Annotated in this window: 142 protein-coding genes and 2 tRNA genes; 54 read left to right on the top strand and 90 right to left on the bottom strand. The window is 62.6% G+C overall.

What is annotated here, in order from left to right:
- Positions 1 to 135: 135 nt before the first annotated feature.
- From IG178_RS01045 to IG178_RS01030, 4 genes are read right to left on the bottom strand one after another with little or no spacing between them, the layout of a single operon-like run.
- Entirely contained in the window at positions 136 to 1,428 is a 1,293-nt protein-coding gene (locus IG178_RS01045) for a C39 family peptidase (RefSeq protein WP_193210625.1), read from the bottom strand.
- Positions 1,429 to 1,468: 40 nt separating this feature from the next.
- Positions 1,469 to 4,633: a VIT domain-containing protein gene (locus IG178_RS01040; protein WP_193210624.1), complete on the bottom strand. Its 3,165-nt coding sequence runs from the start codon at positions 4,631 to 4,633 to the stop codon at positions 1,469 to 1,471.
- On the bottom strand, positions 4,630 to 5,289 hold the full coding sequence (locus tag IG178_RS01035) for a hypothetical protein (protein ID WP_193210623.1): 660 nt from the start codon (positions 5,287 to 5,289) through the stop codon (positions 4,630 to 4,632). The genes IG178_RS01040 and IG178_RS01035 overlap by 4 nt, the downstream gene beginning before the upstream one ends.
- Positions 5,290 to 5,333: 44 nt before the next feature.
- Positions 5,334 to 6,101: a hypothetical protein gene (locus IG178_RS01030; RefSeq protein WP_193210622.1), complete on the bottom strand. Its 768-nt coding sequence runs from the start codon at positions 6,099 to 6,101 to the stop codon at positions 5,334 to 5,336.
- Positions 6,102 to 6,230: 129 nt separating this feature from the next.
- On the opposite strand from IG178_RS01030, the gene lysA reads away from it, so the two are divergent.
- Positions 6,231 to 7,517 carry a diaminopimelate decarboxylase gene (lysA, locus tag IG178_RS01025; protein WP_193210621.1) on the top strand — a complete coding sequence of 429 codons (1,287 nt, stop codon included), beginning with the start codon at positions 6,231 to 6,233 and terminating at the stop codon, positions 7,515 to 7,517.
- A 10-nt stretch (positions 7,518 to 7,527) separates the two neighbouring features.
- Here lysA and IG178_RS01020 read toward each other — a convergent pair whose 3' ends face one another.
- From IG178_RS01020 to IG178_RS01010, 3 genes are all read right to left on the bottom strand, one after another.
- A complete protein-coding gene (locus IG178_RS01020) occupies positions 7,528 to 8,874 on the bottom strand; it encodes an MFS transporter (protein ID WP_193210620.1) in 1,347 nt (448 codons plus the stop codon).
- A gap of 249 nt (positions 8,875 to 9,123) precedes the next feature.
- Complete coding sequence (locus IG178_RS01015; RefSeq protein WP_193210619.1) at positions 9,124 to 12,618, bottom strand: hypothetical protein; 3,495 nt, start codon at positions 12,616 to 12,618, stop codon at positions 9,124 to 9,126.
- 351 nt (positions 12,619 to 12,969) lie between these two features.
- Positions 12,970 to 14,025: a LacI family DNA-binding transcriptional regulator gene (locus IG178_RS01010; protein WP_193210618.1), complete on the bottom strand. Its 1,056-nt coding sequence runs from the start codon at positions 14,023 to 14,025 to the stop codon at positions 12,970 to 12,972.
- 226 nt (positions 14,026 to 14,251) lie between these two features.
- Here IG178_RS01010 and IG178_RS01005 point away from each other — a divergent pair, with 226 nt between their 5' ends.
- Positions 14,252 to 15,154, top strand: coding sequence for a DMT family transporter (locus IG178_RS01005; RefSeq protein WP_193210617.1), 903 nt, complete (start codon positions 14,252 to 14,254; stop codon positions 15,152 to 15,154).
- Between the two features lie 17 nt (positions 15,155 to 15,171).
- On the opposite strand, the gene IG178_RS01000 is transcribed toward IG178_RS01005, so the two are convergent.
- Positions 15,172 to 15,645, bottom strand: coding sequence for a hypothetical protein (locus IG178_RS01000; RefSeq protein ID WP_193210616.1), 474 nt, complete (start codon positions 15,643 to 15,645; stop codon positions 15,172 to 15,174).
- Positions 15,646 to 15,690: 45 nt separating this feature from the next.
- On the opposite strand from IG178_RS01000, the gene IG178_RS00995 reads away from it, so the two are divergent.
- The 5 genes from IG178_RS00995 to lptB all read left to right on the top strand — a co-directional run bounded on the left by IG178_RS00995 (position 15,691) and on the right by lptB (position 22,185).
- Positions 15,691 to 18,201: a M16 family metallopeptidase gene (locus tag IG178_RS00995; RefSeq protein ID WP_193210615.1), complete on the top strand. Its 2,511-nt coding sequence runs from the start codon at positions 15,691 to 15,693 to the stop codon at positions 18,199 to 18,201.
- A gap of 387 nt (positions 18,202 to 18,588) precedes the next feature.
- Positions 18,589 to 18,936 (top strand): DUF1844 domain-containing protein, encoded by a 348-nt coding sequence (locus tag IG178_RS00990; RefSeq protein WP_193210614.1) that lies wholly within the window; start codon positions 18,589 to 18,591, stop codon positions 18,934 to 18,936.
- 14 nt (positions 18,937 to 18,950) lie between these two features.
- On the top strand, positions 18,951 to 19,775 hold the full coding sequence (gene kdsA, locus IG178_RS00985) for a 3-deoxy-8-phosphooctulonate synthase (protein ID WP_193210613.1): 825 nt from the start codon (positions 18,951 to 18,953) through the stop codon (positions 19,773 to 19,775).
- Positions 19,776 to 19,856: 81 nt separating this feature from the next.
- Positions 19,857 to 21,416 (top strand): hypothetical protein, encoded by a 1,560-nt coding sequence (locus IG178_RS00980; protein WP_193210612.1) that lies wholly within the window; start codon positions 19,857 to 19,859, stop codon positions 21,414 to 21,416.
- Positions 21,417 to 21,426: 10 nt separating this feature from the next.
- Positions 21,427 to 22,185 carry an LPS export ABC transporter ATP-binding protein gene (gene lptB, locus IG178_RS00975; protein ID WP_193210611.1) on the top strand — a complete coding sequence of 253 codons (759 nt, stop codon included), beginning with the start codon at positions 21,427 to 21,429 and terminating at the stop codon, positions 22,183 to 22,185.
- A 78-nt stretch (positions 22,186 to 22,263) separates the two neighbouring features.
- On the opposite strand, the gene IG178_RS00970 is transcribed toward lptB, so the two are convergent.
- Positions 22,264 to 23,124 carry a sigma-70 family RNA polymerase sigma factor gene (locus IG178_RS00970; protein ID WP_193210610.1) on the bottom strand — a complete coding sequence of 287 codons (861 nt, stop codon included), beginning with the start codon at positions 23,122 to 23,124 and terminating at the stop codon, positions 22,264 to 22,266.
- A gap of 366 nt (positions 23,125 to 23,490) precedes the next feature.
- On the bottom strand, positions 23,491 to 24,165 hold the full coding sequence (locus IG178_RS00965) for a lectin-like protein (RefSeq protein WP_193210609.1): 675 nt from the start codon (positions 24,163 to 24,165) through the stop codon (positions 23,491 to 23,493).
- Between the two features lie 126 nt (positions 24,166 to 24,291).
- Between IG178_RS00965 and IG178_RS00960 the strand changes: the two genes are divergently transcribed.
- A complete protein-coding gene (locus IG178_RS00960; protein ID WP_193210608.1) occupies positions 24,292 to 25,824 on the top strand; it encodes a YifB family Mg chelatase-like AAA ATPase in 1,533 nt (510 codons plus the stop codon).
- 504 nt (positions 25,825 to 26,328) lie between these two features.
- Positions 26,329 to 27,528, top strand: coding sequence for an immunoglobulin domain-containing protein (locus IG178_RS00955; RefSeq protein ID WP_193210607.1), 1,200 nt, complete (start codon positions 26,329 to 26,331; stop codon positions 27,526 to 27,528).
- Positions 27,529 to 27,579: 51 nt separating this feature from the next.
- Here the strand turns inward: IG178_RS00955 and IG178_RS00950 are convergent, their stop codons facing one another.
- The 27 genes from IG178_RS00950 to IG178_RS00820 all read right to left on the bottom strand — a co-directional run bounded on the left by IG178_RS00950 (position 27,580) and on the right by IG178_RS00820 (position 70,567).
- Entirely contained in the window at positions 27,580 to 28,278 is a 699-nt protein-coding gene (locus tag IG178_RS00950) for a polysaccharide biosynthesis/export family protein (RefSeq protein WP_193210606.1), read from the bottom strand.
- Positions 28,279 to 28,370: 92 nt separating this feature from the next.
- Positions 28,371 to 29,120 carry a cupin domain-containing protein gene (locus IG178_RS00945; protein WP_226894607.1) on the bottom strand — a complete coding sequence of 250 codons (750 nt, stop codon included), beginning with the start codon at positions 29,118 to 29,120 and terminating at the stop codon, positions 28,371 to 28,373.
- Positions 29,117 to 30,028 (bottom strand): glucose-1-phosphate thymidylyltransferase RfbA, encoded by a 912-nt coding sequence (rfbA, locus tag IG178_RS00940; protein ID WP_193210604.1) that lies wholly within the window; start codon positions 30,026 to 30,028, stop codon positions 29,117 to 29,119. The genes IG178_RS00945 and rfbA overlap by 4 nt, the downstream gene beginning before the upstream one ends.
- A gap of 20 nt (positions 30,029 to 30,048) precedes the next feature.
- Positions 30,049 to 31,158 carry a dTDP-glucose 4,6-dehydratase gene (gene rfbB / locus IG178_RS00935; protein ID WP_193210603.1) on the bottom strand — a complete coding sequence of 370 codons (1,110 nt, stop codon included), beginning with the start codon at positions 31,156 to 31,158 and terminating at the stop codon, positions 30,049 to 30,051.
- Positions 31,159 to 31,202: 44 nt separating this feature from the next.
- Entirely contained in the window at positions 31,203 to 32,120 is a 918-nt protein-coding gene (gene rfbD, locus IG178_RS00930; protein WP_193210602.1) for a dTDP-4-dehydrorhamnose reductase, read from the bottom strand.
- A 105-nt stretch (positions 32,121 to 32,225) separates the two neighbouring features.
- Positions 32,226 to 40,439 carry a malectin domain-containing carbohydrate-binding protein gene (locus IG178_RS00925; RefSeq protein WP_193210601.1) on the bottom strand — a complete coding sequence of 2,738 codons (8,214 nt, stop codon included), beginning with the start codon at positions 40,437 to 40,439 and terminating at the stop codon, positions 32,226 to 32,228.
- Between the two features lie 536 nt (positions 40,440 to 40,975).
- Positions 40,976 to 41,878 carry a glycosyltransferase family 2 protein gene (locus tag IG178_RS00920; RefSeq protein WP_193210600.1) on the bottom strand — a complete coding sequence of 301 codons (903 nt, stop codon included), beginning with the start codon at positions 41,876 to 41,878 and terminating at the stop codon, positions 40,976 to 40,978.
- 27 nt (positions 41,879 to 41,905) lie between these two features.
- Positions 41,906 to 43,456, bottom strand: a complete 1,551-nt coding sequence (locus IG178_RS00915) for a lipopolysaccharide biosynthesis protein (protein ID WP_193210599.1) — start codon at positions 43,454 to 43,456, stop codon at positions 41,906 to 41,908.
- Positions 43,457 to 43,482: 26 nt separating this feature from the next.
- Complete coding sequence (locus tag IG178_RS00910; RefSeq protein ID WP_193210598.1) at positions 43,483 to 44,808, bottom strand: glycosyltransferase; 1,326 nt, start codon at positions 44,806 to 44,808, stop codon at positions 43,483 to 43,485.
- A 77-nt stretch (positions 44,809 to 44,885) separates the two neighbouring features.
- Positions 44,886 to 46,076, bottom strand: a complete 1,191-nt coding sequence (locus tag IG178_RS00905; protein ID WP_193210597.1) for an acyltransferase family protein — start codon at positions 46,074 to 46,076, stop codon at positions 44,886 to 44,888.
- A 16-nt stretch (positions 46,077 to 46,092) separates the two neighbouring features.
- Positions 46,093 to 47,421, bottom strand: a complete 1,329-nt coding sequence (locus IG178_RS00900; RefSeq protein ID WP_193210596.1) for a hypothetical protein — start codon at positions 47,419 to 47,421, stop codon at positions 46,093 to 46,095.
- Positions 47,422 to 47,455: 34 nt separating this feature from the next.
- A complete protein-coding gene (locus IG178_RS00895) occupies positions 47,456 to 48,631 on the bottom strand; it encodes a glycosyltransferase family 4 protein (protein WP_343225903.1) in 1,176 nt (391 codons plus the stop codon).
- 169 nt (positions 48,632 to 48,800) lie between these two features.
- Positions 48,801 to 50,834, bottom strand: coding sequence for a chitobiase/beta-hexosaminidase C-terminal domain-containing protein (locus tag IG178_RS00890; protein WP_193210594.1), 2,034 nt, complete (start codon positions 50,832 to 50,834; stop codon positions 48,801 to 48,803).
- Between the two features lie 575 nt (positions 50,835 to 51,409).
- Positions 51,410 to 52,297 (bottom strand): glycosyltransferase family 2 protein, encoded by an 888-nt coding sequence (locus tag IG178_RS00885; protein ID WP_193210593.1) that lies wholly within the window; start codon positions 52,295 to 52,297, stop codon positions 51,410 to 51,412.
- Between the two features lie 39 nt (positions 52,298 to 52,336).
- Positions 52,337 to 53,287 carry a glycosyltransferase family 2 protein gene (locus tag IG178_RS00880; protein WP_193210592.1) on the bottom strand — a complete coding sequence of 317 codons (951 nt, stop codon included), beginning with the start codon at positions 53,285 to 53,287 and terminating at the stop codon, positions 52,337 to 52,339.
- The gene (locus tag IG178_RS00875; protein WP_193210591.1) at positions 53,277 to 53,837 is read right to left on the bottom strand and encodes an acyltransferase; all 561 of its coding nucleotides are present in this window, start codon (positions 53,835 to 53,837) and stop codon (positions 53,277 to 53,279) included. Before IG178_RS00875 ends, IG178_RS00880 begins: the two co-directional genes overlap by 11 nt.
- Positions 53,834 to 54,328, bottom strand: coding sequence for a glycosyltransferase (locus IG178_RS00870; RefSeq protein WP_193210590.1), 495 nt, complete (start codon positions 54,326 to 54,328; stop codon positions 53,834 to 53,836). The genes IG178_RS00875 and IG178_RS00870 overlap by 4 nt, the downstream gene beginning before the upstream one ends.
- Positions 54,325 to 54,687, bottom strand: a complete 363-nt coding sequence (locus IG178_RS00865; RefSeq protein WP_425499859.1) for a UDP-N-acetylglucosamine--LPS N-acetylglucosamine transferase — start codon at positions 54,685 to 54,687, stop codon at positions 54,325 to 54,327. Before IG178_RS00865 ends, IG178_RS00870 begins: the two co-directional genes overlap by 4 nt.
- 107 nt (positions 54,688 to 54,794) lie before the next feature.
- Positions 54,795 to 56,216, bottom strand: a complete 1,422-nt coding sequence (locus IG178_RS00860) for an exopolysaccharide biosynthesis polyprenyl glycosylphosphotransferase (RefSeq protein WP_193210588.1) — start codon at positions 56,214 to 56,216, stop codon at positions 54,795 to 54,797.
- Between the two features lie 95 nt (positions 56,217 to 56,311).
- Positions 56,312 to 57,313: a polysaccharide deacetylase family protein gene (locus IG178_RS00855; RefSeq protein ID WP_193210587.1), complete on the bottom strand. Its 1,002-nt coding sequence runs from the start codon at positions 57,311 to 57,313 to the stop codon at positions 56,312 to 56,314.
- 59 nt (positions 57,314 to 57,372) lie between these two features.
- Positions 57,373 to 59,649 carry a GumC family protein gene (locus IG178_RS00850; RefSeq protein WP_193210586.1) on the bottom strand — a complete coding sequence of 759 codons (2,277 nt, stop codon included), beginning with the start codon at positions 59,647 to 59,649 and terminating at the stop codon, positions 57,373 to 57,375.
- A 154-nt stretch (positions 59,650 to 59,803) separates the two neighbouring features.
- Positions 59,804 to 60,331 carry an acyltransferase gene (locus IG178_RS25840; protein WP_193210585.1) on the bottom strand — a complete coding sequence of 176 codons (528 nt, stop codon included), beginning with the start codon at positions 60,329 to 60,331 and terminating at the stop codon, positions 59,804 to 59,806.
- Complete coding sequence (locus IG178_RS00840) at positions 60,328 to 61,404, bottom strand: Gfo/Idh/MocA family protein (RefSeq protein ID WP_226894605.1); 1,077 nt, start codon at positions 61,402 to 61,404, stop codon at positions 60,328 to 60,330. Before IG178_RS00840 ends, IG178_RS25840 begins: the two co-directional genes overlap by 4 nt.
- A gap of 8 nt (positions 61,405 to 61,412) precedes the next feature.
- Positions 61,413 to 62,282: a sugar transferase gene (locus tag IG178_RS00835; protein WP_193210583.1), complete on the bottom strand. Its 870-nt coding sequence runs from the start codon at positions 62,280 to 62,282 to the stop codon at positions 61,413 to 61,415.
- A 620-nt stretch (positions 62,283 to 62,902) separates the two neighbouring features.
- Positions 62,903 to 64,123, bottom strand: a complete 1,221-nt coding sequence (locus IG178_RS00830; protein ID WP_193210582.1) for an outer membrane protein — start codon at positions 64,121 to 64,123, stop codon at positions 62,903 to 62,905.
- Between the two features lie 135 nt (positions 64,124 to 64,258).
- The gene (locus tag IG178_RS00825; protein ID WP_193210581.1) at positions 64,259 to 67,435 is read right to left on the bottom strand and encodes a hypothetical protein; all 3,177 of its coding nucleotides are present in this window, start codon (positions 67,433 to 67,435) and stop codon (positions 64,259 to 64,261) included.
- A 12-nt stretch (positions 67,436 to 67,447) separates the two neighbouring features.
- Entirely contained in the window at positions 67,448 to 70,567 is a 3,120-nt protein-coding gene (locus IG178_RS00820) for a choice-of-anchor D domain-containing protein (RefSeq protein WP_226894604.1), read from the bottom strand.
- A gap of 461 nt (positions 70,568 to 71,028) precedes the next feature.
- On the opposite strand from IG178_RS00820, the gene IG178_RS00815 reads away from it, so the two are divergent.
- Positions 71,029 to 75,078 carry a PQQ-dependent sugar dehydrogenase gene (locus IG178_RS00815; RefSeq protein ID WP_193210579.1) on the top strand — a complete coding sequence of 1,350 codons (4,050 nt, stop codon included), beginning with the start codon at positions 71,029 to 71,031 and terminating at the stop codon, positions 75,076 to 75,078.
- Here IG178_RS00815 and IG178_RS00810 read toward each other — a convergent pair.
- The 4 genes from IG178_RS00810 to IG178_RS00795 form a co-directional block, all read right to left on the bottom strand.
- Positions 75,075 to 76,358: a trypsin-like peptidase domain-containing protein gene (locus tag IG178_RS00810; protein WP_193210578.1), complete on the bottom strand. Its 1,284-nt coding sequence runs from the start codon at positions 76,356 to 76,358 to the stop codon at positions 75,075 to 75,077. The genes IG178_RS00815 and IG178_RS00810 overlap by 4 nt on opposite strands.
- A gap of 52 nt (positions 76,359 to 76,410) precedes the next feature.
- Positions 76,411 to 77,484 carry a lipid A deacylase LpxR family protein gene (locus tag IG178_RS00805; protein WP_193210577.1) on the bottom strand — a complete coding sequence of 358 codons (1,074 nt, stop codon included), beginning with the start codon at positions 77,482 to 77,484 and terminating at the stop codon, positions 76,411 to 76,413.
- A 97-nt stretch (positions 77,485 to 77,581) separates the two neighbouring features.
- Entirely contained in the window at positions 77,582 to 77,779 is a 198-nt protein-coding gene (locus IG178_RS00800; RefSeq protein WP_193210632.1) for a hypothetical protein, read from the bottom strand.
- Positions 77,779 to 77,949 carry a DUF1328 family protein gene (locus IG178_RS00795; RefSeq protein WP_193210576.1) on the bottom strand — a complete coding sequence of 57 codons (171 nt, stop codon included), beginning with the start codon at positions 77,947 to 77,949 and terminating at the stop codon, positions 77,779 to 77,781. The genes IG178_RS00800 and IG178_RS00795 overlap by 1 nt, the downstream gene beginning before the upstream one ends.
- 234 nt (positions 77,950 to 78,183) lie before the next feature.
- Between IG178_RS00795 and IG178_RS00790 the strand changes: the two genes are divergently transcribed.
- Complete coding sequence (locus IG178_RS00790) at positions 78,184 to 79,152, top strand: 6-phosphofructokinase (RefSeq protein ID WP_193210575.1); 969 nt, start codon at positions 78,184 to 78,186, stop codon at positions 79,150 to 79,152.
- A 3-nt stretch (positions 79,153 to 79,155) separates the two neighbouring features.
- On the opposite strand, the gene IG178_RS00785 is transcribed toward IG178_RS00790, so the two are convergent.
- Positions 79,156 to 79,932, bottom strand: a complete 777-nt coding sequence (locus IG178_RS00785) for a GNAT family N-acetyltransferase (RefSeq protein WP_226894603.1) — start codon at positions 79,930 to 79,932, stop codon at positions 79,156 to 79,158.
- Between the two features lie 69 nt (positions 79,933 to 80,001).
- On the opposite strand from IG178_RS00785, the gene IG178_RS26340 reads away from it, so the two are divergent.
- Positions 80,002 to 80,415: a VF530 family protein gene (locus IG178_RS26340; protein ID WP_226894602.1), complete on the top strand. Its 414-nt coding sequence runs from the start codon at positions 80,002 to 80,004 to the stop codon at positions 80,413 to 80,415.
- Here the strand turns inward: IG178_RS26340 and IG178_RS00775 are convergent.
- Together IG178_RS00775 and IG178_RS00770 are read right to left on the bottom strand one after the other, a co-directional pair.
- A complete protein-coding gene (locus IG178_RS00775) occupies positions 80,309 to 81,247 on the bottom strand; it encodes an EamA family transporter (RefSeq protein ID WP_193210572.1) in 939 nt (312 codons plus the stop codon). The two genes, IG178_RS26340 and IG178_RS00775, sit on opposite strands and share 107 nt — an antisense overlap.
- Positions 81,244 to 82,659 (bottom strand): aminotransferase-like domain-containing protein, encoded by a 1,416-nt coding sequence (locus IG178_RS00770; RefSeq protein WP_193210571.1) that lies wholly within the window; start codon positions 82,657 to 82,659, stop codon positions 81,244 to 81,246. The genes IG178_RS00775 and IG178_RS00770 overlap by 4 nt, the downstream gene beginning before the upstream one ends.
- Positions 82,660 to 82,803: 144 nt before the next feature.
- On the opposite strand from IG178_RS00770, the gene IG178_RS00765 reads away from it, so the two are divergent.
- Positions 82,804 to 83,013: a hypothetical protein gene (locus tag IG178_RS00765; RefSeq protein ID WP_193210570.1), complete on the top strand. Its 210-nt coding sequence runs from the start codon at positions 82,804 to 82,806 to the stop codon at positions 83,011 to 83,013.
- A gap of 2 nt (positions 83,014 to 83,015) precedes the next feature.
- On the opposite strand, the gene IG178_RS00760 is transcribed toward IG178_RS00765, so the two are convergent.
- The gene (locus IG178_RS00760; protein ID WP_193210569.1) at positions 83,016 to 83,903 is read right to left on the bottom strand and encodes a polyprenyl synthetase family protein; all 888 of its coding nucleotides are present in this window, start codon (positions 83,901 to 83,903) and stop codon (positions 83,016 to 83,018) included.
- Positions 83,904 to 83,959: 56 nt separating this feature from the next.
- Entirely contained in the window at positions 83,960 to 84,961 is a 1,002-nt protein-coding gene (locus tag IG178_RS00755) for an aspartate-semialdehyde dehydrogenase (RefSeq protein ID WP_193210568.1), read from the bottom strand.
- Between the two features lie 159 nt (positions 84,962 to 85,120).
- On the opposite strand from IG178_RS00755, the gene IG178_RS00750 reads away from it, so the two are divergent.
- From IG178_RS00750 to IG178_RS00735, 4 genes are all read left to right on the top strand, one after another.
- The gene (locus tag IG178_RS00750) at positions 85,121 to 86,080 is read left to right on the top strand and encodes an exosortase/archaeosortase family protein (RefSeq protein ID WP_193210567.1); all 960 of its coding nucleotides are present in this window, start codon (positions 85,121 to 85,123) and stop codon (positions 86,078 to 86,080) included.
- Positions 86,080 to 86,853, top strand: a complete 774-nt coding sequence (locus IG178_RS00745; RefSeq protein ID WP_193210566.1) for an exosortase-associated EpsI family protein — start codon at positions 86,080 to 86,082, stop codon at positions 86,851 to 86,853. Before IG178_RS00750 ends, IG178_RS00745 begins: the two co-directional genes overlap by 1 nt.
- Positions 86,854 to 86,947: 94 nt before the next feature.
- Entirely contained in the window at positions 86,948 to 88,354 is a 1,407-nt protein-coding gene (locus tag IG178_RS00740) for a sugar transferase (RefSeq protein WP_193210565.1), read from the top strand.
- 148 nt (positions 88,355 to 88,502) lie between these two features.
- Positions 88,503 to 89,429, top strand: coding sequence for a ribose-phosphate diphosphokinase (locus tag IG178_RS00735; RefSeq protein WP_193210631.1), 927 nt, complete (start codon positions 88,503 to 88,505; stop codon positions 89,427 to 89,429).
- On the opposite strand, the gene IG178_RS00730 is transcribed toward IG178_RS00735, so the two are convergent.
- Positions 89,399 to 90,694 (bottom strand): leucine-rich repeat-containing protein kinase family protein, encoded by a 1,296-nt coding sequence (locus tag IG178_RS00730; protein ID WP_193210564.1) that lies wholly within the window; start codon positions 90,692 to 90,694, stop codon positions 89,399 to 89,401. The genes IG178_RS00735 and IG178_RS00730 overlap by 31 nt on opposite strands.
- A gap of 2 nt (positions 90,695 to 90,696) precedes the next feature.
- A complete protein-coding gene (locus tag IG178_RS00725; protein WP_193210563.1) occupies positions 90,697 to 91,143 on the bottom strand; it encodes a YiiD C-terminal domain-containing protein in 447 nt (148 codons plus the stop codon).
- 163 nt (positions 91,144 to 91,306) lie between these two features.
- On the opposite strand from IG178_RS00725, the gene IG178_RS00720 reads away from it, so the two are divergent.
- From IG178_RS00720 to IG178_RS00705, 4 genes are all read left to right on the top strand, one after another.
- The gene (locus tag IG178_RS00720; RefSeq protein ID WP_193210562.1) at positions 91,307 to 91,921 is read left to right on the top strand and encodes a 50S ribosomal protein L25; all 615 of its coding nucleotides are present in this window, start codon (positions 91,307 to 91,309) and stop codon (positions 91,919 to 91,921) included.
- 65 nt (positions 91,922 to 91,986) lie between these two features.
- The gene (pth, locus tag IG178_RS00715) at positions 91,987 to 92,574 is read left to right on the top strand and encodes an aminoacyl-tRNA hydrolase (RefSeq protein ID WP_343225902.1); all 588 of its coding nucleotides are present in this window, start codon (positions 91,987 to 91,989) and stop codon (positions 92,572 to 92,574) included.
- A gap of 13 nt (positions 92,575 to 92,587) precedes the next feature.
- The gene (gene rpsF, locus IG178_RS00710; protein ID WP_193210561.1) at positions 92,588 to 92,875 is read left to right on the top strand and encodes a 30S ribosomal protein S6; all 288 of its coding nucleotides are present in this window, start codon (positions 92,588 to 92,590) and stop codon (positions 92,873 to 92,875) included.
- Positions 92,876 to 92,942: 67 nt separating this feature from the next.
- A complete protein-coding gene (locus IG178_RS00705; RefSeq protein ID WP_193210560.1) occupies positions 92,943 to 93,443 on the top strand; it encodes a single-stranded DNA-binding protein in 501 nt (166 codons plus the stop codon).
- Between the two features lie 74 nt (positions 93,444 to 93,517).
- On the opposite strand, the gene IG178_RS00700 is transcribed toward IG178_RS00705, so the two are convergent.
- Both IG178_RS00700 and purE read right to left on the bottom strand, forming a co-directional pair.
- Positions 93,518 to 94,666: a 5-(carboxyamino)imidazole ribonucleotide synthase gene (locus IG178_RS00700; protein ID WP_193210559.1), complete on the bottom strand. Its 1,149-nt coding sequence runs from the start codon at positions 94,664 to 94,666 to the stop codon at positions 93,518 to 93,520.
- Between the two features lie 34 nt (positions 94,667 to 94,700).
- Complete coding sequence (purE, locus tag IG178_RS00695) at positions 94,701 to 95,192, bottom strand: 5-(carboxyamino)imidazole ribonucleotide mutase (protein ID WP_193210558.1); 492 nt, start codon at positions 95,190 to 95,192, stop codon at positions 94,701 to 94,703.
- Positions 95,193 to 95,322: 130 nt separating this feature from the next.
- On the opposite strand from purE, the gene IG178_RS00690 reads away from it, so the two are divergent.
- Positions 95,323 to 96,288, top strand: a complete 966-nt coding sequence (locus tag IG178_RS00690) for a homoserine kinase (protein WP_193210557.1) — start codon at positions 95,323 to 95,325, stop codon at positions 96,286 to 96,288.
- 28 nt (positions 96,289 to 96,316) lie between these two features.
- Here IG178_RS00690 and IG178_RS00685 read toward each other — a convergent pair whose 3' ends face one another.
- The 11 genes from IG178_RS00685 to IG178_RS00635 all read right to left on the bottom strand — a co-directional run bounded on the left by IG178_RS00685 (position 96,317) and on the right by IG178_RS00635 (position 110,706).
- Positions 96,317 to 97,420, bottom strand: coding sequence for a hypothetical protein (locus tag IG178_RS00685; RefSeq protein ID WP_193210556.1), 1,104 nt, complete (start codon positions 97,418 to 97,420; stop codon positions 96,317 to 96,319).
- 52 nt (positions 97,421 to 97,472) lie between these two features.
- The gene (locus tag IG178_RS00680; RefSeq protein ID WP_193210555.1) at positions 97,473 to 98,033 is read right to left on the bottom strand and encodes a cupin domain-containing protein; all 561 of its coding nucleotides are present in this window, start codon (positions 98,031 to 98,033) and stop codon (positions 97,473 to 97,475) included.
- 101 nt (positions 98,034 to 98,134) lie between these two features.
- On the bottom strand, positions 98,135 to 99,646 hold the full coding sequence (locus tag IG178_RS00675; RefSeq protein ID WP_193210554.1) for a LamG domain-containing protein: 1,512 nt from the start codon (positions 99,644 to 99,646) through the stop codon (positions 98,135 to 98,137).
- 30 nt (positions 99,647 to 99,676) lie between these two features.
- Entirely contained in the window at positions 99,677 to 101,068 is a 1,392-nt protein-coding gene (locus IG178_RS00670; RefSeq protein ID WP_193210553.1) for a LamG-like jellyroll fold domain-containing protein, read from the bottom strand.
- Positions 101,069 to 101,110: 42 nt separating this feature from the next.
- Positions 101,111 to 101,908: a LamG-like jellyroll fold domain-containing protein gene (locus IG178_RS00665; RefSeq protein WP_193210552.1), complete on the bottom strand. Its 798-nt coding sequence runs from the start codon at positions 101,906 to 101,908 to the stop codon at positions 101,111 to 101,113.
- Positions 101,909 to 102,099: 191 nt separating this feature from the next.
- A complete protein-coding gene (locus IG178_RS00660) occupies positions 102,100 to 104,562 on the bottom strand; it encodes a LamG-like jellyroll fold domain-containing protein (RefSeq protein ID WP_193210551.1) in 2,463 nt (820 codons plus the stop codon).
- A gap of 75 nt (positions 104,563 to 104,637) precedes the next feature.
- Positions 104,638 to 105,867, bottom strand: a complete 1,230-nt coding sequence (locus IG178_RS00655) for a cytochrome-c peroxidase (protein WP_193210550.1) — start codon at positions 105,865 to 105,867, stop codon at positions 104,638 to 104,640.
- Positions 105,868 to 105,871: 4 nt separating this feature from the next.
- Complete coding sequence (locus tag IG178_RS00650) at positions 105,872 to 107,302, bottom strand: aldehyde dehydrogenase family protein (protein WP_193210549.1); 1,431 nt, start codon at positions 107,300 to 107,302, stop codon at positions 105,872 to 105,874.
- Positions 107,299 to 108,183 (bottom strand): metallophosphoesterase family protein, encoded by an 885-nt coding sequence (locus IG178_RS00645; protein ID WP_193210548.1) that lies wholly within the window; start codon positions 108,181 to 108,183, stop codon positions 107,299 to 107,301. Before IG178_RS00645 ends, IG178_RS00650 begins: the two co-directional genes overlap by 4 nt.
- Positions 108,176 to 109,405, bottom strand: a complete 1,230-nt coding sequence (gene phnA, locus IG178_RS00640; protein WP_193210547.1) for a phosphonoacetate hydrolase — start codon at positions 109,403 to 109,405, stop codon at positions 108,176 to 108,178. Before phnA ends, IG178_RS00645 begins: the two co-directional genes overlap by 8 nt.
- Positions 109,402 to 110,706, bottom strand: coding sequence for a DUF5690 family protein (locus IG178_RS00635; protein ID WP_193210546.1), 1,305 nt, complete (start codon positions 110,704 to 110,706; stop codon positions 109,402 to 109,404). The genes phnA and IG178_RS00635 overlap by 4 nt, the downstream gene beginning before the upstream one ends.
- A 353-nt stretch (positions 110,707 to 111,059) precedes the next feature.
- Between IG178_RS00635 and IG178_RS00630 the strand changes: the two genes are divergently transcribed.
- The 5 genes from IG178_RS00630 to IG178_RS00610 all read left to right on the top strand — a co-directional run bounded on the left by IG178_RS00630 (position 111,060) and on the right by IG178_RS00610 (position 117,610).
- On the top strand, positions 111,060 to 112,154 hold the full coding sequence (locus IG178_RS00630; protein WP_193210545.1) for a zinc-binding dehydrogenase: 1,095 nt from the start codon (positions 111,060 to 111,062) through the stop codon (positions 112,152 to 112,154).
- 88 nt (positions 112,155 to 112,242) lie between these two features.
- Positions 112,243 to 113,538, top strand: a complete 1,296-nt coding sequence (thrC, locus tag IG178_RS00625; RefSeq protein ID WP_193210544.1) for a threonine synthase — start codon at positions 112,243 to 112,245, stop codon at positions 113,536 to 113,538.
- Positions 113,539 to 113,546: 8 nt separating this feature from the next.
- Complete coding sequence (locus IG178_RS00620) at positions 113,547 to 114,095, top strand: ECF-type sigma factor (protein ID WP_193210543.1); 549 nt, start codon at positions 113,547 to 113,549, stop codon at positions 114,093 to 114,095.
- 53 nt (positions 114,096 to 114,148) lie between these two features.
- Positions 114,149 to 117,172: a protein kinase domain-containing protein gene (locus IG178_RS00615; protein WP_193210542.1), complete on the top strand. Its 3,024-nt coding sequence runs from the start codon at positions 114,149 to 114,151 to the stop codon at positions 117,170 to 117,172.
- Positions 117,173 to 117,241: 69 nt separating this feature from the next.
- Positions 117,242 to 117,610 (top strand): NADH-quinone oxidoreductase subunit A, encoded by a 369-nt coding sequence (locus IG178_RS00610; protein WP_193210541.1) that lies wholly within the window; start codon positions 117,242 to 117,244, stop codon positions 117,608 to 117,610.
- A 345-nt stretch (positions 117,611 to 117,955) separates the two neighbouring features.
- Here IG178_RS00610 and IG178_RS00605 read toward each other — a convergent pair.
- Positions 117,956 to 118,032, bottom strand: a tRNA-Arg gene (locus IG178_RS00605).
- 375 nt (positions 118,033 to 118,407) lie between these two features.
- Here IG178_RS00605 and IG178_RS00600 point away from each other — a divergent pair.
- Entirely contained in the window at positions 118,408 to 118,968 is a 561-nt protein-coding gene (locus IG178_RS00600) for a hypothetical protein (protein WP_226894600.1), read from the top strand.
- Positions 118,969 to 118,979: 11 nt separating this feature from the next.
- Here IG178_RS00600 and nadA read toward each other — a convergent pair whose 3' ends face one another.
- From nadA to IG178_RS00585, 3 genes are all read right to left on the bottom strand, one after another.
- A complete protein-coding gene (gene nadA / locus IG178_RS00595) occupies positions 118,980 to 119,918 on the bottom strand; it encodes a quinolinate synthase NadA (protein WP_193210539.1) in 939 nt (312 codons plus the stop codon).
- Between the two features lie 116 nt (positions 119,919 to 120,034).
- Complete coding sequence (locus IG178_RS00590) at positions 120,035 to 120,604, bottom strand: bactofilin family protein (RefSeq protein ID WP_226894599.1); 570 nt, start codon at positions 120,602 to 120,604, stop codon at positions 120,035 to 120,037.
- Between the two features lie 33 nt (positions 120,605 to 120,637).
- Positions 120,638 to 121,522, bottom strand: a complete 885-nt coding sequence (locus IG178_RS00585; protein WP_193210538.1) for a tetratricopeptide repeat protein — start codon at positions 121,520 to 121,522, stop codon at positions 120,638 to 120,640.
- 142 nt (positions 121,523 to 121,664) lie between these two features.
- On the opposite strand from IG178_RS00585, the gene lpxB reads away from it, so the two are divergent.
- Positions 121,665 to 122,792, top strand: coding sequence for a lipid-A-disaccharide synthase (lpxB, locus tag IG178_RS00580; RefSeq protein WP_193210537.1), 1,128 nt, complete (start codon positions 121,665 to 121,667; stop codon positions 122,790 to 122,792).
- A gap of 92 nt (positions 122,793 to 122,884) precedes the next feature.
- Positions 122,885 to 123,091, top strand: a complete 207-nt coding sequence (locus IG178_RS00575; RefSeq protein WP_193210536.1) for a hypothetical protein — start codon at positions 122,885 to 122,887, stop codon at positions 123,089 to 123,091.
- On the opposite strand, the gene IG178_RS00570 is transcribed toward IG178_RS00575, so the two are convergent.
- Together IG178_RS00570 and IG178_RS00565 are read right to left on the bottom strand one after the other, a co-directional pair.
- Entirely contained in the window at positions 123,085 to 123,702 is a 618-nt protein-coding gene (locus IG178_RS00570) for a RibD family protein (protein ID WP_193210535.1), read from the bottom strand. The two genes, IG178_RS00575 and IG178_RS00570, sit on opposite strands and share 7 nt — an antisense overlap.
- Positions 123,699 to 124,844 (bottom strand): hypothetical protein, encoded by a 1,146-nt coding sequence (locus IG178_RS00565; protein ID WP_193210534.1) that lies wholly within the window; start codon positions 124,842 to 124,844, stop codon positions 123,699 to 123,701. Before IG178_RS00565 ends, IG178_RS00570 begins: the two co-directional genes overlap by 4 nt.
- A gap of 73 nt (positions 124,845 to 124,917) precedes the next feature.
- On the opposite strand from IG178_RS00565, the gene IG178_RS00560 reads away from it, so the two are divergent.
- On the top strand, positions 124,918 to 125,289 hold the full coding sequence (locus IG178_RS00560; RefSeq protein ID WP_193210533.1) for a glutaredoxin family protein: 372 nt from the start codon (positions 124,918 to 124,920) through the stop codon (positions 125,287 to 125,289).
- A 6-nt stretch (positions 125,290 to 125,295) separates the two neighbouring features.
- Here the strand turns inward: IG178_RS00560 and IG178_RS00555 are convergent, their stop codons facing one another.
- The 3 genes from IG178_RS00555 to IG178_RS00545 form a co-directional block, all read right to left on the bottom strand.
- Positions 125,296 to 126,420 (bottom strand): serine hydrolase domain-containing protein, encoded by a 1,125-nt coding sequence (locus tag IG178_RS00555; protein WP_193210532.1) that lies wholly within the window; start codon positions 126,418 to 126,420, stop codon positions 125,296 to 125,298.
- Between the two features lie 181 nt (positions 126,421 to 126,601).
- Positions 126,602 to 127,072, bottom strand: a complete 471-nt coding sequence (locus IG178_RS00550; protein ID WP_193210531.1) for a TPR end-of-group domain-containing protein — start codon at positions 127,070 to 127,072, stop codon at positions 126,602 to 126,604.
- Positions 127,073 to 127,159: 87 nt separating this feature from the next.
- Complete coding sequence (locus IG178_RS00545; RefSeq protein WP_193210530.1) at positions 127,160 to 127,327, bottom strand: hypothetical protein; 168 nt, start codon at positions 127,325 to 127,327, stop codon at positions 127,160 to 127,162.
- A gap of 143 nt (positions 127,328 to 127,470) precedes the next feature.
- Between IG178_RS00545 and IG178_RS00540 the strand changes: the two genes are divergently transcribed.
- The 3 genes from IG178_RS00540 to rpoD all read left to right on the top strand — a co-directional run bounded on the left by IG178_RS00540 (position 127,471) and on the right by rpoD (position 131,833).
- Positions 127,471 to 127,797 (top strand): CHC2 zinc finger domain-containing protein, encoded by a 327-nt coding sequence (locus IG178_RS00540; RefSeq protein ID WP_343225901.1) that lies wholly within the window; start codon positions 127,471 to 127,473, stop codon positions 127,795 to 127,797.
- Positions 127,798 to 127,853: 56 nt separating this feature from the next.
- Complete coding sequence (gene dnaG / locus IG178_RS00535; protein WP_193210529.1) at positions 127,854 to 129,755, top strand: DNA primase; 1,902 nt, start codon at positions 127,854 to 127,856, stop codon at positions 129,753 to 129,755.
- A gap of 104 nt (positions 129,756 to 129,859) precedes the next feature.
- Positions 129,860 to 131,833 (top strand): RNA polymerase sigma factor RpoD, encoded by a 1,974-nt coding sequence (rpoD, locus tag IG178_RS25995; protein WP_193210528.1) that lies wholly within the window; start codon positions 129,860 to 129,862, stop codon positions 131,831 to 131,833.
- Positions 131,834 to 132,230: 397 nt separating this feature from the next.
- Here the strand turns inward: rpoD and IG178_RS00525 are convergent, their stop codons facing one another.
- Positions 132,231 to 133,130, bottom strand: coding sequence for a DUF808 domain-containing protein (locus tag IG178_RS00525; protein ID WP_193210527.1), 900 nt, complete (start codon positions 133,128 to 133,130; stop codon positions 132,231 to 132,233).
- A 480-nt stretch (positions 133,131 to 133,610) separates the two neighbouring features.
- Here IG178_RS00525 and IG178_RS00520 point away from each other — a divergent pair, with 480 nt between their 5' ends.
- The gene (locus IG178_RS00520) at positions 133,611 to 141,143 is read left to right on the top strand and encodes a hypothetical protein (protein WP_226894598.1); all 7,533 of its coding nucleotides are present in this window, start codon (positions 133,611 to 133,613) and stop codon (positions 141,141 to 141,143) included.
- A 4-nt stretch (positions 141,144 to 141,147) separates the two neighbouring features.
- On the opposite strand, the gene IG178_RS00515 is transcribed toward IG178_RS00520, so the two are convergent.
- The 6 genes from IG178_RS00515 to IG178_RS00490 are packed head-to-tail and all read right to left on the bottom strand — an operon-like array spanning position 141,148 to position 147,012.
- Positions 141,148 to 141,564, bottom strand: a complete 417-nt coding sequence (locus tag IG178_RS00515; RefSeq protein WP_193210525.1) for a SufE family protein — start codon at positions 141,562 to 141,564, stop codon at positions 141,148 to 141,150.
- Between the two features lie 60 nt (positions 141,565 to 141,624).
- A complete protein-coding gene (locus tag IG178_RS00510) occupies positions 141,625 to 143,154 on the bottom strand; it encodes a lysyl oxidase family protein (protein WP_193210524.1) in 1,530 nt (509 codons plus the stop codon).
- 52 nt (positions 143,155 to 143,206) lie between these two features.
- Complete coding sequence (locus IG178_RS00505; protein WP_193210523.1) at positions 143,207 to 144,415, bottom strand: aminotransferase class V-fold PLP-dependent enzyme; 1,209 nt, start codon at positions 144,413 to 144,415, stop codon at positions 143,207 to 143,209.
- Between the two features lie 55 nt (positions 144,416 to 144,470).
- Positions 144,471 to 145,304 carry a hypothetical protein gene (locus tag IG178_RS00500; protein ID WP_193210522.1) on the bottom strand — a complete coding sequence of 278 codons (834 nt, stop codon included), beginning with the start codon at positions 145,302 to 145,304 and terminating at the stop codon, positions 144,471 to 144,473.
- Positions 145,305 to 145,311: 7 nt separating this feature from the next.
- Positions 145,312 to 146,625, bottom strand: coding sequence for a homoserine dehydrogenase (locus IG178_RS00495; RefSeq protein WP_343225900.1), 1,314 nt, complete (start codon positions 146,623 to 146,625; stop codon positions 145,312 to 145,314).
- Positions 146,626 to 146,673: 48 nt separating this feature from the next.
- Positions 146,674 to 147,012 (bottom strand): hypothetical protein, encoded by a 339-nt coding sequence (locus tag IG178_RS00490; RefSeq protein WP_193210521.1) that lies wholly within the window; start codon positions 147,010 to 147,012, stop codon positions 146,674 to 146,676.
- A gap of 92 nt (positions 147,013 to 147,104) precedes the next feature.
- On the opposite strand from IG178_RS00490, the gene IG178_RS26070 reads away from it, so the two are divergent.
- Positions 147,105 to 148,382: an OmpA family protein gene (locus IG178_RS26070; protein ID WP_193210520.1), complete on the top strand. Its 1,278-nt coding sequence runs from the start codon at positions 147,105 to 147,107 to the stop codon at positions 148,380 to 148,382.
- A 51-nt stretch (positions 148,383 to 148,433) separates the two neighbouring features.
- Positions 148,434 to 149,285 (top strand): HAD family hydrolase, encoded by an 852-nt coding sequence (locus IG178_RS00480; protein WP_193210519.1) that lies wholly within the window; start codon positions 148,434 to 148,436, stop codon positions 149,283 to 149,285.
- Here IG178_RS00480 and IG178_RS00475 read toward each other — a convergent pair.
- Together IG178_RS00475 and glpK are read right to left on the bottom strand one after the other, a co-directional pair.
- Positions 149,252 to 150,808, bottom strand: a complete 1,557-nt coding sequence (locus IG178_RS00475) for a glycerol-3-phosphate dehydrogenase/oxidase (protein WP_193210518.1) — start codon at positions 150,806 to 150,808, stop codon at positions 149,252 to 149,254. The two genes, IG178_RS00480 and IG178_RS00475, sit on opposite strands and share 34 nt — an antisense overlap.
- Positions 150,805 to 152,283: a glycerol kinase GlpK gene (gene glpK / locus IG178_RS00470; protein WP_193210517.1), complete on the bottom strand. Its 1,479-nt coding sequence runs from the start codon at positions 152,281 to 152,283 to the stop codon at positions 150,805 to 150,807. Before glpK ends, IG178_RS00475 begins: the two co-directional genes overlap by 4 nt.
- Before the next feature lie 98 nt (positions 152,284 to 152,381).
- Here glpK and IG178_RS00465 point away from each other — a divergent pair, with 98 nt between their 5' ends.
- Positions 152,382 to 154,100: an ABC transporter ATP-binding protein gene (locus IG178_RS00465; RefSeq protein ID WP_193210516.1), complete on the top strand. Its 1,719-nt coding sequence runs from the start codon at positions 152,382 to 152,384 to the stop codon at positions 154,098 to 154,100.
- Between the two features lie 26 nt (positions 154,101 to 154,126).
- Positions 154,127 to 154,423 carry a hypothetical protein gene (locus IG178_RS00460; RefSeq protein WP_193210515.1) on the top strand — a complete coding sequence of 99 codons (297 nt, stop codon included), beginning with the start codon at positions 154,127 to 154,129 and terminating at the stop codon, positions 154,421 to 154,423.
- A 296-nt stretch (positions 154,424 to 154,719) separates the two neighbouring features.
- On the opposite strand, the gene IG178_RS00455 is transcribed toward IG178_RS00460, so the two are convergent.
- The 4 genes from IG178_RS00455 to IG178_RS00440 all read right to left on the bottom strand — a co-directional run bounded on the left by IG178_RS00455 (position 154,720) and on the right by IG178_RS00440 (position 163,375).
- The gene (locus tag IG178_RS00455; protein ID WP_193210514.1) at positions 154,720 to 155,553 is read right to left on the bottom strand and encodes a hypothetical protein; all 834 of its coding nucleotides are present in this window, start codon (positions 155,551 to 155,553) and stop codon (positions 154,720 to 154,722) included.
- 373 nt (positions 155,554 to 155,926) lie between these two features.
- Positions 155,927 to 159,367 carry an HYR domain-containing protein gene (locus IG178_RS00450; protein ID WP_193210513.1) on the bottom strand — a complete coding sequence of 1,147 codons (3,441 nt, stop codon included), beginning with the start codon at positions 159,365 to 159,367 and terminating at the stop codon, positions 155,927 to 155,929.
- A 450-nt stretch (positions 159,368 to 159,817) separates the two neighbouring features.
- A complete protein-coding gene (locus tag IG178_RS00445; RefSeq protein ID WP_193210512.1) occupies positions 159,818 to 161,116 on the bottom strand; it encodes a glycosyltransferase family 4 protein in 1,299 nt (432 codons plus the stop codon).
- Positions 161,117 to 161,218: 102 nt separating this feature from the next.
- Positions 161,219 to 163,375, bottom strand: coding sequence for a GH92 family glycosyl hydrolase (locus IG178_RS00440; protein ID WP_193210511.1), 2,157 nt, complete (start codon positions 163,373 to 163,375; stop codon positions 161,219 to 161,221).
- Between the two features lie 137 nt (positions 163,376 to 163,512).
- Here IG178_RS00440 and IG178_RS00435 point away from each other — a divergent pair.
- From IG178_RS00435 to IG178_RS00420, 4 genes are all read left to right on the top strand, one after another.
- A tRNA-Gly gene (locus tag IG178_RS00435) sits at positions 163,513 to 163,587 on the top strand.
- Between the two features lie 159 nt (positions 163,588 to 163,746).
- Complete coding sequence (locus tag IG178_RS00430) at positions 163,747 to 164,601, top strand: 50S ribosomal protein L11 methyltransferase (protein WP_193210510.1); 855 nt, start codon at positions 163,747 to 163,749, stop codon at positions 164,599 to 164,601.
- A 144-nt stretch (positions 164,602 to 164,745) separates the two neighbouring features.
- Positions 164,746 to 165,912: a pyridoxal phosphate-dependent aminotransferase gene (locus IG178_RS00425; RefSeq protein WP_193210509.1), complete on the top strand. Its 1,167-nt coding sequence runs from the start codon at positions 164,746 to 164,748 to the stop codon at positions 165,910 to 165,912.
- Between the two features lie 138 nt (positions 165,913 to 166,050).
- The gene (locus tag IG178_RS00420; protein WP_193210508.1) at positions 166,051 to 167,646 is read left to right on the top strand and encodes a CotH kinase family protein; all 1,596 of its coding nucleotides are present in this window, start codon (positions 166,051 to 166,053) and stop codon (positions 167,644 to 167,646) included.
- 7 nt (positions 167,647 to 167,653) lie between these two features.
- Here the strand turns inward: IG178_RS00420 and IG178_RS00415 are convergent, their stop codons facing one another.
- Complete coding sequence (locus tag IG178_RS00415) at positions 167,654 to 168,592, bottom strand: LysR family transcriptional regulator (RefSeq protein ID WP_226894597.1); 939 nt, start codon at positions 168,590 to 168,592, stop codon at positions 167,654 to 167,656.
- Positions 168,593 to 168,665: 73 nt separating this feature from the next.
- Between IG178_RS00415 and metE the strand changes: the two genes are divergently transcribed.
- Positions 168,666 to 170,957, top strand: a complete 2,292-nt coding sequence (metE, locus tag IG178_RS00410; protein ID WP_193210507.1) for a 5-methyltetrahydropteroyltriglutamate--homocysteine S-methyltransferase — start codon at positions 168,666 to 168,668, stop codon at positions 170,955 to 170,957.
- A gap of 16 nt (positions 170,958 to 170,973) precedes the next feature.
- Here metE and IG178_RS00405 read toward each other — a convergent pair whose 3' ends face one another.
- Positions 170,974 to 171,612 (bottom strand): DUF4230 domain-containing protein, encoded by a 639-nt coding sequence (locus tag IG178_RS00405; protein ID WP_193210506.1) that lies wholly within the window; start codon positions 171,610 to 171,612, stop codon positions 170,974 to 170,976.
- 159 nt (positions 171,613 to 171,771) lie between these two features.
- Here IG178_RS00405 and IG178_RS00400 point away from each other — a divergent pair, with 159 nt between their 5' ends.
- Complete coding sequence (locus tag IG178_RS00400) at positions 171,772 to 172,272, top strand: hypothetical protein (RefSeq protein WP_193210505.1); 501 nt, start codon at positions 171,772 to 171,774, stop codon at positions 172,270 to 172,272.
- A gap of 6 nt (positions 172,273 to 172,278) precedes the next feature.
- Here the strand turns inward: IG178_RS00400 and IG178_RS00395 are convergent, their stop codons facing one another.
- Genes IG178_RS00395 through IG178_RS00380 form a run of 4 tightly spaced genes read right to left on the bottom strand, consistent with a single transcriptional unit; the run spans position 172,279 to position 175,553 of the window.
- The gene (locus IG178_RS00395) at positions 172,279 to 173,262 is read right to left on the bottom strand and encodes a hypothetical protein (protein WP_193210504.1); all 984 of its coding nucleotides are present in this window, start codon (positions 173,260 to 173,262) and stop codon (positions 172,279 to 172,281) included.
- 4 nt (positions 173,263 to 173,266) lie between these two features.
- Positions 173,267 to 174,298: a coiled-coil domain-containing protein gene (locus IG178_RS00390; RefSeq protein ID WP_193210503.1), complete on the bottom strand. Its 1,032-nt coding sequence runs from the start codon at positions 174,296 to 174,298 to the stop codon at positions 173,267 to 173,269.
- 26 nt (positions 174,299 to 174,324) lie between these two features.
- Positions 174,325 to 174,660: a hypothetical protein gene (locus IG178_RS00385; RefSeq protein WP_193210502.1), complete on the bottom strand. Its 336-nt coding sequence runs from the start codon at positions 174,658 to 174,660 to the stop codon at positions 174,325 to 174,327.
- Positions 174,657 to 175,553: a hypothetical protein gene (locus IG178_RS00380; RefSeq protein ID WP_193210501.1), complete on the bottom strand. Its 897-nt coding sequence runs from the start codon at positions 175,551 to 175,553 to the stop codon at positions 174,657 to 174,659. The genes IG178_RS00385 and IG178_RS00380 overlap by 4 nt, the downstream gene beginning before the upstream one ends.
- 240 nt (positions 175,554 to 175,793) lie before the next feature.
- On the opposite strand from IG178_RS00380, the gene IG178_RS00375 reads away from it, so the two are divergent.
- The 6 genes from IG178_RS00375 to IG178_RS00350 all read left to right on the top strand — a co-directional run bounded on the left by IG178_RS00375 (position 175,794) and on the right by IG178_RS00350 (position 188,075).
- The gene (locus IG178_RS00375; RefSeq protein ID WP_193210500.1) at positions 175,794 to 176,771 is read left to right on the top strand and encodes a phosphoglycerate dehydrogenase; all 978 of its coding nucleotides are present in this window, start codon (positions 175,794 to 175,796) and stop codon (positions 176,769 to 176,771) included.
- Between the two features lie 41 nt (positions 176,772 to 176,812).
- Positions 176,813 to 177,910, top strand: a complete 1,098-nt coding sequence (locus IG178_RS00370; RefSeq protein ID WP_193210499.1) for a sugar kinase — start codon at positions 176,813 to 176,815, stop codon at positions 177,908 to 177,910.
- Between the two features lie 265 nt (positions 177,911 to 178,175).
- Positions 178,176 to 181,301 carry a hypothetical protein gene (locus IG178_RS00365; RefSeq protein WP_193210498.1) on the top strand — a complete coding sequence of 1,042 codons (3,126 nt, stop codon included), beginning with the start codon at positions 178,176 to 178,178 and terminating at the stop codon, positions 181,299 to 181,301.
- Between the two features lie 313 nt (positions 181,302 to 181,614).
- The gene (locus tag IG178_RS00360) at positions 181,615 to 183,171 is read left to right on the top strand and encodes a hypothetical protein (RefSeq protein ID WP_193210497.1); all 1,557 of its coding nucleotides are present in this window, start codon (positions 181,615 to 181,617) and stop codon (positions 183,169 to 183,171) included.
- Between the two features lie 23 nt (positions 183,172 to 183,194).
- Positions 183,195 to 186,689 carry a GAF domain-containing protein gene (locus IG178_RS00355; RefSeq protein WP_193210496.1) on the top strand — a complete coding sequence of 1,165 codons (3,495 nt, stop codon included), beginning with the start codon at positions 183,195 to 183,197 and terminating at the stop codon, positions 186,687 to 186,689.
- Between the two features lie 45 nt (positions 186,690 to 186,734).
- Positions 186,735 to 188,075, top strand: coding sequence for a sigma-54-dependent transcriptional regulator (locus tag IG178_RS00350; protein ID WP_226894609.1), 1,341 nt, complete (start codon positions 186,735 to 186,737; stop codon positions 188,073 to 188,075).
- A gap of 598 nt (positions 188,076 to 188,673) precedes the next feature.
- Here IG178_RS00350 and IG178_RS00345 read toward each other — a convergent pair.
- Positions 188,674 to 189,081, bottom strand: coding sequence for a septal ring lytic transglycosylase RlpA family protein (locus tag IG178_RS00345; protein WP_343225899.1), 408 nt, complete (start codon positions 189,079 to 189,081; stop codon positions 188,674 to 188,676).
- A 223-nt stretch (positions 189,082 to 189,304) separates the two neighbouring features.
- On the opposite strand from IG178_RS00345, the gene IG178_RS00340 reads away from it, so the two are divergent.
- From IG178_RS00340 to IG178_RS00330, 3 genes are all read left to right on the top strand, one after another.
- On the top strand, positions 189,305 to 189,976 hold the full coding sequence (locus IG178_RS00340) for a hypothetical protein (protein WP_193210493.1): 672 nt from the start codon (positions 189,305 to 189,307) through the stop codon (positions 189,974 to 189,976).
- A gap of 18 nt (positions 189,977 to 189,994) precedes the next feature.
- Positions 189,995 to 190,348 (top strand): cupin domain-containing protein, encoded by a 354-nt coding sequence (locus IG178_RS00335; RefSeq protein ID WP_193210492.1) that lies wholly within the window; start codon positions 189,995 to 189,997, stop codon positions 190,346 to 190,348.
- 88 nt (positions 190,349 to 190,436) lie between these two features.
- A partial coding sequence (locus IG178_RS00330) for a magnesium transporter CorA family protein (protein ID WP_193210491.1) occupies positions 190,437 to 191,135 on the top strand: 699 nt, incomplete at its 3' end.

Below are 191,135 nucleotides of genomic sequence, written 5' to 3'. Positions count from 1 at the left end.
GTGTTGTCAGCCGCCCGGCGGGTCAATTCCCCCGATCCGCCGGGCGGACTGCCTAAGATGGAGGCAAGTCCCCTCCCGCCGCGCTTCTCCCCAACACACACGCCCCCCTTTAAAAGACGGGTTCACCCAGCCGGATCACGGCTTGAAAACGAAGCAAAGGTCGGCCGTCGCCGCCAGCTCCTCAGCCCTCATCCGCCGTGGCTTGTCGCGGCCGGTCCAGCTTTCGAGGAACAGGAACTCCTTTCGCTCCGCATGGTATCCCACCAGCACCGAAGCATGCAGCGGAGCCTCGTCTCCCGGCCACGTGGCGCGCTCGGACGGAATGGCAGGATCCGGCAAGGTCGCCGCCGGATCGTCCGCCAGCTCGCGCATGAAGCGGCTGTGAAGCGCGTTCCTCTCGTGCGAGAAGCGGCGCCAAACGATGACCGGAAATCCTCGGGCGATCGACCGTTTCGCGGCCCCGGCGTCAAATCGAGTCGACCGGTCGAGCCCCATCCCAGCTTCGGCCGCCACGGCATGGTAGACCTTCACCAGGTTCGAGCCGTCGGCACGACCGGTGTTCCGGAAGCCGCTCGCCACCGCCAACCAGTCTTCGTCCAGATGCAGCCCGAAGTGGCGGGCAACCATCGCGAGACTGTTCAATCCGCAGTATGGACGGAAACCCTGCGGGATCGGCTGCAGATTGGGAATCGCCACGGTACCGTCGTCCGCCCGCACCACGCCGGCGGCTAGCTGTGCCAGGTTTTCCCTCATGGGCAGCGCCGCGATTTCAGGATCAAGCCATTGGTCCGCGGCCACTGCCGCGGGGACAATCGATACCCGCAGCAACCGGTCCTCTCCCGCCAGGAGACGGATCCGCCTGCCATCGCGATGCCACTCTTCCACCGGCGTGCGCAATCCGCGGGTCCTGCCGATCCTCTCCTCCTCCGGCTTGGCATCCCCGCAGGCGGTGGAAATCGCCGACCGCAAATCGAGCCGGGTGTCGGTGTAGAGCTTGCTGAAATCGTCCTGCTTCGCCGCAAGGATCGACTCGATCTGCTTCCGCGCCTCCCGCTTGCTCAGCCCCTCCGGCAGCTTCTCGTCGAAGTAGCCGAAATACGAACCGGCATCCACGAAGGTCGCCTCGAGCGACTCCAGCTTTCCGGCGCGGCGGACCGCACGGAGCAAGATGACGTCCTGCCCGAAAAGCTTCGGCCGCGCCTGGAGGTGCGAAATCACCGACGAGGCGATCTCCCCCTCGTCCCGCCACTCCCCGGGCAGGGCGTCCTTGCCGCTCCATAGATCCGCCGCGAGGAGTTCCTCGGTGAGATCCCGGCCATTCAGGGGGCTGTCGGCCGCGGCGATCGGGCCAAGGATCGAGTTCGGCAAGGCCGCCGCCGGATCCACCAGCAAGGCGGCCAGGACGAGGCATCCGAACAAGACCTTCATCCCCCACCGATAACCGGAATCCGCGGATTTCCAAGCTTCCTCATTCCGAGGCGCCGGCGAACTCGAACTCCAACTCGGCCACGGTTTCTTTCTGGTTCGCCTCGACCAGCCGGGTCAACCGGACGGTTTTCTGCGAGGCCCGTCCCCAGTCGCGATGCATCGCGATGCGGAAGCTGGACTCGACCGGGCACGAAACCCTCACCAGATAAGTTCCGGGCACCGCCCGGCGGATCATGTAGTCCGCCAGGCCTTGCGTCCGCGTCAGCCGGCCGCCGGTCGGGCTGACCCGCCAGCCGGACACCGGCTCACCGCCCGGTTCGATGATTTCCACCGCCGGCACCAGGTCCTCGAACTGTCCCGCCACGACAATCCGCAGGTCGCAGGGCAGGCCGCCTTCCGATTCCGGATCGCGCAGCCGGTTCAACTCGGTGCGCACGATCTCCGCCTGCTCGCCCCCCGCCCTCAAGGCCTCTGCAAGCAGGATCTCCCGCTCGCGGTCGCTTGCCGCCAGTTCCGCCCGCGGATAGGCGACCGGGCAGGCCTCCTCGTCAGCCACCAGTCCCGCCAGCATGCGCCCGGCCGCTTCCTTTTTGCCAAACTCGATCAACCACCACGCCATTGCCCGCCGTCCCGAATCGCGGCCGTCGCTGCGCTCGACCAAGCTCGACAGCACCCGCATGGCGAGCTTGTCCTGACCCGTGGCGAAAAACTGCCGTGCCGCCTCGATGTAGAACCGCTGTGGCCGCAGGCGGCCATCTTTCAGCTGGCGATAAAGCTGCCACGGATGCTCCCCCGCCTTCAGCCGCTCGCCGAACTCCGCCAGGTCCGGCATCCCGGCTTCGGCCGGGTCGAGGATCCGGATCGCTCCCGCCTTGGCCCGGGCCTCTTGGGATCCTTCGCCTTCGGAATCCCCCGCAAACGGATCGAGCCCCACCCACACATCGTCGTCGCTGACCACCGCCTCGCGATCCCGCGGATCCTCCGCCGGCATCGCCGAAAAGGGATCGCAATTGGAATACGGCTCCTCATCCACCACCACCATGTCCCCAGGCCGCAAGGCGACATCTTCGTACTGCTTGCTGAGCGTATTGTAGACCGTTTTCCCCGCGCTGCGATAAAGGGCCACGTGGTCCAGATTGGTCCCGAGCATCGTTCCTCCCGCCCGCCGGATCGCCTCGCGCAGGGTCAGCGGTCCCTCCGATCGCACCTGCCCTGGAGTTCTCACCAAGCCACGAACCGACACCACCAGCGGCTGGCCTGGCGGCGGCCCGGCGACCGGGGTCGCGGCGAGCTTCGGACCTTCGTCATGCAGACGATCGACCTCCTGCTTCCACAGCGCATAGGCCGGAGCATCGGCCAGCTCCCTGCGCCGCTCGATCAATGCCAGCGCCTGGTCGTGCCAGCCCGCCACCTTGGCAACCGCCACGGGGTCCAGCTCGTCCGCGCGGAAGACCTCCTCCAGCGACTTCTTCCAAATCCCCACCTGCCTCAGGCGCGGCACCAGGATGTGCTCGTAGCCAGGGAAAGCCCGCCGGTACCAGGCCAGCCGCGCCTCCCAGTCCGACTCGGCGCGGGTGATCTTCCTTTGCTTGTGATCCTTCAAAGCCGCCTGATAGCGCGCCAGCAGCTCCGGCTCCGGCGGCGGGATCTCGTAGCGCAGGTGGTCGTCGAACTGCTCCAGCACGATCAGCGAGGTCAAACCACTGACCAGACCGTGCTCCTTGCAGTGGGCAATGATCTCCCCACGGCTCCGTTCCGCACTTCGCTCAAGGGCGACGAGCTTCCGCTGCGCCCATAGCCGCCGGATGACCCCTCCTCCGGAGCCCTTTGAAAAATGGACGTCTCGTCTCAAGCGGACCTCCTTTCCCACGCCGTAGGAAATCTCCACCGGTCCCGCGGTCAGCTTCGCGCCGTTCCCATAAATCCGCACCGTTTTCCCGGGCTGCAACTCGCTGCGATCGACGTGGAAGTCCACGACTCCGTTCACCGCGACCACGTTGAAGGGCATCGTCTCCAACGCTTTCATCGCCGCCTCGACCGGTATTCGTTCCACCGCCACTTCCACTCCCCCGGAATCGGCGACCTGCTTCCGCAGCGCCGGCGAAACCTCCGCCACGCCACTTCTCAGGAAGAGCAGCGGGCTTTGGATCGAGCCGGTTCCCGAATCCAGCGTGCCCCCGCCGTCCCCACAGTACATCACCACGCCGGACGTCCCGCTCTCCAGCGCTCCCATGGAAGTCGCTCCTTCGTATTCGACGCTCTCGAGGATCTTGCGGATCGCGCCCCAGTCACCCCCGGCCACCTGGTGAAGCCCGCCGTCTTCGACCTCATTGCGCAACAGCTTCAAGTCCACTTCGACCTCGCCCTGTTTGGCAAACCAGGCATCCAGCAACTGGAAGGTTGCCGCGTGATCCACCCCGGCCCCCGATTCCGAGGCATCCCAAAAAAGCGCCACCGAGCGGACCGGCGGGCGCTTTTCCACTGCCAGCGGCGGAAACACGTCGCTCAGCAGGAACACCGGTTCGTCCCCGTCCTCCACCACCATCACCGGCCCTCCGGCGGCAGGCAGCCGGAGTTCCAGCTCACCCGCCAGCTCGACCGATCCGGCCTCCGCGACCCCGTTCTGGAAAGTCAGCGGCACGCTTCCGCTTAGAGCCGGTTGCACCGCGCCCGCGCCCACGATCTCGCAGCGGAAATGCTTCGGCTTGCCCTCGAAGGCCAGCGGCAAGCGGTAGCGGAATCCTTCTTCCGTCCTCGGCAGCTCCTCCACGTAGCCAATCCTCAGCCGCTTGGTGCCCTTGGCCGGAATCGGGAAGACCCGCGTGCGATAAACATTCCCCTCCTCTCGCTCGACGATGCCCGGATCCACCATCCGCCGCTTGATCGACTCATAGGCATTTCGCGCCCGTTCCTTCTCGACCGCCACGGCCTCGCGCAGCGCGCCATTCACCTCCAGGGCGTAGCTCGACACCGTCGCCCCGGCCGGCAACGGCAGCGTGAACTCGCCCTCGATCATCCGCCGGGTGTCGTTGCGGAAGGTCAGCTCCATCTCGGTGCTCGCCACGCCGTCGACCAGTTGGATCCGGACCTCCGCCGCCTCGACCTCGAGCTGGGTGTTCTCCCCTTTCACGGCCATCCGCGGGCCTTGGGCGAGGAGGTCCGGCATCAGCGCCAGCCACAACAGCAGATGAAGTTTCAAGCTCATGGCTCCGCGTGAGTTTGCAAGATTTCCGCGCCTACAAATACCAGCATGCGCGTCAGTGCAGCCGGGACCGCGGCAGGCTGCGGGGTGAAGACATTGAAGAGCTCGAAGCCCCCGGGCTCGAGGGTCAGGCCACCGGTGAGCTTCTTGGTCGCGAAAACCGGCATCTTCAACGAGGCCTCCCCCCATTGGTCCCGGAACTCCGTCCAGGTGGTCATCGCCGCGCGGCTGACCCATTCAAAGGCGATCCGGAGATCGACCACGCCTTTTTCAGCGTACAGAAACGGCTCGATCTCCAGTTCAACGCCGGCATTGCGGGTTTCCCAAGAAACGGGAGCTCCGTTGTTCGGCCGCGGAAACAGTTCGAACTCAAACGGGTTGGGACCCTTGCCATCAGGCAATCTCGAAGGGAATTCCATCGGCTCATACTCCGTTGGATAGATCACTTCCGCGAACGACTCCGATGTGGCTTTCTCGCCACTCCGAACCGTCAACACCGTGGTCTCGACGATTTCCGCCCCGCCCTCCAAGGCCAGGGCCACGGCCTTCGCGTGCAGTTCCTTGCCCTGGACTCCCGGCTGCCCCATCCAGCCCGTCAGCGCCGGGTGAGGGACTTCGATCATCCGCAGCGTGACCCGCACCTGATCGGCCGACGCCACGCCCAATAACAGAACGCTCGCCAATGCCGCGATGGTCCCAGCCTTCATTGTCCCACGGTCAGGATGTCACAGCGCACGAAGACCATCAGCTTGCGCTTGAAGTCGGGAAAGCCGTTCTCGCCTTTCGGGGAAAGCGCCGCCGCCAGCAGCACCTGGCCGTCCACCACCGTCACCGCTGTGGTCAGGCCCAGCCGGTACATGGTCGGCATGCGGATCGAGGCGTCACCGTGCGCGTCCTTCCACTCCGTCCAGGTCTCGTTGCCGACATGATAGACGATGTCCGGGGCCATCCGCAGGTCGATCAACTGGTTGCCGGCACCAATGGTCGGCTCGATCTCCAGGGTCGAGCCCAGATTTCGAACCTCGAAAGAAGTCGGAGTCGGCCCGATGGCATGGTCCCGCCCGTCCGACTTCACCTTGTCGCCGCTTTCGGTGGTGTGGATCTCGTTCGGAATCTCCCCCGGCTCGTACTCGGTCGGGTAGATGAATTCCTCGATCGATTCCGCCGTGGTTTTCTCCCCGCTGCGGCCGGTGCAAAGCATGGTTTCGACCACTGTCGCCTTGCCCTCGCCGACCAGCTTGCCGACGGTCGCCCGCAGCTCCTTGTCATGGCTTCCCTTACGCGGTTCGAGCAGCAGGCGGGTAAGTGTTTCGTGGGGTACCTCGATGTATTCCACCATCACCCGCACCAAGCGCGGACCCTCGACCAGTTTCCCCAAGGGATCGAACTCAGGCGTGGCTTCCTGCCCCCGCACGTGCGTCGCCATCAACAGCAGGCAAGCGGCAAGACCCTGGAATCTTCTATGTCTCATGATGGGGATTGGAGGCGATCGGTGTTGTGGAGGTCAAGGAGCATCCTCCCCCGCAGCCGTGCGGTCTTCGGAACTTCCTCCTTGCAAGTCACCCTTGCCGACCGGCCGGACAGCGGCTAAAGCGCCGCCATGCACGGATTCGCCTACCGCCACGGCTCGCTTCACTGCGAGGACGTCGACCTCCAGAGCCTTGCCGACGAGCATGGCACGCCGCTCTACGTCTATTCCGCGAACACCATCCGCGACCACTACCGCCGCCTCGACCAGGCGCTCGACGGCATCGACCACGAGGTGGCCTACGCGGTGAAAGCGAATTCCAACCTTTCCGTCCTGCGCCTGCTGGTCGAGGAGAACGCCGGCTTCGACATCGTCTCCGGCGGCGAGCTGTTCCGCGTCATCAAGGCCGGCGGCGATCCGAAGAAGTGCACCTTCGCCGGTGTCGGCAAGACCCGCGAGGAGATCGAGTTCGCCCTCCAGCAGGGCATCTATTCCTTCAACGTCGAGAGCGAGGAAGAGCTCCGCTACCTCAACGAGGTCGCCGGTGAACTCGGCGTCATTGCCCCCGCCGCGGTCCGCGTGAACCCCAACGTCGACGCCAAGACCCACAAGTACATCTCGACCGGCAAGTCGGAGAACAAGTTCGGCGTCGACTTCGACGCCATCACCGACCTCTACGCCCGCGCCGCCCGCGAGCTCTCCCACATCAAGCTGCGCGGCCTGCAGATGCACATCGGTTCCCAGCTGACCTCCATCACGCCGTTCATCGAGGCGGTCGAGAAGGTCGCGCCCCTGGCGACCCACCTCAAGAACACCCACGGCATCGAGTTCTGGTCGATCGGCGGCGGCATCGGCATCGTCTACCACGACTCGCTCGGTTCCGGGGACTCCGGCTGGTGGGATGGCAAGAACGAGGAGGAGCGCCCGCTGACCATCGCCAAGTACGGCGAGGCGCTGGTCCCGCGCCTGGAAAACCTCGGCCTCAAGATCCTGCTCGAGCCCGGCCGCCTGATCGTCGGCAACGCCGGGGTCCTGCTGACCCGCTGCCTCTACGAGAAGCGCGGCACCGCCAAGACCTTCAAGATCGTCGACGCCGGGATGAACGATCTGATCCGCCCGGCGCTCTACGAAGGCCACCACGAGATCGCCCCGCTCAAGCAACCCGACGGCAGCACCCTCAAGGTCGACGTCGTCGGACCCATCTGCGAAAGCGGCGACTTCTTCTGCCAGGACCGCGAACTCCCCGACTTCCAGCCCGGCGAAACCATCGCACTGCTCAGCGCGGGTGCCTACGGCTTCGTGATGGCGTCCAACTACAATACCCGGCCGATGCCGGCCGAGGTCCTCGTCGATGGGAACACGGCCCGCGTCGTGCGTCCGCGCCAGACCCTCGACGACCTGATCGCCGGCGAGCTCTGAGTCCGGCTCCTCATTCCCCGCGTGCCAACCGCCGCGCCGCGAGATCGTCGCGGATCGTCGCGCAGGCCGCTTCGTTCAGCCCGTAGACGCTGAACAAGGCGGCCACCAGCATGCAGCCCGCCGCGGGGACCAGGCTGACCAGCAGCAGGATGCCGTGGATCGACCGCTCGGTTTGCGCCACGTTCGCCTCGTAGCCGAAGTCGCTCAGCATCTTGCCGGCAAACGCCGCGCCTAGGCCCATCCCGACCTTCTGGGCACAGGTGGTCGCGGAGAAAATGATCCCGGTCGTGCGCACGCTGAACTTCCACTCGGCGAAATCCGCCGTGTCCGCCACGAGTGCCCAGAACAGCGCCGCATTGACGCCGCTCATCACCATGCCGATGACCTGGAATCCGAACACCAGCACCGGCTGGCCGGGTGTGATCCAGTAGAAGGGCGCCGAGGAAAGCGCCACCACTACCATGCTCGCGATGAACGCATTCTTCTTGCCCAGCCGCGCGACGAAGAACCGGGTCGCCATTGCCCCTGCGATCATTGCCAGCCCGCTGACCAGGAAGAACGCGGCGATGCGCTCCTCGCCCCAGAGCAGGTAGCTTTTCAGGTAGTAGATGATCCCCGACCCGCGGATCACCGCGAAGGTGATGCCGGTGATCCCGGCCACGAACATCACCAGCCAGTGCCGGTTCGCGAACAAGGTCCCGATGTCCTCGCGCAGCCGCGTCTTCTGGGTCGCCGGCGGATGAATCCGCTCGCGGGTCGCGAGGAACGACACCAGGAAAAGCACCACGGCGATCCCGCTGAACAGAAACACCGTCCAGCGTGCGCCTTCTGCTTGGTCACCTTTCCCGAAGACCTTCACGAGCCAAAGGAAACTGGTGTTGGCGATGATCCCGCCCGCTTGGGCGAATGCCATCCGGTAGGAATTCAGGCTGGTGCGCTCGATCGGATCGTCGGTCATCACCCCGGAGAGCGCGCCGTAGGGGATGTTGATGGCGCTGTAGGACAGCATCAGCAGGTTGTAGGTGACCCACGCGTAGACGAGCTTCGAGTTGTCGCTCCAATCCGGTGTCGTGAAGGTGAGGACGAAGGCGATCCCCAGCGGCAGGCACATCCACACGAGGTAGGGCCGGAAGCGGCCCCACCGGCTGCGGGTGCGGTCGGCCATCGCGCCGATCAGGAAGTCGGCGACGCCATCGGTGCTGTGGGCGAACAGCAGCATCGTCCCCGCCGCCGCCGCGGTGATGCCGAAGATGTCCGTGTAGTAGAACATGATGAAATTCATCATGAGCGCCCACACGAAGTTGCTCGCGGTGTCCCCGAGACCGTAGCCCGCCTTTTCCCGGATGGAGAGTTTCATGGTTATCAGTGACGCGGCATGCGCGCCTCCGGAAAACGCAAGACGCCTCGCCGGAACCATCCCATACGGGGGAATCGCCCGACATTCTCATCTGCCGACGACCGGAGCCGGCCGAATGTGTCATCCCGTCCGGGCCCCACTTCAACCCGCCCCCAGGGAAGAAAAGGGCCCGCACACCCGGCCACTTCAGTGTGGCGAGGTATGCGGGCCTGTCGAACGGGCAAAACCCGGGGGCTTGATGTCCTCCCGTTAGTCCACGCCGACGCGAATGAAGTCCGAGCTGTCGGAAGCGCTGCTGCCGTCGGTCCGGAAGGTCCGGTAGGTCCACTCCGAGTCCGGGAACGGCAGCTGATCGTGGATGTCGGTGGCGTCGCTGCCGGTGACTTCCGTCACCACCGGGCCACCCCAGTCGGTCAAGTCGTTCGCGGCCTCGATGGTGTAGACGATGCCGTCCACCATGGCGGACACCTGCTTGTTCCCGTCCGCCGAGAAAACCGCGCCGTTGCGGCAGGCGACGGTCAAGGTCAGGACGCCGTCCTCGGCACCCACCGTGGCCATCCGCGCGAAGACCAGTCCGCGGGACGATCCGTCGTTCGGGAACGAGTTGAGGCCGAACTCGAGTTCATTGGAAAGCCCGTCGTGGTCGGGATCCGCATCCGCCAGCGCGTCGGCCCCGAACAGGCCGAACGAAGCGGCCCATTCCTGGAACGGCGTGAGCACCGGCGGCGTGCCGTCCGCGGAGAACGCGAACATGAACGCACCGACCTGGCCTTCACCGGGAAGACCGACCCCCACGTCGGAATGCAAGCTGCCGCTCACGGTTCCGGTGGCGTCCGACACGGCGGTGCCGATCAGCGTCATGTTGGCGATCGAAGGACTGGTGCCGGGGTCGCCGACCGTCTGCGCCTTGACGCCGTCCGGCCCGTTGTCACCGAACAGGACGTAGCCGCCCTTCGCATTGCCGTCCCACCCCGCGCAGGCGTAGAGCGCGACCGTTTGCCCGGCGTTCAATCCGCGCAAGGTGAAGGTGTGGTCGTTGGCGTCCTGGCCGTAGTTGTAGAAACCGGAACGGGTCAGGGGCTGGCCAACCGCACCGTTGTCCCAGCACGCCACGTGGCTGAACGTCAGGCTGTAGCCGGTGCCGCCGACATCGGGCAGGTCGACGTTGGTATCCGCGATCTGGTTGCCGTAAACCGGGATCCAGAGGTCGGCGTTCGGCGAACCGAACTGGGTGAAGTCGAGCTTCAGCTTGGTGCGGTTGTCGAAGCGAACGCTGATCTCGTGGTTCCCGGTGACATTGCTGAAGGTGTAGCTTCCGCCGGTTTCGACCAGCACGCCGTCCACGAACACCTCGTCGACGAGATAGCCGGGATCCGGGGTGAAGATGAACTCCGGGCTATCGCCGTAGTTCACCGGTGTCACGCCCACGGGACTGATCGTGCCATTCCCGATCGCACTGGCATTGATGGTGAAGGTATCGACGGCAAAGGTGGCGCTGATCGTGTGATTCGCGGTGACGTTGGTGAAGGTGTGGCTGGTCACGGCTCCGATCGATACCCCATCGACCAGCACGTCGACGATGTGGTGTCCAAGGTCCGGCGTGATCGTGAAGACCTTGTTGATTCCCTGGTTGACGACCACGTCGCCTCCCGGGGTGATCGAACCATTGGCACCGGCATCGGTCGAAATGGTGAACGAAGCCCCGTCCGCCTCGAAGGTCGCGCTGATCGAGTGGTTCGCCGTCACCGTGCTGAAGGTGTACTCGCTCACCGCGCCGACCGTGACCCCGTCCACCAGCACGTCCGCGATGTGGTAGCCGCCGTTGGCGGTGATCGTGAAGCTCTGGTCTTCCCCGGAAGCCACGCCGACGCCGCCGCTCGGGGAGATCGTGCCGTTCGCACCGGCACTCGCGGTGATCGTCCACACCGGCGCTTCCTCGATGATGAAGACAAAACCGCCGATCTGCCCCTCGGGGCCTGTGCCCACACCACCGGCGCCGTGCATGCTGCCGGACACCACGCCGCCGGCATCGGCCGACGCCGTTCCGATGTACTTGAGGTGAGCCAGGGTCGGACTGTTGCCGGGATCGCCGATGGTCTCCGCTTTCACGCCCGCCGCACCGGTGTCGCCATACACGATGTAGGCACCCTGACCTTCATTCCACGCCGCGCAGGCATAGAGCTGGACCGGCTGCCCCGGAATCAGGCCGGTCAAGGTGAACGGATGGGGCGTGACGTAGTTGTTCTGATTGTGGAAACCGCTCCTCGTGAGCGACTGGGAGGTGTTGCCGTTGTCGTAGCTGCCGACGTTACTGAAAGTAAAGCCGTGGCCCGCACCGTCGATGTCCGGCTCGCTCACCGAGCCGCCGGTCAGGAACACGGAATTCCACCCGAACGAGTTCCCGGCGAAGTCCAGATAGATTCTCGGGCGGTTGTCGAAGGTGACACTGATCGTGTGGTCGGCGGTGATGTTGTCGAGCGGGAGAAACTCGTCGGTCCCCACCGACATGCCGTCCACCAGAACCTCCGCGACGTAGTAGCCTTCATCCGGCGTTATCGTGAAGAACAGGCTTTCACCGGAGTCCACGACCGTTTCCCCGGACGGATCGATCGAGCCGTTGGGGCCGGCCGTGGCCGTCACCGTGAAAGTATCCACCGCGAAGCTGGCGCTGATGGTGTGGTTTCCGGACACGGCGGTGAAAATGTAGCTTTCCACCGCGCCGACCGGAGAGCCGTCCACCAGCACCTGGTCGATGTGATAGCCCTCGTCAGGAGTGATGAAGAATGGCTGGTTGACTCCGTCGTAGGTGGCGACCGATCCCACCGGGTCGATGGTCCCGTTGGCGCCCGCGCTGGCGGTGATGACGTGGGTGAAAGTGTTGGCGGCGAATGTCGCGCTGATGGTGTGCTCCCCCTGGACGTCGCCGAAGGTATAGCTCGCCACCGCGCCCACCGAGACCCCGTCGACCAGCACGTCGACCGTGTGGAAACCGCTCTGGGGTGTGATGGTGAACAACTGGTCGTCGCCCGCGATCACCGGGACTGCTCCCGCGGGGCTGATGGATCCGTTGGCGCCGGCACTCGAGGTGATCGTCTCGGCGGGTGCGAAGACGAATCCGCCGACCTGCCCTTCCCCGCCGGTCAGCCCGACCCCGTTGCGGCTGTGGAGTTCGCCGCTCACGGTTCCCGTCGCGTCGGCGATCGCCTGCCCGATGCGGGTCAGGTTCGCCCGCGTCGGCGTGCTGCCCGGGTCACCGATCGTCTCCGCCTTGACCCCGGCCGGACCGGTGTCGCCGAAGACGATGTAGCCGCCCGCCCCGAGGTCCCACGCCGCGCAGGCGTAGAGATCGACGGCCTGGCCGACGTCCAGCCCGGTGAGTGTGAAGGTGCGGGCGATGTCGCTCGCCTGGTTGTGAAATCCGCTTCGCGTCAGCGGCTGGCCCGAATTGCCATTGTCGTAGGCGCCCACCGGCACGCCCGCCACGCCGAAGGTGAAATCGTAGCCGGAGCCACCCGCATCGACGAGATTGGCCAGTCCTCCGGGGGCCGGCACCGGTGTCCAACCCGTCGCATGGATGGCGGCATTGGTGGTGAAATCCAGATAGACTTCGCCGGCCTCAAGGTGGGGCGCCAGCAGGCCGGACATCGCGATCGCCGGGATCGCTAGCAAGCCGCGGCGTCTCGCGCGGCGGGGGAAAAGGCGGGAAAGGAAGGATGGACCCTCCGGAGGAAGAGCGGGTTTCATGTTGGTTTCTTGGGTTCGTCGGCTCAAGGCGCCGTGGTTCACGATTCGTTGGATAGACTCCCCGCAACCCGATGGCAAGAAGCTTCTGTGCATTAAATTGCATTAATTTAGCAAGCCGGATTGCATACAATTTCCGAATGGACGCCTTCTGGCGCCCCGACGATCCCTGGCTAGTGAGAGTCCCCAGATGAGGACGGCCGGGCCGAATTCTCCACGTCCGCGTCTCCCCCTCTGGCGACCCATGGCAAGCGACCGCCCGCCGACATCCGCAAAATGAATGCGCCTGGAATCAGCCCGCCGGCCAAGCAGTCAGATTCGACCTCCGGGGAAAACGCTCCCCGGCCCATTCCTCTAAATGACCGGCGGAGGGCCGGTGGTCGCGCCGGGCACGAACGGGCAATCGAGCAAAACGTGCTGCACCGAGCCGAAACGCTTTCGGATCCGCTCGATCAAACGCTGGGTGCCCATGGCGCCGATCTCGCGGAAGGGAATCTGGGTCGTCCCGATCTGCGGACAGTCCGCGGGCGGTTCAATGCCGTCGAAACCGGTCACCGAAACCCTGTCCGGCACGCTGATCCCGCGACTTTCCAGGCCGCGGACCAGGTCGTAGGCTTGATGGTCCGCCGCGCAGATCCAGGCGGTGACTCCGGCCCGGGTGCGTTCGGCCGCGTAGTCGATGCTCTCCTCCTCGTTGAGCTCGCGCGACGGGAACACGTTGATGATGTCCTTGGAAGAGACGCGCAATTTCAGCCGCACCATCTTCTCCATGTACGCGGCATAGCGCCGGAACGACCAGCTGGCCTCGACCTGATACTGGCGGGTGAAAAAGCCGATCCGCCGGTGGCCGGCCTCGGCCAGGTGCTCGATCGCCGCCGAGATGCCCTTGTAGTGGTCCGCGTCGACGCAATCGATGCCGGTGTTGTTGAATTGCTCCACCAGCGACACCACCGGCATCACGGTGGAAAGCTGGTCCAGCAAGGGCCCCGGAAAAGGATAGACCAGCAACAACCCGCTCCAGCGGCGGCGCATCTTGTCGATCCGCAGGAAGCCGGGATCGTCGAGATCCCTCACCTTGGGGTCGATGAGGTGGACCTCGACCTTGGCGCCATTGAGATGGGCGCACTCGGTCACCCCCGCGAGGATCTGCTCGCTGGGGTTCTGGTAGTCGGTCCGCAGGTACTCTTCCTCGTCGGTGCAGATCAGCACCCCGAAGGTCGTCTTTGCGGATTTCTTCTTGGTGCTCGAGGTTCTCTTCTCGAGGTGAGCGTAGCCGATTTCCGCCGCCACCTGGAAAACCCGGGCCCGGGTCACGGGGTTGATTCCCGGATGATTCGTAAAGCACCGCGACACGGTCGCCCGCGAAATACCCAACCGCTCCGCTATCACCAACTGGTTGATGTCCGCCATAAAATCGCCATTACCGGCTGAGCCAGAGTCTGGAACCCTGCCCGAAGTTCAAGCAGGAAGTGCCGGATGTTAGACCGGCACGGCGCCCCGGGACAAGCTTCCAATCCACAGCTCGTTCCAGGCGGATCCTCAGGGAAACCAGGGCGGAGCCCCAAGTTCCGGAAATTCACCCTCGGCGGCACCGGTGTTTCCTGCTGACTTTCGCCCGCGCCCGCCGGGTTGCCGATTGAAGCACTACTTCCAGCTCCACCTGCTCGTCCTGCTGTTCGCCACCACTGCGATCCTCGGCAAGATGATCTCCCTGCCCGCCGCGCCACTGGTCGTCTGGCGGACGGCCATCGCCGCCGCCGGCGCGGCAGCCTGGGTCGCGCTGGTCCGCCGTCACCCGCTTTGGCCGGGGAAACGCGCGGCCGTTTCGCTGTTCGCCATCGGCCTGATCATCGGCCTCCACTGGGTCTGCTTCTTCGCGGCGATCCGCTTGTCGAACGTGTCGATCTGCCTCGCCGGGATGGCGACGATCACCTTGTTCACGGCCTTCACCGAACCGCTGCTCGAAAAGCGCCGCGTGCGCCCGGTCGAGGTGCTGCTCGGACTGCTGGTCATCGCCGGCATCGTGCTGGTGGCCGGCTACGAGCCGGGGCGGCTGTTAGGCCTGGCCGTCGCGATAGCCAGTGCCTTCCTCGCCGCCATCTTCCCGGTCCTGAACCGCCGCCTCGTCACCAAGGGCGGCGACCCGCTGATGATGGTGGGCTGGGAGATGCTGGGTGCCTGCGCGGTTGCCCTGGCGATCGTCCCTTTCAACGGAGGTTGGGCACCGCTGCTGTCCTGGCAGGGCCTCGACTGGCTGTGGTTGCTGTTGCTCGCTCTGGTCTGCACCGTGTTTTCGCACGGCTATCACATCCACCTGCTTAGGCACATCAGCGCCTACGCCTCCAACCTCGCCATCAACTTCGAGCCGGTCTACGGCATCATCGCTGCCGCCCTGCTCTTCGGCGAGCACCAGCGGCTCCACCCGATGTTCTACGTCGGGCTGCTGACCATCCTGGCCGCGAATGCCCTGCACCCGGTGATCCTGCGACGGGCGAAGCACAGGTTGGTGCCGCTCACACCCGGCGACGCCGACCGGTGACGGCCGGCGGATCCCGCTCAATAGCTCGTCGGCATCGGGTCCGCTGCCGGCTTCTTCTCGGGCGGGGCGACCAGGCGCTGGACGTCCTCCATCAGCCGCTCGGCGAGCGCGTTGAGATCATTGTGTTCGGCGGCGATGCCGGAGAAACCGATGTTCAAGGTCGGCGTGGGCACGCCCTTGATGCGGGTTTCCCCGGCTTCGATGATGACCCGCTTTTTGAGTTCCTCGACGGCGGCCTGCTCGCTGGGCAGCTCCCATTTGCTCTCGACGTTGCAGTCGCGGACGATGCCGGTGAGGATCACGTCGGTGAGCAGCTTGTCGCGGAGATCCTTGACGCTCGCCTGCCGCTGCTCCTCGGTGGAGTCGGGATTGAAGGCCAGCGGCACGTAGCGCTTGTCTGGCAAGCCCTGCTTGTGCTTCCAGTAACCGAACACCACGCCCCCTCCCAACAGGACGAGAACGAGCGAGGCCAACGCGATCCACCGTTGCATGTCTTGGGTGTATCCTCCATTTCTGTCCGTCCAAGCCGGAAATTCATGGATTACCCCGCCACTGCCGCCACCCAAGACGCCCTGCCGAACGGTCTGACCGTCATTCTCGACCCCGATGCCGCCGCACCGGTGATCAGCGCCCAGCTCTGGGTGGAAACCGGAAGCCTGCACGAAGGCGCCCTGCTGGGCTCCGGCGTGTCGCATTTCCTCGAGCACATGGTTTTCAAGGGCGGCGGCAAGTTCGGCGCCGACGAACTGGCCACCACCGTGCAGGCGGCCGGCGGTCACTGGAATGCCTACACCACCTTCGACCGCACGGTGTATTACATCGACGGCCCGGCAACCGGCACCCAGACCTTCCTGGAGGTGCTGGCGGCGATGATCTTCGCCCCGACCCTGCCCGAGGAGGAGTTCGAGAAGGAAAAGGACGTGATCCGGCGCGAGATCGACATGGGACTGGACGACCCGGACGACGTGGCGAGCCGGCAACTTTTCTCGACCGCTTTCACCGCGGACCCGCGGCGGCATCCGGTCATCGGCCATCGCGGGCTGTTCGGGGAAATCACCTACGAACAGCTCACCGGCTACCACAAGGCGCGCTACACGCCCGACCGTTGCTGCCTGTGCCTGTCGGGCGACTTCGACGCCGATGAGGTGCGGGCGAAGATCAGCGAGCTGTTCGGCGGCTTCGTCCGCGGCAGCGGGGCGGAGCCGGTGGTCCCGGAAGACGCCATCCAGCTCGGCCCCCGCAAAGGCCGCACGACCTTTGCCGTGCCCGCCAGCCGGGTGGCGCTGGCGTGGAAAATCCCGGCCCTCGGGCACCCGGACGTGCCGGCTTATGAACTTGCCGCCGCGGTGCTCGGGCGCGGGCGCTCGGCGCGGCTTTACCGCCACCTGCGGGAAGAACGCGAACTGGCGCTGGAGATTACCGCCTGGTCGTGGAGCCAGGCGGGCCGGGACGGGCTGTTCGCCATCTCGGCGGAGGTCGAGCCCGAGAAGCGCGATGATTTGATCAGGGCGATCTTCGAAGAGCTGGCCGACCTGCCCTCGAGCGCCCTCGATGACGAATTGGCGAAAGCCCGGCGGCAGATCGCGGCAAGCCAGTTCAAGACCCTCACCAGCGCCTCCGGCCGGGCATCCGACCTGGCATCGAACTGGCACGAAGCGAGGGACCTCGACTTCACCAAACGCTATCTCGCTGCCTTGAAGGCGATCACCGCCGCCGACGTCCGCCGCGCGATGGCAAAACTGACCGAGGACCAGGTGACGATTTCCATCATCGACCCGGAAGAGGCGCCGGCCCCCGCCTCCATCCGCCCGGCCGCCCGGCGTTCGCTTGAGCCGGAATGCGTCACCTTGCCGAATGGCGCCACGCTGGCCCTGCTGCCGGATTCCCGTGTGCCGATTTTCACGGCGCAGGTCGCCATCCGTGCCGGGCTGGTTTCGGAAATCCCGGAAAATGCCGGCCTCAATACGCTCCTCGCCGCCACCTTGCCGCAGGGCACGACCCGTCGCAGCGCCGCCGAACTCGCCGGCCTGCTGGAGTCCCTGGGGGCCTCGATCGGCGCGGCTTCCGGCAACAATGCGCTGCTCGCCCAGCTCTCCGGATTGTCGCCGGACCTCTCGACCTTGCTGCCCTTGCTGGCGGAAGTGCTTGCCGAACCGGCGTTCCACGGCGACTCGATCGAGCGGGAGAAGGCCAGCCAGCTCGCCTCCCTGCGGGAATCGCTCGAAGATCCCCTGTCGACTGCCTTCCGCCTCGCCCGCCGGCACCTTTTCGACGCCGCCGGCTACGGATTGCCCTCGCTGGGCACCGAGGAATCGCTGGCAAAGCTCGACCGCTTTGCCCTCTCCGCCCACCACTCGCGGCATTTCCAAGGCCGCAACCTGGTGGTGGCCCTGGCCGGCGACTTCGACCCGTCGCACGCACGGGAGTTGCTCGCCGAGGGCATCGGCCGGCTGCCTGAAGGAACGCCCTGGACCCCGCCCGCGGCGAAGGTCTGCCGGGACTTTGAAATCGAGGCTTTCCTGCCGAAGAAGCAGGCGGTGCTGGCGCTCGCCTACCCGGGTGCCGCCGCCCTGGCGCCGGAGCGGTTCGCCCTGCGGATGATCCAGGAATGGTGCAGCGACATGGCCGGACCGCTTTTCACCCGGATCCGCGAGGACTTGGGTCTGGCCTACCAAGTAGGCGCCACCCAATTCCACGGCCACGACGCCGGTCTCTTCGGCTTCTACCTCGCCACAGATCCCTCCCAGGTGGAGCTTGCCCAGCGGGAGCTGAAGTCGGAGATCGAGCGCATTGCCGAAAATGGCATCCCTGAAGATGCCTTCGAACGCGTCCGCGCCACCGTCTTGTCCAGTCTGGCGATCGGAATGCAGTCGCCCGCCTCGATCGCCCGCCTTGCCGCCGTCGATGTCCTCTTCGGGTTGCCGATGACCCATCACCGCGACATGGCGGCAACGTTCGAAGGGCTCACCTCCACGGAAGTGAGAGCCGCCGCTGCAACCCTGCTGGCCGAGCCTCCGATCACGGTCCGCGTCCTGCCCACTCCATAGCCCGGCTTGCTGCTCCTCCAGTCAACGCCCACCGCCGATGAAAACCAGCGCAGGACGGAACCTCGCAGCTCTTCTGATCGGGTTGGCGGTTGTGGGATTCTGGACGGTATCCAGGTCTCGCGAAAAACCTTCGATCCTCGATCGATCCGAAGACACGGTATGCGGTCACTTGAGCTGCCCCGTACACAACAGGAGTTTCGAGGTTGAAACCGTTTCCTCGTGGCATGGATCCTTCAATCCGCACAACACCAGGGACTGGTGGAACCGAAGCGCGGAAGGTCTGCGGAAATTCCCATGCGCGGTTCCTTTCCCTGCCACCGTTGAAGATCCTTCGATCAAAACCGTCATCCGGTCCTTTTGTTCGGTTTGCAGGACTGAGTATGGCGGATGGATGTCGAGCCGGCCCGACAAACCTTGATTCTTAGCTATGCCCGGGATTCTTGGCACTTGGAACTTTTCTCTTGGAACTCCAACTTCTCCCCCATGCCCGCCGCTGATCCCCGATTCAACGAGTTCGTCATCCTGCAGGCGCAGAATGCCGGCCTATTCCTCGGTCAAATTCCCCACCCCGGAACTGGCGAGAAATCGCTCAACCTGCGGGCCGCCAAATCGGTGATCGATTCCCTGGAAATGCTCAGCGCGAAAACCGCGGGGAATCTGACCGAGACCGAGGAAAAACTGCTGGCGACCGCACTTGCCAACCTGCGCCCGCTCTACGACAAAGCATCTGCCTAAACGACTGTTTCTCCATGTCTTTCGACCCTTTCCAAATCGGCAGCGTCCCCGTCGGCGGACCGATGCCTTTTTTCATCCTCGGCCCCTGCGCCCTCGAGTCCGAAGAATTCGCCTGGGAAATGGCGCGCTCGATCGACGAAATCGCCAAGCGCACCGGCATCCACTACCTCTTCAAGGCCTCCTACGATAAGGCCAACCGAACCTCGGTGAAGTCGTTCCGCGGCCCCGGTGTGAAGGAAGGTTGCCGCATCCTCAGCGAGATCGGCCGTGAACTCGGGGTGCCGGTCACCACCGACATTCACAGCCCCCAGGATGCCGAAATCGCCGCGGAATACATCGACCTGCTCCAGATCCCGGCGTTCCTCTGCCGCCAGACCGACCTCCTCGAGGCCGCAGCTAAGACCGGCCGGGCGGTGAACGTGAAGAAGGGCCAGTTCCTCGCCCCGTGGGACGTCGTGAACATCGCCGACAAGCTGCGGGCCTTCGACTGCCACTCCTTCGTCATGACCGAGCGCGGCACCACTTTCGGCTACAACAACCTGGTCGCCGACATGCGCTCGCTCTACTGGATGCGCAAGGAAGGCCTGCCCGTCGTCTTCGATGCCACCCACTCGGTTCAGCGCCCCGGCGGCTTGGGCGGCACCACCGGCGGTGACGGCGAACTTGCCCCGGTCCTGGCCCGCGCAGCTATCGCCACCGGGGTCGACGGCGTGTTCATGGAGACGCACTCCGACCCGGAGAACGCGTTTTCCGATGGACCGAACCAGATTCCTCTCGAATTTCTCGAAGACCTGCTCGTCCGACTGGTCGCCATCCACCACGCCGCCCACGGCGCCTGAAACGTGCCCGCCTCCGCCCTTCGCCAACGTCTTCGATTCCACGGTCCGCTCGTTTGCGGACTGCTGATCGCGGCGTGCACGATGCCGATACTGAAGGCTCAGGGCATCCTGACCGACGTCACCGAGTCTGAAGACGAGGGTGAAGAGTCCAGTGGCCTGTTCTCCGGAGGCCTTTTGCCGAATGGCAGCATCCTCAAGAACGCGGTGCTGCCTAGCTACAATGACGATCTCTCGCTCATCTCCACGGTTTCCATCGCGGAGTTGCAGATCTTCACCCGCGAGGAAACGCGTACGGATGCCAAGACGGGGGTCGAGAAGTCCGTCCAGACACTGGACAAGATCAACGCGACCGACCTGAAGATCCGCTTTTTCAATCCGGACACCACCACCAAGGGCGATATCGAGATGGCCCACGCGGTCTTCAAGGCCCGCAAGAATCTTGACCTCCTCACCACGGAAGAACCCGTCTCGTTCGTTTCCAACGACATGAATGTCAGTGGCTCCGCGCTGGCTTTCGACATCAAACGGAATCGCGGCTTCCTCCACGGCCCCGTCACCGCGACCGTCAGGACGGTCGATACCCGCACCTCCATGAAGCTCCAACCCGCCAACAAGACCCTCGCCACAGGCACCGCCCTGATGGCCGCCGTCACGGTCCTTACGGCCCAGGATCCAGCCAAAACCACCACCGAGCGCTTCGACGAACTCCGTCCCTCCGAGGCTGAACTTGCCGCCCTCGCCGCCGAAACGGCGAGCCAGCAGGACAAGCTCGACCGCGAACGGAACCACGCCGGAGACAAATTCACGGAGGTCGGCGCCCAGTCCGAGAAAGCGCACCTCACGATGAACCGCTTCCTGAAAGCCGCCGCGCTGACGAGCCTCATTGCGGCCCCCGCCGCCACAGCGGAAGGCGATGTGCCGCGGCCCGAAGTCACCGTCGACACGCAGGAAACGAAGATCACCTCGAAAAAGGGCGCCTACTTTGACGCCACCGAGGGACTGTTGATCTTCCTGGAGGATGTCAAAGTCAGCAACCCGCAGTTCCAGCTCAGCGGAGCCAACGAGGTGAAGGCCTACATGACGCCCCGGAAGGACGACGAGAAAGACAAAAAATCCGCGACGGATAAACCTCTGCCCGCCCCGGACATCGAAAAGAAGGACCAAGCGGAACCCGAAGTCCCCCAGCCCGACGCAGCCAGCCAGGAGCCGAAGACCATCACGCCGGAAATGGCGGAAAAGATGCGTGCCGCCAAGGAAGCCTCCCGCAAAGCCGGCGATACCAAGGACGATGGCAAGGGAGATTTCGGAGACATCCGCCGCATTGTTGCCACTGGTACGGTGGTGGTCGATTTCACGCCCGATGACCCCGAGAAGTCGCCGGTCAAAGCATCCGCCCGGACCGTAATCTTTGATATCAAGAACGAGGAGGACAAAGAGGATATGGTCATCCTGCGCGGTGGCTCTCCTTGGATCGTCCAGGATGGCAAGCCGACCATCGTCAAAGGGGACGACGCCTACATTTTCATCTACATGAAGGACGGCGATCCGGTCCGCTTCGTCACCGGCAATCAGGAAATGTTCGAATCCACCTTCAAGACGCCGGATAAATCGAAGCCTGGCAAGAAATCGACCACCCGCTGATCCCTCGTTCATGTCCGCCTCCCCAGCTTCGACGAACGGTCACGCCCTCCTGACCGCCACCGGTCTCCGCAAGTGCTACGGCGGCCGCGCGGTGGTCGATGGCGTCAGCCTTGGCGTCTCACCCGGTGAAATTGTCGGCCTCCTCGGCCCGAACGGCGCCGGTAAGACCACCTCGTTCTACATGATCGCCGGCCTCGTGCCGCCGGACGCCGGCAGCGTGCAATTCAACGGCAGCGACATTTCCCGCATGCCGATGCATCGCCGCGCCCGCCTCGGCCTCGGCTACCTGCCCCAGGAGGAATCGGTATTCCGCAAATTGACGGCGTTCGAGAACCTCCTCGCGGTATTGGAAACCCGCCCGCAGCTTTCGAAGAAAGAGCGGATCCACCGCGCTGAAGACCTCCTCGAGCGCTTCAAGATCACCCGTGTGCGCAATTCGGAAGCAATCGCCCTTTCCGGTGGGGAAAAGCGCCGGCTCGCCATCGCGCGCGCCCTTTGCACGGAACCGCGCTTGTTGATGCTGGACGAGCCATTTGCCGGCATCGACCCGATCGCCGTCGAGGACATCAAGGCCATTGTCCGTGAATTGAGGGAACGCGACGGCCTCGCCATTCTCATCACCGACCACTCGGTTCGCGAAACGCTCTCGATTGTCGACCGGGCCTTCCTCATCCACGACGGCCGGGTCATCCTGGAGGGCGCTTCGGAAACGCTCGTCAACGACCCCACCGCCCGGAAGTACTATCTGGGCGAGGATTTCCGGATGTGACCATTGGAAAAGAAACAACCGCGGGATCGCTCCCGCGGTTGAGTGTCTCCAAACAATAACACCGAGAAGTTCGATGGGTCAGGTCGCTTGCAGCCCTTCCGCCAGCGGCTTTGGAAGCGGCTTGTCCTTGCGACGAAGAGCCTTCCGCATCTTCGTCAAAGCGACGTTCTGCAGCTGACGGATGCGCTCGCGGGTCACTCCAAATTCGCGACCGACCTCTTCCAAAGTCAGCGGAGTTTTTCCGGTAAGCCCGAAGCGCTCGTCGATGATCCGCCGCTCGCGTTGGTCGAGGACCGAGAGCAAACCGTCGAGTTCACCGTGCAGATTCTTGTCGGCCAACGACTCCAAGGGGTTCTCCGCCCGCTCATCGCCGATGATTTCGCCGTACTCGGTCGCTTCGCCCTCGTTGATCGGGGCGTCGAGCGACGTCGGGCGCTGCGACGCCTGCTTCAGCATGGCAAGCTTGCGGCGCGGCAAACCGACTTCCTCGGCAAGCTCCTCATCGGTCGGTTCGCGGCCGAGAGCTTCCGCGAGGATCGTCGAAATCCGGCGCATCTTTGCGATCTTGTCGACCATGTGAACGGGCAGGCGGATCGTTTTGCTCTGGTTCGCCAGCGCACGCTTGATCGACTGCTTGATCCACCAGGCAGCGTAGGTGGAAAGCTTGCCGCCCTTCTTCGGATCGAACCGCTCTACCGCCTTCATCAGGCCAATGTTCCCTTCGGAAATCAGGTCCGAGATGGGCAATCCATAGCCGGAATAATCCTGCGCGATCTTCACGACCAAGCGCAAGTTGGCCTTGATCATGTGGGTCCGAGCTTCCTTGTCACCGCGCTTGATTCGTCGGGCGAGTTTCACTTCCTCGGCCGGTGTGAGGAGCGGAGTCCTCGAAATCTCCCGCAAGTAAACCTTCAGACTGGAGTCGGTGTCGTATCTCATGGCAAAGGGTCCCGAATCGGACGGGCTCTATAGCTTTTAACGCCGCGGCGCTTCGTTTTATTCCTTAAATGTGGCCGATTTCTGTAACTACATCGTTAAGACCGAAATCGTCACGTTTGACACTATTCTCCAGCAATCACCGTGCCCCTTCGCCCACGCTCCGCCCCATCCCTTGGCCTTCAAACGCTTGCATGAATTAGAAGCGGTTTCCTTGACAGAATGACATTCAGCGCGGGTGTCAAAATGCCACGTTGCCTGCGTCAATCCGCGCATCCTGCAATGTAAGACTGTCGCACCCAACCTTCCATTTGGCACGGCGCCAATGCGACCTCCCTTCAAACGGGAGCATCACCAGCTTATTCGGGGTCATTTGACCCGCCACTCGCAAATGTATCCGACGACCAAGGTATTCTTGTCCCTTGAGTCGTTCCACCCTCCTCCGGACCGCATGTGAACGAATTCTTCGCGTCCACCTCCCCCTTTGTTCGTCGGCTCGCCGGGCGCCCAGGATGAAAACACCATCTCCGAGCCATCGACCCAGAGCCACTTCCCCTCTCCCTTGACGTCCGTGGCGCCGATCCAGAGCTCACGATTGTTTGCAAGCGATCTGACGAACTCCTGGGTCTTCGGTCCAGGGATGACGACCAATTGGCCACCCAGCCGGGTGCACTTGTCGCGGGCCGCACGCCAACGGCAGTTCTCCAAATACACCCGATACCAGTTCCCACTGAAACTGACCGCGTCCGCCGGGACGTTGCCTGGTCGCTCAGGACCGGCCTCCTCCGTTGCTCCGCCGGCGTGGCTCGAAGCCAATTGAGCGCGGATCTTTTCGATCGAGGAAATGTCGTTCGCTTGAATGGCACGCTTGAGCAGTTGGTCCAGCCTTTCGAAATACTTCCGCTCGATCGGCTCAATCGCCGCCGCAACGGCCTTGTCCCGTTGTTCCTTGAGCTTCGCGAGATCACGGTCGATCTGGCTTTGTGCCATGAGAGCCGCAGGCAGAACCGTCAATGCCACGCAAACGCTGATCGCCCGATTCATATCATGACCATCCGGATATCACTGACGGGAAGCAAGCCACAAGCTCGCACCATCTTCGGGGAGTTCCGGCGATCCGGATTGATCCTTGCTTCATCATGAAGAAAAACCCAGCTTTTATATGTTCACATGATTACCCGACTATTCTCCGCCGCGCTCCGCGGAATCGATGCTCATGAGGTGGAGGTGGAGGTCAATGCGCGGGAATCGGACAAACCGCTGACTCTGATCGTCGGATTGCCGGACGCCGCGGTCAGGGAGTCCTCCCAAAGGGTTCTTTCGGCAATGGCAGCTTCCGCGCTTTCCTTGGGCCTCGGCACCAAAACCGTGAACCTCGCCCCCGCGGACTTGAAAAAAGAAGGCCCGTCTTTCGATCTCCCCATCGCCTTGGCGATGGCTGCCGCCTGCGAAGGTGTTCAACTTGCGGCGGACGACTGCATGGTGACCGGGGAACTTGGACTCGACGGTACGGTCCGACCGGTGAAGGGGATCCTGGCGATTGCGATCGAGGCTAAACGGCGCGGCCGTGTCCGTTTGCTGGTGCCCGAGGCCAACGCCGCCGAGGCCGCGATCATCGACGGCATTCAGGTTTTCGGTATCAGGTCGCTCCACCAGGCATGGAAGTACCTGATCGGGGAAGAGGCGATCCTTCCCCATCAACTGGACCGCAAGGCCTTCTTCGAGGCACATCGCCAGTACGAGGTCGATTTTGACGAGGTGAAAGGCCAGCACCACGTCAAGCGGGCTCTGGAAGTCGCCGTCGCCGGGGGCCACAATCTACTGATGGTGGGTCCCCCCGGAACCGGCAAATCGATGTTGGCGAAGCGGCTGCCAACCATCATGCCCGACATGAGCGAAGACGAGGCGATCGAAGCCACCAAGATCCACTCCATTTCGGGAACACTTGATCTGCGCCGCTCTTTCCTCACGACCCGCCCGTTCCGCGCTCCCCATCACACCATTTCCGATGCCGGACTACTAGGGGGCGGAACGAATCCAGGACCCGGGGAAGTTTCGCTTGCTCACCACGGCGTCCTCTTTCTCGACGAACTGCCGGAATTTCGACGCTCGACACTTGAGGTCATGCGACAGCCGCTGGAAGACGGCCACGTAACGATTTCACGCGCCGCCGGCTCCCTGACATTTCCAGCTCGCTTCATGCTGGTGGCGGCACTGAATCCCTGTCCTTGCGGTTATTATGGCGACAGCAAGCGGGAATGCCGCTGTTCACCCCGCCAAATCGAGAATTACCGGCAGCGGATGTCGGGGCCTTTGCTCGACCGCATCGATCTCCACGTCGAAGTACCCATCGTCGAATTCCAAGAACTATCCACGGCGTCGGGGGGAGAGCGATCTGAGGTGGTCCGCGACCGCGTGAAGCTGGCCAGGAGAATCCAACGGCACCGTTTCAAGGGAAACCCTGACCGCACCAACGCATCCATGGGCCCGCGACAGGTCAAGGAATGCTGCCAACTCGACAAGGAAGGAATGAGCTACTTGGAGCAGGCGATGGCTCAGCTAAACTTCTCCGCCCGAGCTCACGATCGGATCCTCAAGGTGTCCCGCACCCTCGCGGATCTTGCTGACTCCGAGAAGATCCGGGCGAACGACGTCCTTGAAGCCATCCAGTATCGCTCGCTCGATCGGAACTTGTTCCACTGATCCCTCTTGGACTCGTTCTCCCGTCAGACGACCATGATTTGCTGTCGCTGAATTTAGCAGCCCTTCGTCCCACTTGAGGCCTGGTTCCCCCTCACTCATTCGCGCCACGGGGGCGCTACCCATGGAATCCAGAACCCTTTGGCTTTACGGATCTTTTCGATCTGTCGAGCCCTCGACGAGGCGACAATTCAACCGATTTGATCTGCGTAGTACCCCTGATTGCCGCAGAGAGCTGAATTTGTAGTCTCCGTCAGCGCCGGATCCTCCCCGCCGGAATTTGTGAATTCTTTCAGGGTTTGAGGACTTTTTGCACCACTCCGGGCAAATCCTTTCCTAACAAGGGATTTTTCGCTTTCTATCAAAAACCTAATATTTTATTTTTCCAAAATGTCAATTTTTCAAAAACAGGGGGTGGATTTCAACCTTTTGAGGCTCTTGCCATTGGTCGTCCCCACCTTGGGACTAACACAACCCGCCGTCGCAGAGACGGTCCCAGGTCCCATCGTGCTCGAATGGAATGTGAATCCAGAGCCGGATGTGACCGGCTACAAGTTTTACTACGGGGAGAGCAGCGGCGCCTACACCGTCGTTCAAGACGCGGGCAATTCACCGCTAATGGTCCTCACCAACCTGGAATCCGAACGCACCTACTTCTTCGCTGTGACGGCCTACAATGCGGCAGGCCAAGAAAGCCAGTTCTCCGAAGAGGTCTCATTGACGCTGGGCAGTGAACCGGTTGATCCCGACACCAGCGGTCGATTGGTCTTGCTGGAATCAGAAGACGGCCAAATCGGCGCCCCGATGACAATATACAGTGACTCGAATGCAACGTGGGTCGACTCAAGCGTCTTCTCCCAGGAAGGTTGGACGGAATTGAACTTCGAGGCATCCGTTCCTGGCGACTATCAAGTCTGGTGCCGTGTCAATGCCCCGACAGAAGCGAAAGATTCATTCTTCGTGAAGATGGACGGCGAAGAAGAACAAGTCTTCCATGTCTATGGCACGCCTACGCCGCCGGAGGGGACCCGGAGCAGTGAATGGACTTGGCAGCGGGTCCACTATCCAGACGCCGGACCACGTAACTACACGCTCGATGAAGGAAGCCACCTGCTGCGCTTCCGGGTAAGGGAGCCAGGGACTCTGCTGGATCGCGTCGTTCTCTCTTCAAATCCGGCCTTCATCCCGGACGACAACCTGCCGCGCAGCGGCGACGCGCTTGTCATCACCGGCGGCCCTGCGAGCCAAACCCGTGCTCCCGGCGAATCGGTCGACTTCACGGTCGCAGCTGCCGCCACCGGTCCCGTCACCTTTCAGTGGTTGAAAGATGGAACCGCCTTGCCCGGCACCAACACCCCCGTCCTGAATCTGCAGAACCTCCAGACCTCGGACTCGGGCAATTACAAGGTCAGCCTTGCAAGCGGAAGCGCAATCGCCACCTCCAGCAATGCCGTGCTAACCGTCGGAGAGGTTGTGGAAAACTCCGACTTCAGGATTCACCGACTTACGATGAATCCGGACCAGACCGTGACTTTCGACATCGTCGGTCAGCTGAACAACGACGTGGTTGTCTACGCTTCGGATGACCTGGTCAATTGGACCCTTCTCGGAACCCACCTCAACGCGACGGGCTCCATCAGCGCAGCGGATCCCGATGCCGACGGCAAAACGAAACGCTTCTACCGCTTGGCCATCCCTACGGAATAACCAAGCGGAAAAACCCAGCGATTCGGCACAGGCAACTCTCAAACCGATCCTTCACCAGCGGCTCTGCTTGACGTAGACCACGTCGTAGGGCCGAAGGTAGAAGGCATTGCTGGATTGACCACTCAGCGTGTCGCTCAGGTTCAGGGCATAGCGCTGGTGCTGGCCGTTCTGGCTGCGGACCACGACGACTTGCTTCGGATTCGCAAACTTGGTGAATCCACCCGCTTCCATGATCGCTTCGAATGCGGTCATCGGCCGATCCAAAGGCACCTTGCCCGGTTTCATCACCTCACCGGAAACGTAGACTCCGGAGGCAGCACTTTCGACCGCAACCAAAACGGCAGGATTCTGCAGATGAGCCTGATAGAGCCCCGTCAGTTGACTCTGGAGGGTCGCGACACTTTTCCCTTGAGCGGTGATGTTCCCAATGGTGGGGAGACTGACCTGGCCATTCGCCTGGATCTTCTGCGTGGTGTTGAGCTCTGGCGCTCCTGGATAGGAGACCTGGATCACATCCCCCGCCGCAAGTGTCCCGGATGGCCGGGCTTTGTATGCTTCCGCGGGAATGGGAGTGTACTCTTCCGCCGTTTCGCAGCCGCTGATCGCCACGAAAAGGCCGAAGGCAGCAATCGCCATGAGCGTCGTGGCTGCCCGGGTTAAAATGCGCTTCCAATCACCTTCTGGATTTTCATGCCGTTGGGTGCCGACTTGGGTTTCTGAGGCGTTATTCATGGACTGGTTGTGGATCATGTTCGGGGGGATCAAGGGTGATTCAATCAGGATTTCGGACTCTCTAACATCACGAAATGCAGGCACGCGTGAAATCTCTGGCCGGGGGAAAGTCACTTCCCCGCCCCATAGCGTTCCCAATCGGCGGGAAGAGGAGCCTTTTCGACATCACTGGCAATCCTTCCCTCCCAATCCGGATTGAAAACCGTGCTGGTGCCATAAACCATGATGAGGTCCTCGTTGCCGACATTCCGCAACGCATGGGCCACACCGGAAGGAATCACGACCGCGGCGTTATCGGGGCCGGGACGACTGTCTCCCGGTATCGTGAATCGCATCATCCGGCGTGGCATCCCTTCCCGTTCATCGACCAACAGCATCTCGCAGATTCCAGTGAGGAAAAACATCACGTCCCACTGCTCGCGATCGTATGGACGGGCGCGGTAGTCTTCGGGGGCATCGATGTATAGTTGCTGAAACCACGATCCGGCATCTCGCCCCTCCGGAATATACGGAGGATGGATGTGGAAGCCTTTGGCGCTGTCCCGGTGCATCAGGGCAGATGCCCATTGGCGCGGGGCCAAGCCGATTTTCGCCAATGTCCCTTCGGTCAATCTTGTCAGCTCACCGAAATATCCACGCCCCTTCTGTTGGAAGACCCGACGAGAAAAGATCTCAACGCCGGGAATCCAGACATCGGCCAAACTCTCGCGACCGTTGATCGCTTCGGATGCGTTGACGCCTCCGGTGGCCAGCCTCGAGGCAAGGTCAGCCAGCGAATAATCACGGGTTTCAAGCCGCGACTTTGCATCGGCTTTGAGGCCCGCCCAAATGTCGTTTGAATTTGAAGGCATTGAAATCAAAGGGTGGCCAGGTACTCACCATAGGGAGTCTTGGCGTACTTGCTTACCGACTCATTCAATTTCTCCCGGTCGATCCTGCCTTGCAGGAATGCGACTTCCTCGGGGCATGCAATCTTGAGTCCTTGGCGCTGCTGGATGACCTGGACGAACTGCGTGGCATCGGCAAGCGAGTCCGGCGTCCCGGTATCAAGCCATGTGGTCCCGCGACCGAGCAGCTCAACCCGCAGTTCCCCGCGCTCGAGGTACAGCCGATTCAGATCGGTGATTTCAAGTTCCCCCCGGGCGGAGGGCTTCAACCCTTTGGTCATTTCGACGACTTTCTCGTCATAGAAGTAAATACCCGGGACTGCATAGTTTGACTTGGGCTGTTGCGGCTTCTCCTCGAGCGACACCACATTGCCCGCAGCGTCGAATTCCACGACGCCATATTGGTCGGGCTGATTCGTGTGATACCCGAAAATCGTCGCCCCATCCCTCCGTCGGGAGGCAGCCAGCAGCGACTTTGCGAGATCATGACCGTAGAACAGATTGTCCCCTAGAACCAAGCACGCTGGCTCCCCGGCAAGAAATTCCTCACCGATTAGAAACGCCTGAGCCAAACCTTCCGGTTTCGGCTGTTCGGCGTAGGAAATCTCCATGCCCCATTGCGACCCATTTCCCAACAGGTTCTCAAAGCTCGGCAGATCCCGCGGGGTGGAAATCAGCAGCACTTCCTTGACCCCCGCGAGCATCAACACCGTGAGGGGGTAGTAGATCATCGGCTTGTCATACACCGGAATGAGCTGCTTGCTCACCGAATGGGTCATCGGAAACAGACGACTGCCCGTTCCACCTGCGAGAATGATCCCTTTGCGGAGCTCGAGGTCCCCGGGCGATTGGTTGAGACGGAATTTTTCGATTTCCAACATGGAGGGAGTGATAAAAGAGTTCAAGCAAGGGTCCCGAGCCGTTCACCGCGGTAGCTTCCGTCCTCGATCCCATGAATCCAATCCTGGTGATCGAGGTACCATTGGACGGTTTTCCGCAATCCTGACGAAAAGCTCTCGCGTGGTGCCCACCCCAGCTCCTCCTCGATCCGGGAGGGATCAATTGCATAGCGACGGTCGTGACCCGGACGATCCCGGACGAAAGTGATCAGCTCTTCGGCTGTCTTGCCCGCGCTCTCAGGAGCAAGACCGTGGACAGTCTCGATCAGTGCTTTCACCACGTCGATGTTCTTCATCTCACACTTACCCCCAATCACGTAGGTCTCTCCAATCGTCCCCCGAACCAGTGCCATCGCGAGACCACGGCAATGATCTTCCACGAACAGCCAATCGCGCACATTCGATCCATCGCCGTATACAGGCAGGGACTCACCGCGAAGTACTTTCTGAATCATCAGAGGAAGCAGCTTCTCGGGAAACTGGAACGGGCCGTAATTATTGGAACAATTGGTGGTGATCACCGGCATCCCATACGTGTGATGGTACGCCCGCGCGAGATGATCACTCCCCGCCTTCGAGGCGCTGTATGGACTATTCGGCGCGTAGGGGGTCGATTCGCAGAACGCCGGATCGTCCGCACCAAGGGAGCCAAAAACCTCGTCGGTCGAAACATGCAGGAACGCGGACTCCCCGCCGTCGGCAATTGGCTTCCCGTAGTTCGGCAACAAGGTTCTTCCTGACTCCACCAAATACTTCCGGAAGGTATCCAAAAGCCGGAAAGTTCCCACCACGTTGGTCAGAATGAATGCCTCCGGACCATCGATCGATCGATCCACATGCGACTCTGCTGCGAGATGCATCACCGCATCGACGTCGTGCTCGCGGAGCAGGGCGCCGACAAGAGCCTCGTCTCCGATATCACCCTGAACAAACAAGTGTCTCGGGTCGGAGGCCAGCGCATCCAAGTTCGACCGATTCCCCGCGTACGTCAGCTTATCGAGGTTGATCACCTTCTCGATCGAAACCCCGAGCTCGTCTGAAGCATCGCCGAGTAGGTAATGCACAAGGTTTGATCCAATGAATCCGGCACCGCCGGTTACGAGTATCTTCATGGTTCTTTATTGGGAGGAAAACAGGTAGGCTTTGACGCATTCAATTAACCGCAAGGCGCGGCTTGGCATCGCTTCGTACACGCACTCGAAAGCAGGTGATCACGAAGCGCCTCTTGCCAATGACGCGGTTTGATTCCCGTCAATCGGGTGTATTTCGAATTACTCAGCGCACTATTGGAAGGCCGCTTGGCTTGGAACGCCGCGACATCGTCAAGCGAGTTGCCGCCGATCGACTCCACCCGGAGCGTAGCGCCCGCATCGCGAACAATATCCAAACAAGCCTGCCCCCATTCGCGCCAAGTGCAGCTGCCTGAATTGCAAAGATGGAAAACACCGCTAGCCGGTGTCCGACCTTCAGCGATCAACAAAGGAACAAGCAAATCGGCAGCGTCGATGCACGAAGTCGGACAGCCAAACTTGTCTGCTGGCAGCTTCAATTCCATTTCCGAGAGGGCCTTCTCCACGATCCACTCGGGGAACGCGGGCTTGCCCGGCCCGTAAAGCCACGAGACACGAACCACGAGATTGGCAGCATCTTCAGCAAGGACATTCTCTTCCCCCTTGCGTTTGGACGAACCGTATACGCTCACGGGACTCGGAACGTCGTCCTCGGAATATGGACCTAGTTTGCCCCCATCGAAGACGAAATCAGTGCTGATCAGGGTCATGTGGGCAGACTTTCTCGCACAAATCTCTGCGATGAGTCTCGGAGCCTCCGCATTGATCGCATACGCAGCAACCTGCTCCTTTTCGCACAGGTCCACCGCCGTCAACGCAGCAGGGAGGATGAGAAACTCGAAGTCCAACGGTTCCAAGGCTCCAGAGATCGACTCGGGTGATTCGAGATCGACATCCTCTCGGGTCAAACCGATCGGCATTGCAACGCCCGAGAAGCGTTCCATCATCGCCTGCCCGAATCTTCCGGCCGCGCCGACGACAACTATTCTGGGGGGGGTATTCATCCGAAAAAGCAATGATCTGGGAACGAGTCAGGCTCGAAATGTGAAGGGCTGCATCCCCGCCCCCTGTCCCGTCGATTCGGATGCCAGGGGGACAAATGGTTCCGCTCACTCGGCCGAGGGCTCGAAGTACAACCGATAAAATCCACGTGCACCACCGGGGTTGTCCTCAAACGAATACCCCGCCCGCTCACCCGGCGTCATGGCTTCGATCTCCGACCGGGAAATCGAGTGAATCCGCGATCCCAAGGCGCCGATATCCAGGAGGCTCTCGCTACGATGCAGATAATAGCTACCCAGTGGCTTCAAATCAGGGAACTCGATCAATGTCCCGCTCGGAGTCCCCAGACAATGAATCGAGAAGCCGAGGTCATCGTTTGGATCATTCGGATTCATCTGAAGCTCGAATTCGGCAAGATTGTCGAGCCCACCGCGGTCGGAGTCCTGCGAGATCTGCCCGGCAAGTCCGTTGTCGGCAAGCCACTCCTCGAAGGTCGGTTTAGTCACCAATGAGATCGTCGCTGCTGCGGACGAGTTACCGGCTGCATCCACTGCAATCACCTGATACTCGTATGAGGTGTTGCTCGACAACCCGCTGTCGTCGAACTCGAGCGCGGCCACGGTTCCCAATTCGGAACCGTCACGCAGGATGCGGTAGCCCGTGACCCCGACATTGTCGGTGGATGCAGTCCATGACAATCTCACCTCCGTCTGGGTGGAAGTTCCGCTCAAATCCTCCGGCACTGAAGGTGCAATGCCATCCGACGCAACCGTGAATACTTCAACCCCGCAGATCTTCGGGTTCTGGACCCCGTGATGGAAACTTATGTTGAGTTCCCCATCGCTCACGGTCACGGGAAACGAGACAGCGAGCGTGGCATTTGAACCAACACGGGCAAAGATGTCCAAGTCGTCCAACGCAACAGAGCCTTCTGCAACGACATCGAACACCCGCTGACCGGGACCGGTCACATAGGTCTCGGCGAAGTGAAGCCTGACCTCGTACTGGCCGTCAGCGACCACAAACCGGTATTCCAGATCAGCGCCGCTCGGCGATCCGTCGTATCGTTCCGATTGATAAAGCACCTGATCCGTCGTGCCTGAAATCGTCACGGCGGTGGAAGAGGTGCTTCCGATATTGAATCCGTAATCGTCATACCAGATGTTGCCGGATCCGTCGGTAAAGCCGAGACCACCGGAATTCACACGCACCACCGCATCACCGAGAACCCGCGGAGTAACGGAAACCAGTGCAGGGCTGGAGGCATTTCCGGCCCCATCGACCGCCCTTACCTCGTAGGAATAGAGTACCCCGTCCGTCAGCCCCGAGTCCGCGAACTCCGTCGCTGACACCGTTCCGACCAGAGCGCCGTCACGCCGGACCTCGTATCCTGTCACTCCAACATTGTCGGTCGCAGCCTTCCACTTGAGGACCGCGGACTGCTCACCTGCCACCGCCACGAGCTGTGTTGGAGGCGTGGGAAGCTCGGAGTCTTCCAAAGTCGATGACAAAACTTCAACTCGGGAGGAAAGATTTCCTGCGGAGTCTTCCGCCTCGACCCCATACAGGTAGGTGCCTCCGGGAATGAGTCCGGAGTCGTCAAAGGTGGTGCCAGTGACGGATTGTAGCAAAACGTTGTCCCGATAAATTCGATAGCCAGTCACCCCGGCATTATCGGTCGAAGCGTTCCAAGACAACGCCACGGTCACGAACCCGGGATCTGCCACCAAATTCGCCGGAGATTCCGGGGCCACCGTGTCGATCAATGTGATCGTCGTCACCTGAGCCGGAGATGACGTATTTCCGACGGCATCCAAGGCAAGAACCTCGTAGTCAAACTCGGTGCTACTCGGCAGATTGGTATCCGTGTAACCAAGTTCGGTCACGGTGGCGATTTCAGCGCCATCCCTCAAGAGCAGATAGCCTACCACTCCGACGTTGTCCGAGGACGCATCCCAAGCCAGGGCCACGTGACTCAGGCCAGGTGTGGCCACCAGATTTGTCGGATTTGTCGGGGACTCCGTGTCCGGCACGAGAGCGGTCACCGATATCTGGGCCGCGGGCGACGTGTTTCCGGCTAGGTCGAAGGCAACCACTGCGAAATCATAGCCCGCACCGGAAACTAGTGTTTCGTCGGAATAGATCGTGTCGTAAACGGTCTCCACTAACAGGGTGTTCCGGTATACCCGGTATCCCATCACCCCCACGTTGTCGGTCGAAGGGCTCCAAACCAATGTCACGCTGCTGGTTGTCAGGGACGAAACCGCAAGATTCCCAGGTACCGAAGGCGGTACGGTCTCTGACGCGCCTCCCCCGAGAACCGGGAAAATCTCGATCCCGGACAAATTCGGGTTCTGGATTACGCGCTGGAAGTCGATGTTCAACGCGCCGTCCGCCACCGTCACGGGAACTGCGGCAATATAGGCATTGTTGGCACCCGCTTCGGCGAACACGTCGAGACCATCGAGAGCCAGATTTCCTTCAAGAGAGACGTCGAAGACCCGGATCCCGGTTGCAAATGCCCCTGACCACACCTCGGCGAAATGTAGGCGCACTTCATAAGAACCATTCGGAACCGTGAACTGGTATTTCAGTTCGGCACCACTCGATCGATCAATTCGCCGTGTCTGATAGATCACGGGTTCGGCGGTTCCGGCGATCGCGTTCGTGGTGGCCTCACTGTATCCCGTGTTGTAGCCGAAATCAGCCGACCAAGTTTGGTTCAAGCTATCAACATAGGAGCCGGCGCTACCAACATTGACCCGAAGGAACGCGGCTCCCAACGCGCGCGGTGTGACCGTTGTCGTGGCCGGAAGCGACTGGTTGCCGCCAGAATCCACCGCCCTCACCTCGTAGACATACTGGGTGCCGTTCTCCAGTCCGGTATCCGTGTATCCCAAGGTTGTCACCGTATCGAGCAGCTGGGCACCGCGCCAGATCTTGTATCCAGTGACCAAGCTGTCATCTGCAGACGGGGTCCAGGACAAAACAGCCACCCCGTTTCCGGGTATTCCGGTTAGTGAACCGGGGACTCCCGGAGGGGTTATGTCGGGATCGGTGGCAGCATTGATAGTTGCGGGAACCGAAAGGTTCCCGGCCTCGTCGACGGCCGCAACGGTGTAGCCATACACCGTGTCAGCCCCGAGACCGGTGTCGGTGAATTCCAGGGAGGTGACAGTGGCCAAGGGGACACCACCCCTCTTCACCAGGTAGCCAGCGACACCAATATTGTCGCTGGACTCCAACCAGCTGAGGGAAACGCTTCCCGGCGAAGTCCCGGTCACTGTCAGATCGCCAGGTTGGGACGGGAGTTCTGTGTCCGGCGGGGGCCCTTCGAGGGCATAGACCTCGATGCCAGCCAACGTTGGGTTCTGGATCACGTGCAGGAACTCGATGGTAAGCTGACCGCCGGATACCGTTACCGGGATCGGAATCGAAACTGCCGTCGCGAAACCGGCCTCGGCAAAAATATCGAAATCATCGAGTGCAAGTTGATCCTCGACCTTGACATCGAACACCCGGATTCCAGGTGCGGTCGCACCCGTCCAAACCTCGGCAAAATGTAGCCGCAATTCGTATTCCCCGTCGGGAAGTGGGAAGCTGTATTTGAGCTCAGCCCCGTGCGAGCGATCGAATCTGCGGGACTGATAGATCGGATCGTCGTCGGTATTCGCGATCGCATCGGAGGAGGTTTCTGCCACTCCGGTGTTGTAGCCGTGATCCGCCACCCAAGTGTTTCCGAGCAGGTCGAGGTACTCAAGGCCACCGACGTTGACGCGAAGCACTGCAGGACCGAGCGCCCGAGGTTGCACCACGACCGTGGCTGCGGTCGAAACCTTGCCTGAAGCATCGAAGGCAATCACTTCGTACTCGTACGGAGTTCCGTTGGTCAGCCCGGAGTCGGTGTAGGTCAAATCCGTGACGGTGCTGATCAAGAGCCCGTCGCGATAGATTCGGTATCCAGTCACCCCTGCATCATCGGTCGATGCCTCCCATGAAAGTATTGCCAATCCGTTGCCCGCGATTCCTTTGATCGAACCGGGCGTGGTTGGATCTTCCTGGTCAGCAGGCGTTGTCACCTCAATCAGCGCCGGATCGGAATCATTGCCCACCGCGTCGTAGGCAACCACCGAATACTCGTAAGACGTGGATGGATTACGTCCTGAATCAACGAAGCTCAGCTGGGTGGTCGTTCCGACTTCGACCCCGTCCCTGCTGACGCGGTAACCCGAGACTCCGACATTGTCGGACGAGCCTGCCCATACAAGAGTAACGCTGCCTGCCGTGACATTGTTCGAAGTCAGCAAACTCGGGGAAGAGGGAGCTTCGGTGTCGGGCCCTGCAATTCCAAGGGAAAAGACCTCGATTGCGCTGATGAACGGATTCTGCACCTCGTGGCGGAATCCGATGGTGAGTTCGCCGTCGGAAACCGTTGTCTCGAGGGTCTTGACCAAGGCGGAATTCGGACCTGCCTCGGCGAAGACATCCAGATCATCCAGTTTCAGCTGATCTTCCAGGTAGACATCGAAGGTTCGTTGGCCGGCAGCCGTGATTCCTGACCAAGTCTCCGCAAAGTGGAGCTTGACCTGATAAAGTCCGTTCGGAACCACGAAGGCGTAGTCAAGGGGACTCGACGGGGAATCGTCGTAGCGGAAAGTCTGGTAAAGTCCGTCCTCCGTTGTCCCTACGATTGGATTGGCGTAGGTGCTGGTACTGCCTGAGGTGAACCAGTTGTCCGCGGACCATGGCTGTCCGAGGGCATCGACGTAAGAGCCGCCACCGGCATTCACCCTCACGATGGCGGACGAACCCGACCCGGTGGGATCATAGTCGACAACCAGAATGTCGGACGAGGCGCTACGCTGACCACCGGAATCAACCAAAACTGCGGCGATGTAATTGATTCCGCTCGTCGGGTCGGCGTCGGACAGGGTCACGGGAACGTCGATAAATCCACTGGCGGGAATGGTGACATCGGTGATTCCGTAACCGATGATCGAGTTGGCTTCGAACGGGTCGATATCGTAACCACCGTCCGCCACGCCATCCAAATACAATGCCGTATTGAAAACCCAAATCTTGGCATCGGATCCTGCAGGTCCGTTCAGCCGAACCGTAGGATGGGTTGCAGTGACAAAGGGCGACGTTTTTCCAGGAACGAAAAGATGCGGTGTCGGCAGGTTGTCCGAAGAGATGATCCCGACCGAAGACTTGTTGGTGTTGGTCGTCCCGGTAATCCCGGCATTCCGGATCTTGCGGACCGTCCCATCATCAAAGCCGATCGTGATGGTGGCACCGATCAGCTCGAGACCGGAAATGCTGGCTGAGTGTTGTGGTCCGGGCCCAGGTGCCCCCTTCACGCTCGTTGGATCCACGTCGCACGAAAATGTGAGAAGGTCACCCGGTCGGAACTCGACCGAAGGATCAAAGTCAATCGACATCACATCAAACCCATCTTCGCTTCCAATTCCGTCGTGAGGTGCTTCGAACGAGCCCACGGGAGTTCCATTGCCGTCGAAGAAATTCAGTTCGAATGCTTTTCCGTCGGTATCACCGCCAGTGCCCGCGGGGTCGAAGATCAGATCGGGAAGAATCGCCGTGCGGAGATCAATCTTGATGGAAGTTACCTTTTGCCCACCGGTGGATGTATTCTCGACTTGGAAGGCGCCCGAGGTGTTCACACTCGACGTGGTGATACTTCCCGCTCCACTGTTGATCGTCAGCTTCGCGCCTGCGGTCGTTGCCACCGGTTGAACCTCAAAATAGTCCCAGGTAGCATTGAACGACGGTGTTGCGACATTGCCCGTGGTCGCCAGTAGTCCGACTGCCATGCATTGCGGTCCCCGGATCACATCAAGGACCTTGCCACCAACGGAAATCGGCGGCCCGACATCGACAATCGAACCCGTTCCGACCCAGAAACCCGGCTGAACAGTTCCGGCAATCGGATCAACCAGGAACGTCAGGGTTACCACGCCGGAAAATAGACCCGGTTCACTGTAGAGATTCTGCGAAAGCACCGTGCCATCCTCCTCATGGACGACCTCGATCGCACCCGGCCCCGAATTCGCATTCACGGCGACCTTGACGTAATTGTCCTGATCCCCGTTGCCGATGAAGATACCGTGTGACTGCGCGTCGGAAGGCTCGCCGTTGAACAGCAACCCGCCGAGGCCGGAAATCACCCGGAATGGCCCGGTGAACTCGTCCACATTGACGCCGAACTGGAAAGCGTTCACCTGGGTGTTTGATGAACCCAACGGACTGCCCGGACCAACGGTGGGATCCGTGAACAAGCCTGCAGTCCCCCCTGCGATCAATTCGGTCTCGTCGATCCGCTGGCTGTAGTCCTCTCCAGGATTGGACATCACTCCGGTGAATCCAATGCTGAAAAAGCCAATGCCGAGCTCGTTGAAGAGGTCATAGCGCATTGGCGAAGCAACGTCAGACCCGTTGTTGGGATCGATTGGAAATACATCCTGGGAGTCAGCAATCCCGTCATTGTCGTCATCGGTATCCAGAAGATCGGAGAGGAAGTCTCCGTCCCGGTCCGGAGGTAGCACGGCAGGAGAACAGGGATCGGAGTAATTCGAGATCTCGTCCGCGTTCGAATAGCCATCGTTATCTTCATCGAGCCCGAAGCTAAAAGTACCGGTGCAAACCGTACCACTTCCTGAATCGAAGTCCGTCGGTTCGAGGATTGTAATCCCCTTGCTGGAGTGGTGTGCCACGAAGATCGTCCCTGCAAGGGCAGCTCCTCCCTCCGGTCCGGGCGCTGTCACATCCAGAGGGACACTATAATTGCTCCCTTGAAGCAATACGCTGCTAGCCAGCACCTGGGTACCGTCAGCGTTCATCGTAAGTCGCTGAACCGTTGCATTGCTGTATTGGGTCGCGATGATATCCCCAACCATCGCTCCCCCGAAATTGTTCGCCGTGTACTCGGCGATACCCGTGGTGGATGCGCTATTCACGATAAGAGAACCATTGGCTGCCCCAGGCAGTCTGAAGTCCCCTTGTTGAGGGTCCGCCATCGACACAGGCACCGGCGGCCAGTCGCTTGTCGGAGAGGAAGAATAAACTAACCCGCCCCCCCCCGGTCCATCATCGTTGCGGAACCAACCTGCACCCGCAGGATTCGCTCGAATGGGATTCGGGTGCCCACCATAGTAACCAAGCCCCGAAATCAAATGAAGGCTGTCCTTGTTGTTGACCGACCCCGGCTCACCGGGGACATACTCATTGGTAACCGTGGCTGGCACATCCTCGTTCATGGGGTAACCGCCCCACCCGGAGTTTGCAGCGTTGTCGAAGGTATACATGTTACCCACTTTACCCGGCGTCTTCGCAATCAGGACGTCATAAGGATTCCGGAAACCGGAGGAGTAGATCTGGACCGGACCACCAAGAACCAACTTCGCTTGGTTGAGCCCGTCGTTGCCTCCAAACGGATCGTTCACGTCGGAGCCATCAAGATTCTCAGCCCGAGCCGCATTCGGATCATCCAGAGTCGGAAGATCGTAGATGTATTGCTGTCCGTAGCTGTCCGTCTTGACCGGCATCGAGTTGATCGCTGCCAGATCGATCGACAAGATCGCGGCCGATAGGGCCGTTTCGCAGGCGAACGCAAAGTTGTTGGACGGCGAGCCGGCATTGGTGTTTCCCCCTTGCGCGAGGTAGAGCGTTGTTCCGGTTGCGTCGATTTGAATCCCGTTCGATGCATGATTTTCCTCCGACCTGGGAAGCCCACGGACAATGTCCACCTTCTCCCAAACCCCGCTGCCATTACGGGTCAGTCGTGAGATGATCCCGGAGTTGGTGTCGAGGTTCAGGTCGGCACCTCCACTCCCGGCACCTTCACGAGGGTCGCTCGAGGTAACATAGACGATTGGATTCTCAGCAGTTCCAACGACCAGGATCCCTGTCGCCTGTCGAGAATTCAGGCTGAAGTTCCGTGCACCATCATCGTCGTAATTCGGTAGATTCTTGACCAAGTCGATGATCTCGACGTTAGAAGCGACATAGTTGTCGGGCCCCATACGCGTCACATCACAGGAAACAACGGTGCCATTCACTTGAGTGAAGTAGAGCCGGTCGTCCGGTCCGAACTGGATCGAGGTCGCCTTGCTGGCATAGTTGTTGCCACCAAAGATCAGGCCATCAAGCTTGCTCGCCGAGAATCCAACCTGACCTTGGGCGATCGGCGACAGGAAAACCGCACCGAAACACGATAGCAGCACGAGCTTGGTCGCCGGGAGAAGCGATACGCACCGGTTCATCACACGGCGCTCAAAATCGCGCGATAGGGACTTCAATTTCATCGAGGGGGGGGTGGGGTGAAACAAGGGGGGAAACGATAAACGTCTGTGGCCGTCGGGATCTAGGCAGGAACAAGGTAGGGCATCTCTCGCCAATGCAACTGCGGTTTCTTGCAGCCGCGACGACGCGAGGGAGGCATGGATGGAACTACATTCCCTCCCGCCGCGAACGCGGGCATGTGGGGCCATACTGCGATGGACGTGAACATGTGGGGGGGAGAATTAGAACTGCGGCGGCCAAGGCCGGCTCCCGGGAACGAATGCGGGGGATCGAAAAATCTTGGGGGGACTTTGGAGGGAAGCAATTACGGATTATCAATGATTCAGAATTCACACCAGCTATTTTTGATAATCTAAAACATGCTGATATTTAATCATGCCGAAATGAAACTTGCGCGACCACCATCCCCCCATGGGGCAGCAGATCACTGGAACATTCTGATCTCCCAGCCAACAACATCGTTGCGAACGCACACCAAATCATAAAATATGCGCAGCCGCGGCTGCGCTCGTTTCTACCTCTTGGGGCCCGGTCACGATCAGTCCGTTCGGGCGGTTGGTTGTTGTCCCTGGAGAATACCAAGATTCCAATAGCGTCGCTGCATATAATGAAAGCGTTTGGCATCGCTGAGGAACGACTTGCCTAGTCGCACCAATACGCCCAACCCCAAGACTTTTCCCATTGCCATAGCCGACTTGCCGAGCCGCTTCGGTGCGGGCGCCCCGGCGAGCTTTCTCCCTACCAGAAGGCCCATCCGGCGGTTTCGTTCCAAGGTCCAGGCGAACGAGCAACGCTCTGCGGGAACGTGATGCCAAACCACGGCATCAGGCAGAAAAACTCCCCTGATCCCCGACGAGAGCATAATTCGCTGCAAATCGGTTTCCTCCCCCACCGAGATCAGACGACCCGGCCCAATCTCTGCATTGAAAGACCCGGCTTTCTTGAGGTCATCGGCAAAAGCAGCCCAATTGAAGCCAAGAGCAAGCGGCTCCGGCAACTCACACTTGCTCTCCCCGTAGCTCCACCCCTTCGCGGAAAAGGGCAGATAATGCTTCAGCCACTCTGGCGGCTCAACCTCGTAGTCGACCAAGCATTTGCCGGCATAGAACTCGCCCCCTTTCTTGCCCTCAGCTGCATCTGCGTAGGCGCGTACACATCCCGGGGCAATTCTCACGTCATCGTCAAAAAACACGACGAACTCCCCATCGCACTCTTCCAAGGCAAGATTGAGGGCGGCACTCTTGCTTCCAACCGGTGTGTAGCGGTATGCCAAGGGCAGACGATCAAGAAACCGCTCGCATTTCGCTTCGGCTCCTTCCTTCTTGCCGTTCTCGACGACAATTACGCGCTTCACACAGTCGGGCATGTCCCCGTCGACCAGGCACTGGAGCGTACGCTCCAAAAGTTCTCCGCGTTGGCAAGTTGGGATGACGATGATCATGGCTAGTCGGGAAGTTGAGGGGACGGATCACCGCGGGCGGAGTTCACCAGCGATTTTCCGGAAGAAATCCAGCTTTTTGAAGCCGATCAAAAGAACACCGGCGTAAACCAACCCAAATACAACCATGGCTGAAATCACTGGAAGCCAGGCATCGATCCTGCCTCCCGCCATGGACAACAAGCCGATTGCAGCCGCGGAGGCGGGGACACAGGCGAGCGCTGGTGTTACCATCGTGGAAAGGACCGACCTCAGATCAACCGGAGTTCTCTTCAGCGCCCATGCCCAATAGGGAACAAAATTCAGCAGCATGGCCGTCGAATAGCCGATGGCGACACCACGCATCGAACCAAATTGGCCCGGCTCCTTCGGACCAACGAGCAGGCCAATCACAAATGCCGCGACAATCACCGCGGAGTTCGCAAGCCCCAACAAGCGGTAGCGCTTGGTCATCCCCAGAGAAATCAGCACCCAGCCGGCTGGATTGGAGATTCCGCCAATCAGCGCCGCAATCGCAAGCAAGCGGAACAACTCCGCCGATGACGCCCAATCGCGGCCCAACCAGACCAGAACCACCTGATCGGCGAAGAGGGTGATTCCCGCGATGACCGGCATGCTCAGCGAGCACACGAGCAAAATGGCATTGAGGAAGTAGCGACGGTATCTTTCCGGGTCCTCCTGCAAGCGCGACAACGCGGGAATCGTTACCGCTCCAAGCGGACCGTTGATCTGTCCCACCGGCATCAGCAGCAGGCTGTACGCCTTTTCATACGCGGCAACCGGCGCAGCCCCGCAGAACTTGGCCACCAGGATCGTATCGGTCTGACGCGAAAAGTAATTCACGATGTTGAAGCCTAGGATATCTCCACCAAACTTCAGCATCCCGCGCACCCCCGTCCGGCGGGACGGAAGCCCGGGTGTCCAGCGCAGCGCTATCCATGCAGCCGTCGACTTCGCAACCGCCGGCGCGACCGCCATCCCTACCAGCGCCCAGTAGCCAAAACCCGCACGCGCCATCCACACGGCGGTAATCACCCCGGCCGCCATGGAAAAGATTTCAATTCCCGCGAGCAGGGGATAGCGCATGTTGCGGGTCAAGAGAGCCAAGTGCTGGAGCCCCAGACTGCCGAAAAGGAAGCTCAATGAAAGCACCGGGATCATGCCTACGAGTGCCGGCTGGTGATAAAAAGCCGCGACCAACGGAGCAGACGCAGCGAAAACCGCCGTGATGAAAACCCCCAGGCCAACGTTGATCCAGAACAGGGTGGAAATCTGTCGGTGATTGATTTCAGGCCTCTGGATGGTCGCCTGTGACAACCCAACATCCATGAATATCGAAAGGAAGCCCGTGATGACTGCCGTCATCGCAAACAGACCGAAGTCGTCCCGCGAAATCAGCCGTGCGAGGATCCCGGTGGAAAGGAAGCGTAATCCCATCCCCATGATCCTCGAAAACGACATCAGTGACGCACCCCGGACCGAACTGCGCCGCAAATTCCCCGAAACATCCGGAGCTGCGAAAGGATCGCGAAGATTCTTCCCGGCTTTTCCGGACTCCTCAATGACGCTCTCTGCCTGCATTCAATATGGGGGGAGACCTCAATCTTTCAGCTCACCTGATCAAGGTAGTTTGCCAGCTCTGAAGTGAGGTTCTTCCTCTCGAACTTGCGGACGTAGTCTGAATTCCAATCGCAGTTGCCCTCTCCAGATCTCCACCTTTCATGACACTTCTTCAACGACGCCATCAGTTGCGTGACATCACCCGGGGGCACGACGGTTGCACTGCCAGCGCACTCCACAAAATCGCGAGCGTCACTATCCGGGAGCGTGGCGAGAATCGGACGACCTGCGGCCATGTATTCGTAAGTTTTCCCCGGGACAATTCCGGCCTTCATCCCGGGCGGAAGGGTATGCATCGGGAGAAACAGGAGGTCTGCGTCTCTCACAAACCGCAAACACTCTGCGTGGCTCAGGTATCCCGAACAGTGGAACAAGCTCTTGGCTGGAGATTCTTCGATCAGCCGACGGTCGGTCGCCGACAGGACACCTACACAGTGAATGCGAACCTCCGAGGAAATGTCGGGGGCCTCCAACAGCCACCGTTCGAGCGCCTGTAGTAGATAGTAGTGGGATCGTGAAAGCCGCTCCACTCCTGGAACCGACCGACCCAAGAATCGGTACTGCCACTTGCGTCCACGCTCTCCCAGTCCCGACTCGGCATGAAAGTAGCCCGAATGAACGATGTTGAAATAGTCCCGTCCGATCGGCTCGACGTCGCCCTCGAAGTCGCTGGCATCGTAACCGTTCGTCAGGTGCACCACCCGGTCGAATCCAAATTCCGGGAAGATCGACCTCACACGCCGGGCGGACTCCGGAGTGTTCATGATGATCAACCGCGCGCTCTCGAGCGACTTCTTCATCTGGGACCTCTCGAGTTCCCGATGCCATCGGGTACGATGAAGCTGGAATTCATCCAAGGCCCACGGGTCCCTCAGGTCTGCGACCCAAGGGATCCCGGTACGACGGGAGATTTCTGCAGCTGCGTCCGCACCATCGAAGGGCGACATGCTCACAAAAATAAAATCAAATCGCTCCGCACCGGCCATCTTCGTTCCCTCTTCGACAACGCGATCCTTCCAGATTTTCCCGAATCGACTCCGTAGGCCGAACAGCTCGCGAAATGCCCGCTCAATCTTGCTCGGCACATGTACCTCATCTGGGATCGAAACCCGGTGAATCCGCACACTTTCCGGCACCTCGTCGAGCATCGCTTGATCCTTCGGCGTCCAACGCCGGTCATCCGGCGCCTCAATGGTCAATACGGTTGGAAGATACCCGAACTCAGGGAGATACTTGACGAACTTCAGCGACCTCTGAACCCCTCCCCCACCTGCAGGAGGGAAGTGATAGGCAATGAACAGGATCTTCTTCATCGAAACGCTTCGCGCAACGGATCGCCTCAGGCTTGCGGACCCAACTGCGGCACTTGGCTCCAATATTGCATCCTCTCTCATCGGGGGCGCTTCGGGATTCTTCCGTTGAACAATAGCTCCAACAGCGGAATACGACGGATAACGAGGCATTGGATGCCTAGCGTCGAAATGAACGTTGCCAGCGAAATCACTGAGAGCCTCAGGAAGTCGTTTCCGATCCAACCTCTCAAGGCGAATGCAATCATGTAGATGACGACAAAGTGGAAGAGATACACGGTGTAAGCGGACTCCGAAAGAAACCTCGCGGTCCTGCTCTCGGAACCGACCCACTTCTCAGCCAGCCAGATCAGCAGACTCGACAAACAGAAGGCGGCGTAAGTTTGTGCGGACAAAACCAGGGTCTCCACCACCAAGTTCGGCACCGACGCTGGCAAATGATGGGCGGCATACAGCATCACGCACGAAACTACCGTCTGCACCCAGTGAGCCGACGAAAAGACGCGACGAAGTGGGGTCGACGCGAACAGCAACATTCCCAAAACGTAGAACGGCAAATAATTGCCGACTGAGCGTGTCACAAAATCGAGCCACGAAGGCAAAAGCGGTTCGAAAGCATATTCAAACGCCACTCGCGCCACGATGCACCCGGCCGTCACCACCACAGCCATCGTCAGGAAGGCTACCTCGCATGAGCGGACAGTTTCCTTCGGACCAAACATCTTAACGACCGTATCGACCCCTCGTTCGATCAGCGGAGCAAGTATGGTGTAGACGAAAAGAGCGACTAGGAACCAGAGATGCAAGTGCCAGTTGACCGGTCCGACCACCGGTTCGGCGAACTCCCCCGAAAGGAAATCGCGGAACGAAATCGAATGGTTGTGGTAGCTGTAGACCAACCAGTTCGTGACCGGATTGAGTAGCACCAGCGCCGTTACAAAAGGCACGCCAATCGCCACCAGTCGCTTTTTCAAGGTACGGCGCGCGCCGTATTTCTTCAGCAACATGTATGCGAGAAATCCAGAAATGACGAAGAATGCCTCCATCCTGACCAGTCCCGAGATCTCCGCGCACATCCTGAAAAACGGCACCTTCGCAACAGTGCTGACGTGAACCAGAATTCCCCAAAACATCAAACTCGCACGCAGAGCGTCGAGATGGAAAAAGCGCTGGCTCTTCGTCGAATCCAAGATCGCGGCAGGAGACGGATCACCGACACTGGTCGTCCGGATCAGACGATCGTCCACGGCCATTGACTTCGCGTGAATCATGGAAGGAGGGAACAATTCAATTCCACGACGGAAAACCCGGGTGAGGCGAACCAGGGTCGGGCTGGCCCCCGGTTTCATGCTGTGGTCGGGCTTCCATCAAAAAATGCATCGAACTGATGGTGGCGATGCTGAACCAGAAAAAGACGTATGACTGATCGTAGTAAGCCACCGAGACGCTCGTTCCAACGTGCGAGAATAAACTGGCCCCCATGCACCAGATCATGAAGCGGTCACCCTGTTCCATTTCTGGATTGGCTTCGATCACATTCCCCACCCACTTGAATGCGACCCAGATCATCGCGATCATCAGGATCATCGCCAGAAATCCGCCCATGACACCGAAGGCGAGGAAGTAGTTGGTGATGTCCGTGTGATCCTTGCTCCAGGTGACCCCGGTGGGCATCCAGCTCCGGGTGTAGTCAGTCCCGAAAAGCCACCAGTCGGAAAAATACTTGATGGAAGAGTCGATCAGGTGCGACCGGTGCCATCCGGTGCTCCCACCTACCACGCTCATTTCCCCGATGATGTAGTAGGCGGGGCGATTCATCGTCATCTCGAGGGCAAGATAGCCCGCAACCATACCCCAGCGCAGCCAACCCATGAATTGCCGGAACTTCCATAAGAAAACCGCCCCCAATCCAAATCCAAGGCTGAGAACCGGACCGCTGGATGCACAGGTAGCTACCATGGTTAAACACGCCAACAGACCTATTTTGGCTGCCGTTGGATCCCGTCGCCACATCGCGATCATCAGCGGAACCAGCGCAGCCCCGACGGTTCCAGCGAGGATGGCGTGCCGGAACGGCCCACGCGCGCGCAGCCGTCCGTCACGCTCAACGACAGCATCCACCACCCCGCCAAAGGTGGCTGAGAACAGGTTCTTCCCGGTGAATTTCTCCTGGATCATCTCGATGGCGATCGGCACCAGGAGAAAAGCAATGACCCCGAGAATCGAAAAGAAGTCGTCCAGATCATGGCAAAAACAGCGCACTAGCAGGTAGCATATCCCGATCTCCGCGATTTTTCCCGTGATGAAAATCGGACCTGCCCCGTCAGCGCCCTTTTCGTGGAAGAAGCTGGCAAGAAACAGCCAGCAGCAAAACGCCACCATCAACTTGTCGATGAGATTCACCCCGCCGGAGATTCCCTCCCCCTTCACCAGGATCCGAAACAAACCAACAACGAGGAGCAGGCGGAAAACCGGAAGATTCACGCCGATGTTGAATGCCTGGCCGTGTGTGATATAGAGGACCCCGAGCAACAGCGGGATGGGCGCCCACCTTCGGGGCACGGACATCAGAGCGATGGCCGTCACAATAAAGAACAGGAAGCCGAGGGGATTCACGGGAATGAGGGGGGTGAGGTTCTTCCCGGTCGAATCAGCAACCGCGGTCGAGGACATCTCGATACACTTCCGCGAGTTTTCGTCCCGCTTCGTCCCACGTCAATTGCTCGAGGTCAGCGGTCGAAGCGGCCCTAAGGCGAGCCAACAGGGCGCGATCCCGGTCCAGAAGCCTGATGTGGTTGGTCAGGGCATCCACGTCACGGGTAGGATGAATCAAACCATTCCCCATGTGCTCGCAGACGGCTCCAGAAGAGTCAGACACCAACAAAACACAACCCGATCCCCTGGCCTCGTAGGTAACCAGCGCACTGCCTTCTTCAACGGACGACAGCACGAACACATCGCTCTGGGACATCAGATCGGGAAGATCGGTTCGATGTCCCATCACCTTTACGCTGGGATGAGAGAGCATCGGCTGCAAGAGCTCCGCATAGCCAGGGATAAACTCACCGCAAACCATGAACGTGCCCTTTTCGTGGGCTCCCGATGCAAGCCAAGCCTTGAGCGCATGATGTAACCCTTTCCTCGGCTCCACCACTCCCGCATAGATCATCACCAGCCCGTCATGCTCTGCCCCGTTGGCCTGATGAGACGAGAACCTTGAACGATCGAATCCATACTGATGCCTGACGAGCTTCGATTCGGGATATCCGCGATCCATGAACGTCCGCGCAACGAAATCCGACGGACATAGCAGGTAGTCAGCTTCATCGTACTCCCGCTCTTCGAGTTCGAGTCTTTTCTGACTGAACTGGTGATCATGATCTTCGGGAAGAGAAATTCCGACTTCCTTGTTCTCTCGCTCAACCTCCGCGTAGGCGAATGCCGTGTGGGCATTCGGCCGCTCGAGTACCACCGGGATACCGTACTGCTTTGCGACACGGGTGGTCCGCAAGGACGACAACGGCCAAGCATGGACCACATCAACCTCCCGATGATGAAGCGCTAGCCAGCGGGAGGTCACAAGGTCGTGCCATGAGCATGCGAGATCACGACCGATCAAGCGGTAAGGCACCCTCACCTTGCCCAGCGACAAGGTGGTTTTCACCGACACCTCCCCATTGAGCGGGCGTGCTTGGGAACCTGTGAACACGGCCATCTTGGCTCCAGCACGGGAGGCACCTTCAACTTGCTGCCAAGCGGTTGTGCAAATACGTCCACCACCGATTTTGTGGGGGAAACTGTAAAGAACTCTTACGGGGGGAATCACGGGCTTGGGGGGGAAGTGCCAGCAATGCCGTTGGGGATATAACCCTCGTCCGGGGAAGTCTGGCCGAAAAGGCGGAACTCTGGCATTCGAAGTGGCACCGAGCATCCACAAGGTGCCACCTGAAAACTGCGCGCGGTCGCCTTTGGCGACTACTACGTCAGGAGCCGGGTCAAGGTGCGGAGGTAATCCTCAATCCCTGCGGTGCTGACGGTGGAGGTGTCGTCCCGATCACAATGTCCGAGACAATGTGGGAACCACTTCCCAATGACACCAATCCGAGATGGTCGAGAGAACTGACAGTGGACTGTTGGGTCCTGAAACTGTAATTCTGGGCGATCTGAACGGCGCTACCCCCGTTTGGAGTGACTTTGACGGAGTATTTTTTGGCCGCGAGATCGACGCTAAGTTCGAAATGATACATGGTCCCGGCGCCATACGGCACTGTGGCAAGCGCTTGGTAGCTGCCTCCATTCCGGACATCGATGAAGCCGCTGCTGGCAAACCGAACAATACAGGCCAGATCATCGTATCCAGACGCTGCCCCCAAGGACAATCCCATCACTCCGTCGATCTGATTGGCATCAGGCATCGCATTCCAACTGATCGTGAACGCTCCGGTTTGCGTAGGGATACTCACGTTGGTCCACGCTTCGCTAGCCGCATAAGAGTTACCAATTCCGAACTGCGCTGACGCCACAGGACTGTTCTCGCTTCCAACTTTGACACCAACAGCTTTCAACGTCGACGTCGACGAAACTAGAATTGGCCCACTGTATACAGTGGAGCTTGAAGTCGGCGTACTACCATTCAACGTATAGTAGATCGTTGCTCCTGCAGTCGGACAGGTAATCGTGACACTTTGCGCACTGCTGAATTGCCCTCCTTGGGGGGAAATCACCGGAGCCGACACCTGATTCACGATGAAGTAATCCTCGGTTTGGACGGACGAAGCGTCCAAATCGGGAGCGGTAGCGAAAGCTCTGATCGTGGCCGAGGCGGACACCGTGACCGGGCCCGTGTACTTGGTCGACGAAATGGTCGGTGTGCTTCCGTTTGTCGTGTAATAAATTGAGGCGCCTGCGGTGGAACAAGTCATCGTCACAAGCTGTGGCGACCCGTAGGTGCCCCCCCGGGGAGCCAAGACCGGAACCGAGACATCGGACGTTGCTCCTGGCTTCGCCCAGATTGTGCTCAAATATGCATCTGTCGGATAGGGAGGCATCCCTGAATTCGTTGCGTTCAATGAAGTATCCACCGTCCACTGACCCGACAGAGGCTGGTTTGAGGATCCATATGAACGGTCAACCTTTGTATTGATCACCGAGCGCCACGGCCGTGCGGCGTCAGAGGTGTTAATCGCCATACCCCCGATGAAAATCGAATCCTTCGCCTCGAAACCACGGCCGGAACCATTGAAGGCATTGGTTGTGGCCTCAGTCGATCCACCCGGCAAGTGAGGATACCTCGAAAGGGACACTTCCCCCGAAACTACATAGCAATGCTCGAGGGCGAGACCGTCGACATTGCCTGTCTGAATCGAGCAGTTGTTGGATGCGAAGAATGCGCTGTCGCGGAACACCATGGTGTCGTAGCTACCACCACCAGCGGCGGCGAACTGCACCGTATCGGTATGAGGCTTGCTGCCCGTATAGGGGTACTCGAAAAAGCGCGGAGCATGGTAGCAACCGTCAAAACGCCAATCCGAGAATCCGCCCCCACCTGCGTAATAATCTGCTGAATCTCCGTTTTTGACGTAGTGATTCGGTTGGACGACCTCGACAATCTCCATTCCTTCGGTCACGAATCCATCGGTCCCATATAGACCCAAATGTCCCGTACACTTGGTCCAAGCTAACGCTGAACGGCGACACCCCTGCATCTTGATACCGTCATTGCCATCCTCTTGGAAGCCGGCAAAGCAGACACCATGAACTTTCAGGAAGCGAACGCCTCCAAGAAGCTTCACGGTACCATACCCATCTCGAGGAGCAATTGTTACGCGCTGGTTCCAACTGACCGAACCAAGATTCTCCAGCACCGGTTTGCTCCCGCTGCTGTTTCCATTCCCGGTGAGGTTACCCGGCGCAATTAGAATCAAGGTGCCACTATTCGCTTGGGCGTCAGTAACCCCCTTCAGGGCAGTCTCAATGGCCGACCAGCTGCACGCCACTTGAATCGTGTTCGCCACATTCTCGTCGTACATGAACGGCGTGGGGATGAGTTCTGGCCAATGGGTCCCATTCGCTCCGAACGAAGCGATCCGATTTGGTTTGGCTTGCCCAGCCAGAGGTAGAGCAAGGAGCGAAATGGCGAGTTTGAAAAATTTAAGTCTCATGAACAATATCGGTGATTTTTTCCGAGAAGCTCACCAGGCCTTAGGGGGCGCCGACCGGGCGAAAAAGAGCACTCGGTAGGGAACAGCTTTCCAACCGTCCTTCAATTCGAGCATTTACTAAGCGGTGTTTCCCCGCAGAAGCCGGGTCGAAATGGAAAGACCTGAATTCTAGAAAAATTTGACAGTCTCGTTTTTTTTTAAATCTAATGCACCTTAGAATCCGGTTTTCGGACCTGTTAGCAAGGCGCAATTGGTCAGACCAGCCTAACTGTTTGATCCCGACACAATCGACTCTATTAGCGCGGGTTACAACTCCCCTCCAGAAACGTCAATCTTGGGAAGCAGCCCCAAATTTCGCCTTCGAACAGAATTTGCACCCCGACAAACAGGAATCTCATCAAATTGGAGGACAGCGGCGGAGGAAGAATAGGGAGCGACAATCTTCAAGGAGCCAATCCATGCTTCAGTTTACCAATCCGCGCCAGGGTCTCCCTCCGCAAGGGCTTACGACTGGAAATCAAATCTGGAAGCAAATCCTTGGCCGACTGCATTGCCCGGAAAAAGTCCTTCAAATGTCCGCCGCTGCACGCCTTTGCAAACTGATAGCACAGTCTGGGAACCAAATAATGGACCGCCCGAAAGCCGGGCAGGCATGAAACGGCTAACAACACTTGGTTGCGGGGCTTATAGAAAACCGAAACCTCACTTCTCCGAGAAACTTCGTTCGCATGATGGAGAGCTACTAGATCCGGGCAATGCAGAATGGAGCCACCTGCATCAAGAATACGATAAGCGAGCTCAACCTCTTCATAATGCATGTACAGAACCTCGGGATACATCCCAGCATCCACCACCGAAGCTTTTCGAAACGCGTATGCAGTACCGCTGAAATACGAAGTCAGAAACCTCTTGTCGGCATATTCTTCAACAGGCACGGGATGCCACCACCTCAGCACATCCTCAGCTACTCCGTTTGGCATCAATAATCGAAATGCCAAGCCACACACAGATGGCTCTTCGACAAAGCGCTGCTGAACCTTCGATAAAAGATATTTGTCCGGGAGGGTTACATCACTATCCAGGCCTACAATAATCTCTCCCTTCGCGTGCCGAATTCCTCGGTTACGAGATACAGCGGGACCGCCGTTCTTCGCATTCTCGAGCAAAATCACTTGCGGAAACCGATCCCGAATCGCTTCGGCGCTGTCGTCTGGAGAGCAGTCGTCGACCACGATCACTTCGATGTCCACATCCTGCTGCGCGAATACGTCAGAAAGCAAAGCCAAAACGCAATCGCGCCGATTATAGCTTGGTATGATCACACTAATCATATCGAACGAATAGTCAGGGACATTCAGTCTGACATCGAATCATGCGGCAGATTCGCCGGTGCTTCCGTAACCACAGATCCACTTGCTTCTCTGTTGCCATAGCGTCTGCCACCTACCGGCGCTATCGCTGGCATCATTCCTCCGTTTTATCCTGCTGAGAGCCGCACGCAGCCCTGTCCCCGTCGCCAAGAAGAACAAACCCATTGCCTGGGGAACGCCCTTCCAATGCATCCTTACCAAGCTGGCTTTGCCACGGTACAGAAGCATCGTTTTGTGAACGGGAGTGTCAGAACACGCACCGACTTCATGGACCAACCGCGCATCGGGACAGATTACCGGCTTGTAGCCAGCCCGGTGCGCACGCATCGCCAAGTCAGCGTCCTCGCCATACATAAAGAAGCGCTCGTCCAACCCCCCGAGTTCGGACCAAACCTTCAATGGGCTCAAAAGGAAGCAGCCTGTTATGACACCAACCTCTCTGACGGTATCACGCTGCCAGCTACCCAACGATTCCGGGTCCAGCCATCGGTTGCGAGGAGCAAGCGTGGTGAGACCGAATGCAAATAGTGTCATGCTCCAGAGGGTCGGAAGACCCCAGCAGGAAGAAGGTTCCAAGCTGCCGTCCGGCCTGAGTGTTCGACCGCCATAAAGCCCGTGGCCGGGATTCCTCCGGGCGAAATCAACTACCACATCCACCGCAGAATCGAGGATCACCGTATCAGGATTCAAAAGGAGCACAAATTCGGCATCAGCATGCTTCACTCCGAGATTCACCCCAGCAGCAAATCCCAGATTCGTTCCTGGGACAACCAGTTCGACTTGCGGAAACTCCCGCCGGATTAGCTCGACAGTGCCATCACGGGAGTCGTTGTCGACGACGATGACCTGTTGATTTACGTCCTTCCTCTGCGTGAAAACACTTTCGAGGCATGCTCCGATGTGGTCCTCCGAATTGTAGGACACGATGACAATGGCTACGTCAGCTTTCATGGGGGGGTACAGCTTGAGTGGGTGCTCGGTTTCCAATGACCCTTGCGGGTACTCCTGCCGCGATGGATTCGGCGGGAAGATCTTTCGTTACCACGGCGCCCGCACCAACAATACAACCGTCACCGATCGTAACGCCAGCGGTGACCACCACGCGTGCGCCAAGCCATACATCAGTGCCGATGCGGATATCGCGTTCGTTCTTCGGCTGCTGCCGGAAGGGCTTGCCGGTCTCGAACCTGTAGTCTGAAGCGGTGACAAAGACTTCCGGGGCAAGCGACACGTAATCACCAATGATAATGCGTCCGGTCGAGTCGCCGGCCCACAAGTAGCACCTCTCGCCAATATGACAGTCTCGACCTATCACAATTCGTTCACCGTTCCGGAGAGAGACGTTTGGAGAAATTCCAGTCCCCTTCCCCATAACGATCTTTCTTTTCTCGCGAACATGGCTATACCCACAATAATGAAAGAGTCGAAGGACATGTAAATAAGTGCGAGGATCAGCAAACGACCTGACTGCGTTCAACACTTTTTTGAAGAGTTGGCTCATCGCTCAGAACCTTGGCCGTCAAAAATGAAACTCCGGATACCATCAACCAGACTGCCGGAAGCGTGATCTGCGATTGGAGACTTAGCCCGAAGCTCGTCCACATGATCCAGCCTCTCTCGAAGCTCGGCTTCGTCGAAGGCCACATCCACGTTACCCAACGCCATCATTCTTCTGGCGGTTGCCGTCTGATGCTCATTGCGGTGCTCGCCGAGACTAGCTTTCTTTGGAACCACCAGGATCGGCTTCCCATGGAGAAGCGCGGAAAGTATGGTCCCCATACCCGCATGTCCAATGACTAGATCAGCCTCTGCGAAGCGCCGCTTGAATTCGGATGGTTCGAGAAATTCGACGAATGGGATGTGCTGCGGCTCCCAAGCTCCATCGCCGATCTGGGCGAAGACATCGGTTCGCCCGGACTCCAACGCCCATTTATCAATAACCTTGAGCATCCGATCAAAAGGCTGATCGGTTCCAACAGTCACGAAGATCATAAGACGTTTCCAATACAGGAAGGGCCATTTTTGCGCGCCAGATGCGGCCATTGCGTAAGCCAAAGATCCGCACACGAACCAGCCTTGTCTCCGGACATCGAAAGCTCCTCTGCATTCGCAATGCTATCCACCCAGATGGTACGGATCCCCATCATGCGTCCAATTTTCAGGGCAAAAAATCCAGGAGCTGCCCCCGTGGAGATCACAACATCGGGATCTTCTTGCCTCAACAACATGAAAATACTCCAGGCGGATCGCAGAAGCCCCAGCTTGTTCGAACGATTGGCATCAACGATCACCCGGAATTTCGCGTCCCCGACATCGGATTTATACCCTTCTTTGGCGGTGGCGTAGATCACTTCACAACCCTCAAATGCGGGTCGGAGGCGCAGCAGCTGAACCCAGTGCCCCCCGCCAGAGGCGATTGCGAGCACTTTTGGAGATCGTGGAGACATTCAGTTGGAAATTAGGAAGCACCACGTCCCAACAAGACAGCTGGAATGGTTTTTGCCAAAATCTTGAAATCGAGCCAAATAGACCAGTTTTCGATATATTCATTATCCATCTTCATCCACTGCTCGAACGTGGTACTACTTCTTCCACTGATCTGCCAGACACACGTTATCCCTGGCTTTACGGAAAGCCGCTTTCGGAAAAGCCATTCATATCGTTTCACCTCGTCCGGTAATGGAGGGCGCGGACCGACGAGACTCATCTCCCCGTGAAGAACATTGAAGAGTTGCGGCAATTCGTCGATACTCGTCTTCCTAATGAATCGGCCGATCCGTGTGATGCGCGGGTCGTTCTCGATCTTAAATGCCGGACCATCCAATTCGTTCAAGTGCTGAAGCTCCTTTTTTCTTTCTTCGGCATCAATAACCATCGAACGGAATTTGTAGATTTTGAATCGTCGCTGATTCATACCAACGCGATCCTGCGCGAACAAAGCAGGACCAGGGCTGGTAGCCTTGATGGCTATCGCAACGACCAGAAGCAACGGGAAGAGAACAATCAAAGCGATCAGTGACAGACCTGCATCAACGACTCGCTTCGCCAACAGTTGGAGGAGCATCTGCTCTCGGAACAAAGTAAGGACATGCTCCCCATCGAACTCCTCCAAATGCAATGACTTGAACAACGAACCATCTTGGAGATCTGGCATCAATCGGACAACAACGCCAAGATCTCGGGCATGCTGGACGACCTTGACGATGTCGCTGAAACGCGATTCCACCGGGAGGCAGACGATCATCTCATCAACCCGTTCACTCTTGAGTATTGCTTGCAAGTCATCGATCGAACCGAGAACGTCTCCTCGGGCATCCTCACCCGCCAAGAAGCACTCAGCCTCTTCAGAATTCTCGGCAACGAAACCTACAATTTTATAACCGAGTTCGGGCTTCGCATCGATCTTGGCTACCACTTCCCGGGCACGTTCATTCGCACCAATCACGAGGAGAAACCGGTAATTGTACCCCGACCGCCGGGCACTCATCAACATTACCCGCAAAAGCAGCCTGCTGACCACTCCGGCACTCGTAACGGCGGTCCAGAAGAGGACAACATTAACAGTGTTGATGCTCTTGACCGAGAACAACCCGCTAACGATCACCAGCCAAAAAGAGGCCAGCGTCGTAGCCTTAACGAGATCTCTCAACTGTGCTGTCAGCGCAACAAATCGATCTGCTTTGTATCGAATGCAGTAGGCAAAAATTCCAACCCAGCCCAGCGCCAACGCAAGAACCCCGATGGTATCGGCAATCCGATAATTACCTGGACTCACAGGCGGCCCACCACGCAGGGTTATTTCCGGACGGAAATAGATTATCAGCGCTGCCGAAGCGACGAGGACGATCTGGTCGAGCAGACGAAAACTATGAATGAGCACTTTGTGCCTCAATCGAATCATTTTTTGGGGGGGGATGGGGGGGTGAGACTCTTGTGGAAGATCCTCGTTTGGCTTTCTACCAATAAACCTCGACGCTAACAAGCAGGTTCCGCAGAATCTTGCAATTTGCAACCCTCCTTGCGAAACCAAGCGGAAATCTCCCTGGCCAAGGGGTTCCAAAACCTGCCTTGGTAGCTATCACAGAGGTGTTGCAGAAACTCCCGAACGTGGTTTACCGGGTAGGTGGTGGGAGAACCAGACCCGGAGAAGTCGATATAGTCCGGATGGATGTTGATGAGCGCCAAACCGCCTCGCTTGGCTATCCATTCCAACTTAGATTTCCAAACCTCGATCGATTGCTCACCCAGCAGAAGAAACAAGGTCGAGTCCTGCGGGAGTGTATATGGCAGCTCCACATAGCCATCACCAGAACCGGAACTTTCACTTTTCACCAAAAACGGGAAGATCGTGTGAGCTCCATTCGGCTGTGGCTCAAATGGATCGGTATCGAATGTCGATGCATCGTATAGAACATCGAGCTCGTGGATCCAATCCAACTGTCGAAGCATGAATGCAGACCGAAAACCAACCGCGCCCCATTGCCCGAGGTAGTGATTAATCCTTTTCGACTTGATCTCAAAGCCCTGCTTTGAGCTATACAAATGACCGTCGTGATTCAAATCGTGAACACCAATCTCGAAATTGTGAGCATCCAACCATTCACGCAGGAAAACTGGATCTTCATATGTCCCTTCCGGGATGAAATTGAACGATGACCTCAGACCCAGCGACTGTTCCAACTTCGCGAGATCCAATGCCTTTCCGATACCGGCGCTCGATTCAACATCGTGGGTGAGAACGAATGCGAATTCTTTCGACCCGGGCCAGCCCTGCCAACCCTGAGGAGCATCACCGGCAGCCTCATTGATGGGCCATGAACAGCGACTCTTCCTCGCGATTCGATGTGCCAAGCTCTTACGCAGAGCGAATCGCAGCCGACGTGGAAGGCATGGTTTCAACCAAAAGTAGCCACGCGCCAGAAGCCCGGGAGATCCGGCGGCCATCGCCTCATAAGCTGATATTGAAACCTTCGACACGCCGAGTGTATAGCTTTGGGTGTTCTGATTTATAGGGCCCCAACATTGCTTCCGATGACCTAGACTTCCCCCGAAACCCAACGGGGAGCATGCGACTTCGCTTTGTTGAAGACACACGAAACATCAGCCCTCCCCTTGATGAGCTCAGAGTATCCCCACTTCAGTGTGTCACGGTTGGTATTCTCGCCATCGACCACCAGCAACACCTTGTCCATAAGTCCAGCCATGGCGATCGTGGGGCTCGTCTGATCCATCGGAGGCATGTCGAATATGACGTAATCAAATTCACTTGCTCGAAAGTGCGGGAGCATCTCGTACAGATGCATCGGCCCAAAGTTATTGCTTCCCCCATCTCCCTTCCGAGCACCCACGCTCGCCAAATAGAGGTTCTGGGTCCCTTCCTTGAACCGCGTGTTCCGAGCAGTCTGAAGAGCCCCCGCCAGGGAATGCAGCGGCTTACCGCCGAACATCGGATTCTCCTCCAATTGATCGGAACTCAAGTCGACGAGCAGCACCTTCGCGCCGTTCACTTCCGAAAAGGCCTTTGCAAGACCAGCCGCAATAGTCGACGTACCCGAACCAGCAGACAGCCCGGTCACAGCCATCATCTTCGGCTTGTGAGTCATGTTGTTGATCTGAAAATTGAAGACAATTCTATCTCTGATGGCTTCCGAATATGGGTGGATGAAATGATCCGTTCTCCCGTGGAATCCGCCTCCGCCTACAGTTTCCCGCAATGCAGGTAGAGTTTTCGTTCCCTCAGCAATCGCAGCATTCATCTCTTCTCGAGAAATTAGCAGTACACCTCGGTTCTTCGGTTTCACGAATGGAATCGAGAGCATCAGAGGAACCTGCAAGCGGGTCTCGATTTCAGCAGGGCGTTTGATTCTCCGGTCCACAACCAGTTCGAGGAGAAATGCTAATCCAAAGCCGACCGCGACTCCCGCGCCAGCCAATCCGAGGATAATTTTTTTGGTGAGATCACCAAACGTCCTCTCGGGCACCGAGGGATGTTGCACGACCGGCAGGTTCGATAGCTTGGTAGGGTCTAGATCATGATCGATCTTCGCTTTTTTGAGCTTGGAAGCCAGCAACCGGTAATCGGCATCTTCCATCTCTTTGCGTCGCTCAAGCTCCGTCATCTTTGGTTCGATCGCCGTAATTCTCCTGAACCGAATTTCCAAATCCGACAAATTCGCCTGATAGCGGGAAATCTTTGCCTCGACCTCACCGAGGGCAACCTCATGCCGTTCCAATTCCGATCTGGGATCTAGGGACACATTTGCACCGTTCTCTCCAGCCGGCGCCAGAACCAAGCTCGGCTTTCGTTCAATCAGTGCAAGTCTTTCGGCTTCGACCTTCGAAACCTCCTCTTCGTTCTTTATGATCAGAAAGTGACCATCCGCGTATTTTGACGACAGTTCATTACCCCGCTTCCGGAGGTCAGTGAGTTTATCCGTCAGCCCCTGATAGATTACTATGTCCTCGGGTGTCGCCTGCTGGGTTGGCAACGATGAGAGAGGTTTTTCAACCTCTCGATTTTTTTCCTCCTCACTCCCCGGCTCTGCCCCCCCCCCAATCCTAAGCTTCAGGGCTGCCACGGTTGTACGCAATGCATCCCGCTCAGCCTCGGAGGTCATCAAATCTTGTTCGATCTTGTCACGTTGCGTTGCATATGAAGTTGACTCTTCACGAATCGAGACAATTCCAGAGTCAGCCTTGAGCTGATTAAGTTCCTTTTCTGTCTTTTCCAGACGATCGCGCGCATTCTCCGTCTGCCGCGCCACTGACTCAAAAGCGCCAACCGATCGATGAATTTCCAGGTGCTTGTTTGGATACAGCATCATCACCTGCTGCAGAACATCCCGGGCCAGCTGAGGATCTGGGTTCCTGTAAGTGATTAGGACCACATTGCTTCCCCGGGAAACCGGCGCAACTTCCAAACCACCCAACACTACACTCGCGGCATCCGCCAGATTAGCTGGCCCTCTTCCTTTGGGGACGAGCCGATCGAGTCCGACTGCTTTTGCTACGTCTTCCGCCAGATCACCACTTCGTAATATCTCAAGCTCGGTATTAATAACTTGATCACCCGACCGACCACCGGTTTCAATTTCGTTCTCTCGAGCATCGACTCCGCCCCGCTGGAGGACGTAGTTGACCAGAATCTTCCCGTTTGACTGGTATAGAGGTTTCCGGGTTACGAATACCGCGGCGGCGGCGGCGAACCCCAAAGCACTACATATCAATATCAACCATTTGTGCTTAAATAGCACAAAAAGCACGTCCTGTACACCGATGGAAGGCTTGCTGGTCTTTGGTTCAGACTTCTGCATTTTTTTGGGGGGATGGCCAATTTATTCGGCTAGCGATTCGTCTTATTGCATATCGTAGGCAACAGTCGGAGGCACGGCCTCGATTGGCTGATGAGAATTATATCAGATATTGATTTTTTTTGGTCTCTTCCAAAACTCCTTGTCTGAAGTTCTCTTAAAATGGCGGTCGTGGCGCAGCATTTGTAGCTTCGGCCTTTGAATCCGGGTGCAGAACTCGGGCTGGATTTCCCGCAATCACCGACCTAGGTGCCACGTCAGAGGTAACAACACTCCCTGCGCCGACGAGGGCTCCTTCACCGATTACCAAGCCACCTAGAATCGTGGCTCCGGAGCCGATCGATGCACCTCTCTCAACGAGGGTTCTCTGGCAGGTCCAATCATCATCGCTTTGCATTTCTCCCCGCTCATTCACCGCACGAGGATAGCGATCATTCACAAAGTTGACCCCATGTCCTACGAATACCTCATCTTCCAAGATCACTCCTTCGCAAATAAATGTGTGGCTCGAAATTTTGCAGCGTGCACCAACCTTTGATCCTTTTTGGATTTCAACGAAAGCTCCAATCCTAGTCCCGTCTCCGATCTCGCAGCCATAGAGATTCACAAACCCGTGCAGTTTCACACCGGCTCCCATCCTCACATCCGGGGCGATACGAAGGCTGCCCTTGAATTCACTGCTCATGCATTGAGCTCTATCAATGATTTCTCCACGGCCAATGCGTTGCTGCGATCGGGGCTCATGCGGCTCTGACAGATCTTTACAGCTGCGCCATTCAATCTCAGTGATTCGGAACAGGCCTCGAGTATCCTCACGACTTCGAGACCGCACCTGCCACAGGACGATGGGGCGACGTTGCCTCTGATTGACTGGACAAAGTCCTCGCACACGACGCAAAGCGGCTCCCGTTGCTCGACACGAGGAATATAGCAATCGCCGTAGTGATAAGAGTACTGGAACTGAGTGAAATCCTTGTAACGGGGCGGTCGCTCTACTCTTACGTCGTGAATCTTGATCTTCTCGATTGCTTTCAGATCGTCAAAAACGATCATTTTTTGCGTTCCCACAAACGTCATTTGCCGAACTTTCCTAGGCTCAATCCAGCTATTCTGAATGGTAGCAAATCGTCCCCTCGAGAACCCGAGCGAAATATTGACCACATCTTCAATTCCATTCCCCATTTGGCTTCCTCCTTGGCAATTCACCACCAATGGAACTTCTTCCATGACATGGATAATGACAGAAAGATCGTGCGGGGCCAAATCCCAAGCCACATTGAATTCATTTTGAATGATCCCTAAATTGAGTCTCTGGCAATTGATATACTTCAATTCACCGATCTCACCCGATGAAACCAATTCAGCGATCTTCAATACAGCCGGCGAATGCAGATAGGTGTGATCCACCATAATGATGAGTCCTGATTTCTCTGCCATGGAGATCAAATCCTCACACTCAACCGAGGACCCGGCCATCGGTTTCTCAATCAGAACGTGCTTGCCAGACAACAGCGCCTCTCTCGCCTGCCGGTAGTGCAACGAAGCTGGTGTAGCTATCACTACGGCGTCCAGATTCGGATCCTCCAGCATCTGCCGGAATTCGGTGTAGCGCCGAGCTGCCGGATGCCGTTCCTGAAGCGAAGTTAATCGTGTTTCATCCGAGTCACAAAGTGCGGAGACAATTGCACCAGATGTATTTTCGAAAGCCCTCGCCAGATTTGGCCCCCAGTAACCGCATCCTACGATGCCGATGGCCAAATTGGAGTTCATAGACGGTTTTCGACGGGGCATTTCTTGTATCCCAAGAACTCTCGGCGATCCGAATGATTCATCCGAATTCTCCGCAACATGCATTGGCGAATTTGCCCGTAAAGTGCCCTCGGGGTTGCCAATAGAATGCGCAAGTCCAAACCAGGAGCTGACGAACGTGCGTACCTCACGTCCAAATCGTTCATTTCTCGGAAGGTTGTACTATTCTTCCCATTCACTTGCCAGAGACCACTCAGGCCGGGCAGTACCTTGAACCTCTCGCGCTGCGACGAACTGAACAATCTGAATTCGTCCAGCAAGCATGGTCGCGGGCCAACCAAGCTCATTTCACCACGCAGAATATTCAAAAGCTGCGGCAATTCATCTAGTCCGGTGGCCCGGAGGAAACACCCTCCCGCAATAAGTCGGGGGTCGCCCAACAAATCCAGCTTCATCATCGGCTCGCCTGATTCAACCAGCCGACTCACATGCAATTGATGGGACAATAGCTCTGCACCTTCATGCATGGTTCGAAACTTGTAGAGAGTGAAAACGCGCCCGCCCAAACCAACGCGCTTCTGCCGATAGAGTGCCGGCCCTCTCGATACCATCCGAATCCAGATGCCCACCACGAGCATGAGCGGAATCGAAAAAGTCAGTGAAAGAATCACCATGGAAGTGTCGAACCAGCGCTTCCAGCCAGGGATCTCCGGTTGGCAATATTCCTCGTCCTTCCACAGCTGACCGAGATTGGCCTTTCGGCCAATACCCGGTAGTTGAAGGACCTGATTGGGATTGGTTGCCTTACGACTTTTCGGGAGAGATGGGCGTTCCGAGCGGTGCGCCGTGGCCGGGCGGGACCGCCTTTCCTTCGGTTGCAATTTCATCGGGGGGGGGGAGTGGGGGGAGGCCGGTCGGACGAAGGCTTTACGTTCGATTACTTTTCGTCACCATTTTTCGGAAGACTACTCAGACTGATCACACGCTGCCGCCCTTGGTCGTTTGGCACTTCTCAGCGACAAAACCTGACAATCAGGGCCGGGTGGTGACCTCCCTATTGCCTACACAACCTCTCTGAAGAACTCCGTCAGCCTATCGTCGGAGCGATTGCAACGGAGACACTCAGGTTGGAAGTTTAGATGGGGAGATTTTTTGGGGGTGGGAAAACAGCAAAGCGCTTCTAGCAGAATCACCGTTGCTTTCAAGTATTTATTGGAATTTCGAGAGGAGTACCCGGCATTAGTTTCAATATTCGAGAATTTCAGATGACTTGATTTTCATGAAACCACCACCAGCGAGGCGCATTTCCAAAAAAAATAGGCTTTCCGCCAGTGCTGGCTATGGGGGAAAGTCGTCTTATTGCTTGTTGCTCCCAACGATCATCCTCGCCCATTCTCCTTGATTCCAGCAGGCGTCGAGCCAGCCTCAGGCTCGAATGCTACAAGGGCCTGCGGGATTTTCAATTCCGTTGGGAATCCGAATCAAGCCCGCGTAATTCGGCGAATCGTTAAAATTCCACCTCAATTCCAGTGGACAGCTGCCACTGGGACCAGTCTTTTTGGCCGTCATTGGTTGCCCAACGGACAATCGACTCAAGAGAAACCCGCTCGTTGAAGAGCTGTCTCCGATACCCGAGGTAGGTGCTGTAGAAACGCTCATCACCTCTCGTGGCCGCTGTCGCACCGACGGCCTCGTAGTCGGTAAAGCTCAGCCCGGCTCCGAATTCGAGCGAGGACGTTTCGAAATTCCGCACGACCGCCATTGAGAACGTCAGGTCATTCACAAGATAATTGACGTTGTTCGGAGAGGGCACGGTTGCGTAACGCACTCCTCCCCTGAAACTCCACCTCTCGTTGTAGAAGTATTCCGCCGCAAGCCCGCCAGCCGGACCTGCGTCTCGCCCCCCCCCGGTCCTTGAGTTCTTCGCGAACTCCACACCTGCAAAGGCATCGATCCGAATCCTTTCACCCCACCGGTACCGTGCTTTCGCGAGCACTCCGATCGCATCCCGCTCGCCGGTGCTAGCAGAATCCGTCAATGTGTGCCGGATTGAAGGACCAAAGCGGATGCGTTCGGTTGCATCCCAAAGCCCGGATATTTCCGAGGTGTAGACGTCTGCACCAGCCCTTCCACCAGAGCTGTAATCCGATGACGACGCAGACCAGCCTGCCAGAATAGATGTTCTAGGCGCCAGCTGGTATGATCCGGCTATCCCGTAGGTCAAAATAGATCCCTGAATGAATCCCCCGGCAATCCGGTCTGAGGAAGACACTTCGGAATAGCTCGCGTACGCCGTCACCGTTGTCTTGGACGCTTGGTACCGGAATGAAACCTCACCGGCATGATCGATCCCATTGAGATCGGAATGATTCAGGAAAACTCTCGCAGTCGGCGAATATCGAGCTTCCAAGGAAAACTCAGCATTTCCCTCCGGATCCGTACGATAGGCAATCCAAGGAGCGATCTCCGTTGTTAGCTCACTCTCAGTGTAGTCCGCATCGAGAAAAAAGTTGGAATCGTAGGTGACGAGGCCTTCCAAACCAAAATAGACGCCCCCTTTCACGCCTTGCGCCAAAGTCGGAGGGAAGAACGCGTCCGACAAGACGCGGTCACCCTCACCCACCTGGAGCGAAAAGTCTTGGGAGTACGATGGGGTCGCGGATCCCAGCAGGCCGACAAGCAGGGAGGTCGCAGTGAAGCAGGGGGGAATCAGGCGCAACGAACGCATTCAAAAGGGCGGATGATTGTTAGAAGTATCGATCTTCAAGGCTCTGGTTGTCAATCCGAAACGGAGATCCACACGGGCTGCCCATCAGGCCGTCAGCTTTGGCCATCCAGTCGCCAATCTGGTGATTCAATTGCACTATTGACCGCCTCCATGTGCCTCAAGCCTGAAGAAAGCGGATGGTTCCGTGGGTAGGAATCGGAACTCGGCGGCTCCTTGCTCATTTACGGACACTTGGGACTCGAGAATTGGAAATTCGGCGAACTCCGACAGCTCCGATGAACTCCGTACGCCAATCGCCAGGCGGAAATGATCCGAACCCGGAACTTTTGGAAGAAGAGTTGCCGCAGAATTCATCTCTTGAAGCTGCGACCCACTAAAAAGCCCCAAAGCATTGGCCCCGGACTGCATAATCTGGATCAACTCCTCGTCATTCACCTGCCAATCAAAGCCCATGGACTCCATTTGAAGCTCAGCAACATCGTTCACTCCGTCGCCGTCAGTGTCGTCCTCCGCGGACAAGGCCTGACCGGTCAACGAGATGTCGAAGGGGTTGCCCGTTCCAGCATTGCTCTCAATCCGCAGGCTGCTCGCCAACGAGCCTTTGGACGCCGGAACAAAGTAAACTTGGAACACGAGCACCTCGTCGACTTCCAACTCGACGGGAAGGGCCGGCAAATCAATGTCAAAATCGGCCTCATTCCCCCCAAGCAAACCGATGGCGGTGACCTCCAGAACCGCGGTGCCGATATTCCGCACAATCACTTCCTGAACCGCACTGGTCGAACCAACCGGGACGTTCCCAAAAGGAATATTGGCTCCGCTGCCTACCAGCCCCGTTCCCGGCGGTTGTTCAACCTGCAATTCCGGCGAAGGTGGATCCGGTGAAAACAAATAGGCGGCCCCACGGTCCGCGGTGTTCGAATCAAAAAGAGGCACACCAACCACGATGCGGGTTCCATCCATCGCCAAATCGAAGCCGAATTGGTCGTCCTCGGCCTGCACCACCGTTTCCAAACGTTCCGCAGGTGTCGGATACGTTGCCGACGTCAATTCATAAACATAACACGCTCCTCCGTTTGGAGCGATATCATCATCGTCCGGCGCTCCCACCACAAACCGGGTCCCCGAGATTCCCAGTCCACCGCCGAATCGGGCGCCCGTACCCGCTCCGGGGTAACCGATGAATCCAGGCGTCGTGGGAAAGTCGGAAGCCAAATCGTAGACATGAACGGCACCTGCATTTGATGCAACGGTGTCGTCCTCCGGACTCCCCACCAAAACGTAAGGCCCCGAAACCGCCACGGAGAAGCCAAACTGATCGTCCGCGACGGGTGAAGGGTTATCGAGAACGAAGATCGCTGTCGTCGGGGTCGGTGAAGTGAGGTCGTAAACAAACGCGCTTCCTGAATCGACGGCACCAGCATCATCCAACCTCGCTCCAACCACCACGAGCGATCCGGAAATCGCAACCGAATGGCCGAATTCGTCGCCTTCACCCGGTGCCGGATTATCGAGGGTCAGGAACGGAACTCCCGGCGTCGGACCCGAGAGATCATAGACGTAGACGCTCCCCGCCTCGACACCGCCGATTTTGTTCTGAAAGCATCCAATCACGACGATCTGCCCCTCGATCGCCACGGCATTGCCAAACTCATCGGACGACTGTGGCGTCGGATTCGTTAGCGTCCGGACAGGAGTCGTCGGATTCCCCGAGCTGACGTCGTAGATGTACACCACCCCGGCGTTGCTGGCGCCGGTGTCCTCGTGATCGGCTCCGACGGCTACGAGATTGCCCGAGATCGCAACGGCATTGCCGAAGTAGTCGTTGGTGGATGGTGTCGGGTTGTCGAAAACCAACACCGGCTGGGTGGGAAGCGACGACGAGACATTGAAGACGGCAACACTTCCGGCATTGCTGGCACCCTTGTCGTCGTGGGGGCTCCCGGCCACCACGAGATCCCCATGGATCGCCACGGCAGACCCGAATTCCTCCAAGGACGACGGGCTTGGATTGGCGATCGAAAACAATGACTGACCCGGTGTCGCCGAGGAAAGTTCGAACACGTAAGCACTACCGGCATCTTTGGCGACGGTCCGATCTTCGTAGGCACCCACGACCAGTCGGGTCCCGGACATTGACACCGCGGCTCCAAATTTGTCCCCCGATTGGGGATCCGGATTGTAAATGACCGACTCGGGGAGATCGGGATCGACCGCCAAGAGATTGAACAAATAGGCCCGGCCCGAATCTTCTGCTATTCCATCATCGAAACCGGCTCCCACGATCACCGTGTCGCCCGATACGGCGACCGAACCTCCGAATGCATCCTCGTTGGCAGGCGTTGGGTTGAAAAGCGAATGTCGTGGAATCGCCGGAAATTCCGCAGCCAAGTCGAAGACATAAGCAGCTCCCGAGTTGATCGCCCCGGTGTCATCCAAAGGAGCTGAAATCACCACCCGTGATCCAGCGAGAGAAACCGAGTATCCGAAATGGTCGTTCGAGCCGGGGCTTGGATCGGCAAGTGTCAGCACCGGAACGCCCGGCGTCCCCGAGGAACCATCGTAGACAAAAGCCCGGCAGGCATCGCCGCTCCCGTCGTTTTGAATTGATCCAACAACCCAGGAACTCCCCTCGATGGCAACCGAGTGTCCGAAGTTCTTTCCCGCTGGATTCGGATTGGCCAGTTGCCGCGCCGGCAGCGATGGAGTTCCGGACGCGAGATCGTATAGATAAGCGCAGCCTGCATCGGTCGTGCCAAAGTCACCGCCGGGAGCACCGACGATCAAACTGTCTCCCGATAACGCCACGGCCCACCCGAACAGATCGTTTTCATCGGGCATGGGGTTGTTGAGCGTGAGGACTGGAACTGCGGGTGTCGGCGAATTGAGGTCATAAACATACACGATGCCCGCATCGTTCTCTCCGGTATTGTCTTCCGGCACCCCGACGATCACCCGGCTCCCCGATACCGCGACGGATGATCCGAAGTGGCTCTGACGCAACGGACTTGGATTCTCCAGGCGATGGGTCAGTGCACCAGTCGCGGAATCGTGGATCCAAACCACGCCGCTGTCCTCGCTTCCTGAGTCATCCCAAGGAGCTCCCACCGCAACGATCCCGCCATCGATGGCCACGCTATAGCCGAGTCGGGTCGCCGTCTGGTTGGACGGACTTGGTGAATCGAATGCATGGATCAATGAATACGGCAACGGGGCCGCGCACGACGGTTCCCCGGTCAGCAAAACCACGAGAGCCGCCAGCAAACGGTGGATAACCGGCGGGGCGAAGGGTCTGATCTTGCGGGGAATCACGGTGCTTCGAGGTTACTCTGTTTCCAATCTGAAAAATGCGGCGTCGTCCTCCACACCGAACAGGAACTCCAGTTCCCCGTCGTTATTGACCGACGTTTCCGGCTCACTCATCGGCAGCGGGACGAATCCCGCTCCCGCGTCCTTTTCAAGGAACCACGAAAGCTTGAGGTGACCACTTTCAGGAATCCTCGAAATGGTCGGTGCCGGGATCCGGAGTGATTGGACTTGCCCGGGAGCAAAGAAGCCCGCCGAGTTCAACGAAGTCTGAAACGTTTGCACCAAGGACGGATTCGGAACTTCCCAGTCAAAACCCAAAGCCGCCATCCGGAGTTCCGACACATCGTTCAACCCGTCACCGTCGGTGTCCTCGCTTTGAGAAAGGGCCTGCCCGGTCAAATGAATCTCAAAAGGGTTCTCGTCTTCATCGCTGCTCTCGATCCGCAGAACCGCAGACCGCGGGCCGGACGCGAGAGGGCTCAAATGCACGCTAAAGGTGGTGTCCTTGTCAGCCGCCACGGTCATGTCCATTCCTGCCAGATCGATCGAGAAGTCACCGGCATCTTCACCCTCAAGCGAAATCTGCTGGATGGTGAGGCCGGTGATGCCCGTGTTCAGGATCGTGAATTCCGAGGTCCCTCCCCCGCCCGCGCCGATCCCCACCGCACCGAAATGGGAGCTCCCGCCATTCGCCAAAACAGCCTCCAACGGACCCTTCACGGCGATCTCCGGGGCCGCGGGTCCGAAAACATAGGCAGCCCCCTTGTCGATCTCAGTCTTGTCGTCCATCGGTGTTCCGACGACCACAATGACTCCCGCTGCCGCGATGGACGCACCGAAGTGATCTCCTGCGGAAGGGCTTGCTTTCCCGATGGTAGCCGTGGGGACTCCCGGGGTTGGGGATGACAGGTTGAAGCAGTAGCCTCTCCCCGAGTCGGCCCCGCCGTTGTCGGCGAACTTCGCCCCGACCGCCACCCTGGCGCCGGACACGGCCACCGCCCCGCCGAACTGATCTCCTGCCACCGGCTGCGGATGATGGAGTGTTCGGAAGGGCAACTCCGGCGTAGCGGAGGACAAATCGAACAAATGCACGGCGCCGCCATCTACCGCCGCAGCGTCATCTCCATCCGCTCCCACCGCCACCAGATCGCCCCAGATTGCCACCGAGACTCCAAATCGATCGTCCGTGGCTGGCGTCGGATTCTGCAAGCTGTGGGCAACCACCCCGGGCGCCGCGCCGCTGAGATCATAAATGTAGACCTGCCCCGAATTGAGTCCGCTTTCATCGTCCATCGCCGAGCCCACAACCACCCAATCGCCGGCAATGGACACCGCACCGCCGAAACCATCCCCGGTTGCGGGGCTCGGATTGTCGATGGTGAGCAACGGCACCTCGGGGTTCGCCCCGGAAAGATCGAACACAAACACCCTGCCGGCATCGACCGCGCCCTCGTCGTCAGCGGGCACTCCGACCACGATTCTGCTGCCCGATACCGCCACCGAGGTGCCAAATCCGTCCCCGATCGCCGGCTCCGGATTGGCAATCGTTAGAATCGCCACCTCGGGGGTTGGGGACGCCATGTCGAAAATGTGGATGGTTCCCGCGTCCGGGGCTTCGTCATCCTCACCGGCGTCGCCAACGACAATCACCGAGCCCGAAACCGCCACCGCGCTACCAAAGCGGTCGTCAATTGCCGGGACGGGATCCTGCAGCAAAGCGACTTCTGTTTTCGGCGACGTCGAGCCGAGGTCAAAGACCCGGACCAATCCCGCCCCGGAAGCGCCGGTATTGCTGTCGGGAGAACCGATCGCGACCAAGTCCCCGGAGATCGCCACCGCCGCCCCGAAATGATCGGCCGACTTCCGCAGGGGATTGCCCAGCACCGACACCGGAACCCCGGGTGTCGGCGAGGACAAATCGAAAAAGTACGAGGCGCCCGCGTCGTCCGCCTCCGCGTCATCGTACCACGCGCCCACCAGAATTTCGCTGCCCGAAATGGACACCGAGTTCCCGAAGAAATCGCCTTCCTCCGGCGTGGGCTTGGTCAAGGTCATGAGCGGCAGGGACGGATTCGGACCGGCAAGGTCGTAGACGTGGCAAGCCCCGCCGCCCGTGACAACCGAGGCATCGCGATACTCCCCGACCACCAGAAGCTCTCCGGAAAGGGAGACCGTGGTTCCAAAGTTTTCGCCTTCCCGGGGATCCGGATTCTCGAGGATCAGCATCGGGCTTCCAGGGCTCGCTTCCAGCAAGTCGAACACCGCGACGCGGCCCGCGTTCAAGGCCCCGGTATCAGCCGCCTCGATGCCCACCGCCACGATTGTCCCGGAAATCGCCAGCGCGTTGCCAAAATGGTCGTTGTCCGCGGCACCCGGGATCGAAAGCACCACCGCCGGCTGACCGGGCGTGCTTGAATCGAGTTCGTAGACATAGGCGCTCCCTGCATCCGGGGCCCCTGTGTCGTCACGGTAGGCGGCGACCACGACCCGTGTGCCGGAAACTGCCACCGAGGCGCCAAAATTGTCGTCCTCCGCCGGCAGCGGATCCGCCAAGCTGATCAGCGGTACGCCGGGCGTGGTCGACGACAGATCGTAGACATGCACCTTGCCGGCATTGGTTGCCCCGCTGTCGTCCCGCCATTCGCCAACGACCAGCGTGTCCCCGTCCAGTGCAACCGAATTGCCAAACTGGTCGTACGCGGCCGGGTCGGGGTTGTCCAAACTGAGGACCGGAACCGTCGGTTCCGGAGCTGCCATGTCAAAGACATGGACGCGGCCGGCATGCGGGAATCCTCCAACCGTCGATTCCTCGGCCACCGCTACCCGGGTGCCCGAAATCGCCACGGCGTGCCCGAAATAGTCGAATGGCTCTCCCATCTGGTTCTTCAGGACCCGCACCAGTTTGCCGGTGTCGCATTCAAAGACCTTCACCACGCCGGTGTCGGCTCCCATGTCCTCGCCGGCGTCGAACATCGGATTCCCGATCACCGCCAGATTGCCATCGATCGCCACGCAGAATCCCTGCTTCTCGTATTCCTGGGGTAGCGACTTCGGCGCATAGAGCGCGTGCCTCAAGGTATCCGGCACTTGTCCGGATCCCAGCGACCCGGTCATCCACACGAGGATCCCGGCCATCTGGATGGCACTGATTTTCTGGGGGGGTGTTGGCATCGCGTAACCCGTGCCCGCAGACGGAAAACCTTACCGCAAAAGCACTGTCGGTGTCACTTGGGAGCACCAACTGCGCCAAGGCACGACTGCCATTTTCGCGGAACCACAAGCACTGTGGAGGACATTCTCACCGGGGGGAGTTGAGATTTTCTGGGGAGGAAGGCGACTGGAAGGAAAGTTCTTGGGGTGTGCAATTAACAGAACGACCGCAGATTTGAATCATTTTTTGAAAAAACAGGAAATCACCCGGAAATCTCCGCTCGCAGCCTCTTCCATGCAGGTTTTGCAGGTGTCATCTCAAATCAGCCCATTCCATCGCCCCGGAAATTCACAAAAAAGGCGAATCTGTCACCCTTCTCTGCTTCCCGGCGACCGGCGGAGATAGCAACTGATGTAGCGTGCACTCCCCCCGATTTCTGCACCGGTTGTTCCCCCACCTTGTTCTCTCCGCCCTAATCTCGGCGGTCGGATCCCCGGCACCGGCAAAAACCCCCGGTCTCGACTTCGCTGAAGCGGTCGGTCCCTATTTCAATGGCGTTTTTCCCCCCACTCCCCCCGGCGACCCCTCGGGATGGGCGGTGGAGAATGCCTTCCCGGGCCTGACATTCACCGACCCGATGAGATTGGTCGAGATCCCCGGGGCCGGGGAACTCCTGGTGGTGGGAAAGGTCGGCCGGATCTGGAGATTCCCCCATGACCCCTCGGCAACCATGGCCCAACGCGTCGAGGCGCTCGACTGGACCGCCGCCACCCAAACTTCCGACGACCAGGGTTTCTACAGCCTGAGCTTCCACCCGGATTTCGGCCAACCGGGCCTCCCGGGCGAGCACTCGGTCTTCGTCTGTTACAGCCGCCAGGGCGTGCCCGGCGTTGATGACGATGACCATAGCTACTGGACGGTCTCCCGTTTTGACTGGCTGCCCGCCAGCGGAACGATTGATCCATCCAGCGAGTCGATCCTCATCTCCCAGTACGATCCCCACCGATTTCACAATGGAGGGGCCACCTTCTTCGGAAATGACGGCTATCTCTACGTCACCGTCGGCGACGGGGGGCTCGGAGGCGATGGCCTCGACAACTCACAGGAAATCGATCTCGGTTTCTTCGGCGGGATCCTGCGGATCGACGTCGACTACTACCCCGGAAAGCCGGGATCCCATGCGATCCGTCGGCAGCCCGGCGAGAATCCCGCCTGGCCTGCCGAGCTCGCCAAGCCCCAAGGGTGGCCCGCCAGCTACTCCCAAGGTTATGGCATCCCGGACGACAATCCCTTCCTCGATCCCGCGGGCGGCGTCCTCGAGGAGTTTTACGCCATCGGGCTGCGCAGCCCCCACTCGGCTCACCTCGATCCTATCACGGGAGAAGTCTGGGTAGCCGACGTCGGCGAAGCCAACCGCGAGGAGCTGAACCTCGTGCCGAAAGGCGGCAACTGCCAATGGGCCTACATCGAGGGCACCCGCGCCACCTCGAAAACCAAGCCTTCGCCCCTGATCGGTACGGATGTGGTCCCCGTCCACGAATACAGCCACGCGGAAGGTGCCAGCATCATCGGCGGGCTCCGCTATCGGGGAGCCAAGTGGAACGACTTCCTCGGTGGCAAGGTGCTCTTCGGCGACCACGTCCGCGGCCGCATCTGGAGCCTCGAACTCCCCCAGGGCGGCGGTACTCCCGTGGTTACCGAACTCTTCTCGGCATTCCACACCGGCTACAAAGGCGGCCTGTGCAACTTCTCGACCGACAGCGCCGGAGAAATCTACATGATGGATCTGGCCGGTACCGGGAATCCCAACGGCCGGATCATGAAACTGGGCGTGCCGGAAGTGTCCGCCGAACCACCGCAGTTCCTTTCACAGACAGGTGTCTTCGACGACCTTGCCTCGCTCACCCCCGCCGCGGGAGTGATGCCTTACGACATTCCGAACGCGCTCTGGTCGGACAACGCGCTGAAGCGCCGTTGGATCATCCTCCCCAACGACGGGGCCTTCGACTCACCCGAGGAGAAGATTGTCTTCAGCGAAGACGAGGCGTGGCAGTTTCCGGCCGGAACGGTCTTCGTGAAGCACTTCGAAGCACCTCTCGATGCGAGCGACCCCGGTCAGGTAAAGCGCCTTGAGACCCGCTTCCTCGTCTGCACCTCCGGCGGCGGGAAATACGGTTTCACCTACAAATGGAACGCGGAAGGAACCGACGCGGAGCTTTTGCAATCGGGACTGAGCGAGGACTACCCGTTCCATGCGCCCGGCGGAACCGAACAACGGACCTGGACCTATCCTTCCCGCGGCGATTGCCTTGCCTGCCACAACGACGTCGCCGGCCAGGCACTCGGCGTCCGCACCGCCCACTTCAATTCCGATGCTTTCTATCCGGCCACCGGCCGGACCGCGAACCAGCTCGCCACCCTCAGCTCCCTCGGTGCCTTCGATGTCGCCCTGACCGCGGCGCAGCTCGAGAACTTCCTCGAGGCACGCCCGCTCGATGATGAAACCGCACCGCTGGAGCACCGGGTCCGCTCCTATCTGGACACGAATTGCTCGCACTGCCACCAGCCGGGCGGCCAAGGCGCCGGCTTCGATGCCCGGCTCTCCACGCCCCTGGATTTGCAGAACCTCATCAACGGCATCCCCCAGCGCTACGAGGAATTGGGACCCGAGGGCCGCTACATCCGGCCCGGGAACAGTTCCCTGTCAGCGACTTTCGTCCGGCTCAGCGCCGTCGGCAACGGCGACGCGATGCCTCCCCTGGCGAAAAACCTCGCCCACGCCCAGGGGATCGCCCGCCTGCAAGCCTACATCGACGGGCTGGTCCCGGAGGAATTCGCGTCGCCACCCGCGCCCGAGGCACGCTTCGTGCGCCTCACCTCCCTCACCGGACGGCGTCGCTACGCCGCGGTGAGCGAGTTCACCATCCTCGACGGCGAAGGCGTCCCGATTTCCTTCGAGTCCGTCGTCGCCACCGCGGATCTCGAGGCGGGATCCAGCACCGCAGCGGCCAAGGCCAACGACGGCATCGCCACCTCCGGCGGGAACCTGTGGCAAACCCCGAGCGGCCCGGTCTCACCGGACGAGACCAAGGCCCCGGATCATCCCCACTGGCTACAGCTCGACCTGGGCTCCGTGCGGGAAGTCGGCGGCTTCATCTACTATCCCCGCGTGAATTCGGAGAATGGCAGGATCTACGACTACCAGGTCGAATGCAGCGTCGACGGGCTCACCTGGTCACCGCTCGACGCCGGCACCTGGCCCAACAGCGCCGAGCCCTACACCTTCGCCCCCGGCTTCAACAAACGCGCCGCCCGCTGCCAGATCGCCGGTCCCGCTTCCGCCCCGCTCGGCAACTTCGAGGTCACGATCGTCTTCGACATGGAAACGGACGAGTTCACGGCTTCCGACCTCGCCGTAACCGGCGGCATGGCCACCGGCCTCCGGGGATCGGGTTACTACTACATCGCCCGTATCACTCCGACCTCCGGACTCGTGACGGTGCAGGTGCCTGCGGATGCCGTGAGTCCCGAAGGCAAGGGAAGCCTGGCCTCGGGAATCATCAGTGTCACCGCGACCCCCGACCTCACCCCGCCGGGGCAACCGGGGAACCTACAAGCCGCCGCCACCGACTCGTCGGTGGCACTCTCATGGGACGCCCCGGACGACAACGTCGGGGTCGAGGCTTACGAAATCCGCCGCGACGGCACGCTCGTCGCCACCACCGCGGATACCGCCTTCACCGACGCGGGCGTCGCGAGCGAAACCTCCTTCAGCTACGTCGTCGTCGCCCTCGATGCCGCCCTGAACCCGTCACCTGGTGCCGGGGTGACGGCGGTGACCCTCGCCGATGCGACGCCGCCTTCCGCCCCGCAGGATCTCTCTGCATCCCCGGACTTCGACGCCATCGGATTGGCGTGGTCACCGGTCGCCGACAACACCGTGGTTGGTGGCTACGAAGTGCGTCGTGACGGAGAACTGATCGCCACGCTCAACTCACCGGACTTCGTCGACTCCGAACTACCAAGGGACACTCCGTTCAGCTATTCCGTCGTCGCCTTCGACGCCGCCGGCAACCGCTCCGAAGCCGCCATCGTCGCGACCGCGACCAAGGGATTCGCCGACTGGCTGGAGGATTTTGGAATCGCCGGACAGTCCACGGCGGACTCCGATCGTGGTGGCCTCGACAACCTTTCCGAATACCATCTGGGCCTCGATCCGACCTCGGCGCTCGATGACCTGACCTTCAAACTGACCGCCACCCTCGACGGCCAGAATGTCCGGATCGCCCTGCCGCCGCTGGTTGCGGACGGAAGCTTCCACCTCCACGCCAGCTCATCACCCGCCGGGCTCGCAGATCCTTCCAACCGGATCCTGACACTGACCAGGGAGCAGATCGAATTCATGACCCCGACCGAACGAGGCAGCTACGAATTCGAAACCCCGCGCTCGGACCAAGGATTCTTCATCCTCTATTTCGAGCCCGGAACGCCTTAGCGCAGGTCGTTCACGGTGTTCTCGTAGGCCTTGTCGATTTCTTCCCGGCGCGTGACCTCCTGGTTGCCCCGCTCGCGGTGGAACCACGTGTAGTTGATGCAGTTGAAGGCCGTCAGCTGGGCCCGCGAACGGTGCCGGCCGCTTTCGAAAATCCCGCGCAAGCGCTTCTTCCGGTCCGACTCGCTGAAACGCTGCCCGCCCCGGCGTTGCTCCTCGATCCAGGCGTTCAGCGCCGTGATGTCGCGGGCCAGCGGGTTGTCACGCTGCTGGCGGAAAACCGCGGTGTCCCACTGCGCCGGCTGCAAGGCCGCGACCATCAGGTCGGATTGGTCCTGGAGTTCCTGGATCGCCCTCCCCTCCTTGAGGAAAACGTCCACCGGCACCGTCTTCCACTTCCATTGACGGTCGAGCCGGCATCCGAATCGACGCACCTCGGCGTAGCGGGTTTCCTTCGCCCAAAGGTCCTTGCGGGCCGCGGTGAGATGCGTGACCACGCCCATCGCCACGTGACTGTCGCCGTGCAGGATCGGCCCTCCGCTGTTCCCCTGGATGACCTCGGCATCGATCTCGATCGATTCCGGACCGACTCCCTTGATCGTCCCTTTCTCGTAGCCCACGGTCCCTCCGCCCCCGGCGTTGCCTGAAGCGAAGACCGGAATGCCCACCGCCGCCACGCCCGCTTCCGCCGCGATCTCCAGGGCATGGGGTACTTCCTGCTCCAGCGGCAGGCGGATCATGTCGCCGCCCTCGGCCGCTTGCAAGGCGCCGAACTTCCGCACCACGCTGCCATCGCGCAGCTTCACCTTGAGCTTGCTGTTCCCCGAAAGCACGTGCGCCGCCGAGTAGAGGAACACCTGGCCTTCGGCCCGGCAGAAGAAGCCGGTGCCGGTCGAGTTGTCGCCTTCAATCACCACGATCGCCTCGGCGACCTCGGGACCCGGCTCGCGGAACTCGGCCGTTGCCGGGTCCGCCGCCGTCTCCGTCGCGGCTCCCAAGCCGAACAAATCCATCCACAGTTCCGGGCAATCCGCGGCCGGCAGTTCGCCCTCGCCGCCGGCATGCCGGAATGCCACCGCACCGGCGGTCACCGACTTGATCACCACATCGTCGAACGAATCACCTGACCGGGACTTGATGTTCTTGAACTCCATGCCCGCCGCGTGCCGGCGCACCAGGTCCTGCACCCGCGCGGTCTCCTTTTGCCAATCCTCAGCCCCCTCGGCCAGGGCTGGAACGACCGACCACAGGACCATTGCCGCGATGCCCGACATCCATTTCATCGGTCGAGCATGCATCCTGATGCACCAAGGGCAACGTTGAAGCGCGGTCCCCTCAGAATCTCAGCCGCAGCGCAACGGATCCGAAATCGGCAATCCCGCCCCGCTGCTCCTTGTACTCCTCGGTGCGCCAGGTGTGGACGTAGCTGAGTTCGATCTGCCGGTAGCGCACCCCCGCCCCGCAGAAGACGTCGGCAACGAAGGGTTCGCGGTGATTGCCCGTTTTGAAATCGTGGAACAGGGGACCGTCGAGGGTTGCGTCGAATGCCACCCCGCGGCCTGTCGCGCCGAACAGCATGTAGAGCGACCAGTTCCCGACATACGGGTCATCCGTGTCGAAGTACTGGTTCGAATACGCCGTCTCGGACAGGCGTGGATCGGAAAAGTCCGGCGGCAAGTTGAAGCCCGCCCGGAAGAACCCGCCGATGTGGGCGGAGGTGCGGAAGGAGCCCAGACGAGCGCCCCATTCCGTCAGGCCATCCATGCGGAACGCGCCGTAGTTCCACTTCACGAAGTCCGCACGACGCTTCTGAACGAAGCTCAGGTCCGCCGTGATCTCGTTGGGGATTTGGTAGTCCCAGCCGTTGAACTTGTCGATGCCCCGGATGCTGTGGATGAAGTCCTGGGAGCTCTCCGCCAGCGAATTCGATCCGGTGGTTCCGAGGGTGAGCTCGATCGAGTTGAGGATGTGGTCGTCCTTCACGTGAAGCGAGAAACCGATCCCCAGCCACCCGGCGTATCGCCGTTCCCCCACCGGCTGGACGTAGGATGCCGCCGTTTCCGGCGTGAACATCAGCTGGGTGAGCGAAAAGCCGTAGTTGTACTGCAGGTCCGCCGGGTCCTCGAACCCGGTGAGCTGCTTGAAAACCCCGAAGCTGTCCGCGTCTCCGGACAACCGCCTCAACATCCGCTGCACCGATCCCAGCTCCGACACGTTGCGGTTGGAAGAGATCCATGACATCCGCACCCCGTTGGTGTAGTCGCGGTCGGTATTGGCGAAGAGGTCGTTGTCCAGGTAGGTCGTCAGGTAACCTTCCCCCCAGTCCGGCAAGGGACTGTCACGATCCGCCCTGGCCGCGGCCAGCGTCAGGATCGTCCACCCGGCCAGAGACAGTGCTCGACGTTTCATTGGAAATCACTGGCTCAGAAAACAGTTGGGGCGAGCACCCCTCCCCGAGTGCCCGCCCCGCCACGGCTTTCACCGCAGCAAGTTTTCTGAAAGTCGTTCAGTCTGCGTTTCGAACCGCATCACCGACTTCGTCGGCCGCCTCCTCCACAGCGTCGCCGACATCATCAGCCGCTTTTTCAACCGGACTTTTTTTCTCACAGCTCGCCAGGGTGCAAACCACCGCTGCCGCGAATGTACTCAGGATCAGGTATTTTTGTTTCATGGTTCTTTCGGGAAAGCTTTGGAAGATCGTCATCAGTGGGTCTTGCCTTTGAGGCCCTTGCTCAAAAACGAGACGACCAGCAGGACGAGGAAGACGACGAAAAGCACTTGGGCAATGCTGGCCGCGGCCCCGGCAAGGCCGGTGAATCCGAGCAGGCCCGCGATCAGCGCGAGAATCAGGAAGGTAATGGTCCAATGCAACATGAGGTTCCTTTCGGTTGGTTGACTCTGGAATCGCAGAAAGCCAGCCAACCCGGAAAATCGTTCTCCGGACATTGATTACCAACGACAAACACTCCGAACAAATCCCCCGAATCCGGGGAAATCGGGTGCAAGCTGCGCCAACCTGCGCCCTGCCGAATGCATCCTGCACGATTTTCGCGGCACATCGCGTGCTTGCCAGTGGCCGGGCGGTCCTTTTCCCTCCGCCCGCACCCTATGAGCGAAGGTCTTGCCATTCTTACCTCCGGCGGCGACGCGGCCGGCATGAATCCTGCCGTCAAATGCGCGTCCGACTACGCGGCCTCCCGTGGCTATGAGCCTTGGCTGGTTTACGACGGGCTCCGCGGATTGATCGACGACAAGATCGTCCCCTCCAACAAGGAGCTCATTTCCGGCATCCTGCACCGCGGCGGTACTTTCCTCCGCTCGTCCCGGTCGAAGCGCTTCTTTGATATCGAATACCGCCGGCAAGCCTACGAAAACCTCAAGAAGCGGGGGATCACCAAGCTGGTGGTGATCGGCGGCGACGGCTCGTTCCGTGCGCTCAACCAGTTCTACTCCGACTTCGGCGTTCCCTTCGCCGGTATCCCGGCCACGATCGACAACGACATTGCCGGCACCGACTACTGCCTCGGCGTCGACACCGCCCTGAACATGATCCGCCAGTCGGTCGACTCGATCCGCGACACCGCCACCTCCTTCTCCCGTGCCTTCGTGATCGAGGTGATGGGCCGCCACTGCGGCTACCTCGCCATGGTCAGCGCGCTGGCCTGTGGCGCCGAGGTCTGCCTCACCACCGAGATCCCCTACGACCTCGAGAAGATCGGCGCCAAGCTCCGCCACGAAATCAAGCACGAGGGTCGCGACCACATCATCGCCATCGTCGCGGAGGGCACCAAGATGGCCGACTACACGACCCGCTACATCAACGACTCGATCGGCATGGAAGCCCGGCTGACCGTGCTCGGCCACGTCCAGCGCGGCGGCTCGCCGACCGTCCACGACCGCATCATGGCCTACAAGTTCGCCATTGCCGCCGTCGACTCACTGGAAGCCGGCCAGACGAACTCGATCATGGTCTACCGCGACGGCACCTTCGGCAACTTGCCTATCCACACGGTCGTCGACTCCAAGTACAAGATCGACCCGTCGCTGATGAAACTCTGCGCGCCGCTGTGCGGCTGAGCTTCACCCGCTTTCGGGCAGGAAGGTGGGCATGACGATGCCAGCGGGCTCCTTGTACGACCCGTGGACTTGCAGGACGTGGAGTTCCACGTTCCGCGCTCCCCACCGGTAGAGCTGGCCCGTCAACGCGCTGGCGGCCGCGGGAACGAGTATGACCGGGGCTCCGCCGCGAGCCACCGCCTGTTGCGCCCGGATCAGGGCGAGGGTGATCCTTTCCTCCCGCATCACCCCCGGGCCGATCAGACGGCTTCCGGGATGATCGACGGACGCCAGCCAGCCGTCGAGGCATCCGGATTCATCGAGGTGAACGAAGGTGGTCCAATGTCCGTCATCATTCGCCAGGAAGTGCCGCAAGTCGGGCGCACGGCGGACTCCCGCGATCGCTTCCTCGAGAGCCAGCATCGCCGGCAAGTCGCCGTCCACGGCCCTCCGCACCGATCCCGCGGAATCCGCCAATTCGAGGACGTCGTCTGGCAGCAACACCATGTCCTGGAAGAGCGCGACCGGCCTGAACCCGGCCTTGGTGTAGAGGGAATAGGAATCGAGGTTCAGCGCGCTCGATACCAGCCGCACCGGGAGATCACCGGCCCGCCGGATGATTTCAGCGAGCAAAGCCCGCGCCACACCCCGCCCCGCGAACTCCGGCGCGGCATTCATGATGCCAAGTCCGACATGGGTCTCCCGCGGATGATAGAAACACGATCCGGCGAGCACTCCGTCGATCTCCGCAACCAGGCAACACCCGGGATCGAGCGACTCGTAGGTTTGCGGAAAAACCAAGCAGTCCTCCGGTTCACCGCCAAAAATCACAGAGCCGAGTTTTTCCCGATACCAGTGGTTCGTGGATCGATGAATGAGCGCTGCGACCTCGGCCGCCTCATCCGGTTTCAAGGATCGCAGGATCATGGCAGGCAGGGTGAACGGCTCCGCCCCGATGATCCAATCCGATTCTCCTCACCCCAGTTGCGGCTCGCCCACCCGCCGGTTCGGGGATTCAATGGCCGCCGCACCATGGACGAACCGCCCCGCCAACATCCGAAGGACCTGCTGCACGGCGTCACGCTCGAGAAGATCGTGCGAACCATCCACGAGAAGTATGGCTGGGAAGAGATGGGCATGCGGGTGCGGATCCGGTGCTTCCGCGAAAACCCGAGCATCAAGTCGAGCCTGACCTTCCTGCGCAAGACGCCGTGGGCCCGGGAGAAGATGGAAGCGTGGTACCGCTGGGAAGTGCGCCAGGACGAGCGCGACCAAGCGCAATGAAGCCCGCCACCAGCGCTGCGCACACCACCGGCGGCCAGCCGAAACGCTCCCCGAGCACCAGCACGGCGAACAGGAAGGTGAAGAAGGGCTGCAGCAACTGGAGCTGACCCACCCTCGCCACGCCGCCGAGCGCGAGGCCGTGGTACCAGGCGAACATGCCGAGGAAAGAACTGACCAGGCTGAGGTAGGCGAAACCCGCCCATGACGACGCGGTGGCATGCAGGCCGTGATGAACAGCCAGCCAGACCAGCGGCCCGAGGATCAGCGGAAAGGCCAGCACCAGGGTCCAGCACATGACCTGCCAGCCGCCGAGTTCGCGCGACAGGCGACCCCCTTCCGCGTAACCCAATGCCGCGAAGGCCACCGCCGCGAGCAGCGCGCCGTCCCCCGGGCTCAGCGAGCCGCTCCCCGCGGACAGCGCGAAGGCGACCACCGTGGCACTGCCCGCGATGCTGCAAATCCAGAACCGCCGCGTCGGCCGTTCCCCCGCCCGCAAGAAGGCCGCGCACGCGGTCGCCAGCGGCAGCAGGCCGAGCACCACCCCGCCGTGGGAGGCATCGACGCGTTGCATCGCCCAGCCGATCGAGACCGGAAAGCCGATGATCACCCCGGCCACCACGATCGCCAGCCGCCGCAGCTGGTCGCCCGACGGCACCGGCTGCTTTGTCAGAAAGAGCAGCAACGCCGCGGGCAACGCGGCGACCGCCGCCCGTCCAAGCCCGACGAAGAACGGATCAAGCGAAGCCACCGCCAGCCGCGTCGCCGGCAGCGTCAGCCCGAAAGCCATGACCCCCGCCAACCCGAAGCACAGTCCTTTTTGCTGCGAGGTCACGGCAGGTAGTGGGGAGCGAGTTTGCCCAGCGTGGCGATCGCCTCGAGGGTGCGGTCGCCGAAGGCGAAGCCGCAGCTCAGGCGGAAGCAGTGGTTCAGCCCGCAGGACGCCGAGAAGATGGTTCCCGGAGAGATGCTGATGCCGCGGTCCAGCGCCGCGCGGGTAAATCCTTCCGAGTCGAAACCGTCCGGCATTTCCACCCACAACACGAAACCGCCCGCCGGTTGGTTCACCCGGGTCCAGTCGGGGAAGTGGCGCAGCACCGCGTCGCGGGTCCGGGCGCACTGCGCGGCATAGAGCCCGCGGATCCGGCGCAGATGACGGTCGTAGCCGCCGGCGTCGAGGAATCCGGCCACCACCAGCTCCGACAAGGTCCCGTTCCACGGACACTGGATGCATTTCAAGCGGCGGATTTCATCGAGATGGGCACCCGGCACCAGCCAGCCGACCCGCAGCCCCGGAGCGATGGTTTTCGACACCGACCCGAGATGGATCACCCGCTCGCCGTAGTTGGCGATCGAAGGCTGGCGGCTGCCATCGTGACCCAGATCGCCGTAGACGTCGTCCTCGATGATGGTGAACCCGTACTCGTCCGCGAGGGCCGCCAGGGCCTTCTTGTTGGCCTCGGGCATCACGCTGCCGATCGGGTTCTGGAAATGGGGCTGCACCACGCAGGCGGCGATGCGGTGCTTCTTCAGAGCGCTTTCCAAAGCCCCGACTACCAGCCCGCCGCGCGGATCGGCCGGGATCTCGATCACCCGCAGGCCGAGATCCCGCACCAGGTGTAGGATGCCGAAATACGACGGCGTCTCGACCGCCACCAGGTCGCCCGATTGCGCCGTCGCCCGCAGCGCCAGGAGCAAGGCCTCGGTGCCCCCCTGGGTGGTGACGATCTCATCGGGTGCCACCTTCAACCCGGTGTCGAAGAGCCGACGCGACAAGGCTGCCCTCAGTTCGCGGCGGCCCAGCGGCGGGGTGTAGCGCAGAGCCTCCGAGCCGTGCTTCCGCATCACCTCGCGGGTGATCGCCGCGAGCTTGGAATGAGGCACGATGCCGTCGTCCGGCGCCGCCGTGGAAAAAGGCACGTAGGCCGGATCGCCCTGGGTGGCCATCACCGTCTCGAAGATGGACGCCCGCTCGATCCGGATCGGTTTCGACGATTTCGTGATCGTGGTCGGAAAGCGGTCGGCCGTGATCTTCGGCGGCGCCACATAGTAGCCGGACCGTGGTTTCGCGACGATGAGCCCCTCGTCCTCGAGATGGCGGTAGGCCTCCATCACCGTCGAGATGCTGACCCGGTGCTCGCGGCTGGTATGGCGGATCGAGGGAAAGCGCGCGCCGCACGGAAAGGTCCCCGCCCGGATCAATCCGGCCAGCTTGGATCCGAGTTTTTGGTGCAGTGGCGAAACCATGGCGAAAACGATGACCCCGGTGAGCGGAGCTTCCAGATACAGATCGCGCGGAATCGATTCAGTACAGATTTCTGTACTGTTCCGTATTTTCTCAAACTGTACCTAGCCTCTGCCGCCAGCAGGAGCAAGCTGGAGGCGTCACCCATGATCTTCCTCATCAAAGCGCTCATCGTCGCCTTCCTGATCGGCTGGACCGCCCTCGGAGGTTGGCTGGTCCTCAAATACGGCCAGCTCTTCGGCCCGAATCCCGAGCACCTCGACGAAACCCCGGGAGCCCGCAGCTTCGGCCTCGCGCACATCGGCGCCGTCTGGGTCGGTGCCTTCGCGCTGGGGGTTTGGTTTTTGCTGCGCTGAACTCAGTACTCCCGCTTCAGCAGATACTCGGCGATCTCGCGGAGGCGTTGAGCCTTCTTCCCGAAGGGTTGGAGCGCGTCCATCGCTTGCTGGGTGAGCTTGGCGGCCTCCTTGCGGGACTTCTCGAGGCCGAGGATGGCGGGATAGGTCGCCTTTTCGACGGCGAGGTCCTTGCCGGCGGTTTTGCCGAGCACTTCAGTGGAGGCGGTGACGTCGAGGATGTCGTCGATGACCTGGAAGGCGAGGCCGAGGGCGCGGCCGAAGACCGAAAGGGCCTCGAGCTGCTTGTCAGTCGCGTTCGCGCTCATCGCGCCGAGGCGGATGGACGTGGTCAGCAGTGCGGCGGTCTTGGACTCGTGGATTTTCACGAGCTGCGCCTTGGTGAGCTTCTTGCCCTCGCCCTCGAGGTCCATGACCTGTCCACCGATGAGCTTGGTCGAGCCCCCGGTCAGGGCGAGCTCCATGACGTAGCTGGCGGCCGGGTAGCGTTTCGCGGCGGGCGTTTGGGCAACGATCAGGAATGCTTCCGTGAGCAGCGCGTCGCCGGTGAGGACGGCCATGCCTTCGCCATAAACCTTGTGGCAGGTCGGACGGCCGCGGCGCAGGTCGTCGTCGTCCATGCAGGGCAAGTCATCGTGGACCAGCGAGTACGTATGCAGGATCTCCACCGCACAGGCCGGCGGCATCGCGCTTTCCGGGTCACCGCCACAGGCCTCGGCGGCGGCCAGGCAAAGGATCGGCCGCAGCCGCTTGCCACCGGCGAAGATGCTGTAGCGCATCGCCTTGTGAATGGTCGCCGGCTTTTCCTTGGCCTGCGGCAAGAAGGCATCGAGCGCGGCATCGACTTCGGCGGCGCGGGTCGCGAGGTAGGTCTTGAGATCTTCCGACATGACGTCGAGGGAATGAGGAATGTCGGATTTCCGAATGACGAATGAAGTGTCGTGGATCAGAGGATTTCCGCGATCTGCACCGCATTGAGCGCGGCGCCCTTGCGGACCTGGTCGCCGACCACCCAGAGGTCGAGGGCGTTGTTGAACACGAGGTTCTTGCGGATCCGGCCGACCAGGCAGTCGTCCTTGCCGGTGGTGTCGAGCGGCACCGGGAAAACCTTGTTGGCCGGGTCATCGACCACCTGGACACCGGGCTTTCCGGCGTACACGGCGCGGGCGGTTTCGACATCGACCGGGCGCTCGAACTGGGCGGTGATCGAAACCGAGTGCGAGCGGAACACCGGCACGCGGACGCAGGTGCAGGAAACCTTGAGCTCCGGCAGCTCCATGATCTTGCGCCCCTCGTTGAGCATCTTGAGCTCTTCCTTGGTGTAGCCGTTGTCGGTGAAGGCATCGACCTGAGGGATCACGTTGAAGGCGATCTGGCGCGGGTAGACTTTAAGCGTGACGGGCAGGTTGTTGGCCAGCGCCTTCATCTGCTCCTCGAGTTCGACGATCCCCTGGGCACCGGAGCCGGAGACGGCCTGGTAGGTCGAGGCGATGATCGACTTCAGCCCGAACTTCTCGTGCAACGGCGCAAGCGCCATCAGCGAGATGATGGTGGTGCAGTTCGGATTGGCGATGATCCCCTTCGGATGATCTTTCGCGGCGGCCGGGTTGATCTCGGGAACGACCAACGGCACTCCCTCGTCCATCCGGAAGGCGGACGAATTGTCGATCACCACCGCCCCGGCGGCGGCGGCGGACGGACCGAATTCGAGCGAAATCCCGCCACCCGCCGAGAACAAGGCGATGTCGACGCCGGCGAAACTGTCGTGGGTGAGCTCCTGCACGACGATTTCCTCACCACGGAACGGGATCCGTTTCCCGGCCGAACGGGCGGAGGCCAGCAAGGTCAGCTTGCTGACGGGAAAATTCCGCTGCTCGAGGCAGAGCAGCATTTCTTCGCCGACGGCTCCGGTGACGCCGACGATGGCAACGTGCTTGGGTTCGCTCATGGTTGGGAGGGCGGGACTCTAGGGATGGAAGCGGATCTGGCAATCGAATCGTGAGGGGATCGCGGGATCCGCCGCGTCGCCGGCCGGCGGTCTTTCTGGCTGGCCAGCCGGCCCGGAATGGCTACATTCCGGCCCTCCCCGGCCCCTCTTTCAAAGTCCATGAGCGAATCATCGTCGTCTGAAACCACCCGGACAGCCGCGGGAAGGAGTCGCCTCCCGTGGATCGGCGCCGGCTTGCTGGCGACGGTTTTCCTCTACTTTTTCTGCATCCACAGCGCCTATCCCACCGGCCTGAAGACCGTCGCCAACTGGTGCTGGCACGCGTGGAACTCAAAGAACGACATGCTCCACGGTCGAGCCATCCCATTCGCCTTTGCGATCATGGCCTACCTGGGCTGGAAGAAGGCTCGCTACGAAATCATCCGTCCCGCGGGCTGGGGATTGGCCCTGCTGCTTTTCGGCATTTCGCTCTACGTTCTGTCGGTCCGGGCCTTGCAACCGCGGCTGGCGCTCATCGGCCTGCCGTTCGTGATTGTCGGTGGCTTGCTCTACGTTTTCGGGACCCGCGTCACCCGCCACTTCGTCTTCCCTTCGTTCTTCCTCTATTTCGCCATCCCGGTGCCCGGGATCCAGCAGGCGACCGCGCTGCTGCAGGTCGTGGTGACCAAGCTTTGCTACCAAGCGGGAACGCTTTGCGGCATGTCGCTGATGGTGCAAGGCAACACGATCTCCTCGGTCGGCGAAACCCCTTGGAATTTCGACATTGCGGAAGGCTGCAGCGGAGTCCGGTCACTCATGGCCCTGGCAATGATCGCGGCGATTTACGCGAACTACACGCAGAAGCCCCTCTGGAAGAAGGCGTTCCTGTTCGCCTGCGCGCTGCCGTTGGCATTGATTGGAAACTTCGGCCGCATCTTCACCATTCTGTTGCTCGCCCACTTCGGTTTCGAGGATTTCGCGAGCCAGACATACCACGATTGGGCAGGCATGCTGATCTTCTTCCCGATCGCTCTCAGCGGACTTTTCCTCGTTGACCGCCTCCTCAATCCGGGCCCCCGCAAGACCCTGCGGCGGGCCACCCAATCCCGGGCCAGCGCCCTCTCCAACTCCCCGACCTGATGAACACCGCGAAAAGAATTCTGGTGCTCGCAGGACTGGTGACCGCGGGATTCTCCGCCGTATTCCTGCTGCCCGAGACACCTCCGATGCACGACACCCGGCTTGCACGACACCTCCCCGAAGCATTCGGGGAGTGGCGCGGCACTCCCGTCGAGGTAAGTCAGCAGGAGCTCAAGGTTCTGGCCAAGGATACCACCTTTGAACGTTATTCCTTCGAGCAGCGCTACGACTCCACGGCTCTGCCGGTCGAAGTATCGATTGTTTTTTCGGGCAAAGACCTCAACAACAGCATTCATCGACCTGAAACCTGCCTCAAGACCCAAGGCTGGGACTTTGCAAGGATGCGCTTCCTGACGCTGCCGCAAGCGGCCGCAGGCGGCCCCCTTCCCGTGAAAGAAATCCTCTACAAAAGGACACGTCTCGACGCCAACGGCAAACCTGCCATCGCCCCCAACGGCTCTCAGCTGGAAGATTGGCAGCTGATTTACTACACCTTCATCGGCCATACGACGATCACACCAGGCCACTATGGGCGGACCTTTGCCGACATCCGCGACCGGGTCGTCGGCGGCTTTGACCAAACCTGGGCTTACGTCACTTTTTCCGCACGAGTCATTGGCAAGTATGAAGACCAAGGGTTCGATCTGAAGGGCGCCAATGCCATGAATGTCGAGGAAACCGGAAGATACCTCGAGGACTTCATTGGCAAACTGACTCCACTGATCCTTGCTCCCCCGCCGGAAGAGACATCCAGCGTGGCGACGACCCGCTGACCGGCAGTTTTCCAAGATTGCCATGGGGCCACGCCCCATGCAGAGTCCTCCCGCTCAGCCAAAGACGTACGGTTTCCGCGGCGACCCCTTCATGATGTCAACCGGACGAAAGCAGGCATTTTCCACCCAGGCACTCCAGTTGCTGGACGCCTCATTGGTGTGGCTTGGTTTCTGGCTTGCCTCCTTGGTCCGCGACCCGGTGCGGGAGCTCGTGGGCATGGATCCCCTCGACACCACGATGCTCGCCCAGATGAGCTGGGTCCTTTATATCGCGGTTCCATTCACGCCGCTGGTCCTGGAGCACTTCAATTTTTACGAGCACGTCCGCCGCAAGTCCCGGCGCAAGGCGATCCAGCAGATCCTCAAGTCGCTCGCCGTGATGGGACTGGTGCTCGGACTGCTGGCGGTCTTCGCCCGGCTGCCGGAGGCGAGCCGCCTGATCCTCGGCTTGGGTGCCCCGATCGTCGCCTTCTTGCTCCTGCTCCGCGACCGGGTGACCCGCAAACGGATGATCCATTTGGAGCAAGACCACGGGCGCCGCGAGCGAGTGGTCCTCGCCGGGGCGCAGGAAGACCTCGACGAATTGCTCGACGAACTTGATCCGGATGCCGCCAGCGGATGGAACATCGTCCAGCATTTCGACCTGGCAGAGCGCCCCGTCGAAGAGCTTTACGAACTGCTGAAGGAGGAAACCGTCGAGCGGGTGATCTTCGCCACCCGCCGCACCGCCTTCGATCGCGTTGCCCAAGCGGTGGAAGCCTGCGAGCTCCAGGGCGTGGAGGCATGGATCGCCGCCTCCTTCATCCGCACCCAGATCGCCCGTCCGGTTTTCGACTCGATCGGCAACAAGCCAATGCTGGTGTTGCGATCGACACCGGAACTCAGCTGGGAACTGCTGACCAAGGAAACCTTCGACCGCGTCGGCGCCCTGCTGCTGATCATTTTCACCTCGCCGCTCTGGATCTTCGCCGCGATCGGCATCCGCCTGACCAGCCCCGGGGCTCCGGTCATCTTTTCCCAGAAGCGTGCCGGCCGCTACGGCAAGCCGTTCCGGATGCTGAAGTTCCGCACCATGGTGCCCAATGCCGAAGCGCTGCTGGATCAGATCAAGAACGACCACGGCAACCAGATGGACGGCCCGGTCTTCAAGCTTGAGCGCGACCCGCGCGTATTCGCCTTCGGCGCCATGCTGCGGAAGCTCAGCATCGACGAGCTGCCACAGCTCCTCAACGTGTTGACCGGCAACATGAGCCTGGTCGGCCCCCGTCCGCTGCCCCTTTACGAGGTCGAGGCCTTTTCCGAACTCGCCCATCGCCGCCGCCTCAGCGTGAAGCCCGGCATCACCTGCGAATGGCAGGCGGGCGGCCGCAACAAGATCACCAGCTTCGAGCAATGGGTGGAGATGGACCTCCGCTACATCGACAACTGGTCGCTGTGGCTGGATTTCAAGATCCTGGTGAAGACCATCCCCGCCGTTCTCCTCGGCCGCGGTGCCAAGTGATCAAACGCCGTTTTCCGGCACAGGATCCCATTCCTGCCCGCACCCGGCGAAGCCGCCGCGATGGATTTCAAAAAGGAACGGGGTTTGGCCTTGAGAAAACCGGTGGGTCCGGCGGACGATGCCCCGCGCCCCGCCGCTCCTCGACTACATGAAACTCATCAGTGGAACCGCCCACCGCGCGCTCGCCGAGCGCATTGCTGAAAACCTCGGCACCCCGCTCGCTGACGTCCATGTCACCGCGTTTCCCGATGGCGAGACCTTCGTCAAAATCAACGAGAACATCCGCGGCGACGACATTTTCATCGTCCAGCCGAGCTGCCCGCCGACCAACCACAACCTGATGGAGTTGTTGATCATGGTCGATGCCGCCCGCCGCGCCAGCGCCGGCCGCATCACCGCCGTGATGCCCTTCTTCGGCTACGCCCGCCAGGACCGCAAGGACCAGCCGCGGGTGCCGATCACCGCGAAGCTCGTGGCCAACCTGCTGACTTCCGCCGGCGTCGGCCGGGTCCTCACCATGGATCTCCACGCCCCGCAGATCCAAGGCTTCTTCGACATCCCCGTCGATCACCTCTACGCCAAGCCCGCCCTCATCGGCTACCTCCGCGAACGCCACCCCGACGCCTCCAACCTGAGCGTCGTCTCGCCCGATGTCGGCGGCGTCAAAATGGCCCGCGCCTACGCCGACGCCCTCGGCGCCGACCTGGCGATCGTCGCCAAGCACCGCGTCAGCGCCACCCGCGTCGAGGCCATGAACGTGATCGGCGAGGTGGAAGGCCGCGATGTCATCCTGGTCGACGACATGACGGAAACCGCCGGCACCCTCACCGCCGCGGCCGACATCCTTCACAAGCACGGCGCCCGCCGCATCTTCGCCACCGTTTCCCACGCAGTTCTCGGCGACCTCGGTCGCGAACGGATCCGCGACTCGGCCATCGAAGAGGTCATCACCACCGACTCGGTTCCGCAGGCCTGCGGTGAAAAGGTCCAGGCGGTCGGCATCGCGCCGCTCATGGGCGAAGCGATCCGCCGCATCAGCGAAGGTCAATCGGTGACGTCGTTGTTCGAAGTCTGAAGCTGCGCCAGGATCTCCGCGAAGCGCGGCCGTTCCGCCGGCGACGCCGCGAGGCATTGCACCTGCAACCGGCGCAGACCTGCCGGAACAGCTCCCGAACACCGGTCGGCGAGCTCTTCCAGCAGGCAGCCGAACGCCCGCACTTCCAGTTGCTCCAAGGCACCGGCCGGAATGGCTCCATTTTCCGGGTGGAAGGTCGCCGCACCGAAATCACCCAGCAAGCAGTCCCCCTCCGGGTGCCAGAGCACGTTGTGGCCGTACAAGTCACCGTGCATGATCCCCTTCGCGTGCAATTCCGCGGCCGCTGAGGCCAGGCCGCGAGCCATCCGCAGGAGCCGTTCCGGAGAAAGCTGCATCCCTTCGGAATAAACATCCCGGGTGCAGGTCTCGAAGCTCGGCGGTTCCGCCAGGCTCGTGAAACCGCCATCGATCCGGGTCATCACCAGTCCCGCCGCCGACCCGGGATGGCCGGTGATGCGGCCCAGGACACGGATCAGGTTCAGGTGGCTTCCGGCGGCCAGGCAGGCGTCCATCTCGCATTCCGGCAAGCCGTCACTGGTCATGGCTCCCTTGAACAACTTCACGGCAACCGGCTGCTGCCGCCATCGCGCGCCGTGGATGACGCCGGAGGCTCCTTCCCCGAGTTTCCCTTCAAGTTCAAGCTCGTGCCAGTCGATCGTCTCGCCGCCCGCATCCCGGGATCGCCCGGCCACCGGATTCCCCGCAAACGCGAACCATGACAAGCGCGGCAGCTTCCACAGCCAGCCGGGGAGCGACCGGAAGCGGTTGGCCGCCAGCCGGATGAGTTCAAGGTTTTCACATGCCGCCATCTCGTCCGGCAAAGCCTCCAGCCGGTTGCCGGCGAGCATCAGCTTCTGCAACGGCCGGCAATTCCCGATCGACGCCGGCAGCCGCGGAATCCGGTTGTCGGTGAGGATCAACCATCGCAGCGATGGCGGCAGCGCACCTTCCGCGACCGATTCGATGGCGTTCGATTTGAAGGCCAGCATCGACAAGTTCCCGCATTCGCCCAGCACCGGCGGCACATGGCGGAATTCGTTTTGGGAACAAAACAGGATCCGCAGCCTGGCGAGCCTCGGCAAGTCGTCGGGCAGCGACGAGAGCCGGTTGCCCGACAGGTTCAGGATCTCCAGCGAGTCGGCGAGATCGAAGATTTCACGTGGGAACTCGGTCAAGCCGTCGCATAGGTCGAGCCGGCGAACACCGGCCAGCTTTCCGGCACGGAGCTGGGAGAGGGTGTCCATGGTCACTTCAACGCGACGAAGGTCCCCTCGAAGGCAGCGCAAACCCGGCCTTCCTCTTCGACCGTGACGCGCAAGTCGATCCTCGCCTTGCCGCTGCGCCCGAACCTTGCCTTGAAATCCTCCATCTCGATCGCCGAGGGCCGCCGGCAGATCGACCGGATCTCGCCGCGCACCGGGTGGAAGTAGTCGATCTCGCTCTGCCTCACCACCACATGGGCGTCGCGCTCGCCCAGTTCCAGCCACAGCATGCCGTAACCGGCCAGCGTGGCGATGGCGCTCAAGCTGCCGCCAAAAGCCGTGCCGAGGTGGTTGTGATTTGCTTCGAGCGGTGCGGTCAGGACCAGACCCTCGTCATCAAGGGCCGCTACCTGAACCCCCATCGCCCGGGTCATCGGAATCATCTCGTGGAAATACCTCTCGGTCTCCCGAAGGATCGCGTCGCCGTCCATGGACGCTACCGAGCACCAAAAACCGGGCGATGGGAAGATTCCTCGCCGCCGCCGGGATCGCGTAGAACAAAATTTTGACAAAACCCCCGGGGACCGATAAAGACCCCGCCCCCGGCCGCGGAAACCTTTCCGGCCGGAACCTGAATCCTCACGATTTCTCGTCATGGCCAAGAAGCACGTCCTTACAGCCGAACCACGCCAACGCACCGGTTCCGGAGTCCTCAAGCAAATGCGCCGCGAGGGCTGGATCCCCTCCGTGATCTACGGACGCGGCTCTGAAAACCAGAACCTCAAGGTCGACGCGAAGGCCTTCGACGAACTGCTGGCCCACAGCACCTCGGAGAACATCCTCATCAACCTCGAGATCGGCGGCGCCAAGCAACTCGCCTTCCTCAAGGACGTGCAGCACGACGCGCTGTCCGGCAAGGCCCTGCATGCCGACTTCCTCGCCGTCGACGAGAAGACCGAAATCACCGCCCACGTTCCCGTCCATCTTGTCGGCGAGCCGATCGGCGTGAAGGCGGGCGGCATGCTCGACCAGCTGATGCACAGCCTGGAAATCCGCTGTGCCGCTTCCAAGCTTCCCGAAATCCTCGAATTCGACGTCACCAAGCTCGACGAAGGCGTTGCCCTTCACATCGGCGACGTGACCCTTCCCGAAGGTGTCACCGCGACCCACGCCGATGACGTCGTCATCGCCCAGGTCTTCAAGACGGCCGCCGCTGTCTCGGAAAGCGCCGCTCCCGCCGCGGAAACCGCCGGCGCGCCGGCTGCCTGAGATCGCATCCGATCCCTTTTCAAAAGCCCGGACCGCGCAGGCGGTCCGGGCTTTTCGTTGGAACCGTGGACCCAGGACCCTCCATCCCCCTGATCGTCGGCCTGGGAAATCCGGGCCGCCAGTACGAGGGCACCCGTCACAACGCCGGCTTCATGGTGCTCGACCGCCTCGCGCTGCTGGCCGGGGTCCCCTTCGAGTCGCGACCGAAGTGGCAATCCCATGTCGCCAAGCTCCCCGGTTCCGGCACCCTGCTGGTGAAGCCGCAGTGCTTCATGAACCTCAGCGGACGGCCGGTCCGCCAGATCGCCTCGTTCCACAAATGGTCGCCCGAGCAGGTGCTGGTGGTCTACGACGACGCCGCCCTGCCGCTCGGCAAGCTCCGCTTCCGTGAAAAGGGCAGCGCCGCCGGACACAATGGCATCAAATCGCTGATCGAGCATTTCGGCGGCGACAACTTCCCCCGCCTCAAGTTCGGAATCGGCGGCGCGGAACCCGGAAACATGACCGGCCACGTGCTCGGGAATTTCCGCGAGGATGAGCGGGAACTGCTTGAAAACACGCTTGCAAGGGCTGTGGAGGCCGTGCAGCTTGCGCACTCCCAAGGCGTCGCAGCCGCGGCAAATCTTTACAACAGTAGCAACGGAACCACCTAACAAACGTCCCGATATGAGCAGGAAGTACGAAGGACTCATCGTCCTCAACACCAAGATGACCGAAGGCAGCGTCGCCGACCTCATCACCGCCGTGAACAAGGAATTCGAAGCCGAAGGCGCCAAGCTCGACCAGGTCGAGGAACTCGGCCGCAAGTCCTTCGCTTATCCCTCGAACCACCTCGAAAGCGGTCACTACGTGAACTACCGCTTCCAGGCCGAGCCCGATGCCATCAACCGCATCAAGGATCGCCTCAAGCTGAACACCCAGGTTCACCTGCAGCACTTCCAGCGCGTTGCCTGAACCAGGGCGAGCTGTTCAAAAGAACAGCTTGTTTTCCCCGCCCGGACTTTCCTAGCCTGACCCCGCCATGGCCAATCTGAACAAAGTGATGCTGCTCGGGAACCTGACCCGCGATCCCGAGGTGCGCTACACGCCCAAGGGAACCGCCGTCGGCGACCTGGGCCTCGCGGTCAACCGGCGGGTCTCCGATGGCAACGGCAACTGGTCCGACGAGGTGACCTTCGTCGACGTGACCGTGTGGGGCACCAACGCCGAAAACGCCCAGAAGTACCTCAGCAAGGGTCGCGGCGTCTTCATCGAAGGCCGCCTCCAGATGGATACCTGGGAGGACAAGCAATCCGGCCAGAAGCGCAGCAAGCTCAAGGTCGTGGCGGAAGTCCTGCAATTCCTCCCCGACGGCAAGGGTGGTGGCGGTAGCGGCGGTGGTGGCGGCAATTACCAGCAGCGCTCGGGCGGTGGCGGCAACGGCGACGACGGCGGCTCGCAGCGCCCGTCCGGACCGCCTCGCGGGGCCTCGCCCGCCGATTCCGGCGACTTCCACGACGAGGACGACGACATCCCGTTCTGATCCGCGAAGTTTTTCGCTCTTTCGAAAAGGCCGGACCTCAAGTCCGGCCTTTTTCGTGCCCGGGTTCCGGCCGCTTACGCCGACCGCCCCTTGGCAAGGAGCTCGGACTTGACCGCATGGGCCCGCTTCAGCGCCGAGTCGACGTCCTCCCCGAGGAAATTCGCGTGGCCCATCTTGCGCCGCCCGATCGCCCGCCGCTTCCCGTAGAGGTGGAGGGAGGCCGATCCATCGGCGAACAAGGACGACCAGTCCGGAGCCACCCCTTCGTCCGGCCACATGTCGCCGAGCAGGTTGAGCATCACCACCGGGGACAGCAGCCGCGGCGAACCGGCCGGCAAGCCGCAGGTGACCCGCACCTGCTGCTCGAACTGGGACGTCGCGCAGGCATCCAGCGTGTGGTGGCCGGAATTGTGCGGCCGGGGCGCCATCTCGTTCACCAGCAGCGAGCCGTCGGGCAGGTGGAAAAACTCCACTCCCATGATCCCGCGGTAGTCGAGGGCCTCGGCCACCTGGCAGGCGATCACCTTGGCCTCCGCCAGCACCGCGGCACTGACCCGGGCCGGGATGATCGACAGGTCGAGGATATGGTGGCGGTGCTGGTTTTCCGCCGGGTCATAGGCGGTCACCGTGCCGTCGATCCCCCGAGCCACCATCACCGAAAGCTCCCGCTCGAAAGGAATGAACGCCTCGAGGACGGCCCGGTCGGTCGCGAATTCCTCCCAAACCTGCGCCGGGTCTTCGCCGCCGGTCAACTTGCGCTGGCCCTTGCCGTCGTAGCCGAAGGCCGCGGTCTTGAGCACCGCCGGGCTGCCGATGGTTGTCATCGCCGTGGCAAGTTCGTCCGCGGACGAAACCACTTCGAACGGTGCGCAGGGAATGCCGTTCAGCTTCAGGAAAGCCTTCTCCCGCTCGCGGTGCTGGCAGATCGCGACGGCGTTGGGCGAGGGATGGAGGGAAATCCACTTTGCCACCTCTTCCAAAGTCTCGCGCGGGATGTTCTCGAACTCGACGGTCGCGACCGCCGCTTTGGCGACGAACTTTTTCAGGGCCTCGGGTGAATCGAAGGGTTCGTCGATGGCCTCGTCCGCCACGACAATCGCGGGCGCCTCGAGACCACCGGTCCACACCAGCGTGCGGTAGCCCATGCGGCGGGCTTCCATGCAAAACATCCGGCCGAGCTGGCCGCCACCAAGAATGCCCAGCACCGAGCCGGGAGGAATCATCGAAGGAGCTTCGGGGGTCACGAATGGTCGGGAGTCAGAGTCCGGGAAGGGCGGCGGCTTTCACCGTCTCGTTCTGTTTCTTGCGGAAGGCAACCAGCTTTTCGAGCAGGGCGGCGTCCTCGCCGGCCAGCATCGCCACCGCGAACAAGGCGGCATTGATCGCACCTGCCTTGCCGATGGCAAAGGTCGCGGTCGGGATACCGCCGGGCATCTGGACGATCGAAAGCAGCGAATCCATGCCCTTCAGCGCGTGCGACTCCACCGGCACACCGAGCACCGGAAGGTCGGTGATCGCCGCCGTCATCCCCGGCAGGTGAGCCGCACCGCCGGCTCCGCCGATGATGCACTTCAGCCCGCGGCCGCGGGCCTCCGACGCGTAGGAAAACAGCTTGTCGGGTGTGCGGTGGGCACTGACGACCTCCGCCTCCCAGGCCACGCCGAAATCCTCCAGCGTGCGCGCGGCGTGCTCCATCGTCGGCCAGTCCGACGTGCTTCCCATGATGATTCCGACGAGCGGCGTTGCCATGCCCGAAGGGGAAGACGGAACGCAGCCGACTGCAAGTGCCGAGTGAAAGCCGGCCCGCAGCCACTTCTGCGGACGCTGACTTCATTCGCGCTCGCCCCCGCCGCCGCTGGCTGATACGCCCCCGCCTCCCATGCTGAAGGAAGCCATCCAGGAAGTCCGCGTTTTCGCACCCGCCACCGTCGCCAATGTCGCGTGCGGTTACGACGTGCTCGGATTCGCCATCGATTCGCCCGGCGACGAGATCGTCGTGCGTCACTGTGAGAAGCCCGGCCTTCACATCACCGCCATCTCCGGCGACGAGGGCAAGCTGCCCAAGAACCCGGAAAAGAACACCGCCGGCGTCGCTGCGCTCGACCTGCTGCGCCACCTCGGCATGACCGACCGCGGGATCGAAATGGAGATCCACAAGAAGATGCCTTTCGGCTCCGGCCTCGGCTCCTCCGCCGCTTCCGCCGTCGCCGGTGCCTACGCGGTCAACAAGCTGATCGGCGAACCCCTTTCCAAGAAGCAGCTGCTGCCCTTCGCGATGGCCGGCGAGGCCTCGGCCGACGGCGCTTGGCACGCTGACAACGTCGGACCCTGCCTGCTCGGTGGCATCGTCTTCATCCGCTCCAATGACGAGCTCGACGTCGCCCAGCTGCCCGCGCCGAAGAACCTCTGGGCCGCCGTCGTGCATCCCGACATCGAGGTGCTGACCAAGGTCGCCCGCGAGATCCTGCCCAAGGACATCCCGCTGCAGAACGCCACTCAGCAGATCGGCAACCTCGGCGGGCTGCTGTGCGGCATCATCCAGGAAGACTACGGCCTGATCTCGCGCTCGATCCACGACGTCATCGCCGAGCCGCGCCGCCAGAAGCTCATCCCGGAGTTCTACAAGGCCAAGCGCGCGGCCCTCGCCGCCGGCGCCCTCGGCTTCTCGATCTCCGGCGCCGGTCCCAGCGTCTTCGCGCTCTGTGAAGGCGAGGAAACCGCCATCAAGGTCGGTGAGGCGATCGCCAAGGTCTTCTCCGCCATCCCGCTCGGCAACCAGGTCTACGTTTCCCGCATCAACCCCCACGGCGTGCACGTGGTGGAGGAAAAGAAAGCGAAAGGCTGACCGTTCGATCGCCCCTCGAATCCTCGAATCAACGGCGGAGCATCACCACGCTGCCGCCGACCGGATTTCCGAAGGCGTCCGCGATCGAGTCGGAGACGACCAGCCAGCGCCCGCCGGATGCTACCACCTGAGCGTCGAGGTCGGGGGTCGGAACCGGATTCAGGAAGGCACCATAGACCTCGAGCTGGCCCCGGGTCGGATTCCCCACGACATCGGTGGGCGCCCCATAGAGAAGGATGGAACCACCGGTCGTCGCGATACCCCAAGGTAGGCCGCGGGTTTCCTTCGTGAAAACTTCCCGGTAACTTCGGCCCGTCGGGAAGAGCACCGACAGCTCCGACGGGATTCCGATAGGGTTCCCGAAGGCATCGGTAAATGACTTCAGGCTGACGACATTGCCATGCCACAAGGCAAAGTAACGGAGACCGTCCCACGCAGGCATCACCTCGAGGCTCCGGGATCGCTGCCAGCCTGCACGCCCCTTTCGATATTCCCGCAATACCTCTCCGAAATACGGCCCTCCGACGATCACTCGTCGGCCCTCACGATCGCAGTAAAGGCCGAGACGTCCGCCCACCTCGGCAATCGGCTCCGCCGTCCAACCTTCGCGACGCCTGTGGTCCAATGCCCAGAGTTGCCGGGGTCCATTGGTGATACCACCCTGCGTTGCAACAAGGGAGGCACCTTCCCCTTCGAAGTTCCATCTCCCCTGCAACTCGCTGATCGGCAGACCCGACTCCTGCCAACTCCCCCCGACCAGCCGGTACTCCTGGAGACCGCCGTAATCCCGGCGGCAGACCAGCAATCTCGACCCGTGCAAATGCATCTCTCCGCCCAGGCCGGGCACGGCCTGCCGCCACTCCCAGGAACCTCCCCCCGGGGATGTTCCGCGCTCCCATCGGAAGAGATGCTGCTGCGACTCCAGCGTCCAGAAATCCATTTCGGAAATGGCGCACCAGTCACCGGAAATCGACACCCTTTCCCCGAACATCGCCAGGCCCGGGATGCGCACCTCGGCAGGCACGTCGTTCACCGTGATCGTCTGTCGATAGGCGTAGCCGCGGGACCGCGCTTCGGTGCCGGTGCAAGACAGGAAAAGAATGGCCGCTACAAGATAAACCTCAAACCTCATCGGCCCACCCATAGCGCCCAGTCCGCAGGGCGGCAAGGGTTGGCCCCCAGCCTCACATCGGCCGCCCGAGGAACACGCAGAGGATCCTCGATTCCTCGTCTCCAGGATTGAAGACGCGGTGATCGGTCTCCGCGTCGAAATACGCCGCGTCGCCCTCGTCCAAGCGATGAACCTCGCCGTCGTATTCGAAGGAAATCGCGCCTTTGACCACTAGCAGGAACTCCTCGCCTTCGTGAGGCATCGGCTCGCGCCGGCCGCCACCGGAGGGGATCGTGAGCAGGAAGGGATCCATGCTGCGGTCGAGCCGCCGGTGCGCCAGCGACTGGTAATTGATGTCCGACTGGTCGCGGTCCCGTTCCACCTCCTTGCGCTCCGCCGTCCGCACGATGCTCAGCTTCGGCTTCTCGTCGAGCCCCTCGAAGAGTTCCGAGAGGCTCAGGCCCAGGGCCTCGCTCAGCCGAGCGAGCGTCGGCAACGACGGGGTCACGCGGAAGTTTTCCACCTTCGACAACAAGCCCTTGCCCAAGCCCGAAAGTTCGGCCACCCGGTCGAGCGTGTAGCCCCGGGCGAGGCGGGCCGCCTTGATGCGGGAAGCGAGTTCGACGAGGTTCATGGCAGACCGCGAGAGTCGTGGTCAGGCCAGTGCCGGTCAAGGCCCCATCCTTGGAGACAATGACCGGCACCCCCGTGGTTCCAGCTCCCGGAAATCTTTCCTTAAGGAGTGGTCGTGCGGCCTTCGACCGCAAAGAATCGGGCCGGATCCGATGCTGCGGGGAGCGTGAATTCCAAGCTCCCGGCGGACTCGCCGACCGACACGCCGGGCTGGATCACCGACCAGCCGGAGAGATGGGTCGATCCGGTGACCTCGAGGTGCAGCGACAAGCGGTTGGCGCCCGGATCGCGCGCGAGCACCTCGTCGCCCGGCGAGATTCCGCCGGTGCAGAGATGGGCCAGGATGTAGTCGATCGCCGCGCCATCGTTCAAGAAGGGGTCGGTGCCGGTCTTCTTCACTTCGTCGCCGTCCGTGATCTGGTCGCCGTCGGAATCCGGGTTGTCGGCGTAGGTGAAGTAGATGGTTTCTTCCTCGAAGTTGGTCAGACCGTCGCCGTCACTGTCCGCCGTGTCGGGCACGAGGCTGGCGAATGCGGAGACGGATCCCGTGACAGTGTGGTTGAACTCCTCCGGCTGTCCGGCAAAACCGTCCGACCACCCGGCGAACACATAGCCGGGGGCCGCGGATGCCACGATCCGAGTGGTGGCGTCGAGGTCGTAGATGTCGCTGCCCGACACCTGCCCCGCGGCGGGGTCGGAGGCCGCCACGCCGATGAATGCCTTGCCCAGGGCGGCAAGGTCGGCGCTCAGCGGGATCGCCCCGGCACCGCGCAGATAGAGCTCGTTGACATCATTCTGGTCCAGAACCCGCGTCCAGACACCCACCTCGTCGATCATGCCATCCCAATCGCGATCACCGGTGCCCAGGCGGGCCCGGCCGAAGACCAGGGAGGGAAAATCGAAGGACGCCGCCGTGGCAGCAACCGTCCGGGTGTCGAAATACTCGCCGTTGAGATAGATCGTCATCGTCGCCGCGGCCCCGTCGAAGGTCACCGTTTCAACGACGTGCTGCCACACCCCGGTGGCCACCCCCGCCGGTCCGAATCCCCCGTTGGGCCCACCGGCAACGTAGCCGAGGTAGCGGTAGGAACCTTGAACCGTATTGAACCCGGTGTTCTCCGTACCCCAGGAGATATCGTAGTCGTTCGAACCCTCGAAGACATGGTAGCGGTTGCTGGCATTGTTCGCACCGGGCGCCAGACAATGCCACGCGGCCACCGTGAAGGCCGCGCCCAGTTCGCTGCTGCCGATCGGGATCTCCACATACTCGTCGCGATCATCGTCGAGGTTGAGTGCCCCCCCGATCAGCGTGTCCTGGCGGAAACTGACACCGGCACCTGCGGGATCAGCACTGGTGAAGTCGACCTTTCCCGTGAAGCCGGGTCCGGTCGGGTCGGATCCCGCCGACCATCCGGAGTAGAGGGCATTGGTCCCGCCACGGACACCGTCGTGTCCGCCGGTCGATCCGGGAGCCTTGTTGGCGAGGCCGGCATCGCCGGCTTCCTCGAAGTCATAGTAGCCGAGCAAGCCCGTCAGGAGATCGGCCGTCGCCACGCCGGTTTGGCCGGCGGCCACGATCCCGAGCAAGGCTGCGAAGCGGACTGGAGATTTCATCGCATTCAGGAGGTTGGTGTGATTTGCGGTTCAGGGGCGGCTTCCGAGCAGAATGTAGGAATCCACTTCCGCGGACGGCGCGGGGATCGTGACGTCCCAGCCGTCACCCGCCGGCGTGACCGAGAAAGCAGGGCTGTCCAGAGGCACCGGAGACCAGTTCGTCCGGTCGGCGGAGCCCTGCAGGCCCAGCCTGAGGGTGATCTGGCCGGAAACCGGGTTGCGCTCGATTTCCAGCCCGGAAAGGGCGATCGCCCCGGCCTGGTCGGGGCACAGCTTGGCGTCGACGAAGGCCACCAGGGCCGAGTCGTCGGACAGCGGGTCGGTGTAGGTTTCATCGACCTCGACGCCATCCGGAATCTGGTCGCCGTCGCTGTCCGGATTGTCCGGCAGCGTTCCCAGCAGCACGATTTCCTCGTAGTTCGTCAGCCCGTCGTCATCCGCGTCGCCGGTGTCCTCGCCGAACACCGCCGTTGCCGAGGCGCCGCCATTCACGGTGTGGTTGAAATCCGCGGGCTGGCCTGCAAAGTCCCCGGTCCATTCGACAAACGCGTAGCCCGGGTTCGGCTCCGCGGACACCGCCACCTCGCTGCCGGACGCATAGAATCCGGAACCGGTCGCCGTGCCGCGGGCCGGGTCCGCGCTGACGACATCGACCAGGAAGCCAACCACCTCGTCGACCCGCTCGCCGTTCATTCCCGCTTGATAGACGCTGGCGATCTCGCCGCTGGCGAGAACCCGGCTCCACGCCGCGAACTCGTCGATCTTGCCGTCGAAGGCGCGGTTGGTGGATCCATCACGGGCGTTGCCGAGATGGATCCCCGCGGACACCAGTGCCGCGGTCGAACCGCTCAATGTCCCCACGGCAATGCCGTCGAGGTAGGTCGTGATGACCGTGGTGCCATCGGTGCTTTGATAGGTCATCAGCACATGCTGCCACGTCCCGGGAACATGCACGTCGTTGTGGTTCATGCTGCCGGCCCCATTGGTGTAGGTCTGCGCGTCGTTGTAGCCGTTCGCGTTGACCAGATTCCGGAGCCCGTAGGAAATGTCGTAGTCGGTGGATCCCTCGAAGACGAAGAAACGGCTCGCGCCGCTCGCGGCGTCGGTGTCGAGGTTGTACCAGGCGGAAACGGTGAAGCTTTCGCCCAGTTGGTTCGCCCCGCCGCCACCGAAGCCGATCGCGGCATTCAGGAAATTGCCCGTCGTGCCGGTGAACTCGACCGCGTTGCCGACCTTTCCTCCCGCCACCGCCAGGAGGTGGCTGGCCGTCGCGGAGATCTCGAGGTCAGGACCGGATGCGGCCGGATCGTTGGCGAGGTCCTCGAAGTCATAGTAGGCCACCAGGCCGGAGGTCAGTTGCGCCCGGGCCAGCTGGCCGGAGACGAGGGCCGAGAAGCCCAACAGGATGATCCGTGTCTTCATGATGTCTGCGATCGATGGGGTTTTGTGGTTTGGACAAGAATCTCAGGCCTTGCGGCGGTGCAGCAGCGCAAGGGCTCCAAACGCGCCGAACAGGAAAAGCGAGGACGGCTCCGGCACGGCCACGCCGGCCAGCCCGCGGGCATAGACCTCGCCACGCTCCGCCTCGTCGAGCGCGCGGTCCCAGATCGCCACCTCGTCGATCATGCCATCCCAGTCACGGTCCGCGCTGTCGTTGCGATAGCGTCCGATGTTCAGCCCGCTGAACGAAAAGGTGCCGCTGCTGTCGCTCGCCGTGACGGGAATGGTGGCGCCGTTGACATAGGCCGAGACGGTCGGATTCGCACCGCTGGTGTCGTATTCCAGCAGCACGTGCTGCCAGCTCTCCGGAGCGAGGCCGCTGATGGTCGGAGCCGCCGTGGTTTCGACGTAGACCAGGTAGTCGTCGTAGGCGGTGGAGCTCACCGTCGAGGTCGTACCCCAGGAAACATCCCAGACCCCGGGATCGCTCGACTCAAGGGCGTGGAAGCGGGAACTGGTGTTTTCGGAACCCGGCGCGAGGTAGGTCCAGATCGAGAGGGTGAAGATGCTGCCCAGATCGGCGCTGCCGATCGGAGCGGTGACGAAGGCATTCTCGGCATCGACGAGGTTCAAGACGCCTCCCGCCAGCAAGCTGCCGCGGTTGCTGATGCCGTCGGGGGCCGCGAAGCTCGCGTCACCCGTAAAGCCCGTGGTGCTCAGGACCGGGGATCCGCCCCAGCTCAGGTCGCCTCCACTGGCTCCCGGGGCCTTGTTGGTGAGCCCGGCCGCTCCGCTTTCCTCGAAGTCATAGTAGGCCACCATCCCGGCCGTCAAAGCAGCCTGCAATCGAGGGCTGCACGCGAGAACCACCAGCGAAGCCACGAGAACACCCCGGTGAATCGGGTAGGGTTTTGGGGAGCAATATAGCATCTTGGGGTTATTATGTTTCTTGCAAGAAACCTCTGGGCAAATGGAGGTGCGTTTCATGATGCATTCTTTCGTCGTCGGACCCTTCATTCGGTGGCTTCAAGACGGAAGAACCGCTCCGCCTGGCCCGCGTCCGGGGTGACGATTTCCAAACGGCCGCCGGTCGGGGAAACCCGCGTCGCGGCGTCCGGGACCACGGCCTCCCAGCTCGCGGGATCAGCACCCGATGCCAGGGTTAGCCTGAAGCGGAGGGAATCTCCGGCCGGATTTCGGAAAACGAGCCCGCCGGCATCAGCGGTCAGGCCGAGAAGATTTCGCAGCGAATCATAGGTGCCCGAATCGTCATGCCCCGGATGGGTGCCCGCCATCCGCTCCAGATAGGCGGGCACGCCGTCGGAGTCGATGTCCGCGAGGACATCGGAGGGGTCCTGCGGATCCATGCCGTTGAGGACTTCGTACCAGTCCTCGAGGGTGTCCCCGTCCGTGTCGATCGCGGCCACCGCGATGGGCAAGGCGACCGGGGATCCGTCGTGATAGAGCGTGGCGATTTCTTCGGGCCCGATGACCCGCTGCCACAGGGCAACTTCATCGAGCATACCGTCGAAGTTCCGCCCGGTGCCCGCCCGATGACCACCGATGATCAGGCCGCCGCACTCGGCCGCCGGCCCGGGAACCGGCAGGAGATGATCCGCAGCCTCAACGCCGTCGATATAAAGACGCAGATGGCGGCTGTCGAAACTCATCGCGACATGGGCCCAGCGGCCGGTGAAAAGCGTGCGGTCCAGCTCACAGCCGAACCCGCCCTGCGCCAGTTCGGTCGGGGATGCATTCACACCCGTCGCCGGCTGCAGGGTCCGGGTGAAAAGCTCCAGGTTGACCTTGTCGGCACTGGCGCCTGCCCGCAAGCTGATCGAAATCGAATAGCCCGCATCGTCACTGGCCGCGCTGCCAAGGGTGCTTTCCATCAGGAAGTGTCGCTCGGTGGTCCCGTCGGCCGGGAGGCTCGCCGGCTTGCACCACATCGACACCGTATGCCCCGCGCTGTTGTCGTCGAGGGCACTCCCGGGAACCACGAGATACTGGCCGGCGGCCCGTGAGAACGACATCGCCCCGCCGCGCAGACCGCCCTCCGCCACCAACGCGGCACAGTTCATCGCGGCGGCATCGACCCGTCCGCCGAGCACCGAGCGGTTCCCCGAGTCACCCTCGAAGTCCCACCACGCCCTCAGCCCCTTGCCCAAGTCCCGGCCTTCCCTGGGTGCCAGCTGATCCTGCGTGACGATCACCTCGCGTTGGATGGTGCCATCGGAAAGATAAAAGCGCGCCGTCAACACGGCCGGACTGACCCGGGTTTCCGCCTCCAGTGTGAGGAACTGCCGGGGCTGCTGCGACGACCACACCAGATCGGGATGGGCGACATCGAGCGACGGAATCACCGAGGTGTGGGCCGGCGAGGTGATGAAATCGTGCAGGTCGTAGCCGACGCGTTGCGGATGGACCAGGTGTCGCGAAACGTGGATGTCCCCGCCCACGAGCACGACCCCCGGGATCCGCTGGTCCCGGATGAAGTCGAGCAAGGCATCCCGCTCGTACCAGTAGGTGAACATGTCATCGGTCTCGCTGTTCTTCTTGTCCTGCCACACCTGGCCCATCACCAGCACCTTGAACGGTGCCCGCGAGGCCAGCAGCGAATCGCGGATCCACTGCCACTGGGCCGGGCCGAAACAGGTCATCTGGTCCGCATCGACCGGCGAAGCTCCGGTTTGCGAATACCAGCGCGGGTCCAACAGGAAGACCTCCATCACGCCGCGGTCGATCTTGTGATAGACGCCTGCCTGGCCTTCGCCGAACTGGTCATGGGCCCGGTATTCGACGAAGCCCCGGCGGGTGTTTTCCTTGCGGCTGGCGGTCGAGACGCCGTTGCCACCATTCAGCCCGAAATCATGGTCATCCCAGGTCCCGGCTGTCGGCACCCTTCGGATCAGCGAGGCCAGGAACGGGGTCTCCAGGAACGCACGGTGCTTCACGCGGATCGTCGCCAGATCGCCCACGTCCACGTAGGGCGTGTCGCCGCACAGGAACAACTGGTCGATCCCGATCATCCCGATGCGCTGCCACACCGGCTCGGAGGTGTTGTTCGCACAGGAAGCAAAGGCCGCCCGGACCATACCCCGGCCCCCCGGCTGCAGCGCCGTCTTGAAACCCAAGCCCTCCTCCGGCCCCGCCAGCGTCACCGCCTCGGCACCGCCGATGTCATCGATCCGGTACCGATAGGAGGTAGCCGCGTGGAGTCCTGAAACGTGGAACTTGGCCACATAATCGTCCGCCTCCACGCAAGCCGCCTCGCTCGTGGCCACGACCTCCCCCGCGGCGTCGAGAACCGAAAGTCGCAGCGGACGTTCCTGCGCACCCGGCCGGTAGAGCAACCACGCCTCGTCGGTCGTGACGGTGCCTACCAGCGGTCCCGTCGCTGCCCCGGCCGGCCGGCAAGGAGTCAGCGCAAGGCCGACGACCAAACCGATGAAGCCAACAACCGTCCTCCCATTCATGAGAGCATTCCGACAGAGCGACATTTCCCGTTCAAGCACGAAGTTTCCTTCGGGAAACCTTTTTCTCGATTTCCGTTATTCCTCACCCACCGCATCCCGATGCGGCGGGTGAGGCGGCAACAGCGGAGCCGAGTGATTCCAGTCGGGGAAATACGCCCGCATGCTCCAGCTGTCCGGCGTCCCCGCCGGTGCCAGCGGAAAGCTCCCACTGCTCTCGATCATCCTGATCAGACTGCGGTCGGTGAAGGCCCCCATCAGGGCGACCAGGTCATCGACCTCGCCGTCGCTAAGGCCCAGATTCCCGAGGTCCTCGTGATTCACGGTCTCCGGATAATCCGTCGCGCCCCAGCGCCCCGGTTCGAGATCGCGGCGGTTGTAGAATTCGACGACCTCCCTCAGCGAGGCGATCGATCCGTTGTGGAAGTACGGCGCCGTGAGTACCACATTGCGCAAGCTCGGCGCCCGGAACTGGCCGAGTTCCCCCGCCGCGCCGGTATGCCCTCCCAGCCCCGGGTCCTCCGCCCCCCGCGACGGCGTACCGAGGTTGTCGTAGCCGTAGTCGCTCAGCAGCGGCTTTGGCCATGCCGATGCCGTCAGCAAGTGGCAGTCCGCGCACTTTCCCTTCCCCAGGTAAACCTCCAGCCCACGCTTCTGAATGGCATCGAGCGCGTCGCTGCCCCCTGCGAGGTAGCGGTCGATCGGGGCGTCGAAAGGCCGGAACATCGGTTCCTTGAGGAATTCGACCAAAGCCCGGTAACAGGCGTGGGCCACCTGGCCGTCGTCCTCCCAGCCGGAGTCGCCGACGCATTCCCTGAGGGCCGCCGCGTAGCCCGCGTTCCGGAGCTTGCCAGCCAACCCGGGAACGTCGCCCGTGTTCATCTCGGCATGGTCGAAAATCGGCTGCTGGACCTGCTCGTGCAATGTCCGGGCCCGGCCGTCCTGGAACAACCCGCCCTGCCAGGCCCAGTGCTGCACCCCGTCCGGCCCCAGCAGATCCTCCTGGTCCATGTTCGGGATCAGGGCCGCATACATCAGGCTCGGCGCATTGCGGCGGCCTTGGCGGCCCGCCACCGCGCCCGGCGAGACCGGGCGCGGATCGGCAAAGGCCGACTCCGGCACGTGGCAACTGACGCAACCCTGGCCGGGCGGATTCGACAAGGCGGTATCGAGGAAGATCTCGCGCCCGACCGCCGCCAGCGCCGCCTGGCGCTGTGCGGCATCCCCGTTGTCCGCCGGGCCGTTCGCCCCGGCGAGCGCCGCGGCACTCGTTCCCAGGCAGACCAGCCATGGCGTCAGGCGTTTCATCGGCTCACCAGGGCAGGCTGAAAGTTTTGACGTGCGACATGAACTTGATCGCCTCGATCACACCCTCCTTGATCCCGAGCCCCGAGTCCTTGATGCCGCCGAAAGGGCTGCTCTCGATGCGGTAGCCCGGGACCTCGTTGACGTTGGTCGTCCCGCACTTGAGCTCCTTGCAGGCGCGCAGCGCGAGCTCGAGGTCATTCGTGACGATCCCCGAACTGAGACCGAAGCTACCGGAGTTGTAGTAGGAAATGGCATCGTCGAGGTCGTCGACCGGAATGATCGGCGCCAGCGGGCCGAAGGACTCGCAGGCGACGATCCCGGCGTCGCGGGGCACCCCGGCGAGCACCGTCGGCTCCATCAACGCGCCGCGCCGGCCGCCGCCAAGCAGCACCTTCGCCCCGGCGGCCTCGGCATCGCGGACACGCTGCTCGAGCACCCTGGCCGCGGCCTCGTCGATCACCGTGCCGACCCGGGTTTCAGGATCTTCCGGATCGCCCGCGGCGTAAGTCGCCGCAACTTCGGTGAAGCGTGCAGTGAATCGTTCAAGGATCCCGCGCTGGACCAGGATCCGCTTCACCGCGGTGCAGCGCTGACCGGAATTCCGGAACGAGCCCTCCGCCGCCAGCCGCGCGGCCAGCTCCACATCGGCGTCGTCGAGCACGATCAAGGGCGAGTTGCCGCCCAGCTCCAGGCACAGCTTCTTGTAGCCGGCCGTGGCACTGATCGTCTTGCCGATCGCCACCGAGCCGGTGAAGGACAGCAGCTCGACCCGCGGGTCGGCCACCAGTGGCGTCACCACCTGGTCCAGCGGGCCGAGCAGCACGCTCAGCATCCAGCCCGGCAGTCCGGCCTCGTAAAGGAGCTGGGCAAAACGGATCGCCGTCAGCGGTGTCTTGTCCGAGGGCTTGAGGATGACCGGTGAACCGGCGGCGATCGCCGGGGCCAGCTTGTGGGCGACCTGATTGAGCGGATGGTTGAACGGTGTGATCGCCCCGACCAGCGCCAGCGGCGAGCGGGTGGTGATGATCTTGCGCGGCTTGCCCTGCGGCGACACGTCGCAGGAAAACACCTGGCCGTCGTCGCGCAGGGTCTCCATCGCCGCGAACTCGAGCACGTCCGAACTACGACCCGTCTCGTAATCAGCCTCACGGGCCGCCAGCCCGGACTCGCGGGTGATCAGCGCGGCGAACTCGGCCCGCCGCTCGGCCAGCAGCGCCGCCGCCTTGCGCAGGACCTTGTGGCGCGAGTAGCGGTCGAGCGGGACATTCGCCGGGTCGAGCGCCGCCTGGATCGCGCTTTCAAGGTGCTCGCGTCCCGCCATCGCCACAGTGCCGGTCAGCGAGCCGTCCCAGGGATAGCGGACTTCCAGCTTGTCACCGGTCTCGACCGGCCGCCCGGCCACCAGCGCCGGCAGATGGATTGTTTTCCAGCTCATGATCCGGCAGGCAGGGGGTGGTAGTGGCACTCGCTGCGGCCGTCGGGCCAGACGCGCAACAGGGCATAGCCCGCGGGCGTCCGCTCGTAGCTGCCGTCGCCTTGCTTGCCCGGCTCCCACCAGGCGCCGCTGAGCGCACCGTTGCAGTGGAAGTCGATGTTCCAGATCGACTCGCTGCTTTGGATGTGGACGTGGCCGCTGAGCGCCACGACCGGTCCTTCACGGCCGGCGAAGCGGTCGATCAGCGGCTTCGAACCTTTCATGTTCCCGCCGGCATAGTCCCCGGCGAGCGAGTAGAGCGGCAGGTGCGAGGCGACGATCACCGGCGCGGCGGCGGGCAGCGCGTCCAGCGAGTCGAACAACCAGGACTGCTGCTTGGCATCGATCGAGCCGCGCGAATTCTCCAGCCACAGGATCTCCCAGCCGCCATGGCGAGCCGCGCCGTAGGGACGCTCGATGCCGAGACGCTTGCAGACGTAGGGCACCCCGCGCATCTCATCGCCTTCCGGCCCGGCCCACCAGGTATCGTGGTTGCCGATGGCATGCAGGCAGGGTAGGCCCTCGAGCTCCGGCATCACCACCTTGTCCCAGATCTCCCACTGCTCGAGCATCCGCTCGCGGGTGATGTGGCCGTAGTCCGCGGCATAGATGCTGTCGCCGGTGTTGATCACCAGGCCGATCTCCGGATGGCGCTCGCGGATGGCCCGCAGGATCCTGGTGCAGCGCTGCGGCGCATCGAGCTCCGGCCGGATGTGGATGTCGGTCAGGTGGAGGATGGTCAGCGCATCCTCCGGCGAGTCCTTTCCGCGGGCCACGAAGGGCAGCGCGGACGCAACTCCCGCGGCGAGGAAACCACGGCGGCTGGTGGAGAGATCAGACATGGCAGGCGAAATGGAAGACGTCGAAGTTGCGGGGATCGCCCTGGGCCAGGCGGACGAGCTCCGGGGTCAAGGGCCGCGAAACCACCAGCGGCACCATTTCCTCGTAGCGCCCGCCGTGCGAACGCAGGCCGCCGGTGAGGACCGAGAGATCGTGGTGTTCCGGCGACTTGCCGAGCGCCACGTCGCGGCCCGACAGGACCACCAGGTCGCCGATGCGGTCGGCGGCGAGCTCCAGCTTGGACAGCGCCGTCTTCTTGTCGTGGACCTCGGTGATGCCCTCCTGCTCCATCAGGAAATCCGCCACCGCGGGAGCCTGCGAGGGATCGTCGAGATGAACCATTACCAGCGAACCGAGCGCTCCGTGGTGAACGACGTAAGGATCCGTGATCGGACAAATGACCCGGCAGGTCTTGCCGAAGCGCTCATGCAGCAGCGATTCGACGAAGATCACCTTGGGTTCGCCCTTGGCGTCGTTCTTGGCGTTCATGCCGTGATCGGCGGTCAGCGCCACCGTGCAGCCGGCATCGAGCAGGCGGCCGATCGCAGCATCGATCGCCGCGTGGAAATCAAGGATCTCCTCGGCCTCCGGCGCGAACTTGTGCTGCATGAAATCGGTCGTCGACAGGTAGAGGAAATCCGCCCGCCCCTGCTCGACCAGCGCGGCCCCGGCTTCCAGCACGCAGACCGAGGCATCGCCCGAATAAATCTCCGGCTGCGGCCGGCCGATCACCGCGGTGACGTCCTCGATGCCGTGCGTTTCCAGCCGTGCTTCGTCGAGCTTCTCGGTCGAGAAGGCGATCCCGCCGCGCTCCACCAGTCCGTCGCCGAGGACGGTGCGGAGCTTTTCCTTGGCGGTGACGAAGGCGACCTTTCGGCCGGCATCCGCGGCGGCGCAGAGCAAGGTCGGGCAACGGCGGAACTGCGGCGAGTTCATCATCACCTCCTCGCCGCTGGCGGGATCGAGGAAGAAGTTGCCGCAGATCCCGTGCACCGCCGGCGCCACGCCGGTGACGATCGAGCTGTTGTTGACGTTGGTGAAGGAAGGCAGCGCCCCGCGCACCATCCCCCGGTAGCCGTCGCGGGCCATCCCCTCGAGCCGCGGCATGCGGCCGCGGGAGATGGCAACGGACAGGTATTCGTCGGCACAGCCGTCGAGGCAGATGACGGCGACGGGATGATCGGGAAGCGGGTAGCTGCGGTCGTTGATGTGGAACGTATTCATGAGACAGTTGCGGAAGAAACAGCGGCGGCACCCCGCGGAAAGCGGTGGCGGTAGAGGAGGATCGCGAGCACGAGGAGACCCAGGGCCACGGCAAGGATGGCCGTCGAGAGGGTGACGAAAAACGCCAGGAAGCCGTCCTCCGGATGGAACAGGCTGCGGGCGAGCATCACGCCGCAATAGCCGAGGTAGCCGGTCGCATCGGCGACGTACATCAGGAAGGTCATGTTGCCCTTTTCCCGGGTCAGTGCGATCAGCCGCTCGAACAAGGTCGTGTGCACCGCGACGTACGGCAGGTACATCCCGACCCCGATCAGCACCATGAACGCGAAAGGCGGAAGAAGACCCGACCGCCAGCCCGCGACCGACGCCAAGGCCAACATCAGCCCCCCCGCGCTGATCCACAGGCCACAGAAGAAGCCGCGGCGGTTGTCGCGGATCAGGAATACCAGCCCGTTGACCGCCGTCACCGCCAGCCCGACCCAGAACTCCGAGCGCGTGAACACCCCCGGCTGCTCGCCGAGACCCAAGTGACTCCAGATCTCGGGGGCAAAGTCGGCCCGCACGCTGCGCAGGATCGTGATCAGGAGATAGACGACCACGATGCCAACCAAACCGACGCCGTGGCGGCGAACCATCGCCAGACGCTCCGCCCCGTTCATCGGCGTCCGCTCCGACCGGGCCAAGACATCGGCGGGCTCCGCGGCCGGGATGCGGGCCAGCATTAAAACGAACCCGATCAACGGCAGCAGGAAGATCGCACCCGCCGCCGCTGGCATCCAAGGCTCGGAGACGCCTGATTTCAACAAGGCGGCCCCGACCGACTTGGTCACCCCGTCCGCGAGGATGAAGCTGGCACAAAGGCCCGCGACGAAGAACTCGGTCATCCTCCGGCCTTCCAGGAATCCCAGCACCAGCCCGAAGACCATCCCCAGCGGCAGGCCGTTGCAAAACAGCCAGCCGGCACTCCACGGGGCCGGCGTCAGGGCAAACGCAACCAGCGCCAGCTGCGCCACCGCGATCAATCCCAGCAGCAATCGCGCGCGCCGGCCCGCCGTGATCTCGGAGACCACTTTGATGCCGATGAATTTCGACACCATGTAGCCCAACACCTGGGCCGTGACGTACCAGACCTTCAGCGACTCCCCCCAGGTGGTGCCGCCGAAGCTCGCCGCGGTGAACGGCTTGCGGAATCCATACATGCAGGCGTATGTCCCGAAGGCCGCCACCACACACCACCCGGCGAGAAAGCCGGGGCGTCCCAAGGCACGGGAAAGAGGGCTGCGGGAAGGCGGCGGATTCATGCTCGATTTCGGGATCATGCCACGACTCGAGGGCCCTACCCTCCGGGCATCGAGCGGCAATTCATGAGCATTTCGTCACCCGCGGCGCCCGTCAGGCGGCCATCCGACGCCATCCGGGCACGCGAGCCGGCCGGGCCAGTGTGAACGCGGCGATGGAAAATGGGCTTCATGGAACGAAACAAGAGGCGGCGACCGGCCGGCAACGCTCCATTCACCTTTCCGCCTGGAAGGAGGAAGCTGTGCCTGCGAGCAGCCTCCGGCAATGTTTCCCCCAATGCAACATCATTATTCTTTCAGGAACTTTGCGCTTGTCGGCGAAGCCCACCAGACGGGATCTTGCGGAACACCCATTCATGAACACCGAACGCGCCAGTGCACGGGCCCTCGCCGCCATCTTTTCCGGTCACGGTGAGCGCTTTCGCTTCGAGGAGTTTCCCGTGCCCCTGCCCGTCGGCGGGGAGATCCTGGTCGACATCGCCTGCAGCACGATCTGCGGCAGCGACCTCCACACCTGGCATGGCCGACGCCAGGAACCCACCCCTTGCGTGCTCGGCCACGAGATCGTCGGCCGCATCGTCGCCTTCGGCCCACAGGCCCCGAGGATCGACTTGCGCGGCGAGCCGCTGGCCGAGGGCGATCGCATCACCTGGACCCTCGCGGCCTCCTGCGGAGACTGCTACTTCTGTCGCCGCGGACTGCCGCAAAAGTGCGAGCATCTTTTCAAGTACGGTCACAATGCCATCTCGCCGGGCCGTGAATTCAGCGGCGGCTTCGCCGAGTGCTGCCTCCTGAATGGCGGCACCGGGCTGGTGCGACTCCCCGACTGCCTGTCCGATGCCCTCGCCGCGCCGGCGAACTGCGCGGTCGCCACGGTGGCCGCGGCCTGCCGGCTCGCCGGCCCCATCGAGGGCGCCTCGGTGGTCGTCATCGGCTGCGGCGTGCTCGGCCTGAATGCCTGCGCGATGGCCCGCCAGCAGGGCGCCGCGGAGGTGATCGCCTGCGACCTCGATCCCGCCCGGGAAAGCATTGCCGGACAATTCGGGGCCACCGCCTTCTGCCTGCCCGACCAATTGGAACCGGTCACCCGCGAGCTCACCCGTGGCCGCGGTGCCGACCTCAGCCTGGAGTTCTCCGGAGCCACGCCCGCGGTCGCCGCTGCGCTCGCGGTCACCCGCACCGGCGGCACCGCCATCATTGCCGGCACCACCACCCCGGGGGGGATGATCGGGCTCGATCCCAATGACCTCGTGCGGCGGATGCTGACGATCAAGGGCCTGCACAACTACGCCCCGGCCGATCTCGTCACCGCGATCGACTTTCTCGCCGGCTCGGGGGGACGCGTTCCCTTCGAGCGGCTGGCCGGCGGGAACTTTCCGCTGGAGCAACTCGAATCCGCCTTCGCCCACTCCAGCACGTGGCCGGGCACCCGGACCGCGGTGATCCCCTAGGCGGCAGCCACGACACGCTTGCGGATTGCCCACGCGCCGGATTCGCGTCACCTAGGGCGCGTCGCGGGCCACCCGCGCCGGTCCGGCCATGCTTTACCATTCCACCAACAATCCCGCCCACCGCGTCGACCTGAAGGAAGCGATCCTGCGCTCCCTGCCGCCGGACAACGGCCTTTACATGCCGGACACCCTGCCGGTGCTGGGCCCCGATTTCTGGGCGATCTGGCGGGAGCTGTCGTTCCAGGAAATCGGCTACGCGGTCGCCCACGCCTTCTTCCACGAGGATGTCCCGGCCGCCGACCTGAAGAGCATCGTCGAGGGCACCCTCACCTTCGACGCCCCGCTGGTCACGCTCGCGCCCGGCGACCACATCCTCGAGCTGTTCCACGGCCCGACCCTCGCCTTCAAGGATTTCGGTGCCCGTTTCATGGCCCGCCTGATGGCCTGGCTGACCCGCGGCGAGGACCGGGAGCTGACCGTGCTCGTCGCCACTTCCGGCGACACCGGCGGCGCGGTTGCCTCCGCCTTCCACCGCGTCCCCGGCACCCGGGTGATCATCCTCTACCCGAAGGGCAAGGTGTCCGGCCTTCAGGAAAAGCAGCTCACCACCCTCGGCGACAACATCACCGCGCTGGAGATCGACGGCACCTTCGACGATTGCCAACGCCTGGTGAAGTCGGCCTTCCTCGACCGCGAGCTGTCGGAAAGCCTCAACCTGACCTCGGCCAACTCGATCAACCTTTCGCGGCTCGTCCCGCAGAGCTTTTACTACATCCATAGTGCCCGTCAGCTGCCGGCCGGGGTGGAGCCGGTGTTCGTGATCCCTTCCGGCAACTTCGGCAACCTCACCGCCGGCTTGCTGGCGATGCAACTCGGCCTGCCGGTGAAAAAGTTCGTCGCCGCCACCAACATCAACGACGTCGTCCCCGCCTACCTGCGGAGCGGCGACTACCAACCGCGCCCCAGCGCCGCCACCATTTCGAACGCGATGGACGTCGGCGCGCCCTCGAACTTCGCCCGCATGCAGGCGCTGTTCGGCAATTCCTGGGAGTCGATGAAGGGCAAGATCGAGGGCATGTCGTTCACCGACGACCAGACCCGTGCGGCGGTCCGCGAGGTGAAGGCCTTGCTCGACTACGAAATCGATCCCCACGGCGCCGTCGGCTGGCTCGCAGCGCGGAAGTTCCGCGCCGCCAATCCGGGCAACGCGACCATTACCCTCGAGACCGCCCACCCGTCGAAGTTCCTCGACGTGATGGAGCAGGAGATCGGCAAGGACGCCGTGGCGATCCCGGATCGTCTCGCCGTGCTCGCCGGCCGCGAGAAGGTCGCCGTGCAGCTCCCCGCCGACGAGGCGGCGCTGCGCGAGTGGCTGACCAAGTGACACCCGCCATGGACGACATCACCCGCGTGCTCAATGCCATGGCCGCCGGTGATCCCGCCGGCTCCGCCGAACTGCTCGAGGTGGTCTACCGCGAGCTGCGCGGCATGGCAGCGGCCAAGATGGCCGGCGAGCGCCCGGACCACACCCTCCAACCCACCGCCCTAGTCCACGAAGCCTACCTCCGCCTGGCGGGGAACCGCGGGGACTGGCAGAGCCGCCTGCATTTCTACGGCGCCGCATCGGAAGCCATGCGCCGCATTCTCGTCGACCACGCCCGGCAAAGGGCGGCCCGCAAACGCGGCGGCGGGGCGGCCGTCACCGCGTTGGACGACAAGATTGCCGCCCCCGATCCGGACGAGAAGCTGCTGCGGGTCCACGAGGTCCTCGACGAGCTCGCCCACCGGGATCCACTCAAGGCCGACATCGTCAAGTTGCGGATCTTCGCCGGCCTCGGCCATGACGAGATCGCCGCCCTGCTCGACCTTAACGAGAAGACCGTCCGCCGCCACTGGGAGGCGGCCAAGATCTGGCTCTACCAGGCGATCCGCGGGGCCTGAAAAACTTTCCTTCCTCCTGTCCGCTTTCGCGGCAAGATCCCGCATGGGAGGTCATGATGGATACCCATGACGACATCTTCGCGGTGGCCCGGGAGTTGCCACCGCACGAACGCGAGGCCTATCTCGACGAGGCCTGCGGATCGCCGGAACAACGGGCCCGGGTGATGGCCTGCCTCGCCGACGCCGCGGCCGCGGACGGATTTTTCGCGGACCTCGTCCCGCCGCCGGCACCGGTGATCGCGGAAAAGGCCGGCGACACCATCGGCCGCTACAAGCTGCTCCAGCGCATCGGCGAAGGTGGCTTCGGCGTGGTTTTCATGGCGGAGCAGCGGGAACCGATCGTCCGCCGTGTCGCCCTCAAGATCATCAAAGCCGGCATGGACACCCGCGACGTGATCGCCCGCTTCGAGGCGGAGCGGCAGGCGCTGGCGATGATGGATCATCCGGGGATCGCCAAGGTCTTCGATGCCGGCTCGACCGACACCGGCCGGCCTTACTTCGCGATGGAGTTGGTCCGCGGCGTTTCCATCACCCGCTTCTGCGACCAGCACGAGTACGACACCCGCCAGCGCCTGCAGCTTTTCGGCGAAGTCTGCTCGGCCATCCAGCACGCCCACCAGAAGGGCCTCATCCATCGCGACCTGAAACCGTCGAATATCATGGTCGGCCTCGACGGCGACCGGCCGGTGCTGAAGGTCATCGACTTCGGGATTGCCAAGGCCACCCGCCAGCAGCTCACCGACAAAACCCTGTTCACCCGCTTCGAGCAGTTTCTCGGCACCCCGCTCTACATCTCCCCGGAACAAGCCAGCCTGTCGGCGATCGACATCGACACGCGCTCCGACATCTACAGCCTCGGCGTGCTGCTCTACGAACTCCTCACCGGCAAGCCGCCGATCGACGCCAGCGAGTTGCTTGCCGGCGGCTTCGACGAAATGCGGCGGATCATCCGCGAAAAGGAGGCGCCCAAGCCATCGACGCGGCTGGCCACGATCGACGACGAGGAAATCCGTACCATCGCCAAGGCCCGCCACACCCAGCCGCGGACCCTCGGGTTCCTGATCCGGGGTGAGCTGGACTGGATCGTCCTCAAGGCCCTCGAAAAGGACCGCCGTCGCCGCTACGCCACCGCCAACGCGCTGCGCGACGACCTCGAGCGCTTCCTCCGCAACGAACCCGTCAGCGCCGCCGCACCGAGCCGGCTTTACCAATTGCGGAAGTTCCTGGTCCGTCACCGGGCTGGAGCCGCGATGACCGGCGCGGTCGCTCTGGTGCTGGTGGCTGCCACCGCCATCTCGTTGCGTCAGGCGTTGCGCGCGACCCGTGCCGAGGAAGCCGCCGTCGCGAGCCTCGCGGTGGTCAGGGCGGAGCGGGATGAGAAGGACCGTGCCCGTCGCGATGCCGAAGACGTGGCCCGGTTCCTGTCCGAGGTTTTCCGCAGCCCGGACCCTGCGCGCAACTCCCGCAGCATCACCGTGGCGGAGTCGCTCGCCCGGGCCGCGGCCAAGCTGGAATCGGATTTCGCCGGACAGCCGGAGCGCCGGGCCCATTTCCAGCAGGTCCTCGGCGCCACCTACAACGCCCTCGGCATGTACCCGGAAGCGACCGGCCTGCTCGAGAACGCCCACCGCCAGCAACTCACCGCCTACGGCAAGGACGATGAGCGGACCATGGCCACGGCCAGCGACCTGGCGACCGCCTATTGTTTCAGCCACAAGCCGGGCTATGCCGCCCGAATGCAAGAGGAACTGGTGGAAGCGCTCGTCCGCCTCCGCGGCGCCGACGACCGGCGGAGCATCGGAGCCAAACAGAACCTCGCCACCTCCTACGACCAGATCGGGCGGACCCGGGACGCCCTCGATCTCCGCCGGGACGTGCTGGAGCGGTCACGCCGGCTCTTCGGTCCGGACGATTCGCGGACCGTGGCCGCAATGCAGAACCTGGCCATCTCGGAGGACCGCACCGGGAATCACGCGGAGGCCCTGGCCCTGCGCGAGGAGGTTTATGCAAAGGTCCGGCCCACCCGCGGCGACGAGCACCCCGAAACCCTGCGGGCGATGAACAACCTCAGCATCTCCTTCGACCACGCGGGCCGGCATGAGGAGTCACGGGAGCTCCGCGAGAAGGCGCTCGAGGCCAGCCGCAAGGTGCGCGGCCCCGAGCACCCCGAAACCGTCCAGCTGATGGAGAACCTCGCCGGCTCCTACGAGCACGCCGGCCGTCTCGACGAGGCCGCCAGGCTGCGCGGCGAGGCCGCGGACATCCGGCGGAGGACGTTGGAAAAGGAGCCGCACCAATCGCTTTCGACCATGATCGAGATCGCCCGCGCCTACCGGCAGGCCGGCCGGACCACCGAGGAGCGGGCACTTTGGGATGAAATCGGCCGCGTGGCCGAGGACGAGCTCCCGCCGACTCCCGGCGCCGAGCACTACAATGCCCTGCTTGCCCGCTGCGAATACCGGGCCCGGCAGGGACGATGGCGCGACGCGGCGGCGGACAGCGCTCGGGCCATCGAGGTGGCCGGGCAAAGCATCGGCTACCTCCACTCCGCCGCCTTGCTCCTGAAATCCGGCGACCGCGATGCTTACCAGGCCTTGTGCAAACAGGCACTGGAGAGATTCGCGGAAGGGACCAACCCGCTCGACGCCGAACGGATCGCCAAGACCTGCTGGCTGTGGCCGGACCTCGATTTTGATCATCAGCTCGCTCGTTCCCTCACCGAACGGGCCCAGGTCCTCGATGGCTACTCGCAGCCATGGGCCCTGTTGAACAAGGGCCTGGCCGGATTGAGAAACAGTGACTTCGTGGCCTCGGCCAAGGCCCTGGAGACCTGCCTCGAGACAACGATTGCACCCGAAGGCCGTGCCGCCGCCCTGGCGACACTGGCCATGACCCGATGGCGTCTTGGCCATGAAGAAGCAGCCCGGAAGGCACTCGGCGAGGCCGGGGAGATCCTGGGAACCACCTTTTGCCAGGCGGACGAGTCGCCCCAACTGGTCCCGGTCGGGCAATGGTATGACTGGCTGATCGCGCGCTGCCTCCACGACGAAGCCGCGGAGCTCGTTGGGAGCGAGTGACGATCCACCGGCAGCAGCCTGGATTTTTTCCTACCCATCGGCCGCTCCGGAGCCTATCACGCGGGCCGGATGTCCTCGCAGTTCCTCCCTGTTTTCGTACAGATCCTCGTCGCCATCGGCTTCGCGGCCGTGAGTCTCACCCTCAGCGTGGTGCTCGGGAAATCCGGACGGACGAACAAGACCAAGGACAGCGCTTACGAGTGCGGCATGTTGCCGATCGGTGACGGCGCCCCGCGCTTCTCGGTGAAGTTTTACCTGGTCGCGATGCTGTTCGTAATCTTCGACATCGAGGTCGTCTTCATGTACCCATGGGCGGTGCAGTTCCGCGATCTGGTGAGCCACAGCGTGGTGCCCTTGCTCTCGATGGCGGGCTTCGCCGGCGTGTTGGCATTCGCCTATGTCTATGCCCTCAAGAAGGGCGCTCTGACCTGGCGCTAAGCCCAGGCGCGAGACAGACCACCGGGATTGCCCCCGGGACCATCGTGGCCTGTTCACGAGGGGTCACGCCGCCCTCGCCGCTGGTTCGGGCGAATAGGGTCAGGCAACAGTGGCTAGGTTGCCGACGGCTCCCGTTGAGCCCGCCCCCCGGCCTTCCCGCAGATCGCCGTCCTTCGACGACCTGAACCGGGACGCCGTCCCGAGCGGATGCGTCAGCAATCCCTGCCCTGCGTGGAATGGAACGGGTCGAACCTCGCATCACGAGGCACCTGATTGCGTTCCCGTGCTGCTTTCTCCCGTCCACGAAAAAGCCCTGCAACTGATTCAGCTGCAGGGCTTGTAAAGTGGTACACCCGAAGAGACTCGAACTCCTAACCTTCTGATCCGTAGTCAGACGCTCTATCCAATTGAGCTACGGGTGCTTTGTTGCGCCTTGCGGCGCGGGCGGGAAGAAAGCCGATCAGGGGCTCTACTGTCAAGGAATTCGAAGGTCGGAATCATTTTTTTCCGAGAAGCTCCGGAAACACTTGGCGTCGTCCTGCGCGGGACATCTGTTCCAGCCAGCGCGGACCGTCCACACCACCGTGACGGGTATTGCCAAATTATATTAAGTTTTATTAAATATCGTGATATTCTAACTTGTATTTTGGGTGTTTTTTGAACCCATCCTGATTTCTCAGGTCTCAACCCCTGAAATGAATGTAAAATTTCAACCTTCAGTTGCGGTTGCTGTCCCGCCCCGGCTGCAGGCCCCCTCCAACCCGCGCCCCGCCCGCTTCTGGCGGGGAATCCTGGTGATGACCTTGATCGGGCTCGCGCCGCTGACGGCCTGGTTGATCGGCAGTGGCATCGTCCTCGCGGCTCCGCCGGTCTATCAGAGCAGCGCGATGATCCGGGTGGAGGTCCCTGACGGCAATCCGGCCGCGCTCCGGCGCGAAGCGGCCAAGCTCAAGTCCGATTCCATCGTCAAACCCGCCACCCGGGCGCTGACTCCCGATGGCCGCGCCCCCAAGGATCCGATGGCGGAATATGCCCTGTGGACAAGCCTGACGGTCACCGAGCAGGCGGGACCGAACCTGATCAAGGTGGCCGCCCGCGGATCGGACCCGGGCGAAGCCCGCCGCAAGGTGCTGGCCGTGGCCCAAGCCTACGAGCAAAGCCTCGGCGAAGCCGCGCAGCAGCGGCTGATCTATGTCGATCCCCCGGAGGCCTCACCGGCACGCGTGGCCGATGACACCCGCATGATGCTCGGCGTGGCCGGGTTCGCCGTCCTCGGCCTGCTGCTCAGCATCCCGCTGCTGCGTCATCTGGAGCAAACCATGCCCCTCAGGTCGCTCGCGCTGCCTTTGCCGAACTGAAGCCGGCCAACTTAGCGGGACTGCTCCAGCATCCGCAGCAAGGGGGCCTCGGCGCGCTTGCGGATGTCCTCGGGCAACTCTACCCGCGGGCTGAGCTTGTCGAGGCAATCGTAGAGCTTCTCGAGCGTGTTCATCTTCATGTAGCGGCAGTCGGCACAAGCGCAGCGGTCGGTGGGCCCGGGAATCAGATTCTTGTCGGGAGCCTCCTTGCGGAGCCGGTTGAGCATGCCGCTCTCGGTGACGACGATGATGTCCTTCACCGGCGCCTGCTGGCAAAAGGTCACCATTTTTTCGGTCGAGCACACCTCGTCGGCCAGCAAGCGCACCGCCTGCGTGCACTCGGGATGGGCCACCACCAGGGCGTCCGGATACTCGGCCTTGATCTTGTTGATCGATTCCCGGGTGAACTCGACGTGGACATAGCAATTGCCCTTCCAGAGATCCATCTTCCGCCCGGTTTGCTCCATGACCCAGGCGCCCAGGTTTTCATCGGGCACGAACAGGATGGGTCGATCCTGCGGAGCCTTCTCGACGATGCGGACGGCATTCCCCGAGGTGCAAATCACGTCGCAGAGCGACTTCACGTGCGCCGAGCAATTGATATAAGCGATGACGTAATAGTTCTTCGCGGCATTCTCCTTGAGGAAGACCTCGAGCTCTGGTCCGGGACAAGACTGCTCGAGAGAGCAACCCGCATCCTTGTCGGGAAGCACGACCACCTTTCCGGGATTCACGATCTTCGCCGTTTCGGCCATGAAATGAACGCCGCAGAAAACGATCACGTCGGCCTCGGTCTCCTTGGCCTGATAGGCCAGCCCGAGCGAATCCCCGACGTAATCGGCGAGATCCTGGATGTCGCCGGTCTGGTAGTTGTGGGCCAGGATCACGGCGTTCTTTTCCCGTTTCAGGTTCAGGATCGCGTCTTTCAGGTCGAGGGCGGCGGAAGGCATGGAGAAACGATGGACCTGCCCGCCGGCATCCTCAATGCGGAATCCGGCGGCATCGCGACAAAAAAGAACCCGCCGCGGCGGATCGCCGGGCGGGCCCTCGGGAAAAGGAAATCGGATCAGGCCTTCACACCGGACAGGTTGCCCTGCTTCGGCTGTTCCGCGGCCTTGGACGGCTCCGACTTGGCGGCCGGGGTCGAAGGCGTGCCGACGGCCGACTTGCCGACGAAAATGGCACCGGGCTCCATGGAAAGGGTCTTGGCCTTGATGTCACCGACGACTTCAGCGCTGGCTTTCAACTCGACGCGGTCGTTGGCGATGATGTTGCCGTGGACCTTGCCATAGACGACCACGGTGCCAGTCTTGATTTCCGCCTTGAGGCGGGCGTTCTCGCCGACGGTCAGGTTGCCATCGGAATGGATCTCGCCCTCGATGCGGCCGTCGACGACCAGGTCATTGGTGAACTTGACGGTGCCCTTGATCTCGACATCCGAGCTCAGCACGTTGCGGGAAGGACCCACCGGGCGCTGCGGGGCCGGAGCGGCTTGAGCGGCCGGGGCGGCGGCAGGCTGGCTGGAATAGCTAGGGGTTGCGGGGGTCGGCGCAGCGGCAGGTGCTGGCGTGGGAGCGGCGGGCTCTTCGTCGGTTTTCTGACCGATGACCTTGCGGAATCCGAAACTGTTGCTCATGGCGAGGGAATAGGAATGTGCTGAGGTTGAAAGTCAATTGGATTCCCCTTCAGCCGGGGTCTCCGAAGGATCTTCCACGGGTGGCGCCGGGTCTTCTGCCGGTTGCTCGTCAACAGGATCCACCGGCATCGAAGCATCGCCACTGAGAATATTGCCAAGCGGATTTCCTTCGAGTGAGCCGGGGACCGAAGCTCCCGAAGTGGCGTCGAACTTGAGATCGTCGATCTTGTTCTCGAGCCCGGCATCCGGCGCGGGTGTCGGCGGCGCCTCGATTTCGACCGGAGCGGTGAAGTGAAGCAGCTTCAGGTGCTCGCCCGCTAGGCGCGAGAATTGGTTGGTCCCGAAGTCGTTCTGAGCGCGCTTGTAGGCGTCCTCCGCATCGTCCAGACGACCGTCGGCCTTGGCGAGGTCGCCGAGAGCGATCAGGGCGAAGGGCGCAATGAAACGGGAGTCGGCTGAATCGGCAAGCTCCTTGAAGAGCGTCTCGGCTTCGGCGTTCTTGCCTTGCTGCTTCAGGCGGCAGGCCAAGCTCGCTTTCGCGGACGGAATCGCGGCGTGATCCGGGTCGGCGGCGATAAAGGACCGCAACGTTTCGATCGCCGCGTCCTGCTCACCGTTCTCCCACTGCTTTTGGGAGACCAGGACCTGGGCACTGCCGGCGGCGGCGCTCTCCGGGTACTCGCCGATCAACTTTTCCAGGTCCGGCACGGCGGCAGCCTCGGACAACATCGCGCCCGCGGTCGTCTCGGCGCTTTGCTTGATCCCGCGAATCACGATCCAGGCACTGGTGGCCACCACGATCAGGATGGCGAGGGCGATCATGCCCTTCTGGTTGCGGTCGAGGAAGGCCTCGAACGCGGAAGGACCGTGGGAGATTTCGGCGAGAGGCCGCGGGGTGTCGTCAGTGTCTTCAGCCATTTGCCTAGCGTGGTGCGGGGAGCGATTAAGGGGGCGGTTCGGGCGAAATCAATGACGAATTCCCCTCGCCGAACGCGGGCTTCCCGGAGGCTCGGGTTTTTCATGGCCAGCGCGGGCAAGATCTCCCTATGCTCCGCGCCACATGGCCGGGGCGCTGTATGTCATCGCGGGAGAATTGAGCGGCGACGCCCACGGAGCGGGGATGCTGGGAGCCCTCATGTCCATGCATCCGGATCTCGAGATCCACGGTGCGGGCGGGCCGGAGATGCGGGCGGTCGCCGGCGACGGAATCCGCGACTGGGTCGAGGACGCCGCGGTGATGGGACTCTGGGAAGTCCTCAAGCGCTACGGCTGGTTCAAGCAGCGCTTCGCCGAGATGCTCGCCGAAGTCCGGGCCCTGAAGCCGCAAACGCTGGTGCTGATCGACTACCCCGGCTTCAACATGCGCTTTGCCGAAGCCGTCCGCAACGAGCTGCCCGAAACCAAGATCATCTATTACATCAGTCCCCAGGTCTGGGCCTGGAACAAGGGCCGGCTGCCGAAAATGGCCCGCATCCTCGACGAGATGCTCTGCCTCTTTCCCTTTGAAAAACCGATCTTCGAAGGCGCCGGCCTGCCCACCGAATTCGTCGGCCACCCGCTGGTGGACGAACTCGCCCATGACCGCACCGCCGGCCCGCGCGAGGACGATCTGGTCGCCCTGCTTCCCGGCAGCCGCGAGCGCGAGGTCTCGCGCTTGTTCCCGATGATGCTGGAGTCCGCCCGCCGCCTGCAATTGAAGCGTCCCGGGACCAGGTTCGAAGCCTGCGCCGCCTCCGCCAAGCTCGGCCAGCGGATGCGGGAAATGGTCGAGGCCGCGAAGATGACCGACACCGTCCGCATCCTCGACGGCGGCGCCCACGCCCTCATGCAACGCGCCGCCTGCGGCGTCGTCGCGAGCGGCACCGCCACCCTCGAGGCCGCCTATTTCGGGCTCCCCTATTGCCTCGTCTACAAGGTCGCCTGGCCCACCTACCTGGTCGCCCGGATGGTGGTGAAAATCGAGCACATCGGCCTGATCAACATCCTCGCCGGCGAACGGGTGGTGGAGGAATTCATCCAGTCCGAGGCCGATCCCGTGCACGTCAAGCGGTCGCTGCTGCGCTTCCTGGACGACGACGCCCACCGCGAGGAGACCCGTCGCAAGCTGCTCGCCACCGCCGCCAAGCTCGGCGGGCCAGGCGCCCACCTGCGGGCCGCCTCGGCGATTTCCCGGTGGGTCCGCAAGTAGTTCGGTACCGGCGAACCGCCGCGATCCCCTGTGGCGTTTCCATGCCCTTGCCACTTGCCATCGGCGGTCGATCCGCTAAATCCGGCGGCGGGATGAAATTGACCACGATCTTCGCCGCTGCCTCCACCGGACTCTTCCTCGCCTCGGTTTCCTGCGAGCGCCACCCTTGGGAAGAGACCAAGGCCCTGCACGAACATCACGGCAGCCACGACGCAGGTCACGGTGAAAAACACGGCGACGGTCACGCCGAGGGCGCCGCGCACGACGACGGCGGCCACGAGGTGGAGCAAGCTCACTGAGCTTTCCGCCGGTAGCTGAGGAAGCACTCGCCCAAGTCGGGCCGCGGATCAAAGCCCACGAGTTCGAAGTCGTGTGATGCCGGCAGGAACCCGCCCGGCACCCCGCTGAGGGTCGGTGCCTCGCGCCCCCCGAACAGTGTGTGGCCGGCCCAGGTCAGATAGATTTCATCGATGGCATCCAGCTCAGCCAGCGACTTGACCAGCTCCCCGCCGCCTTCGCAATGAAGCCGCTTCACGCCGGCTTCCGCGAGCATTGAGAGAAATCCGGCCAGGCTGCCCCGGTGAGCGGTGACTCCCGGAACCTCGGGCAGCTTGCCTTCCGTCACCAGCAAATGCACCGGCCCGCCCGGCGTGTGAAACAGCGGGTGATCCGGATCAAACCTGCCGCTGCGCGAAACGACGCAGCGCCACGGATCTCCCGCAGACCTCATCGTCATCCGGTCGGCCTCCAGGGTCCCGCGCCCGACCAGGAGTGCGTCGACCCCTTTGCGCAGGTCCAGCAGACGCGCATGGTCTTCGCCCGACGTCCACCCGGACGGCCGCCGCTCCACCGACGAGATTTTCCCGTCGGCGGAGAGGGCGAGGTTGAGTGATAAAAACGGCCGGTTCATGAAATCTGCGGACTTGGCCCGCCCATTCGGAGCACTCGCTTCTTTCGCCAGATCAACCACCCGACCAGGGATGCGACCGCAATTGCCACCAGCAGCAGAAAAAGCCGGACTTGCTCAAACAGCGGCAGGGGTGTCCGCGGCAGCGCCGGAAACTCCCGCTCTTCCCACTCGCTCCAAAAGTCGGGATCCGTATCGGGGTGCCGCCCCTCCTTGAAACGGGCCTCCTGATAGTCAATCCGGGACTGTTCCCGGGCTCGAGCAATACTCCGAGTCTCTTCGTACCACCCGCGGAGTTCCGGAGAGTGTCTCGCGAAATCCCCGTGCCGCACGCGGACGTGAGACTCGACCGGATAGAGACTGCGTCCTCCCTCCTGCTCGATTTCTCTCAACCGGCTTTCGACCAATAGCGAAACACTGCTGGCTCCATCCGCTTGAACAACCGAGCCCAAGGCATCGAACACATCGACGCTTTCCCAAGCGCTGCCCAAATGGATCAAACCAGCCAGCCCTGACTCGGCATCTTCCCATTCGGATCCCGCCAAGCCGCCTCCTTCGATTCTCCTGGTTGGGAAGACGCCCACGAAATTGGGCAAGGCAGCCTTCGCATCGTCAAATCCATTCAGCAGCCACTCAAACAACATCAACTGATACTTCTCCCTCCCGAAGTGGGCGTCAGGATTCAGCCGGATCGCCTCGGCGATGCAATCCACCGCGGCTTTCAAGTCCGCGGGGTCAGCATTCCTCTCTTCGGCCGGACGAGTCGCCCAGCGATTCCCCAGAAACGACCCGAGGTTCGCGAGATAGCGGTAGCGATCCATCCTCACGTCCTCGGAGGGCCTCACATCGAGCACCGCTCTTTTCTTCTCCATCCAGACGATCGCCTCATCGAAACGCCCCAACCGGTCACAGGCCACGCCGGCGTCGTCGTAAAGGTCGAGCTTGCCGGGATCCGATTCCAACTCCTTTGCCACCCGCTCCAAGCGCATCTCGTAGTAGCGCGGCGGATAGCGGTCGAACCATCCGGTGATCACCTTCACCGTGTCCAGCCGGCCTTTCGCCTCCTCCCTCAGGGTGTCGCGATCCCAGATGCATGCGGCAGCCGGAAGCGCCGACAGGATGAGCGAAAAAACCACACCTTTCACTCCACGATCTAACGGGCTGCTTGTCCGCGTGGCAAGGCTTGCGGGGTCGCCGGGACCATGTATTTTCCGCCCCATGAGCAAGCCCCAACCGAAAATCACCGCCTACCTCAAGACCTTCTGCGGCTGGAGCGAGGGCGTCCGCGCGATCATGCGGAAATACGACCTTCCCTACGAGGAGAAGGACATCATCAAGAACCCCGCCTTCCGTTGGGAAATGGAGCAGCGCAGCGGCCAGTCGCTGTCGCCCTGCGTCGAGATCGACGGCACCATGCTGCCCGACATCTCGGGCGAGGAGGTCGAGGCCTGGATGATCCAGAACGGCTATCTCGAAGCCAGCGACACCCCGGCCGATGCCCCGACCAACTCCGCCTGCAGCGACGAGCAGCACGAGGCGATGGCCCGCGGCGAGTTCAAGCTGCCCGGCAAGATCAAGTTCCTCGGTTGAGGCGGCTCACGAAAACAGCGCCCGCACCAGATCCAGGCTCTTCGGCCCGGGCAGAACGCTGAGTTCCATCTGGTTCATCACATAGGCGAAGCTGACCCCGCTGTCGGGATCGCCGAAGGCGTGGCTTCCGCCCGCCCCCGGATGACCGAAGGCCCGCACCGACGGCCCGTAGAGTTCCCGCGCCTTCGCGCCGCCGGCGTCGAGCGGATCGAGCTGGCAACCGCAGGAGAAGGCCGTCGGCTGGATCAACACCCGGTCGTCTCCGCTGGTCCGGACCTGCGACAAGGCCTGTCGCACCCGGTCGCCGAGCGGGCTCTCGATGGCGCCAATCGCCGCCTGGTAGAATTTCGCCAGCGCCGACGCCGAGCCCACCCCGCCCATGGCCGGCAGGCCGGCCGACCAGGCTTTCGGATCGTTCATTTCCTGCACCGAGTGGAGTCCCCGCGGCGATCCGAACGCCCGCCGCGACAAGGAACCCTCCCGATTGAACTCGCGGTAAAACCCGCTCTGGAAATCCTCCGCGGCCGCCTTCCCCGGATAAAGGCGGGCGACCCGCGGCCACTCGCTCTCCGGCAGGCCGATCCAGAATTCCAGTCCCAGCGGCGCCGCGATCTCGTCGTTCCAGACCGCCCCCAATGGCTTGCCGGTGATCCGGCGAACCGGCTCTTCCAGCAAGAACCCGAAGGTCCGCGGGTGGTAGCCGTGGCCCTCGCCGGGGCGCCATGCCGGCGCCTGCGACTCGACCGCCGCGATGACCTCGGTGTGATCCCAGACCGAAGCCCGCTGATCGAGGGCCGCCAACCCGCACTGATGGGAAAGCAAGTGGGCGAAGCTCGCCTCCGCCACCGGAAACTCCGGCCACACCTCTCGCACCGGCGTTTCGGGCCCCAATCCCCGGGAATCGAGCACCATCAGCAGCGTCGCCGCCGCTGGCCCTTTGGTCGCGGAGTAAACCGGCACCAGGGTGTCCGAGGACCAGGCGCGGTTCTTTTCCTTGTCCCGCCAGCCGTCGTGGACGGCGAGCATCTCTTCCCCCCGCCACCACACGCTGACGGAGGCCCCGAGTTCGCCCCGGGTGCGGAAATTCTCCTCGAAGAGGGAAAGCAATTCGCCGAGCGCGGAAGGAGACATGCCCTTGACCTGACCGATGGCTGCCCGGCGTGCAACCGGAAGTAGCACAACGTTACACGTTGTGGACGTGGCAAGGTCGACAGCTCTAGGGTGGCACCCCCTGCCACGTCGCCCCGATTCCGGGAAACTCCGACCTTCTCCGGTGAGACAGCGTCCCCACCCCGCAACTTGAAAAGTCGCGCTACTTCACCCCGTGGCGCAAGCCGTCCAGATCGGCATCTTCCTGCGCCGAATCCTTCAGCGAGGCGTCCATTTCAAAAGCCCGCTCCAAATGCGACTCCGCCCGTTTGCGGTCGCCCAAGACCGCCAGGTAGCAGGCGATGTTGTAGTGGAACAAGGGATCCTCGATCAGCGTCGCCGGCCCCCGCAGCAACCAATCGCGGGCCGCCAGCGTGTCGCCGGTTTCATGGAGGCAATACGCGGCATGAATGAAGAACCGCGCCTCTTTCGGCTCTTTCAGGCAAAGCAGCCGGCCGGTGTCCGCCGCCGCATTCCACCGCAGCGACTCCATCTCCGCCAGCAAGCGCAACTCCAGCGCGTGCCGCCTCATCCGGTCCCGTGCCGAAAGCGATGCCAGTTCCGACAGCGCTTCATCGGGCAAGCCGAGTTCCAGCCAGCCCAGTGCGGACCTCAAAATCCGGAGGTCGTCCATCAGTGGCACGCTAGGAAATTCGCCCCGCCAAGGCAACCTGCTTTTCCAAGCAGCCAAAGGCGCAAAGGGGCGACAATTGCCGCGGCGTCAGGCATCCGAGCGAACCCTCACCGGCTTCAGTGCGGGTTCCACACGCAAGCGCCCGGCCTCGTCGCCCACCCTCTTGAGCAGCGCGATCAAGTAGGCGTTCAGGAAGTATTCCTTGAGCAGCAACTGACGGGTCTCTCCATTGGCATTCTTGCGGACGATTTTCATGATGGTCGGATGTTCGGATCCACGGAGGTATTCCATCGATCCGTGTCACCATCCCCCGGGATCGTGACGCCGCATCCGAAAAGTTAGAAATCTTTCGCGCTTTCCCGATTCTCCCGATCCGCCAAGCTCCCCCCACTCCCGCCGTGCCGCAGATCTCCCGCGAAACCACCGAGCAAGTTCTCGCCGCCACCGACATCGTGGACGTGATCGGCGGATACATCCCGGTGAAGCGCGCCGGCCCGTCCTTCAAGGCGCTGTGCCCCTTCCACAACGAGAAGACTCCGTCCTTCAGCATCAACCCGCAGCGCCAGTTCTTCCACTGCTTCGGCTGCGGAAAAAGCGGTGACGCCATCACCTTCGTCCGAGAATACGAGAACCTGACCTTCACCGACGCGGTCAAGAAACTCGCCTCCCGGGCCGGCATCACCGTCATCGAGGATACCGACGAACCCGGGAATCCAGAAAGTTAGAAATCTTTCGCGCTTTCCCGATTCTCCCGATCCGCCAAGCTCGCTCCACTCCCGCCGTGCCGCAGATCTCCCGCGAAACCACCGAGCAAGTTCTCGCCGCCACCGATATCGTGGACGTGATCGGCGGCTACATTCCGGTGAAGCGCGCCGGCCCGTCCTTCAAGGCTCTGTGCCCCTTCCACAACGAGAAGACGCCGTCCTTCAACATCAACCCGCAGCGCCAGTTCTTCCACTGCTTCGGCTGCGGGAAAAGCGGTGACGCCATCACCTTCGTCCGCGAATACGAGAACCTGACCTTCACCGACGCGGTCAAGAAGCTCGCCTCCCGGGCCGGCATCACCGTCGTCGAGGAAGCCCCGGACCCGAAGGAGGACCGCGCCCGCCGCCAGCGCGGACGCCTGCTCGACATCCACCGCGAGGTCGCCCGCTTCCTCCACGAGATGCTTTTCACCCGCGAGGCCACCCACGCCCGCGACTACCTGAAGTCGCGCGGTTTCGGCAAGGAGATGGCCGTTCGCTGGCAGGTCGGCTGGATGCCCGAGCGCCCCCAGGTCTTCATGGACTGGGCACGCGCGAAAAAGTTCAGCGGCCGCGACCTCGTCGATTCCGGAATTTTCGTCCAGAAGGAACAAGGCGGCATCTATGTCCGCTTCCGCGACCGCCTGATGTTTCCGGTCTGCAACGACTACGGCGACGTCATCGCCTTCTCCGGCAGACAACTCCGTGAAGACCCCCGCAGCGGCAAATATATCAACTCGCCGGAGACCGCGTTGTTCAAGAAATCGAACGTTCTGTTCGCCCTGGAACGCGCCCGCAAGTCCGTCCTCAAGGAAGACGCCGTGCTGATCTGCGAAGGCCAGATCGATGTCATCTGCTGCCACGAGCAGGGCATCGAGCATGCCGTCGCCACCCTCGGCACCGCGCTCACCGAAAACCACGCCCGCCTGCTGCGCCGCTACGCGAAGAATGCGATCCTCTGCTACGACGCCGACAAGGCGGGGATCGCCGCCACCGAGAAGGCCTTCCGGGTGCTCGCGGCGGAAAGCATCCCGGTCCGCGTCGTCCGCATGCCGGCCGGCGAGGACCCCGACTCCTTCATGCAGAAGAACGGGGCGGAGGCCTTCCGCTCCATCCTCGCCAATGCGGGCGATTTCTTCGATTCCGTGATCGACCGCGCCGCCGCCGAGAACCGACTCGCCGACACCCAGCAACGGTCCGCCTTCGCCCGCGAATGCGCGTCCCTGCTCTCGGTCATCGCCGACCCCGTCAGCCGCGACGGCATGATCAACCACGTCGCCACCCGTTTGCGCGCCGGGGTCCCCGAGCTGCGCGACGCCGTCCTGCGGGCCGCCCGCAAGGCGAAGTTCCAGCCCGCCAACCGCCGCCACGACTCTGAACCGGAACCCGAAAAGACCGAACCCGCGGCGATCGATCCGGTGGTCGGCTACCTGTGCAGCCTGGCCCTCCACTCGCAAGCCGCCCAGGACTGGCTGGGCGAGCAATTCGAGACCCTCCACGAGGCCTCCGACCACCTCGCCGGCATCCCTCTGCTCGAGTCGATCCTCTCCGCCCGCCCCGACGCCGCCTCGCATGCCGCCGTGAACAGCTTCATGGCGGGACTGCCCGAAGCCCAGCGGCTGGCCCTTCTTTCCGATCCGACCTTCCACAACGATCCGCCGGAAGAACCGGTCGCCGCCGCGGAAATCGCACTCGCCGAACTAAGCGCAAGGGTCCTTCACCGACGTGACGAGAGCGTGAAGGCCCAGATGGCGCGGCCCGACCTACCTCCCGATGAAATGATCCGCCTCCTCCAGGAAACCAAACAGATCGCCGACCTGCTCAAGGGCATCAACCAGCGCTTCGTTTTCAGCGACCGCTTCGCCCCTTCGCGCAAGGCTTCGCCAAAGCCCTTCGATCGCCGGAAACCCCCGTTTCCCGGGCGGGAAAACAATTCTTGACGACCCCCGGTGCGCTCCGAATATTCCCGCCCGCTTCGGAGCCCGGTCCGTTCGCCCTATAATGGGTGAGGTCTGCCCGGAACTTCCTTACATCCCTTCTGTCCATGTCCTCAAAGAAAGCTGCTTCTTCTGCCAAATCGCCGGCCGCCAAGCCAAAGGCAAAAGCGGGCTCGACCAAGCCCGCCGCTGCGAAAAAGCCCGCTCCCGCCAAAGCCAAGAAGACGGCCAAACCGGCGGCCAAGAAAGCGGCCGCGCCGGCCTCCAAGGCCAAGGCAGCCCCGGCACCCAAGAAGCCTGCAGCGAAAGCCGCGACCAAGGCAGCCGCGAAGCCCAAGCCGAAGGCCACCAAGGCCGCGCCCGCCATGGAGGAGAAGCCGAAGGCCGCCAAGCCGAAGGTGGCCGCCGCCGAGCCCGAGGTGAAGATCGAAGCCGCCGCCCCCGCGCCGGCCGCCAAGGAAAGCACCAAGCCGCGCATCGATACCCCCGAGATCCAGGAAAAGATCCGGGAGCTGATCAAGCTCGCCAAGGAGCAGGAATATCTCACTTACGATGATATCAACGAGATCCTGCCGAACGATCTCGTCGAACCCGCCGACGTCGAGGCCATCATGGAGCGCCTCCGCAACATGGAGTTCGACATCATCGACGCCTCCGAGGTCGACCGCTTCAAGGACAAGAAGCGCGACGACGACTCTGACGAAGTCGATGACACCAAGGACCAGAAGCTCGACATCCTCGACGATCCGGTCCGGATGTATCTCAAGCAGATGGGCCAGGTCCCGCTGCTGACCCGCGAGCAGGAAGTCGAGATTTCCAAGCGCATCGAGGATGCCGAGATCGAGGTTGCCAAGCACCTCCACCTGTTCGGATTCGCCGCCGAAAGCTACCTCGAGCTCGCCGACAAGCTCATCAAGGGCAAGGAGCGCTTCGACCGCGTGATCCTCGACAAGAAGATCGAGAGCCGCGAGCGCTACATGAAGATCCTGCCCAAGCAGTGCGAACAGCTCAAGCAGCTCCACGACGAGAACGACGACCTGTTCCGCCAGCTCTCCGCCAAGAACCCGCGCGGCAAGAAGAAGCTCGAGGAGACCTTCAACAAGAACCTCCAGACCCTTCACCGCATCTTCACCCGCTTCTACTTCAAGCAGAAGGTGGTCGAGGACTTCTGCGAGCAGGTCGAGGACTACCAGCAGAAGTTCTGGAAGTACGGCCGCAAGCTGCAGGCGGATCCCGAGGACAAGGAGTTCGTCACCAAGCTGCGCGAGGTCCAGCAGCGCTGCTGGCACGAGGTCGAGTCGTTTGAGGAGAACAACAAGAACCTCCGCCATTGGCTCAAGGAAGCCCTCAAGGCCAAAACCGAGATGGTCGAGGCCAACCTCCGCCTGGTCATTTCCATCGCCAAGAAATACACCAACCGCGGCCTGTCCTTCCTCGACCTGATCCAGGAGGGCAACATGGGCCTGATGAAGGCGGTGGAGAAATTCGAATACCGCCGCGGCTACAAGTTCTCGACCTACGCGACGTGGTGGATCCGCCAGGCGATCACCCGCTCGATCGCCGACCAGGCCCGCACCATCCGCATCCCGGTGCACATGATCGAGACGATCAACAAGCTGATGCGGGTGCAGAAGCAGCTCGTCCAGGAATACGGCCGCGAACCTTCCCCGGAAGAAATCGCCGAGGAGATCCACCTGCCCGTCGAGCGCGTCCGCGCCGTCCTCAAGATGGCCCAGCAGCCGATCTCGCTGCAGGCCCCGGTCGGCGATTCCGACGACACCTCCTTTGGTGACTTCATCGAGGACAAGACCGCCGACAACCCGATGGAGGAAGCCGGCTTCTCGATGCTCAAGGACAAGATCAAGGACGTCCTCGACACCCTCACCGAGCGCGAGCGCGAGGTGCTGGAGCAGCGTTTCGGCCTCAAGGACGGCTACAGCCGCACCCTCGAGGAAGTCGGCCGCCAGTTCCAGGTGACCCGCGAGCGCATCCGCCAGATCGAGGCCAAGGCCTTGCGCAAGATGCGCCACCCCACCCGCATCCGCAAGCTCGAGGGCTTCATCGAGCTCCCCGGAGCTTGATGCTCCTTTCCGGAAAGGCCGGTCCCTGCCCAGGGGCCGGCCTTTTCTTTTGATGCCGTCGACATGACCCGCGGCGCAGCCGCCCTTGGACTGCTGCGATGATTCGCAGCTTTCGAGTAGACGGTGGATCCGGCTGCCCGGGTGGACGGAGTTGACCTGCCGACATCCATTCCATCTCCGGTCACAAGCTGCCGCAGTCTGCATTCGGAAAGCTGCGAAGGATCGCAGCAGTCCGAGGGCCTTCGGCTGCTATTGGAGCCGCAGCGAGAATCGAGGGACGGGCGCTGTCAGGTCGCTTGCTGCCACCCGGCCTGCGGAATCCTCCCTTCACTCGAAAGCTGCGAATCATCGCAGCAGTCCAAAGGCCTTCGGCTGTCATCAACGGCGGCCGCAATACTCAGTGCGCCTTCCCCATCCGCTTCATCAAGGGATGCACCACGGCCAGCACCAGCGCCCCGCAGGCCACGCCGAACAGGCCGTTGAAGGCATACTCCGCCACCTTCGCAAAGCCTCCCCAGCCCTCGACCAGGTGCAAGACCCAGTGATGCGCCGGCTTGATGCCGTGCAGCAGGATCTGGCCGCCCACCAGGAACATCGCCGCGGTGCCGGCCACCGACAGCAGCTTCATCAGGAAGGGCGCCGCCCACAGGATCGAGCGTCCGATCCCCTGCGCCAGCGCGGTCTTCTTCTGACTCAGGAACAAGCCGAGGTCGTCAAGCTTCACAATGCAGGCCACCAGGCCGTAGACGCCGATCGTCATCAGAACCGCGATCGTCGACAGCACCATGGCCTGCTTGGCAAAGGTTTCTTCGGACACCACTCCAAGGGTGATCACGATGATCTCCGCCGACAGCACGAAATCGGTGCGGATCGCACCCTTGATCTTGGCCTTCTCGTCGACCTTTCCCTCCCCGAGCGCCGCGAGCTCCTCCTTCGCCTCTTCCGCTGATTTCTTCCGGCGATGGGCCGCGAGGTGAACCAGCTTTTCCACACCCTCGAAACACAGGTAGGCACCGCCCACCATCAGCAGCGGCGTCACCGCCCACGGCGCGAAATGGTTCAACGCCAGTGCCGCGGGCACCAGGATCAGCTTGTTGACGAACGAGCCCTTCGCCACGCCCCACACGACCGGCAGCTCGCGCTTCGCGACCACCCCGCTGACCTGCTGGGCGTTCAGAGCCAAATCATCGCCCAGCACCCCGGCGGTCTTCGAGGCCGCCGTCTTGGTCATCACCGAGACGTCGTCGAGGATCGACGCGATATCATCCAACAGGGCGAGCAAGCTTCCTCCGGCCATGCGCGAATCATGGCGGCAATTGGACCGGTCGCGGCAAGGCACAAATTGAACCAAAATCCGGCGAGACGCCCCTGATTTGCCCCTTGCCAAGCCGATCTCATGGAACCTTGACTCCAGCCAGTGATGCGAAACATCCACAGCCTCTGGCTCTCAGCCCTTATCATTCTGTTAAGCCCGCTAGAAATCGCTCGGGCCGTGGTAAATGACATGTTTTCGAACGCGATTGACCTTGGATCGATCATGTCTGCCAACTTGCCGTATCAGACACAAAACGCCACCCGCCAGGTCGGCGAGCCCGCGCATACGTCTTTCTCAAGCAGCAGGACCGTCTGGTGGCGATGGATCGCGCCTGCCGACGGAACTCTCATCCTATCCCGGCAAACAGGCTCATCCTGGGCCGGCTGTGCCGTTTACACTGGATCCGAAATTGACGCCCTCACCCGGGTCGCAAGCGGTACAGGCAACTTCCTATCGTTGAACGTGATCTCCGGAACTCCTTACCGGATCGTCGTGGGTGGAACCAGCATGGGATTGATCGATTTGGATTTCCGCCCGATCCCGCCGAACGACGACTTTTCGAACCGCAGCGATCTGGGCTCAGCCGCGGAGTTCCAGGTCGACGGCGCAACAATCCGGGCAACCCGCGGGGCCGACGATCCCGTGTCGGAGCTTCATCCCGATTATATCGGTCCGAACGTGTGGTGGTCGTGGACGCCCCCGGAAGACGGGATCGTCCGGATGAATTTGGCGGGCTCCCTGGATGAAGACTGGGTGATTGGAGTCTATGCAGGTGAATCGTTGGAAACCTTGGATTTCCGCTTCGAACGACAGGAGAATCTGGATCTGGGGGAAGACAGTGTGTTCCGGGTCCGCGCAGGAGAGCCTTTGGCTGTCGTCGCGGCTCGGGACCACCCCAACTCGACGGGCCGGCTGAAAATGAATTGGAGCCTCACCCCGGCTCCCTATCAGGACCTCCCGCAGTATGCCATCGACCTTGGCAGTGCCCCGACGATTGACGGAAGTGGCAACAACGTCGGCGCATCCGCTGAGCCCGGAAGCAATTATTCATCCGTTTGGTGGAAATGGACAGCCCCCGACAACGGCATCGCCACCTGGAGAATCGACGCCCCGGAAGATACCGATGCGTTGGGTTCCGCGTTTGACTCCGAATTGACCAAGCTTTCCTCGGTTTCCGCCGGGAAGGACGCCCGCTTCTACTGCCGCGCCGAGGAAACCTATTTCCTCGAGGCGAGTAGCCCGCCCGACCAGCAGGGCGATTTTGATTACCATCTCTCCATCGAGACGGCCTCGCCGAACGACGACGTCGAGGACGCCTTTCCTTTGGTGATGGGGCCCAACCCATTCGTCACCAGCGCATCCTCCAAGGAACCAGGTGAACCAACCGGATGGTCTTCCTGGTATGGCTCACTTTGGTGGGACTGGACCTCTCCGGACGCCGGCGGCTTGATCATCAATCTTGAGAAGCTCGATTTCGTCAAACTGGTGGCGTTCGAAGTGGCCGGCGACGGGTCACTTTCCAACGAGCTCGAAAGTGATGACTTCTTGTTCCTTCAGACCACCGCAGGCGCGCGGTTCCTGATCGGAGTGGTGGTGACGACATCCATCACCAGCCGACATCCCTCGGGAACATTCGACGCCACCTTCATTCCTTCGGATCGTGGAAACGACGCGTTTGCCGACGCCATCGACCTCGGTTCGGTCGCGAATTCCACGGTGAGCGGGGATCCCACGAACGCCACCGTGGAGGCCGGTGAACCGGCTCACAATGGAGGGACACCCGGCCGCAGCTTGTGGTGGCGCTGGACCGCTCCGGCCGCCGGTCACTTGAGCGCCTTGAAGTGGTTGCCTGGTGACTCGGGCCTGGCGATGAGCCCGGATTTGCGGGTCTACCGCGGAACCGACCTATCTTCGCTAGAACTGTTTGGCAGCTTCGGAGCCGTCACCGCGGGCGAGATCATTCATTTCGCGGCGACCCAGAAGCCGGACAATTCCGTCGAACCGGTTTGCTTCGAATTCCAGTTCTACGAACAGAACTCCAACGACGCGCTGGCCAACGCGATCGAGTTGGGAAGCATGGAGGAATTCGAGTTCCCCGTCACATTGTCGGGGGCAACTTACGAAGCGGACGAACCGCCGCATTCTTCAAGCGGCTCATTCAGTTTATGGTGGAAGTGGACTGCCCCCGCAGACCTCAATATCTCCACTGGGCTCTGGAATCTCAGCGGCAAGATTGAAAATGTCGACCTTTACGAGATCGATGCAGGAGGCAGCCCGGTCCTGCTGCCGCGCCACGACGTCATGGCCGTGGATGAAGGTAAAACCTACTACCTCTCCCTGTTCTCGGCTTCCTCGCGGAGTGGAATGTTGCGAGTAGCCGGCACCACCCCGCCCGCGGGGGATCGCTTCGCCGAGCCGGTGGATCTCGGGTCGGTCCCTGCCGCGAGCCTGACGGTTCCCTCCAGCCAGGGCACCCGGGAAAGCCGGGATCCAACGAGTATCCTGGAGAGCGGCGAGTCGTTCTGGTGGACGTGGACCGCCCCGGAGGCCGGGCGCTTTCACATGGGCGCAGCCGGCTCCACCTGGCAACTCCTCACCGAAAGTTCGCCGACCCTTTGGACAGCGGTCACTTGGCCGCTTGATGTGGCGGCCGGACAGAAATTGAGAATCGTCGGATTCCGGCATGCCTCGGGGAATTCAATCAACTTGGTCTATTCCCCGATCCAACCGAATGACAACCGGATCGATGCCATGGACCTCGGCCAGGTCTCGGAGATCAGCGTGAGCGGCCAATTGCGCGCCGCGACTGTCGAACCCGATGACAACGTCTGGTTCGCAGCCAGTCCGCTGGATGGCTCCATATGGTGGACCTGGGTGGCTCCTTTCGACGGCGTGGTCAAACTGCGCCCTGAAGTCTCGGCCGGCAATACCTCGATGGCTTTCCTGTCAGGCCCCGATGCCGCGAATGTCACGCTGCTGGCAACCCGCCAGGATGATCCGGAATCCGTTTTTCCAGTCCATCAGGGAGAGCGTTACTGGATTATGGTTGGCAGCGGATCATCCCTGTACGACACGCTCACCACGCTGTCGCTCGAAGCGGTGGAGACGCCAAAGAACGACCACTGGATTGGTGCCATCGACTTGGGATCGGCGGAACGAGCCAGCGGCGACGGCCGCAACGACCGGGCCACTCTCGAGGAATTCGAACCGACAGGTATCTATGGTTCTCTCTGGTGGAAATGGACGGCTCCGCGCACCGGCAACGCCGTGGTAACCGCCGAAATCATCAACGGGTCGGAAGCGATCGCCATCTACCGGGATCTTACAGGAAGCAATCCCGTCTCGATCGAAGCCGAGGATGCAGGCATCCCGGGCACGGGGAAAAGCGTGGTTTTCCGCACGGAAGCCGGTGCCACCTATTACTTCTCGGTCGCAGCAACGCTCACCGGCAGTTTGGGGAAAAGTGTCAAGCTCACGGTCGATTTCGCGGATCCCGCACCCAACGACGACTTCGCTGCTGCCGCCGAACTTACCGGAACACTGCCACTTTCGTTCTCGGGAACGTCCGGGGCATCCACGATCGAAGCGGGCGAACCGGCTTCCGGCAACGCCCTTGGATCCCTGTGGTGGAAGTGGACGGCACCCGCCAGCGGACCCGTATTGGCCACCGTCGAGCCTTCCGCCATCGTCTCGGTGTTCACCGGCAATGCGGTCGACGGCCTCACCTTGGTCGGCAGCAACAGTTCCGGAAAGTGGATCTCATGGCAGGCCCAGGCGGGAACCACTTACTACTTCCAGGGCGCCGGTGACACCGGCTTTTCGGTCGCACTCGAGCACGGCACGGTCCCGGCCAACGACACCTTTGCCGCCGCCTCCGATCTTGGAACCACTGACTCGGCGCAAGCGTCCGGGGACAATTTCTTCGCCACGGCCGAAGCCGGAGAACCCTCCCATGCCGGAACGGCGGCTGCCCGCTCGATTTGGTACCATTGGACTCCGGTGACCAGCAACAGGTTTGAAATCGACACGCGGGACTCCGGCCGACCGATGAATGTCGCCGTCTATGTCGGAAGCTCCCCTGCAGGGCTAACGCCCGTGATTTCCGGAGCTGGCAGAGTCACCTTCATTGCGACTGCCGGGACGGACTACCGGATCGCCATCGACCGCGGCCAAGGCGCCCCAGTATCGCTCGCCCTGCGCCCATGGTCGCCACCATCGAACGACAACTTTGCGAATCGTACAATCCTGGGCAGCCGCCCGTTCGCCCTCATCGGCGACAGCTACGGCGCGTCCGTGGAAACCTCCGAACCACTGCCATCCGGAGGAAGCTACCAGTATCCGCGGAGCCTGTGGTGGGAGTGGACTGCACCTGTCACCGGCTTTGTCTATCTGAGCACCAACTCCTCCGCTGGCGGTGGAGCTTTGGTGAGAACTTTCTACTCCTTCAATACGTCACCCGCGATCGGCAATCTACTGTTGGCGAGCCAATTCAGTAACCCCTATTTCAATGCCAGCGCCGGGACAACCTACTACTTCCAAGTGCTGTTCGATCGGAACAAGCCAGCGGCCGGTGTCAATTTCCGCATCGATGGATCTTATCAGGGATCGTCCCAGACCCCCGATTTCGGACCGCCGAACGATCGATTCGTCGATTGGACCGACATCGGCCAGGCCCTCGGCATCGAAGTACGCGGCGACGTCTACGGCTCCACCTTGGAAGCAGGTCAGGCGGGGGCGTTGTCTACCGGCAGCATCGGTTGGCGCTGGACCGCCCCGTCGTCCGGATGGTTCGCCATCCATCGCGATCCGCTTACCCGCCCCTCGCTCGTCCGCGTGCTGAAAGGAACGACCTTCAGTTCGCTGGTCACCCGGGCCAGCGGCAACGGTGAATACCTTTTGTTCAAAGCCACGGCTGGCGAGTCGCTGTGGATCGAATGGCAATCGACTTACAAACAGTTGAGTTCCCTCGACCGGCCCGAACGATATTCGTCGTTCGCCATCATTTCCAGCGGCGGGGTTCCTTCCAACGACAATTTTGCCACGCCAATTCCGCTTCCGGCCGGGCTCGCCGGATCCGTGTCCGGAATCAACGCCGATGCCACGGCCCAAGCCGGTGAGCCCGATCACGCCGGACAGCCTGCAACACGATCCCTTTGGTACCAATGGACCGCTGACGTTACCGGTCCCGTGGTTCTCTCCGCCTCCTCCGCCACAATGCGGGCGGGGGTCTACACCGGCGACACGCTTAATGCTCTCGACACCGTGGTGTCGGGCTTGGAACCCCTCGAGTTCGACGCGGTTGCAGGCACGGACTATCGGATCGCCCTCGACTCTTCGACCCCGTCGGCGTTTTCCGTGTCCCTCAGCACTCCGGCCATCGTCGCTCCGAACGATCAATTCACGGACGCATTGCCACTCGAAGGAACGGTGGGAAGTGTCAACGGAAGCCAAAGCGGTTGCTCCTTGCAACCCGGCGAACCGGTTGGGCATTCCTCCTCCGACACCGCAAGCACCTGGTGGCAATGGACCGCGCCGTCCGATGGGCCGGTGACGTGGCTCGCGGACACCGCGTCCGTCAACCTCGGTGCCTACCGCGGCGAATCCCTCGACTCCTTGCAGTTCGTCGAGAGCGGCGCCCAGTCCATGCGGTTCCATGCCGTTTCCGGAGAGACCTATTGGCTGGCCGCGAGTTCTTCCTCGACCGACATTACCTACTTGCTCTCGTGGGAACTTGAAAATGGGGCGCCAGCGAACGACGCCTTCTCGGCCGCCACCGTGCTTTCCGGAGCAAGTGTCGAGACCAGCGGCAGCTTGTCCGGATCGTCGCGCGAGGCAGACGAACCGTGGCATCACAACAGCTCGGCACGCAACCGCACCGTCTGGTACGAATGGACAGCCCCGGCAAGCGGAGCTTTCCGGATCGAGCTTGTAGGCGCGGCCACACCGGACATTTGGATCTATCTCGGCGACTCCCTGGCAACCTTGCAGCGTCATGCTTCCGGGACACGGGCCTTCGACTTCACCGCGTCCGCCGGTACGACCTACCGGATCGCCGCGGTGGCAAAGACCGAGGAAGAAGCGATTGGTTTCCTGCTGAGAATCCAGCCGCGTGACTACGGCAACAACGACTTGTTTGCCAACCGCATGGACCTCGGGAACGGCACCCACCTGCGATTGGAGGGTACCACCAAGCTCGCGACCCGGGAAGCCGACGAACTGAATCCCCCGAATGCCTACTCGCCACCAGAAGGCACCCGATGGTGGTCCTGGACTGCTCCGGCAAACGGGGCGTTGACCATCAAAAAGATCGAACCCAGCGCCCACATCGACATTGGGATCTTTACTGGAAACCAACTACTGGAATTGGTGGAGATCGAAGCCTTGCCCTATTCCGGCGACCGCTTCGCGCTTCCCGTCACCGCGGGCAGCAGCTACGCGATCCAAGTGGGAGCCATCCCGCTCGACTTCCTGCTCGAGCTCGAATTCACCGAACTGGACCACGATGACTTCGACGATCCGCTCGTCCTGCCTTCGACGCTTCCAATCTCCAGCGAAATCCTGGCCACCGGAGCCTCGACCCAGATGGGAGAAATCCTCAGCTCCCGCTCTGTGTGGTGGCAATGGACTGCGCCCCAGGACGGTTGGTTTGATCTGGATGTCCGCGACTCCGATTTCCCCGCCACGGCCTGGGTCAGCCAGGGAACTTCGCCGTCCCATATCACTCCCGTCGCCCTCGATACCTCCGGCGACCGGATCTACCGCTTCTTCGCAGCAGCCGGAAACACCTACGCGATCGCGATCGGTAGCACCGAGGAAGTGAATTTCGGCTTCGCTCGTTTGACACTTTCCGCCCCGACGCTTGCTGCTCCTGCCAACGACCACTTTGCCTCGGCGGTCCCATTGGCCGGAGACGCGATCCAGGTGTCCGCGTCAAGCCGCGGTGCCACCACCGAGCGCGACGAAGAACTTCACCTAGGCAGCACCCACTCGAGATCCCTGTGGTGGAAATGGGTGGCCCCACGCGATGGCATCCTGTTCCTGTCCGCCAATCCTGCATGGTCGCGGATCTATCAGGGCAACAGCCTTGCCAATCTCAAGGCGGTGCCAGCCCTGGCGGGTGTCGCCGGCAACTACCCGGTGGTCGCGGGCCAATCCTATGTCGTCGCTGCGGGGACTTCCAGCGGCGGTGAATTCTCTCTGAAACTCAGCCTGAGTCCACCCGGCGACATGTTCGCCGACGCGGCGGCTCTGCCGAGTGGACAAAGCGTTCGCATCACCAGCACGCTGTCCGGTTGCTCTTTCGAAGAGCGCGAGCCTTTCCATGCCTCACGCCCGGCCGCACGGTCGCGGTGGTACCGCTGGAAGGCAGGGGCCGACGGCGTCTACCGGATCTCCACGGAGCCCGCAGGACTATCGCTCCGACTTGCAGTCTACCGTGGCTCGGCCCTCACCGGGCTGACCCGGGAAGCAGCAGGAACATCGTCGCTTCTCCTCGATGCCATGGCCGCAACCGAGTACTTGATCGCGGTGGACGACAACACCGAGGGAAACAGCGGCGAGTTCACGCTCACAATCGACTCGGCAGCTTACCTCCTGTGGTCGGAGAATTATTTCTCACCGCCGGACGCCGGCCGCGGCTCGGAGGACGATCCCGATGGCGACGGCAGGTCAAATCAGATCGAACTCGGCCTTGGCAGCAATCCCCTCGTCGCGGATTTCGAACCAGCTTTCATCATTGAGGCCACGGAAAACTACCTTCTCCTTCAAGTCGACCAGCCCTCGGACCTGGAAGATTGGCACCTCGTCTTCGATGTCGGCGTGAATCTGTCAGATTGGAAAGCGCACTTTGATCTCCCCCACATGAAAGCCATCGAGAACCATGGCAACGGCATGCAAACACTGTACGTGACCCTGCCGGGATACTCGACGGAACAGTTTCCTCACCTCTTCATACGGCTCCGCGTCGAACCCGGGCCGGATCCCGAGGAACCTTGACTCCTCAAGCCGCACCGAACTCCAGCGCGCGCTGCTTCATCTGGGTGGCCATCAGGTTCAGGGCATTCGCGCGGGTCGGGGCGAGGTGCTCCTTGAGGCCGGTTTGGTCGATGAACGACAGGTCGGCGGACAGGATGTCGTCGGGAGCCTCGCCGTCGAGAACGCGCACGAAGAGGGCGATCATGCCCTTGGTGATGACGGAATCGGAGTCGGCGAGGTAGCGGACCTTGCCGTCTTCCCCGCGGGCATCCAGCCAGACCTGGGACTGGCAGCCCTTGATCAGCTTGTCCGCGGTCTTCAGCTCTTCCGGCATCGCGGCCAGCTTGCGACCCAGCCCGATGACGTACTCATAGCGCTCCTGCCAGTCGGGAAAGAAGGACAGCTCCTCGAGGATCTCCTGTTGTTTTTCGGCGATGCTCATCGCGCCGACAGGGAAAGGTCGCCCGCCGGGGATTGCACGCGGAAAGTGCCCGCCTGCCGCTCAAGGGATCGTCACCGGGATGACGACCGTGTTGTTCTCCACGTTCGACTCCGGCAGGATGCCATCGGGGTTGACGGTCAGCTCCAGCTGGTAATCGCCGGCCGGAAGGTCGCCGATCTCGATCCACTGGCCGGGCAACCCGCTGTCGTAGACGTCACTCCAGCCGGCCTGGATGCCCTGGTTGCTGCAGGTGAAGCGGCGCCTGGTCGGTGCCGCGGACGACCAGCGGGCGTTGTCGAGCAAACAGAAGCTGACCTTGCGGCTGGTGCGCAGCTCGTTGCCCCCGAGGTCGAGCAAGCGGGATGCGGCGAAGCCCTTGAAGTGATAGTGCCCGTGACAGGCGTGGTATTCGAAGAAGGGGTTGTCCTCCGGCGGCGGCATGACCAGGTCGTCACCGCCGATGTTCCTCACCTCGGTGTTGTAGCGCAGCAACCGGCGCTCGCCAGCACCGATCAAGCCCTCTTCCACCTCGCAGGAGGCCGCCGAAAAGAACTCGACGCTGACATACGGCTGGAGCGCCTCGGCCCACGGCATGAGGTCGGGCTGATTGGTCGCGAGGTAGGCGATGATCGTGCGCCCGTAGTAGCCCGAGGCGGCGTCGAGCGCGATGTAGTAGTCGCCGGCAAGGGTCTCCGGGATCTCGACGGAATTTGTGCCACGCAGGAAGGTCGCATCTTTGCCCGGCTTGCCCACCGGCGGGATGCTGCCGTGGTTGATCGAAATCGTCGACTTACCCTTGCCGCCCTCGGTGACCACCACGAGACGTTCGCCGCCCTCCGCGGAGATCCGGAACAGGTGGCGCCCGCCCTTTTCGGACGCGAGATGCGCCACGGACTGGGTGTTGACCAGATCGATCACGTCGCCGTTCGCACGAATCTGATAGTCCGCCTCGGCCACCGGACCGGCCTGGCCATTCTTGTCATAGGCCCGGGCCTTGAAGGTGGTATCGCCGGTCAGCGTCACCTTGGTGGTCTTGTCCGCGGGAGTGGAGCCGGTGTCGGGATCGTTGCCATCGAGCGTGTAGTAGACCGACGTCCCGCGGCCCCGCGATTTGATGAGGCAGGACACTTCGCCGGGATAGACGCCGGGGGGCGGAAGGAAAACCGGCGGGGCGATCGCCCCCTTCTCGAGCTTTGTCACTGCCTGCAAGCGCACGCCGGCATAGCCGCCGGATGACCCCTGGATGCCGACATACCAGGCACCGGGGTCGGGCTCGATCACCTGGATCCGTTGCCGGGTCCCGGGGTAGCTGCTTTCATAGTCGGCCTCCGCGCCGTTGTAGGTGGGATGGGCCCCCTGCCGCAGGTACATCCGCACGTTGCCGATGCCACTGCTGGAGATGACGTTCAGGCGGGCCGTGGCGGGCGGCACGATCAACTTGTACACAACCAAGCCGTCCGGGTCCTGCGAGGTAAGCCCCATCAGCGGGACGCCGCCCTGGATGACCTTCGGGAGGGGCGTGGCCTCAGGATGAGCAGGCAGCGGGAGGGTGAACGCAAGGCCGAGCGCGAGGGTGATGGCCGGTTTCATGCCGGGATCTTCCACGGATTCCGGCGAATTGAAAACGTGAAGTTTACGCCGCCTAACGGAGCATCGCCACCGCTTTCTCCACCGCCAGGACCAGGGCATCGACCTCTTCCGCGGTGTTGTAGAGCGCGAACGAGGCGCGGGTGGTGCCGGTGATCCCGAACCTCGCCATCAGCGGCTGGCAGCAATGGTGACCCGTCCGGACGGCGACGCCCATCTGGTCGATCAGCGTCCCGAGGTCGTAGTGGTGCACGCCCTCGACCGCGAAGGAAAGTGCGCCGATGCGGTCGGCGGGACCGTAAAGCCGGGTCCCCGGCAGGGAGGAAAGTCCGTCCGCAGCGCGCTGGATCAGCGCCTGTTCGTGGGCAGCGATGCTCTCGAGACCGAGGCCGTCGACGAACTCGAGCGCCGCCGCCAAGGCAATCGCGCCCTCGATGTTCGGCGTCCCGGCTTCGTATTTGAAGGGCAGGTCGTTGTAGGTGGTTTTCTCGAAGCTCACCTCCTTGATCATCTCCCCGCCACCGCGCCAAGGGGGCAGCGCATCGAGCACGTCACGCTTTCCCCACAACACACCGATCCCGGTCGGGGCATAGACCTTATGACCGGAGTAGGCGAGGAAGTCGGCGCCCAGGGCCTGCACATCGATTACCATGTGCGGCGCGGCTTGCGCGGCATCGATCAACACCAACGAACCCGCGGCCTTGGCAGCGGCCGTCATTTGCAGCACCGGATTTCCGGTCCCGAAGGCATTGGAGACCCAGCCGAAGGCGGTGATGCGGGTCTTGTCGGAAAGCAGGTTCCCGAAGGCGGCCTGGTCGAGGGTCCCGTCGTCGAGGCAGGGCACCACCTTGAGCACCGCACCGCTGCGCTCGCACAGCATCTGCCAGGGAACGATGTTCGAGTGGTGCTCGAGCGTGGTGATCAGCACTTCATCGCCCGGGGCCAGCGAAAGGATCGATGCGACCAGGTTGATCGAGTCGGTGGTGCCGGAGGTAAAGATCACCTCGGCCGGCTCCGCGGCATTCAGGTGGCGGGCCACCGTCGCCCGCGCGGCCTCGTGGGACTCGGTGGCGGCCCGGGCCAGCAGGTGGGTGCCGCGATGGATGTTGGCATTGATCCGCTGGTAGTAGTTGCGCGAGGCGTCGAGCACCGCCCGCGGTTTCTGGGTGGTCGCGGCATTGTCGAGGTAGACGAGCGGGCGGCCGTTGACCGCCTGATCGAGGATCGGGAATTCGCCGCGGACCGTGGAGGGATCGAATGCCATGTGCGGGCAAGGGAAGCCAGCGGGACGGCGAATGCACGCGAAAAGTCCCGCGAACTCAGGCCTGCGGCGGCAGGTGCTCCTTGCAGTATTCCTTGCCGTCGGGCATCACGAAGAACTCGAGGTCTTCCGGATCGCGCTCGGTGCGATGGCACACCTCGCAATGATGGAACGCGGTTCCCTCCGGCTTGCTGTCGACGTTGAACTTGCGCCGCCGCTGCGCCGCCTTCACCAGCGACTTGCGGCCATGGATGACGTCCGGCAGCACCCACAGCGCATACGGGATCATCGCCGGCACGACGATCGCCAGCATGGCCGGATTCCCCAGGCAGTTCAGCAGGAGCAGTACCGCGCCGATCGCCGCCAGGATCCGGACCTGAACCGGAAACAGGAAAAAGATCATGAACTCCACCTTCGGAAACAGCGTCGCGAAGGCGAAGAACATCGAGGTGTAGAGCATCGAGCCGCTGACCGGGGGGGCATGCGGAAAGAGAAAGTTCGACACCAACAACCCGATGAAGGCCAAGAGGATGTAGAGGGTGACACGGGTCGGCCCCCAGGCCGACTCCATGGAGTCGCTGATCAAAAACGCGATCTGCACCGCGATGAACAAAAAGAACACCCCGACCGGGCCGAAACTGCGCAGGCCCATCGGGGTGAACAGGAAGGTGACCACCCGCCAGACCTCGCCGGCGAAGACCTTCTCGCGGTCGAAATCCAGCAGATATCCGATGTCCTTGTTCGCCCACTGGCAGGCGTAGGCGATCACGCCGAGGAAGGTCAGGTACTTGAACAACCCCGGGAAGTGGAGCCATTCGAGTCTTCGTTCGATCCGTTCAAGCCAGCGCACGGGCGGAGCAAAGCCCGCGCCGCGGCGGGTGACAAGGAACAAGGGTTCCTCAGAGTTTCTCGATCCGGAACACCACCGGCTGGCTGTTGATGCAGTCGAGTGCCTCGATCTTCGCCAAGGTTTCCTGCAGCCGCCCGAAGCGACAGGTGTGCAGGAGGAACACCATGTCGAGGAAGTCGGCGTCCGGCTGATCCGGCTTCACCGGCGAGTGGGTGCCTGAAATGCCGATGCCGGCATCCGCCAGCACCCGCGCCACCTCGGCGATCACGCCCGGACGGTCGGTGACGTCGAAGCGCACGTAGTACGCGGTTTCGGTGTCCTCCACCGGCAGCAGCTTGCCCTTGTCCCGGTAGGGAAGAAAGCCGCGGTGACCCGACGGCTGGCGCAGCGAACGCCCGGCTTCGACCAGGTCGGCGACCACCGAGGAAGCCGTCGGATCCTGGCCCGCGCCGCGGCCGTAGAAGAGCGAATCCCCTGCGGCATCACCGTGCACGGCCACCGCATTGAAGACGCCCTGGACGCTGGCAAGGATGTGATTCTTCGCGATGAAAGAAGGCTGGACCCGCAGCTCCACCGCCCCGTCCGGGTGCTCCCGGACCACGGCGAGCAGCTTGACGACGTAGCCGAGCCGGGTGGCGAACTCGATGTCGATCGGCCGCACCTGCTCGATCCCCGCGACGTGGACGTCCGCGGGATCGATCGGGAACCCGTAGGCGAGCGTCGCCAGCAAGATCGCCTTGTGGGCGGCATCCCAACCATTGACGTCAAGGGCCGGGTCCGCCTCCGCGTAACCCAGCGCCTGGGCTTCGGCCAGGGCATCGGAAAACTCCAGCCCGGCCGTGGTCATCCGTTCCAGGATGTAGTTGGAGGTGCCGTTGATGATTCCCGTCAGCGAGTGGATGCGATTGCCGATGAACGACTCCTGCACCGTCTTGATGATCGGGATCCCGCCGGCAACCGCGGCCTCGAAATGGATCGGAACCTCATGCTCCTTCGACAGGGCGAACAACTCCACGCCGCGCTCGGCGAGCAGCGCCTTGTTGCCGGTGACCACCGGCTTGCCGGCCTTGAGCGCCGCGGCGACAATTTCGAAGGCATCCGTCGTCCCGCCGATCAATTCGACCACGATATCCACCGCGGGATCATCGACGAGTTCGCGCCACGAAGTGGTCAGCTGCTCATCCGGCAGCTTCACCGGGCGGACCTTGGCGGGATCGCGGACCAGGACCTTGGCGACGGCGAGCTGGACCTGCCCGCCGGTGCGATCGGCAATGAGCCCGGCGTTGCGTTCAAGGGCGAGCACCACGCCGGAACCGACGGTGCCGAGCCCCGCCAAACCGATGCCAATCGAAGAGCATTTCACGCCGCCGACCATCATGCCGGCCGACGGCGCGGGAAAGCGCAAATCGGGTCAGGATTTCTCGGCATCCAGCCAGTCGGTCAGGGAATCCCCCGGGGATCCTTTCTCGACGCGGTTGCGGTAGTTCAAGTAGGCCGCCACCTCGATGTCGGTGGCGGTTTTCTTGGCGACCGTCTTCTTCGCCGGGGCGGCCTTCTTCGCGGCCGCCTTTTTCGCGGGTGCCGCGGCCTTCTTCGCCGCTGCCGGAGCCTTTTCAGCAGGCGCCTCGGCAGGTTTTTCAGCAGGCGCCTCGGCGGCCGCTTTCACCTCCCTCTTGGCGGCTTTCTTGGCAGGAACCTTGGCGACCGGTTTGGGGGCCGCCACTTTCTTCGCAGCTTTCTTTGCAGGCATGGCAAATTTAGATCAGCACGGTGAGTGCCAAGGAGCAAGACCCGTTGCAAGCCGGTGATTGTCACGGGCCCGTTGCGGCGTATAGTCGGCCCGTGGACGAAGGCTACAGCTGGCGCGACATGCGCGAATCGACTCCGCTGCGCCTCCCCGGTCCGGACAACCTGGGCTGGTGGGCGGGAGTCGCGTTCTTCGTCGCCGTGATCCTCCACGTCGCCGCGTTCTTTGCGCTCGGTCACATCAAGATCGCCCTCGGCATCCAGGACCTCGAGGAACTCGAGACCGAATCCATCAATCTCGAACAGGTCGAGGTGCTGCCGCCCGACTACGAAATGCAGGCACCCGAGGAGATCGACCAAACGCCCCCCGACACGGCCGCCCTCCTCGAGGAGATCGACATCCTCGCCAAGCTCCCCGAGGACACCGAAATCGACCTCCGCCCCGACCTCAACGACCCCGAGTTCGCCATCAAGCTCGACAACCCCGCGATGGAAGGCGAGCCGGCCGGAATCACCATCGACCCCGCCGCGGGATTCGACCTCGACACCGCGCTGCCGGATATCGGCCGCACCGAGGAACCGCTGCCGCTCGCCGCCGATTCCCAGACCATCGTCGATCCCGGTGCTGCACTGGCGGACGACTCGAATCTCGACCAGTTCGCCGAGGAGATCCTGAAGAAGGGCGCCGGCGGCAAGGTCGAGGCGGGCACGCTCGACGGGATGGTCACCCTTGACGACATGGTCGGGCTTCCCGCCGACGTGTTGGTCGGCAAGATGACGATGCTGCCCAGCGACCTGCTGTTCGAATACGACAGCGCGGAGCTGCGTGAAAGCGCCCGCCTGGGAATGATGAAGCTGGCGCTGATCATCGACCGGAACCCGAATCTCTACTGCTGGATCGAAGGCCACACCGACCTGTTCGGCGCGGATGCGTACAACCAGAACCTGTCCAAGCGCCGCGCGGCCGCGGTGAAAGACTACCTCACCGGAACCCTTCACCTGCAGGACGACAAGATCGCCACCCGCGGCTTCGGCAGCACGGTGCCGCTGGTGAAGACCGGTAGCGTCGAGGAGCAGGCACCCAACCGCCGTGTGGAAATCCGGATGCGCCGGACCCCTCCGCCCGCCGGGGAGCCCGTGGTGGTGAAACCCAAGCCCGCCCCGCCGGCACCGCCGGAAGAGAAACCCGTCCTGGTCAAACCCATGCGGGCCCTGCCGGTGGAAGATCCTCCGGCCCCCACCGGTGAAAACGCCCCGCGTGCCCGCCCGGTGGAAACCGAACCCGCCCCTCCAAAAGCCCAACCCATCGAAGAAGACCCGCCGCGCGCGACGGAGATCGAGGAGCCGGCCTTGCGGGCGGTACCGGTAGAATGATCTGTCCAAGCTTCCGGCGGGCGCCCATCATGAACCATCCATCCCTCAACGATGAAAACGCTCGAATCCCTCCCCTTGCCGGAACTCCTCCTTTCGTTCGATTTCGACGGGACGCTGCACAATCCCGGCGACAGCGATCCGGTGAGTCCCCGCTTCTTTGAGACGATCGTCCGCCTCCGGCGCGAAAAGAAGGCCCTCTGGGGCATCAACACCGGCCGTTCCATCGCCCATGTGGTGGAAGGCCTCGCCGAGAGCCGCTTCCCGTTCGCTCCCGACTGGGTCATCGCCCGCGAGCGCGAGATCTGGCTCCCCGACTCCGTCGGACGCTGGGTCCCTCACGAACCCTGGAACCACCAGTGCGAGAAAGAGCAGCACAAGTTCTTCAAGCAGGTCCGCTCGACGCTCAATGCGATCCGCCACGAGGTTGAGGAGCACACCGGCGCCACCTGGATCGAACAACCGGGCGACCCCGCCGGCCTGATCGCCCGCACCGAGGAGGAAATGGCGTGGATCCTCGGCCGCGTCGAGGAGCTCGCCGGCAGCGAGCCCATGCTCGGCTGGCAACGGAACTCGATTTGGCTCCGCTTCGGCCACAAGAAGTATCAGAAAGGCAGCAGCCTGACCCAGGTCGCGACCCATTTCGGACTGGTGCCCGCCCACACTTTCGCAATCGGCGACAGCCACAACGACTTCGACATGCTCGATCCCCATGTCGCCGCCGCGATCGCCTGCCCGGCCAATGCGGTGTCCGAAGTCCGGGCGCACGTTCTTTCGCACGGCGGTTTCGTCTGCAGCCAGGAGCATAGCCACGGATGTGTCGAGGCACTGGAGCACTTCTTCCACAACGGCGTCTTCACGCCCTGCAAGGCTCACCCTGCACTGGCCGGGTCGCCGAAAACGTAGCCCCGCGCCAACCCGGCATAGTCCTTCACCTGCTGCTCCTCCCAAGCGGCGTCGCGGAAAAGTTCCTCCCTCAGGATCGCCGCCACCGCGGGTGCCGCCTCGATGCTGGCCCGCGCGTCGAGCAGCAGGCAGCGGCTGCGCCTCGCCAGCACGTCTTCCACGCTGCGCGCCATCTCCTGCCGCGCATGCCAACGGACCTCGGCGCGGGTGAGCTGAAGCGCCGGATGAATTAGATCCGCTTCGTCCAGCGCGCGGATCAGCTCCGAGTCGGATCCGTACGCTTGCAGGTTCTGCTCGGGGATCTCCAGTTCCGTCGCGCCGTGGACCTGGAGCGTGTCGGTGTGACAGCGCACGGCATCGAGCCCCGCCACCATCTCCGCGTGATCGATGACGTCCTCGGCCATCTTCCGGTAGGTCGTCCACTTGCCGCCGGTGATGGTGATCAGGCCGCTTTGGCCGACGAGGATCGTGTGATCCCGCGACAAGCTGGCGGTGTCCCCGCCGTCGCCTGCCTTCACCAACGGCCTCAAGCCGGCGAACACGCTCTTCACATCGGCCGGAGCGGGATCCCGGCTCAGGTAGCGGGCGGCGTGCTCCATGATGAAATCGATCTCCTCCGGCAGGGCCCGCGGCTCCAGCGACTTTGCCGTCAGCGGCGTGTCGGTCGTACCGACCACCACCCGGTCATGCCACGGCACGGCGAACAGCACCCGCCCGTCCTCGGTCTTCGGCACCATGATCGCCGAGTCCCCCGGCAAGAACTCCTGCGGCAGGACTAGGTGAATCCCCTGGCTGACCGCAACCAGCGGCTTGGCGGCCGGCTCGTCGAAGGCCCTCACCTCGTCGACGAAAACCCCGGCGGCGTTCACCACGCACCCCGCATGGATCCGGAACGATCGACCGCTTTCCAGATCCTCGACCTCGACCCCGCGCACCATGCCGCCTTCCTTCACCAGCCCGCGGCAACAAACCCGGTTGGCAAGCCTTGCGCCGAGGCCCGACGCGGTCATCGCCAGGTGGATTGCCAGCCTCGCGTCGTCGAACTGGCCGTCGTGATACATGACCCCGCCCGTCAGCCCCTCCGTCTCGATGGTGGGAATCCGGGCGATCGTCTCTTCCTTCGAAAGCAGCTGGCTCGGCCCGAAGCCGAGCTTCCCGGCGAGCCCGTCGTAGACCTTCATCCCGACGCCATAGAACGGCCCTTCCCACCACTTGTAGGTCGGGATGACGAAGGACAGGTCGTGGACCAAATGGGGCGCGTTGCGCGCCAGCCGGCCGCGCTCGCGCAGCGCCTCGAGCACCAGGGAAACATTGCCCTGTTTCAGGTAGCGCACGCCGCCATGGACCAGCTTCGTCGAGCGCGACGACGTGCCCTTGGCGAAGTCCGCCTGCTCCACCAGCGCCACCCGGTGGCCACGCGCCGCAGCGTCCACCGCGGCACCCAACCCGGTCGCGCCACCGCCGACAATGCAGATGTCGAAGCGCTCGGCCCCGAGAGCGGCAACATGGGTTTCCCGGTTCATGATTCCCACCCCTTCGTCCGTTCCACCGCCCGCCGCCAGCCCGCCTCCAGGGCCGCCATCTCCGCCGCGGGCCGCGACGGAACGAACTCCCGGTCCACCTCGTGACGCCGCACGATCTCGTCGCGGCTTTCCCAGAAGCCGGTCGCCAGCCCGGCGAGAAATGCAGCGCCGGCGGCCGTTGTCTCGATGTCCCGCGGCCGCACCACCTTCACTCCCAGCAGGTCCGCCTGAAACTGCATCAGCGGGTCGCTCCGCACCGCCCCGCCGTCGACCCTCAATTCAGCCAGCCCGATGCCGCTGTCCTTGACCATGCAATCTGCCAGTTCGGCGCTTTGAAAGGCGATCGACTCCAGCGCCGCCCGGCAGAAGTGCGCCCGGTTGGTCCCTCGGGTCATCCCGAAGGCGGCACCCCGCGCGAAGGGATCCCAGTGCGGTGCCCCGAGCCCCGTGAAGGCCGGCACCAGGAACAGCCCGTTGCTGTCCGGCACGCTCGCCGCCAGCTGGTTGCATTCTTCCGCCGTGCGCACCAGTTGCAGTTCATCGCGCAGCCATTGGATGACCGCGCCACCGATGAAGACGGAACCTTCCAGGGCATAGGTGGTCTTCCCGGCCAGGCGCCATGCCACCGTGGTCAACAGGTTGTTTCGCGACGCCACCGCCTCGTCGCCGGTGTTCATCAGCAGGAAACAACCGGTCCCGTAGGTGTTCTTCGCCATCCCGGGTTCGAAGCATCCTTGCCCGAACAAGGCCGCGTGCTGGTCGCCCGCAATCCCGGTGATCGGGATGCCCTCCCGGGATTCCCCGAAACGGCCGCTGCTATCCTTGACCTCGGGAAGCATCGACCGCGGGATCTTCAACAATCCCAGAAGCTCGTCGTCCCAGTCATTGCGATGGATGTCGTAGATCAAGGTGCGCGAGGCATTGGTCGCGTCGGTGGAGTGGACCTTCCCGCCCGACAGCTTCCACAGCAGCCAGGTATCCACCGTCCCGAAGGCCAGCTTGCCCTGCTCCGCGCGCTCCCGCGCCCCCTCCACGTGGTCGAGGATCCAGCGGATCTTGGTCGCGGAGAAATAGGGATCGATCCGCAGCCCCGTCCGCTCGGTGAAAAGCGCTTCCACCCCGTCTTCCTTGAGCCGCGCGCAGAACTCCGCGGTCCGCCGGTCCTGCCAGACGATCGCCGGGTAGACCGGCTTGGAGGTTTCGCGGTCCCACACCAAGGTCGTCTCGCGCTGGTTGGTGATCCCGATCGCCGCCACGTCGCGCGGTTCCAGGTCCGCCCGCTCCATCGCCTCCACCGCCGTCGACCACTGGCTCGCCCAGATGGCCAGCGGGTCATGTTCCACCCAGCCCGGTCGCGGATAGTGCTGGGGAAATTCCTTCTGGCAGGATGCCACGGCACGTGCCGAACGGTCGAAAACGACCGCCCGCGACGAGGTGGTTCCTTGGTCGAGCGCGAGGATGTGGGTTGCGGCCATCGCAGTGAGGGGATTCTTCCCTACCTAACACGAATTCACCGGTCGCGCGAAGTATCTTCCTTGTTTCCGCCACCCTGCGGGCGCTCCATGTTGCCCTCATGCCGGTACTCTCCCGCGTTTTCAAGCTGACCCTCGCCTACCCGTGGCGGGCGGCCGCCTCGCTGGCCATGGCGGTCGTCTGCACGCTGCTGGTGCTGGTGCTGCCGACGGTCACCAAGGTGCTGGTCGACGAGGTCATGGACAAGGGCCGGCGCGAACTCCTGTTCTCCACGGCGGCGCTGGGGATCGGCGCGATCGCCCTGCGCCAGTTGCTGTTCACGCTCCGCACCTACGGCAACAACGCCCTCGAGCAGCGGCTCATCCACGACCTGCGCTCCGCCCTCTACGACAAGCTCCAGCGACTGCCGATCAAGTGGTTCGACACGAACTCGTCGGGCGAAATCATGTCACGCGTCGCCAGCGACGTGCCGACCACCGACCGGGTGATTGTCGAGACCATCGACCAGGCGATCCCGGCCGTCCTGCAGTTCCTGATCATGGCCGGCTGGATGTTCTTCCACAGCTGGGAGCTCACCCTCGTCACGCTCGCCCCGCTGCCGGTCATCGGACTCATCACCTCGATCTATTCAAAGCGTTCCGAACCGCGCTGGCGGGAGTCCTCCGAGGCTTCGGCCGATCTCAATGCCCTCCTTCACGACAACCTCGCCGGCATTCGCCAGATCAAGGCCTACACGGTGGAACCCGAGGCCCTCGACCGCTTCGACGCCGCCAGCCGCCGCGCCGGGGAAAAGCACATGCGGGTGATGAAAGGCCAGGCGATCGTCTGGCCCGGCGTGTCGCTGCTGGCGGAGTCCGGGATCATCCTGATGCTCGGCTGCGGCGCCTGGTGGGTCCTGGAAGGCAAGATGGAAAAGGGCCTGCCGCTGGCGTTCCTCGTCGCGTGGGGCTTCCTCTTCGACCCGATCTCGCGGATCAACACGCTGGTCCAGATCTACATGGGCGGGAAAGTCGCCGCGAAGCGGGTCTTCGACATCCTCGACCTGCCCGACGAAAGCAACCTGACCGAAGGGTCGCGGCCCGCCGCCTTCACCGGCCGCGTGGTCTTCGACAAGGCCGGCTTTTCCTATGATCCGGAATCACCCGCAGTGAAGGACATCTCGCTGGTCGCCGAGCCGGGCATGACCGTCGCGCTCGTCGGTCCGACCGGCGCGGGCAAGTCCACCTTGCTCAATTTGCTGACCCGCTTCTACGAGACCAGCGAAGGCGAGATCCGCCTCGACGGACACCCGATCAAAAGCTTGTCCAAGGAGTGGCTGCGCGACCACACCGGCTACGTCACCCAGGAAAGTTTCCTCTTCAACAGCAGCCTGCGCGACAACCTGCTCCTCGCGAAGGCCGGCGCCAGCGACGCCGAAATCTGGGCCGCACTGGAGAGCGCCAACGCCACCACTTTTGTCCGCGAGCTTCCCGACCAACTGGACACCGTCGCCGGCGAACGCGGCGTGCGTTTTTCCGGTGGCGAGAAGCAGCGGCTTTCCATCGCCCGCGCGCTGCTCAAGAACCCTCCGCTACTTCTGTTAGACGAGGCGACGTCGGCGCTGGACAACGAAACGGAGCGGCTCGTCCAGCAAGCGCTGGAGACCCTGCGCGCGGACCGGACCTCGTTCGTGATCGCCCATCGCTTGTCGACCGTGCGCGATGCCGACCTGATCTGCGTGCTCGAGGACGGCCGGCTGGTCGAACAGGGCCGCCACGAGGAGCTGTTAGCAAGAGGCGGCTTGTATTCGCGGCTATGTGAAGCTTCCATTCGCGGATAGTCCCGTCCAAGCTCGCTGCCCGCCACATGGAAACCGTCCTGCAACTACCCGACTCCGAAGATCCCTGCACCGTCAAAGAGGTCGTTGACGCCCTCAAGAAAGAGAGGCTGTACCCCCGCCACGAATCGAAGAACTGGGGCGACTGGATCCACTTCGAGGGCCACCAGACTGTGATCAGCATCGAGTCGATGCGCGGCCTCACCAGCTCCGCCACCATCGAGCACGCCGAGGACGAAAGCGACGAGCTGACCCCCGCCATCCTCCGCGCCTTCGGCCGACTGAACTGGGTTGGCGTCGGTGAGGACGGCGAGTACCCGCTTTGATTCCCCAGTCTCGGATCATCTCTTTTACACAAGGAGATGGCCGGCCATGCCCCCGGTCTCCGTCACTTCGCTCGAGGGACCTGGGCCCCGGCGCAGCCCCAGCATCGGAACCCCGGGCAATTTACCGGTCAGAGCGCGGAACTTCCGGAGATCGGCACAGCCTGACACGATCACAGGCGACACGTCGCGTGCAGCATCGCCGACGACCGTCTCTTTTTCAGCTTCTTTTAATCGCGCTCGGCCGGGGACATGAGAAGTGACCCTGCCCGACGGTATCATTCGCCATTCCCGTTTCGTCATTGGCGGGCGCCCCGGCGGTCCTTGATTTCAGCCGTGAGTGCCGTCCGGAGCTTGGCATCGGGCAAGCCGGTTACCCACGCCAACGCCGCCTCGGGATCGGCCGAGCCCCAACTTGAGACGGCGTCGTGCAGCCCCCGCGTCCGCAACTGCGGGTCTTGCCAACCGTCGACCCACGACACCGCCGCCGCGGGATCAATCGCCACCCAAGAGGCTGCCACGGCCTCCATCGCGGAGCTCCGCTGGCCGGGTTCCGCAAGCGCCACCGCCCACGCCGCCGCTTCCCCGCTGTCGCGGCGGACCCACTGGTGGACGGCGTAAGACAAGGCGTCCGAACTGCTGGTTCCCGGTGGCAGGTCCAAAGCCCACGTCGCTGCGGCGGAAGGATCCCGCACCGAAATCACCTTCGCCATGACCGCCAGCACCTGATCCTGTTCCGTCTCGAGCTCCATCGTCGCCACCCACTCATAGGCGCTCTCGAGGTCGATTTGTGTCCACGTGAACGCCACCCCTTCCAAGGCTGCGGCGCGGACCTCGCCCGATGACAAGGACTCGGCCCATGCCAAGGCGCCGTTCAGATCATCGCCCGACCAGAGACGTGCCAGCTGCCGGTGCAAGAGCTCCGCCAGAGCGGGTTCGTTCACCGCGCCCACCCAATCCGCTGAATGCCGCGGATCGTCACCGTAGAGCTCATCGACCATCGCTGAACCGAAGCCCGCCCGGTCTCTCCAGGATCCAAGATCCGGCAACAACGCCAATGCAGCGGCTTTCTCGCGGGTGGCGAACCAACGCGCCGCGGCCCGCAGGAATGCCTGCCGATCCTCCGGAGACATCAATTCCGCGGCGAGATGTGCCTGCCGGAGAAACTCCGCGCACACATCCCCGCCCTGACGGCTCACCGCGTCCAAGTGATCTGCGATCCCGCGGGAATCATGAAATGATCGCGAACCGGCGATCACCCGGGCAACCCGTGGTCGGGCATCGTTCGCTTTTGGCGAATGCTTCACGACGGAGCTCGATGAGGTGCCACCCAGCTCCCCGTTCAAAGGTGTCGTCCCCGCGGTCAGCGACCCAGCCTTCCGGAACGAAATCGACCCCACAACGGCGCTACCCGTCAATACCACCGCGGCGGGGAAGATGATCTGCCATTTCGTTTTCACTCGGTCGCGTGGGATGGCAATGAATCCGGACCCGGGAATCCAAGGCTCATTCTCCGAAGTTCGTTCGCCTTCCTTCCAGGGGCGTCAGCTCGTGGATCGAGCCCGTCACGGTTTTGGCCGGACCAAGCTTGTCCTTGTCCTTGTCCTTGTCCTTGTCCTTGTCCTTGTCCTTGTCCTTGTCCTTGTCCTTCCCTTTAGCCTTGCTCCCTTTGAAGCGAAGTTGATGGGACACCATCGTCTTGTTGCCACATCCGTCCGTCGCACTGACTTGGATCAATACCCGTGAGTCGTCCTCGATGCCACGGAGGCGAACCATGTCGTCCTTGGTCACGCGGATATCGACGTTCTTGTCCTTGCCCACCCGCTTGGCCCTGATTCGCAGTGTCGCCTCGCTGCAGATGTCCTCGGCTTCAAACTTCAGCACGAGTTCGTCGATGCCGCGCTCGGGCTTGAACTTCTTGAAATCAGGGATCGACGTCAGCTGGTCCTCGTCCTTCTCGAAGAAGAAGATCACCGGCTTGGTGGTGTCCACGATCGAGAACGTGGCCGCGGTCGTGGCGCTGTTGCCCACCGCATCGGTCGCGGTGAATGTCACCCGTGCCGATCCGGTATCGCCACATCCCGGGGTCAATTCCTTGAAGTCGTGGCTCCAGTTGATTTCGCCCGGACAATTGTCGGTCGCCACCGCACCACCGTGATCCGCCAGCCACGCGGCGAGTTCCGCGCTGTTGCCCGCACCATCGCACTCGACGGCGAGATCAGACGCCGGCGGCACGAAGCGGGGTGCCTCGGAATCCACCACCGTGACCTCGAAGCTGGCCGACGACGTTTTGCCCGAGGCATCGCTGGCCGTACAAATGACCACCGTCGTGCCGATGTCGAAGAAACTGCCGGAGGGTGGCTCGCAGACCAATGGCAGAGGGTTCCCGCCGCCATCGCTGGCACTCGCCGTGAACGCCACCACCGCCCCACATTCACCCGGATCATTGCCGACAAGGATCCCGGACGGGCAGTCGATGATGATGGTCCCGTCCCCGGGCTCCCTGACCGTGACCAGGAAGGTCCCGCTGGCGATGTTCCCCGCGCTGTCGGTGGCCGTCGCGGCAACCGTCGTCGTACCGATCGGGAAGAAACTCCCCGACGGCGGCACGCAGTCAGCCGCCATCGGGCCATCGATGTTGTCGATGGCACTCGCGCTGAAGCTCACGATGGCACCGGGTTGACCTGGATCCGGACCCACCGTGATGTCGTCGGGAAGATCGAGAACCGGGGCCTCGCCGTCCCCGACAATGACCTTGAACGTGTGGGTCGCGAGATTACCCGCCGCATCGGAGGCGGTGCAGGTCACCGTCGTTTCACCCAGCGCGAAAAAGCTGCCGGAAACCGGGAGGCAATCCACCGGCACCGGCCCATCGCACAGGTCGTTTGCCGTGGCCACGAAGGTAACCACCGCGCCGTCCATGCCCGGGTCATTGTCGACGGCAATGACGGACGGACCGGTGATCAATGGCGCCGTGGTGTCCTGCACGATCACGGTGCGGATGACTTGCGAGGCGGGATTGCCGGCATCGTCGGCGACGTCATAGGTCACAGGGTAGGATCCGGGGACGGTCGGAACGACCGCGCTCGCATCGATCGAAATCGCCGCGGACACGGTTCCATTGTCCGACACCGTTGCCCCGAGTTCATCGTAGGTGCCGGGGCATTCGATGTATTGCGGGTTCGGCCCGATCAAGGTGATGACGGGCGCTTCCGAATCCGCCAGTTCGAGATGGAAGGCATAGGCGCTTCCCGCCTTGGTGCCCGGCCCGGGATTGTCGAAGTAGGCACCCACCACGAGGCTGCTGCCGGAGAGGCTCACCGCATTGCCGAAATTGTCACCCCAGGTGGCGTCCTCTGCTTCCAGCTTCAATTGCTGCGACCACAGCCCGGCGCTTCGGGTGAAGACGTACACCCCTCCGGCATCGATGCCCACCTCGGTGTCGGCCAACGGTGATCCCACCACCGCCGCATCGCCCGAGACGCTGACCGAAGATCCGAAGTTATCGTCGAGCGCGGCATCATCCGCTTCGAGTTTGCCTTGCGGCGACCAGGAAGTCCCCGTCCGCACGAACACATAGGCACTGCCGGCATTCACCGCCGCGGTGGTATCATCCAGCGAGGCCCCTACGATCGCGGTCGCGCCGGAAATACTCACCGCTGAACCAAAGCCGTCGTCCAGAGCGGCATCCGCGGCCTCAAGCTTCGACTGGAACGACCAGCCCCCTGCCGCGCGCGAGAACACGTAGGCGCTGCCCGCATTCACGGCCGCGGTGGTATCATCGAACAAGGCGCCCACCAGAGCCGAGTCGCCGTCGAGGCTGACCGCGTGACCGAACTGGTCGTCCGACGCACCGTCCGGTGCCTGCAGCTTGCCTTGAGGGAGCCAGCTGGTGCCGGATCGCACGAAGACATAGGCGCTGCCTGCCCGGCTTCCGGTGCCCGGATTGTCGAACAGTGCACCCACCAGGGCGGTGTCACCGTACAAGCACACCGCATTCCCGAAGCGGTCGTTGCCCGCGGCATCCGCAGCCTCCAGCTTCCCTTGCTGCGACCAGGCAGAGCCCACGCGGGTGAAGACATAGGCGCTCCCGGTATTCTGGCTCGCGTCCGAAAGGTCATCCAGCCAAGCGCCGATCAGCACGCTGTCGCCCGATATCCCGACCGCATATCCGAACTGATCGCCGGCGGCCGCGTCGGACGGCTCCAGTTTCGCCTGCGGGGACCACACCCCGCCCGTCCGTGTGAAAACATAAGCGCTGCCGGCATTGTTCCCTGCCAGGGTATCGTCGCCCGGCGCACCGACCACCGCCGTGTCCCCGGAAACGCTCACCCATTTCCCGAAGTTGTCGCTTCCCGCCCCATCGCCGGGCAAGAGCTTGCTTTCGAAAGACACCAGAAGCGGATCGACCGTGAGCGGATAGGTCGCATCCGAATCATTGACAGCGATGCAGGCCGCTTGCCCCGAATCGGCGGGCTCCATCGACGCGGGGAGGCTGCGACCGTCCGCGTCCCATACCTTGAGACCCTGGTAGCCGAGCACCGCGTTTCCAGCGGAATCGACGAAGCGCAGGTCGGCGGGCGATTCCGGATCAACCTCGGAGCGGAGATCTCCGCCAAGCCGAACTTTCAGCCGCAAACCGCCGTCATTCGTCGCAGGGGTCCTGACGATGAAGCCGTGCTCAATCCCGTCCGCCCGGTTCTCATACCACTCGGTGATGTCCCCGTGATCATACTCGACGCGGGACTCCCCGGCCTTGCGGATATGGGTGGCTTCCGCCGAGTCGAAACTCATCACGAGCTGCCAGTCACGCCCGGGGAGCCCGGACTCGACCCGAACCCGGTCGTCGAGGAACCGCGCTGTTAGATCCTGTCCCGGATTGGCGGCGAAATACCGGACACCGTGGTTTCCCGGAAGCCCACCATCGCCGGCGCGGGGAAGCTGCACTGCGTGGCGAAGACGGTTGGCAACCGTTCTCAGGTCCGGATCATCCGGGGAATCGTCACCTCGCGGAGATACGAGGGAAACCTTTGGCTCGAGAGCCGGTGACAAACCGGCGGACGGTTGCGGGCGCTGCACCGCGGTCCAGAGACCTCCGGCCATGAGGCCGAATGCCAGAACCGAAGCGCAAACCCTCAGGGGCGGGCTTTGCTTCATGGGGGTGGGGGGATAAACCGTCGGGCAGAAAACCTGAATCCCGACGGCTTGGCTAGATCAAAGTTCAATGCGCCGCCCTGGCACCACACTTATCGTTAGACCGGAAGCCAGACCTAACCGGGAGAGTCTAACTTTTGTTAGATTCTCCCTAACCTGTATAGCCAAACAAGACCGCGGCATCGCGGCATCTTATGCCCCCTTGCTCCGGACCGCGACCCCGTGCCACCGGCAGCCGGCCTGTCAGGCAGCTTCCAGCTTGAGCAACGCGCGGTCCAACAAGCCGCGCAGGATCGCCTCCCGGTCGAAGCGCAACGCGAACTGCCGCGCTTCCCGCGACAGCTGCCCGCGTTCTTCGTTGCTCATCGCGTCGACCTGATCGAGACAGGCCCGCAAGCCGTCGATGTCGCCCGCTTCGTGCTCGAGGCAATGACCGCCGCTCGCCTCCGGGATGCCGCCGGTGCGGGTGGTGATCACCGGGCCGAGCCCGCCCGCCAACATTTTCTCCGCGACCGCGATTCCGAAGGTCTCGACGAACTCCGTGCGGGGCTTGCTGGGCAGGCACCAGGCATGGCAACCGTGCATCAAGGCCCCCTTCTCGCCGTCGCTGACGTCGTCGAGGACCCGCACGTCGCCGAGCTCCGCGGTCAATTCGCGGATCTGCTCCTTCGCCGGTCCGTTGCCGCAGATGATGAGCTGCTTCTTGCCGCGCAGTTTGCAAGCGCGCCACGCCTCGACGAGATCGTCCACCCCTTTGGCCGGGGCGATCCGCGACAGGAACATCACGTAGCCGTCCTTTTCCAAACCACGCGCCGAGAGCACGGACCCGAGCTCTTCCGGCCGCTTTTCAATGTCGAGGTAGGCGGAGGTGTCGATCGCCGGGTAGCTGATGCCGACGCGGCTCTCCAACTGGCCGGTGAAAGTCGTACCGAGCTGTGCATCGACCTGACGTCCGGCCTCGACGATGAGATCCTTGGTGAAGCGGCTGACCGCCACCGGATGGTCATGCTCGAGGTAGTTCGAAAGCACCATCTGGGCGGCTCCGAGCCTGCCCTCGACCAAGGCATTGCCGACCACGTTCGTGATGTCCGATCCCACCGCTTCCCCGACCGTGAACACCGAAGCGTCGGCGCCCGAACCGCGGAAGCTGTTGACCGCGTTCATCACCATCATGCCGTGTGGCACGAGGTAGAGATCCATCAGCAAAGTACGGCCCGGCAGCTTGTGGAGGAGGTCGACCAGATGACCGCCGATGCCAAGCGTCAAACGCGAGTCGAGCACCTTGTAGTCGCCCATCGCTTCCGGGCGATCCACCGTGATCCCCGGCGAATACGGGGAAATGGTGTCCAGCGGCTTCAACGGCAGCCCGCTCTCCGCCAGGGTCTCGAGGGGATAGGAGACGATGTGGACGTTCTTGATGCCCGACTTGAGGGCGGCCTCGGCCAGGTTCCGGGCCTCGGTGGAGTGCCCGCAGATGATGGGATCCGCGCGAACGAGAAAAACGGCGTTCTGAATCGATGCAGGCTCGTGGGGGAAATTCATGCTTCAGGGGTTGTTGTAGCCTGAAGTGGTGGCAGTTCCCGTGCCATCCTTCCTCCGGTTAGTTCGGCTTCAATGATAGTCCGGACCGCCGACAGCCGCGGATCAGGCAGGGAAACTGGGTGGGCGAGATTTCATGGCGAAGCCCGACGGTTCGGGGCCCATTGTCAGTTGCAAGCGCCCGCCCTGCTGGAATTCCTCGATCTTCAGCCAGGCACGGTCGATGGGCTCACCATTCAGCCGGGCTTCCTGTACGAACACGTTCTCCCGCGAATTCCCCGCCGCCTCGATCGTGAAGTCACCACCGGGAAGATGGAAAACCACCTTTTCGAACAAGGGGCTGCCCAACAGCATCACCGGCTGCCCGCATACCGGAAACAGCCCGGTGGCATTCCAGACGAACCACGACGACAAACCGCCGGAGTCGTCGTTCCCCGGCAGGCCGCCCCGTCCGGTCGCGAACTGGTGCTCCATCACGCGCCGCACCACCCGCGCCGTGCGGTCGTGGCGGCCGGCGTAGAGATAGGCGAACGGCGACTCCATGTCCGGTTCGTTGTTGAGACCCTCGAAGCGGAAAATCCGCTCGCCGTGCCCCGGCTCGGAGAAGCCGAAGAATTTGTCGAGCAAGCCCGTGAACTTCGCCTCCCCGCCCGCCATCTCGATCCGTTCCTTCATGTCGTGCAGCAGGCGGAACGAGTAATTCCAATTCTCCCCTTCATAGTAGGTGGAGTCTTCCCGCAGCAGTCCGGTCTTCTCGTCGATCGCGTTGCGCCAGTGCACCGACAAGGCGGTGGCGCGGTCATGGATCACCTGGTGGCCCACCTTGCGCGCCATCCGCGCCATGCAGAAGTGCGCGTAGGCGATATCGAAGGTGTGTGAAAGCGGATCCGCGCGGAAGCGGCGGCCGTAGTCGGCGAAGCGGCTCTTGCGGCCCTTGCCGCTCTGGCTCGTTTTCCACAGCAGTGACAGCACGCGGTCCCAATCGGCCACGATTCCGCGGATCCGCGCGTCCTCCAGGATCGCGTGGCACAAGCCGGTGGCCTGTTTGGTGAAGCGGTCGGGGACGTTGTCCATCAGGTAGCTCACCGGGAAACCGCCTTCCCGTTCCGCAACCTCGCAGAGGAACTCGACGAATGCCGCCCCGCGCTCCGGCCACAGCGTCATCACCAGCGGCAGCTGGGTCTTGTAGAGGTCCCACAGTGTGGAAAGATCGAGGAAGAAGGGCCCCGCCTTCCGGGTGAAGGGATTCTCGTCGCGGAAATCGGCGGGCTTGAGGAAGGAATGATAGAAGGCCGTGGCGAAAATCTCCCGCTGTTCTGCCGTGCCACCTTCCACCTTCACCTTGGACAGTATCTCTTCCCACTCGACCGATGCCTGGCGCGAGGCCGCGTCGAATCCGCCCCCGGTGACTCCTCCCTGAGCCGCGCGTTCGTCATCGATCAGGGAAAAGCCGAAGGACAACTCCATCACCGCCCCGTCCCCACCTTCAAAGCCGAAGCCGAAGGTTGGCCGGAACTTCTGCTTCTCCAGCGTCAGCTCGTAGGTCGTGCTTCCCGGGATCAGCTCTTCCTCTTCCCACAGGAAGGCGGTCGCCCCCGGACAACGGCAGTGGAAGTGAACCGGGATCCCTTCCATCACCACCTGACCGGCCACCGAACCATCCTCGAGAACTTCGATCACGGCTCCCTGCGGATAGGTTCCCATGTCGTCGACCAAAAGCCCGCCCGCGGACACTTCCACGGCCACCCGCGGAGTTATCCCCGCCGGGAATTCATAGCGGTGCCTCGCCCCGCGGGCGGTAACCGTCACCCCGAACGAAACCCCGCTTCCCGCAAAGCTGCCGCCGTAATAGCCCGGCCAGGCTCGCTCGTCCTCGAGCCGGCGGCGGATCGTGCGATCCTCCAGCCCACCGTCGCCCAGTGGCGTCGTCAGCAGGTAATTGTAGTACATCCGGATCCGGCCGGTGCCGGACTGTTGGAAGTGCGCGATCCCCAGGGCCTCGTGCTCGTCGAACATCACCGGCGGTGATCCGCCGTCGAGCGACAACCCGTAGCGCCCGTAGCCGGTCACATAGGCGCCTGAATAGGCGCAGGCCGAGACCATGCCGAAGGGCAGGCACGCCCCGGGATGGGTGTTTCCCACCGGCGGCTTCGGCCGCCACCAGGTTGCGGCGATCCCTTCCGGCCGCGGAAGCTGCGCCTCCTCAACCCCCAGGAACGGATCGACCCGCGCGATCAAAGGCAGGTCATCGGGTTTTTCCATCGCTTGGCTTTCAGCAGGTCGCGGACCAAACGAAGCGCCGCCGGAAGAGGCGATGTCACAGCCCGCTTCATTTTGTAGTAAAAATTCTCTTGCCCGTCCCGGATGCCCGTGTAGAAACCGCGCACGCGTTTCGCGACGCGGGCGTAGCTCAGTGGTAGAGCGCCACCTTGCCAAGGTGGATGTCGTGAGTTCGAATCTCATCGCCCGCTCCATTCTTTTCCTGAATCAGCCCGCTCTTGCGGGCTTTTTCGTGCCCGCATCCACCGCCCGGGCCCGCCCCTGTGAGACGTTCCGTCCCGGGTCCTCTCCGATCCTCGTGGATTGACCTTCTTGAAACTTGGCAGGTCCCGCTTGGCACTTAAAACCACCCCATGTTCGTCTGGTCGAAACTCTCCGCCGCCAAGTGGCTCGATGCCTGGGAAGACCGCTTCCGCGGCAACCCGAACTTCGTGATGCACGTGCTGAAGGGCGGGAAGTCGGTCCGCGTCGAGGTGTTTTGCGACACCCGGAAGGCGGCTGACGCGATCGCCGAGCAGTTCGGGGGCTCCGTCCGCAAGCTGTCGGCCGACTGGAAGAACGCCACGCCCACGGTGTCCCCGCCGCTGAAAGTGCGCGACAAGTTCATCGTCACCCAGCATGCCGCCCCGAAGGACCTCGCCAAGCTCGCGAAGGAGTTCCCGGGCCGGGAGATCCTCAGCATTCCGCCGGAGATGGCCTTTGGCACCGGCGATCATGCCACCACCTCGACCTGCCTGCGCTTCCTGGCCGACATCGCCCGCGACCGGCCGGCCGGCTGGAGCTGCGCCGACCTCGGCTGTGGCACCGGCGTGCTGGCGATCGCCGCCCGCAAGCTCGGCTCCGGCGACACCTTCGCCTGTGACTTCGATCCCTTCGCGGTGTCGGTCGCCGAGCGGAACTTCACCCGCAACCACGTGGAAGGCATTGTCACCCAGGAACTTGACGTTCTGAAATGGAAACCGCGGAAGAAATACGACGTGGTCGTCGCGAACATCTTCTCGACCGTCCTCATCCAGGCCTTCCCGGTGATCTCGAAAATCGTCAAACCCGGCGGCGACCTCGTGTTGTCCGGAATCCTCGCCAGCCAGGCCTGGGACGTTTTCACCGCGGCCGCCAGCCACGGCTTCGGCTTCCCCGAAGTGGTCAAGAAAGGCAAATGGGTCACCGCCCGCGGGGGCTGGATGAACGACCTCACCGCGAAGTCCTAGAATCCGCCGCGCGGGCCCTCCGGGGGCAGCATTTCTCTTGCGCCGGGACCGGTCGGCGGTCAGAAAAGCCGCCCGCCCCGCCGGGGGCAGCGCGACAGAAGGTTGCCTCGCCCCCCGGGCGTCATTTCCTATCCGCGCGCTTCCATGGACAGCATCTCATCCCGAATCCAAGAGGTTACTCCTTCGCTCACCCTGGCGGTAACCAACCAAGCCAAGGCCATGCTCGCGCGTGGCGAAGAGGTCTACGGCCTCGCTGGCGGCGAACCCGAGGTCGACACCCCGGATCACATCAAGGCCGCCGCCATGCTTGCCATTCAGGAAGGCAAGACCAAGTACACCGCCGCCGGTGGCATCCCGGAGCTCCGCAGCGCCCTTTCCGAAAAGTTCGCCGCCGACAACAACCTCGAGTACGCCGCCAACCAGATCTGCGTCACCGCCGGCGCCAAGATGGCCTGCTTCAACGCCATCCTCGCCGTGGTCGAGGAAGGTGACGAGGTCATCATCCCGACCCCCTACTGGGTCAGCTACCCGGAAATGGTCCGCATCGCCGGCGGCAAGCCGGTCCTGGTTGAAACCAAGGAATCCAACGGCTGGAAGATGACCGCCGAGCAATTCGAGGACGCCATGACCCCGGCGACCAAGATGGTCATCCTCAACTCCCCCGGCAACCCGACCGGTGCGATCTACACCGAGCAGGAACTGCGCGACATCGGCGAGGTCGCCCTCTCCGAGGACATCGTCATCCTTTCCGACGAGATCTACGAGAAGCTCGTCTACGGCGAGAACAAGCATGTCTCGATCGCATCCCTCAGCAAGGACCTCTACGACCTGACCATCACCGTCAACGGCTTCTCCAAGGCCTACTCGATGACCGGCTGGCGCCTCGGCTACACCGCCGCGCCCAAGCCGCTGGCCGAAGCGATCGAAAAGATCCAGAACCACAGCGTCTCCAACGCCACCAGCTTCTGCCAGTACGGTGCGGTCGCCGCGCTCAAGGGCAACCAAGGCTTCATCTCCGACCTCCGCGACGAGTACGACGTGAAGCGCCAGTTCGTCCTCAGCCGCCTCAAGGCGATCAACAACATCCGCGTGGTCGAGCCCAAGGGCGCCTTCTACTTCTTCGTCTACACCGGCCAGCTCGGCCTCAAGTCGATGAACCTCACCGACAAGCTGCTCAGCCGCTACAAGGTCGCCGCCGTGCCCGGCATCGCCTTCGGCTACGACGAGGGCATCCGCCTCAGCTACTGCACCACGCTGGACGTGCTCAACGAGGGCCTGACCCGCTTCGAGCAGTTCTGCCGCGAGCACTGAGCGACCGCCAGCGACCGCTTTCCAAGAGCCCGGGACCGCAAGGTTCCGGGCTTTTTTGTGCCCGGCGGCCAGTGAGCTTACCGAATCTTAACACTTCACGGCGAAACCCGCCCCACGGTGTGGTGTTCGACGAACAACATGAAAGCCATCGTCGCCCTGCTCGGGCTCCTTTCGACCACGTCCCTTGTCGCCCTCGCCCAGGCTCCCCAGGATCCACCTTTTCCGCCACCGGGCGGTCAAGGTGGCCCGGGCGGCCCACCGATGATGAACCAGGCCGAGCGCGAAGTCCTGGCCGACCATGATCAGGACAAGAACGGCTACCTCGACCAGTCAGAACGCGCCGCGGCGCGCAAGTTCCTGGAGGCAAATCCCGCCCCGGCTCGCGGCGGTCCGGGCGGTCGAGGCGGTCCCGCAGGACGGCGCGGTCCGGGGGGATTCGGCCCGCGGGGAAACCAGGAGCCCGCGAGACCCGGCGCCAGGATTTCCAAGGACGACGCGAAGCCGGCGGGTTCCGCCGATCTCTACGACCCCGGCACCTTGCGCACCTTGTTCCTCGACTTCGAGAACGCCGACTGGGAAGCGGAGCTCGAGGCCTTTCACGGCACCGACGTCGAGGTTCCCGCGACCTTGACCGTCGACGGCAAGAGCTACCCCGGCGTCGGGGTCCACTTCCGCGGTGCCTCCAGCTACTTCATGGTCCCGGCAGGCAGGAAGCGCTCGCTCAACCTGTCCCTCGATCTGGTTGACCGGAAGCAGCGCATCGACGGCTACAAGACGCTGAACCTCCTCAACAGCAACGGCGACGGGACCTTCCTGAGCGGCGCGCTCTATTCGGCGATCGCCCGCCAATACATCCCGACCCCGAAGGTGAGCCTCGTCCGCGTGGTCATCAACGGCGAGAACTGGGGCGTCTACGTCAACCAGCAGCAGTTCAACAAGGACTTCATCCAAGAGAACTTCCGCACTTCCAAAGGGGCGCGCTGGAAGGTTCCCGGTTCCCCGAACGGCCGGGGCGGGCTCGACTACCTCGGCGACGACATCGCGGCCTACAAGACCCGCTACTCGATGAAGTCCGGCGACGACGACGATTGGAAAGCCCTGATCCAACTCTGCAAGACGCTCGACGAGACGCCCGCCGACGAGCTTGAGGCGGCGCTTGAGCCGCTGCTCGACATCGACGCCACGCTGTGGTTCCTGGCGCTCGACTGCGCCCTGATCAACAGCGACGGCTACTGGACCCGGGCCAGCGACTACACGCTCTATCGTGACCGCGACGGCCGCTTCCATCCGGTTCCCCACGACATGAATGAAGCCTTCCGCGCCGCCGGCGGCGGCCCGGGATTCAGGGGCCGGGGCGGCCCGCAAGGCGGGGGCAACGGGGTCAAGCTCGATCCCCTCACCGCCATGGACGACCCGGGCAAACCGCTGCGCTCGAAGTTGCTCGCCGTGCCCGCCCTTCGGGCGCGCTACCTCGAGAAGGTCCACACGATCGCGGAACAGGATCTGGATTGGCAGAACCTCGGCCAGCGGGTCGCCGGCTTCCGCCAGCTGATCGCCGGCGAGGTTGCCGCGGACACCCGCAAGAACTCGACCACCGAAGCGTTCGAAAACCTCACCTCGGACACCCCAACCGGCACGGAAGGCGGCGGGCACGGCGCAATGCCCTTGCGGAGCTTCGCCGACCAACGGCGTGAGTACCTGCTGGCGACGCCTCAAGCCGCCTCGCCCGAGTAACCCGCGGTCAACCGAGGAGCCGGATGCCCTCGAACTGCCGCGCCGCCGCCAGCCGCACGATCCCGATGAATTCCTTCATGAAGGCCTGGCCCGACGCCTCGCGGGTGGTCGCCGCATGCAGGGAAGCACGCAAGCCCTTCGCGCCGATCGGCATCTCCGCCACGTAGTCGTTCTGCAGGTACGGCTGCACCGCCCAGCGCGGCAGGGCGGCGATGCCGCGCCGGCTCTTGACCAATTGCAGGATCGCCACGGTCAGCTCGGTGGTCCTGCGCTCCCGGGGTTCAACCCCCGCCGGCTCCAAGACCTGGCGGAACAGGTCCATCCGCGGGTCCGGGATCGGATAGGTGATCAGCGTCTCGGTCGCGAAGTCGCGCGCCGTCAGGTACGATTTTTCCAGTAGCGGGTGGCCGTGGGCCAGCAGCGCGGGCATGTCGTATTCGAACAGCGGGTGATGATCGATCCCCTTCCGCCGCCTGGCCGTGGAGACGATGACAAGATCCGCCCGGTTCTCGTCGAGCAGGCCCACCGGGTCCGGATGAAATCCGGAAACAATGTCCATTTCCACATCCGGCCAACCCTCGCGCAGGAGATCCATGGCGGGCATCAGCCAGTCGAAGCACGAGTGGCACTCGACCGCGATCCGGAGCGATCCGGCGGTTCCCTCGCCGATCCGGACCACGTCGCGCTCGGCGTCGCGGGTCAGCCGCTTGACGTCATAGGCCAGCACCAGCAGCCGTTCGCCCGCCCGTGTCCAGCGCAGCGGGCTGGTCTTGCGCTCGAACAGTTCGCAGCCGTAGTGATCTTCCAAGGCCCGCATCTGGTGGGACAGGGCGCTCTGGCTGAGCGACACCTTTTCGCCGGCACGGGTGAGGTTACCGGTTTCGGCGAGGGCGATCAGGGAATCGAGGTGGCGGATCTCAAGCACGGCGGCAGCGTGGACCATCATGCACGGAATGGCCAATCACAATGAAGAGCATTCGTTTGGTTCATCGACAGCCCCACCGTCATCCTCGACAGCGATGAATGCATCCCTGACCACCCACCTCTCCGGATACCCCCGCATCGGCGCCAAGCGCGAGCTCAAGCGGGCGCTCGAGGACTTCTGGCACGGCCGCCTCGACGCCGCCGGACTCGACCGGATCTCGAAGGACCTGCGCCTGCGCCACTGGCAGGAACAGGCGGACGCCGGACTCACGTTCGTGGCGGTGAACGACTTCAGCCACTACGACGGGATGCTCGACCTCGCCTGCTGCCTCGGCGCGATCCCCGCGCGCTTCGGGCCGGCCGCCTCCCCGCTGACGCTCGAGCGCTACTTCCGGATGGCCCGCGGCCGCAGCCGCGACGGTGGCGCCCCCGATGTCGCGCCGCTGGAACTCACCAAATGGTTCGACACCAACTATCACTACCTAGTGCCCGAACTCGGTGCCGGCCAAACCTTCCAGTTCTCTTGGGACAAGGCGGCACGGGAGACGCGGGAAGCAGTGGCTGCCGGCTTCCGCCCGAAACCGGTGGTCATCGGCCCGGCCACCTTCCTCGCGCTTTCCAAAACGGACTCCGGTGATCCCCTTTCGCTGATCTCCCACCTCGTCCCCGCCTATCGCGACCTCCTCCAGTCGCTGGCCGACGCTGGCGCGGAGTGGGTTGAGATCAGCGAGCCGATCCTGGCCTGCCGCCGCGACGAGGCGCTGCTGTCAGCCCTCGAGATCGCGTGGCAGGGTATTCGCCCGGCCAGCCCGCTGAAACTCCTGCTGGCCATCCCGTTCGGCCGACCGGGTGAAGCCCTTGCCCGGATCTGCTCGCTTGGCGCCGACGGCCTTCATGTCGACGTCACCCGCGCATCGGCCGATCTCCCGTGGCTGCATGCGAACTATCCACAGGACCGGGTCCTTTCGCTCGGCATCGTCGATGGCCGTGGCATCTGGCGCTGCGATCTGGAAGCCTTGAGATCCCTCGTGGCCACCTTCCGCAAGGCCCGCGGCGACCGCCAGCTGTGGCTCGGCAGCTCATGCAGCCTCCAGCATGTCCCGCACACCCTCGAAGCCGAAACCAGCCTCGATCCCGCCTTGCGCTCCTGGCTGTCGTTTGCACGGGAGAAGGCCGGCGAACTTTCCGCCATCGCACGGGAGCAGCCGGATCACGACGCCAACGCCGCGGCCCGCGCCGCCCTCACCGGCCGCCGTTCCCACCGCGGCGTCAAGAACCTGGAGATCCGCAAGGCGGTGGCCTCGCTGGACGAATCATCGCAGCGCCGAGGCAAGCCTCTGGCGGACCGGCTCACCTTGCAGCGGGAGCACCTGGGTCTGCCGCTCTTTCCCACCACAACCATCGGCTCGTTTCCCCAGACCGCGGAGATCCGGCGCCTGAGAGCCCGCCACCGGGCCGGGGAAATCACCGGGCCGGTCTATGAGGCCGGCCTGAACTCCGCCATGCGTGAAGCAATCCGGCTGCAAGAAGAGGTCGGTCTCGACGTCCTCGTCCACGGCGAGTTCGAGCGCACCGACATGGTCGAGCACTTCGGCCAGATGCTCGATGGCATCGCCGTGACCGCAAACGGTTGGGTTCAAAGCTACGGCTCCCGCTGCGTGAAGCCTCCCGTCATCTGGGGCGATGTCGCCCGCCCGGCGCCGATGACAGTCGAGGTCAGCGCGGCCGCCCAATCGCTGACGTCGCGCCCGGTCAAGGGCATGCTGACCGGCCCCATCACCATCTTGCAATGGAGCTTTGTCCGCGACGACCTGCCCCGGGCACTGGTCGCCCTGCAGCTCGCCCATGCCATCCGCGCCGAAGTCCGCGACCTCGAGGCCGCCGGCCTCCGGATCATCCAAGTGGACGAGCCGGGACTTCGCGAGGGACTGCCGCTCGAACCCGGCCAGCGCCGGGAATATCTGGATTCGGCCGTGCAGGCGTTCCGGGTCGCGACGTCCGGCGTCCGCGACGAAACCCAGGTCCACACCCACATGTGCTACGCGGAATTCGACGACGTGGCGGAAGCGATCGCCGCACTCGACGTCGATGTCATTTCACTCGAAGCATCGCGCAGCCGCATGGAGGCCCTCGGCGCGGTGGCAAGCGGCGGGATCGGCGCCGAGGTGGGCCCCGGGGTCTGGGACATCCATTCCCCGCGCGTGCCCACCACCGGGGAAATCCGCGGTCTCCTCGACCGGGCTGTCGCCGCGGTGGGCGCGGAACGCCTGTGGGTGAATCCCGACTGCGGGCTCAAAACCCGTGGTTGGGTGGAAACCTTGTCGTCACTGAGGAATCTCGTCGCCGCCGCACAGGATCTCAGGACCGCCGCTTCAGCGAACCCCTGAGCGGCCGTAAGCCCTCTTATTCCGGGATTCGTTCGACCTTCACGTTCCCGGCACCCAGCAAGTCCCGCAGCCGTGTGCGGAGCGTCGACTCGACGATCTCCAGCACACCGCTGCGCTGGGCTTCCAGGCGCATCTGCTGTCGCAACTCGCGCAGCAGCTGCGCCCGGTCTTCCGGTTTCACTTCATTGGCCCAGCCGTCCTTTTCGCTCAGGGCCTGGTAGTCGATGAGCTCCACGGCGAGGATCCGCGGCTCGGGAAACCTCGCCAGCGGCACCCCGCCCTCCATTGCCAGGGAAACCCCGGGTTCCAGCTTGTAACCGGCCGTCACCCGGTACTCCCCGCGGACGATCAGCTGCTTCGTCCCCGCCGGCAGATAGCGCAACAAATAGGCCTCGTTCTCGAAGCTGCGGGTGGCGGACATCTTCATCTCCACCAGCGCCAGCTCGGAAATCTCGCGCGATTCACTGATCTCCGCCCGCCCCTCGACGATGCGGGTGTCGGACTGGGTGATCGCCCCCAGAACCTGCTCGAGGCCCCCGACGGTGCTGCCGACGCTCCTTTCCATCCCGCGAATCGCGAGCCAGGCGAGCAGCAGGAGCGTGGCGGAGAACACAACCCATCGCAGGGTCTTCCAAAGTTCAGGGTGAGCGGACATGATCAATCAAGGGGAACGCTTGATCCTCGCAGGATCCTTCGAACATTCAACCCGCAGTCACGGCTCGCAAGCGGAGCCAAGATTGTTCCCGCGACGGCAAATTGGCATTTGGCATTTCCAGCGCCATCGCTTGGAGTCGGCGCAGCCAATTTCCCGACCGTGAAAGCCCACGAACTCTACACCGCCGTTGATCCCGCCGTTGTCACCCAGATGCTCGACTGGTTCCGCGACAACGACCGCAACGTCTACAAGTCCGCCGTCGCCACCCTCGCCCAGAGCCGCAAGCTGCGTCCCGTTTTCATCCAGAAGAAGCCGCTCCCGGAGCAATACGCCTGGATCCTGAAGACCCTGAAGAGCAAGGCTGCCGACACGATCGGCGAGCACATCCTGCAAGCCTGGTTCATGGCAGGAAATCAAGAGATGCTCGCGAAGTTCTGCGACGTCATCGGCCTCGAGCACGACGGCAAGGGTTCGGTCACCGGCGAGCTGCCCACCGAACTGGAAGCCGCCAAGCTCGATGAGGCGGTCGATGCCCTGCTGGCCTCCCACGATCCCAAACTGGTCACGCTTTACCTGCGGGTGTTCAATCTCCAGCGCTTCGGAGGCTGGGATACCCTCACCGCCAAGCTGGAGTCGGACTCCCGGCTGGTGCTCGCCTGACGCGGGTCAGGGCGCCGGTTCACGGCGCAGCAAGGCATCCTTCGGCGCCACCGTGGCAAGCCGGCCGCAGGCGGAGTCATAACCCCTGCGGCGCTTGTCGTAGTTACCCTGAAGCTGGCTGATTTTCGATTCCCAGGTCTCGAGACTGCCCGGCACCGAACGACCCCGGCTGTTCAGGGCTTCCATCCGAGCCCGTGAGAGTTCGTCCGCCGCTTGGTCCATGAGGCTTCGCGCCGCGATGACCTCGTCCCTCAATCCCGCCAATCTCAGGTTCGAAGCGCCCGCGGCCGGCTTTTTCCCGGGGGCACGCTTGGCCGGCGGCTCTTGCGGGGCCGATCTTTCGCGCGATCTTTCAATCGCCTTGCGATGCATCTCCTCGCGCCGGCGCTCCTGCTCGAGAACCATTTCGACTTCCTCCTGATCCCACTGGAACCGCTCGTTCCATTCAGGACCCAGATCCTTCGGCAACAGCCGGGCCGGGCCGTGGGCATGGGTGAATTCGATCCCGGCCGAGGTCACCCGGCGGATGGAGACATCGGAATAGACTTTTCCTCCCACGGTTTCCAGCCTGACCAGCTTCTCACCCGCGGCATCACCGCGGACCTGGGCGCGATAGCTATTCCGGTAGTCGAGGTACGCCTTGGTCGCGGCCTCGACTTCATTCTCCAGCCCGTCACGACGCTCACGCAAGTCCGGCAGACGCTCCGACGTTGCCGCGGCCCTCGCCGACCATTCCGCAAGGGCTGCCGGCTGCCCCTCCAGGGGGGCCGTCGCCTTCTCCCACCGTTCGCGCTTGAGCGAGAGCTCATCGCGCAGGGATTCCACAACCAAGGCCTCCTTCGCCACATCCTCTTCCACCGACACGCGGCTGCTCGAGAGCTTGAAGCGCTTGTCGATCACCAGCGAGAAGAACGCCCCCGCAAGAACGAGAACAATCAGCCCGACGAGCATTCCGACAATGCCCGACGACTCGTTTGAATCTTCCAACATCAGTTCAAGGCTGGGGAGCCCCTTGATTTTTGCTCGCCAGATCCTTCTTGATCTGTGCGATCTCGTCTTTGATCTCGTCGACTTCGCGACTCAGGGATTCAATCTTGCGCTTGTTGTCACCCAACTGGCGCTGCTTGTCGGGAATCGCCCGCCGTGCATCGCTGAGCGCACGTTCCATGGTGCGGAGCTGCACCTGCATCTGGGGAGCCTTGCTGACGCCCCCCTTCTTGTTCTTCTCGTTGACGTAGGCCATCCGGAACCGGTCCACGGCCGCCTGCTTGCGCGGAAGATCGATTTTCGAGTGATTGATCTCGTTGCCCAGACGGAGGTTTTCTTCCTTCAAATCCTGAACCGTTTTCAACTTCTCGGTGCCCTTCTTGGCGAGCCTGGCGATCTCCACATTGTTCGACAGGTCGCCGAAGTCATCGTCCATCTTCTTCTTCACCTTCGCCGTCTTTTCTTCGCTGAACTGAAAACGATCGTAGAGATCGGCAGGCAGCTCTTTCGGCGGGATGGTCTTCAGCCCTCCGGAGTAGGAGACCTTCATGCCGGTGTGATCGACCCCGGTGATGGCCACCTTGGTGTAAACCTCGCCGCTGACGGTCCTGACCTCGCCAAGCTCCTCGCCTTGCGCCTTGGCCCACTCGGACTGGCGGTACTGCTCCTTGTATTTCTCCCAGTCTTCCGTGGCGGCGACAATCGCCGCCTCGGCTTCCGACTTGGTGGAGAGCAATTCGGAAATCCGGGCCTCGTCGATGTCGGCCCGATTCTTCAGTTCATCCGCCTCTTTCCCGATCACTTTCGCGACCTTGGCTTCTTCCAGGCGGGTATTGCTGTTTTCGATCTGGATCTTGAGGGTGTCGATAGCTTGATCCTGCTGGCGGATCATGCCTTCGATGGTCATGTCCCCCCCCTGCATCCCCTTGTCGAAGACGAAAAAGTAGAGGGTGCCAAAGCCAACCAGCACGAGGAGAGCCAGCAAGGTGCCGATGACGCCAGGTCCGCGGCTGCTGCTAAGGAGATCAGTGAATCCCATGGAATCGTCAGGTTCGATTTATCGGTTCAGTTGGCCACGTACTTCCTGCGATAGGCTTCGTGCTCCCTTTCAATCCGGGCCTTCTCTTGCTCGAGGTCGGCGATCTCCTCCTCGAGAGAGGCGATCTCCTTCTGGTTTTCCCCGGCTTTTGCCTTCAACTCCCGGACTTCATCGCTGCGATCCCTGGGCATCTGCTCCATTCGCTCCTGGAGAATGGCAAGCTCGCCTTCCAACTTGGCGATCTCGGCCCGCTGTTGTTCCCGCTTGCTCACCAATGCGGGATCATCGCCGCAGGAACTGACAGCCAGACAAAGGAGCGCCGCGCCCAAGGGGCGGACGTATCGTGAAATACAAGGATTCATGGGGTGTTGTAGAAGGAGGAGGACCGGGGTTTCACCACCGGCGGGCGGGTGTAGCAATTGGTACGGCTGGGAGTGAAGCTCCAGCTCGAGCTGGGCACGCGCACGGCGGAATACGAACGCGATCCGTAGGAGACGCCGTAGCCATAGGGATAGCGGACCCGGGTATAAGAGGGATACCAGATGGTATTGCCGCGGCCGAAACTCCGGGCCTGATCGCGCAAGCGGCTGCCACTCGAGCTGCTGCTGGTCGATGCCACCACCGGCTGGGGGCGCACCTTGACAGGTGCCGCCGCCACACGGGCGGCCTCGGCCGCCTCTTTCTTCGCCATCGCACTGGCCACACGATTGTCGACCCAGCTGCCATAGGCCTTGGCATTCTCGCGCTCTGCCACCAGCGCTTCCTGCGCTTCCCGCGGATCCACGCCGAACTCGGCCTGCTGTTCCCAGGTCAGATCGGTCGCAGCCAGCCGTGCACTGCCCGTGGCGTGCTTGAATTCGACACCAATGTCGGTGATCGCGGTGATTTCGACATCTTGATAAGTCTTGCCCCCCGCCCCGCTGAAGGTGGCGAAGGTGCGCCCCATCGCCTTGCCGCGCGCCACCCGGATCCACTCCTCGCGATCGCGCTTGAAGCAGCTGGAAAGCTCCGCGACCTCGGCGCTCAAGGCAGCCACCTGATCTTCCAGACGGGCCCGGCGATCGGTTTCCTGTTTGAGCTCGGCCACCATGCCGTCGACGTCCTGATGACGATTCTCGACCTTGGAGAGCTTCACTTTGAGGAGCTCGACCTTTTGGGCCAATTCAAGCCTCTCCGTTTCCAAGGTCCACCATGCGGGATCCGTCCGGGCCTCGGAATTCTTCCGGCAGCCTGGCAGGGCCAGCATTATGGTCATGGAAACGGCTAACAGGCGGGGAGGAGGAAACGCCTTCATCGGTGGTCAGTTGATCAATCGGAGCAACGGGATACAAGTCCGTATCGCCTATGTATCACCTTTGACTCAATTCCACAAAATGACATTCATCGAAATTTCACACGATCCAACCCGCAAACATCCCGGAAAACGTTGCTGCGGAATGCCAGAATTCCGACTTGTATGACAGCTTTCCCCACCCCAGCTTGACCCCCACACGCCATGCCGACCCGCGTCCTACTCACCACCTGCAGCTTCCAAGACACCCCGGGCCCCCACCACTCGCAGCTTGAAAACCAAGGATTTGAGGTCGTCCGGGAGCGCGGCCCCTTGAGCGAGGCGCGGATGCTGGAGCTGGCGGGGGAATTCGACGCCTTCCTATGCGGCGACGACGCCATCACCCGCGCCGTGATCGAGAAGAGCCTGCCTCGCCTGAAAGTTATTTCGAAATACGGCATCGGCCTCGACAAGATTGATGTCGCCACCACCAAGGAGTTGGGAATCCCCGTGCTCTTCACGCCCGGCGTCAATCACACGACGGTGGCCGAACATACCTTCTGCCTGCTGCTGGCGATGCAGAAGAATCTGGTCGAGACGGTCAATGCGACCCGTCAGGGCAACTGGCTCCGGATCACCGGCCACGAACTCTGGCGCAAACGGATCGGCCTGATCGGCATGGGTCGCATCGGCCAGGAAGTGGCCCGCCGGGCCCATGGATTCGACATGGAAATCCACGGTTTCGGGAATTACTGGCCCGAAGACATCGCCGCCCAATATGGCGTGATCCGTCACGAGTCGATGGAATCGCTCTTCACCTCGGTCGATATCATCAGCCCGCACACCAAACTCACCGCGGACACCCACCACCTGATCAATCGCGAGCGCTTGGCCTTGATGCCCCCGGGTTCCTACCTGGTGAACACGGGTCGCGGCGAACTGGCGGATTCCGCGGCCATCCTCGACGCCCTCGATTCCGGTCAACTCGCCGGCTACGCCACCGACGTCATGGAACAGGAGCCCCCGCCGGCCGATCATCCGCTGCTCAGCCACCCGAAAGTGATCGTCACCGCCCACATCGGATCACGCACCTTCGAAAGCGTTCCGAGGCAGGCCAAGAAGGCCCTCGATAATCTCTTGAATTTCCTCTCAGGCAGCGGCCCGATCGCCTGCGCCAACGGCGTCATCCCCTCCGACGAATAATTCCGTCATTCGAGAACTCCACATTCGTCATTTCCACCACCATGTCCTTGACCCTCCGCGCTCCCGCCTCCTGCCAGTTCGACATCGTCTCGCTGGGCGAAATCATGCTCCGCCTCGACCCCGGCGACGGCCGCGTCCGCACCACCCGCCAGTTCCAAGCCTGGGAAGGCGGCGGCGAATACAATGTCGCCCGCGGACTGCGCCGCTGCTTCGGCAAGCGCGCCGCCGTGGTCACCGCCTTTGCCGAAAACGATGTCGGCCGGCTGATCGAGGACTTCATCCTGCAGGGCGGCGTCGATACCCGCTTCATCCAGTGGAAGCCCTTCGACGGCATCGGCCGCGAGGTCCGCAACGGCCTCAATTTCACCGAGCGCGGCTTCGGGATCCGCGGCGCCAAGGGCACGCCCGACCGCGGCCTCACCGCCGCCAGCCAGATGAAGCCCGGCGATGTCGATTGGGACGACGTCTTCGGCAACTGCGGCGCCCGCTGGTTCCACACCGGCGGCATCTTCGCCGCGCTTTCCGAAAGCACTGCCGACCTCACCATCGAGGCCTGCAAGAAGGCCAAGGAATACGGCACCATCGTTTCCTACGACCTCAACTACCGTCCTTCGCTCTGGAAGTCGATCGGCGGCCAGGCCAAGGCCCAGGAGGTGAACCGCGAGATCGCGAAGTACGTCGATGTCATGATCGGCAACGAGGAGGATTTCACCGCCTCGCTCGGCTTCGAGGTCGAAGGTGTCAGCGAACACATCACCGGACTGGAGATCGACAGCTTCAAGAACATGATCGAGCGCGCGGTGGAGGACTTCCCGAACTTCCAGGTCGTCGCCACCACCCTGCGCGACGTCCACAGCGCCACCATCAACGACTGGGGCGCGATCTGCTGGCACGACGGCGAGTTTCACGAGGCCACCCACCGGCCGAAACTCGAGATCTACGACCGTGTCGGTGGCGGCGACTCCTTCGCCAGCGGCCTCGCCTACGGCTTCATGGAGTTCAACGACCCCAAAATGGCCGTCGAATACGGCGCCGCCCACGGTGCCCTCGCGATGACCACCCCCGGCGACACCACCATGGCCACCGTCGACGAGGTCAAGAAGCTGGTCGGCGGCGGCTCGGCGCGGGTCGACCGGTGAACCCGGCCGGGCCCTGTTCCCCGACATCGTTTGGAGTTGCGCGGTTTCCACCAAAGAGGGAAACCGTGCCCACATGAAAAACGTTAGATCCTTGGCTCCCTTCCTGGCGGTGGGATTCACCGGACTTTTCTGGCTCGGGATTGGATCCAAAGGGAAAATATCATCTCCGGAGTCCAGGCGGGACACCAACTCCGAGCTTCCTCGCCATCCAACCGGGGAATCCGCCGCCGGAACCGATTTTCATGTTGGCCAGGCGGACGATTCGTTGTTCAAGGCACTTTCCGAGGCACGCCATCTGGTAACTGAACTTGATGACTCTTCAGCCGCGCTCACGATCAACTCCGGTTCCCGCTACTTCGCCTACAATCCCGGGCAACAGCTCGCGGTCCGTTTTGCGGACGATGCGCGGCGGATCCAAACCGCCGACGGGGAACGCGAACTGGCGCTTTCCCTGATGGACACCGGGAACGCGATCATGACCGCGGCGGGGTCACGGGTCGAATACCGGCATCCGGACGGCCTGGTTGAGTGGTGGGAGAATCGTCCGGTCGGCCTGGAACAAGGATTCACGGTGCCCGCATCGAGAGCGCAAGGCAACGCGGTGAGGATCGGCATGTCCGTTGATGGGATGGTCACCGGGGTCGATCCGGAATCTCCGGGAGACTTGCTCTTCCGGGATGATTCGGGCGAGGTGGTCATGGGCTACCGCGATTTGAAAGCCTGGGATGCGGCGGGCGTCACCCTGGCAGCCACGATGGAACCGTCGCCGGGGGGCTTCGAGATCGTCGTCCAAACCGAGGGCGCGCGGTTCCCGGTGGTGATCGATCCTCTGGTGGTGAGGGCGGGGCGACCTCTGCAGCCCCGGCCCGACGGCCTGATGGATGCCTCCGATCGGTTTGCCTCGGTGGTCGCGGTCTCGGACGACCATGCGGCGCTGGGTGTGCCCGATGATATCGACGACCATGGCAACAGCGGGTCGGTCCACGTTTTCAGGAAGATCGATGGCGCATGGACATTCGATTCCCGCTTGCGCCCCGGTGCGCCAGAGAAGCCGCGATCGGGAGCGCCTTGGTCGCAAGCGCGTTTCGGAAGCGATGTGAGCATCTCGAGCGGGCGGATTTTCGTCACCGCCCCCGGCTACTTCTATCGTGACAGCGACGACACCGGGGCGGTCTTCGTCTATGAGCGAGGCGGCAATGGATGGACCAAGGTAACAAAGCTCAAGGTTCCCGCTTCGGCGGAAAACGAGTCCTTTGCCACCAGCCTCGCGGCAGCCGGCGATACCCTGTGCGTCGGAGGACGACCGGAGAACGCCATCTCCATCGGCGCGGGAAGGCTGTGGTTTTTCCAACGAAATGGGACCCGCTGGAAATTGCACCAGTCGGAAGATGTCGGTGCTTATGCCTTGGATACGGACGGAGATGTGACCGTTGCGAGCGACGGGGTCGCGACGACTCTCGTCTTCCGACGCCAGGGAAGCACTTGGATCAAAGAAGCGGACTTGTCCCCGCCTGGTGTCGCTCATTTCGGGGAGTCGCTGGACCTGGATGGAGATCGCGTGATCCTGGGCGCCACGCTCGCCGGCGGCGGGGGTGCCGTCGCCGTGTTTGAAAACGACGGGGCCGAATGGCACTTCATCCAACGAATCGAGTCGCCCGAGCCTGCGGGGAGTGAAGGCTTCGGGCGTCGGGTGGCTCTGGCTGGCAGCGAGCTGTTCGTTTCACAACCTGGAGATGGATCGATCCGCGTGTTCGATCTGGATTCCGAAACAGCGGCAGGCCAGGTGATCACCCCTCCGAGGGACGGTATCAGCTTCCCGATCTCGTTTGCCGTCGCCAACGGCAACCTCGTGGTCGGAGCACAGGAGGAGGAATTCGTGAGCACCGACCTGGTGTTCACGTATTCACGCACCGCGACGAGCTGGGAGCCAACCGGAACCATGAACTCCGGCTTCAACGGGGACAACGCCTTGTTCAATGCACCGATCGCCATCGGGGGCGACAAGGCCTTTGTCGGTGCCCCGGGAGACAGCAGTGGCCATGGCCCGGAAACCGGCTCGGTCTATGTTTTCCGACGCTCCTCCCGCGGCTGGGATTTCGAGCACAAGCTGATGTCGGAACAGCCGCGGGCGTGGGCGAATTTCGGCGGGGTGGTCGCGGCACGGTCCGGCCGGGTCGTGGTGGGATCTCCGGATCGCAATGCCCGCCATTTCGGCAGCGGAACACCGGCGATTGAAGTTTTCGCCAACTCGGGATCCGCATGGGACCACGAGGCCAGCCTGCACGTCCCTCGTCCGGGAATGTTCGATTGGGTGGACATGAATGCCGTCACTTCAGGAGACCGGATCCTGATCGGCACCCCCCGCATGGAGGACGGATCGGGCCACCAGGGAAGCGTATTTGTTTTCGTGAAGAAGGACGGATCATGGTTGCTGGAGGACACCTTGAAAGGGGAAGGAGGCACCGGTGAGGAATTCGGTGCCGCCTTGTCCCAGCGGAATTCCACGGCGTGGGTCGGCGCGCCGGGACATGCGCTGCCCGCCAATCGCGCAGGTCGCGTCTACGGGTTTGAGGAGTCAGGAGGATCCTGGGAGATCGTCACCCGCCTGTCCGCTGCGGACGCCCGCCCGGGCGACGGTTTCGGAGGAAGCCTCGCCATGTCCGGCGGCATGCTTTGGATTGGCGCCAACGGCCGCACCGCGCCCGGCGACTCGACCGCCCTCGGCACGACGTACGTCCATGCCGTCAACGGGGTTTCGGCTTATCCCTACGCGAGAATCGATCCGCCATCCGAGGGGAGCCGCGCCTTCGGATCGCGGATTGCCGTGTCAGGAGACCTGGCGGCCATCCATTCTTACTCCGCGGAGTCCGGAGGCAGCCGCATCGAACTCATCCAGCGTGGCACTGCCGGCTGGGAGCCCGCGGGAAGCATCGACGTCCCGACCAGCTGGGTACCGGTGGCAATCGCCATGCATGGCGACACCCTGATGGTGTCCGATTCGGAGGCGAGGGAAGAAGTCGCCCCTCACGACACGGTCCGCCAAGGCATGGTCCATGTGTTCCGAATCAAGGGTCCCAAACCAGACCTGCAGGTCACCGTGGAGGGGAAAAAAGTTTCCAACGGGAAATCCCTGTCCATTCCGGCGGGTGCCATGGGAGCCTTTGTGAAGATCGTCAACCGTGGCAAGGCACTCCTGACCGACTTGGAAGTCATTTCCACCGGCGACTACGTGGTGGCACAGCCGCTTCGGGACGCCCTCAATCCTGGAGAAACGACGACTTTCGTGATCTACGCTCCTGCTCCTGCCACCGGCATGGAATCGGGAAAGATCACGATCCTGAGCAATGATCCGGATACCGGCACGTTCACGATCCATATGCGCCGCAGATAACCTCGTGGGTGACGTTGCGCACGTGTGCCCGATCCCGGTGCACCACCCTTTCCCAGCTTCCGGAAAAGCCACCGGATCATCTCCGCCGGGACCTGACGGTCCGGGCCAACCGCGCCGCAATCGAGGCGACGCTGCTTTGTTTCAAGCACGGATGGCCAGGCGCGAGGGGTCGACAAGCCATGGATCGGGTCCAAACGCGAGCCCGTCCCGACAAGAAGGCCAGCGGCCATCCGGGATTCCACGCACGGGCCGGAAGTCCCATCTGAAGCCCCCGGCCTTGCACTCCCGCCCGGCCCGTGGCATGGGCTGCGCCATGAAATGGTGGCACCTCACCCTGTGGATCTCCATGCTCGGCATCGCCGGCGTGCAGGCCGACCTCAGCCCTGAAGCCTGGCACAGCGAGCAGCTTCCCACTGCAGGTACCGGCGCCAACCGCTGGTACATTCGACCGGACCTCACGAATTCGCCGAACTTGATCGTAAAAAATGCGTCCAAACAAAAGTTTTTGAACGCGACCCCCCCTGTTTGGGACGACGCCAACGCCACAAATGCGTCGATCAGCGGCCAAGGAGTTTATGTTCCAAGGTCAGACGGCGGGGGATATCTCGTCGCGCCGAACGGAACCGCATCGCTCAAGGTGATGGTCATTGGCCCCAACGGCGCAGGCACAGTCGAGACGATCGACAACTACGGAGGTGGCTACACGGCAATCAGCGCAGCACTTGAGCCCGCCTCAGCCAATCTTACGAGAAACGAGCGGCTGCACGTTGCCTATGTAAGGGGTGGGAGCATCCTGGGATATGCACGGAGATCCGGGACCGGAGCGAATCCCTGGATCCTTCCTCCGCTTGAGTACACCGCAAACCTGGGATTCCCGGTCAGTTCGACCGCGGTCGTCCCCGCGACAGACACGAGCGTAAACCTCTATTTCACCCTGACCCAGTCAGGAGTCACTACCCTCAAAAGAGCTCAGCCGACGACGGTCAACGGCTTCCTTCTTGTCACGAACAAGAACTTCAACCCCCTGGTTGATTTGGAGCAATTTGTTCAAGTCCCTCTCTGCGGCACAAGGATCGGCAATACCGACAGAGTTTACTATGTTGGGAGCGGGGGAAACCCCTCCGCAACCTCGTGGAAATTCCGGCGATGGCTGGGTTCGGGAAGTGATGGCGAAGGGCAAACCGTGGAAGACAACCTGGGAGCTACGCTGGCGGTCGGAAGCATTCACGCCGCGATCTCACCGGACGATGGCATTCAACGGGTTGCTTGGTACAACAACACTACCAAGAACGTCCACTACCTGAAACCAACGGCGCCGGGTGTGGACTATCTCGTAGCTGCCGGCCACCCGATTACATTCTCTGGAGCCAGTTCAGACCTGCTCGGCTTCCAGTTTGATTCCAGCGGACGCCCGTATCTCCTCTATCAGACCACGAATTCGAAGGGCTACGTTGCCTTCCCGACCGACGACTTCGACTTCAACGCCAACGGCCGCCCGGACCTGCTCGACAGCGCCCTTGGTTCCACCACCGCCAGGCTGGAAGCACTCCCCGTGGCTCCGGCGGCAGCCGGGGTAGCGAACTCCGCCGACCGCTTCAAGTTCCGTCTGCCTACCGTCGGATCGGCCTTGTGGTCGGGGGGCAACACCCTCGTCAGTAATTCCAGCAACCTCACTTACGCCTTCGAGCTCTCGGAGGACGGCGAAACCTGGGAATCACCAGCGGACGCCGAAACCACCATTAGCTTCACCAAGACCGCGGAGTCCGGCACCGACCGCACCTACGTGGGCGTCGTCAACACCCCCGCACCGGGTGAATTCACCTCACGCTTCGCCCGCTTGAGAGTGTCCCGCACCAAATACCCTTACTAGTGGCGGGTCGAGCGCCAGAGCCCGTGGCCGGTGAACAGACGGAATCGCCCCTCCCGGAGGAAGAATCGCGCTACATCCGCCAGCGCAATTCGCTCATCGCCCTGTCCTCCATTCCCTATGAGGAGAACGCGGATTCGGCCGCGGTCTTCCGGCGCATCACCGAAGCCCACGCCCGCGCCATGCGGGTCGACCGGGTCGGCATCTGGCTCTACGACGAATCCCGTAGCGCGATCCGTTGCAGCTGCCTCTACCGGCTGGACGACGGGACCTTTTCGTCGGGCATGGCCCTCGCCGCCGCGGACCACCCCGCCTACTTCGGGGCGCTCGCGCGGATGGACGTGATCGCGGCCGACGACGCCCTCCAAGACCCGCGGACCCGCGGCTTCGCCACGGCGTATCTCGAGCCGCTCGGCATCACTTCGATGATCGACGCGCCGATCATGTTCAAAGGCAAGATCCGGGGGGTCCTGTGCAGCGAACATGTCGGCGCTCCCCGCCGCTGGACCGGCGACGAGAAGACTTTCGTCGCCGCGGTGGCCAACGTCGTCTCGCTGGAACTGGAGGCCGCGGAGCGCCGGCAGGCGGAAGCATCGGTCCGCGAGATCCAGGAGCGCTTCGAAATCGTCGCCAACGCCACCAACGACGCCGTTTGGGAGTGGGACATCGACAGCGACGAGATTTGGTGGAACGAGGGCTTCGAGGTGCTTTTCGGACGTCCTCCGGCCGGCGACGACTGCTCCTCCACAGCCTGGAAGCAGCGGATTCATCCCGCCGACGCCGCGCGGGTGAGCACCGGGATCCGGGAAGTGCTCGCCGGCACCGTCCTGAACTGGACGGAGGAATACCGCTTCCAGCGGGCCGACGGCAGCTATGCCTGCGTGCTCGACCGCGGCTTCGTGGTCCGGGATCCGGACGGCCGGGCGGTGCGGATGGTCGGCGGCATGAGCGACCTGACCACACGCAAACAGGCCGACCAGGACCTGGCCCGCCTCAACCGCGCGCTGAGGATGCTCAGCGCCTGCAACGAGGCCCAGGTCAGGGAGACCACCGAGAACGGCTTGCTCACCGAGATCTGCCGGCTTGCCGTCGACATCGGCGGCTACCGCATGGCCTGGGTCGGTTACGCCCGGGACGACGCCGGCAAATCGATCGAGCCGATGGCCAGCGCCGGGACGGGCACCTGCTACCTCGACGAGATCGAACTGTCGTGGGACGCAAACCACATCACCGGCAAGGGCCCGGGCGGGACCACGATCCGCAGCGGCACGGCCTCGGTTTGCGAGGACATCGGGGACCAGTCGTGGTTCTTCCACTGGATCCGGTTTGCCCGCAAGCACGGCTTCGCCAGCGTCATTTGCCTGCCGCTCCGGGATGGCGGACGAACGTTCGGCATCCTCGGCTTGTACGGGCCCGAGGTCATCAGCGTCGGTGCGGAGGAAATCAAGTTGCTCCAGGACCTCGCCGACAGCCTCTCGTTCGGCATCGGCACCATCCGCGCCAAGATGGACAATCAGCGGATCCAGGACGTGGTGCTGAAGGTGGCCCAGGCGGTTTCGTCCGGGACCGGCACCGAATTCTTCGACTCGCTGGTCAAGAACCTGGTCGCCGTGCTGGGCGCCCAAGGCGGCTTGATCGGCAAGGTGAACCACGCGGGGCCGTCGATCGACACGGTGTCCTTCGTTCTCAACGGACAGCTTGAGGAAAACGTCAGCTACGGCCTCGCCGGCACGCCTTGCGAGAATGTCAGCGAGGGCAACCTGTGCATTTTCCCGGATGGCATCCAGGAGCTGTTCCCCGCGGACCACCTGCTGGTCGTCTACGGGATCCACGCCTATGCCGGCATCCCCCTGCACGACCGCGACGGGGTCGCGGGAATCATGGTGGTGTTCTTCTCCGAACCGATCCGCGACGTCGAGCTGGTGCGCTCCACGCTCACGATCTTCGCCGCTCGGGCCGCCTCCGAGCTCGACCGCCAGGTCGCCGACGCCCGCATTCGCGAGCAGGCATCGCTGCTCGACAAGGCCCGCGACGCAATCCTGGTGCGGGGCATCGATCACCGGATCAGCTACTGGAACAAAAGCGCCGAGCGCCTCTACGGCTGGACCGCGACCGAAGCCATGGGCCGCTCCGCCCGCGAACTCCTCTACGCCGACACCACGGAGTTCGACAAGGTCTACGCGACGGTGCTTGAGAGCGGCGAGTGGATGGGCGAACTCGCCCAGGTCGACCGCAACGGCAGGCAGCTCATGATCGAGAGCCGCTGGACCCTGCTCCGAGACGCCAACGACCGGCCGCACAGCATCCTCACCATCAACACCGACGTCACCGAGTACCGGGAGCTCCACCAGCAGGTCCTCCGTTCCCAGCGGCTGGAAAGCATCGGCACCCTCGCCGGCGGCATCGCCCACGACCTCAACAACGTCCTCGCACCGGTCAGCATGTCGATCGAACTGCTCCGCTCCGAAGTCACCAGCGAGCGCGGCCGCGAACTCCTCGACACCCTTGCCAGCAGCGCAAAGCGAGGAGCGGACATGGTCGGCCAGGTCCTGTCTTTCGCCAGCGGCGTCGAGGGGCGCCGCATTGAAGTCCACGCCGGTCGCGCCATCGGCGACCTGCTGAAGATCGTCCGGGACACCTTCCCGAAGAACATCGGGATCGAAAGCCGGATCTCCGCCGGCTTGCCCCCGGTCCTGGCGGATCCCACCCAGATCCACCAGGTCTTGCTCAACCTCTGCGTCAATGCCCGCGATGCCATGGGGGACGGCGGCCGGATCTTGATCACCGCCGAGACTGCCGAACCCGGCGCCGTCCCGGGCACCGGACCGGACGCCGGTCCCTACCTGCGCCTCCGCATCGCCGATACCGGTCCCGGCATCAGCGCCGAGAACCTCGACCGGATTTTCGAACCGTTCTTCACCACCAAGGCGATCGGCAAGGGCACCGGTCTCGGGCTTTCCACCTCGCTCGCCATCATCCGCAGCCACGGCGGCTCCATCCACGCGGCAAGCCCTCCCGGCGAGGGCGCGCGCTTCGACGTCTTCCTTCCCTGCCGGCCGGAGCCGGTTGACTCCCCTGCACCGCCCTCCGCGGTCCACCTTCCCAGGGGTCGCGGCGAAACCATCCTGGTCGCTGACGACGAGGAGCCGGTCCGGCGCGTGACCGGCCAGATCCTGGAGTCCTTCGGCTACCGTGCCTTGTTGGCGGCCGATGGCAGGGAAGCCGTGGAAATGTTCCAACGCGACCGTCAGGACATCGCCGCGGTGATCACCGACATGATGATGCCCGGACTCGACGGGGCTTCGACCATCCGCGAACTCCGACGGATCGATCCGGATGTCAGGATCATCGCCACCAGCGGCATTGCCACCCGGGAGTCCTGCCCCGTCGACGCCGGTGAAGTCCGGTTCATCGCCAAGCCCTACACTAGCGAAACATTGCTCACCCTGCTCGAGGAGGAGACCTCAACCCGTTCATCATCAGGTCACGACACCCCTCCCCCCGGTTACAAAACCCGTTAGATCTCGCCTTCGTTCCGCCACCCCTCCTAGGGTCGGCACTCCGTGATGCCCGCGCCGCCCGACGCTCACCCGAACCTGCTGATCGTTGACGATGACGAGACGATCCAGCGCCTGCTGGTGCTCGCGGCGAAGGACCACGGCTGGACCCCTGCTGCCGCCGACTGCGGCCAGGGCGCCCTGGAAGCGCTCGATTCGCGGATCGAGGCCGTGATCCTCGACCACGGCTTGCCGGACATCGACGGCATCCGCCTGCTCGAGCAAATGCGCGCCCGGCACCCCGAATTGCCGGTAGTCATGCTGACCGGTCTCAACGACGCCGAGACCGCGGTCAGGGCCCTGCGAGCCGGCGCGGCCGACTACCTGACCAAGCCCTTCGAACTCCGTCGCCTCTTCGACCTCTTGCGCAGCACCCGCAAAATCCCCGCGCCCGCCGTCGCCGCAGCCGGACCGCAATCCGACTGGATGAAAAGTGCCAGCCCGGCGATCACCGAATTGATCCGCCGCGTGCGGATCGCCGCCCGACTCGACAGCACCATCCTGCTCACCGGGGAAAGTGGCACCGGCAAGACTTTCATTGCCCGCGAGATCCACCGCCTGAGCCCGCGCGCCGCCGAACCCTTCGTCACCGTCAGCTGCCCCGCGTTGCCCCGCGACCTGCTGGAGTCCGAGCTTTTCGGGCATGAAAAAGGCGCTTTCACCGGAGCTGCCAACACCCGCGTCGGCCGCTTCGAGCAAGCTGCGAAGGGCACCCTGCTGCTGGACGAGATCGGCGATCTTCCGCTCGAGCTCCAGCCGAAGCTTCTCAATGTCCTCCAGGACCGCGAATTCTTCCGTTTGGGCGGCAGCAAAAGCCTGCGCACCGATGCGCGGGTGATCGCCGCCACCAATTCCAGCCTCGCCGCCCGGGTCGAGTCCGGAAGCTTTCGAGAAGATCTTTATTACCGACTCAATATCATCGAGTTGAGCATTCCCCCGTTGCGCGATCGGCTCGTCGACCTACCGGCCCTGACCGGCGCATTGCTGGGCCGGATCGCCGCCCGGCGGGGGGTCGCACCCTGGACGCTCACCCCCGGTGCCCTGGGTGCCTTCCAAAACTATGATTGGCCGGGCAATATCCGCCAGCTTGAGAACCTGCTCGAGCGGGCCACCGCTTTTGCCGAAGGCCAGGCGATCTCCGAGCGGGACGTGCTACCCTTTCTGGCGGCCCGCGCCGAGAGGGGCTCTCCAGGAGCCGGCAGCCGCCCGCTTACCCTCCATGAGGTCGAGCGCGACGCCTTCATCGCCACCTACCGCCGCAGCGGCGGCAACAAGGCCCGGACCGCGCGCGAGCTCGGGATCTCTGAACGCTCGGTGTACAACCTCCTCGCCCGCCACGGCTTGAAGTGAGACCCCGGAGCACCGCCGCTACCGCCAAATCCATGGTGTCGCCGGCGTCAAAGCGCGCGAATTGGTAACAATTACCCCTTTCATTGAACATCCGTGCACATGGCACTGTCCGTATCTTTGGCAGGGCGGAAGTCCACAACCTGAGTTCTCCGGGGGGGGAACGAGGGTTTTGATGGTGCCGTCCTGCGACACTACCAACCCGTCGGGGCTTGGCAGTTTCTCACCTGAAACTTCCACCCCGGCGGTGCGGGTGGCGGCTCACTTTCTCAGCCACCCTGCAAACCCTTCAGGGCACTCTGAACTTCGTGCAGGACTTGCGTGCATACAGGCATCGTCCCGGCACCGATTGTCGAGCGCATGCCATTCAAAACCAACAGGTGGTGGTTATGCATCGTCCCTTGGCACGAAGACTGCCATGGCCAGGGTGTTCTCTGGGGGGAGAACCTGGGCCTTCGGGCCCGCCCCGTCCAACCACCCGCCGGTCGTGCCGATCTCCCTCGGGGATCTCCCCGGCGGGAGGTTGGACCATCCGGCCAAAAAAATCCCCCTGCCGGAAAGCCGGCAGAGGGACGGAAATGATCGTGAACCCGGATTCGGGTCAGTTCCCCTCCTTCTTGAGGACCTCGACTTTCACGGGAACCACGCCCCGGGAAAAGAATCCGAGCCGCTGGGCGACGCCCTCGGTCACATCAATCACGCGGCCCTTCTTGTAGGGACCCCGGTCGTTGATCCGGACGACTTCGGACTTGCCGTTGGAAAGGTTGGTCACACGGACCTTGGTTCCCATCGGCAGGGTCTTGTGCGCGGCGGTCGCAGCACCGTTGCTGAGACGTTCGCCGCTGGCGGTCTGGGTTCCGCCGTTGCAGCGGACTCCATACCAGGAGGCCTTCCCCGTCTGGACGGAGGAGACTTTCCACTCGGTCTGACCCGCCTTTGAGCGGCTCGACGCGGTGGCCTGCGTGGCGCAGGAAGGCAGCAATAGGGCTCCGGCTATGGCCAGGGCCACGGATTTTGTGTTCCGTGTCATGGTTACTTCTCGGTGTTCCGCGTCGCGCACAGCACGAAGCGGGCGGCCGCATAATCGGAGGGAAAGCACGCGGCAAGCCCAAATGGCAAATTTCCGTCAAGAGGTATTTTCAGTAAAATCAGGGGATTCCGCCGATCTTGTTAGGAGAAGTTTAGTTTTTTGTCGCCATTTAGGCCTCGGATTTGCTATCGGGGACGACAGGATGAGCACTTGGGTCCCATCAAGCCGCGACCGCTTCACCTCGGCGGATTTCCTGTTTCTCAGCAGTGTCCTCGCCCCCGGCGGCGAAAAACAGCACCTCTGGACGCTGTGGGAGGATCCGGAGGCGCTGCGGGAGATGCTCGACCTGAAAGAGGTCCTGCGGGCGCTGATCGACTCCCCCTCGGCCCTCGGGGTCTCGCCCTCGTTCTATTTCTACGTGCTGGTCCGGCACTCGTTCCTGGAGTCCGGCATCCCCGACCCCGGTCTCGCCGACTACGTGGCCGGGGTGATGACCCAGCGCTTGGCCAGCAATACCGGCGATCCCTTGCGCAGCTTGCCGGCGGGACTGACCCACGCCGCCGATTTCGTCGCCATTCTCGACTCGGCCCAGGGCCGGCTGCGCTTTCACCTGCAACTGGAGGCCGCCAACCAGTTCCTGGTCCTCACCGGCATGTTCCCCGGCTTCCTGATCCGGCGCTGCCAACGGCGCGGGGCCCCCGGCGTCGAGTTTTACGAGGATTTCGCCCGCCGCGCCTTCCGCGACGCTGCCGACAGCCGCAGCGCCCCGCACGACGCGCCGCGCCGGCTCTTTGGCGAGCTCTCCGAAATGCTGCCGGTCGCGCGCCGGTCGCTGAACAAAATGGCGGAAGAGTTCGTGTTTCTCGGCGACTGATCCGGCACAGTCCGCGGCATGGAGATCCGCGCCCTCGACGCCCAGCCGCCCTTCACCACCAAGGACGGCTCGACCATCCGCAGCATCCTCGACTCGGCCAACGCGCCGGTGAAAAACCAGAGCCTCGCCGAAGCCACCATCCCGGCCGGCGGTTCGACCCAGCGCCACTGGCACAAGGACAGCGAAGAGTTCTACTTCCTGCTCGAGGGCAGCGGGCTGATGGAAATCGACGGCGAGACCCGCGAGGTCGGCCCCGGCGATGCCATCCTCATCCCCGCCGGCGCCTGGCACCAGATTTCCGCCCGGGAGCCGCTGCGCTTCCTCTGCTGCTGCGCCCCGCCCTACCGGCACGAGGATACGTTCTTCTCATAAAGCCGCCGTCCCCGCCGTGGGAAAATCCGCACTGGTTCCGAACGGCCGTGACCTTGCCGGGCATCCGGGCGCCCGCTAGACGGAGGACGTGGAAAGCAAACGCCCACCCTTCATTCCCAAGTCCTGGGACCTCCCCGAATCCATCCGCAAGCGCCTCGGCGACGCCGCCGGCCGCCAGCGCCTGATGGATGAGGACGGCCACCTCCTTCTCATCCTCCACCAGTCGCCCGAGCCCGAGGACAACGAGGTCCGCAAGCCGGTGCTGCTGTGGGGCCAGCCCGACGGCACCTGGAAAAGCTATCCCGAGGGCGGCGGACTGGCCGCACTCGAGGCCCACCTCGACACCTACCAGAAGAACATCCACGCCCTCGACCTCGCTGTGGAGGCGGCCAAGACCCCGCGCGAGTACTTCGAGGTCATGAAACACGTGAACCCGCTGCTGCGGGCGACCCGCAACCTGATGAACGTCATGCAGGCCGCCCGCCAGGCCCGTCCCGACGAGCGCCGCCTGATCAACCTGCGCGACCGCGCGGTCGACCTCGAGCGCGCCATCGACCTGGCCTCCGGCGACGCCAAGGCCGGGATGGAATTCTCGCTCGCCGAGAACACCGAGGAACAGGCCCGCTTCGCCCATCAGGCGAACCTCGAGGCCCGCAAGCTGAACCGCCTGGTCGCTTTCTTTTTCCCGCTCGCCACCCTGGTCGCGGTCTTCGGCATGAACCCGCCTCCCGACGTCATGAAGATGCCCGGCTTCTGGCTGGTCATCCTAGCCGGCATCGCCGCCGGT

Source organism: Neoluteolibacter marinus (assembly GCF_014904755.1).
Lineage (GTDB): Bacteria > Verrucomicrobiota > Verrucomicrobiia > Verrucomicrobiales > Akkermansiaceae > Haloferula > Haloferula marina.
The sequence above is the reverse complement of the archived record's forward strand: the minus strand, read 5'-3'. Positions and strand labels throughout refer to the sequence as shown.

Bases quoted from the DNA above. Each gene is read 5' to 3' on its own strand.
- IG178_RS00915 (WP_193210599.1), bottom strand. From the start codon at position 43,456: ATGCAGGCAGAGAGCGTCATTGAGGAGTCCGGAAAAGCCGGGAAGAAT.
- IG178_RS00925 (WP_193210601.1), bottom strand. From the start codon at position 40,439: ATGAAATTGAAGTCCCTATCGCGCGATTTTGAGCGCCGTGTGATGAAC.
- IG178_RS00475 (WP_193210518.1), bottom strand. From the start codon at position 150,808: ATGAACCGGGAAACCCATGTTGCCGCTCTCGGGGCCGAGCGCTTCGAC.
- IG178_RS00415 (WP_226894597.1), bottom strand. From the start codon at position 168,592: ATGATGGTCCACGCTGCCGCCGTGCTTGAGATCCGCCACCTCGATTCC.
- IG178_RS00950 (WP_193210606.1), bottom strand. From the start codon at position 28,278: ATGATCCACAACCAGTCCATGAATAACGCCTCAGAAACCCAAGTCGGC.
- IG178_RS00725 (WP_193210563.1), bottom strand. From the start codon at position 91,143: ATGGACGGCGACGCGATCCTTCGGGAGACCGAGAGGTATTTCCACGAG.
- IG178_RS00970 (WP_193210610.1), bottom strand. From the start codon at position 23,124: ATGAGATACGACACCGACTCCAGTCTGAAGGTTTACTTGCGGGAGATT.
- IG178_RS00700 (WP_193210559.1), bottom strand. From the start codon at position 94,666: ATGATTCCTCCCGGCTCGGTGCTGGGCATTCTTGGTGGCGGCCAGCTC.
- IG178_RS00560 (WP_193210533.1), top strand. From the start codon at position 124,918: ATGAGCAAGCCCCAACCGAAAATCACCGCCTACCTCAAGACCTTCTGC.
- IG178_RS01045 (WP_193210625.1), bottom strand. From the start codon at position 1,428: ATGAAGGTCTTGTTCGGATGCCTCGTCCTGGCCGCCTTGCTGGTGGAT.
- IG178_RS00885 (WP_193210593.1), bottom strand. From the start codon at position 52,297: ATGATTAGTGTGATCATACCAAGCTATAATCGGCGCGATTGCGTTTTG.
- IG178_RS00430 (WP_193210510.1), top strand. From the start codon at position 163,747: ATGTTCGTCTGGTCGAAACTCTCCGCCGCCAAGTGGCTCGATGCCTGG.
- IG178_RS00690 (WP_193210557.1), top strand. From the start codon at position 95,323: ATGCTGAAGGAAGCCATCCAGGAAGTCCGCGTTTTCGCACCCGCCACC.
- IG178_RS00965 (WP_193210609.1), bottom strand. From the start codon at position 24,165: ATGAATCGGGCGATCAGCGTTTGCGTGGCATTGACGGTTCTGCCTGCG.
- IG178_RS00655 (WP_193210550.1), bottom strand. From the start codon at position 105,867: ATGAAACGCCTGACGCCATGGCTGGTCTGCCTGGGAACGAGTGCCGCG.
- IG178_RS00585 (WP_193210538.1), bottom strand. From the start codon at position 121,522: ATGGCTGAAGACACTGACGACACCCCGCGGCCTCTCGCCGAAATCTCC.
- IG178_RS00425 (WP_193210509.1), top strand. From the start codon at position 164,746: ATGGACAGCATCTCATCCCGAATCCAAGAGGTTACTCCTTCGCTCACC.
- IG178_RS00570 (WP_193210535.1), bottom strand. From the start codon at position 123,702: ATGAACCGGCCGTTTTTATCACTCAACCTCGCCCTCTCCGCCGACGGG.
- IG178_RS00390 (WP_193210503.1), bottom strand. From the start codon at position 174,298: ATGGGATTCACTGATCTCCTTAGCAGCAGCCGCGGACCTGGCGTCATC.
- metE (WP_193210507.1), top strand. From the start codon at position 168,666: ATGAATGCATCCCTGACCACCCACCTCTCCGGATACCCCCGCATCGGC.
- IG178_RS00995 (WP_193210615.1), top strand. From the start codon at position 15,691: ATGGATTACCCCGCCACTGCCGCCACCCAAGACGCCCTGCCGAACGGT.
- nadA (WP_193210539.1), bottom strand. From the start codon at position 119,918: ATGCCTTCCGCCGCCCTCGACCTGAAAGACGCGATCCTGAACCTGAAA.
- rfbA (WP_193210604.1), bottom strand. From the start codon at position 30,028: ATGTTGGAAATCGAAAAATTCCGTCTCAACCAATCGCCCGGGGACCTC.
- IG178_RS00395 (WP_193210504.1), bottom strand. From the start codon at position 173,262: ATGTTGGAAGATTCAAACGAGTCGTCGGGCATTGTCGGAATGCTCGTC.
- IG178_RS00905 (WP_193210597.1), bottom strand. From the start codon at position 46,076: ATGATTCACGCGAAGTCAATGGCCGTGGACGATCGTCTGATCCGGACG.
- IG178_RS00645 (WP_193210548.1), bottom strand. From the start codon at position 108,183: ATGTCTGATCTCTCCACCAGCCGCCGTGGTTTCCTCGCCGCGGGAGTT.
- IG178_RS00820 (WP_226894604.1), bottom strand. From the start codon at position 70,567: ATGGCCGGGATCCTCGTGTGGATGACCGGGTCGCTGGGATCCGGACAA.
- IG178_RS00960 (WP_193210608.1), top strand. From the start codon at position 24,292: ATGATTACCCGACTATTCTCCGCCGCGCTCCGCGGAATCGATGCTCAT.
- IG178_RS00760 (WP_193210569.1), bottom strand. From the start codon at position 83,903: ATGTCGGAAGATCTCAAGACCTACCTCGCGACCCGCGCCGCCGAAGTC.
- IG178_RS00670 (WP_193210553.1), bottom strand. From the start codon at position 101,068: ATGAAGACACGGATCATCCTGTTGGGCTTCTCGGCCCTCGTCTCCGGC.
- IG178_RS00660 (WP_193210551.1), bottom strand. From the start codon at position 104,562: ATGAATGGGAGGACGGTTGTTGGCTTCATCGGTTTGGTCGTCGGCCTT.
- IG178_RS00650 (WP_193210549.1), bottom strand. From the start codon at position 107,302: ATGAGCTGGAAAACAATCCATCTGCCGGCGCTGGTGGCCGGGCGGCCG.
- IG178_RS00620 (WP_193210543.1), top strand. From the start codon at position 113,547: ATGGACGACATCACCCGCGTGCTCAATGCCATGGCCGCCGGTGATCCC.
- IG178_RS00445 (WP_193210512.1), bottom strand. From the start codon at position 161,116: ATGAATTTCCCCCACGAGCCTGCATCGATTCAGAACGCCGTTTTTCTC.
- IG178_RS00490 (WP_193210521.1), bottom strand. From the start codon at position 147,012: ATGCCTGCAAAGAAAGCTGCGAAGAAAGTGGCGGCCCCCAAACCGGTC.
- IG178_RS00770 (WP_193210571.1), bottom strand. From the start codon at position 82,659: ATGGTTTCGCCACTGCACCAAAAACTCGGATCCAAGCTGGCCGGATTG.
- rpoD (WP_193210528.1), top strand. From the start codon at position 129,860: ATGTCCTCAAAGAAAGCTGCTTCTTCTGCCAAATCGCCGGCCGCCAAG.
- IG178_RS25840 (WP_193210585.1), bottom strand. From the start codon at position 60,331: ATGAGCAGTGAATTCAAGGGCAGCCTTCGTATCGCCCCGGATGTGAGG.
- IG178_RS00405 (WP_193210506.1), bottom strand. From the start codon at position 171,612: ATGTCCGCTCACCCTGAACTTTGGAAGACCCTGCGATGGGTTGTGTTC.
- IG178_RS00740 (WP_193210565.1), top strand. From the start codon at position 86,948: ATGTCAACCGGACGAAAGCAGGCATTTTCCACCCAGGCACTCCAGTTG.
- IG178_RS01020 (WP_193210620.1), bottom strand. From the start codon at position 8,874: ATGAAACTCTCCATCCGGGAAAAGGCGGGCTACGGTCTCGGGGACACC.
- IG178_RS00795 (WP_193210576.1), bottom strand. From the start codon at position 77,949: ATGTTGCATTGGACCATTACCTTCCTGATTCTCGCGCTGATCGCGGGC.
- IG178_RS01015 (WP_193210619.1), bottom strand. From the start codon at position 12,618: ATGAAACCCGCTCTTCCTCCGGAGGGTCCATCCTTCCTTTCCCGCCTT.
- IG178_RS00600 (WP_226894600.1), top strand. From the start codon at position 118,408: ATGACCTTGATCGGGCTCGCGCCGCTGACGGCCTGGTTGATCGGCAGT.
- IG178_RS00790 (WP_193210575.1), top strand. From the start codon at position 78,184: ATGAGCGAAGGTCTTGCCATTCTTACCTCCGGCGGCGACGCGGCCGGC.
- IG178_RS00675 (WP_193210554.1), bottom strand. From the start codon at position 99,646: ATGAAATCTCCAGTCCGCTTCGCAGCCTTGCTCGGGATCGTGGCCGCC.
- IG178_RS00730 (WP_193210564.1), bottom strand. From the start codon at position 90,694: ATGGACACCCTCTCCCAGCTCCGTGCCGGAAAGCTGGCCGGTGTTCGC.
- IG178_RS00350 (WP_226894609.1), top strand. From the start codon at position 186,735: ATGCCCGCGCCGCCCGACGCTCACCCGAACCTGCTGATCGTTGACGAT.
- IG178_RS00340 (WP_193210493.1), top strand. From the start codon at position 189,305: ATGAGCACTTGGGTCCCATCAAGCCGCGACCGCTTCACCTCGGCGGAT.
- kdsA (WP_193210613.1), top strand. From the start codon at position 18,951: ATGTCTTTCGACCCTTTCCAAATCGGCAGCGTCCCCGTCGGCGGACCG.
- IG178_RS00420 (WP_193210508.1), top strand. From the start codon at position 166,051: ATGAAAGCCATCGTCGCCCTGCTCGGGCTCCTTTCGACCACGTCCCTT.
- rfbB (WP_193210603.1), bottom strand. From the start codon at position 31,158: ATGAAGATACTCGTAACCGGCGGTGCCGGATTCATTGGATCAAACCTT.
- IG178_RS26340 (WP_226894602.1), top strand. From the start codon at position 80,002: ATGAATGAGCGCTGCGACCTCGGCCGCCTCATCCGGTTTCAAGGATCG.
- IG178_RS00890 (WP_193210594.1), bottom strand. From the start codon at position 50,834: ATGTACGACGAGAATGTGGCGAACACGATTCAAGTGGCGTGCAGCTGG.
- IG178_RS00805 (WP_193210577.1), bottom strand. From the start codon at position 77,484: ATGAAACGTCGAGCACTGTCTCTGGCCGGGTGGACGATCCTGACGCTG.
- rfbD (WP_193210602.1), bottom strand. From the start codon at position 32,120: ATGAATACCCCCCCCAGAATAGTTGTCGTCGGCGCGGCCGGAAGATTC.
- IG178_RS00615 (WP_193210542.1), top strand. From the start codon at position 114,149: ATGATGGATACCCATGACGACATCTTCGCGGTGGCCCGGGAGTTGCCA.
- rpsF (WP_193210561.1), top strand. From the start codon at position 92,588: ATGAGCAGGAAGTACGAAGGACTCATCGTCCTCAACACCAAGATGACC.
- IG178_RS00830 (WP_193210582.1), bottom strand. From the start codon at position 64,123: ATGCGTTCGTTGCGCCTGATTCCCCCCTGCTTCACTGCGACCTCCCTG.
- IG178_RS00505 (WP_193210523.1), bottom strand. From the start codon at position 144,415: ATGGCATTCGATCCCTCCACGGTCCGCGGCGAATTCCCGATCCTCGAT.
- purE (WP_193210558.1), bottom strand. From the start codon at position 95,192: ATGGCAACGCCGCTCGTCGGAATCATCATGGGAAGCACGTCGGACTGG.
- IG178_RS00800 (WP_193210632.1), bottom strand. From the start codon at position 77,779: ATGACGATCTTCCAAAGCTTTCCCGAAAGAACCATGAAACAAAAATAC.
- IG178_RS00875 (WP_193210591.1), bottom strand. From the start codon at position 53,837: ATGAGCCAACTCTTCAAAAAAGTGTTGAACGCAGTCAGGTCGTTTGCT.
- IG178_RS00880 (WP_193210592.1), bottom strand. From the start codon at position 53,287: ATGAAAGCTGACGTAGCCATTGTCATCGTGTCCTACAATTCGGAGGAC.
- IG178_RS00465 (WP_193210516.1), top strand. From the start codon at position 152,382: ATGCCGGTACTCTCCCGCGTTTTCAAGCTGACCCTCGCCTACCCGTGG.
- IG178_RS00440 (WP_193210511.1), bottom strand. From the start codon at position 163,375: ATGGAAAAACCCGATGACCTGCCTTTGATCGCGCGGGTCGATCCGTTC.
- IG178_RS00510 (WP_193210524.1), bottom strand. From the start codon at position 143,154: ATGAAACCGGCCATCACCCTCGCGCTCGGCCTTGCGTTCACCCTCCCG.
- IG178_RS00735 (WP_193210631.1), top strand. From the start codon at position 88,503: ATGAAACTCATCAGTGGAACCGCCCACCGCGCGCTCGCCGAGCGCATT.
- IG178_RS00590 (WP_226894599.1), bottom strand. From the start codon at position 120,604: ATGAGCAACAGTTTCGGATTCCGCAAGGTCATCGGTCAGAAAACCGAC.
- IG178_RS00360 (WP_193210497.1), top strand. From the start codon at position 181,615: ATGAAATGGTGGCACCTCACCCTGTGGATCTCCATGCTCGGCATCGCC.
- IG178_RS00375 (WP_193210500.1), top strand. From the start codon at position 175,794: ATGCCGACCCGCGTCCTACTCACCACCTGCAGCTTCCAAGACACCCCG.
- IG178_RS00870 (WP_193210590.1), bottom strand. From the start codon at position 54,328: ATGATCTTCGTGACTGTTGGAACCGATCAGCCTTTTGATCGGATGCTC.
- IG178_RS00630 (WP_193210545.1), top strand. From the start codon at position 111,060: ATGAACACCGAACGCGCCAGTGCACGGGCCCTCGCCGCCATCTTTTCC.
- IG178_RS00545 (WP_193210530.1), bottom strand. From the start codon at position 127,327: ATGAAAATCGTCCGCAAGAATGCCAATGGAGAGACCCGTCAGTTGCTG.
- IG178_RS00525 (WP_193210527.1), bottom strand. From the start codon at position 133,130: ATGGCCGGAGGAAGCTTGCTCGCCCTGTTGGATGATATCGCGTCGATC.
- IG178_RS00745 (WP_193210566.1), top strand. From the start codon at position 86,080: ATGAACACCGCGAAAAGAATTCTGGTGCTCGCAGGACTGGTGACCGCG.
- IG178_RS00550 (WP_193210531.1), bottom strand. From the start codon at position 127,072: ATGGACGACCTCCGGATTTTGAGGTCCGCACTGGGCTGGCTGGAACTC.
- IG178_RS00850 (WP_193210586.1), bottom strand. From the start codon at position 59,649: ATGCAGAAGTCTGAACCAAAGACCAGCAAGCCTTCCATCGGTGTACAG.
- IG178_RS00335 (WP_193210492.1), top strand. From the start codon at position 189,995: ATGGAGATCCGCGCCCTCGACGCCCAGCCGCCCTTCACCACCAAGGAC.
- phnA (WP_193210547.1), bottom strand. From the start codon at position 109,405: ATGAATACGTTCCACATCAACGACCGCAGCTACCCGCTTCCCGATCAT.
- IG178_RS00385 (WP_193210502.1), bottom strand. From the start codon at position 174,660: ATGAATCCTTGTATTTCACGATACGTCCGCCCCTTGGGCGCGGCGCTC.
- IG178_RS00610 (WP_193210541.1), top strand. From the start codon at position 117,242: ATGTCCTCGCAGTTCCTCCCTGTTTTCGTACAGATCCTCGTCGCCATC.
- IG178_RS01010 (WP_193210618.1), bottom strand. From the start codon at position 14,025: ATGGCGGACATCAACCAGTTGGTGATAGCGGAGCGGTTGGGTATTTCG.
- lptB (WP_193210611.1), top strand. From the start codon at position 21,427: ATGTCCGCCTCCCCAGCTTCGACGAACGGTCACGCCCTCCTGACCGCC.
- IG178_RS00755 (WP_193210568.1), bottom strand. From the start codon at position 84,961: ATGAGCGAACCCAAGCACGTTGCCATCGTCGGCGTCACCGGAGCCGTC.
- IG178_RS00980 (WP_193210612.1), top strand. From the start codon at position 19,857: ATGCCGATACTGAAGGCTCAGGGCATCCTGACCGACGTCACCGAGTCT.
- IG178_RS00370 (WP_193210499.1), top strand. From the start codon at position 176,813: ATGTCCTTGACCCTCCGCGCTCCCGCCTCCTGCCAGTTCGACATCGTC.
- IG178_RS00665 (WP_193210552.1), bottom strand. From the start codon at position 101,908: ATGGTGGCCTACTATGACTTCGAGGAAAGCGGAGCGGCCGGGCTCACC.
- IG178_RS00480 (WP_193210519.1), top strand. From the start codon at position 148,434: ATGAAAACGCTCGAATCCCTCCCCTTGCCGGAACTCCTCCTTTCGTTC.
- IG178_RS00380 (WP_193210501.1), bottom strand. From the start codon at position 175,553: ATGACCATAATGCTGGCCCTGCCAGGCTGCCGGAAGAATTCCGAGGCC.
- IG178_RS00680 (WP_193210555.1), bottom strand. From the start codon at position 98,033: ATGAACCTCGTCGAACTCGCTTCCCGCATCAAGGCGGCCCGCCTCGCC.
- IG178_RS00555 (WP_193210532.1), bottom strand. From the start codon at position 126,420: ATGTCTCCTTCCGCGCTCGGCGAATTGCTTTCCCTCTTCGAGGAGAAT.
- IG178_RS00810 (WP_193210578.1), bottom strand. From the start codon at position 76,358: ATGAAATGGATGTCGGGCATCGCGGCAATGGTCCTGTGGTCGGTCGTT.
- IG178_RS01000 (WP_193210616.1), bottom strand. From the start codon at position 15,645: ATGCAACGGTGGATCGCGTTGGCCTCGCTCGTTCTCGTCCTGTTGGGA.
- IG178_RS00515 (WP_193210525.1), bottom strand. From the start codon at position 141,564: ATGAGCATCGCCGAAAAACAACAGGAGATCCTCGAGGAGCTGTCCTTC.
- IG178_RS01040 (WP_193210624.1), bottom strand. From the start codon at position 4,633: ATGAGCTTGAAACTTCATCTGCTGTTGTGGCTGGCGCTGATGCCGGAC.
- IG178_RS00990 (WP_193210614.1), top strand. From the start codon at position 18,589: ATGGATGTCGAGCCGGCCCGACAAACCTTGATTCTTAGCTATGCCCGG.
- lpxB (WP_193210537.1), top strand. From the start codon at position 121,665: ATGGCCGGGGCGCTGTATGTCATCGCGGGAGAATTGAGCGGCGACGCC.
- IG178_RS00910 (WP_193210598.1), bottom strand. From the start codon at position 44,808: ATGAAGAAGATCCTGTTCATTGCCTATCACTTCCCTCCTGCAGGTGGG.
- IG178_RS00765 (WP_193210570.1), top strand. From the start codon at position 82,804: ATGATCTTCCTCATCAAAGCGCTCATCGTCGCCTTCCTGATCGGCTGG.
- lysA (WP_193210621.1), top strand. From the start codon at position 6,231: ATGCACGGATTCGCCTACCGCCACGGCTCGCTTCACTGCGAGGACGTC.
- IG178_RS00460 (WP_193210515.1), top strand. From the start codon at position 154,127: ATGGAAACCGTCCTGCAACTACCCGACTCCGAAGATCCCTGCACCGTC.
- IG178_RS00685 (WP_193210556.1), bottom strand. From the start codon at position 97,420: ATGAGGTTTGAGGTTTATCTTGTAGCGGCCATTCTTTTCCTGTCTTGC.
- IG178_RS01030 (WP_193210622.1), bottom strand. From the start codon at position 6,101: ATGAGACATAGAAGATTCCAGGGTCTTGCCGCTTGCCTGCTGTTGATG.
- glpK (WP_193210517.1), bottom strand. From the start codon at position 152,283: ATGGCCGCAACCCACATCCTCGCGCTCGACCAAGGAACCACCTCGTCG.
- IG178_RS00835 (WP_193210583.1), bottom strand. From the start codon at position 62,282: ATGAAATTGCAACCGAAGGAAAGGCGGTCCCGCCCGGCCACGGCGCAC.
- IG178_RS00750 (WP_193210567.1), top strand. From the start codon at position 85,121: ATGAGCGAATCATCGTCGTCTGAAACCACCCGGACAGCCGCGGGAAGG.
- IG178_RS00455 (WP_193210514.1), bottom strand. From the start codon at position 155,553: ATGTCTCCGGAGGATCGGCAGGCATTCCTGCGGGCCGCGGCGCGTTGG.
- IG178_RS00575 (WP_193210536.1), top strand. From the start codon at position 122,885: ATGAAATTGACCACGATCTTCGCCGCTGCCTCCACCGGACTCTTCCTC.
- IG178_RS00705 (WP_193210560.1), top strand. From the start codon at position 92,943: ATGGCCAATCTGAACAAAGTGATGCTGCTCGGGAACCTGACCCGCGAT.
- IG178_RS00720 (WP_193210562.1), top strand. From the start codon at position 91,307: ATGGCCAAGAAGCACGTCCTTACAGCCGAACCACGCCAACGCACCGGT.
- IG178_RS00920 (WP_193210600.1), bottom strand. From the start codon at position 41,878: ATGATCATCGTCATCCCAACTTGCCAACGCGGAGAACTTTTGGAGCGT.
- thrC (WP_193210544.1), top strand. From the start codon at position 112,243: ATGCTTTACCATTCCACCAACAATCCCGCCCACCGCGTCGACCTGAAG.
- IG178_RS00635 (WP_193210546.1), bottom strand. From the start codon at position 110,706: ATGAATCCGCCGCCTTCCCGCAGCCCTCTTTCCCGTGCCTTGGGACGC.